Origin of the sequence: Pseudomonas sp. BIGb0381, from assembly GCF_024809815.1 — a bacterium.
In the GTDB taxonomy this organism is placed as follows: domain Bacteria; phylum Pseudomonadota; class Gammaproteobacteria; order Pseudomonadales; family Pseudomonadaceae; genus Aquipseudomonas.
Window position 1 is genome coordinate 1 of record NZ_JANUEN010000008.1, and the last position, 230686, is coordinate 230686.

203 protein-coding genes, 1 tRNA gene and 1 riboswitch (1 of these 205 cut by a window edge) are annotated in these 230686 nt (G+C 61.0%); of the genes, 101 read left to right on the plus strand and 103 right to left on the minus strand.

The annotated features are described in order from the left end of the window. Positions 1-241: 241 nt before the first annotated feature. A complete protein-coding gene (gene tyrS / locus M2397_RS20430) occupies positions 242-1441 on the minus strand; it encodes a tyrosine--tRNA ligase (protein ID WP_131699147.1) in 1200 nt (399 codons plus the stop codon). Positions 1442-1650: 209 nt separating this feature from the next. On the opposite strand from tyrS, the gene M2397_RS20435 reads away from it, so the two are divergent. After that, positions 1651-3069 (plus strand): peptidoglycan DD-metalloendopeptidase family protein, encoded by a 1419-nt coding sequence (locus M2397_RS20435; protein ID WP_131699146.1) that lies wholly within the window; start codon positions 1651-1653, stop codon positions 3067-3069. Between the two features lie 3 nt (positions 3070-3072). After that, complete coding sequence (locus M2397_RS20440; protein ID WP_131699145.1) at positions 3073-4164, plus strand: anhydro-N-acetylmuramic acid kinase; 1092 nt, start codon at positions 3073-3075, stop codon at positions 4162-4164. Positions 4165-4256: 92 nt separating this feature from the next. On the opposite strand, the gene erpA is transcribed toward M2397_RS20440, so the two are convergent. Both erpA and argC read right to left on the minus strand, forming a co-directional pair. Beyond that, positions 4257-4607 (minus strand): iron-sulfur cluster insertion protein ErpA, encoded by a 351-nt coding sequence (gene erpA, locus M2397_RS20445; RefSeq protein WP_003176443.1) that lies wholly within the window; start codon positions 4605-4607, stop codon positions 4257-4259. A gap of 165 nt (positions 4608-4772) precedes the next feature. Next, entirely contained in the window at positions 4773-5807 is a 1035-nt protein-coding gene (gene argC, locus M2397_RS20450) for an N-acetyl-gamma-glutamyl-phosphate reductase (protein ID WP_259244314.1), read from the minus strand. Positions 5808-5942: 135 nt separating this feature from the next. On the opposite strand from argC, the gene hemJ reads away from it, so the two are divergent. The 6 genes from hemJ to coq7 all read left to right on the plus strand — a co-directional run bounded on the left by hemJ (position 5943) and on the right by coq7 (position 10392). Next, positions 5943-6371 (plus strand): protoporphyrinogen oxidase HemJ, encoded by a 429-nt coding sequence (gene hemJ / locus M2397_RS20455; RefSeq protein ID WP_027605887.1) that lies wholly within the window; start codon positions 5943-5945, stop codon positions 6369-6371. A 24-nt stretch (positions 6372-6395) separates the two neighbouring features. After that, positions 6396-7358 (plus strand): nitronate monooxygenase family protein, encoded by a 963-nt coding sequence (locus tag M2397_RS20460; protein WP_131699143.1) that lies wholly within the window; start codon positions 6396-6398, stop codon positions 7356-7358. 70 nt (positions 7359-7428) lie between these two features. Then, positions 7429-8391, plus strand: a complete 963-nt coding sequence (locus tag M2397_RS20465; protein WP_259244315.1) for a DUF805 domain-containing protein — start codon at positions 7429-7431, stop codon at positions 8389-8391. 62 nt (positions 8392-8453) lie between these two features. After that, positions 8454-9242 carry an SDR family oxidoreductase gene (locus M2397_RS20470; RefSeq protein ID WP_131699141.1) on the plus strand — a complete coding sequence of 263 codons (789 nt, stop codon included), beginning with the start codon at positions 8454-8456 and terminating at the stop codon, positions 9240-9242. 46 nt (positions 9243-9288) lie between these two features. Beyond that, positions 9289-9627, plus strand: a complete 339-nt coding sequence (locus tag M2397_RS20475) for a histidine triad nucleotide-binding protein (protein ID WP_003194682.1) — start codon at positions 9289-9291, stop codon at positions 9625-9627. 117 nt (positions 9628-9744) lie between these two features. After that, positions 9745-10392: a 2-polyprenyl-3-methyl-6-methoxy-1,4-benzoquinone monooxygenase gene (gene coq7, locus M2397_RS20480; protein WP_145336825.1), complete on the plus strand. Its 648-nt coding sequence runs from the start codon at positions 9745-9747 to the stop codon at positions 10390-10392. A 62-nt stretch (positions 10393-10454) separates the two neighbouring features. On the opposite strand, the gene M2397_RS20485 is transcribed toward coq7, so the two are convergent. After that, entirely contained in the window at positions 10455-10877 is a 423-nt protein-coding gene (locus tag M2397_RS20485; protein ID WP_005792019.1) for an OsmC family protein, read from the minus strand. Between the two features lie 245 nt (positions 10878-11122). Between M2397_RS20485 and crp the strand changes: the two genes are divergently transcribed. Further along, entirely contained in the window at positions 11123-11767 is a 645-nt protein-coding gene (gene crp, locus M2397_RS20490) for a cAMP-activated global transcriptional regulator CRP (RefSeq protein ID WP_027605892.1), read from the plus strand. Here crp and M2397_RS20495 read toward each other — a convergent pair. The 14 genes from M2397_RS20495 to M2397_RS20560 all read right to left on the minus strand — a co-directional run bounded on the left by M2397_RS20495 (position 11764) and on the right by M2397_RS20560 (position 26719). Further along, the gene (locus M2397_RS20495; RefSeq protein ID WP_259244316.1) at positions 11764-12459 is read right to left on the minus strand and encodes a lipoyl protein ligase domain-containing protein; all 696 of its coding nucleotides are present in this window, start codon (positions 12457-12459) and stop codon (positions 11764-11766) included. The two genes, crp and M2397_RS20495, sit on opposite strands and share 4 nt — an antisense overlap. A gap of 140 nt (positions 12460-12599) precedes the next feature. Next, complete coding sequence (gene trpC / locus M2397_RS20500; protein ID WP_131699139.1) at positions 12600-13436, minus strand: indole-3-glycerol phosphate synthase TrpC; 837 nt, start codon at positions 13434-13436, stop codon at positions 12600-12602. After that, positions 13433-14482, minus strand: a complete 1050-nt coding sequence (gene trpD / locus M2397_RS20505; RefSeq protein ID WP_065938244.1) for an anthranilate phosphoribosyltransferase — start codon at positions 14480-14482, stop codon at positions 13433-13435. Before trpD ends, trpC begins: the two co-directional genes overlap by 4 nt. Positions 14483-14491: 9 nt before the next feature. Next, positions 14492-15085 (minus strand): aminodeoxychorismate/anthranilate synthase component II, encoded by a 594-nt coding sequence (locus tag M2397_RS20510; RefSeq protein WP_024077700.1) that lies wholly within the window; start codon positions 15083-15085, stop codon positions 14492-14494. Positions 15086-15095: 10 nt separating this feature from the next. Then, positions 15096-16577: an anthranilate synthase component I gene (gene trpE, locus M2397_RS20515; RefSeq protein WP_259244317.1), complete on the minus strand. Its 1482-nt coding sequence runs from the start codon at positions 16575-16577 to the stop codon at positions 15096-15098. A 70-nt stretch (positions 16578-16647) separates the two neighbouring features. Then, complete coding sequence (locus M2397_RS20520) at positions 16648-17466, minus strand: phosphoglycolate phosphatase (protein WP_131699137.1); 819 nt, start codon at positions 17464-17466, stop codon at positions 16648-16650. Continuing rightward, entirely contained in the window at positions 17463-18137 is a 675-nt protein-coding gene (rpe, locus tag M2397_RS20525) for a ribulose-phosphate 3-epimerase (protein WP_131699136.1), read from the minus strand. Before rpe ends, M2397_RS20520 begins: the two co-directional genes overlap by 4 nt. A gap of 84 nt (positions 18138-18221) precedes the next feature. After that, a complete protein-coding gene (locus M2397_RS20530; protein ID WP_259244318.1) occupies positions 18222-19370 on the minus strand; it encodes an iron-containing alcohol dehydrogenase in 1149 nt (382 codons plus the stop codon). Between the two features lie 117 nt (positions 19371-19487). Continuing rightward, a complete protein-coding gene (locus tag M2397_RS20535; protein WP_017739612.1) occupies positions 19488-20312 on the minus strand; it encodes an ABC transporter permease in 825 nt (274 codons plus the stop codon). A 12-nt stretch (positions 20313-20324) separates the two neighbouring features. After that, complete coding sequence (locus M2397_RS20540; RefSeq protein ID WP_131699134.1) at positions 20325-21572, minus strand: ABC transporter permease; 1248 nt, start codon at positions 21570-21572, stop codon at positions 20325-20327. Between the two features lie 92 nt (positions 21573-21664). Next, positions 21665-22705 (minus strand): ABC transporter substrate-binding protein, encoded by a 1041-nt coding sequence (locus M2397_RS20545; protein WP_131699133.1) that lies wholly within the window; start codon positions 22703-22705, stop codon positions 21665-21667. Positions 22706-22749: 44 nt separating this feature from the next. Next, complete coding sequence (locus tag M2397_RS20550) at positions 22750-23862, minus strand: ABC transporter ATP-binding protein (protein ID WP_053131173.1); 1113 nt, start codon at positions 23860-23862, stop codon at positions 22750-22752. 214 nt (positions 23863-24076) lie between these two features. Continuing rightward, positions 24077-24706: a response regulator transcription factor gene (locus tag M2397_RS20555; protein ID WP_027605903.1), complete on the minus strand. Its 630-nt coding sequence runs from the start codon at positions 24704-24706 to the stop codon at positions 24077-24079. Between the two features lie 18 nt (positions 24707-24724). Continuing rightward, entirely contained in the window at positions 24725-26719 is a 1995-nt protein-coding gene (locus tag M2397_RS20560) for a histidine kinase (protein WP_259244319.1), read from the minus strand. Positions 26720-26796: 77 nt separating this feature from the next. Here M2397_RS20560 and M2397_RS20565 point away from each other — a divergent pair, with 77 nt between their 5' ends. Further along, positions 26797-27771 (plus strand): alpha/beta hydrolase family protein, encoded by a 975-nt coding sequence (locus M2397_RS20565; protein ID WP_259244320.1) that lies wholly within the window; start codon positions 26797-26799, stop codon positions 27769-27771. 44 nt (positions 27772-27815) lie between these two features. Here M2397_RS20565 and M2397_RS20570 read toward each other — a convergent pair whose 3' ends face one another. From M2397_RS20570 to M2397_RS20580, 3 genes are read right to left on the minus strand one after another with little or no spacing between them, the layout of a single operon-like run. Then, on the minus strand, positions 27816-28583 hold the full coding sequence (locus M2397_RS20570; RefSeq protein WP_259244321.1) for a TerB family tellurite resistance protein: 768 nt from the start codon (positions 28581-28583) through the stop codon (positions 27816-27818). A 1-nt stretch (position 28584) separates the two neighbouring features. Next, a complete protein-coding gene (gene murU / locus M2397_RS20575; protein ID WP_131699128.1) occupies positions 28585-29259 on the minus strand; it encodes an N-acetylmuramate alpha-1-phosphate uridylyltransferase MurU in 675 nt (224 codons plus the stop codon). Then, positions 29256-30281, minus strand: coding sequence for an aminoglycoside phosphotransferase family protein (locus M2397_RS20580; protein WP_259244322.1), 1026 nt, complete (start codon positions 30279-30281; stop codon positions 29256-29258). The genes murU and M2397_RS20580 overlap by 4 nt, the downstream gene beginning before the upstream one ends. A 130-nt stretch (positions 30282-30411) precedes the next feature. Between M2397_RS20580 and M2397_RS20585 the strand changes: the two genes are divergently transcribed. From M2397_RS20585 to M2397_RS20635, 11 genes are all read left to right on the plus strand, one after another. After that, the gene (locus tag M2397_RS20585) at positions 30412-33186 is read left to right on the plus strand and encodes an LPS-assembly protein LptD (protein WP_131699126.1); all 2775 of its coding nucleotides are present in this window, start codon (positions 30412-30414) and stop codon (positions 33184-33186) included. Further along, on the plus strand, positions 33161-34501 hold the full coding sequence (locus M2397_RS20590) for a peptidylprolyl isomerase (RefSeq protein WP_027605910.1): 1341 nt from the start codon (positions 33161-33163) through the stop codon (positions 34499-34501). The genes M2397_RS20585 and M2397_RS20590 overlap by 26 nt, the downstream gene beginning before the upstream one ends. After that, positions 34498-35487 carry a 4-hydroxythreonine-4-phosphate dehydrogenase PdxA gene (gene pdxA / locus M2397_RS20595; protein WP_259244323.1) on the plus strand — a complete coding sequence of 330 codons (990 nt, stop codon included), beginning with the start codon at positions 34498-34500 and terminating at the stop codon, positions 35485-35487. The genes M2397_RS20590 and pdxA overlap by 4 nt, the downstream gene beginning before the upstream one ends. Next, the gene (gene rsmA / locus M2397_RS20600; RefSeq protein ID WP_184744971.1) at positions 35484-36296 is read left to right on the plus strand and encodes a 16S rRNA (adenine(1518)-N(6)/adenine(1519)-N(6))-dimethyltransferase RsmA; all 813 of its coding nucleotides are present in this window, start codon (positions 35484-35486) and stop codon (positions 36294-36296) included. Before pdxA ends, rsmA begins: the two co-directional genes overlap by 4 nt. Before the next feature lie 103 nt (positions 36297-36399). After that, positions 36400-36780, plus strand: coding sequence for a Co2+/Mg2+ efflux protein ApaG (gene apaG / locus M2397_RS20605; protein ID WP_145336835.1), 381 nt, complete (start codon positions 36400-36402; stop codon positions 36778-36780). Further along, on the plus strand, positions 36780-37631 hold the full coding sequence (locus M2397_RS20610) for a symmetrical bis(5'-nucleosyl)-tetraphosphatase (RefSeq protein ID WP_131699123.1): 852 nt from the start codon (positions 36780-36782) through the stop codon (positions 37629-37631). Before apaG ends, M2397_RS20610 begins: the two co-directional genes overlap by 1 nt. A 29-nt stretch (positions 37632-37660) precedes the next feature. After that, positions 37661-37990 (plus strand): thiosulfate sulfurtransferase GlpE, encoded by a 330-nt coding sequence (glpE, locus tag M2397_RS20615; RefSeq protein ID WP_131699122.1) that lies wholly within the window; start codon positions 37661-37663, stop codon positions 37988-37990. A gap of 283 nt (positions 37991-38273) precedes the next feature. Continuing rightward, positions 38274-40196: a PrkA family serine protein kinase gene (locus tag M2397_RS20620; protein ID WP_003194732.1), complete on the plus strand. Its 1923-nt coding sequence runs from the start codon at positions 38274-38276 to the stop codon at positions 40194-40196. Positions 40197-40309: 113 nt separating this feature from the next. Further along, complete coding sequence (locus tag M2397_RS20625) at positions 40310-41581, plus strand: YeaH/YhbH family protein (RefSeq protein WP_145336836.1); 1272 nt, start codon at positions 40310-40312, stop codon at positions 41579-41581. After that, on the plus strand, positions 41578-43143 hold the full coding sequence (locus M2397_RS20630; protein WP_145336837.1) for a SpoVR family protein: 1566 nt from the start codon (positions 41578-41580) through the stop codon (positions 43141-43143). The genes M2397_RS20625 and M2397_RS20630 overlap by 4 nt, the downstream gene beginning before the upstream one ends. A 63-nt stretch (positions 43144-43206) precedes the next feature. Further along, positions 43207-44439 carry a multifunctional CCA addition/repair protein gene (locus M2397_RS20635; RefSeq protein ID WP_131699120.1) on the plus strand — a complete coding sequence of 411 codons (1233 nt, stop codon included), beginning with the start codon at positions 43207-43209 and terminating at the stop codon, positions 44437-44439. Positions 44440-44510: 71 nt separating this feature from the next. Here the strand turns inward: M2397_RS20635 and folK are convergent, their stop codons facing one another. Both folK and folB read right to left on the minus strand, forming a co-directional pair. Further along, complete coding sequence (gene folK, locus M2397_RS20640; RefSeq protein WP_131699119.1) at positions 44511-45029, minus strand: 2-amino-4-hydroxy-6-hydroxymethyldihydropteridine diphosphokinase; 519 nt, start codon at positions 45027-45029, stop codon at positions 44511-44513. Next, entirely contained in the window at positions 45020-45373 is a 354-nt protein-coding gene (folB, locus tag M2397_RS20645) for a dihydroneopterin aldolase (RefSeq protein WP_015886183.1), read from the minus strand. Before folB ends, folK begins: the two co-directional genes overlap by 10 nt. A gap of 72 nt (positions 45374-45445) precedes the next feature. On the opposite strand from folB, the gene plsY reads away from it, so the two are divergent. Further along, complete coding sequence (gene plsY / locus M2397_RS20650; protein ID WP_053131126.1) at positions 45446-46015, plus strand: glycerol-3-phosphate 1-O-acyltransferase PlsY; 570 nt, start codon at positions 45446-45448, stop codon at positions 46013-46015. Positions 46016-46048: 33 nt separating this feature from the next. Here plsY and tsaD read toward each other — a convergent pair whose 3' ends face one another. Continuing rightward, positions 46049-47074: a tRNA (adenosine(37)-N6)-threonylcarbamoyltransferase complex transferase subunit TsaD gene (tsaD, locus tag M2397_RS20655; protein WP_131699118.1), complete on the minus strand. Its 1026-nt coding sequence runs from the start codon at positions 47072-47074 to the stop codon at positions 46049-46051. A gap of 203 nt (positions 47075-47277) precedes the next feature. On the opposite strand from tsaD, the gene rpsU reads away from it, so the two are divergent. The 14 genes from rpsU to pqqE all read left to right on the plus strand — a co-directional run bounded on the left by rpsU (position 47278) and on the right by pqqE (position 64860). Next, positions 47278-47493: a 30S ribosomal protein S21 gene (gene rpsU, locus M2397_RS20660; RefSeq protein WP_002551877.1), complete on the plus strand. Its 216-nt coding sequence runs from the start codon at positions 47278-47280 to the stop codon at positions 47491-47493. Positions 47494-47937: 444 nt separating this feature from the next. After that, on the plus strand, positions 47938-49908 hold the full coding sequence (gene dnaG / locus M2397_RS20665; protein ID WP_259244324.1) for a DNA primase: 1971 nt from the start codon (positions 47938-47940) through the stop codon (positions 49906-49908). Between the two features lie 67 nt (positions 49909-49975). Beyond that, a complete protein-coding gene (rpoD, locus tag M2397_RS20670) occupies positions 49976-51826 on the plus strand; it encodes an RNA polymerase sigma factor RpoD (RefSeq protein ID WP_065925398.1) in 1851 nt (616 codons plus the stop codon). A gap of 121 nt (positions 51827-51947) precedes the next feature. Then, on the plus strand, positions 51948-55691 hold the full coding sequence (locus M2397_RS20675) for an EAL domain-containing protein (RefSeq protein ID WP_259244325.1): 3744 nt from the start codon (positions 51948-51950) through the stop codon (positions 55689-55691). Between the two features lie 16 nt (positions 55692-55707). Further along, a tRNA-Ile gene (locus M2397_RS20680) sits at positions 55708-55784 on the plus strand. An 84-nt stretch (positions 55785-55868) separates the two neighbouring features. Next, positions 55869-56315, plus strand: coding sequence for an Lrp/AsnC family transcriptional regulator (locus M2397_RS20685; protein ID WP_259244326.1), 447 nt, complete (start codon positions 55869-55871; stop codon positions 56313-56315). A 168-nt stretch (positions 56316-56483) separates the two neighbouring features. After that, complete coding sequence (locus M2397_RS20690) at positions 56484-58166, plus strand: NAD(P)/FAD-dependent oxidoreductase (protein WP_145336948.1); 1683 nt, start codon at positions 56484-56486, stop codon at positions 58164-58166. Between the two features lie 10 nt (positions 58167-58176). Further along, positions 58177-58971, plus strand: a complete 795-nt coding sequence (locus M2397_RS20695) for a carbon-nitrogen hydrolase family protein (RefSeq protein ID WP_167656248.1) — start codon at positions 58177-58179, stop codon at positions 58969-58971. A gap of 48 nt (positions 58972-59019) precedes the next feature. Beyond that, on the plus strand, positions 59020-61389 hold the full coding sequence (pqqF, locus tag M2397_RS20700; protein WP_259244327.1) for a pyrroloquinoline quinone biosynthesis protein PqqF: 2370 nt from the start codon (positions 59020-59022) through the stop codon (positions 61387-61389). Between the two features lie 159 nt (positions 61390-61548). Continuing rightward, complete coding sequence (gene pqqA / locus M2397_RS20705) at positions 61549-61623, plus strand: pyrroloquinoline quinone precursor peptide PqqA (RefSeq protein ID WP_003194766.1); 75 nt, start codon at positions 61549-61551, stop codon at positions 61621-61623. A gap of 71 nt (positions 61624-61694) precedes the next feature. Then, positions 61695-62606: a pyrroloquinoline quinone biosynthesis protein PqqB gene (gene pqqB, locus M2397_RS20710; RefSeq protein ID WP_032883902.1), complete on the plus strand. Its 912-nt coding sequence runs from the start codon at positions 61695-61697 to the stop codon at positions 62604-62606. A 106-nt stretch (positions 62607-62712) separates the two neighbouring features. Next, a complete protein-coding gene (gene pqqC, locus M2397_RS20715; RefSeq protein ID WP_131699111.1) occupies positions 62713-63465 on the plus strand; it encodes a pyrroloquinoline-quinone synthase PqqC in 753 nt (250 codons plus the stop codon). Beyond that, the gene (gene pqqD, locus M2397_RS20720; RefSeq protein ID WP_027605935.1) at positions 63462-63737 is read left to right on the plus strand and encodes a pyrroloquinoline quinone biosynthesis peptide chaperone PqqD; all 276 of its coding nucleotides are present in this window, start codon (positions 63462-63464) and stop codon (positions 63735-63737) included. Before pqqC ends, pqqD begins: the two co-directional genes overlap by 4 nt. Then, complete coding sequence (gene pqqE, locus M2397_RS20725) at positions 63730-64860, plus strand: pyrroloquinoline quinone biosynthesis protein PqqE (RefSeq protein ID WP_065938222.1); 1131 nt, start codon at positions 63730-63732, stop codon at positions 64858-64860. Before pqqD ends, pqqE begins: the two co-directional genes overlap by 8 nt. 5 nt (positions 64861-64865) lie before the next feature. Here pqqE and M2397_RS20730 read toward each other — a convergent pair whose 3' ends face one another. Beyond that, entirely contained in the window at positions 64866-65024 is a 159-nt protein-coding gene (locus M2397_RS20730; RefSeq protein ID WP_010207008.1) for a YqaE/Pmp3 family membrane protein, read from the minus strand. A 181-nt stretch (positions 65025-65205) separates the two neighbouring features. Beyond that, the gene (locus M2397_RS20735; RefSeq protein WP_259244328.1) at positions 65206-66474 is read right to left on the minus strand and encodes an aspartate aminotransferase family protein; all 1269 of its coding nucleotides are present in this window, start codon (positions 66472-66474) and stop codon (positions 65206-65208) included. A 209-nt stretch (positions 66475-66683) separates the two neighbouring features. Here M2397_RS20735 and M2397_RS20740 point away from each other — a divergent pair, with 209 nt between their 5' ends. Beyond that, positions 66684-67583 (plus strand): LysR family transcriptional regulator, encoded by a 900-nt coding sequence (locus M2397_RS20740; protein WP_131699108.1) that lies wholly within the window; start codon positions 66684-66686, stop codon positions 67581-67583. A gap of 240 nt (positions 67584-67823) precedes the next feature. Here the strand turns inward: M2397_RS20740 and M2397_RS20745 are convergent, their stop codons facing one another. The 10 genes from M2397_RS20745 to bioB all read right to left on the minus strand — a co-directional run bounded on the left by M2397_RS20745 (position 67824) and on the right by bioB (position 80015). Next, entirely contained in the window at positions 67824-69602 is a 1779-nt protein-coding gene (locus M2397_RS20745; protein ID WP_131699107.1) for an acyl-CoA dehydrogenase C-terminal domain-containing protein, read from the minus strand. Positions 69603-69724: 122 nt separating this feature from the next. After that, complete coding sequence (locus M2397_RS20750) at positions 69725-71494, minus strand: acyl-CoA dehydrogenase C-terminal domain-containing protein (RefSeq protein WP_259244329.1); 1770 nt, start codon at positions 71492-71494, stop codon at positions 69725-69727. Positions 71495-71584: 90 nt separating this feature from the next. Next, positions 71585-72874 (minus strand): diguanylate cyclase, encoded by a 1290-nt coding sequence (locus tag M2397_RS20755; protein WP_131699105.1) that lies wholly within the window; start codon positions 72872-72874, stop codon positions 71585-71587. A 204-nt stretch (positions 72875-73078) separates the two neighbouring features. Beyond that, positions 73079-74884, minus strand: a complete 1806-nt coding sequence (locus tag M2397_RS20760) for a phenylacyl-CoA dehydrogenase (protein WP_131699104.1) — start codon at positions 74882-74884, stop codon at positions 73079-73081. Positions 74885-75137: 253 nt separating this feature from the next. Beyond that, complete coding sequence (locus M2397_RS20765) at positions 75138-75419, minus strand: hypothetical protein (protein WP_053131056.1); 282 nt, start codon at positions 75417-75419, stop codon at positions 75138-75140. Between the two features lie 106 nt (positions 75420-75525). Then, positions 75526-76206 (minus strand): dethiobiotin synthase, encoded by a 681-nt coding sequence (gene bioD / locus M2397_RS20770; RefSeq protein WP_131699103.1) that lies wholly within the window; start codon positions 76204-76206, stop codon positions 75526-75528. Beyond that, entirely contained in the window at positions 76203-77015 is an 813-nt protein-coding gene (bioC, locus tag M2397_RS20775) for a malonyl-ACP O-methyltransferase BioC (protein ID WP_131699102.1), read from the minus strand. The genes bioD and bioC overlap by 4 nt, the downstream gene beginning before the upstream one ends. Beyond that, positions 77008-77739 carry an alpha/beta fold hydrolase gene (locus tag M2397_RS20780; RefSeq protein WP_259244330.1) on the minus strand — a complete coding sequence of 244 codons (732 nt, stop codon included), beginning with the start codon at positions 77737-77739 and terminating at the stop codon, positions 77008-77010. Before M2397_RS20780 ends, bioC begins: the two co-directional genes overlap by 8 nt. Beyond that, positions 77732-78913, minus strand: a complete 1182-nt coding sequence (gene bioF, locus M2397_RS20785; RefSeq protein ID WP_259244331.1) for an 8-amino-7-oxononanoate synthase — start codon at positions 78911-78913, stop codon at positions 77732-77734. Before bioF ends, M2397_RS20780 begins: the two co-directional genes overlap by 8 nt. A gap of 46 nt (positions 78914-78959) precedes the next feature. Beyond that, positions 78960-80015, minus strand: a complete 1056-nt coding sequence (gene bioB / locus M2397_RS20790) for a biotin synthase BioB (RefSeq protein WP_010207025.1) — start codon at positions 80013-80015, stop codon at positions 78960-78962. Positions 80016-80107: 92 nt separating this feature from the next. On the opposite strand from bioB, the gene M2397_RS20795 reads away from it, so the two are divergent. From M2397_RS20795 to rarD, 5 genes are all read left to right on the plus strand, one after another. After that, positions 80108-80845 (plus strand): ComF family protein, encoded by a 738-nt coding sequence (locus tag M2397_RS20795; protein ID WP_259244333.1) that lies wholly within the window; start codon positions 80108-80110, stop codon positions 80843-80845. A 52-nt stretch (positions 80846-80897) separates the two neighbouring features. Next, entirely contained in the window at positions 80898-81662 is a 765-nt protein-coding gene (locus M2397_RS20800) for a TOBE domain-containing protein (protein WP_259244334.1), read from the plus strand. A gap of 79 nt (positions 81663-81741) precedes the next feature. Further along, the gene (locus M2397_RS20805) at positions 81742-83640 is read left to right on the plus strand and encodes a PhoX family phosphatase (protein ID WP_259244335.1); all 1899 of its coding nucleotides are present in this window, start codon (positions 81742-81744) and stop codon (positions 83638-83640) included. Positions 83641-83819: 179 nt separating this feature from the next. After that, the gene (locus tag M2397_RS20810) at positions 83820-84794 is read left to right on the plus strand and encodes a serine/threonine protein kinase (protein WP_015886213.1); all 975 of its coding nucleotides are present in this window, start codon (positions 83820-83822) and stop codon (positions 84792-84794) included. Between the two features lie 128 nt (positions 84795-84922). Next, positions 84923-85807, plus strand: coding sequence for an EamA family transporter RarD (rarD, locus tag M2397_RS20815; RefSeq protein WP_131699096.1), 885 nt, complete (start codon positions 84923-84925; stop codon positions 85805-85807). Positions 85808-86026: 219 nt separating this feature from the next. Here the strand turns inward: rarD and M2397_RS20820 are convergent, their stop codons facing one another. Then, entirely contained in the window at positions 86027-86539 is a 513-nt protein-coding gene (locus M2397_RS20820; protein ID WP_145336852.1) for a glycine cleavage system protein R, read from the minus strand. Between the two features lie 266 nt (positions 86540-86805). Here M2397_RS20820 and M2397_RS20825 point away from each other — a divergent pair, with 266 nt between their 5' ends. After that, positions 86806-88983: a malate synthase G gene (locus tag M2397_RS20825; protein WP_131699094.1), complete on the plus strand. Its 2178-nt coding sequence runs from the start codon at positions 86806-86808 to the stop codon at positions 88981-88983. A 118-nt stretch (positions 88984-89101) separates the two neighbouring features. Here the strand turns inward: M2397_RS20825 and M2397_RS20830 are convergent, their stop codons facing one another. After that, a complete protein-coding gene (locus tag M2397_RS20830) occupies positions 89102-89548 on the minus strand; it encodes a response regulator (protein ID WP_131699148.1) in 447 nt (148 codons plus the stop codon). A 246-nt stretch (positions 89549-89794) separates the two neighbouring features. Here M2397_RS20830 and M2397_RS20835 point away from each other — a divergent pair, with 246 nt between their 5' ends. The 8 genes from M2397_RS20835 to M2397_RS20870 all read left to right on the plus strand — a co-directional run bounded on the left by M2397_RS20835 (position 89795) and on the right by M2397_RS20870 (position 98798). Further along, a complete protein-coding gene (locus M2397_RS20835) occupies positions 89795-91717 on the plus strand; it encodes a putative nucleotidyltransferase substrate binding domain-containing protein (protein ID WP_184745321.1) in 1923 nt (640 codons plus the stop codon). Continuing rightward, positions 91714-92421: a PolC-type DNA polymerase III gene (locus M2397_RS20840; RefSeq protein WP_131699092.1), complete on the plus strand. Its 708-nt coding sequence runs from the start codon at positions 91714-91716 to the stop codon at positions 92419-92421. Before M2397_RS20835 ends, M2397_RS20840 begins: the two co-directional genes overlap by 4 nt. Before the next feature lie 100 nt (positions 92422-92521). Then, on the plus strand, positions 92522-93040 hold the full coding sequence (locus tag M2397_RS20845) for an RNA polymerase sigma factor (protein ID WP_131699091.1): 519 nt from the start codon (positions 92522-92524) through the stop codon (positions 93038-93040). After that, positions 93037-94005 carry a FecR domain-containing protein gene (locus tag M2397_RS20850; protein WP_259244336.1) on the plus strand — a complete coding sequence of 323 codons (969 nt, stop codon included), beginning with the start codon at positions 93037-93039 and terminating at the stop codon, positions 94003-94005. Before M2397_RS20845 ends, M2397_RS20850 begins: the two co-directional genes overlap by 4 nt. A 204-nt stretch (positions 94006-94209) precedes the next feature. Further along, entirely contained in the window at positions 94210-96648 is a 2439-nt protein-coding gene (locus M2397_RS20855) for a TonB-dependent siderophore receptor (protein ID WP_259244337.1), read from the plus strand. A 63-nt stretch (positions 96649-96711) separates the two neighbouring features. Next, the gene (locus M2397_RS20860; protein WP_145336858.1) at positions 96712-97815 is read left to right on the plus strand and encodes a PepSY domain-containing protein; all 1104 of its coding nucleotides are present in this window, start codon (positions 96712-96714) and stop codon (positions 97813-97815) included. After that, positions 97812-97994, plus strand: coding sequence for a hypothetical protein (locus M2397_RS20865; RefSeq protein ID WP_131699087.1), 183 nt, complete (start codon positions 97812-97814; stop codon positions 97992-97994). Before M2397_RS20860 ends, M2397_RS20865 begins: the two co-directional genes overlap by 4 nt. Before the next feature lie 174 nt (positions 97995-98168). Then, a complete protein-coding gene (locus tag M2397_RS20870; RefSeq protein WP_259244338.1) occupies positions 98169-98798 on the plus strand; it encodes a glutathione S-transferase in 630 nt (209 codons plus the stop codon). 186 nt (positions 98799-98984) lie between these two features. On the opposite strand, the gene creD is transcribed toward M2397_RS20870, so the two are convergent. Genes creD through M2397_RS20890 form a run of 4 tightly spaced genes read right to left on the minus strand, consistent with a single transcriptional unit; the run spans position 98985 to position 103027 of the window. Then, positions 98985-100358 (minus strand): cell envelope integrity protein CreD, encoded by a 1374-nt coding sequence (gene creD, locus M2397_RS20875; protein ID WP_131699085.1) that lies wholly within the window; start codon positions 100356-100358, stop codon positions 98985-98987. A gap of 51 nt (positions 100359-100409) precedes the next feature. Further along, on the minus strand, positions 100410-101849 hold the full coding sequence (gene creC, locus M2397_RS20880; protein ID WP_131699084.1) for a two-component system sensor histidine kinase CreC: 1440 nt from the start codon (positions 101847-101849) through the stop codon (positions 100410-100412). Continuing rightward, a complete protein-coding gene (gene creB / locus M2397_RS20885) occupies positions 101849-102517 on the minus strand; it encodes a two-component system response regulator CreB (protein WP_131699083.1) in 669 nt (222 codons plus the stop codon). The genes creC and creB overlap by 1 nt, the downstream gene beginning before the upstream one ends. Positions 102518-102526: 9 nt before the next feature. After that, positions 102527-103027, minus strand: a complete 501-nt coding sequence (locus tag M2397_RS20890; RefSeq protein WP_053131000.1) for an ATP-dependent zinc protease — start codon at positions 103025-103027, stop codon at positions 102527-102529. A 173-nt stretch (positions 103028-103200) separates the two neighbouring features. On the opposite strand from M2397_RS20890, the gene M2397_RS20895 reads away from it, so the two are divergent. After that, positions 103201-104088 (plus strand): acyltransferase, encoded by an 888-nt coding sequence (locus M2397_RS20895; protein ID WP_131699082.1) that lies wholly within the window; start codon positions 103201-103203, stop codon positions 104086-104088. On the opposite strand, the gene M2397_RS20900 is transcribed toward M2397_RS20895, so the two are convergent. After that, on the minus strand, positions 104085-104657 hold the full coding sequence (locus tag M2397_RS20900) for a DUF2780 domain-containing protein (RefSeq protein WP_131699081.1): 573 nt from the start codon (positions 104655-104657) through the stop codon (positions 104085-104087). The two genes, M2397_RS20895 and M2397_RS20900, sit on opposite strands and share 4 nt — an antisense overlap. Positions 104658-104793: 136 nt before the next feature. Here M2397_RS20900 and M2397_RS20905 point away from each other — a divergent pair, with 136 nt between their 5' ends. Then, positions 104794-105252 carry an anti-sigma factor domain-containing protein gene (locus M2397_RS20905; RefSeq protein ID WP_131699080.1) on the plus strand — a complete coding sequence of 153 codons (459 nt, stop codon included), beginning with the start codon at positions 104794-104796 and terminating at the stop codon, positions 105250-105252. Positions 105253-105387: 135 nt separating this feature from the next. Here M2397_RS20905 and fdhA read toward each other — a convergent pair whose 3' ends face one another. The 8 genes from fdhA to M2397_RS20945 all read right to left on the minus strand — a co-directional run bounded on the left by fdhA (position 105388) and on the right by M2397_RS20945 (position 115174). Then, positions 105388-106587 carry a formaldehyde dehydrogenase, glutathione-independent gene (fdhA, locus tag M2397_RS20910; protein WP_003176541.1) on the minus strand — a complete coding sequence of 400 codons (1200 nt, stop codon included), beginning with the start codon at positions 106585-106587 and terminating at the stop codon, positions 105388-105390. Positions 106588-106786: 199 nt separating this feature from the next. Continuing rightward, positions 106787-107644: a formyltetrahydrofolate deformylase gene (gene purU / locus M2397_RS20915; protein ID WP_032883972.1), complete on the minus strand. Its 858-nt coding sequence runs from the start codon at positions 107642-107644 to the stop codon at positions 106787-106789. A 10-nt stretch (positions 107645-107654) separates the two neighbouring features. After that, positions 107655-108287 (minus strand): sarcosine oxidase subunit gamma, encoded by a 633-nt coding sequence (locus tag M2397_RS20920; RefSeq protein WP_259244339.1) that lies wholly within the window; start codon positions 108285-108287, stop codon positions 107655-107657. Positions 108288-108416: 129 nt separating this feature from the next. Further along, entirely contained in the window at positions 108417-111434 is a 3018-nt protein-coding gene (locus M2397_RS20925; RefSeq protein WP_131699078.1) for a sarcosine oxidase subunit alpha, read from the minus strand. Further along, on the minus strand, positions 111431-111733 hold the full coding sequence (locus M2397_RS20930; RefSeq protein WP_027605979.1) for a sarcosine oxidase subunit delta: 303 nt from the start codon (positions 111731-111733) through the stop codon (positions 111431-111433). The genes M2397_RS20925 and M2397_RS20930 overlap by 4 nt, the downstream gene beginning before the upstream one ends. Before the next feature lie 15 nt (positions 111734-111748). Further along, positions 111749-112999, minus strand: coding sequence for a sarcosine oxidase subunit beta (locus M2397_RS20935; RefSeq protein WP_010207084.1), 1251 nt, complete (start codon positions 112997-112999; stop codon positions 111749-111751). Between the two features lie 22 nt (positions 113000-113021). Beyond that, positions 113022-114275: a serine hydroxymethyltransferase gene (gene glyA / locus M2397_RS20940; protein WP_090401748.1), complete on the minus strand. Its 1254-nt coding sequence runs from the start codon at positions 114273-114275 to the stop codon at positions 113022-113024. Between the two features lie 170 nt (positions 114276-114445). After that, the gene (locus M2397_RS20945) at positions 114446-115174 is read right to left on the minus strand and encodes a conjugal transfer protein TraX (RefSeq protein WP_259244340.1); all 729 of its coding nucleotides are present in this window, start codon (positions 115172-115174) and stop codon (positions 114446-114448) included. A 90-nt stretch (positions 115175-115264) separates the two neighbouring features. On the opposite strand from M2397_RS20945, the gene M2397_RS20950 reads away from it, so the two are divergent. Next, a complete protein-coding gene (locus M2397_RS20950) occupies positions 115265-116305 on the plus strand; it encodes a low specificity L-threonine aldolase (protein WP_131699076.1) in 1041 nt (346 codons plus the stop codon). Between the two features lie 148 nt (positions 116306-116453). On the opposite strand, the gene gbcB is transcribed toward M2397_RS20950, so the two are convergent. Then, positions 116454-117554, minus strand: coding sequence for a glycine-betaine demethylase subunit GbcB (gene gbcB, locus M2397_RS20955; protein WP_259244341.1), 1101 nt, complete (start codon positions 117552-117554; stop codon positions 116454-116456). 282 nt (positions 117555-117836) lie between these two features. Between gbcB and gbcA the strand changes: the two genes are divergently transcribed. Together gbcA and M2397_RS20965 are read left to right on the plus strand one after the other, a co-directional pair. After that, complete coding sequence (gene gbcA / locus M2397_RS20960; protein ID WP_131699075.1) at positions 117837-119132, plus strand: glycine-betaine demethylase subunit GbcA; 1296 nt, start codon at positions 117837-117839, stop codon at positions 119130-119132. An 807-nt stretch (positions 119133-119939) separates the two neighbouring features. Further along, on the plus strand, positions 119940-120143 hold the full coding sequence (locus M2397_RS20965; RefSeq protein ID WP_237683157.1) for a prepilin-type N-terminal cleavage/methylation domain-containing protein: 204 nt from the start codon (positions 119940-119942) through the stop codon (positions 120141-120143). Positions 120144-120374: 231 nt separating this feature from the next. Here M2397_RS20965 and M2397_RS20970 read toward each other — a convergent pair whose 3' ends face one another. From M2397_RS20970 to M2397_RS20995, 6 genes are all read right to left on the minus strand, one after another. Then, on the minus strand, positions 120375-121145 hold the full coding sequence (locus tag M2397_RS20970) for an electron transfer flavoprotein subunit beta (RefSeq protein ID WP_259244342.1): 771 nt from the start codon (positions 121143-121145) through the stop codon (positions 120375-120377). A gap of 10 nt (positions 121146-121155) precedes the next feature. After that, on the minus strand, positions 121156-122376 hold the full coding sequence (locus M2397_RS20975) for an electron transfer flavoprotein subunit alpha/FixB family protein (RefSeq protein WP_131699072.1): 1221 nt from the start codon (positions 122374-122376) through the stop codon (positions 121156-121158). After that, complete coding sequence (dgcB, locus tag M2397_RS20980; RefSeq protein ID WP_259244343.1) at positions 122376-124319, minus strand: dimethylglycine demethylation protein DgcB; 1944 nt, start codon at positions 124317-124319, stop codon at positions 122376-122378. The genes M2397_RS20975 and dgcB overlap by 1 nt, the downstream gene beginning before the upstream one ends. 156 nt (positions 124320-124475) lie before the next feature. Beyond that, positions 124476-126536 carry a dimethylglycine demethylation protein DgcA gene (gene dgcA / locus M2397_RS20985; protein WP_065925458.1) on the minus strand — a complete coding sequence of 687 codons (2061 nt, stop codon included), beginning with the start codon at positions 126534-126536 and terminating at the stop codon, positions 124476-124478. Between the two features lie 15 nt (positions 126537-126551). Further along, entirely contained in the window at positions 126552-127082 is a 531-nt protein-coding gene (locus M2397_RS20990; protein ID WP_003194877.1) for a DUF5943 domain-containing protein, read from the minus strand. 76 nt (positions 127083-127158) lie between these two features. Continuing rightward, positions 127159-128136, minus strand: a complete 978-nt coding sequence (locus M2397_RS20995) for a dipeptidase (protein ID WP_010207105.1) — start codon at positions 128134-128136, stop codon at positions 127159-127161. A gap of 219 nt (positions 128137-128355) precedes the next feature. Here M2397_RS20995 and M2397_RS21000 point away from each other — a divergent pair, with 219 nt between their 5' ends. After that, a complete protein-coding gene (locus M2397_RS21000; protein WP_131699070.1) occupies positions 128356-128757 on the plus strand; it encodes a lysozyme inhibitor LprI family protein in 402 nt (133 codons plus the stop codon). A gap of 40 nt (positions 128758-128797) precedes the next feature. Beyond that, positions 128798-129214, plus strand: coding sequence for a DUF3010 family protein (locus M2397_RS21005; protein WP_131699069.1), 417 nt, complete (start codon positions 128798-128800; stop codon positions 129212-129214). A 6-nt stretch (positions 129215-129220) separates the two neighbouring features. Here M2397_RS21005 and M2397_RS21010 read toward each other — a convergent pair whose 3' ends face one another. Next, positions 129221-129655 carry a hypothetical protein gene (locus tag M2397_RS21010; protein ID WP_145336862.1) on the minus strand — a complete coding sequence of 145 codons (435 nt, stop codon included), beginning with the start codon at positions 129653-129655 and terminating at the stop codon, positions 129221-129223. 319 nt (positions 129656-129974) lie between these two features. Here M2397_RS21010 and M2397_RS21015 point away from each other — a divergent pair, with 319 nt between their 5' ends. Continuing rightward, positions 129975-132137, plus strand: coding sequence for an FAD-dependent oxidoreductase (locus M2397_RS21015; RefSeq protein WP_184745041.1), 2163 nt, complete (start codon positions 129975-129977; stop codon positions 132135-132137). A gap of 135 nt (positions 132138-132272) precedes the next feature. Here M2397_RS21015 and M2397_RS21020 read toward each other — a convergent pair whose 3' ends face one another. Together M2397_RS21020 and M2397_RS21025 are read right to left on the minus strand one after the other, a co-directional pair. Next, on the minus strand, positions 132273-133472 hold the full coding sequence (locus M2397_RS21020; protein WP_131699066.1) for an AAA family ATPase: 1200 nt from the start codon (positions 133470-133472) through the stop codon (positions 132273-132275). A 68-nt stretch (positions 133473-133540) separates the two neighbouring features. Next, positions 133541-134485, minus strand: a complete 945-nt coding sequence (locus M2397_RS21025) for a GlxA family transcriptional regulator (RefSeq protein ID WP_145336864.1) — start codon at positions 134483-134485, stop codon at positions 133541-133543. 194 nt (positions 134486-134679) lie between these two features. On the opposite strand from M2397_RS21025, the gene M2397_RS21030 reads away from it, so the two are divergent. From M2397_RS21030 to M2397_RS21055, 6 genes are all read left to right on the plus strand, one after another. Next, positions 134680-135624 (plus strand): choline ABC transporter substrate-binding protein, encoded by a 945-nt coding sequence (locus M2397_RS21030; RefSeq protein WP_259244344.1) that lies wholly within the window; start codon positions 134680-134682, stop codon positions 135622-135624. 74 nt (positions 135625-135698) lie between these two features. Beyond that, positions 135699-136586, plus strand: coding sequence for a 3-keto-5-aminohexanoate cleavage protein (locus M2397_RS21035; RefSeq protein ID WP_131699063.1), 888 nt, complete (start codon positions 135699-135701; stop codon positions 136584-136586). An 83-nt stretch (positions 136587-136669) separates the two neighbouring features. Then, a complete protein-coding gene (locus M2397_RS21040) occupies positions 136670-137635 on the plus strand; it encodes an L-carnitine dehydrogenase (RefSeq protein WP_145336867.1) in 966 nt (321 codons plus the stop codon). Positions 137636-137648: 13 nt separating this feature from the next. Beyond that, entirely contained in the window at positions 137649-138125 is a 477-nt protein-coding gene (locus tag M2397_RS21045) for a thioesterase family protein (protein WP_259244345.1), read from the plus strand. Positions 138126-138134: 9 nt separating this feature from the next. Continuing rightward, on the plus strand, positions 138135-139295 hold the full coding sequence (locus tag M2397_RS21050) for a gamma-butyrobetaine dioxygenase (RefSeq protein ID WP_259244347.1): 1161 nt from the start codon (positions 138135-138137) through the stop codon (positions 139293-139295). 246 nt (positions 139296-139541) lie between these two features. Beyond that, positions 139542-139805, plus strand: a complete 264-nt coding sequence (locus M2397_RS21055) for a hypothetical protein (protein ID WP_027606014.1) — start codon at positions 139542-139544, stop codon at positions 139803-139805. A 105-nt stretch (positions 139806-139910) separates the two neighbouring features. Here the strand turns inward: M2397_RS21055 and M2397_RS21060 are convergent, their stop codons facing one another. Both M2397_RS21060 and M2397_RS21065 read right to left on the minus strand, forming a co-directional pair. Continuing rightward, the gene (locus M2397_RS21060) at positions 139911-141014 is read right to left on the minus strand and encodes a GlxA family transcriptional regulator (protein WP_065938176.1); all 1104 of its coding nucleotides are present in this window, start codon (positions 141012-141014) and stop codon (positions 139911-139913) included. A 456-nt stretch (positions 141015-141470) separates the two neighbouring features. Then, the gene (locus M2397_RS21065; protein ID WP_131699059.1) at positions 141471-142847 is read right to left on the minus strand and encodes an L-serine ammonia-lyase; all 1377 of its coding nucleotides are present in this window, start codon (positions 142845-142847) and stop codon (positions 141471-141473) included. Between the two features lie 415 nt (positions 142848-143262). Between M2397_RS21065 and M2397_RS21070 the strand changes: the two genes are divergently transcribed. The 3 genes from M2397_RS21070 (at position 143263) to choV (ending at position 146298) form a co-directional block, all read left to right on the plus strand. After that, positions 143263-144210: a choline ABC transporter substrate-binding protein gene (locus M2397_RS21070; protein ID WP_131699058.1), complete on the plus strand. Its 948-nt coding sequence runs from the start codon at positions 143263-143265 to the stop codon at positions 144208-144210. Positions 144211-144277: 67 nt separating this feature from the next. Further along, positions 144278-145123 carry a choline ABC transporter permease subunit gene (gene choW, locus M2397_RS21075; protein WP_015886271.1) on the plus strand — a complete coding sequence of 282 codons (846 nt, stop codon included), beginning with the start codon at positions 144278-144280 and terminating at the stop codon, positions 145121-145123. Continuing rightward, positions 145120-146298 carry a choline ABC transporter ATP-binding protein gene (gene choV, locus M2397_RS21080; protein ID WP_131699057.1) on the plus strand — a complete coding sequence of 393 codons (1179 nt, stop codon included), beginning with the start codon at positions 145120-145122 and terminating at the stop codon, positions 146296-146298. Before choW ends, choV begins: the two co-directional genes overlap by 4 nt. Before the next feature lie 153 nt (positions 146299-146451). Here choV and M2397_RS21085 read toward each other — a convergent pair whose 3' ends face one another. Next, positions 146452-148386 (minus strand): BCCT family transporter, encoded by a 1935-nt coding sequence (locus tag M2397_RS21085; protein ID WP_259244400.1) that lies wholly within the window; start codon positions 148384-148386, stop codon positions 146452-146454. 390 nt (positions 148387-148776) lie between these two features. On the opposite strand from M2397_RS21085, the gene betI reads away from it, so the two are divergent. The 10 genes from betI to yccS all read left to right on the plus strand — a co-directional run bounded on the left by betI (position 148777) and on the right by yccS (position 163479). Beyond that, a complete protein-coding gene (betI, locus tag M2397_RS21090; RefSeq protein ID WP_259244348.1) occupies positions 148777-149370 on the plus strand; it encodes a transcriptional regulator BetI in 594 nt (197 codons plus the stop codon). Positions 149371-149480: 110 nt separating this feature from the next. Then, positions 149481-150953, plus strand: coding sequence for a betaine-aldehyde dehydrogenase (betB, locus tag M2397_RS21095; RefSeq protein WP_131699055.1), 1473 nt, complete (start codon positions 149481-149483; stop codon positions 150951-150953). Positions 150954-151095: 142 nt separating this feature from the next. Then, the gene (gene betA, locus M2397_RS21100; protein ID WP_131699054.1) at positions 151096-152799 is read left to right on the plus strand and encodes a choline dehydrogenase; all 1704 of its coding nucleotides are present in this window, start codon (positions 151096-151098) and stop codon (positions 152797-152799) included. Positions 152800-153003: 204 nt separating this feature from the next. After that, positions 153004-154446: a TldD/PmbA family protein gene (locus M2397_RS21105; RefSeq protein ID WP_259244349.1), complete on the plus strand. Its 1443-nt coding sequence runs from the start codon at positions 153004-153006 to the stop codon at positions 154444-154446. After that, a complete protein-coding gene (locus tag M2397_RS21110; protein ID WP_259244350.1) occupies positions 154446-155762 on the plus strand; it encodes a TldD/PmbA family protein in 1317 nt (438 codons plus the stop codon). Before M2397_RS21105 ends, M2397_RS21110 begins: the two co-directional genes overlap by 1 nt. 225 nt (positions 155763-155987) lie before the next feature. Continuing rightward, positions 155988-156878 carry an alpha/beta fold hydrolase gene (locus M2397_RS21115; protein WP_259244351.1) on the plus strand — a complete coding sequence of 297 codons (891 nt, stop codon included), beginning with the start codon at positions 155988-155990 and terminating at the stop codon, positions 156876-156878. Positions 156879-156914: 36 nt separating this feature from the next. Continuing rightward, positions 156915-158342 (plus strand): multidrug transporter subunit MdtD, encoded by a 1428-nt coding sequence (gene mdtD, locus M2397_RS21120; RefSeq protein WP_131699051.1) that lies wholly within the window; start codon positions 156915-156917, stop codon positions 158340-158342. A 130-nt stretch (positions 158343-158472) separates the two neighbouring features. Next, positions 158473-159810: an ATP-dependent RNA helicase DbpA gene (gene dbpA / locus M2397_RS21125; RefSeq protein WP_233897098.1), complete on the plus strand. Its 1338-nt coding sequence runs from the start codon at positions 158473-158475 to the stop codon at positions 159808-159810. Positions 159811-159970: 160 nt separating this feature from the next. Then, the gene (locus M2397_RS21130) at positions 159971-161149 is read left to right on the plus strand and encodes an NAD(P)/FAD-dependent oxidoreductase (protein WP_259244352.1); all 1179 of its coding nucleotides are present in this window, start codon (positions 159971-159973) and stop codon (positions 161147-161149) included. Between the two features lie 146 nt (positions 161150-161295). After that, positions 161296-163479, plus strand: a complete 2184-nt coding sequence (yccS, locus tag M2397_RS21135; protein ID WP_131699049.1) for a YccS family putative transporter — start codon at positions 161296-161298, stop codon at positions 163477-163479. Between the two features lie 94 nt (positions 163480-163573). Here yccS and M2397_RS21140 read toward each other — a convergent pair whose 3' ends face one another. Then, a complete protein-coding gene (locus M2397_RS21140; protein ID WP_131699048.1) occupies positions 163574-164311 on the minus strand; it encodes an ABC transporter substrate-binding protein in 738 nt (245 codons plus the stop codon). 201 nt (positions 164312-164512) lie between these two features. Here M2397_RS21140 and M2397_RS21145 point away from each other — a divergent pair, with 201 nt between their 5' ends. Further along, positions 164513-164965 carry a GNAT family N-acetyltransferase gene (locus M2397_RS21145; protein WP_145336876.1) on the plus strand — a complete coding sequence of 151 codons (453 nt, stop codon included), beginning with the start codon at positions 164513-164515 and terminating at the stop codon, positions 164963-164965. 120 nt (positions 164966-165085) lie between these two features. Here M2397_RS21145 and M2397_RS21150 read toward each other — a convergent pair whose 3' ends face one another. The 3 genes from M2397_RS21150 to M2397_RS21160 are packed head-to-tail and all read right to left on the minus strand — an operon-like array spanning position 165086 to position 168050. Then, positions 165086-165382 carry a winged helix-turn-helix domain-containing protein gene (locus tag M2397_RS21150; protein WP_259244353.1) on the minus strand — a complete coding sequence of 99 codons (297 nt, stop codon included), beginning with the start codon at positions 165380-165382 and terminating at the stop codon, positions 165086-165088. A 19-nt stretch (positions 165383-165401) separates the two neighbouring features. After that, positions 165402-165902 (minus strand): M48 family metallopeptidase, encoded by a 501-nt coding sequence (locus M2397_RS21155; protein WP_027606033.1) that lies wholly within the window; start codon positions 165900-165902, stop codon positions 165402-165404. Between the two features lie 42 nt (positions 165903-165944). Next, a complete protein-coding gene (locus M2397_RS21160) occupies positions 165945-168050 on the minus strand; it encodes a bifunctional diguanylate cyclase/phosphodiesterase (protein WP_131699045.1) in 2106 nt (701 codons plus the stop codon). A gap of 308 nt (positions 168051-168358) precedes the next feature. On the opposite strand from M2397_RS21160, the gene M2397_RS21165 reads away from it, so the two are divergent. Continuing rightward, entirely contained in the window at positions 168359-169024 is a 666-nt protein-coding gene (locus M2397_RS21165) for a polysaccharide lyase family 7 protein (RefSeq protein WP_131699044.1), read from the plus strand. A gap of 174 nt (positions 169025-169198) precedes the next feature. On the opposite strand, the gene fba is transcribed toward M2397_RS21165, so the two are convergent. The 6 genes from fba to tkt all read right to left on the minus strand — a co-directional run bounded on the left by fba (position 169199) and on the right by tkt (position 175531). Continuing rightward, positions 169199-170263, minus strand: a complete 1065-nt coding sequence (gene fba, locus M2397_RS21170; RefSeq protein WP_053128086.1) for a class II fructose-bisphosphate aldolase — start codon at positions 170261-170263, stop codon at positions 169199-169201. Between the two features lie 245 nt (positions 170264-170508). Further along, positions 170509-170841, minus strand: a complete 333-nt coding sequence (locus M2397_RS21175) for an MliC family protein (RefSeq protein ID WP_027606036.1) — start codon at positions 170839-170841, stop codon at positions 170509-170511. A 60-nt stretch (positions 170842-170901) separates the two neighbouring features. Continuing rightward, a complete protein-coding gene (locus M2397_RS21180) occupies positions 170902-171129 on the minus strand; it encodes a hypothetical protein (RefSeq protein ID WP_167656773.1) in 228 nt (75 codons plus the stop codon). Between the two features lie 29 nt (positions 171130-171158). Further along, positions 171159-172322 carry a phosphoglycerate kinase gene (locus tag M2397_RS21185; RefSeq protein WP_053128082.1) on the minus strand — a complete coding sequence of 388 codons (1164 nt, stop codon included), beginning with the start codon at positions 172320-172322 and terminating at the stop codon, positions 171159-171161. 17 nt (positions 172323-172339) lie between these two features. Then, positions 172340-173395 carry an erythrose-4-phosphate dehydrogenase gene (gene epd / locus M2397_RS21190; RefSeq protein WP_131697455.1) on the minus strand — a complete coding sequence of 352 codons (1056 nt, stop codon included), beginning with the start codon at positions 173393-173395 and terminating at the stop codon, positions 172340-172342. A gap of 138 nt (positions 173396-173533) precedes the next feature. After that, entirely contained in the window at positions 173534-175531 is a 1998-nt protein-coding gene (tkt, locus tag M2397_RS21195; protein ID WP_034116187.1) for a transketolase, read from the minus strand. 272 nt (positions 175532-175803) lie between these two features. Here tkt and M2397_RS21200 point away from each other — a divergent pair, with 272 nt between their 5' ends. From M2397_RS21200 to M2397_RS21220, 5 genes are all read left to right on the plus strand, one after another. Continuing rightward, entirely contained in the window at positions 175804-176799 is a 996-nt protein-coding gene (locus tag M2397_RS21200) for a metalloregulator ArsR/SmtB family transcription factor (RefSeq protein WP_259244354.1), read from the plus strand. A 19-nt stretch (positions 176800-176818) separates the two neighbouring features. Beyond that, positions 176819-178009 (plus strand): methionine adenosyltransferase, encoded by a 1191-nt coding sequence (gene metK / locus M2397_RS21205; RefSeq protein WP_053128075.1) that lies wholly within the window; start codon positions 176819-176821, stop codon positions 178007-178009. A 209-nt stretch (positions 178010-178218) separates the two neighbouring features. Further along, positions 178219-178569, plus strand: a complete 351-nt coding sequence (locus tag M2397_RS21210) for a DUF1090 family protein (protein WP_131697458.1) — start codon at positions 178219-178221, stop codon at positions 178567-178569. 95 nt (positions 178570-178664) lie between these two features. Next, positions 178665-180329, plus strand: coding sequence for an NAD-dependent DNA ligase LigB (gene ligB / locus M2397_RS21215; RefSeq protein ID WP_259244355.1), 1665 nt, complete (start codon positions 178665-178667; stop codon positions 180327-180329). 66 nt (positions 180330-180395) lie between these two features. After that, positions 180396-180791, plus strand: a complete 396-nt coding sequence (locus M2397_RS21220; protein WP_131697460.1) for a DUF1090 domain-containing protein — start codon at positions 180396-180398, stop codon at positions 180789-180791. A gap of 6 nt (positions 180792-180797) precedes the next feature. Here M2397_RS21220 and M2397_RS21225 read toward each other — a convergent pair whose 3' ends face one another. Beyond that, positions 180798-181247, minus strand: a complete 450-nt coding sequence (locus M2397_RS21225) for a cytochrome c (protein WP_131697461.1) — start codon at positions 181245-181247, stop codon at positions 180798-180800. A gap of 128 nt (positions 181248-181375) precedes the next feature. On the opposite strand from M2397_RS21225, the gene M2397_RS21230 reads away from it, so the two are divergent. Further along, the gene (locus M2397_RS21230) at positions 181376-182560 is read left to right on the plus strand and encodes a murein transglycosylase A (protein ID WP_145336883.1); all 1185 of its coding nucleotides are present in this window, start codon (positions 181376-181378) and stop codon (positions 182558-182560) included. Positions 182561-182688: 128 nt separating this feature from the next. Here the strand turns inward: M2397_RS21230 and M2397_RS21235 are convergent, their stop codons facing one another. After that, positions 182689-183075 (minus strand): MAPEG family protein, encoded by a 387-nt coding sequence (locus M2397_RS21235; protein ID WP_131697463.1) that lies wholly within the window; start codon positions 183073-183075, stop codon positions 182689-182691. Between the two features lie 194 nt (positions 183076-183269). Between M2397_RS21235 and M2397_RS21240 the strand changes: the two genes are divergently transcribed. Further along, complete coding sequence (locus tag M2397_RS21240) at positions 183270-184505, plus strand: sodium:proton antiporter (protein ID WP_131697464.1); 1236 nt, start codon at positions 183270-183272, stop codon at positions 184503-184505. Positions 184506-184525: 20 nt separating this feature from the next. On the opposite strand, the gene M2397_RS21245 is transcribed toward M2397_RS21240, so the two are convergent. Next, positions 184526-185413 carry a LysR family transcriptional regulator gene (locus M2397_RS21245; protein ID WP_131697465.1) on the minus strand — a complete coding sequence of 296 codons (888 nt, stop codon included), beginning with the start codon at positions 185411-185413 and terminating at the stop codon, positions 184526-184528. Positions 185414-185506: 93 nt separating this feature from the next. Here M2397_RS21245 and M2397_RS21250 point away from each other — a divergent pair, with 93 nt between their 5' ends. Together M2397_RS21250 and M2397_RS21255 are read left to right on the plus strand one after the other, a co-directional pair. Continuing rightward, positions 185507-185920: a VOC family protein gene (locus tag M2397_RS21250; RefSeq protein WP_131697466.1), complete on the plus strand. Its 414-nt coding sequence runs from the start codon at positions 185507-185509 to the stop codon at positions 185918-185920. Positions 185921-185954: 34 nt separating this feature from the next. Next, positions 185955-187244, plus strand: coding sequence for a cation:dicarboxylate symporter family transporter (locus M2397_RS21255; protein WP_259244356.1), 1290 nt, complete (start codon positions 185955-185957; stop codon positions 187242-187244). Positions 187245-187299: 55 nt separating this feature from the next. Here M2397_RS21255 and M2397_RS21260 read toward each other — a convergent pair whose 3' ends face one another. The 3 genes from M2397_RS21260 to M2397_RS21270 form a co-directional block, all read right to left on the minus strand. Continuing rightward, positions 187300-188190: a formate/nitrite transporter family protein gene (locus M2397_RS21260; RefSeq protein ID WP_131697467.1), complete on the minus strand. Its 891-nt coding sequence runs from the start codon at positions 188188-188190 to the stop codon at positions 187300-187302. A 71-nt stretch (positions 188191-188261) separates the two neighbouring features. Further along, positions 188262-190193 (minus strand): patatin-like phospholipase family protein, encoded by a 1932-nt coding sequence (locus M2397_RS21265; RefSeq protein WP_259244357.1) that lies wholly within the window; start codon positions 190191-190193, stop codon positions 188262-188264. Positions 190194-190296: 103 nt separating this feature from the next. Then, on the minus strand, positions 190297-190701 hold the full coding sequence (locus M2397_RS21270; protein ID WP_167656778.1) for an acyl-CoA thioesterase: 405 nt from the start codon (positions 190699-190701) through the stop codon (positions 190297-190299). A 199-nt stretch (positions 190702-190900) separates the two neighbouring features. Beyond that, positions 190901-191007, plus strand: a riboswitch (S-adenosyl-L-homocysteine riboswitch). Between the two features lie 21 nt (positions 191008-191028). On the opposite strand from M2397_RS21270, the gene ahcY reads away from it, so the two are divergent. The 5 genes from ahcY to M2397_RS21295 all read left to right on the plus strand — a co-directional run bounded on the left by ahcY (position 191029) and on the right by M2397_RS21295 (position 197598). Continuing rightward, on the plus strand, positions 191029-192438 hold the full coding sequence (ahcY, locus tag M2397_RS21275) for an adenosylhomocysteinase (RefSeq protein WP_053128057.1): 1410 nt from the start codon (positions 191029-191031) through the stop codon (positions 192436-192438). Between the two features lie 172 nt (positions 192439-192610). After that, positions 192611-193456 (plus strand): methylenetetrahydrofolate reductase [NAD(P)H], encoded by an 846-nt coding sequence (gene metF / locus M2397_RS21280; RefSeq protein WP_131697470.1) that lies wholly within the window; start codon positions 192611-192613, stop codon positions 193454-193456. Between the two features lie 84 nt (positions 193457-193540). Continuing rightward, a complete protein-coding gene (locus M2397_RS21285; protein WP_145336887.1) occupies positions 193541-194623 on the plus strand; it encodes a hypothetical protein in 1083 nt (360 codons plus the stop codon). Between the two features lie 63 nt (positions 194624-194686). Next, a complete protein-coding gene (locus M2397_RS21290) occupies positions 194687-195478 on the plus strand; it encodes an ABC transporter substrate-binding protein (RefSeq protein ID WP_145336888.1) in 792 nt (263 codons plus the stop codon). Positions 195479-195699: 221 nt separating this feature from the next. Then, entirely contained in the window at positions 195700-197598 is a 1899-nt protein-coding gene (locus M2397_RS21295; protein ID WP_131697472.1) for a DEAD/DEAH box helicase, read from the plus strand. A 74-nt stretch (positions 197599-197672) separates the two neighbouring features. Here the strand turns inward: M2397_RS21295 and M2397_RS21300 are convergent, their stop codons facing one another. Together M2397_RS21300 and M2397_RS21305 are read right to left on the minus strand one after the other, a co-directional pair. After that, positions 197673-198251: a YceI family protein gene (locus M2397_RS21300; RefSeq protein ID WP_131697473.1), complete on the minus strand. Its 579-nt coding sequence runs from the start codon at positions 198249-198251 to the stop codon at positions 197673-197675. A 32-nt stretch (positions 198252-198283) separates the two neighbouring features. Beyond that, positions 198284-198835, minus strand: coding sequence for a cytochrome b (locus M2397_RS21305; protein ID WP_141607511.1), 552 nt, complete (start codon positions 198833-198835; stop codon positions 198284-198286). Between the two features lie 272 nt (positions 198836-199107). Here M2397_RS21305 and M2397_RS21310 point away from each other — a divergent pair, with 272 nt between their 5' ends. Together M2397_RS21310 and M2397_RS21315 are read left to right on the plus strand one after the other, a co-directional pair. Then, positions 199108-200514: an adenosylmethionine--8-amino-7-oxononanoate transaminase gene (locus tag M2397_RS21310; protein WP_259244358.1), complete on the plus strand. Its 1407-nt coding sequence runs from the start codon at positions 199108-199110 to the stop codon at positions 200512-200514. A 37-nt stretch (positions 200515-200551) separates the two neighbouring features. Further along, on the plus strand, positions 200552-201271 hold the full coding sequence (locus M2397_RS21315) for a 16S rRNA (uracil(1498)-N(3))-methyltransferase (RefSeq protein WP_131697476.1): 720 nt from the start codon (positions 200552-200554) through the stop codon (positions 201269-201271). 13 nt (positions 201272-201284) lie between these two features. Here M2397_RS21315 and M2397_RS21320 read toward each other — a convergent pair whose 3' ends face one another. From M2397_RS21320 to M2397_RS21330, 3 genes are read right to left on the minus strand one after another with little or no spacing between them, the layout of a single operon-like run. Continuing rightward, positions 201285-202187 carry a transporter substrate-binding domain-containing protein gene (locus tag M2397_RS21320; RefSeq protein WP_131697477.1) on the minus strand — a complete coding sequence of 301 codons (903 nt, stop codon included), beginning with the start codon at positions 202185-202187 and terminating at the stop codon, positions 201285-201287. 25 nt (positions 202188-202212) lie between these two features. After that, on the minus strand, positions 202213-202563 hold the full coding sequence (locus tag M2397_RS21325; protein ID WP_131697478.1) for a RidA family protein: 351 nt from the start codon (positions 202561-202563) through the stop codon (positions 202213-202215). A 10-nt stretch (positions 202564-202573) separates the two neighbouring features. Then, a complete protein-coding gene (locus M2397_RS21330) occupies positions 202574-203821 on the minus strand; it encodes a D-amino acid dehydrogenase (RefSeq protein WP_167656781.1) in 1248 nt (415 codons plus the stop codon). Positions 203822-203928: 107 nt separating this feature from the next. On the opposite strand from M2397_RS21330, the gene M2397_RS21335 reads away from it, so the two are divergent. Beyond that, on the plus strand, positions 203929-204831 hold the full coding sequence (locus M2397_RS21335; protein WP_259244359.1) for a LysR family transcriptional regulator: 903 nt from the start codon (positions 203929-203931) through the stop codon (positions 204829-204831). Positions 204832-204851: 20 nt separating this feature from the next. Here M2397_RS21335 and M2397_RS21340 read toward each other — a convergent pair whose 3' ends face one another. Beyond that, positions 204852-205469, minus strand: a complete 618-nt coding sequence (locus M2397_RS21340) for a hemolysin III family protein (protein WP_032884097.1) — start codon at positions 205467-205469, stop codon at positions 204852-204854. Between the two features lie 144 nt (positions 205470-205613). Here M2397_RS21340 and M2397_RS21345 point away from each other — a divergent pair, with 144 nt between their 5' ends. Beyond that, a complete protein-coding gene (locus M2397_RS21345) occupies positions 205614-206534 on the plus strand; it encodes a LysR substrate-binding domain-containing protein (RefSeq protein ID WP_131697482.1) in 921 nt (306 codons plus the stop codon). Between the two features lie 21 nt (positions 206535-206555). Here the strand turns inward: M2397_RS21345 and madM are convergent, their stop codons facing one another. The 10 genes from madM to nhaA all read right to left on the minus strand — a co-directional run bounded on the left by madM (position 206556) and on the right by nhaA (position 215457). Next, entirely contained in the window at positions 206556-207320 is a 765-nt protein-coding gene (gene madM / locus M2397_RS21350; RefSeq protein WP_131697483.1) for a malonate transporter subunit MadM, read from the minus strand. Positions 207321-207325: 5 nt separating this feature from the next. Further along, on the minus strand, positions 207326-207718 hold the full coding sequence (gene madL / locus M2397_RS21355) for a malonate transporter subunit MadL (protein ID WP_145336891.1): 393 nt from the start codon (positions 207716-207718) through the stop codon (positions 207326-207328). Between the two features lie 67 nt (positions 207719-207785). Further along, positions 207786-208685 (minus strand): malonate decarboxylase subunit epsilon, encoded by a 900-nt coding sequence (gene mdcH / locus M2397_RS21360; RefSeq protein WP_259244360.1) that lies wholly within the window; start codon positions 208683-208685, stop codon positions 207786-207788. Beyond that, positions 208682-209278: a malonate decarboxylase holo-ACP synthase gene (locus tag M2397_RS21365; protein WP_167656782.1), complete on the minus strand. Its 597-nt coding sequence runs from the start codon at positions 209276-209278 to the stop codon at positions 208682-208684. Before M2397_RS21365 ends, mdcH begins: the two co-directional genes overlap by 4 nt. After that, positions 209272-210042 carry a biotin-independent malonate decarboxylase subunit gamma gene (mdcE, locus tag M2397_RS21370; RefSeq protein WP_145336893.1) on the minus strand — a complete coding sequence of 257 codons (771 nt, stop codon included), beginning with the start codon at positions 210040-210042 and terminating at the stop codon, positions 209272-209274. The genes M2397_RS21365 and mdcE overlap by 7 nt, the downstream gene beginning before the upstream one ends. Then, positions 210039-210881, minus strand: a complete 843-nt coding sequence (locus M2397_RS21375; protein WP_131697488.1) for a biotin-independent malonate decarboxylase subunit beta — start codon at positions 210879-210881, stop codon at positions 210039-210041. The genes mdcE and M2397_RS21375 overlap by 4 nt, the downstream gene beginning before the upstream one ends. Further along, positions 210874-211173 carry a malonate decarboxylase subunit delta gene (locus tag M2397_RS21380; RefSeq protein ID WP_032884109.1) on the minus strand — a complete coding sequence of 100 codons (300 nt, stop codon included), beginning with the start codon at positions 211171-211173 and terminating at the stop codon, positions 210874-210876. Before M2397_RS21380 ends, M2397_RS21375 begins: the two co-directional genes overlap by 8 nt. Continuing rightward, the gene (locus M2397_RS21385) at positions 211173-212006 is read right to left on the minus strand and encodes a triphosphoribosyl-dephospho-CoA synthase (protein ID WP_145336895.1); all 834 of its coding nucleotides are present in this window, start codon (positions 212004-212006) and stop codon (positions 211173-211175) included. The genes M2397_RS21380 and M2397_RS21385 overlap by 1 nt, the downstream gene beginning before the upstream one ends. Continuing rightward, positions 212007-213677 carry a malonate decarboxylase subunit alpha gene (gene mdcA / locus M2397_RS21390; RefSeq protein ID WP_131697490.1) on the minus strand — a complete coding sequence of 557 codons (1671 nt, stop codon included), beginning with the start codon at positions 213675-213677 and terminating at the stop codon, positions 212007-212009. It abuts the gene before it with no gap. Positions 213678-214110: 433 nt separating this feature from the next. Further along, on the minus strand, positions 214111-215457 hold the full coding sequence (gene nhaA, locus M2397_RS21395) for a Na+/H+ antiporter NhaA (RefSeq protein ID WP_145336896.1): 1347 nt from the start codon (positions 215455-215457) through the stop codon (positions 214111-214113). A gap of 238 nt (positions 215458-215695) precedes the next feature. Here nhaA and M2397_RS21400 point away from each other — a divergent pair, with 238 nt between their 5' ends. Then, positions 215696-217576, plus strand: a complete 1881-nt coding sequence (locus tag M2397_RS21400; protein WP_131697492.1) for a DUF294 nucleotidyltransferase-like domain-containing protein — start codon at positions 215696-215698, stop codon at positions 217574-217576. Next, a complete protein-coding gene (locus tag M2397_RS21405; protein ID WP_259244361.1) occupies positions 217573-218295 on the plus strand; it encodes a 3'-5' exonuclease in 723 nt (240 codons plus the stop codon). The genes M2397_RS21400 and M2397_RS21405 overlap by 4 nt, the downstream gene beginning before the upstream one ends. A 58-nt stretch (positions 218296-218353) precedes the next feature. On the opposite strand, the gene M2397_RS21410 is transcribed toward M2397_RS21405, so the two are convergent. The 7 genes from M2397_RS21410 to pilG form a co-directional block, all read right to left on the minus strand. Further along, positions 218354-220024, minus strand: coding sequence for a BCCT family transporter (locus M2397_RS21410; RefSeq protein ID WP_405046465.1), 1671 nt, complete (start codon positions 220022-220024; stop codon positions 218354-218356). Between the two features lie 162 nt (positions 220025-220186). Beyond that, on the minus strand, positions 220187-220642 hold the full coding sequence (locus M2397_RS21415) for a chemotaxis protein CheW (protein ID WP_131697493.1): 456 nt from the start codon (positions 220640-220642) through the stop codon (positions 220187-220189). Beyond that, positions 220635-226457, minus strand: coding sequence for an Hpt domain-containing protein (locus M2397_RS21420; protein ID WP_259244362.1), 5823 nt, complete (start codon positions 226455-226457; stop codon positions 220635-220637). Before M2397_RS21420 ends, M2397_RS21415 begins: the two co-directional genes overlap by 8 nt. A 97-nt stretch (positions 226458-226554) precedes the next feature. Beyond that, positions 226555-228606 carry a methyl-accepting chemotaxis protein gene (locus M2397_RS21425; RefSeq protein ID WP_259244363.1) on the minus strand — a complete coding sequence of 684 codons (2052 nt, stop codon included), beginning with the start codon at positions 228604-228606 and terminating at the stop codon, positions 226555-226557. Next, a complete protein-coding gene (locus M2397_RS21430) occupies positions 228603-229127 on the minus strand; it encodes a chemotaxis protein CheW (protein ID WP_131697496.1) in 525 nt (174 codons plus the stop codon). The genes M2397_RS21425 and M2397_RS21430 overlap by 4 nt, the downstream gene beginning before the upstream one ends. 12 nt (positions 229128-229139) lie before the next feature. Further along, positions 229140-229505, minus strand: coding sequence for a twitching motility response regulator PilH (gene pilH / locus M2397_RS21435; protein ID WP_034116227.1), 366 nt, complete (start codon positions 229503-229505; stop codon positions 229140-229142). Between the two features lie 46 nt (positions 229506-229551). After that, the gene (pilG, locus tag M2397_RS21440; protein ID WP_027606081.1) at positions 229552-229959 is read right to left on the minus strand and encodes a twitching motility response regulator PilG; all 408 of its coding nucleotides are present in this window, start codon (positions 229957-229959) and stop codon (positions 229552-229554) included. A 239-nt stretch (positions 229960-230198) separates the two neighbouring features. On the opposite strand from pilG, the gene gshB reads away from it, so the two are divergent. Then, positions 230199-230686, plus strand: the 5' portion of a protein-coding gene (gene gshB, locus M2397_RS21445; protein WP_053128013.1) for a glutathione synthase. It continues 466 nt past the right edge of the window; 488 of the gene's 954 nt are visible here — the first part of the coding sequence; its start codon is at positions 230199-230201; the stop codon falls past the right edge of the window.

Genomic DNA, 230686 nt, shown 5'->3' on the forward strand with positions numbered 1-230686 from the left:
ACAGCGTTACACGCTGCTGTCAACACCTCTTTTTCTCCGCTTTCGACCGAGAAGATCGAATCGTTAATAGCGCCAAACAACACGACTCTATCAACGCCTTCTGGGCTTCGATGAACTGAAGCAACTCGCTGCCTAATCCTGCATAACTCTTTGTTTACCAAGGAGTTTTACGTTTCGACTGCGCCGGAAGTGGGGCGAATTATAGACAGATACAATTCGCCGTCAACACTTAATTTCAGGTTTATTCGGATTTGAGCGTAATACGCGCAAATGCCTTCTTCCCTGCCTGACAAACGTGGGTAGCACCCAGCTCGTACATAAAGGTGCGATCCACCACTTCACCATCTATACGCACACCGCCAGACCCCAGAAGGTCACGCGCAACCGCCGAGTTCTTCACTAGGCCCGCCTTATTAAGGACAGCAGCAATCGGCATGGCTTCAGCAGCAGTCAATTCAATCTCGGGAAGATCATCCGGCAGCTCGCCATCCTTCATGCGGTTACCCGCCGCACGGTGAGCACTGGCCGCAGCCTCTTCACCATGGAAACGCGCCACGATCTCTTCCGCCAGTTTGATCTTCACGTCCCGCGGATTGGCGCCCGCCTCTACATCCGCACGCAGCGCGCTGATCTCATCCATCGAGCGAAAGCTCAACAGCTCGAAGTAGCGCCACATCAGGGCATCCGGGATAGAGACCAGCTTGCCGTACATCACACCCGGAGCTTCCTGAATGCCGACATAGTTGCCCAGGGACTTGGACATCTTCTTGACACCATCCAATCCTTCCAACAACGGCATGGTCAGGATGCATTGAGCTTCCTGACCATAAGCACGCTGCAACTCACGCCCCATCAGCAGGTTGAATTTCTGGTCGGTACCACCCAACTCAACATCCGCGCGCAGCGCTACCGAGTCATAACCCTGAACCAGCGGATACAGGAATTCATGAATCGCGATCGGTTGATTGGTTGAATAGCGCTTGTCGAAGTCATCACGCTCAAGCATGCGCGCCACGGTGTACTGGGAAGTGAGGCGAATGAAGTCCGCCGGCCCCATCTGATCCATCCAGGTGGAGTTAAACGCCACCTCGGTCTTGGCCGGATCAAGAATCTTGAATACCTGGGTCTTATAGGTCTCGGCATTATCCAAAACCTGCTCACGGGTCAGCGGCGGGCGCGTAGCACTCTTACCGCTCGGATCGCCGATCATCCCGGTGAAATCACCGATAAGGAAGACCACCTGATGCCCCAGCTCCTGGAACTGACGCAGCTTATTAATAAGCACGGTATGCCCCAGGTGCAGGTCCGGCGCGGTCGGATCGAAACCAGCCTTAATACGCAGGGGTTGGCCACGCTTGAGCTTTTCGATCAGCTCGGCCTCGACCAACAGTTCTTCCGCACCACGTTTTATCAGCGCTAGCTGCTCTTCAACCGACTTCATAACAGACCCGCAAGGCTCAGATTCAAAAGGGAACCAACCATACAAGATCAGGGACTAATTACAAGTTTTGCCCTGCGCACGGACACCGTTCAGCAAGCCCAGCGTTCGCGAGCTTGCGTCACAGATGATTTGGTTATATTTTATACAGTTATTTCATCTTCATCATGTCATTCATCTTTTCCATTTCATCTTCAAAGTCAAAATTACCTATGACCACTGAACCGTCTAAAGCGCCGCCGCTTTACCCGAAGACCCACCTGCTCGCTGCAAGTGGTATCGCCGCCCTTCTCAGCCTGGCACTCCTGGTATTCCCTTCCAGTGACGTAGAAGCCAAACGAACATCCCTGAGCCTTGACTTGGAGAGTCCGGTTGAACAACTGACACAAGATCAAGACGCTTCCGACGCACAACAAGCCACAAATGCTCCAACTGAATCGCCGTTTGCCCAGATCGAAAACACGCCGGAAGATACCCAGCAAGCCGCTCAAGAGCAGCAAAAGCTCGTAGCAGAAACCGCCAAGAACCCTCAACACCGCGAAGTGATCGTGGCGAAAGGCGATACGCTTTCTACCCTGTTCGAGAAGGTAGGCCTTCCCGCAGCCACCGTTAACGACGTGCTGGCCAGCGATAAACAGGCCAAGCAATTCATCCAACTCAAACACGGCCAGAAACTTGAGTTCGAACTGACACCAGACGGTCAGTTGAACAACCTGCACACTAAGCTCAGCGATCTCGAAAGCATCTCCCTGACCAAGGGCGCCAAAGGCTTTGCCTTCAACCGCATCACCACCAAGCCAGTCATGCGTTCCGCCTACGCTCACGGCGTGATCAACAGCTCACTGTCACAATCTGCCGCGCGCGCCGGCTTGTCCCATAGCATGACTATGGACATGGCCAGTGTGTTTGGTTACGACATCGACTTCGCCCAGGACATCCGCCAGGGCGATGAGTTCGACGTGATCTACGAGCAGAAAGTCGCCAACGGCAAAGTGGTCGGCACCGGCAACATTCTCTCCGCACGCTTCACCAACCGCGGCAAAACCTACACTGCCGTCCGCTACACCAACAAGCAAGGCAACAGCAGCTACTACACCGCCGACGGCAACAGCATGCGCAAGGCCTTCATCCGCACCCCGGTGGATTTCGCTCGTATTAGCTCGCGTTTCTCCATGGGTCGCAAGCATCCAATTCTGAACAAAATCCGCGCCCATAAAGGCGTCGACTATGCCGCCCCACGCGGCACGCCTATCAAGGCGGCCGGCGACGGCAAGGTCCTGCTCGCAGGGCGACGCGGTGGCTACGGCAACACGGTGATCATCCAGCACGGCAACACCTACCGCACCCTGTACGGCCATATGCAAGGTTTCGCCAAGGGCGTGAAAACTGGCGGCAACGTGAAGCAGGGCCAGGTGATCGGTTATATCGGCACCACTGGCCTGTCCACCGGCCCGCACCTGCACTATGAATTCCAGGTCAATGGTGTGCACGTTGACCCATTGGGCCAGAAGCTGCCGATGGCCGACCCGATAGCCAAGGCCGAGCGCGCGCGCTTTATGCAACAGAGCCAGCCGCTGATGGCGCGCATGGACCAGGAGCGCTCCACCCTGCTTGCTTCGGCGAAGCGTTAAGGTATGCCGCTCTATATAGGCGTGATGTCCGGGACCAGTCTCGATGGCCTGGATATCGCCCTGATCGAACAGGACTCGGCGGTCAATCTGATCGCCACCCACTACACACCCATGCCGGACACCCTGCGCGCAGAGCTGTTAAGCCTGTGCGCCAGCGGCCCGGATGAGATTGCCCGCTCAGCGATTGCCCAGCAGCACTGGGTCACCCTCGCCGCCCACGGCATCCACACGTTGCTCGACCAGCAAAACCTCAAGCCTCGAGACATACGTGCGATCGGCAGCCATGGCCAGACCATCCGTCATGAACCCGCCCGCGGGTTTACCGTGCAGATCGGCAACCCGGCATTGCTTGCGGAGCTGACGGGCATCACCGTAATCAGCGACTTCCGCAGCCGCGATGTTGCCGCTGGCGGCCAGGGCGCGCCTCTGGTGCCCGCATTTCATGAAGCGTTGTTTGGCGAAAGCACCGGCAACCGTGCGGTGTTGAATATTGGGGGCTTCAGCAATCTTAGCCTGATCGAAACCGGCAAGCCCGTAGCTGGCTTCGACTGCGGCCCAGGCAATGTGCTGCTGGACGCCTGGATTCAACAGCAGCGCGGCGAACACTTTGACCGTGACGGGCAGTGGGCGGGTAGTGGCAAGGTCGAGCCTCAACTACTCGCGGCACTACTCAGCGATCCATTCTTCCTGACCAAAGGCCCGAAAAGCACCGGCCGTGAAGTGTTCAACCTCGGTTGGCTGCACCAGCACCTTAGCCGCCTGCCCGCCTTTACCCCTCAGGACGTACAGGCCAGCCTGTTGGAACTGACCGCACTGACCATCGTCGAGGCCCTGCAAACCGCACAACCCCAGACAGAAACGCTACTCGTCTGTGGCGGCGGCACCCATAACACCACAATGATGAACCGTCTGGCAGCGTTGTTGCCGTCCACTCAAGTCAGCAGCACCGCCACCCACGGCGTAGACCCGGACTGGGTCGAAGCCATGGCCTTCGCCTGGCTGGCTCACTGCTGCCTCGAAGGCATTACCGCCAACCGGCCCAGTGTCACCGGCGCACGCGGGCAGAGGGTACTTGGCGCGATCTATCCCGCCTGACGACCACCTCGCCAGAATCGCAGACAGCAAAACGCCGCTTGGCCGATCAAAGCCAAGCGGCGTTTTTTATTCGTTGAGGATCAGGCTGTCGATCAGATCGAGAACGAAGAGCCGCAACCACAGGTGGTGGTAGCGTTAGGGTTCTTGATCACAAAACGCGAACCCTCCAGACCTTCCTGGTAATCCACCTCAGCGCCTGCCAAGTATTGGAAGCTCATCGGGTCCACGACCAGGCTTACGCCCTCGCGCTCAACGATGGTGTCATCGTCGGCCACATCTTCATCAAAGGTGAAACCGTACTGAAACCCTGAACAACCGCCGCCCGTAACGAATACGCGCAGCTTCAAACGATCATTACCCTCTTCATCGACCAGGCTCTTCACCTTGTGCGCAGCACCGTGGGTGAATTGCAAAGCCGTGGGGGTGAAGGATTCAACGCTCATGCTGATAATCTCCCGGCGTAGCGCCGCCATATGCGTAATGACGGGCATTATCCGCTTCTCCTAGAAAAGCGGTCAACTATTGTTACGGTATATCAATCTGCATCGCCGCCATTAGAAACACAAAAGGCCCGATCAACGGGCCTTTTGCACACTCTACCAATCTTCTTAAGGCAACATGCCGGCGTGGGACAGACCGAGTTTTTCGTCCAGACCAAACAGGATGTTCATATTCTGCACAGCCTGGCCCGACGCGCCCTTGACGAGATTATCGATCACCGACAACACCACCACCAGATCACCATCCTGCGGGCGGTGCACAGCAATCCTGCACACATTAGCGCCGCGCACGCTACGGGTTTCCGGATGGCTGCCCGCAGGCATTACATCGACGAACGGCTCGTTGGCATAACGTTTTTCAAACAACGCCTGCAGATCTACCGAACGATCGACCACGGTGGCATACAACGTGGAATGAATGCCACGAATCATCGGCGTCAGGTGTGGCACGAAGGTCAGGCCCACGTCCCTGCCCGCGGCGCGACGCAGCCCCTGGCGGATTTCCGGCAGGTGGCGATGCCCTTTTACTGCGTAGGCCTTCATGCTTTCCGACGTCTCAGAGTACAGCGAACCTACCGCTGCACCACGGCCCGCGCCGCTGACACCCGACTTGCAGTCTGCGATAAGGCGCGAAGCATCCGCCAGCCTGGCTTCGAGCAACGGCAGAAAGCCCAGTTGCGTCGCCGTCGGATAGCAACCCGGCACCGCGATCAGGCGCGCCTGCTTGATCTGCTCACGATTGACTTCCGGCAGGCCGTACACCGCCTCTTCCAACAGATCCGGTGCACCGTGAGGCTGGCCGTACCACTTGGCCCATTCGTCGGCGTCTTGCAGGCGGAAGTCAGCCGATAGGTCGATGACCTTGGTGCCAGCCGCCAGCAGTTCGCCAGCCAACGCATGGGCAACGCCATGCGGGGTGGCAAAAAACACCACATCGCAGGCGCCAAGGGTGTTGATGTCCGGAACGCTGAACGCGAGGCCGTCGTAGTGGCCTCGCAGGTTCGGGTACATATCGGCCACGGCCAGGCCGGCCTCGGATCGAGAGGTAATGACCACCACCTCAGCTTGCGGATGCTGAGCCAACAGACGCAGCAATTCGACACCGGTGTAACCCGTGCCGCCGACGATACCGACCTTGACCATAAACCTGCCCTCAACGAACCCACTGGAAAGCCGTCGATAATAGGGGCCGTATCGTCCTGCGACAACCGTCAGCGTGACGTATGGCTGCATGAGCCACTACTATCTTCGCTACCGTGAACCTGGGAATAACTAAAAATGCTTTATCTATGGGTCAAAGCCTTCCATATCGTCAGCATCGTCTGCTGGTTTGCCGGGCTGTTCTACCTGCCGCGCCTGTTCGTCTACCACGCTCAAAGCGAGGACACCGTCAGCAAGGAACGCTTCAGCGTCATGGAGCGCAAGCTGTACCGCGGCATCATGGGCCCGGCAATGCTGGCCAGCCTGGTGTTCGGTATCTGGCTGATCGCCCTTAACCCCGGCATCTTTCAATCGGGCGCCTGGATCCACGCCAAGTTGACCCTGGTAGTGTTCCTGATTGGTTACCACCACATGTGCGGCGCGCAGGTAAAACGTTTCGCCCGTGGCGAAAACACCCGCAGCCATGTCTTTTATCGCTGGTTCAATGAAGTCCCGGTTCTGATATTGCTGGCTATCGTAATTTTGGTCGTGGTCAAACCGTTCTAACTTCAATTACTCGGGGTACCTCCAATGTCGCTGCCCGCTCTGCTTGAACAACGTCTGCGCCTGCCCGTGGTGGCTGCGCCGATGTTCCTGATTTCCAATCCGCAATTGGTGCTGGCCTGCTGCCGCAATGGGGTAGTCGGGAGTTTCCCGGCGCTCAACCAGCGCGAGAGCAGTGGCTTCAAGGCCTGGCTGGAGGAAATCGAAGCGGGCCTGGCGCAGTTGGACAATCCCGCGCCCTACGCCGTCAACCTGATCGTGCACAACAGCAACCCTCGTTTGCAGGCGGACCTGGCGATCTGCGTCGAGCACAAGGTGCCAATCGTGATCACCAGCCTGGGCGCGGTGAAAGAACTGGTGGATGCCGTGCACAGCTACGGCGGCCTGGTATTTCATGATGTCACTACTCGGCGCCACGCCGAAAAAGCCGCCGAAGCCGGCGTGGATGGCCTGATCGCCGTGGCCGCAGGCGCCGGCGGCCATGCCGGTACCTGGAGCCCATTCTCGCTGATCGCGGAGATTCGCCAATTCTTCGACAAGACCCTGCTGCTGGCCGGCTGCCTTAACCACGGCCATGAGATACTCGCCGCCCAGTTGATGGGGGCAGACCTGGCCTATTTCGGCACACGTTTTATCGGTACCACTGAAAGCCACGCCCCGGATGCGTATAAAGAGATGCTGCTCACATCGCGCGCTGCCGACATCGTGCACACTCCCGCTGTCTCCGGCGTACCAGCAAGCTTTATGCGCCAGAGCCTGGAAAATGCCGGTTTCGACCTCGCTGCCCTGCAAGGCAAAGGCGAAGTAAACTTCGGTTCCAAGCTCAAGCCGCTGAGCGACGAAGCCAAGGCCTGGAAGACCGTATGGTCCGCCGGCCAAGGTGTCGGTGAAATTAATGATTTACCCAGCGTCGATGAACTCGTTGCCCGCCTGGATGCCGAATACCGCAAGGCGCGCGAGCGGGCGACACAGTTGCGCTGGCCACGTTGACCCAACCGCAAGGTCTGCCGATCGAGCAGTCCTGCATTACCCCCACTGATTCAGTGACAAGGATGCCCGCATGAGCGACAACCGTTTCAAGATTGTGTTTGATGGGGCCTTGCTCCCGGGTGTCGAAAGCACCACGGCCAAGCTGAACCTGGCTGAACTGTTCAAGAGCACAGTCGAGGACATCGAGAAACTCTTCACTGGCCGCCCGGTCGCACTGAAGCGCGACCTGTCGCGCCCCGACGCCGAAACCTACCTCACCGCGCTGAAAAAGGCCGGGGTCGATGCCCGCATCGAAGCAGAACAACCCGTGGCCTTCAGCCTCGCCGAAACCCACGAGACAGATTCCGACGCTGCGGACCTCTCCCGCCCTGTCGCTTCACCGTACGCACCACCGCGTGCTGCCGTAGGTGAAAGCCTGCCGGAATACGCCACCCTCAAGGTCTTCACCATCAATGGCCGTATTGGTCGTCTGCGGTACCTGGCATGGACGCTGGTACTGACCGTCGCCATGCTCGTCGCAGCAGGTATCCTCAGTACTGTGGGCTTTGCCATCGCGACCGCGTCGCCGACGATAGCCATCATCCTCGGCTCGCTGCTGGGCTTCGCGCTGTTCGTCGCGGTTGTGGTCGTGAGCGTGCAGATCGGCGTGCAGCGTCTGCACGATCTGGGCTGGTCCGGCTGGTTGTACCTGCTGAACCTGGTCCCGCTGGTGAACAGTATTTTCCCGCTGCTGCTGTTGGTAGTGCCAGGTAACACCGGTGCCAACCAGTACGGCGCACCGCCACCGCGCAACTCCACCGCGGTGAAGGTCCTGGCCTCACTGTGGCTGGCATTCATTCCGCTGATGCTCATCATCGTGGTGTCGCTGGGGATGAACGGCTATCTGGATCAGCTCGAGGCCAATGTGGATAGCAGCTACGAAAGCAGCTCCATCACCTCTGACGAAGACGCGGATCAAGGCGCCACCGTCGAGGAAGACGAAGCGCAAAGTGCTGACGAAGCGGCCGAACCTGTAGACTCTCCAGAACAGTAAAAAACGCCCGCCGCCTGTGATGCCTCCGTCACAGGCCCGGCGGCGTTGTGATGGAGAAAGGCATGACCCGTTACGCTCTGATCACCGGCGCCTCCAGCGGCATCGGCCTCGCTTTGGCCGAAGCCCTGGCACGTCGCGGCCGCAGCTTGATTCTGGTGGCCCGCCAGCGTGATCAGTTGGAAAGCATTGCAATCGAATTGACCCAGCGCTTCGGCGTCGAAGTGCTGTTTCGAGCGTGCGACCTGGGCGAGCCATTGCGCTTGTCCGGGTTCCTGCTGGAGCTTGAAGAAGGCGAACGGCAGATAGATTTACTGGTGAACTGCGCCGGCATTGGCACCAGCGGGCCATTCCTGGCCCAGGACTGGATGACCGAGCAGGACCTCATCGAAGTCAACATCCTCGCCCTCACCCGCATGTGTCACGCCCTGGGCAATAGCATGGCGCTGCACGGCGGCGGGCAGATTCTCAACGTCGCCTCGGTCGCCGCGTTCCAACCCGGTCCCTGGATGAGCAGCTACTACGCCAGCAAAGCCTATGTACTGCACTTCTCCGAAGGCTTGCGCGAAGAACTGAAGACCTGTGGTATCAAGGTCTCGGTGCTTTGCCCCGGCCCTACGCGCACCGCCTTCTTCGGTACAGCGCAAATGGACACAGCCAAACTCGACCGCAGCGAGCAATTGATGAGCCCGGAAGAAGTGGCGCTCTATACCGTGCGCGCACTGGAAAAGAACAAAGCCATCATCATTCCTGGACGACGTAATCGCTGGCTGGCCTTCAGCCCGCGTTTCAGCCCGCGCTGGCTGACCCGCAAGATCGCCGGCGCCATCAACAAGGCCTATTGCCCACGCTGATCGCCTGAGTACACTCACCTTGCACTTTCATAATGGAGAAACAGCTGTGGATACTCTGTTCACCAAGATCATCAACAGAGAAATACCCGCGAAGATTATCTACGAAGATGATCAAGTCCTCGCCTTCCACGATATTGCCCCACAGGCGCCGGTACATTTTCTGGTTATCCCGAAGAAGCCCATCCGCACATTGAATGACTTGACCGAGGACGATAAGGCCCTGGCCGGCCATATTCTGTTCACCGCCCAGCGTTTGGCGGTGGAGCAAGGCTGTGAGAAAGGTTTCCGTGTGGTGATGAACTGCAATGAAGACGGCGGGCAGACTGTTTACCACATCCATATGCATGTACTGGGTCAGCGCCAGATGAATTGGCCACCGGGCTGAACTAGCCCGCAACAAGGGGCGCAGTCCGAGGCTGCGACCCCATGCCCTTGACTCGGGGCAAACGCGTTCCTCTCTCTTGCGGTAAACTGGCCGCCGAGATTCCTCCCGGAGGTCAGCATGACTACCCAACGTCACTACTCGCCGATAGACCGTCTGTTGCTGCAAGCCGACACGGCCATGCGCACGTTGCTGCCCTTCAGCGGCCAACCTTACCGTCCATCACCCGCCATCGTGCAGCCTGATGCGCAGATGAGCGTGACCGAAACCCGTCATGTGGCCGGCCTCATGCGCATCAACCATACCGGCGAAGTCTGCGCCCAGGCGCTGTACCAGGGCCAGGCCCTGACCGCCAAGCTGCCACAGGTACGTGCAGCCATGGAGCACGCGGCCGAAGAAGAAATCGACCATCTTGCCTGGTGTGAACAACGTATTCGGCAGTTGGGTAGCCATCCCAGCGTGCTCAACCCGCTGTTTTACGGTTTGTCATTCGGCATCGGCGCGGCTGCCGGCCTGATCAGCGACAAGGTCAGCCTCGGTTTTGTCGCCGCGACTGAACATCAAGTGTGCAAGCACCTGGATGAACACCTGGAACAATTGCCGGCCGACGACGAAAAGTCCCGGGCAATTCTTGAGCAGATGCGTATCGATGAAGCGCACCACGCCGAGAGTGCATTGGATGCCGGCGGTTTCCGCTTCCCGGCGCCAGTGCGATTTGGCATGAGCCTGCTGGCCAAGGTCATGACCAAAAGCACCTACCGCATCTGACGAAACCTGCAGCTGCAAAAAAGGGCGCTATCGAAGCGCCCTTTTCTTTTGCCGATTGGCGGTCAACCCAACTCGATGATCTCGTAGTCATGGGTGATGGCCACACCCGCCGCGCCGAGCATGATTGACGCCGAGCAGTATTTCTCGGCCGACAACTCGATAGCCCGCTTAACCTGAGCTTCTTTCAACGCCCGGCCCTTCACCACGAAATGCATGTGGATCTTGGTAAACACCTTGGGATCTTCAGTGGCGCGCTCGGCTTCCAGGAAGGCTTCGCAGCTTTCCACGGCCTGGCGAGATTTTTTCAGGATGCTGACCACGTCGAAATTGCTGCAACCGCCCACGCCAAGCAGGAGCATTTCCATCGGGCGTACGCCCAGGTTACGGCCACCGGCTTCCGGCGGGCCATCCATGACCACCACATGGCCGCTGCCCGATTCACCGAGGAACATGGCTTCGCCCGCCCATTGGATGCGTGCCTTCATCGCCCAGACTCCACTGCTAAAAAAGGGTCGCCAGCTTAGCACAGGGCCCGGGCGCAACCGCGCTTCTCATCAAAGCGATCAATAACCGGGCTGACTCGGTAAATTCGCTAATCGAGTCAGAATGTGTCTGTTAAGCTGGCGCCAAATGAGTGGCGTATTGCCACCCTTTATACAACGTGTATCAATGCCGATACCGCTGAGTACAACAAATCCAACCACCTCGCGCTGCCTTTCGGGATACAACCATGGTTGCTCTTACGCCCATACCCAAGATCAAGAATCTCGACAAGTTGCTGATGCACTGCCAGCGCCGGCGTCATCCCGCCAAGCACAACATCATCTGCGCCGGTGAGCGCTCCGAAACCCTGTTTTTCATTATCAAGGGGTCAGTCACCATCCTGATCGAGGATGAAGACGGTCGCGAAATGATCATCGCCTACCTGAACACAGGGGATTTTTTCGGCGAGCTGGGACTGTTTGAACAAGCAGGGAAGGAGCAGGAGCGCAGCGCCTGGGTGCGGACCAAGGTCGAGTGCGAAGTGGCCGAGATCAGTTACGCAAAGTTTCGCGAACTTGCCCAGCAGGACCCCGACATCCTCTACGCCCTCAGCGGTCAAATCGCTCAGCGCCTGCGGGATACCACCCGCAAAGTCGGCGACCTGGCGTTCTTCGACGTCACCGGGCGTGTGGCCCGTTGCCTGCTGGAACTGTGCAAGCAGCCCGATGCAATGACTCACCCCGACGGCATGCAGATCAAGATCACCCGCCAGGAAATCGGGCGCATTGTCGGCTGTTCACGGGAGATGGTCGGCCGCGTGCTCAAGGATCTGGAAGAGCGCAACCTGGTGCACGTCAAAGGCAAGACGATGGTGGTGTTCGGTACCCGTTAACCCGGCAGGAAGCTGGCCAGCATCTGACGGTACAAGGTGTCCAGCCGGCTGATTGCATCCGACGCGGGGAAAGCTTCGTGCAGCGCGATATGGCTGTCGGCACGAACCCGCTGCTCCAGGCAGCAGGCTTCGTTGAACCGATTGACCGCCGCGATCAGTTCTTCGCGATCGTTATCCAGCAACAACGCACCGTGCACCAACCCAACCGGGCGGCCCCCGCTTTGCCGCCAGCGCTGGGCAGTGCCGACCATTTTGCGCCCGTTGAGGTTGACGTTGTAACGACCGTCGCAGAATGCACCTTCGATTTCCCCGACAGAGGCATCGCCGCCCAACTCGATCAGCAAGTCGCAGATGGGTTGGCACAAGCGCAAGTAGCCAGTTTCGATACGATTGTGATCACCTTCACTGCGCGGCGGTGCGTAGACCAAGGCGATATTGACCGTAGCGCTGGACTGCGGCACTGGTTCGCCGCCAGTTTCGCGCAAGAGCACCGGCCAGCCGGCATCCGCAGACACGCGGCTGGCGACATCGAAAGCAGGCAATCGGCTCAAGCGGCGTGGCATCACCAATGCCTGATCGCTGGGCTGCCAGAACAACAACCCAAACACCTGCTCACCCGCGCAAACGGCGGCCAACAAGGCTTGCTCGGCGGCAAGGCCTGCTTCAACACGCATCGATACTGGCTGGATCAATCGGCACCTACCTATCTGAATAAACACAAACCCAAATGTGGAAGGGGGCTTGCCCCCGATAGCGGTGTGTCAGTCAAGGATGCTCCAACTGAACCGCCGCCATCGGGGGCAAGCCCCCCACATTTTGATCGCATTTCAAATCAATCGAGAGTGGAACCGCTGACCGCCACGCCACGCTCCGGGAAGAACAGACGCTGCAGTTCCGCCCCTGGGTTCTCGGCGCGCATGAAGGTCTCCCCCACCAGGAACGAATAAACGTCACTGATTTCCATCAGTTCCACATCGGCACGGTTGACGATGCCACTTTCGGTAATCACCAGGCGGTCGCGCGGAATACGCGGCAGCAGGTCGAGGGTGTTTTCCAGGCTGACTTCGAAGGTGTGCAGGTTACGGTTATTGACCCCCACCAACGGTGTATCGAGGGTTTTCAGTGCGCGCTCCAGTTCATCGCCGTCGTGCACCTCCACCAGCACATCCAGGCCGACACTTTTGGCAACGGCCGCCAGCTCAGCCATCTTCACATCATCCAGTGCGGAGACGATCAACAACACACAATCGGCGCCCAAAGCACGGGCTTCAACGATCTGGTACGGATCGACCATGAAATCCTTGCGGATCACCGGCAACTTGCACGCCGCACGGGCCTGCTGCAGGAACAGGTCGGAACCCTGGAAAAAATCGATATCGGTGAGTACCGACAGGCAAGTCGCCCCACCCTTCTCGTAACTGACAGCGATTTCCGCCGGTACAAAGTTTTCGCGAATCACGCCCTTGCTCGGCGAAGCTTTCTTGATCTCGGCAATCACGGCCGGCTGCTTGAGCTTAGCCTGTGCAATCAGTGCCTTGGCAAATCCACGCGGTGCGTCAGCGGCTTTCGCTTGGGCTTCCAATTCAGCCAGGCTCACACGGGCACGGCGTTCGGCAACTTCTTCAGCCTTGCGGGCCAGGATTTTTTCCAGAACGGTCGGCACACTCATCCTTCATTCTCCATCTTGAATACAGCGGTGAATGCTCCCAGCTCTTCGAGCTTTTCACGAGCCAGACCGGTGTGCAGTGCATCGTGGGCCAATTCGACACCTTCCTTAAGACTATAGGCATGATCGGCTGCGTAAAGTGCCGCGCCAGCATTCAGAACAATCATTTCTGCAGCTTTTTGACCGTTCTCAGTCTTGCGACGCCCCAGGGCATCGCGAATCAGTTCCAGCGACGCCGCCGGGCTTTCCACCGCCAGGCCGTGCAGGCTCTGGCTCTTCATGCCGAGGTCTTCCGGCTCGACCCAGTATTCGGTGATCTGGTCATTCTTCAGCTCAGCCACAAACGTTGGCGCCGCCAGGCTGAACTCGTCCAGGCCGTCTTTGGAATGCACCACCAGCACATGCTTGCTGCCCATGCGTTGCAGCACTTCAGCCAATGGCCGGCACAGCGCCTGGCTGAACACGCCCACCACCTGATGCTTCACACCGGCCGGATTCGTAAGCGGGCCGAGCATGTTGAACAGGGTACGCAGGCCAAGGTCTTTGCGCGGGCCGGCGGCGTGCTTCATCGCACCATGATGGGACTGGGCAAACATAAAGCCGATGCCGACGTTGTCGATGCAGCGCGCCACTTGTACCGGTGTCAGGTTCAGGTAGATGCCGGCCGCTTCCAGCAGGTCGGCACTGCCGCTCTTGCCGGATACCGCACGGTTACCGTGCTTGGCCACGGTGCAACCCGCCGCCGCGACCACAAAGGAAGAGGCCGTCGAGACGTTGAAGATGTTCGCACCGTCACCGCCGGTGCCGACCACGTCGACCACGCCGTCGAGAGTCTTGAGCTCGACCTTGTCCGCCAGCTCACGCATCACCGAGACGGCGCCGACGATCTCGTCGATGCTTTCGCTCTTCATGCGCATCGCCATCATGAACGCGCCGATCTGCGCGTCGGTGCATTGACCGGTCATGATTTCGCGCATCACATCGCTCATTTCAGCGGTGCTCAGGTCCAGATGGCCGACGATACGGCTCAGGGCAGTCTTGATATCCATGGAAAGTCCTTAGCGCGTGCCGCCGCTCTGCTTGAGAAAGTTGGCGAACAGCTCGTAGCCCTGCTCGGTCAGGATCGATTCGGGGTGAAACTGCACCCCTTCGATGTTCAGTGTCTTGTGACGCAGGCCCATGATCTCGTCGACGGAGCCGTCTTCCAGTTGGGTCCAGGCGGTCAGTTCCAGGCATTCCGGCAAGGTTTCGCGCTTGACCACCAGCGAGTGGTAGCGGGTTACGGTCACCGGGTTGTTGAGCGCCTGGAATACGCCCAGGTCCTTATGGAATACCGGGCTGGTCTTGCCGTGCATCACCTGGCGCGCGCGTACCACGTCACCACCAAAGGCCTGGCCGATGGATTGGTGACCCAGGCAGACGCCCAGGATCGGCAGCTTGCCGGCGAAGTACTTGATGGCTTCAAGGGAAATACCCGCCTCGGTCGGCGTGCAGGGGCCCGGCGAAACCACGATGCGCTCCGGGTTCAGGGCGGCGATTTCGGCCACGGTCAGTTCGTCATTGCGAACCACCTTGACCTCGGCGCCCAGCTCCCCCAGGTACTGCACAACGTTGTAGGTAAAGGAATCGTAGTTATCAATCATCAGTAACATGGGGGAAACCTCAAGAATTGGGGGTCTGTTCAGCCAGCGCTACGGCGCGGAACATCGCGCGGCGCTTGTTCAGGGTTTCTTCCCATTCGAGGGCCGGCACCGAGTCGGCGACAATCCCGCCACCGGCCTGCACATGCAGCTCCCCGTCCTTGATCACCGCCGTGCGAATCGCAATGGCGGTGTCCATGTTGCCGTTCCAGGCGAAATACCCCACGGCGCCGCCATAGACACCCCGCTTGACCGGTTCCAGCTCGTCGATGATTTCCATCGCACGGATCTTCGGCGCGCCCGACAAGGTGCCCGCCGGCAGAATCGCCCGCAATGCGTCCATCGCAGTCAGCCCGGCTTTTAACTCGCCGGTGACGTTGGACACGATGTGCATCACGTTGGAGTAGCGCTCAATCACCATCTTTTCGGTGAGTTTCACCGAGCCGATTTCCGAAACTCGCCCGGTATCGTTACGGCCCAGGTCGATCAGCATCAGGTGTTCGGCAATTTCCTTGTCGTCGCTGAGCAGGTCTTCTTCGAGCGCCAGATCCGCTTCTTCGGTCGCGCCACGCGGGCGTGTGCCGGCAATCGGGCGCACGGTGATCAGGTTGTCCTCGACACGCACCAGCACTTCCGGCGAGCTGCCCACTACGTGGAAGTCGCCAAAGTTGAAGAAGTACATGTACGGCGTCGGGTTGAAGCAGCGCAGCGCCCGGTACAGGTCAATGGGCGCAGCCTTGAAGTCGATGGACATGCGTTGCGACGGCACCACCTGCATGCAGTCACCGGCGAGGATGTATTCCTTGATGGTGTCGACCGCACGCTCGTAGTCATCCTGGGTAAAGCTGGAGCGGAACAACGGGTCGGCTGCCGGTGGACGGGTAAGGTCCAGGCCGCGACGCGGGGTGATCGGCTGGCGCAGTTTTTCCAACAGCGCTTCGAGGCTGGCCTGGCCTTGCTCGAAGGCGTCGGCCTGGGACGGGTCGGCGAGCACGATCGCGTGCATCTTGCCGGCGAGGTTGTCGAACACCACCACCGCGTCGGAGACCATCAGCAGAATGTCCGGCACACCCAGCGGGTCCGGGTTCGGGCATTTGCCCAGGCGTTTTTCCACATAGCGCACGCAGTCGTAGCCGAAGTACCCCACCAGGCCGCCGTTGAAGCGCGGCAGGCCAGGGATGGTCGGCACGTTGTAGCGCGCCTTGAAGGCTTCGACGAAGGCAAGCGGGTCCTCGACGTCATGACTTTCGATCTCGACGCCATCATGGGTGATGCTTACATGATGGTCATGCACACGCATGACGGTGCGGCATGGCAGGCCGATGATCGAGTAACGGCCCCACTTCTCCCCGCCCTGTACCGATTCCAGCAGGTAGGAGTTGGGCTCGTCAGCCAGCTTCAGGTAGATCGACAGCGGCGTGTCGAAGTCGGCCAGGGTTTCGCAGGCCAGGGGGATACGGTTATAGCCGGCAGCGGCCAAACGCAGGAATTCTTCGCGGATCATGAGGTGCCTCGTGGCGTGAGGGTCTAACAGTCAGGTATGCAAACGTGCCGCAGGGTGCGGCCAGGATCAGTCAGGCGCGCCAACGCCAACGGGCCAGGGCCTTGATGACTTTCATCCAGAGTTTGCGAGTGACCACCACGATGGAATTTCCAGAAGAGGACGGATCGATGTCGGGCAACGTTATCTCAGCGCCAGCTCCCAAGCAACCGGGGATTAGCAGTCTCAGGTCATCAATCACCAGCGACGGCGACTCTTCGGCGATCGGACGGCCATGGTTGTAGCCGTAACTCAGGGCCACGCACTGCACGCCGGCCGCTTTCGCCGCCAGCACGTCACTGCGCGAATCGCCGACAAACAACGACTGGGACGCCGGAATATTGGCCATTTTCATCACGAAAAACAGCGCCGCCGGGTCGGGTTTCTTCTGCGGCAAGGTATCGCCCCCGATGATCCAGCGGAAATAACGGCCAATTTTCATCTGGTCCAACAGCGGCGCGACGAAGCGCTCCGGCTTGTTGGTGATCAGGGCCATTTCCACGCCCTGCTTGCTCAGCCATTTGAGGGTGTCGCGCACGCCAGGGTAAACCACGGTCAGTTCGTGGCTGCGCTCATAGGCTGCGTTGAACAGCTCCAGGGCGTGCTCGGCCTCAACCTCATCGACACCTTCGGCATCGATCTGATTGGCCAGGGCCCGGCGCACCAGCATCGGCGCACCATTGCCGACCCATTCGCGTACTGACGCAAGCCCCGCCGGCTTGCGCCCAAGCTTGAGCAGCATCTCGTCCACCGCCGCCGCCAGGTCTGGCACCGAGTCGATCAAGGTACCGTCCAGATCGAACATCACCAGCCGTGGCAGTTTGCCGGGGAACAGCTGCTCAAAGCCGCTCATGGACGCGCCAGCGCCAGTTCGGCGCGCATCTTGGCGATGACTTCCTGATAGTCCGGGGCGTTGAAGATCGCCGAGCCGGCCACGAAGGTGTCGGCACCGGCAGCCGCGATTTCACGGATATTGTTGACGTTGACCCCACCGTCGATTTCCAGGCGGATGTCGCGGCCCGACGCATCGATCAGCGCACGGGCTTCGCGCAGCTTGTCGAGGGTGCCGGGGATGAACTTCTGCCCGCCGAAGCCTGGGTTGACGCTCATCAGCAGCACCATGTCGACCTTGTCCATCACGTACTTGAGCACGTCCAGCGGGGTGGCCGGGTTGAACACCAGGCCGGCCTTGCAACCGCCTTCACGGATCAGTTGCAAGGTGCGGTCGACGTGCAGCGAGGCTTCCGGGTGGAAGGTGATGTAGGTCGCGCCGGCTTCAACGAAGTCACCGATGATGCGATCCACCGGGCTGACCATCAGGTGCGCATCGATCGGCGCGGTGACGCCGTACTTGCGCAGCGCCGCGCAGACCATCGGGCCGATGGTCAGGTTGGGCACGTAGTGGTTGTCCATGACATCGAAGTGCACGAAGTCGGCACCGGCGGCCAACACCTTGTCCACTTCCTCACCCAGGCGGGCGAAATCGGCGGAGAGAATCGATGGAGCAATAACGAAGGGCTGCATGACGCACCTTTTTTGAGCTAAATCACGAAGGCGCGCATTGTATACCTCATGCTTTGCCCTGCGCACCGTGACCTAACTCAACGGCTAGTACGCCGCCCGATAGATTTTCTCGATATCGGCCGCGCTGAGCTTGCGCGGGTTGTTACGCATCAAGCGCTCGATACCCGCCGCTTCCGTGGCCATCGCCGGGATGGCGTCCTCGGGAACCCCGAAACTGCGCAGGCCGGAAGGAATCTCCACGGCGGCACACAATCGCGTCATCGCCTCGACGGCCTGGTCGGCGGCATCGTTGACACTCAGGCCGCTGACATTCACGCCCATGGCCTGGGCGATGTCCTGCATGCGCTCGACACAGGCCAGTTTGTTCCAGTGCATCACGTACGGCAGCAACAGCGCATTGCTCACGCCATGGGCGATATTGAACCGTCCTCCCAGCGGATACGCCAGCGCATGCACCGCGCCCACCCCGGCATTCCCGAACGCCATGCCAGCCATCAGGCTGGCGGTGGCCATATCATCGCGGGCCTGCAGGTTGGCCGGGTTGGCGTAGGCTTTGGGCAGCGCCTTGGCGATCAGCTTGATCGCACCGAGGGCCAAGGCATCCGTGATCGGCGAGGCGTTCAGGGATAGGTAGGACTCAATGGCATGCACCAGCGCATCCACGCCACTGGCGGCGGTGACACTGCGTGGGCAGGTCAGGGTCATTTGCGGGCTGATCAGCGCGACGTCCGGCAGCAGGTAGTCGCTGACGATGCCTTTCTTCAACTGCGCGACCTTGTCGGAGAGGATCGCCACATTGGTCACTTCCGAGCCGGTACCGGCCGTGGTCGGGATGGCGATCAGCGGCGGGCCTTTGCGCGGCACCTGGTCGACGCCGAATAAGTCCGCCAGGGCGCCGTGGTAACCGGCATAGGCGGCAACGCTTTTGGCAATATCGATGGCACTGCCGCCACCCAGGCCGATCAGGCCGTCGTGGCCACCGTCGCGGTACGCCTGCATGCAGTCTTCGACGATGGAGATTTCCGGGTCGGGCAGCACGCGGTCGAAAATCTCGTAAGGGCGTTCACCCAGGTGTTCGAGCGCCAGCGCTACCGTGCCGGACTTGACCAGCGCCGCGTCGGTGACAATCAACGGGTTATCCACATCCAGGCGCGTCAGTTCAGCAGCGAGTTGCTCAATGGCGCTAGCGCCAGTCAGCAGTTTGTGGGCGATCTTGAATGAGGAAGTACTCATGTGCGCGGCCTCTTATCGGTGATGGGCTGGCACAAGAGTAGCTGACTGGATCGGGTTGTCTTCCATTCAGGCGCTGAATGGTCACAGCCCCCCTGTGGGAGGGGGCTGTGCTGGGCTTTAGACCTGGGCTGTGCGCAGTTTCTCGCTACGCCCACGTAGCCACTCCAGGGTCAGCAACAGCAACACCGAGAAGGCAATCAGCAAGGTCGCCGCCGCCGCAATCGTCGGGCTGAGGTTTTCGCGGATGCCGCTGAACATCTGGCGCGGCAGGGTCGCTTGCTCGGGGCCGGCGAGGAACAGCGTCACTACTACCTCATCGAACGAGGTGGCGAAGGCAAACAGCGCGCCGGAGATGACCCCCGGTGCAATCAGCGGCAAGGTCACCCGACGAAACGCCGTCAATGGCGAGGCGCCCAGGCTGGCGGCGGCCCGTACCAGGTTATGGTTGAAACCCTGCAGGGTCGCAGACACGGTGATGATCACAAACGGCACCCCAAGCACGGCGTGCACCACGATCAGCGAGAAGAAACTGTTGCCCAGGCCCAGCGGCGCAAAAAACAGGTAGCTGGCCACACCGATAATCACCACCGGCACCACCATCGGCGAAATCACCAGGGCCATCACCAGCGCCTTGCCGGGGAAATTGCCGCGGGTCAGGCCGATCGCCGCCAGGGTGCCGAACACCATGGCCAGCACCGTGGCCGCCGGGGCGACGATGATGCTGTTCTTCAACGCACGCATCCATTCCGCCGAGGCGAAGAAATCCTGGTACCAGTGCAGCGAGAAACCTTGCAACGGATACACCAGGAAACTGCCGCTGTTGAACGACAGCGGGATGATGACCAGCACAGGCAATATCAGGAACAACAGGATCAAGCCGCAGAGGATCCGCAAGCTGTAGAACCACACCCGTTCTACTGGTGACATATAAGGGCTCAGCATCGCAAGGTCTCCTCAGCTCAGGCGCAGGCGGCTGGCGCCCACCAGCCAGTTGTAGATCAGGTACAGCACCACGGTCGCCAGCAGCAGCAAACCGCCCAACGCCGTCGCCATACCCCAGTTGATGCTGGTGTTGGTGTAGAAAGCCACGAAGTAGCTGACCATCTGGTCGTTCGGGCTGCCCAGCAGCGCCGGGGTGATGTAGTAACCAATGGCCAGGATGAACACCAACAGGCAGCCGGCGCCGACACCGGCATACGTCTGAGGGAAGTACACGCGCCAGAAGCTGGCGAACGGGTGACAGCCCAGGGAGATGGCCGCACGCATGTAAGTGGGCGAGATGCCTTTCATTACGCTGTAGATCGGCAAAATCATGAACGGCAGCAGGATATGCACCATGGAGATGTAGACCCCGGTGCGGTTGAACACCAGCTCCAGGGGTTTGTCGATCAGGCCGATGCCCATCAGCGCGCTGTTGATCAGCCCGCCGGATTGCAGCAGCACGATCCACGCCGCCACACGCACCAGGATCGAGGTCCAGAACGGCAGCAGCACCAGAATCATCAGCAGGTTACTTTTGCGCGCCGGCAGGTTAGCCAGCAAATACGCCAGCGGATAAGCCAGTAACAGGCAGATGGTGGTGATCACCAGGCCCATCCAGAAGGTGCGGGCGAAGATGTCCAGGTAGATCGCCTGGTCCGGGGTGGCCGGGGCCACTTCACCAAGGTCGTCGATGCGGTGATCGACGGCCGCCAGCAGGTAGAACGGTGTCAGGCTGCTGGTATTGCGCCGGATCGCCTGCCAGTACGCCGGGTCGCCCCAGCGTTCGTCGAGGTTTTCCAGCGCTGCTTTATAAGAGGCAGGCGCTTCGGTAAACGGCAGCGCCCGCGCGGTTTTGGTCAGCAGGCTGCGATAGCCGGCCAGTTCCATGTTCAAGCGTTTGGACAGATCGCCCAGGGTCTGGTTTTTGCGCGCCTCGCCCAGGTCCTCACTCAGAGCCTGATACACCGGTTCACCCGGCAGACCACGACCGTCCCAGGCCGTCACCGCCACCACGGTGCGCGGCAGACCGCCCACCACTTCCGGGTTGCCGACGCTTTTAAACAGCAGCGCAACAATCGGCACCAGGAACACCAGCAGCAAAAACAGCACCAGCGGCGCAATCAAGGCCTGGGCCTTCCAGCGATTGAGCCGCTCGGCACGCGCCAGGCGCTGCTTGAGGGTGGGGCTGTTGACCTCGTTCGAGGGAACGGCGATGGCCATGGCTGACTCCGAAACTTGAAAATGAATGCAATCTTTCACACGCAAGAAATCCCCTGTGGGAGGAGGTTGCCCCCCCACAGGGTTATGCGGTGTTACTTGGCAGCCCAGGAGTTGAAGCGCTGCTCCAGCTGCTCGCCGTTATCGGCCCAGAAGCTCACATCGATCTGCACCTGATTGGCGATGTTCTCTGGCGTAGTCGGCATATCCTTGAGGATGTCCTTGGCCAGCAACGGCACGGCTTGGGTGTTGGCCGGCCCGTAGGCGATGTTTTCCGAGTAGGTCTTCTGCTGCTGCGGCTGCACCGAGAAGGCGATGAATTTCTTCGCCGCTTCGGCACGGTCCTTGGCCAGGCCTTTAGGGATGGCCCAAGCGTCGAAGTCGTAAATGCCGCCGTTCCACACCACTTTCAGGTTGCTTTCTTTTTGCACGGCGGCGATGCGGCCGTTGTAGGCCGAGCTCATCACCACGTCACCCGAGGCAAGGTATTGCGGCGGTTGTGCGCCGGCTTCCCACCATTGGATCGACGGCTTGAGTTCGTCGAGCTTCTTGAACGCACGGTCCTGGCCATCTTTGCCGGCCAGCACTTTGTACACGTCCTTCGGCGCCACGCCGTCGGCCATCAAGGCGAATTCCAGGGTGTACTTGGCGCCCTTGCGCAGGCCGCGCTTGCCCGGGAATTTCTTGGTGTCCCAGAAATCCGCCCAACTGGTTGGCGCAGAAGCCAGTTTGTCCGCGTTGTAGGCCAGAACGGTCGACCATACGAAGAAGCCCACGCCGCACGGCTGAATCGCACCCTTCACATAGTCGGCGCTGTTACCGAACAGTTTCGGGTCCAGCGGCTCGAACATGTCTTCGTCACAGCCGCGGGACAATTCCGGCGATTCCACTTCCACCAAGTCCCAGGACACGCTCTTGGTGTCGACCATGGCTTTGACCTTGGCCATCTCACCGTTGTACTCACCGGCGATAATCTTGCCGTTGCCCGCGCTTTCCCACGGTGCATAGAAAGCCTTGACCTGTGCAGCCTTGTTCGCGCCACCAAAGGACACGACGGTCAGGTCCGGACCGGCCATGGCTTGTGTCGCGCCCATCAAGCTCAGGGCCAGGACGGAATATTTCAGGGATCTCAACATTGTTGTTCTCTCCACGTGCAGGGTTGGTGAAGCCATGGGGGCGATCAATTCGCCTCTAGAAGTGGGTCGAGTGCGCGAACGTGCTCGACTTGCCAGCCAATCGGTACCACGTCGCCGACCGCCAGGGCCGGGTCCAGCTCGGCGATCGGTTGTTTCACAAAAAAATCGGCCTTGCCGCAGACTTCCAGGCGCACACGCACGTGGTCGCCCAGGTAGATAAATTCCGCCACACGCCCGGAGAAACGGTTGACGCAGCTTTCGCTGGAGCCATTGAGGCTGACACGCTCGGGGCGCACCGACAGGGTCACCGGGCCGCCAATCTGGCCGACGTTCACCGCCAGCGCCTCGACCTTCTCGCCGCGCGCCAGCTCTACCACGCAGCGCTCGCCGGTATGGCTGTGCAGGCGGCCATTGAGGCGGTTGTTTTCACCGATGAAGTTGGCGACGAAAGTGTTTTTCGGCTCTTCATACAATGTGCGCGGCGCGGCGATCTGCTGGATCTCGCCCTGATGGAACACCGCCACGCGGTCGGACATGGTCAAGGCTTCGCCCTGGTCGTGGGTCACGTACACCACGGTCACGCCGAGGCGCTGGTGCAGGTGCTTGATCTCCATCTGCATGTGTTCGCGCAATTGTTTGTCGAGGGCGCCGAGGGGTTCGTCCATCAGCACCAACTGCGGCTCGAACACCAGTGCCCGGGCCAAGGCCACACGCTGTTGCTGGCCGCCGGACAGTTGCGCCGGATAGCGCTGGGCGAAGGCGTCGAGCTGGACCATGCTCAGCACGCGTTTGACCCGCTCGCTGATATCGGTCTTGCTCAAGCCCCGCACCGACAGCGGGAACGCGAGGTTCTCGGCAACCGTCATGTGCGGGAACAGTGCGTAGTTCTGGAACACCATGCCGATGTCGCGCTTGTGCGGCGGCACGTTGTTGATCGAGCGCCCGGCCAGCTGGATTTCGCCGGCGGTCGGCGTTTCGAAGCCAGCCAGCATCATCAGGCTGGTGGTCTTGCCCGAACCGGAAGGCCCGAGCAAGGTGAGGAACTCGCCCTTGCGAATCTCCAGGTTGAGGTCTTTGACGATCAGGTTCTCGCCGTCGTAGCTCTTCTGCACGCCACGAAAGCTGACCAGCACATCATTTGAATCCGCCTCGCTCATACCCGCACCTTTGTGTTTTGGACTGCTGTGGCACAAGCGTAGTCCAGGCGCGAGCCCCCGGAAATCGGGGGCCAGGAGAGAATCGCATCAGCCGGATGGAAGGTTTGGGGTAGGGATCGCCCTACACGGATGGCGGGGATTGAACAGTGCCCCGGCGGCGTACGCCGAGAATGGCTTTACCGGGGCTCAAGGCCTGTCGCAAACAGGCATGGCGTCACAACAGCTTGTGTTCCATCGCGTACTTCACCAGCTCCGCCAGGGACGTGATATTGAGCTTCTGCATCAGCCGCGCTTTGTGAGTGCTGATGGTCTTGCTGCTCAGCGCCAGTTGCTGGGCGATGTCATTGACGTTGGCGCCCTGGGCCAGGCGCTCGAACACTGAGAATTCACGCTCGGACAGCAGCGAATGCAAGGGCCTCGAGTCGGTCAGGCCGACCTCGAAGACCATGCGGTCTGCCAGGTCCGGGTCGATGTAGCGCCCGCCGGCCGCGACCTTGCGAATCGCCATCAGCAGCAGCGCCGGGTCGCTGTCCTTGGTGGCGTAACCCGCCGCGCCCACCTTCAAGGCGCGGGCGGCCATTTGCGCCTCATCGTGCATCGACAGCACCAGGATTGCCGGCGGATTGCTCAAGGCGCGAATGCGCGCAATCGCTTCCAGGCCATTGACGCCGGGCATCGAGATGTCCAGCAACACCACCTCGCAAGGCACATGGCGCAAGGTCTCCAGCAACTGCTCGCCATTACTCGCCTCGCCCACCACCAGCAGGTCTTTGGCCAGGCCGATCAATTGCTTGATGCCTTCACGAACAATGGTGTGGTCTTCGGCTACCAGTACACGGATCACAAGGGCGTCCTCTTATCGTTATGCATCCAAAGGCACCGTGACACTCAAGGTGGTGCCCTCGCCCAATTGACTGTCCAGGCTCAGTTGCCCGCCCATGATCAGCACCCGCTCGCGCATCCCCACCAGGCCAAACGATACCGGGCGCCCCTGGGCCTGGACGAAACCGACGCCATCGTCGCTGATGGTCAGCCGCAGGTCGTTGCCTTCCAACGCCAGGGTCAGCTCGACAGTATGCGCCTGGGCATGGCGCATCACATTGGTCAGCGCCTCTTGCAGGATACGGAACAGGCCGATGGCCTTGGCATCACTCAAGGTCGGCAGGTTATCCGGTACCTGCACCAGGCAGGGGATTTGCGTGCGCGCTTCGAAACGCCGCGCTTGCCATTCAATCGCCGAGGCAATACCGGCATCGAGAATCGGTGGGCGCAGCGCCGTCGCCACGTCCCGCACCAACTGGAACAGTTGGGCGATCAGGCGCTTCATGCTGTTCAAGCGCTCGTGCAGGCCAGGATCCAGTTGCGCGTAGGACAGCTCGCACATGGAGGTTTCCAGTTTTAGCACCGTGAGCATTTGCCCGAGTTCGTCGTGCACTTCCCGGGCGATGCGGGCCTTTTCCTCCTCGCGCACGGTTTCCAGGTGAGCGGACAACTCGCGCAGTTGCGCTTCACTTTGCATCAACGCGGCCAGGGTGCGGCGCAGTTCGGTGACATCGTTCAGGTAGACCACCAGGTACTCGGCCTCGGCAAATCGCAGAAAGCTCAAGGACACGTTGGCCGGCAGGATGCTGCCATCGGCGCGCAAACAATCGGTGGCGAAATTCTGCGGCCCCTCTTCGCTGGCCCGTGCGCGCTTCCATAGGTTGAGCCAACGGTCCATATCCAGGGTCGGGTCGAGGTCGACCAGCGGTCGTTCGATCAGTGCGCCGGGCTCGTAACCGAGCATGCTTTCGGCCGCACGATTGGCGTAGCGCACATGGCTATCCCAATTGACCCACAGGATGCCGACGGTGCTTTGGTCGATGGAAAACTGCGTCAAGCGCAGCGCTTCGGCACCGGCGGCACGGGCCGCGCTTTCTTCGCGGGCAGCCAGCAGGTCATGCTCCAGCACGAGTTGCTGGCGGCGCAGCCAGAACACCACCGCCAGGCTGGCGAGCAGAAACAGGCCGAGGAGCAGGCTGAGGTTCTGCCAAAGGCCCTTGGATTCGGATAAACGTGGATATTTGGGTTGCAGCCAGCGACTGTGCAGTTGATCCAGGTCGCGGGCCGGGATGGCGCTCAGGGCACTTCCCATGATGCTGGCCAGTTCAGGCCAATCCCGGCGAGTAGCCACCCGCAGCAATTGCGGCAGGCCGATGTCCCCCACCACCGCCAGCCCGCTGAACTCCGCCTCTGCGGACAAGCGGCTTAATTGCGCTTCATCCACAACGGCATAACGCGCCTGCTGGCTGACCAACAATTGCAAGGCCTGGCGCTCCATGGGCACGCCTTGCAGATTGAGGCCGGGGTAGGTACTGCGCAGGTAATCGGCCACGGCGCTGGGCATGCGCACGGCAACACGGGATTGATCGTCGAGCTTCTCCAGGTCCACGGCACCACCGCCCTCGCGAATGCCGACAATATGTTGAGGCACACGCATATACGGGTCGGTGAACTGCCACAGGCGCAAACCGGCCGGGGTTTGCTGCAGGCCGGGGGCAATGTCCACCTCGTCGTCGCGTACCGCCGCTTCCAGTTGTTCCTGATCAGGGAAGTTGCGCCAGGTCAGCTCGATGTTCAGCGCCTTGGCCAGCCATTGCATCAGCTCGACATTCGCCCCGGACAAGCGCTGCAGACGCCGGTCGTATTGCGCGTAAGGCGCCTGCAACACCACGCCCACACGCAACTCCGGGTGCCGGGCCAGCCATTCGCGCTGCTGCGCATTAAGCTGCGCCTGCGGTGCGGCAGGCGCGGGGGAAGCGTTTGCCATCAAGGCAAGGCACAAACAGCCGATAACCAGCAGACAGCGAAAACCCATGATCCACGTCTCACATCACTGACAAATACTGACCAACCCATTAGGCTGCTGGAATCACTTCTGGCCGGAAATCAACGATGTCCTATCGAAACCGTTCGGCACTGCCAGCATTGTGCCTGTCACTGCTGTTTACCAGTGCCTTTTCTGTGCAGGCTGAAGACGCACCGGCACCGGCTGCCGAAAAACCCGTCGAACGCCAGCCCCTGCCCGAGCGTAGCCAGGAAGAGGCCAGCGCGCTGGAACGCAAAATTCCGCAGCAGGAACAACAACAGTTGCAGGCCGGCAGTGATTCATTCCTTGCCCTGTGGAAACCGGCCAACAGCGCCGAGCCCGAAGGTGTGGTGATTATCGTACCGGGCGCCGGCGAAAATGCTGACTGGCCGCAAGCAATCGGTCCGTTGCGACAGAAATTGCCGGATGCCAATTGGGGCAGTCTCAGTCTTTCGCTACCGGACGTGAGCGTAGACACCCTGCCGCCGCGCGTCATGGAAGCGCCCAACGCCACCGTCGACACCAGCAGTAAAGAAGCGAGCACCGCCGACAAACCGATCGAGCAAGCTGCCAGCGCCGAGGCGGAAGGCACCGACCCGGCGGTGGTGCCGGGCGCCGACGAGCAGGACAAGACCGACGCCTCGCGCATCTTTGCGCGCATCGATGCCGCCGTGGCCTTTGCCCAGACCCAGAGCGCACGCACTGTGGTGCTGGTGGGCCATGGCACCGGCGCCTGGTGGGCGGCGCGTTACCTGAGTGAAAAACAACCCTCCCAGGTGCAGAAGCTCGTGATGGTCGCGGCCAAGACACCCACCGGGCGCCATCCCGACGTGCAGCAACTGGCCCCCGGCCTGAAACTGCCGACCGCCGATGTCTTCTATCAGGACAACGCTCAAGCACGCAAAAACGCCCTGGCACGCGCCCAGGCCGCGAAGCGTTTGAAGAATGATGGTTATAAGCAGGTGTCATTGAAGACCCTGCCCGGCAACAACGCCGCCGAGCAGGAACAGTTGTATCGCCGGATTCGCGGCTGGTTGAGCCCGCAGGCCAGCGCCGACTGAGGATCAGCGCAAAACCAATGTGGTTATCCGTGAAAGAGTGGCCTCTAACGGAAATCCCGGCGCTCGCGAATCAACGCATAGGCGTTGTGCAGTTCACGGGTGCGCTCGGTCGCCTCACGCACTTGCGCAGGGCTGGCACCACTGCCGGCCACCTTGTCCGGATGGTGACGGCTCAGCAGACGGCGATAGGCACGCTTGATGGCCGAGGGCTCTGTGGTAGCTGTCACACCGAGCAAGCGCAACGCTTCCTGATAGGTCGTACCGCGATTGACCAGCGGCTTGCGCTCAGGAGTGTAGTCGGCCGCCAATGCCTGGAGCTGTTGCGGTGTCCAGCCCAACCACTTACCCCACAGGTCGATCAAATCACGCTCGGCGTCATCCGCCTTGCCGTCCGCCCAGACCATCCGCCAACACGCACGCAACACACCTTCCGCCGCATGGGGTTGGGCCTTGAGCACACGCAGGTAGCGGCGTACCCGGTCGGAACCGGATTTGCCTCGGTTGAACGCCGCAATCGCGCGGCGCTGGGCCGACTCGGTCATGTCCAGCGAGCGCATTTCTTGCCGCGCCTGCTGGATATGCCCATCCACCACACGCCCATTGCTTTTAGCCAGGCGCCCGAGCAACACAAACAATAACTCGTCATTGCGTAACGCCGGACGCCCGCCCAAGCGCTCGCGCAACTGTGCCCAACTGTGCAGTTGCATGCGGCGATCCAGCGCCTGCCCCAACAGCGCACCTAACAAGGCCCCCGGAATACTGGCAATGGCAAAGCCAGCCCCGGCGCCGATCAGCGTCCCTGGCCACAACATGCTACTGCCCCGCTGTCAGCAGGGTTTCGACGTGCGCCAGGCGCTCCAGCGTGCCGACATCAATCCAGTGTCCCGCCATGTGTTCCCCCGTTACCAAACCTTTCGCCATGGCCGCACGCAGCAGCGGCGCCAGCTTGAAGGCACCGGCGCTGCAACCCTCGAACAGCCGGGGGTCTAGCACTGAAATGCCACTGAAGGTCAGGTTATCGGCACCGGGCGCCGCATCATGAAGCAAGCCCTGATCAAGGTAGAAATCACCACCCGAGGGATGATGTGCCGGGTTGTCGACCATCACCAGATGGGCCAGGCCCTGGAGCGGTTGCTTGAGCCGGGTGAAGTCGTAGTCGGTCCAGATATCGCCGTTGACCACCAGGAACGGCTCATCCCCCAGCAACGGCAGCGCCTGAAAAATCCCGCCACCGGTTTCCAGCGGTTCGCCCTCCGGGGAGTAGCGGATGCGCAGGCCGAACTGCGCACCATCGCCCAGATAGCTTTCGATCTGCTGGCCGAGCCAGGCATGGTTGATAACGATATCGGTGAAACCGGCCTTGGCCAGCGCCTCCAGGTGGTACTCGATCAGGCGCTTGCCGCCGGCCTGCACCAACGGCTTGGGGGTGTGCAACGTGAGCGGACGCATCCGCTCGCCTTTGCCGGCGGCCAGGATCATGGCCTTCATACGCTAGCCTCTGCAGGTTGGCGCAGGCTGGTCAGTAACTCAGCCAGCTCGCTCAACTCCGGACGATCGGCCAGCACCGCTTCTATATAAGCAAAGAAGCGCGGTACATCGGCCAGATAGCGTGGCTTGCCGTCACGATGGCAAATGCGCGCAAAGATGCCGATGACCTTGAGATGGCGCTGCACGCCCATGAGATCGCTGGCGCGCAGGAAGTCTTCGAAATCCGGCTGTACCGGAATGCCGACCTGGGCCGCACGCTCCCAATAGCTGCGTTGCCATTCGCGTACGCGGGCCTGGGGCCAACTGAGGAAGGCGTCCTTGAACAGGCAGGTGATGTCGTAGGTGACCGGACCATACACTGCATCCTGGAAATCCAGCACGCCAGGGTTCGGCTCGCTGATCATCAGGTTGCGTGGCATATAGTCGCGGTGCACCAGCACGTTGGGTTGCGCCAGGGCGCTGTCGATCAAGTGATCGCTGACACGCTGCCAAAGTGCCTGCTGCTGAGTATCCAGCTCGATACCCAAGTGTCGGCGCACGTACCATTCAGGAAACAATTCGAGCTCGCGTCGCAGCAAGGCGACGTCATAGCTGGGCAGTGGCGCGTCCATCGGCAACTGCTGATAAGCCAGCAAGGCGTCGATGGCATCAGCAAACAACTGATCGGCGTTTTCGTCGTTTATCACGTCCAGATAGGTTTTTCTGCCCAGGTCATTGAGCAAAAGAAAGCCTCGGGGCAAGTCTTGCGCATAAATTTTCGGAACATTTATTCCCGAAGTGGATAGCAAATACGCGATATCGACGAAAGGTTTGCAGTTTTCCTGGGGGGGTGGCGCGTCCATTATCACGAAAGTTCGACCGCCGCCGTCCCAACGGAAATAGCGCCTGAAACTCGCGTCGCTGCTGGCCGCAGTCAATGTGGCCGGGGGTACGGCACCCCAGCCTTGAGCGTTGAAAAGGATCGGCAACTGCTCATCCAGCCAGACTTCCAGCTGTTGTAAACGTAGATCTTGCTCGGGCATTACAAGGGTCTCCGACGGCGCTAGCCGTCAAGCGGGGCATGCTTTATTATCACGCATCTTTTTCAGACCATCGAGAGGCGTGCGGCCCAAACCGCGGGCAGATGGCACGCAGGAAGCCCGGACTAATAAGATGGCATTGAAATCCCCCGCGTTTCGTAGAAAATTTCCGTTGCTGGTAACCGGCAGTCTGCTGGCCATGCAACCCTTCGCCACCTCATTCGTGGTCGCCGCGGAACAGTATGACTGCTCAGTCTCTGCTTCGGGTGCCTGGGACTGCGCGCCGAAGACCGCCGCCGCCCCATTGCCACCGCGCCCGGTGCATGACGGCGCGGCCGTCAGCTCGGCCAACAGCACGGCGCAGGCCGACGCTGGCGGCAGTGCCGAAGCCGAGCCGAAGACCGCACTGGTCACCGAGTCCAAGGGCCGTGGCCTGCGTTCGCGCAGCGCCGACTACAGCCACTTGGACTGGGTGCCTCGCGAAAAGTTGACCGCAGCCCAGCTGGCAGAAACCGGTCCTTACTGCGGCGGTGCGTACATCGAGCCAACTCGTCCTGGCATGAACGACAAGACGAACAAAAGCGATGCGCCCACCTTCATCGGTGCCAAGGCCTCTCGTTACGAGCAGGAACAACAAGTCGCAACCCTGGCCGGTGACGTCGTCATGCGCCAGGGCAGCATGCAGCTGGAGTCGGAAGAAGCCAGCCTGTATCAGGCCGAGAACCGTGGTGAGCTGAACGGTAACGTGCGACTTCGCGACAACGGTGCCTTGATCGTCGGCGACCACGCCCAGGTTCAGCTGGACACCGGCGCGGCGCAGATCGACAACGCCGAATACGTGATGCACAAGTCGCGTATCCGCGGTAACGCGCTGTACGCCAAGCGCGCCGAAAACGCGATCATCCGTCTCAAGGACGGTACGTACACCACCTGCGAGCCGGACAGCAACGCCTGGCAGCTCAAGGGCAACAACATCACGTTGAACCCGGCCACCGGTTTCGGTACGGCCACCAACGCGACGTTGCGGATCAAGAACATCCCGATCCTGTACACCCCTTACATCTATTTCCCGATCGACGACCGTCGTCAGTCCGGCTTCCTGCCACCGAGCTTCAGCACCGGCAGCGAAACCGGCTTCACCCTGGTCACGCCGTACTACTTCAACCTGGCGCCAAACTACGATGCCACGTTGTACCCGCAATACATGACCAAGCGCGGCATGATGATGGAAGGCGAATTCCGCTACCTCACCAAGTCCAGCGAAGGTCAGTTCGGCGGCGCGTACCTGAACGACGACAGCGACGAACGCAAGCTGCAGACCGATTACGACAAAACCCGCTACATGCTCAATTGGCAGCACAAAGGTGGCTTGGATTCGCGTGTACTGACCCAGGTCGACTACACCAAGATCAGTGACCCTTACTACTTCCAGGACCTCAAGTCCTATCAGGAGGGTGTTGAGAGCCGGACCTTCGTCAACCAACAGGGCTCCGTGGCCTATCGCGGCGACTCCTTCCAGGCGCGCTTGAATGTCCAGGCTTATCAGCTGGCGACGATTTCCCAGATCACACCGTATGACCGGCTGCCACAGATCACCTTCAATGGTGCCCTACCTTACAGCCCGGGGGGCTTGCAGTTCGCTTATGAAACCGAAGCTGTAAGATTTGATCGGGATCTTGAGAACGGCGACTTCACCGATAAAGACGGTGTCACCAGCGCTCGACTGGATACCAACGTGAGGGGCCTGACCCGCGCAAACGGCACGCGCCTGAACCTGGCACCGAGCATTTCGCTTCCGCTTAATACGACGTACGGTTTCATCACGCCGAAGCTGAAATACGTTTACACCAAGTACGACCTCGATCTCGATACCATCGGCAAGAACTCGCTGGCTGCTGGGGACGAATTCAAAAGTTCTCAAAGCCGCGCCGTTCCAATTGCCAGCGTCGACAGCGGCCTGTACTTCGACCGCAACACCAACTGGTTCGGCAAGGAATATCGCCAGACCCTGGAGCCGCGTGCGTTCTACCTTTACGTTCCAAACAAAGACCAGAGCGATATTCCTGTCTTTGATACCAGCGAGTACTCGTTCAGCTACGCCTCGCTTTTCCGTGACAACCGCTTCAGTGGTTCCGACCGCATCGGCGATGAGAACAAACTGTCGCTCGGCCTGACCAACCGCTGGATCGAAGAAAACGGCTTCGAACGTCAACGCGTCAGCGTCGGCCAGGCTGTGTATTTCAAGGACCGCGAAGTTCAACTGCCGGGCGTGCTGGCAGCCGACCGTGCCGATGCGCAGTCCGATGTATCGCCTGTTGCGCTGGACTACGAGTTCCGCTTCAACCGCGACTGGCGCGCCACTGCCGACTACAACTGGGACACCGAGGAGCACAGCCCTCGTTCCGGTAGCGCGATGCTTCACTACCAGCCGGAAGACAACCCGAACAAGATCATCAACGTCGGTTATCGCTATCGTAACGACCAGGTCGTCTACAACCAGCTGACCGGCAAATGGCAGTTCGGCGGTGACTACGGACAGCCAGGCGATCCGAACTTCGTGAAGGATTACTACAAAATCCAACAACACGACTTCTCGATGATGTGGCCGATCATTCCCCAGTGGAACCTGATCACCCGCTGGCAGTATGACTACGCTCGCAACCGTACCCTGGAAGCCTTCGGTGGTTTCGAGTACGACAACTGCTGCTGGAAACTGCGCGTCATCAACCGTTACTGGGTTTCCAACGACGAATACAGCCAGATCGCCCCGCTTAACGAAAAGGGTGACCACGGGCTCTTCCTGCAGATCGTCCTCAAAGGACTCGGCGGCCTGACCGGCGCCAAGGTAGAGAGCTTCCTCGACAAAGGCATTGAAGGTTATCGTGAACGTGAAGACCAAGCTTTCTGATTGTCTGCGCCCGCTAGTGCTGGGCGCGCTGTTCCTGGGCACCGTATCGGCTCACGCTGCGGTTCAGCAACTGGATAAAGTAGTGGCCATCGTCGATAACGACGTGATCATGCAAAGCCAACTGGACCAGCGCGTCAAGGAAGTGCAGCAAACCATCGCCAAGCGTGGCGGTGGCGTGCCACCTACCAGCGTGCTGGACCAACAGGTACTGGAGCGCCTGATCGTCGAAAACCTGCAACTGCAGATCGGCGAGCGTTCCGGCATCCGTATTTCGGACGAAGAACTGAACCAGGCGGTCGGCACCATCGCTCAACGCAACAACATGAGCATTGATCAATTCCGCGCAGCCCTGGCCCACGACGGTCTTTCATATGAAGACGCCCGTGACCAGATCCGCCGCGAAATGATCATCAGCCGTGTGCGTCAGCGTCGCGTTGCCGAGCGAGTTCAGGTGTCCGAGCAGGAAGTGAAGAACTTCCTGGCCTCCGACTTGGGCAAGATGCAGCTTTCCGAAGAACTGCACCTGGCCAATATCCTGATCCCGACCCCGGACAGCGCCAACTCCGAGCAACTGAATGCGGCAGCGGCGAAAACCCAGGCTATCTATGATCGCCTGAAAGCCGGTGCTGACTTTGCCCAGATGGCCATTGCCCAGTCCGGCAGCGACAACGCCCTTGAAGGTGGCGATATGGGCTGGCGTAAAGCTGCTCAACTGCCACCTCCGTTCGACCGTGAACTGAGTGCCATGGAAGTGGGTGGCATCACCCAGCCAGCCCGCACCCCAGGCGGCTTCATCATCCTGAAGTTGCTGGAACGTCGCGGTGGCGAGACCTCGCTGAAAGACGAAGTGCATGTTCGTCATATTCTGGTCAAACCAAGCGAAATTCGCACCGAAGCACAAACCAAGGAACTGGCCCAGAAGATCTATGACCGCATCGAAAGCGGTGAAGACTTTGCCACCCTGGCCAAGAGCTTCTCGGAAGACCCGGGTTCCGCCCTCAACGGCGGCGACCTGAACTGGATCGACCCGAAAGCCTTGGTGCCCGAGTTCCAGCAGGTGATGGCCGATACTCCGCAAGGCGTACTGTCCAAGCCGTTCAAAACCCAATATGGCTGGCATGTGCTGGAAGTCCTTGGCCGTCGCGCCACCGACAACACCAGCCAAGCCCGCGAGCAGCAGGCTCTGAACGTACTGCGTAACCGCAAATACGACGAAGAGCTGCAAACCTGGCTGCGTCAGATCCGTGACGAAGCCTACGTGGAAAACAAGCTGCCAGGCGCCGAGCAAACAGGCACCGACCAGGCAGCTCCGTGAAACCCCAGCGTTTCGCCGTGACACCCGGCGAGCCGGCCGGCATTGGTCCAGACCTGTGCCTGCTGCTCGCCTCGCAGCCCCAGCCTCACCCCCTGATTGCCATTACCAGCCGCGACCTCCTCCTTGAGCGGGCCGCGCAGCTGGGTGTGGTCGTCAATCTGCTGGACGTGGCACCGGGCAACTGGCCCGACCTGCCGGCAGCCGCTGGCAGCTTGTATGTGTGGAACACCCCGCTGCACGCCAAGGTCGTTGCCGGAAAACTCGACAAGGCCAACGCGGCGTTCGTCCTGGAAACCTTGACCCGCGCGGGGCAAGGCTGCATCAACGGCGACTTCGCCGGCATGATCACCGCGCCAGTCCACAAGGGCGTGATCAACGAATCGGGCATTGCGTTTTCCGGCCATACCGAATTCCTGGCCGAGCTGACCAACACCGCTCAAGTCGTCATGATGCTGGCCACACGCGGCCTGCGGGTCGCCCTGGTGACCACGCACCTGCCATTGCGCGACATTGCCGACGCCATCACCGCCGAGCGTGTGGAGCGCGTTACGCGCATCCTGCATGCCGACCTGCAACAAAAATTCGGCATCGCCCAACCGCGCATTCTGGTATGCGGGCTCAACCCCCACGCCGGCGAAGGCGGACACTTGGGCCATGAAGAAATAGACATCATTGAACCAACCCTGGAGCGTCTGCGCCAAGAAGGCATGGACCTGCGCGGCCCACTGCCAGCAGACACTCTGTTTACCCCAAAATATCTGGAGCACTGCGACGCAGTGCTGGCGATGTACCATGACCAGGGGCTGCCGGTGCTGAAGTACAAAGGTTTCGGCGCCGCGGTCAACGTGACGCTGGGCCTGCCGATCATCCGCACCTCCGTCGACCATGGCACCGCCCTGGACCTGGCGGGCAGCGGCAAGATCGATACCGGCAGCCTGCACGTGGCCCTGGAAACCGCCTATCAGATGGCCGAGACCCGTATATGACCGAGCATTACCAACACCGGGCGCGTAAGCGCTTCGGGCAAAACTTCCTGCACGACGCTGGCGTGATCGACCGTATCCTGCGCTCCATCCATGCCAAGCCAGAAGACCGTCTGCTGGAAATCGGCCCGGGCCAGGGCGCGCTGACCCAAGGCTTGCTCGCCAGCGGCGGCCAACTGGACGTGGTTGAACTGGACAAGGACCTGATCCCCATCCTCAACCAGCAGTTCGCCAACAAGCCCAACTTCAACCTGCATCAGGGCGATGCACTGAAGTTCGACTTCAATACCCTCAACGCCGCGCCCAACAGCCTGCGTGTGGTGGGTAACCTGCCGTACAACATCTCCACGCCGCTGATTTTCCACCTGCTGAACAACGCCGGGATCATCCGCGACATGCACTTCATGCTGCAGAAAGAAGTGGTGGAACGCCTGGCCGCCGGCCCTGGTGGTGGTGATTGGGGTCGCCTGTCGATCATGGTTCAGTACCACTGCCGCGTCGAACACCTGTTCAATGTCGGCCCGGGTGCGTTCAACCCACCGCCGAAGGTCGATTCGGCCATCGTGCGCCTGGTGCCTCACGCCGTACTGCCGCACCCGGCCAAGGATCACAAATTGCTGGAACGCGTGGTACGTGAAGCGTTCAACCAACGCCGCAAGACCCTGCGCAACACGCTCAAGGCGCTGCTGAGCAACGCCGAGATCGAAGCCGCCGGCGTCGACGGCAGCCTGCGCCCCGAGCAACTGGACCTGGCCGCGTTCGTGCGTCTGGCCGACCAGCTTGCCATCCAGCCTGCGCCGTCCGCCGACTGAAGCACCCAGGCATGGCCAGACACATGTCTGGCCTAGTGCCCACCTCTTGGCCTAGACTGATCCGCATCTGCTGTCCTCCGCTTTTGCTTTTAAGGCCTCTTGCATGTCCGATCCTCGCTACCAGATCGACGTCAGCGTCGTCACCCGCTTCCTGGCGGACCAATCGCAACCTGAACAGAACCGCTTCGCCTTTGCCTACACCATCACGGTGAAAAACAACGGCCAGGTGCCGGCCAAGCTGCTGTCACGCCACTGGGTGATCACCGACGGTGACGGTCAGGTCGAGGAAGTTCGCGGCGCAGGCGTTGTCGGCCAACAACCGTTGATCGACATCGGCGCCAGCCACACCTACAGCAGCGGCACGGTAATGACCTCCAAGGTCGGCACCATGCAAGGCTCGTATCAGATGAAAGCCACTGACGGCAAACTGTTCGACGCCATCATCAAGCCTTTTCGCCTCGCCGTACCAGGGTCCCTGCACTGATGGCAACGTACGCGGTCGGCGACCTGCAAGGCTGCCTGGAGCCCCTCAAGTGCCTGCTTGAACGGGTGGCCTTCGACCCGGCGAATGATCGCCTGTGGCTGGTAGGCGACTTGGTCAATCGCGGCCCCGAGTCCCTGGAAACGCTACGTTACCTGTATAGCGTGCGCGATTCCCTGGTGTGCGTACTGGGCAACCATGACCTGCACCTGCTGGCGGCCGGCAGTAACATCGAGCGCCTGAAAAAGGGCGATACCTTGCGCGAAATCCTCGAAGCGCCAGATCGCGCGCAACTGCTTGACTGGCTGCGCCGGCAAAAGATCATGCATTACGACGAAAGCCGCAATATGGCCTTGGTCCATGCGGGTATCCCGCCGCAGTGGACGCTGAAAAAAGCCCTCAAGTGCGCCGCCGAAGTCGAAAACGCCCTGGCCGATGACAGCCTGTACACCGCCTACCTCGACGGCATGTATGGCAACGAGCCAGTGAAGTGGGACAACGACCTCACTGGCGCGGCCCGCCTACGGGTGATTACCAACTATTTCACACGCATGCGCTTCTGCACTGCCGAGGGCAAGCTGGACCTCAAGAGCAAGGAAGGCGCCGACACGGCGCTGCCCGGCTACAAACCGTGGTTTGCCCACAAGGAACGCAAGACCCGCGACACCAGGATCATCTTTGGTCACTGGGCGGCCCTTGAAGGCAAGTGCGACGAACCTGGCGTGTTTGCCCTCGACACCGGCTGCGTGTGGGGCGGCGCCATGACCTTGATGAACATCGACACCGGCGAGCGCCTGAGCTGCCAGTGCGAATCTCCCCTTCCCGTTACACTGCCAGCTGCCGCCAAACGCTAGTCCCCGCAGCCATGCACAAGGAGCCCACCATGAGCGAATTCAAACGTATCCCTCCCGAACAAGCCCAAGCCCTGCGCGAGCAAGGTGCGGTGGTGGTCGATATCCGCGACCAGCCTACTTACGCCGCCGCTCACATCGCCGGCGCCCAGCACCTGGACAACGTCAACATCGCCGATTTCATCCGCGCCGCCGACCTTGACGCGCCGGTGATCGTGGCCTGCTACCACGGCAATTCCAGCCAAAGCGCCGCCGCCTACCTGATCAGCCAGGGCTTCTCCGACGTCTATAGCCTGGACGGCGGCTTTGAGCTATGGCGTACGACCTATCCTGCAGAAATTTCATCCGGCGATTCGCAATAATTTTTTTCACACACCGCTACCCCGCGTGACGCTTGGGCTCGCGCCGTTTCTGACGAACGGCGCAGGCAAACTAATTGCTCATCGTCCCTTGCCCTCTCCGATTCCGACTATCCTTAAGCGCAGGCCATCCGAATCAGGGGAGAGCCGGTACACCGGCGTGCGGGTCATCGGTAGCGTTTAGGGTGTTCTGGGGGGAAAACGGCCATTGGCGTTCGTCAATGACTGCCAGCATCGACTGATAGATCCGGCGTCGGCTCCACGTATCGAGCGAGGTGACGACGTCATGAGTATTTTTAGCCACTTCCAACAACGCTTCGCATCCACACAGCAGGAAGAACTCACGCTTCAGGAGTATCTCGAGCTGTGCAAACAGGATCGCAGCACCTACGCGTCTGCCGCCGAACGCCTGCTATTGGCGATTGGCGAGCCGGAGCTGGTGGAAACCGCCAATAATTCGCGCCTGTCGCGAATATTTTCCAACAAGGTGATCCGCCGCTATCCGGCCTTTGAAGACTTCCACGGGATGGAAGAATGCATCGACCAGATCGTCTCCTACTTCCGCCACGCCGCTCAGGGCCTGGAAGAGAAGAAACAGATCCTCTACCTGCTCGGCCCCGTTGGCGGTGGTAAATCGTCCCTGGCCGAAAAACTCAAGCAACTGATCGAGAAGGTGCCCTTCTACGCCATCAAGGGCTCACCGGTCTTCGAGTCGCCCCTGGGCCTGTTCAACGCCACGGAAGATGGCGCGATCCTCGAAGAAGACTTCGGCATCCCACGACGTTACCTCAACACCATCATGTCGCCCTGGGCCACCAAGCGCCTGGCCGAGTTCGGCGGCGACATCAGCCAGTTCCGCGTGGTGAAACTCTACCCGTCGATCCTCAACCAGATCGGCGTGGCCAAGACCGAACCGGGCGATGAGAACAACCAGGACATTTCGGCGCTGGTGGGCAAGGTCGATATCCGTAAACTGGAGGAATTCCCGCAGAACGACGCCGACGCCTACAGCTACTCGGGTGCACTGTGCCGGGCCAACCAGGGCCTGATGGAATTCGTGGAAATGTTCAAGGCGCCGATCAAGGTGCTGCACCCACTGCTCACCGCCACCCAGGAAGGCAACTACAACAGTACTGAAGGCCTGGGCGCGATTCCGTTCACAGGGATCCTGCTGGCTCACTCCAACGAATCGGAATGGCACACCTTCCGCAACAACAAGAACAACGAAGCCTTCATCGACCGGATCTATATCGTCAAGGTGCCGTACTGCCTGCGGGTCAGCGATGAAATCAAGATCTACGACAAGCTGCTGTTCAATAGCTCACTGGCCAAGGCCCACTGCGCACCCGACACCCTGAAGATGCTCGCCCAGTTCACCGTGCTGTCGCGTCTCAAGGAGCCGGAAAACTCGAATATCTATTCGAAGATGCGTGTGTACGACGGCGAAAACCTCAAGGACACCGATCCCAAGGCCAAGTCGATCCAGGAATACCGCGACACAGCGGGCGTGGATGAAGGCATGAACGGCCTGTCGACGCGCTTTGCGTTCAAGATCCTGTCCAAGGTCTTCAACTTCGACCCCCACGAGATCGCCGCCAACCCGGTGCACCTGCTGTATGTGCTGGAGCAGCAGATCGAACAGGAACAATTCCAGGCGGAAACCCGCGAACGCTACCTGCGCTTCCTCAAGGAATACCTCGCGCCGCGCTACATCGAGTTTATCGGCAAGGAAATCCAGACCGCGTACCTGGAGTCCTACAGCGAGTACGGCCAGAACATCTTCGACCGCTACGTGCTGTATGCGGACTTCTGGATCCAGGACCAGGAATACCGCGACCCGGAAACCGGCGAAATCCTCAACCGCGTAGCGCTAAACGAAGAATTGGAGAAGATCGAAAAACCCGCCGGCATCAGCAATCCGAAGGATTTCCGCAACGAAATCGTCAACTTCGTACTGCGCGCCCGCGCCAACAACAACGGCAAGAATCCCACCTGGCTCAGCTACGAGAAGCTGCGGGTGGTCATCGAGAAGAAAATGTTCTCCAACACCGAGGATCTGCTGCCGGTCATCAGCTTCAACGCCAAGGCCAGCAAGGAGGACCAGCAAAAACACAACGACTTCGTCACACGAATGGTCGAGCGCGGCTACACCGACAAACAGGTACGACTGCTCTCCGAGTGGTACCTGCGGGTTCGCAAATCGCAGTAAGGCAGCGATAGGCGTGCACTGCCAGGTCATGGGCCTGGCAGTTGACCGCTTGTCTCTAAGCTTCCAGCTCGCCGCTTGAAGCTTGTAACGTGAAGCTGCCCGGAGGGCTCCTCATGAGCTATGTGATCGACCGACGCCTCAATGGCAAGAACAAGAGCACGGTAAACCGCCAGCGTTTCCTGCGGCGTTACCGTGACCACATCAAAAAGGCCGTTGAAGAGGCCGTCAGCCGCCGCTCCATTACAGACATGGAGCATGGCGAACAAATCAGCATTCCCGGACGCGACATCGACGAACCGGTGCTGCACCACGGCCGGGGCGGCAAACAGACTGTCGTGCACCCCGGCAACAAGGAATTCACCACCGGCGAGCATATCCAGCGCCCGCAGGGCGGCGGCGGTGGCAAAGGCCCGGGCAAGGCCGGTAACTCCGGCGAGGGCATGGACGAATTCGTGTTCCAGATCACCCAGGAAGAGTTCCTCGAATTCATGTTCGAGGACCTGGAGTTGCCCAACCTGGTCAAGCGGAACCTGACCGGCACCGATACTTTCAAGACCGTACGGGCGGGGATCAGCAACGAAGGCAACCCCTCTCGAATCAACATCATCCGCACGCTGCGCTCGGCCCATGCGCGGCGTATCGCCCTGTCGGGCAGCAGCCGTGCCAAATTGAGGACGGCGAAGGAAGAGTTGGAGCGTTTGAAGCGCGAAGAGCCGGATAACTTCGGCGATATCCAGGAAATCGAGGCAGAAATAGAGAAACTCAGCGCGCGCATCCACCGCGTGCCGTTCCTCGATACTTTCGACTTGAAGTACAACCTGCTGGTCAAGCAGCCTAATCCCAGCTCCAAGGCGGTAATGTTCTGCCTGATGGACGTGTCCGGTTCCATGACCCAAGCCACCAAGGACATCGCCAAGCGATTTTTCATCCTGCTGTACCTGTTCCTGAAGCGGAACTACGACAAGATAGACGTGGTATTCATCCGCCATCACACCAGTGCCAGGGAAGTCGACGAAGAAGAGTTCTTCTACTCGCGGGAAACCGGTGGCACCATCGTCTCCAGCGCCTTGAAGCTAATGCAGGAAATCATGGCCGAACGCTACCCGGCCAACGAGTGGAATATCTACGCAGCCCAGGCCTCTGACGGCGACAACTGGAACGACGATTCGCCGATCTGCCGCGATATCCTGATCAACCAGATCATGCCGTTTGTGCAGTACTACACTTACGTTGAAATCACCCCCCGTGAGCACCAGGCCCTGTGGTTCGAATACGAGCGCATCGGCGAAGCCTTTGCCGACACGTTCGCCCAGCAGCAACTGGTCTCGGCCGGCGATATCTATCCGGTCTTCCGTGAACTCTTCCAGCGCAGGTTAGTGACATGACCGCCAAAAAAGAGACTAAGCGCCAACCCATTTCCACCGGCTCCGAGTGGACCTTTGAACTGATCCAGGCTTATGACCGGGAAATCAGCCGCATCGCGGCAGGTTATGCCCTGGACACCTACCCCAACCAGATCGAAGTGATCACGGCCGAACAAATGATGGATGCCTACGCCTCCGTCGGCATGCCCTTGGGTTACCACCATTGGTCCTACGGCAAACATTTCCTTAGCACCGAGAAGTCCTACACTCGGGGCCAGATGGGCCTGGCCTACGAGATTGTGATCAACTCCGACCCGTGCATCGCCTATCTGATGGAGGAAAACACCATCTGCATGCAGGCATTGGTGGTGGCTCATGCCTGCTATGGGCACAACAGCTTCTTCAAAGGCAACTACCTGTTCCGAACCTGGACAGACGCCAGCTCGATCATCGATTACCTGGTGTTCGCCAAGCAGTACATCATGCAGTGCGAGGAGCGCCACGGTATCGACGCCGTGGAAGACTTACTCGACTCCTGCCACGCCCTGATGAACTATGGCGTCGACCGGTACAAACGCCCGTACCCTATTTCTGCCGAAGAAGAACGCCTGCGCCAGAAGGAGCGCGAAGAGCACCTGCAGAAGCAGATCAACGACCTGTGGCGCACCATTCCCAAACGCGCCGGCAAGAACAGCGACAAGGACAACGCGCGCTTCCCCTCCGAACCCCAGGAAAACATCCTGTACTTCCTGGAAAAGCACGCACCGCTGCTGGAGCCGTGGCAACGGGAAATCGTGCGCATTGTGCGCAAGATCGCCCAGTACTTTTACCCACAGCGCCAGACCCAGGTGATGAACGAAGGTTGGGCGACGTTCTGGCACTACACGCTGATGAACGACCTGTACGACGAAGGCCTGGTCACCGACGGTTTCATGATGGAGTTCCTGACGTCCCACACCAGCGTGGTGTTCCAACCCGGCTTCGACAGCCCGTATTACAGCGGGATAAACCCTTACGCGCTGGGTTTTGCCATGTACCGCGATATCCGGCGCATGTGCGAACACCCCACCGATGAGGACCGCCGCTGGTTCCCGGAAATCGCCGGCAGCGATTGGCTGTCGACGATCAAGTTCGCCATGAGCAGTTTCAAGGATGAGAGCTTTATCCTGCAGTACCTCTCACCCCAGGTTATTCGGGATCTCAAGCTGTTCAGTATTCTCGATGATGACCTCAAGGACGACCTGGTTGTACCGGCCATCCATGATGAGCCCGGCTACCGCATCATTCGTGAGACGTTGGCCGCGCAGTACAACCTGGGCAACCGTGAGCCCAATGTGCAGATCTACAGCATCGATGTGCGCGGCGACCGCTCGCTGACCCTGCGCCACCAGCAGCACGACCGTAAACCCCTGGGGGAATCCACCGAGGAAGTGCTCAAGCACCTGCATCGGCTATGGGGCTTCGACATCCATCTGGAAACCCTGCAGGGCGACCAAGTGATGAAGACCCACCATGTGCCACCGCGCAACGATCATAACGACAACGACTACGGCCGCCTGGACCTGGCTGTCGTTCATCTCTGAAACAGCAAAGCCTCCATTGGTCAGGTACAGGCGGTATCCTGTGCCGCTAATGGAGGCTTTTTCATGAAAATCTACAAAGTCGGCGGCGCCGTGCGTGACCGCTTGCTGGGCATCAAGGTCACTGATATCGACCGCGTGGTTGTCGGCGCCACTACCGAGCAGATGCTTGCCAAGGGCTTCAAACCGGTCGGCGCTGACTTCCCGGTGTTCCTGGACCCGAAGAACGGCGACGAATATGCCCTGGCCCGCACCGAGCGCAAAAGTGGTCGGGGTTATGGCGGGTTTGTATTTCACGCCAGCCCCGAGGTTACGCTGGAAGAAGACCTGATCCGTCGTGATCTGACCATCAACGCGATGGCCGAAGACGACGATGGCAATCTGACCGATCCTTACAATGGTCAGCGCGATCTCAAAGCACGCACTCTTCGTCACGTTTCCCCCGCGTTCGCCGAAGATCCCCTGCGAGTTCTCCGTGTTGCGCGCTTTTCTGCACGCTATGCGCACCTGGGTTTTACAGTGGCACCGGAAACGCTGGAGCTGATGCGGCAACTCGGCGAGTCCGGCGAATTGGAAGCCCTGACACCGGAGCGCAGCTGGAAAGAAATCTCCCGGGCGCTGATGGAAGATCAGCCCCAGGTGTTTATCCAGGTACTTCGGGACTGTAATGCGCTGAAGATCTTGATGCCGGAAGTGGACGCACTCTTTGGTGTGCCACAACCCGAGGCCCATCACCCCGAGATAGATACTGGCGTGCACACCTTGAGCGTGCTGGAACAAGCTGCCTTGCACAAACAGCCACTGACCGTGCGCTGGGCCTGCCTGCTGCACGACCTGGGCAAGGGCCTGACGCCTGTGGATAAGTTACCGCAGCACATTGCTCATGAGCATCGAGGCTTGAAGCTGATCAAGGCCGTCAATGAACGCTTCAAGGTGCCGAGGGATTGCCAGGAATTAGCGCTGTTGGCGGGCCAGTATCACACCCACGGTCATCGTGCGCTGGAGCTGAAAGCCTCGACGCTGCTGGAGTTGCTGCAAAGTTTTGACGTATACCGCAGGCCACAGCGCTTTGAGGAGTTTGTGGTCGCCTGCGAAATGGATGCCCGGGGCCGCAAGGGGCTGGAGCAAAGAAGTTATCCACAGGCGGATTACTTGCGCGGCGCGGCGAAGGCAGCGCGCGAGGTTGCCGTTGCGCCACTGCTCGAGAAAGGCTTCAAAGGCCCGGAGTTGGGCGAGGCACTCAAGCGCGAACGGCTCAATGCACTTAAAGCCTACAAGGAACAACACAAACCCTTGTAGGAGCCGAGCTTGCTCGCGAAGAGCGTCAACGATAACGCAGCGCTCTCAGTTTTTCGCGAGCAAGCGCGCCCCTACAAGAGCGAGTCCGGGGTGAGTAGCTGGCCCTGCCATTCAAACCCGACAGGCGCCAGCACCTGATCAATCTGAGCATCACGCCACAGCGCAGCCATCGTCTTGCCCGCTTCGGGGTGCAAGCGATCCGGTGCCATCATCGACAACGGCCACAACACAAAGGCATTTTTCAGGATCTCTGCCCGCGGCAGGATCAAACCATCGAAGTTGCCCACCAACTCGCCGTAAAGCAGCACGTCGATATCCAGCGGCAAGCCTTTGCGGTCCGGCGCATAGCGACCGTTTTCGGCCTCGATGAATTTCAACCGGCGATCCAACTCCATCAATGGCAGGTCGGTATAGGCCGACACCACCAGATTGAAGAACGGCCCGCTTTTGATGCCCACCGGTTGGCTTTCGAACACCGCCGAGCAGCGCATATCCGTCAGAAAACTCGCCAACGCGTCGAGCCCGGCGCACAGATGGAGCTCGCGCTCGATATTGCTACCGAGGCCAAGGTAAACCTGAGTCAGCGACATCCGCGCTCAATCTCCACGCCCACACCCTTGGCAGCCGGCACTGCGCCGGGCTTGGTCAGTTTGAGGTGCAGCCAGGGAATCTGGAACTCGCTCATCAGCACTTCGGCCAGGCGCTCGGCAAAGGTCTCCACCAGTTGGTACTGGGACTGCTCGGCAAAGGCCTGGATACGCGCGGACACGCTGGCGTAATCCAGCGCCAGGGTCAGGTCGTCGCCGGCCGCAGCCGGGCGGTTATCCCACGCGAAGCTCAGGTCCAGGCGCAGGCATTGGCGGATCCCGCGCTCCCAGTCGTAGGCCCCGATCACGGTGTCGACTTCCAGGCCTTCGATAAACACTCTGTCCAAGCTCTTCTCCGCAGCACGACAAGGGCGCGATGCCCCGTTAGAATCAGGGCGTCCTCGCCCGGAATAGTTAGCATGTTTTGGTCACTGGCGATTCTCGCCTACCTGCTCGGCTCGCTGTCCTTCGCCATTTTGCTCAGCCGCCTGACGGGAAATCCCGACCCGCGAATGAGTGGCTCTGGCAATGCCGGCGCCACCAATATGTTGCGCCTGGCCGGCAAGAAGCTCGCCGTACTGACGCTGCTGGGTGACGTGTGCAAGGGCCTGTTGCCCGTACTGATCGCCAACCTCGCCGGCCTTACCCTGCAACAGCAGGCCTGGGTGGGCGTGTGCGCCGTCCTCGGCCATCTGTTTCCCCTGTACTTCCGCTTTCGCGGCGGCAAAGGTGTCGCCACGGCAGCCGGCATGCTGCTGGGGATCTACCCGCCGGCGGCGTTGCTCGCCGTACTCGCCTGGCTATTGACGTTCTACCTGACCCGCACCAGCTCGCTGGCTGCGCTGATCGCCACACCGCTCACCCTGCCGTTGCTCGCCTGGCAGGAACCGGCGGCGCTGCTGCCGATGAGCGTGCTGACACTGCTGATCGTCTGGCGACACCGGGGCAATTTACGCGACCTGTTTGCCGGGCGCGAACGGCATTTTTAAATACCGTCAATGAGCACGGCTCACGTTGCGTATTTACAAGGGCGGCAACTGCTCCATCGGCCAGCGCGCCTGCACGCTGATCGCCAGGCTTTCGTGCTGCCCGGCCTGCAGGCGCTGACACCCGGCATAGGCGATCATCGCGCCATTGTCGGTGCAGAACTCAGGGCGGGCGTAGAACACATCTCCCTTCATATCACCGAGCATCTTTTCCAATGAGCTGCGCAACGCCTTGTTGGCGCTGACGCCACCAGCGATCACCAGGCGCTTCATGCCTGCCTGTTTCAGGGCGCGTTTGCACTTGATGGTCAAAGTCTCCACCACGGCCTGCTGGAACGCCAGCGCGATGTCGCAACGGGCTTGCTCACTGTCGTCCCCGGCGCTGACGCTGTGCTGCCAGGTATTCAGCGCGGAGGTTTTCAAGCCGCTGAAGCTGAACATCAGGCCAGGGCGATCGCACATCGGGCGCGGGAAGGTGTAGCGGCCGATAACGCCTTTTTCGGCGAGGCGGGCGATTTCCGGGCCGCCCGGATAATTGAGGCCCATCATCTTCGCAGTCTTATCGAAAGCTTCGCCGGCGGCGTCGTCCAAGGACTCGCCCAAAAGCGTGTATTGACCGATTCCGTCGACCTGAACCAGCTGCGTATGCCCGCCCGAAACCAACAAAGCGACGAACGGGAACTGCGGCGGGTTTTCTTCCAGCATCGGCGCCAGTAAATGGCCTTCCATATGGTGCACGCCGAGGGCCGGAATACCCCAGGCAAAAGCCAGCGCCTGGGCGCAAGAGGCGCCAACCAGAAGGGCTCCGACCAATCCGGGGCCCGCCGTATAGGCAATCGCATCGATCTCGGTCGGCACGCAACCGGCCTCGTCCAACACCTGGCGAATCAACGGCAGCATACGTTTGACGTGATCACGACTGGCCAGCTCCGGCACAACGCCGCCATAGGCCCGATGCAAGTCGATCTGACTGAACAGTGCATCGGCCAAAAGCCCGCGTTCACTGTCGTAAAGTGCGACACCGGTTTCGTCGCAGGAGGTTTCAAGTCCCAGTACTAGCATGGGTTTGCGCCTTGTAGAGGCTGAATTCGAAGCCGCGCATAATAGTCGCCACTCCCCCTCCCGACTAGCGGTTTTCGATCAGAGGCTTTGCATTCCTGCCAATGAGGGGTTAACATCCGCAACCCTTAAAAACCGACGACCTCAGCCGCGAATTTTTTGCGACGAGAACGTTGATTCCCGGTAATGAAAGAAGGTAGCTCTGGATGCCAGCCGTCAAAGTAAAAGAGAACGAACCCTTCGACGTAGCTCTGCGTCGTTTCAAGCGCTCCTGCGAAAAAGCCGGTGTTCTGGCTGAAGTTCGTAGCCGCGAATTTTATGAGAAGCCAACTTCTGAGCGTAAGCGTAAAGCAGCAGCCGCTGTTAAGCGTCACGCCAAGAAAGTTCAGCGCGAACAGCGCCGCGCCGTTCGTCTGTACTAATACACAGACGTTCGTAGCAAGCTTCTGCCAAGCCCGGCCCTCAGCCGGGCTGTTGGCATTTGCGGATATCGCTTGATGCTTCATCGTTGAGGCCGCACACGCGACTGATACACCTGCTTCAAACGTCAGGACTGGCTCTTTTGCCAGCGGTGCACGTCTCTTCTGACGAGCCTAACAAGGCTACTGACGAGCACACTCATTTATAAGCAGGCGATCAACTGTATCGACTGTGCCCACCGATGAGCATCCGAGGCCACCATTGGTCAACGCCGGACTCCAGGGCAACATTTCTACGCCGAAAAACTGATTGAAACTAACGTCAGTGATTGTTCGGCAGATACACTTCCTGACAGCCCAAGCAGACGATCAATGGTCGAGCCATTCGATACGTGCACTTGAGCACTTCACGGGCACTCATTTACACGCAGTGATGACGAGAACGCCATGGCCGGGCTGATTCCCCAGAGCTTTATTGACGACCTTCTGAACCGCACCGACATCGTCGATGTTGTCAGCTCACGCGTGCAATTGAAGAAAGCCGGCAAAAACTACACAGCCTGCTGCCCGTTCCACAAGGAAAAGACCCCGTCATTCAGCGTCAGCCCCGACAAGCAGTTCTATTACTGCTTCGGCTGCGGCGCAGGCGGCAACGCCCTCGGCTTCCTGATGGACCACGACAACCTGGACTTCCCCCAGGCGATCGAGGACCTGGCGAAAGCCGCCGGCATGGAAGTCCCCCGCGAAGAAAGTGGCCGCCCACATAAACCACGGCAGCCCACCGACTCGCCGCTGTACCCGCTGCTGACTGCCGCTGCCGACTTTTACCGTCAGGCACTTAAAAGCCATCCGCAGCGCAAGGCCGCCGTCGACTACCTGAAGGGGCGCGGCCTGACCGGCGAAATCGCCCGCGACTTCGGCCTCGGCTTCGCTCCACCCGGGTGGGACAATCTGTACAAACACCTGAGCAGCGACACCCTGCAGCAAAAAGCCATGATCGACGCCGGCCTCCTGATTGAGAACGCCGAGACCGGCAAGCGCTACGACCGCTTCCGCGACCGTGTGATGTTCCCGATCCGCGACAGCCGTGGCCGCATCATCGCCTTCGGCGGCCGGGTGCTGGGGGATGACAAGCCCAAGTACCTGAACTCCCCGGAAACCCCGGTATTCCACAAGGGCCAGGAACTCTACGGCCTGTTCGAAGCGCGCAAGAACAATCGAAACCTCGATGAAATCATCGTGGTTGAAGGCTATATGGACGTGATCGCCCTGGCCCAGCAAGGTCTGCGCAACGCTGTGGCCACCCTAGGTACCGCCACCAGCGAAGAACACTTGAAGCGCCTGTTTCGCGTCGTGCCCAGCGTGCTGTTCTGTTTCGACGGTGACCAGGCCGGCCGCAACGCCGCCTGGCGCGCACTCGAAGCCACGCTGCCGAGCCTGCAGGACGGGCGCCGCGCGCGCTTCCTGTTCCTGCCCGAAGGTGAAGACCCGGATACCCTGGTGCGCTCGGAAGGCACCGACGCATTCCGCGCACGCATCAATCAACACGCGCAGCCGCTGGCGGATTATTTCTTCCAGCAACTGACCGAGGAAGCCGACCCGCGCTCCCTCGAAGGCAAGGCGCATATGGCCACCCTTGCGGCGCCATTGATCGACAAGGTTCCAGGCGCGAACCTGCGCACCCTGATGCGCCAACGCCTGCTGGAAATTACAGGGCTGAGTGGCGAAGCCGTCAGCCAGCTGGTACACAGCGCACCGCAGGACGCGCCACCTGCCTACGACCCAGGCATGGATTATGACGCCATGCCGGACTATGCCGACTTCCATCAACCCCAGGATGCGTACGCGCCCCAACAGGAATGGACGCCGAAGAAACCCGGTGCCGGCGGCAAGAAATGGGATAAGAAACCCTGGAGCAAGAATGGCAAACGCGGCGACCGCGATGAGGCTTACGCCCCGCGTACGCCGGTCGCTGTAGAAGCGCCTACATTGATTGCCCTGCGCACGCTTATCCACCACCCGCAATTAGCGAGCAAGGTCGAAAGCGCTGACCATTTTGCCAACGCGAGCAATACCTACGCTCAGGTGCTCATCGCACTGATCGAGGCCGTGCAGAAAAATCCTAAGCTAAACTCCATTCAGCTGATGGCTCGCTGGCATGGCACAGAACAGGGTCGTCTGTTGAAGGCACTCGCGGAAAAGGAGTGGCTAATTGACGGCGATAACCTTGAACAACAGTTTTTAGACACCATTACTAGGTTATCCGCGGGTCAGCACACGCAGACCCTCGATGAACTCATCAAGAGAGCAAGACAGCCGGGATTATCGGCTGAAGAGCAAATTCAGATAGCAAAACAGATGCGCGACCTCTTAAAACAGAATGTTTCCGCATCAAACCCGACCTCAGCTGGCGTGTGAGGTCATAGCTCGGGTATAATCCTCGGCTTGTTTTTTGCCCGCCAAGACCTTCAGTGGATAGGGTGTTATGTCCGGAAAAGCGCAACAGCAGTCTCGTATCAAAGAGTTGATCACCCTTGGTCGTGAGCAGAAGTATCTGACTTACGCAGAGGTCAACGATCACCTGCCTGAGGATATTTCAGATCCTGAGCAGGTGGAAGACATCATCCGCATGATTAATGACATGGGGATCCCCGTACACGAGAGTGCTCCGGATGCGGACGCCCTTATGTTGGCCGACGCCGATACCGACGAGGCAGCCGCTGAAGAAGCCGCTGCCGCGTTGGCCGCGGTGGAGACCGACATCGGTCGCACGACTGACCCAGTGCGCATGTACATGCGTGAAATGGGTACCGTCGAGTTGCTGACGCGCGAAGGCGAGATCGAAATCGCCAAGCGTATCGAAGAGGGTATCCGTGAAGTGATGGGCGCAATCGCGCACTTCCCTGGCACGGTTGACCACATTCTCTCCGAGTACACTCGCGTCACCACCGAAGGTGGCCGCCTGTCCGACGTCCTGAGCGGTTATATCGACCCGGACGACGGCATCGCGCCGCCTGCTGCCGAAGTACCGCCGCCTGTCGATGCCAAAGCCGCGAAAGCGGACGATGACACCGAAGACGACGAGGCTGAAGCCAGCACCGACGACGAAGACGAAGTCGAAAGCGGCCCAGACCCGATCATTGCTGCCCAGCGTTTCGGCGCGGTTTCCGATCAAATGGAAATCACCCGCAAGGCCCTGAAAAAGCACGGTCGCTCCAACAAGCTGGCAATTGCCGAGCTGTTGGCGCTGGCTGAGCTGTTCATGCCGATCAAGCTGGTACCGAAGCAGTTCGAAGGCCTGGTGGAACGTGTTCGTAGCGCCCTTGAGCGTCTGCGTGCACAAGAGCGTGCGATCATGCAGCTCTGTGTCCGTGATGCGCGCATGCCGCGTACCGACTTCCTGCGCCAGTTCCCGGGCCACGAAGTTGACGAAAGCTGGAGCGACGCTCTGGCCAAAGGCAAGGCGAAGTACGCTGAAGCCATTGGTCGCCTGCAGCCGGACATCATCCGTTGCCAGCAGAAGCTGACCGCACTTGAGACCGAAACCGGTCTGACGATTGCCGAGATCAAGGACATCAACCGTCGCATGTCGATCGGTGAGGCCAAGGCCCGCCGCGCGAAGAAAGAGATGGTTGAAGCGAACTTGCGTCTGGTGATCTCCATCGCCAAGAAGTACACCAACCGTGGCCTGCAATTCCTCGATCTGATTCAGGAAGGCAACATCGGCTTGATGAAGGCTGTGGACAAGTTCGAATATCGTCGCGGCTACAAATTCTCGACTTATGCCACCTGGTGGATCCGTCAGGCGATCACTCGCTCGATCGCCGACCAGGCCCGCACCATCCGTATTCCGGTGCACATGATCGAGACGATCAACAAGCTCAACCGTATTTCCCGGCAGATGTTGCAGGAAATGGGTCGCGAACCGACCCCGGAAGAGCTGGGCGAACGCATGGAAATGCCTGAGGATAAAATCCGCAAGGTATTGAAGATCGCTAAAGAGCCGATCTCCATGGAAACCCCGATCGGTGATGACGAAGACTCCCACCTGGGTGACTTCATCGAAGACTCGACCATGCAGTCGCCAATCGATGTCGCCACTGTTGAGAGCCTTAAAGAAGCGACCCGCGACGTACTGTCCGGCCTCACTGCCCGTGAAGCCAAGGTACTGCGCATGCGTTTCGGCATCGACATGAATACCGACCACACCCTTGAGGAAGTCGGTAAGCAGTTTGACGTGACCCGCGAGCGGATCCGTCAGATCGAAGCCAAGGCGTTGCGCAAGTTGCGCCACCCGACGCGAAGCGAGCATCTGCGCTCCTTCCTCGACGAGTGACACCAGAACCCCCGGCCCAGGCCGGGGGTTTTGCTTTGTATCGATAAAATTCCCCGCTACGCCCCTCCCCCGCAATGCCCGTCTACACTCGAAACATTCCCCGTGCCATAACGAGACCGTTATGCCCAGATTGCCGACTGTGTTACTCCTGTCGCTGCTGACCTGGACCGCAACGGCTGACGCGTTGACTCTTAGCGATGATGAGCGCGGCTGGCTGGCGGACCATCAGGAGTTGCGCGTGGGCGTGGACGCCTCCTGGCCACCCTTCGAATACCGTGATGAAGATGGCCGCTACCAAGGCTTGGCGGCGGATTACGTTCGCCTGATCCAGGAACGCCTGGGTGCCAGGATCAAACTGATCGAGCCGGTCAATTGGAGTGCCTTGCTGGAGCAGGCACGCCACAACCAACTCGACCTGCTGCCGGGCATCATGTCTACCCCCGAGCGCCAGGGCTTTATGGCATTCACACGGCCTTACCTGGACTTCCCCATTGTCATCCTTGCCCATGAAGGCGGCGCCCGACCACGCAACCTCAATGACCTTTATGGGTTGAAGATTGCCGTGGTGGAAAATTATGCGCCCCATGAACTGCTACGCACCCACCATCCAGATCTCAACCTGGTGGCCATGCCAAATGTCAGTTCGACGCTGCAGGCCTTGGCCACCGACGAAGTCGACGCCGTGGTAGGCGACCTCGCATCGAGCGTCTGGAGCCTGCGCCAGCTCAAGCTTGATGGCCTGTACGTAAGTGGCGAAACGCCGTACCGCTATCAATTGGCGATGGGGGTACCACGCGACAACAAAATACTGGTGGGCATTCTGGACAAGGTTCTGGCTGACCTCAGCCCGGCCGAAACCGAAGCCATCCAGCAACGCTGGGTGGGCAGCCTCACCGACCACCGTACGTTCTGGACCGACCTGCTGATGTACGGCTTGCCCGCTGTGCTGTTGTTGAGCACCGTATTGGCCATCGTCATTCGGATCAATCGCCGGCTCAGCTCGGAAATTTCCCGCCGTGTCGCCCTTGAACAGGAACTGCGCAGCAGCGAATACCACTATCGCGGCCTGGTGGAGAGCCTGTCCGCCATCGCCTGGGAAGCCAGCGTTACCGATTTCACCTACAGCTATGTATCACCTCATGCAGAGGAACTACTCGGCTATCCACGCGCCCACTGGCTGATTCCAGGCTTCTGGCGCAACATCATTCACCCCGCCGACCTGCTCCGTGCAGAAACGTACTGCTACCGCGAAACCCGTGCCAACCGCGATCACAGCGTTGATTATCGCGTGATCACCGCCGACGGCCGCTGTCTGTGGGTGCGTGACATTGTCAGCCTGATCGAGCACGGCCATGAGCCGGTGCTGCGGGGCTTGATGATCGACATCAGCGAAGCCAAACGCACTGAAGAGGCGCTGCAGCTTTCCGAGCAAAAGTTTGCTTCCGTGTTTCAACAATGCCCGGACATCCTGGTGATCGCACGGCTGTCCGATGGCTGCCTGCTGGAGGTCAATAAAGCGTTTGAGGATCAAGTAGGCCTGAAGGCCGCAGACGTGATCGGAAAAACCGCCACCGCCCTGAATATCTGGGACATCCCAGGCATTGGCCCGGACCTGTTGCAACGGGTGCAGACCACCAGCATTCGCAACCTGGAAATGCCTTTTCTGCGCAGCAACGGCCAGGCCTTTACCGGGCTGGTTTCCGCCGAGCCGTTTCAACTCGACACCACGGAAGCCATCGTGGTGGTGGTACGTGACATCACCCAGCTCAAGGAAACCCAGCAGCAACTGCAAACCTCCGAGGAAAAATTCGCCAAGGCCTTCCATGCCTCTCCCGACGGCTTGCTGTTGAGCCGCCAGAGTGATGGCCTGCTGATTGAAGTGAACGATGGTTTCAGTCGCATCACCGGCTTCGCCAGTGCGACATCCATCGACCAATCAACCCTGGACCTGGGCATCTGGGTCGACCTCAACGAACGTAAACACATGCTGGAATTGATGCAGCGAGACGGGTTTGTGCGTGATTTCATCTGCCATATACGGCGCAGCGACGGCCAGATTCGACTGTGTGAAGTCTCCAGCCGCCCACTGCCAATCGCCGGTGAAGAGTGCATGCTCACCATCGCCCGGGACATCACCGAGCGCCAGCTGATGCAGGAAAAGCTGCAACAGGCCGCGACAGTATTCGAGAGTACCGCCGAGGGCGTATTGATCACCGATATCCGCCAGAACATCAGCGCCGTCAACCGCGCCTTCAGCGAAATCACCGGCTACAGCGAAACCGAAGCCCTTGGCCAGACACCGCGCCTGCTCGCCTCCGGCCTGCATGACAGCGCCTTCTACGCCGCAATGTGGCACCAGCTGACGGCCCAAGGTCATTGGCAGGGCGAGATCTCCAACCGCCGCAAGAACGGCGAGTTGTACCCCAGTTGGCTGACCATCAGCGCCGTGCGCAACCGCGATCAGTTGATCACGCATTTTGTCGCGGTGTTTGCCGACATCTCCAGCCTCAAGCTGGCCCAGGCGCGCCTCGACTATCAGGCGCACCACGACCCACTGACCGGCCTGCCGAACCGCACGCTGTTTGAAAGTCGGTTGCAGGCGGCCCTCAACGGCCATCAGGAAACCGGTAAACAAGGCGCGGTGCTGTTTCTCGACCTGGACCGCTTCAAACACATCAACGACAGCCTCGGCCACCCGATCGGCGACCTGCTGCTCAAAGACATCGCCGTACGCCTCAAGGAGCAATTGCGCGACATCGACACCGTCGCGCGCCTGGGCGGCGATGAGTTCATTATCCTGCTACCCGGCCTGCAACACGCCAGCGATGCCGAGCAACTGGCCAACAAGCTGCTGGCCTGCTTCACCCCACCGTTCCAGGCCGGCGAACACGAATTCTTCATCAGCGCCAGCATCGGCACCAGCCTGTACCCCCAGGACGGCACCGACGTCGCTACGCTGGTCAAGAACGCCGACGCCGCGATGTACCGTTCCAAGGCCAAGGGCCGTAACCGGGTCGAAAGCTACACCCGCGACCTGACAGCCCAGGCTAATGAGCGCGTGGCCCTGGAGCACGAACTGCGGCGTGCGATCGAACGTGATGAGTTGAGCCTGTATTACCAACCAAAACTGAGCCTGGTGACGCAAGAATTGATCGGCGCCGAAGCCTTGATCCGCTGGCACCACCCCACCTTTGGCGATGTCCCGCCCGAACACTTTATCGCCCTGGCCGAAGAGAACGGCACGATCCTGCAGATTGGCGACTGGGTCCTGGAGCAGGCCTGCCTGCAAATGCACGCCTGGCAGACCCGCTTTGATGACTTCGGCCCGCTATCGGTCAACCTCGCCGGCGCGCAATTGCGCCACCCTGGTTTACTGGATCGCATCGAACAGCTATTGCGCGACTACAGTCTCGAACCGGGCTGCCTGCAACTGGAGATCACTGAGAACTTCATCATGAGCCAGGCCGAAGAAGCGCTGGCAGTCCTGCACCAACTCAAACGCCTGGGCGTACAACTGGCGATCGACGATTTCGGCACCGGCTATTCGTCCCTCAGCTATCTCAAGCGCCTGCCGCTGGATTTCCTGAAGATCGACCAATCCTTCGTCCGCGGCCTACCCGACGACCCCCACGACGCCGCCATCGTGCGCGCCATCATCGCCCTGGGCCACAGCATGCAATTCACCATCATCGCAGAAGGCGTGGAGACCCCCGCGCAGCAAGCCTTCCTGGCCGCTGAAGGCTGCGAACAGATGCAGGGCTACATCGTCAGCCTGCCGCTACCGCCCGAGCTTTTTGCCGCTACCTTCCTTCGCAGGAGCATTGAGGATTTTTCGGATAGCACAGTGGAGAAACCATCGTTATAATCCGCGACCTGTTACAGGGCCTATAGCTCAGTTGGTCAGAGCAGAGGACTCATAATCCTTTGGTCCACGGTTCAAGTCCGTGTGGGCCCACCAATTCGAAAGCCGCGCATTGCGCGGCTTTTGCGTATCTGGAAGATTGTAATATGGCTCCCCTAACCGCCCATACTGGAGCCACCCTTGGCCGTCCTCGATGAAATCGATCGTCAATTGATCGCCGCCCTGCAGATCAACGCACGCGAAAGCGTGGCCATGCTTGCCCGGCAGTTAGGCATCGCGCGCACTACGGTGACGTCGCGCCTTGCGCGCCTGGAAAAAACCCAGGTGATCACCGGCTATGGTGTGCGCCTGGGCCAACGCATGGCAGATGGCGGCTTGCAGGCCTATGTGGGGATCACCGTGCAACCGCGTTCGGGCAAAGAAGTGCTGCGCAGGCTGAGCGCCATGGCTCAGGTTCAACAACTGTGCGCGGTCAGCGGCGAGTTCGATTACGTGGCCTGGTTGCGCACCGATTCGCCGGAACAGCTCGATCAACTGCTGGACCAGATTGGCGGTGTCGATGGCGTGGAGAAAACCACCACATCGATCATCCTCAGTAATAAATTGGACCGCGGACAACCAATCTGACCACTAAATTCGTCACTATGACTAAAAACAATTCATTCCGACGACACTTTGCGTCTTATTAACGAACGCAACGCTCCCTAAACTGGCTGCCATCTTTTCCTATACTCAGCGGGTCACTTCCCGCCGAGTCGTCAGCAAGGGCCCGCCATGAGCATTCCGTCCAGCACCATCAGCAAGACCAATCGCCACCCAGCAGACGGTAAAAAACCCATCACCATCTTTGGCCCGGATTTCCCGTTCGCCTTCGATGACTGGATCGAACATCCGGCTGGACTCGGCAGTATCCCCGCCGCCAACCATGGCGCTGAAGTGGCCATCGTCGGCGCCGGTATCGCCGGGCTGGTCGCCGCCTACGAATTGATGAAGCTGGGCCTCAAACCTGTGGTGTATGAAGCCTCGAAGATGGGCGGCCGTTTGCGTTCCCAGGCCTTCGAAGGCGCCGAAGGCATCATCGCCGAGTTGGGCGGGATGCGTTTTCCGGTGTCATCTACCGCGTTCTATCACTACGTCGACAAGCTGGGCCTGGAAACCAAACCCTTCCCCAACCCGCTGACGCCAGCCTCCGGCAGTACGGTGATTGATCTGGAAGGCCAGACCCACTACGCACAAAAGCTGTCCGATCTGCCTGCGCTGTTCCAGGAAGTGGCTGACGCCTGGGCCGACGCCCTGGAGGCCGGCTCGCAGTTCGGCGATATCCAGCAAGCCATCCGCGACCGTGATGTACCGCGCCTCAAAGCGCTGTGGAACAAGCTGGTGCCCTTGTGGGACGACCGCACCTTCTACGACTTCGTGGCGACCTCCAAGGCTTTCGCAAAGTTATCGTTCCACCACCGCGAGGTGTTTGGCCAGGTAGGTTTCGGCACCGGCGGCTGGGACTCGGATTTCCCCAACTCGATGCTGGAAATTTTCCGCGTGGTCATGACCAACTGCGACGATCACCAACATCTCATCGTCGGCGGCGTTGCCCAGGTGCCGATGGGCATCTGGCGCCATGTGCCGGAGCGTTGCGCCCATTGGCCGGCCGGTACCAGCCTCAGTTCCTTGCACCGCGGCGCACCACGGGCCGGGGTAAAGCGTATTGCCCATGCAGCCGATGGCCGCTTTGCCGTGACCGACAACTACGGCGATACCCGCGAATACGCAGCCGTGCTCACCACCTGCCAAAGCTGGCTGCTGACCACCCAGATCGAGTGCGATGAAACCCTGTTCTCGCAAAAGATGTGGATGGCCCTAGACCGTACGCGCTACATGCAATCGTCAAAGACCTTCGTGATGGTCGACCGCCCGTTCTGGAAAGACAAAGACCCGGAGACCGGCCGCGACCTGATGAGCATGACCCTCACCGATCGCCTCACTCGCGGCACTTACCTGTTCGACAACGGCGACGACAAACCAGGGGTGATCTGCCTGTCGTACTCGTGGATGAGCGACGCGCTGAAAATGCTCCCGCAGCCCATCGACAAGCGGGTGAAACTGGCGCTGGACGCCTTGAACAAGATCTACCCGAAAGTCGACATCAAGGCGCGCATCATCGGCGACCCGATTACCGTGTCCTGGGAAGCCGACCCGCATTTCCTCGGTGCCTTCAAAGGCGCGTTGCCGGGTCACTACCGCTACAACCAGCGCATGTATGCGCACTTCATGCAGAAGGATATGCCCGCCGAACAGCGTGGGATATTTATCGCCGGTGACGACGTTTCCTGGACCCCAGCGTGGGTGGAGGGTGCGGTACAAACCTCGCTGAACGCGGTATGGGGCGTCATGACCCACTTTGGCGGCAGCACTCACCCCGAGAACCCGGGGCCGGGTGATGTGTTCGATGAGATCGGGCCGATTGCCCTGGCTGACTAAGGAGTTGAACATGCGCGTCGCCCTGTACCAATGCCCACCGCTGCCGTTGGATGTCGCAGGTAATCTCAAGCGTCTGCACCAACTGGCGCATGAAGCGTCGGACGCCGATGTACTGGTGCTGCCGGAGATGTTCCTCACCGGTTACAACATCGGTGCTGAAGCCGTGGGTGCCTTGGCCGAAGCGCAGGATGGGGAGTCTGCGCAAGCCATTGCCGAAATCGCACAAAACGCCGGGCGGGCCATTCTGTACGGCTACCCGGAGCGGGCCGATGATGGGCAGATCTACAACGCCGTGCAGTTGATCGACGCCCACGGCCAGCGCCGGTGCAACTACCGTAAGACCCACCTGTTCGGCGATCTGGACCACTCGATGTTCAGTGCCGGCGACGATGATTTCCCGCTGGTGGAACTCAACGGATGGAAGCTGGGGTTCCTGATCTGCTATGACCTCGAGTTCCCGGAGAACACCCGACGCCTGGCCCTGGCCGGTGCCGAGCTGATCCTGGTGCCCACCGCCAATATGGTGCCGTTCGACTTTGTCGCCGACGTCACCGTGCGGGCACGGGCCTTCGAGAACCAGTGCTACGTGGCCTACGCCAATTACTGCGGGCACGAAGGCGAGATTCAGTACTGCGGGCAAAGCAGCATTGCCGCACCGGATGGCCGGCGAATCGCCCAGGCGGGCTTGGATGAAGCCTTGATTGTCGGGACCGTGGATCGGCAATCGATCCTCGACGCCCGCGCCGCCAACCATTACCTGCAAGACCGGCGTCCCGAGCTTTACGGCCCGCTGCACAAGCCCTGATTGAACGGGTTTGTTAGCATAGGCACTTGCCCCGTTCTGGAAGTGCCCATGCCCGCCCCGGCCCACCTTTATCCCGTTCATCTGACCCTGGCCAATGGCCTGCGGGTTTCCCTGCGCCATGCACCGCGCTTAAAGCGTTGCGCCGCGGCGCTGCGGGTGGCTGCCGGTAGCCACGACGTGCCGTTGGCCTGGCCGGGGCTGGCACATTTTCTTGAGCATTTGTTGTTTCTGGGAACCGAGCGCTTTCCTGCAGGCGAAGGGCTGATGGCCTACGTGCAGTGTCACGGTGGACAGGTCAACGCCAGCACTCGCGAACGCACCACAGACTTCTTCTTCGAACTACCGGTGTCGACCTTTGCCAATGGATTGGAGCGACTGGCTGACATGCTGGCGCGTCCGCGCCTGGATCTGGAAGATCAACTGCGCGAGCGCGAAGTGCTGCACGCCGAGTACGTCGCCTGGTCCCAGGATGCCAAGGCACAGCAGCAGGTGGCGCTGCTCGAAGGTTTGGCAGCGGATCATCCGCTACGCGGCTTTCACGCGGGCAACCGTGACAGCCTGCCGGTGGAGCACGAGGAATTTCAAAAAGCACTCAGGGAATTCCACGGACATTTCTATCAAAGCGGGCAGATGACCTTGAGCCTCGCCGGCCCACAGACGCTGGATGAGCTGGAAGCCCTGGCGCAACGCTTCAGCGCGCAACTGATCACTGGCCCCCTGCATCCACAGGCCTCACCACCAGCCTTGATGCAAGGCCAGGCTCGGCGTTATCAACACCTCGACAGCGGCCACCTGCACCACGTCATCACCTGTGACGCGCCCCGTGAAGCCCTGGATTTCCTCTGCACCTGGCTCAATGCCTCCGCGCCGGGCGGGCTGCTCGCCGAGTTGAAAACCCGACACCTGGCCAGCGCACTGCAGGCGTCAGTGCTGTACCACTTCGCTGGACAAGCCGTGCTGGACATCGACTTTACCCTCGATACTGAAAACGAACCGGCGACACACATTGAGGCGCTGCTGCACGACTGGCTGAGCTTTTTCGCACACAGCGACTGGACGCCACTGCGCGAAGAGTTCGCCCTGCTGAACGCTCGCCAACAACAGACCCAGGGCGCCCTGGCATTGGCCCGCAACGATCGCGAAGACCTCAGTGAACAGGGCGTCGCTGCGCTCAAGGCCCTGCTTGATTCACTGCATTTGCCGCCCGCCGAACACCGTTGGCAGCTGCCCCCGAACAACCCGTTCCTGCGCCCACCGGTCAAAGAAGAACGCGCCGGCCTGATTCGCGGCCAAACCAGCGCTCACCGAGGCTTGCGCACGTTTGCCCAGGATCGTTCACGGGGGCGAAGGGGCGTAACGGCGCTGACCTTCAGCCAAGCCTTGGCGGATGACAGCGATGAGGGCGCGCTGTACCTGCAGTGGCGCTTCGACGCGCCAGCGCCTGCTGGGCTGGAAAACACCTTGCAGCCATTGCGTGAGAACGCGCGCCAGGCGGGCGTGGAATTATCTTTCGAAACCACCGGCCATGATTGGCTGGTGAAGATGACCGGGCTGCACGAGCCCATGCCGGCCGTGCTGGAGGCGTTGGCGCAGAGCCTGCATCTGCCGCAAGATGCCGCCCCGCCAGCAACACCCATGATCGCAATCCGAGAACTGCTCAAGGCGCTCCCCACGTGCTGCGCCACCGGCACTGCCGACTCCAGCGAACAACCCGCATCCTGGGCCACTGCACGCTGGCACGGCCTGGGGCTGAATATGCCCGCCGCGTGTGAAACGTTGATAAAGGCCGCCGCCGCTCGTCTGCCTGGGCAACCTGCACACCTCGAACCGGCTCTTCAACACCTCGGCGGTCAACGTGTGTGGCATACGGTTAAAACTGACTCAACCGAAGCCGCCGTGCTGCTGTTTTGCCCGATACCCAGCCAATCCCTGGCCGATGAAGCCTCATGGCGACGGCTTGGGCACCTGCTCCAAGGGCCGTTCTACCAACGCCTGAGGGTCGAGTTGCAGTTGGGCTACGCCGTATTCAGCGGTGTCCGACAGATCAACGGGCAAACCGGCCTGCTGTTGGGTGTGCAGTCACCCAGCGTTTCGTTGGAAGGTATCGTCGATCACGTGCACACCTTCCTGGAACACCTACCGTTGTTGATCGACGGCAGCGATGACTTGGGCAATCACACCTTGGCACAGCAGTTCTGCGCCGAAACGCTACCGATCACCCAAAGTGCCGAACTGCTTTGGCACGCGTGCCTGGCGGGCCATCCGTCGGATTATCTGTGCCAGCTTCAAGCGTTGATCCAGACCCGAACGCAGGAGGACCTGCAACGAGCAGCCCAACAGCTAAAGGACGCGACTGGCGGCTGGCGCTGCATCGCCAACGGCCCACGTGTCGACGAGACCTGGCAACCCGCGAGCTGATCATTGCCAACCCTGCAACAGGCTTTTTCCACCAAGACAGCGCTAACTTGAAAAGAATTGCGTAACATTCCTACGCACACATCTGAACATCTCCGACTGGAGGTGGACTATATGTATTACTTGGTAGTAAACGTCCCATCCCTTCGTAGGAGTAAGAATATGACCTGGTCCAAACCTGCTTACACTGATCTGCGCATCGGCTTCGAAGTCACCATGTACTTCGCCAGCCGCTAAGCCGCTGGGTAATACAACGCCTCGGTTCGCCCGGGGCGTTTTTGTTTTGAGCTTTGCTTGATGGAGCGGCCATGTTTGTCCAGATTCTAGGTTCCGCCGCTGGCGGCGGCTTCCCGCAGTGGAACTGCAACTGCGTGAATTGCGCAGGTTTTCGTGACGGCAGCCTGCGGGCGCAGGCGCGGACCCAGTCATCCATCGCCATTTCCGACGATGGCGTGAACTGGGTACTGTGCAATGCCTCGCCGGATATCCGCGCGCAACTCCAGGGTTTTGCGCCGATGCAGCCTGGCCGCGCACTGCGCGACACCGGCATCAGTGCCATCATCCTGATGGACAGCCAGATCGACCACACCACCGGTTTATTGAGCCTGCGCGAAGGCTGCCCACATCAGGTGTGGTGCACCGATATGGTCCATGAAGACCTGAGTACCGGCTTCCCGCTGTTCACCATGCTCACCCACTGGAACGGCGGCCTGGCCTGGAACCGCATCGAGCTGGATGCCAGCTTCACCATCCCGGCCTGCCCCAACCTGCGCTTCACCCCACTGCCACTGCGCAGTGCCGCCCCGCCCTACTCGCCGCACCGCTTCGACCCGCACCCAGGCGATAACATCGGCCTGATCGTCGAAGACCTGCGCACCGGCGGCAAACTGTTCTACGCCCCGGGCCTGGGCAAGGTCGACGCACCGCTGCTGGAGATCATGGCCGGCAGCGATTGCCTGCTGGTGGACGGCACGATGTGGGACGACGACGAAATGCAGCGCCGTGGCGTCGGTACCCGTACCGGCCGCGAGATGGGCCACCTGGCGCAGAACGGCCCCGGCGGCATGCTCGAAGTACTGGAGCAGTTGCCCGAGCAGCGCAAGGTGCTTATCCACATCAACAACACCAACCCGATCCTCGATGAAGACTCCCCCGAGCGCGCGGAACTGGTGCGGCGCAATGTCGAAGTCGCTTACGACGGCATGAGCATCGAACTGTAGGAGCGGGCTTGCCCGCGAAAAACCCAAGGGCACCGTGCTCATTCAGAATGCCCACGTCATCGTTAACGACCTTCGCGAGCAAGCTCGCTCCTACAGGAGACCTCTTATGACTGATAGACCTATGAACACCGACGAATTTGAAAAAGCCCTGCGGGCCAAAGGCGCCTTCTACCATATTCATCACCCGTACCATGTGGCGATGTATGAAGGCCGTGCCACCCGCGAGCAGATCCAGGGCTGGGTCGCCAACCGTTTCTATTACCAAGTGAATATCCCGCTGAAAGACGCCGCAATCCTGGCCAACTGCCCGGACCGCGAGATCCGTCGCGAGTGGATCCAGCGCCTGCTCGACCACGATGGCGCACCGGGTGAAGACGGCGGTATCGAAGCCTGGTTGCGTTTGGGCCAAGCGGTCGGCCTTGACCCTGACCAGCTGCGCTCCCAGGAACTGGTGCTGCCCGGCGTGCGCTTTGCGGTAGACGCCTACGTGAACTTTGCGCGCCGCGCCAGCTGGCAGGAAGCCGCCAGCAGCTCGCTCACCGAGCTGTTCGCGCCGCAGATCCACCAGTCGCGCCTGGACAGCTGGCCGCAGCACTACCCGTGGATCGATCCCACCGGTTATGAGTATTTCCGCACCCGCCTGGGCCAGGCTCGGCGCGATGTGGAGCATGGGCTGGCAATCACCTTGCAGCACTACACCACCCGTGAAGGCCAGGAGCGCATGCTGGAAATTCTCCAGTTCAAACTCGACATCCTGTGGAGCATGCTGGATGCCATGAGCATGGCCTACGAACTGAAACGCCCGCCGTATCACAGCGTGACCGAGCAGCGGGTCTGGCACAAAGGGATCACCCTATGAGTTTTGATCGCAGCAGAAAACCGACTTGGCGCCAGGGCTACCGCTACCAATACGAACCCGCGCAAAAAGGCCACGTATTGCTCTACCCCGAAGGCATGATCAAGCTCAACGACAGCGCCGCGCTGATTGGTGGCTTGATTGACGGTGAGCGCGACGTGGCGGCGATCATTGCCGCGCTCGAAGAACAGTTCCCCGGCGTGCCTGAGTTGGGTGACGACATCGAGCAATTCATGGAGGTCGCCCGTGCTGAGCACTGGATCACCCTTGCCTGAAAAACCAGCCATCGGCCTGCCGCTATGGTTGCTCGCCGAGCTGACCTACCGCTGCCCGTTGCAATGCCCGTATTGCTCCAACCCGCTGGACTTTGCCGAGCAGGGCAAGGAGCTGAGCACCGAACAGTGGATCAAGGTGTTTCGCGAGGCCCGTGAGATGGGCGCCGCGCAATTGGGGTTTTCCGGCGGTGAGCCACTGGTACGCCAGGACCTTGCCGAACTGATCGCCGAGGCGCGCAAGCTGGGGTTCTACACCAACCTGATCACCTCGGGCATCGGCCTCACCGAGCAGAAAATCAGCGACTTCAAGAAAGCCGGCCTGGACCACATCCAGATCAGCTTTCAGGCCAGCGACGAACAGGTGAACAACCTGCTGGCCGGCTCGAAAAAAGCCTTCGCGCAAAAGCTGGAAATGGCCCGCGCAGTGAAGGCGCACGGCTACCCGATGGTGCTGAACTTCGTCACCCACCGGCACAATATCGATAAGATCGACCGCATCATCGAGCTGTGCATCGCGCTGGAGGCGGACTTTGTCGAGCTCGCCACCTGCCAGTTCTATGGCTGGGCGCAACTCAATCGCGTGGGTTTATTGCCGACGAAGGAACAGCTGGTGCGCGCCGAACGCATCACCAACGAATACCGCGCCAAGCTCGAAGCCGAAGGCCACCCGTGCAAGCTGATATTCGTCACGCCGGATTACTACGAGGAGCGCCCGAAGGCTTGTATGAACGGCTGGGGCAGTATCTTTCTGACCGTGACGCCAGACGGCACCGCCCTGCCCTGCCACGGCGCCCGACAGATGCCGGTGCAGTTTCCCAATGTGCGCGACCACAGCATGCAGCACATCTGGTACGACTCTTTCGGCTTCAACCGCTTTCGCGGCTACGACTGGATGCCCGAGCCATGCCGTTCATGCGATGAAAAGGAAAAGGACTTCGGCGGCTGCCGTTGCCAGGCCTTCATGCTCACGGGGGATGCGAGCAATGCCGACCCGGTGTGCAGCAAGTCCGAGCAGCACGGCATCATCCTCAAGGCGCGGGAAGAGGCCGAACATGCTACCCAGACCATCGAGCAACTGGCCTTTCGCAATGAGCGCAATTCACGGCTCATCGCAAAAGGCTGAGGCCATCAGCGTTTGGCGATGATGTACACGGCGTGAATGATGCCCGGGAAGTAACCGCACAAGGTCAGCAGAATATTCAGCCAGAACGCGCCGGCGAAACCCACTTGCAGGAACACACCCAGTGGCGGCAGCAGGATGGCGATGATGATACGAATGATGTCCATGGGTCAGCTCCAGAAAATCGGCTCGTGTGAGCCGTGTAGCTAATCGACCTTGGGCGTTCGTGAGGGTTCAGTGGGATCTGGCACCAGGCCATCCTTTAATGGCCAGACAAAAAAACGCCCCCAGCCGAAAAAATCAGGCTGGAGGCGCCGCGTATACCGCGAGACGGTTCAGGAATGTGGGTTAAACGGCGATGCCCTTGCGGCACTGCAACTGGGCGGTGCGCACCCGGGAAAAAGCGCGAGCCAGGCGCAGGAGCATTTCGTCGATGTTGCTTTTGCTCACCGTAAGCGCCGGGGTGAAGCGCAGGCAGTCAGGTTGCGGGGCGTTGAGGATCAGGCCTTCGTGCAGAGCGGCTTTTACCACTGCATCTGCAGAATCATCCGACAACGTCAGGCCCCACATCAGGCCGTGGCCGCGCAATGGGCCCTGATCGTAGCGGTAGCCCAGGCGGGCAAGGCCTTCGCTCAGGTAAAGGCCGGATTCACGTACGTGTTCCAGGAAGCCATGCTCCAGCACCGTATCGAGCACCGCCAGCCCGGCCGACGCCATCAGCGCGTTGCCATGATGGGTGCCTTCCAACTCACCCACTTCGAAGCAACAGGCGTTGCCGCGCGCCAGCAGGGCTGCCAACGGCACGCCTCCGCCCAGGCCTTTGCCGAGGGTGATGATGTCGGACCGCACGCCGTACTGCTGTTCGGCAAGCAAGGTGCCGCAACGACCGAGGCCGGTTTGTACCTCATCGAGGATCAGCAGGATCCCCAGTTCGCGGCACAGCCGTTCAACCCCCTTGAGGTAATGTTCCGTCGCGGGGATCACGCCGGCTTCGCTCTGGACCGGCTCCAGCAGGATGGCGACTGTCTGTGCATCGACCGCCGCATGCAGGGCCGGCAGATCGTTGAACGGCACATGGCTGAAGCCGGGCAATTGCGGTTCAAAGCGGTTTTCCAGATTGCCGGCCGACGCCGCCAGTGCGGCGAAACTGCGCCCATGGCAACCATTGCTCGCGCTGATAATGCGGTGGGCCCCGCCGCGATGCAGTTGGCCCCACTTGCGCGCCAGCTTGATCGCCGCTTCGCAGGCCTCGGCGCCACTGTTGAGCAGGTAGGCCTGGTCGCTGCCGGTACGATGGCACAGGCGGTCGACAAGATTGAGTTGAGCGCGGTTATGCAGACCCATGCCCGGATTGATCAGGGCCTGGGTCTGCTCGGCGAGGGCTTTGATCAAGACCTGCGGGCTGTGGCCGAGGCTGTTGGCGGCGTTGCCCTGGCTGAAATCCAGGTAGGCACGGTCGTCGCTGTCCCACAGCCAGGAGCCCTGGCCACGTATGAAGACCTGAGCTGGCCTCGCCACCGTGGGCATCAGCGCCTCGCTGGACAGCGTATCGGGTGAAGCCTCCAGAACCAGGTCGTCCAGGCTGGGCACGGGACGACGTATATTGAAGAGATTCACAGCTTCCCCCCGATGGCAACCGGGCCTTGGTCGGTTTCTCCTGCAATCATTGTCTGCGGGTGTGTTGCCTTGCCTATGTAAACGTCATCAACATAAACACTGTTCATTGCCCGATCCGGCCCTGTAAGCCCTGCGAATAGGCGCTAGACTAGGCGCCTCGGCGGCCATCGGCCATTTCGATTTTCCAGCTTTTTCGATAAGTAAGTCTTATGGATTTCAAGCAACTGCGTTATTTCGTCGCGGTGTATGAAGAAGGCCATGTGGGCCGTGCCGCTGAACGCCTGTCGATCTCTCAGCCGGCGCTCTCACAACAGATCCGCCAGTTGGAGCGCAACCTCGATGTGAGCCTGTTCGAGCGCAGCAGCAAACGCCTGCTGCCCACCCTGGCCGCCCATACGCTGTACAACCATGCCTTGCCGCTGATCGATGGCATGCAGCAAGCCATCGAAGCCTTGCGTAACTTCAAGGGTCAGGCCATGCGCACCCTGGCCATCGGCGTGCTGCAAACCGTGCACACCAGCCTGGTCCCGCAAATGCTCGAGCGCGTGCGCAAGGCCCAGCCGCACCTGGTGGTGCAGATCTACGAATTGACCGGGCTTGAGATTGAACGGCGATTGCTTAACGGCTCGCTGGACATCGGCATCAGCTACCTGCCGCCACGCCAGCCGGGGCTGCACGGCGTGTTGCTGTATGAGGATGAGCTGAAGGTGGTCATCCCGGAAGATCATCCGCTGCGCGAATTCAAGAAAGTCTCGCTGAAGCAGGCGGCCGAGTTGCCGATGTTGCTGTTGGGGGAGGAGTTTCAAGTCAGGCAGATCTGGCAAGGCCAGCTCGCAAACCTTGGGCGACGGCCCCAGGTTCAGGCGGAGCTCAATACCATGGTGGGGATTCTCGACAGCTTGCCTAACACCCAATTGGCAACGGTGCTGCCGGGGCGCTCTCAGGACGAGCACAACAGCCAAATGCTGCTGTGGAAACCCTTGAGCGAACCGAGGGTGCCGCTGAAAGTCGGGCTGGTCTGCCGCGATGTACAACGCCAACAGGCGACGGTGGCACTGTTACGCACGTTGCTGGAAGACGTGATGAATGCGCCGCCGGCCCTGGCTTGAAATTCGGCGCCTGACTTTTTCGCAGGCAAAAGAAAACCCCGCCGAAGCAGGGCTTTGCAGACTGTTTCCCTAACATCCATTTCACTCCGCCATCCTGGCAGAATCCTACGTGTCCGTGTTGTTGCTTTGCGCTTCCTGCGCGACGTCCATGTGAAGTAGATTATCTGTGGATCCAATTTGGCGATAGAGGACGATTAGCAGTACGTCATGTAAGAGAATGCTTACACGCCCTCCAAGCCCTTAGAACAGTGCCTCATCCAGCAAAAACAGGGATTCGCTACCGGCTTTTACCGACGCACTCAGCGAGTGAATACGTGGCAACAGACGCGCAAAGTAGAAGCGCGCGGTGCCCAGCTTGCTGGCGTAGAAGTCTTCCTCCGTCTCCTTGCCCCACGCGGCCTTGGCCATACGCGCCCACATATAGGCGTAGGCCATGTAACCAAATGCATGCAAATACTCCACCGAGGCTGCGCCGATCTCGTTCGGGTTGGTCTTGGCGCGATCCAGCACCCAGGCGGTCAACTCGTCCAGGTTATCCACCGCCGCGCTCAGCGGTTGGCTGAACTCAGCCAGTTCGGGCCCCGCCGAGGCGATGAACTGGCGAATCTCGTCGGCGAACAAGGTGTAGAACGCACCGCCGCTGCCGACGATCTTGCGCCCCATCAAGTCCAGTGCCTGAATGCCGTTGGTGCCTTCGTAGATCTGGGTGATGCGTACATCACGCACCAGTTGCTCCTGGCCCCACTCACGAATGTAACCGTGGCCGCCAAACACTTGCTGGCCGAGCACGGTGGTTTCCAGGCCCAGATCGCTGAGGAACGCCTTGGCCACCGGCGTCAGCAACGCCACCAGGTTATCGGCCCGCTCGCGGGCAGCGGCATCTTCACTGAACTTGGCGATGTCCAGCTGCGTCGCCACGTAGGTGGAGAACGCGCGACCGCCTTCGTTCGCGGCTTTCATGGTCAACAGCATACGGCGCACATCGGGGTGGACGATGATCGGGTCGGCCACCTTGTCTTTGGCCTGGGCACCGGTCGGCGAGCGGCTTTGCAGGCGGTCGCGGGCATATTCAATCGCGTTCTGGTAGGAGCGCTCGCCGGACGCCAGGCCCTGGATACCCACGCCAAGACGCTCGTAGTTCATCATGGTGAACATCGCCGCCAACCCACGGTTAGGCTCGCCCACCAGATAGCCCACGGCTTCGTCGAAGTTCATCACGCAGGTGGCGGACGCCTGGATACCCATCTTGTGTTCGATGGAGCCGCAGCTCACCGGGTTACGCGCGCCCAGGCTGCCGTCGGCGTTGACCATGAACTTCGGCACCAGGAACAGCGAAATCCCCTTGGGACCGGCCGGTGCGTCCGGCAGTTTAGCCAGCACCAGGTGAATGATGTTCTCGGTGAGGTCGTGTTCACCGCCAGTGATAAAGATCTTGGTCCCGCTGATCGTGTAGGAACCGTCTGCCTGCGGCTCGGCCTTGGTGCGGATAATCCCCAGGTCGGTACCGGCGTGTGCTTCCGTCAGGCACATGGAGCCGGCCCACTCACCGGAATACATCTTCGGCAGGTAGGTGGCCTTGAGCTCTTCACTGGCGTGAGTGTTGATCGACACACAGGCGCCGGAGGTCAGCATCGGGTACAGGCCAAACGCAAGACTCGACGAGTTGATCATCTCTTCAACCTGGGCCGATACAGCCTTGGGCATGCCCATGCCGCCAAACACGGGGTCACCGCCTACGCCGACCCAGCCACCTTCAGCGTAGGTTTTGTAGGCCTGTGGATAACCATCCGGAGTAAATACCGCCGTATTATCCCAGCGGCAGCCCTGCTCATCGCCACCGCGGCTGAGCGGGGCGATGGATTTGGCGGTGACCTTGCCGGCTTCTTCGAGGATGGCCTCTACGGTTTCGGCGTCAACGCTGTCTGCCAATGCCGGCAATTGGGCCCAAGTGGTGGCGACCTCAAAGACTTCGTTGAGGACGAAGCGCATATCACGCAGCGGCGCTTTGTAATCAGCCATGGCAAACCTCGTGAGAACGTGAAAAGTGATTCGATAGGATCGGTTTTACAGGCTCCGAGTGTACCCGAACAACTTTTCAGACACATAGGGTCCACTTGTGACTGGCTGGTATTTTTAAGTCATCACAGCGCAAACGACTCCGCAGGCAGACTCATCAGGCATTCGCTGCCCGCTTCCACGGCGGCGCGATGGGTTGCGGTACGTGGCAGCAGGCGCTTGAAGTAGAAGTCGCAGGTGGCCAGCTTGGCCTTGGCGAAGTCTGTGTCATCGTGCGCCAGCGCTGCAATGGCCATCCGCAGCCACAGGTAGCCGAGGATGATGTAACCGCTGTACATCAAGTAATCCACAGCCGCCGCGCCCACTTCATCAGGGTTTTTCATGGCCGCCATACCGACTTGGGTCGTCAGCTCGCCCCACTCCTGATTCAGTTGATTGAGCTGCACCACATAACCCTTGAGCTGCGCATGGTCGGCATTCGCCGCGCAAAACTTATGCACAATCCTGGTAAAGCCGCGCAGCAACTTGCCCTGGCTGCCCAACACCTTGCGCCCCAGCAGGTCGAGGGCCTGGATGCCGTTGGTGCCTTCGTAGATCGGCGCAATCCGCGCATCGCGTGCCAGTTGCTCCATGCCCCACTCACGAATGTAGCCATGGCCGCCGAATATCTGCATGCCGTGGTTGGTCACCTCCAGCCCGGTGTCGGTCATAAAGGCTTTGCAGATTGGGGTAAGAAAGGCCAACAGGTCTTCGGCCTCCTGGCGCTGGTCGGCGTCGCTGCTCAGGTGCGCGGTGTCGAGCAACTGTGCAGTGAAATAGGTCAGTGCGCGGTTGCCCTCGTTGAAGGCTTTCATGGTCAGCAGCATACGGCGCACATCGGGGTGCACGATGATCGGGTCGGCGGCTTTCTCCGGGGCCTTGGCGCCGGTCAGCGCGCGCATCTGCAGGCGATCGTTGGCGTACTTGATCGCGCCCTGGAAGCTCGCTTCGCCATTGCACAGGCCCTGCATGCCGGTACCCAGGCGGGCGTGGTTCATCATGGTGAACATGCAGTTGAGGCCTTTGTTCGCCTCGCCAATCAAAAAGCCCTTGGCGCCGTCGAAGTTGAGCACACAGGTAGCCGAGGCCTTGATGCCCATCTTGTGCTCGATGGAGCCACAGTGCACTGCGTTGCGCTCTGCCGAATCCGTATGGAACTTGGGCACGATAAACAGCGAGATACCTTTGGTGCCCGCCGGCGCATCCGGCAGCTTGGCCAGCACCAGGTGGATGATATTGGCGCTCATGTCGTGCTCACCGGCCGAGATGAAGATCTTGCTGCCGGTGATCGCATAGCTGCCATCCGCCTGGGGCACGGCGCGGGTCTTGATCAGCCCCAGGTCGGTGCCGCAATGGGCTTCGGTCAGGCACATGGTGCCGGTCCATTCGCCGGCGGTGAGTTTGCTCAGGAACGTGGCCTTCTGCTCTTCGGTGCCGTGGGCGTGGATCGCCGACATGGCGCCGTGGGTCAGGCCCGGATACATGCCCCACGAGGTGTTGCTGGAGCCGATCATCTCGCTGAGCACCAGGCCTAACGATTGCGGCAGGCCCTGGCCACCGTAGGCCGGGTCTGCCGCCACACCGTGCCAGCCGCCCTCGACGTACTGGGCGAAGGCTTCCTTGAAGCCCTTGGGGGTGGTCACCACGCCATTGTCGAAATGGCAGCCCTCTTCATCACCACTGCGGTTGAGTGGCGAAAGCACGTTCTCGCAGAATTTCGCGCCTTCTTCCAGGATTGCACTGACCATGTCCGGGCTGGCGTCCGTGGCGCCCAGGGCAGCGTAGTGGCCGTGGAAATCAAACACGTTGTCGATCAGAAAGCGCATGTCGCGCAGGGGAGCTTTGTACTCAGGCATGGCGATGTCTCCGGCAGCAGATCCTTTCAACCTACTTCCGGCCGGCGCCACGGACAATCATTGTAGAACCGCTGAATACACCGCCATCACTCAACCGGCAGCGCTTTGCATGCGCACCGCGCCACGGCGGGTCTGCCCGGCCGCAACCACACAGTTACGCCCCGCGCCCTTGGCGGCGTACAGCGCCTGGTCGGCGGACTTGAGCACTTCTTCCGCCGTACGCTGGTCGATCTGGCGTTCGGCCACGCCGATGCTGACCGTCACCGACACACTCGACGCGCCGCTGCCCGCCCGGCGTTGACGGCCTTGTTGATCATCCTGGGGTCGGTCCGAGTTGCGCAGCTTGATGTCGTAGTTGGCGACGATCTCGCGGATTTCTTCCAGGTGCGGCATGCACTCATCCAGGGTCTTGCCGGCAAACACCACGGCGAACTCTTCACCGCCGTAGCGGTAGGCACGCCCACCACCATTGACCTTGGACAGCTTGCTCGCCACCAGGCGCAGCACCTGGTCGCCCACATCGTGACCATGGGTGTCATTGAAGCGCTTGAAGTGATCGACGTCGGTCATTGCCAGCACATAGTTGCGCCCCAGCCGCTGCATGCGTTCATTCAAGGCACGGCGCCCCGGCAGGCCGGTCAGTTCATCGCGGAACGCCATTTGATAAGCCTCGTGGGCCACACCGGCGGCGATCATCAGCATGACCTGGCTGCACATGATATTCAGCGTGAACGGCAGGATGAAGGTCTGCGGCAACATCCAAAACATCCCCAGCAAACCCACCAGTTGCGCTGCATGCAGCGGGCGCGGCTGGTACCAGTATTGCGCCGCCAGGGTGAGGAAGCCGATCAGGAACATCGGGTATGACAGTTGGATAAGGCTCATCCAGGTCCCATGCAGGGCGGGCCAGCGGATCTCCGCCAGCCAGTTCAGCAGTGCCTGGGGATAACTTTGCTCCAGAGCCAGCGCCACGCTGCCAATTGCCAGCAGCACCGCACAACGGGCGACGAAGTCGCGGAACAGATGGGTCTTCTCCTGCCACAGCGCGTAGATGCTGAACAGCAGCGGCAATAACAGGCAACACAGGTGAAACACCACGGCCGCGTCTTCGCGCACGCGGCCATTGTCGCGGTAGTAGTCAGTCTGGGTATCGAGCAGGAAATAGGCGATGTACACCGTGATCATCAGGAACAATTCACGCTGACGGCGATACACCGCGCAGTACGAACCGCCCAGCAACAGCACCAGGGTCGGCAACACATTGAACAGTGAAGTGAAGAAGACGCTGAGGTCCTTGACGTACGCAGCCGAGAGCCCGGCCAACAGCAGCAGTAACGAAGGGAGAAAGTGACTGAAACGTAAAGCAGACACGCGTGACAAGGGTAAAACTCCGACCCGCAAAAAGTAGTGGCACTGTGCCTTGATGCGGACAGTTAAGCACAACCCGCCCGTTGTGTATCACATTGCCATCACTGTAACGGCAGCCGGAAGCAATCCCTGAGCGCTGTACTGTGTTTTTTATCCCCCAATGAAAAAACCGCCGCTCCCAAGGGAAGCGACGGTTTCAGATGAACCCGGTAAGGCTTAGTAAGCCAGGCCGAAGTCTTCTTCTTTCATGTCCATCAGGTTATTGGCGCCCGACAGCATGGTGGCCACGTGGGTACGGGTACGCGGCAGGATGCGCTGGAAGTAGAAGCGCGCAGTTTGCAGCTTGGCGGTGTAGAACGCTTCTTCGCTGGTACCGGCAGCCAGTTTTTCGGCCGCCAGGCGTGCCATGTCGGCCCAGAAGTAAGCCAGGCACGCGTAACCGGAGTACATCAGGTAGTCCACCGAGGCAGCACCCACTTCTTCACGGTCCTTCATCGCAGCCATGCCGACCTTCATGGTCAACTCGCCCCACTCTTTGTTCAGTGCAGCCAGCGGCGTCACGAATTCCTTGACCGCTTCGTTGCCTTCGTTGGCCTGGCAGAACTTGTGCACGATCTTGGTGAAGCCCTTGAGCGCTTCGCCCTGGGTCATCAGCACTTTACGGCCGAGCAGGTCCAGCGCCTGGATACCGGTGGTGCCTTCGTACAGCATGGAGATACGGCTGTCGCGAACGTTCTGCTCCATGCCCCACTCGGCGATAAAGCCGTGGCCGCCATAGATCTGCACGCCGTGGTTGGCGGATTCAAAACCGACTTCGGTCATGAACGCCTTGGCAATCGGGGTCATGAATGCCAGCAGGCCGTCGGCCTGTTTCTTGGCCTCGTCGTCGGTGCCGTACTTGACGATGTCCACTTGCTTGGCAGTGAAGTACACCATCGCACGGTTACCTTCGGCGAAGGCTTTCATGGTCAGCAGCATGCGGCGCACGTCGGGGTGCACGATGATCGGGTCAGCGGCCTTTTCCGGCGCTTTCGGGCCAGTCAGGGAGCGCATTTGCAGGCGATCGCGGGCGTATTTCAGGCCGCCCTGGAAGCCGATCTCGGCGTGGGCCAGGCCTTGCAGCGCGGTGCCCAGGCGAGCGGTGTTCATAAAGGTGAACATGCAGTTCAGGCCTTTGTTCGCCGGGCCGATCAGGAAACCGGTGGCCGCGTCGAAGTTCATCACGCAGGTGGCGTTGCCGTGGATACCCATCTTGTGTTCCAGGGAACCGCAGCTCACCGCGTTGCGCGCACCGATCGAACCATCGGCTTCAGGCAGGAATTTGGGCACGATAAACAGCGAGATGCCTTTGGTACCGGCCGGTGCGTCCGGCAGGCGGGCCAGCACGATGTGGACGATGTTGTCGGCCATGTCGTGTTCACCGGCCGAGATGAAGATCTTGGTGCCGGAGACTTTGTAGGAACCGTCGGCCTGAGGCTCGGCCTTGGTGCGCAGCATGCCCAGGTCGGTACCGCAGTGTGGCTCGGTCAGGCACATGGTGCCGGTCCATTCGCCCGACACCAGCTTGGTCAGGTAAGCCTCTTGCTGCTCGGGGGTGCCGTGCTCGGAAATGGTGTTCATCGCACCATGGGACAGGCCCGGGTACATGCCCCACGACCAGTTGGCTTCGCCGACCATTTCGCTCACGGCCAGGCCCAGGGATTCCGGCAGGCCTTGGCCGCCGTGCTCCACGTCGTGGGCCAGGCTTGGCCAGCCGCCTTCGACGAATTGTTTGTAGGCTTCTTTGAAACCAGCAGGGGTTTTAACGCCAGACTCACTCCAGGTGCACCCTTCGATGTCACCCACGCGGTTCAACGGTGCCAGCACTTGCTCACAAAACTTGGCGCCTTCTTCGAGAATGGCGTCAACCATGTCCGGGGTAGCGTCCTGGCAAGCCGGCAGGCTCTGATAGTGCGCTTCATAGCCGAGCAGTTCGTCACGAACGAAGCGAATATCACGCAAGGGGGCCTTGTAGTCAGGCATAGCGATAAACCTCTGCTGATGTATCTGGAATGAACAACCGCGTGGATGTGTTGTGGCGGTCAAACAGGTGTTTGAAACATACGTTTACGACCTGGGGATGTCAAGCGTCGTCCAGACACCGTTTGTCATGACGCGGGTCAATGCCAGGCACGGCGAGGCCTGCGGCGGGATGCCACAAGGTGTTCAGAAGAAAATGGAGGATTGCGCAAGAGTGACCAGCCCCCAGAAAGAAGCCGGTCGTACGCAAGAGGGGTTAAGCGAAGGTGTCGATCAAGGTGCCAAGCATTTCGTCCGAAGCCTTGGCGACCTTGGCGCCCAACTCCACTTGAAACTTGCCTTGGGCCATTTCGACCATATTGCTCGCCGAATTCGTCGGCTGGGCGCGGTCATTGGCTTGCAGCCGGTCGCTCTGTGCGTCCGACGGCTGAGTGGTCGCGGTGCTGGCAATTCTGCCGGCGGCCTGGTCGACACGGCTCTGCCCGGCCTGAATAGTGCTCAGCCCCGAGTAAAACGCGCTGCTGCCAGAGATTTCCATGGCTTTAACCTGCCTTTAGAGAATCGTGAAGTTGAATTGAAGCAGACATCCTGGCAAAAAGCCCGTCAAAAACACTAATGGCATAATGCCTTGTCGATAGCCAGAATCAGTCAAGCAGGTCCAGTTGCAGGTGCTCAGCCACCGCTTCGGCGCTGGCGTGCTTGAGCTTGGGCACTCGGCCCAGGCACGGCGCGGGCAAGCGTTCGGCCAGGGTCGCGAGGTTTTCTTCCAGACGAGAGGTCTTGGGGTCGATGATATTCGCCACCCAACCGACCAAGGGCAAACCGTCCCGTGCGATGGCTTCGGCGGTGAGCAAGGCATGGCTGATGCAACCCAGGCGCACGCCCACCACCAGGATCACCGGCAGTTGCAGCGCTATGGCCAGGTCCGACAGGTTGTCCTGGTCGGCCAGCGGTACGCGCCAGCCGCCTGCGCCTTCGATAAGGGTGAAATCCGCTTGTCGCGCCAGGATCTGCTGCATGGGTTTCAACAACGACTGCACCGTCAGCGCGACGCCGGCCTCTCGCGCAGCCAGGTGCGGGGCGATGGCGGGTTCGAACGCCACCGGGTTGACCTCGGCATAACTCAACGGCAATGAACACTCGGCCAGCAACGCCAGGGCATCGGCGTTGCGCAAGCCCTTGGGCGTAACTGCGCAACCGGAAGCCACGGGTTTTCCAGCCGCAGTGCTTTTGCCGGCAAGCCGCGCGGCGTGCAACAGGCCCGCGGCGATGGTGGTCTTGCCGACATCCGTGTCGGTGCCGGTGATGAAATAAGCGGCGCTCATAGGGGCTTCTCCAGGACGGCGTACACCACTTGATAAGTGGCCGGCAGTCCCTCGGCCTGACGGAACTGCTCGTAGGCGTCTACCAGTGCAGCAATCCGCGCACGGCCCGTCAACCCTCCCGGGCGGCCCGGATTGAGATTGTGCGCCCCCAGCGCCTTGAGCTCATGGGTCAGGCTGCGCACATCCGGGTAATGCAGCACATGGGGACGCCGCTCCAGGCTGAGCACGCGCAAACCACTGGCCGCGCACAACTGCTGGTACGCCTCGAAGGTGCGAAACCGGTTGACGTGCACCAGGCCATCCGCCGCCCGCCAGCTTTCGCGCAGCTCATCCAGCGTCCCGACGCACAAACTGGCGAACGCCAGCACGCCACCCGGTTGCAGCACGCGATAGGCCTCGCTGAGCACCGCCTCGAAGTTCGCACACCATTGCACCGCCAGGCTGGAGAAGATCAGCCCGCAGCTGCCATCCTTCAAAGGCAGACGCTCGGCATCGCCCGCGATGAAATACTCAGCACCACCCAAAGGCCGTGCGTGATCGAGCATGCCTTCGGCAATATCCAGCGCCACACCTTGGCTCGCTGGCAACAACTCACCCAGCACGCGGCTGAAATAACCCGTACCGCAGCCCATATCCAGCCAACGTCGTGGCGCACACGCTGATGGCAGACGGGACAGCAGCTCATGCCCCACCGCTCGCTGCAACTCGGCGACACTGTCGTAACTGGCCGCCGCACGGGAAAACGATGCCGCCACCTGGCGCTTGTCCGGCAAGGCGCCCGGCAGTGGGGGAAGGGATAAATCAGTCATCAACGCACTCATGCAAAAAAGCCTGGATGGCCCCCGCTACACCGTGGGGGTCTTCCAGAAGAAAAGCGTGACCAGCCTGTTCAATCAGGCCGATTTCCACATCAGGCAGCAGCGCCAGCAGGTCGCTGGCGGCTTCGGCAGGTACCAATCCGTCCATGCCAGCGAACAGATGCAACTGCGGGCCGCGATAGGCCAGCAAGGCGTCGCGGGTATCCAGTTGGGCCAACAATTCCAGGCCGTGCATCAACACGCTGGACGCTGAATTCGGCGCGCCACTGACCAGCAGGCGCGACAGCCCACGCGGGTCTTCGGCGCCTTTGGCGCACAACAGGCCGAAGCGCTTGAGGGTGACTTGGGAATCGGCGTGGCAGCCAGCCAGGAATGCATCGAAAGTCTCGGCGGGCATCGCGTGGGGCCAGCCTTCGTGGGCGACAAAACACGGGTTGCTCGCCAGGGTCAGCAAGCCGCAGCAACGCTCGCCGCGCCGCGCCGCCAGCTCGGAAGCAAGCATGCCGCCCAAGGACCAGCCGCCCAGCCAGGCGTTGTCAGGCAGGGTGGCGTCGAGTTCGTCGAGCCATTCATCGAGGTCGCTGGAATCGAGCGCCGGCAACGGCTCGATCTGCACCTGCAGGTGTTCGTCCAGGCCACGCAAGGCGGCGGCCAAAGGCTCCAGCGGCGATACCCCGAGGCCCCAGCCGGGCAGCAAGATCAGTCGATCACGCATGGTCGGCCTCCGTGGCACCAGACAAGCGGAAACACTCTTCCAATGCGTTTAACAATAGCTGCACCTGCGCTTCGCTGTGGGCGGCGGTCAAAGTCACGCGCAAACGCGCGCTGCCGGCGGGTACGGTGGGCGGGCGGATCGCGGTGACCATCAGGCCCCGCTCACGCAGCATCTGCGACAGGCGCACAGCTTTGGCACTGTCGCCGATCAGAATCGGCTGGATCGGTGTAAAGCTGTCCATCAAGTCCAGGCCAAGCTGCTCGGCGCCCTGGCGGAACTGACGAATCAAGCGGTCGAGGTGCTCGCGCCGCCAATGTTCGGTGCGTAGCAGCTCCAGGCTTTTCAGGGTAGCGCAGGCCAGCGCCGGCGGTTGGCTGGTGGTGTAGATATACGGCCGGGCAAACTGGATCAGGCTTTCAATCAAATCCTCACTGCCCGCGACAAACGCCCCGGCCGTGCCGAACGCTTTGCCCAGGGTGCCCACCAGTACCGGCACGTCGTCCTGGCTCAAGCCGAAATGCTCGACGATCCCGCCGCCATTAGCGCCGAGCGGACCAAAGCCGTGGGCATCATCCACCATCAACCAGGCGCCTTTGGCCTCGGCTGCACGGGCCAATGCCGGCAGGTCGGCCAGGTCGCCGTCCATGCTGAACACGCCATCGGTGACCACCAGCGTATTGCCAGTGGCTTTCTCCAGGCGCTTGGCCAGGCTGGTCGCGTCGTTGTGCAGGTAGCGATTAAAGCGCGCACCGGAGAGCAAACCGGCATCCAGCAGCGAGGCATGGTTGAGACGATCTTCCAGCACCGTATCGCCCTGCCCCACCAACGCCGTGACCGCACCGAGGTTGGCCATATAGCCGGTGGTAAATAGCAGCGCCCGCGGGCGGCCGGTGAGGTCGGCCAGCGCCTCCTCCAGCTCATGGTGCGGCGTGGCGTGGCCAACCACCAAGTGCGAGGCACCGCCGCCCACGCCCCAGCGGGACGCCCCGGCGCGCCAGGCCTCGATCACTTGCGGGTGATTGGCCAGGCCCAGGTAATCGTTATTACAGAATGCCAGGAGGGGTTGACCGTCAACCACCACTTCCGGGCCTTGAGGGCTCTGGAGCAGCGGGCGTTGACGGTAAAGGTGTTCGGCACGGCGGGCAGCGAGGCGCGCGGAAAGATCAAAAGACATGCAGGCCTCGGGGTGGCAGGTGCAACTCGGTCAAAACAGGTGGGAATCAAACAACGGCGTTATAGAACTGCTCGCTGCTCTTCTGCTCCACCAACGCCTGTTCAATCGCCGCCTGGTGCACTTCATCCGCATGCTCTTCACGGGCTTCCGGCAGGATGCCCAGGCGCGAGAACAGTTGCATGTCCTTGTCGGCCTGCGGGTTGGCGGTGGTCAGCAGTTTGTCGCCGTAGAAGATCGAGTTGGCACCGGCAAAGAACGCCAGGGCCTGCATCTGCTCGTTCATCGCTTCACGGCCGGCGGACAGGCGCACATGGGATTGCGGCATCAGGATACGCGCCACAGCCAGCATGCGGATGAAGTCGAACGGGTCGATGTCCTCGGCGTTTTCCAGCGGCGTTCCGGCAACTTTCACCAGCATGTTGATCGGCACCGACTCCGGATGCTCCGGCAGGTTGGCCAACTGGATCAGCAGGTTGGCGCGGTCGTCGAGGGACTCGCCCATGCCGAGGATACCGCCCGAGCAGATCTTCATTCCCGACTCACGCACGTAGGCCAGGGTTTGCAGGCGCTCGCTGTAGGTGCGGGTGGTGATGATGCTGCCGTAGAACTCCGGCGACGTGTCGAGGTTGTGGTTGTAGTAATCGAGGCCCGCCTGGGCCAGGGCTTCGGTCTGGTCCTGGTCGAGACGGCCGAGGGTCATGCAGGTTTCCAGGCCCATGGCCTTTACGCCTTTGACCATCTGCAGCACGTAGGGCATGTCTTTGGCCGACGGGTGCTTCCAGGCGGCACCCATGCAGAAACGGGTCGAACCGATGGCCTTGGCGCGGGCAGCCTCTTCAAGGACCTTCTGCACCTCCATCAGCTTTTCTTTTTCCAGGCCAGTGTTGTAGTGGCCCGACTGCGGACAATATTTGCAATCTTCCGGGCAGGCGCCGGTCTTGATCGACAGCAGCGTCGACACCTGTACACGGTTGGCATCGAAGTGCGCGCGGTGCACGGTCTGCGCCTGGAACAGCAGGTCATTGAACGGTTGCACGAACAACGCTTTGACTTCGGCTAAAGACCAATCGTGACGCAAGGTGGCGGTGGTGCTGGCGCTCATGGGCGATTCCTTGATTATGCTTTGGCAAGCGCTGCGGGAAGGGCAATACCCACAGGCACGACACGGATGCTCGGCATATTTAAGGAAGACTCATGCACTGTCAACCAATACGAAAACGCGAAGTTTACATCTGGTTAAAAAACACACAGAAATGCTTAATCTGCGACGAGGCGACTGAAACAGCCGACTGTGTCTGCAACGCTTGCGAAACCGAGCTGCCCTGGCTGATGGAGCATTGTGAAGTCTGCGCCTTGCCTTTGGCGATGGACGGCCTGGTCTGCGGCCAATGCCTGAGACAACCGCCCGCCTTTAAACAGGTGATCGCCCCCTGGACCTACAGCTTTCCCGTGGACACCCTGATCAGTCGCTTCAAGCACCAGGCACGCTGGCCCCTCGGGCATATGCTGGGGCGCTTGTTGGGGCACTACTTGCAACATCGCTTCGACAACCACCCACTCACCCGCCCGGACATTCTGTTGCCGGTGCCCATGGCCCGCGGGCGCCTGCGTGAACGGGGCTATAACCAGGCGCTGATGCTGGCGCGCTGGCTCAGTGCCGACCTGAACCTTCCCCACGATGAACATCTGTTGCTACGCCCTTATGAAACCGTCGCGCAGCAAGCCCTCGACGCCAAGACGCGCAAACGCAACCTGCTCAACGCCTTCGCCCTGGCCCCTGGCGCCGAGGTGCGCGGCCGCCACCTCGCGTTGGTGGACGACGTGCTCACCACCGGTGCCACTGCCCACAGCCTGGCGCGGCTGTTGATCAACGCCGGAGCGCGACAGGTGGACGTGTACTGCCTGGCCCGCACGCCAAAGCCTGGTACTTGACTCTCATGCCTCGCGGCCGCAACGTCCGCTCATCCCAACACAGCGTACGCCCATGTCTCTACCGACTCTGCTCAGCCAACATATTGTCCGCCGTCCCCAGCGTATCGCCCTGCTGGGGCATATCGCCGAACAGGGCTCCATCACCCGCGCAGCCAAAAGTGCGGGCTTGAGCTACAAGGCCGCCTGGGACGCCATTGATGAGCTGAACAACCTGGCGCAAAAACCCTTGGTCGAACGCAGTGTCGGCGGCAAGGGCGGCGGCGGGGCCCGACTCACGGCCGAAGGTGAACGGGTGTTGCGCCTCTATCAACGCCTGCAAGTGTTACAGGCGGAAGTACTCGGCTCGGACGAAGCCGCCAGCGACTTCAACCTGCTCGGCCGCTTGATGCTGCGCACCAGCGCCCGTAACCAGTTGCATGGCCAGGTCATTGCGATTGAACAGCATGGCCGCAACGACCTGATTCACTTGCAGCTCGCCGGTGGGCTGACCCTGGCGGCGCAAATCACCCATGACAGTACGCAACGGCTGGAGCTGGAGGTTGGCGTGGAAGTCGTTGCGTTGATCAAGGCCGGCTGGCTGGAATTGCTGGCACTCGATAAGCCTGCAACACCTGGACACAATTGCGTGAGTGGAACCGTCGACGCGATTCTCGACGCCGAGGACGGCCCCACCGAAGTGCGCATCGCCCTGCCTAATGGCCAGGTTTTATGCGCCTTGGCGCAGCCCGCCGAGCTCAAGACACTGGACGCCGCCGCAGGCCGGACACTCCAAGTGCAATTTGCCCCCAGCAATGTGCTGCTCGGCACGCCGGTCTAAGCCGAGTAGCGCTTCAAACTGCAACAATTTCGTCACGCCCGCTCCTTATGGTGTCTGCAAAAACCGCAGGGAGCCTGAGATGAGCCTATTAGAAGAAAACCAAGCCACCGACCTCGAACACATGGTCGGCCTCACCCGCCGCCGCTTCATCGGTGCCGGTGCCCTGTGCGGTGCCGCGATGTTCCTCGGTGGCAACCTGCTGAGCCGCAGCGCCCTGGCCGTCAACGCCGCCTCCGCCAGCCCGCTGCTGGGCTTTACCAGCATCGCCGCAGCCACCAGCGACGCCATCACCCTGCCGCCGGGCTACAGCGCTTCGGTGCTGATCAGCTGGGGCCAGCCGCTGCACAAGAACGCCCCGGCCTTCGACCCATCCGGCAATGGCACCGCCAAAGCCCAGGAACAACAGTTCGGCGACAACAACGACGGCATGAGCCTGTTCGCCTTCCCCGGCGACGACAACCGCGCGCTGATGGCGATCAACAACGAATACACCAACTACCGCTACCTCTACGCCCACGGCGGCGCACCGCAATCGGCCGAAGACGTACACAAGGCCCAGGCCAGCGAAGGCGTCTCGGTGATCGAAGTGCGGCGCAAGGGCGATACCTGGCAGTTCGTCCAGGACTCGCGCTACAACCGCCGCATCCACGGCAATTCACCGATCCGCCTGAGCGGCCCCGCCGCCGGCCACGAATGGTTGAAAACCAGCGCCGACACGTCCGGCAAAAAAGTCCTCGGCACCTTCCAGAACTGCGCCAACGGCAAGACCCCATGGGGCACTTACCTGACCTGCGAAGAGAACTTCACCGACTGCTTCGGCAGCAGTAACCCGCAGCAAGTGTTCGACGCCGGGCAGAAACGCTACGGTGTGGTGGCCGCCAGCAAAGAGATCAACTGGCACCTGCACGACCCGCGCTTCGACATGGCCAAGAACCCCAACGAACTCAACCGCCACGGCTGGGTAGTGGAAATCGACCCGTTCGACCCGCAATCCACCCCGGCCAAACGCACCGCCCTGGGCCGTTTCAAGCACGAGAACGCCGCCCTCGCGGAAACTCGTGACGGCCGCGCCGTGGTGTACATGGGCGACGACGAACGCGGCGAGTTCATCTACAAGTTCGTCAGCCGCGACAAGATCAACCACAAGAACCCCAGGGCCAACAAAGACCTGCTCGACCACGGCACCTTGTACGTGGCCATCTTCGATGCGGGCGATGGCAACGCCGATCATCCGAAAGGCAAAGGTCAATGGGTCGAGCTGACCCATGGCAAAAACGGCATTGACGCCAATACAGGCTTCGCCAGCCAGGCCGAAGTGCTGATCCACGCACGGCTGGCCGCCAGTGTGGTGAAAGCCACACGCATGGACCGCCCGGAATGGATCGTGGTCAGCCCTACCGACGGCCAGGTCTATTGCACCCTGACTAACAACGCCAAGCGCGGCGAAGACGGCCAGCCGGTGGGTGGGCCCAACCCACGCGAGAAAAACGTCTACGGCCAGATCCTGCGCTGGAAGGCCAACGCCGATGACCATGGCGCAGCGGACTTCAGCTGGGACCTGTTTGTGGTGGCCGGCAACCCGGGCGTACATGCCGGCACGCCAAAAGGCGGCTCGTCGAACATCAACCCGCAGAACATGTTCAACAGCCCCGATGGCCTGGGATTCGACAAGGCTGGGCGCCTGTGGATTCTTACCGATGGCGACTACAGCAACGCCGGCGACTTCGCTGGCATGGGCAATAACCAGATGCTCTGCGCCGACCCGAGCACCGGGGAAATCCGCCGTTTCATGGTCGGGCCGGTAGCGTGTGAGGTGACGGGCATCAGCTTCTCGCCGGATCAGAAAACGCTGTTTGTGGGGATTCAGCACCCAGGCGAAACCGGTGGCTCGACGTGGCCGGAGCACCTGCCGAATGGCAAGCCGCGTTCGTCGGTGATGGCGATTCGGCGCGATGATGGCGGGATTGTCGGCGCCTGATAGACCGCTATCGGGGGCAAGCCCCCTCCCACACTGGACCGCATTCCTAAAGGATAAACGCGGTCACCTGCGGGAGGGGGCTTGCCCCCGATGACAATGGCACAGGCGCCCCCTATCTCCAGCCTGGTGCGTTACCATACCCGGCCGGACGCGGCGCCCTGCTGCGCGCAGGAGTTCGCATGGCCCATCCGTTTGAAACCCTCACACCCGATCTGGTACTCGACGCTGTCGAAAGCATCGGTTTCCTCAGCGATGCTCGCGTTCTGGCGCTCAACAGCTACGAAAACCGCGTATATCAGGTGGGCATCGAAGACTCCGAACCGTTGATCGCCAAGTTCTACCGCCCCCAGCGCTGGACCAACGAAGCGATCCTCGAAGAACACCGTTTCACCTTCGAGTTGGCCGAGTGCGACGTGCCGGTGGTCGCGCCGATGATTCATAACGGCGAAAGCCTGTTCGAACACGCGGGTTTCCGCTTCACCCTGTTCCCACGCCGTGGCGGCCGAGCACCGGAGCCGGGCAACCTTGACCAGCTTTATCGCCTTGGGCAGCTACTCGGCCGCTTGCACGCCGTGGGTTCCACCCGCCCGTTCGAACACCGCGAAGCCTTGGGTGTGAAGAACTTCGGTCATGACTCTCTCAATACGTTGCTCGAAGGCAATTTCATTCCCAAGAGCCTGCTGCCGGCCTACGAGTCCGTGGCCCGCGACCTGCTCAAGCGTGTGGAAGAGGTGTACAAAGCCACGCCCCACAAGAACATCCGCATGCACGGCGATTGCCACCCCGGCAACATGATGTGCCGCGATGAGATGTTCCACATCGTCGACCTCGACGACTGCCGCATGGGCCCGGCGGTGCAGGACTTGTGGATGATGCTTGCCGGTGATCGCCAGGAATGCCTGGGCCAGCTGTCGGAACTGATGGACGGCTACCAGGAATTCCACGACTTCGACCCACGCGAACTGGCGCTGATCGAACCGCTGCGCGCGTTGCGCCTGATGCACTACAGCGCGTGGCTGGCACGGCGCTGGGATGACCCGGCGTTCCCCCACAGCTTCCCGTGGTTCGGCAGCGAACGGTATTGGGGCGACCAGGTGCTGGCACTGCGTGAGCAACTCTCAGCGCTCAACGAAGAACCCCTCAAACTCTTCTGATTGCTTTGTGTGGGAGGGGGGCTTGCCCCCCTCCCACACAAAGCAGACCGCATTACCAATGCCAGTCCCATTGGTTGACAAATATCCTTACAATCGCGCTTTGTTAGCTGCCTAAGCAAGGATTACGCATGCAAGCCGCCAACCCCCGCAAGGGGTACATCCTGGGCCTGAGTGCCTATGTCATCTGGGGTCTGTTCCCGCTCTACTTCAAAGCCATCGCCAGTGTGCCCGCCGCTGAAATCATCGTGCACCGGGTGCTCTGGTCGGCGCTGTTCGGTGGTTTGCTGTTGACGGTGTGGAAGCACCCGGGCTGGTTCCGCGAACTGCGCGACAACCCCAAGCGCCTGGCAATCCTGGCACTCAGCGGTTCGTTGATTGCCGGTAACTGGCTGACCTATGTGTGGTCGGTGAACAGCGGGCGCATGCTCGAAGCGAGCCTGGGTTACTACATCAACCCGCTGGTGAATGTGCTGCTGGGCATGCTGCTGCTTGGCGAGCGCCTGCGTCGCCTGCAATGGGTGGCCGTGGGGCTGGCCGCAGTGGGTGTGGCGCAACAGGTGTGGCAGGTGGGCAGCTTGCCGTGGGTGTCTTTGGTGCTGGCGCTGACCTTCGGTTTCTACGGCCTGATCCGCAAGCAGGCGCCGGTCAAGGCGCTGCCGGGGCTGGTGGTGGAGACCTGGATGCTGGTGCCGATTGCGGTGGCCTGGTTGTTGTTCAACCCGTCGGCCCACAGTGCGCAACTGGCGTTCTGGAGCACATCCGAAGCCTGGTGGCTGGTGGCGGCCGGCCCCGTAACGTTGATCCCGCTGGTGTGCTTCAACGCCGCCGCACGGCATTTGCCTTACACCGCTTTGGGCTTTTTGCAGTATGTGGCACCGACGCTGGTGTTGCTGGAAGCGGTGCTGCTGTTCGGCGAGCACCTGGCGTCGAGCACGCTGATCGCGTTTGCCTTTATCTGGGCCGGGCTGGTGGTCTACAGCGTCGATGCCTGGTTGACCGTGCGCAAGCGCTGATCAAATAACGCACAAACCTCTGCAAGCCCCAGCCGGCTTGGCTTGCAGAGATCCACCCCAAGGTTATCCACAACCTGATCCCCGCCATTTGTGCACAAGCCCTTGAAACTGCTCGTTTTTTGCTCAGCCCGCGCAGAAGCCCGGTCGGCGTGGCCTGGCGCCGGGTCTCTACAGGTTATCCACAGGCCCATGCAAGATTTCCATGCATAACCTTGTGGGTTATTCCTCGCTACGCAACTCCACCATCAGGTCATCGGCCAAGGTTTCCAGCGACTCCTGCAACTTATCCAAGGACAACGTCGACGGCACCTGCAACAACGCCTCCGCGCTGAACAGCGGGTCACCGCTCATCGGGGCCGGCCGTACATCGGTGCTCAGGCGTTCCAGGTTCACACCCTGCTTGCTCAACAGCGCGGTAATCTCACGCACGATGCCCGAGCGATCATTGCCGACCAAGGTCATCACGATGGGTTTGGACGCCGATGCCTGCCCGGTACTGCCCTCTCCTACCAGCACGCGAATGCCGTGGGTGGATAAGTCTTCCAGCGCCCCTACCAGCGCCTGACGGCTTTCCGCAGGAACGCTGACCCGCAGGATCCCGGCAAACTGCCCGGCCATATGCGCCATTCGGCTTTCCAGCCAATTGCCGCCGTGGGCCGCAATGTTCTGCGCGATGCGTTCTACCAGGCCGGGTTTGTCGGCGGCAATAATAGTGAGTACAAGATGGTCCATGGCGAAGCCCTCTGAATTCAATCTACAAGGTGGACTCGGAAGCCCGCGAAAACAAATCGTGTACCATTTTTATATTTATCTGGAACAATCTAATAGTTTTTTGAGAACATCCGATTCTCCGCTGTGACCGTACGACCAAAGTGGGTCGCTAAACGACGTATTTAGTCTAATTTTCACAACCGCAAGTCATCATGTAGTATGCCCTCCCGAGCACTACATAATGAAAATCTGAATCAGCGCATAAGCTCCGCAGAGTGAGGCAAGCAATGACTGAACACGTTCAAGTCGGTGGCCTGCAGGTCGCCAAAGTCCTGTTCGACTTCGTGAACAACGAAGCCATTCCCGGTACCGGCATCACTGCCGATCAGTTCTGGGCCGGTGCCGACAAGGTCATCCACGACCTGGCTCCGAAGAACAAAGCCCTACTCGCCAAACGCGACGATTTCCAGGCGCGGATCGATACCTGGCACCAGACTCACGCCAGCCAGGCCCACGACCCGGTGGCCTACAAAGCCTTCCTGCAAGACATCGGATACCTGCTGCCAGAAGCCGCAGACTTCCAGGCCTCGACCCAAAACGTCGATGACGAAATTGCCCGCATGGCCGGCCCGCAACTGGTGGTGCCGGTGATGAACGCCCGCTTCGCCCTCAACGCTTCCAATGCGCGTTGGGGCTCGCTGTACGACGCCCTGTATGGTACCGATGCCATCAGCGAAGCCGACGGCGCCGAAAAGGGCAAGGGCTACAACAAAGTGCGTGGCGACAAGGTGATTGCCTTCGCCCGTGCCTTCCTCGACGAAGCCGCGCCACTGAGCGCCGGCAGCCACGTCGATTCCACCGGCTACAAGATCGTCGACGGCATGTTGATCGTCAGCCTCAAGGGTGGCAGCAACAGCGGCCTGCGTGACGATGCGCAGTTGATTGGTTTCCAGGGCCCTGCGGCCGAGCCGATCGCGATCCTGCTGAAACACAACGGCCTGCACTTCGAAATCCAGATCGACGCCAGCACCCCGGTCGGCCAGACCGATGCCGCCGGCGTCAAAGACGTACTGATGGAAGCCGCACTCACCACCATCATGGACTGCGAAGACTCCGTCGCCGCCGTCGATGCCGATGACAAGGTGGTGATCTACCGCAACTGGCTCGGCCTGATGAAGGGCGACCTGGCCGAAGAAGTGGCCAAGGGCGGCAAGACCTTCACCCGCACCATGAATGCCGACCGCGTCTACACCGGCGTCGACGGCAAGGACGTGACGCTGCACGGCCGTTCCCTGCTGTTCGTGCGCAACGTTGGCCACTTGATGACCATCGACGCGATCCTCGACAAAGACGGCAACGAAGTACCCGAAGGCATCCTCGACGGCCTGCTCACCAGCCTGGCAGCGGTCCACAGCCTCAACGGCAACAACACGCGCAAGAACAGCCGCACCGGTTCGGTCTACATTGTGAAGCCGAAGATGCACGGCCCGGAAGAAGCCGCGTTCACCAACGAGCTGTTCGGCCGCATCGAAGACGTGCTGAACCTGCCGCGCAACACCCTCAAGGTCGGGATCATGGACGAGGAGCGCCGCACCACGGTCAACCTCAAGGCCTGCATCAAGGCGGCCAGCGAGCGCGTGGTGTTTATCAACACCGGCTTCCTCGACCGCACCGGCGACGAAATCCACACCTCCATGGAAGCCGGCGCGATGGTGCGCAAGGCGGCGATGAAGGCGGAAAAATGGATCGGTGCCTACGAGAACTGGAACGTCGATATCGGCTTGAGTACCGGCCTGCAAGGCCGTGCGCAGATAGGTAAAGGCATGTGGGCGATGCCCGACCTGATGGCGGCGATGCTCGAACAGAAAATCGCCCACCCACTGGCCGGCGCCAACACCGCCTGGGTGCCATCGCCGACGGCAGCCGCACTGCACGCGCTGCATTACCACAAGGTCGACGTGTTCGCACGCCAGGCCGAACTGGCCAAGCGCGAGCGTGCGTCGGTGGACGACATCCTCACCATTCCCCTGGCCAGCAACACCGATTGGTCCGACGAAGAAATCCGCAACGAGCTGGACAACAACGCCCAGGGCATCCTCGGCTATGTCGTGCGCTGGATCGACCAAGGCGTGGGTTGCTCGAAAGTGCCGGACATCAACGATGTCGGCCTGATGGAAGACCGCGCCACCCTGCGCATCTCCAGCCAGCACATTGCCAACTGGCTGCGCCACGGCATCGTCAACGAAGCCCAGGTGATGGAAAGCCTCAAGCGCATGGCGCCGGTGGTGGACCGTCAGAATGCCGGAGATGCGTTGTACCGCCCACTGGCGCCGGATTTCGACAGCAACATCGCGTTCCAGGCAGCGGTGGAGTTGGTGATTGAAGGGACCAAACAGCCGAATGGCTATACCGAGCCGGTGTTGCACCGTCGGCGTCGGGAGTTCAAGGCTAAAAACGGCCTGTAAATGAAAAAGCCCTGATCGTGAGATCAGGGCTTTTTCTTTGGGGCTGTGGTGTGGATGTACGCAGTCAACTGTGGGAGGGGGCTAGCTCCCGATGAGGCCCGTACAGACCCCGCAAAAATCAGGAAGCCAACCCCAACTCGCGCTTGACCAGCTTCGCCAACTTCACGCTGTCGATCGGCTTCAACAGAAAATCCACCACACTCAAATGCATCGCATCGATCACATCCGGCGCTTCGGCGTCCCCCGACATGATGATAATGGGCAACGCAGCGCGAGTGGATTCGCGCACTTGCTTGATCAACTCCAGACCGTTGCTGGGTTTCATGCGCAGATCGGTGATCAGCAAACCGATGGAGCTGCTGGACTTCAACAAGTTCCACGCCGCCTCGCCACTGTCGGCAGTCATGCAGCGAATACCATCCAAGCCCAGGATCTCCGCCAGCAGTTCACGCGCATCCTTGTCGTCGTCAACAATCAACACGCGTTGTGGCGGTAAATCAGGCTCCAGCATCACGGCGCTCAGCGCCTCGCGCTCGGCATCACTCAAAATATCGTGGTCGGACATACGGTTCTCAGCAATTCTCATCAATCTCCCTGCACACTCGTCAGACATCTGCGGAAGGGCGATCAATGTGCACTTCGTCGGAAAGTTTGCCTAGTGGGTGTTCTACGGGGTTTGGACGATAGTCGTGTAAGGTTTTTCCTTAGTTATGCGGCGTTTTCATCGACCTAGACTTACGTCCAATGGGCACCCGCCGCTCAGGAGTCGACCATGCAGGACGATAACGACAAAAAAATTGCGGTCATGGTTATGAGTAAAGCTGATGCTTTCGCCCAGGCGGGAAAAACTGCTGTATTGCAGAACATCCACGGCACCCTGCAGTTCCTGCAACGCTTCCCGCCGTTCAACCAGATGGAAAACGCGCACCTGGCGTTCCTGGTGGAACAGTGTCAACTGCGCTTCTTCGGCCCCGGCGAGAGCATTCTCAAGCCGTCGGGCGGACCGGTGGAACACTTCTACATCGTCAAGCAGGGCCGCGTCGTGGGTGAACGGCCGGACTCCACCCAAGCCACCTTCGAAATCACCACTGGCGAGTGTTTCCCCCTCGCGGCGCTGTTAGGTGAACGCGCCACCCGCACCGAACACAAGGCCGCTGAAGACACCTTCTGCCTGCAACTGAACAAACCGGCCTTTATCAAGCTGTTCGCGCTGTCCAGCCCGTTCCGCGACTTCGCTTTGCGTGGCGTCAGCAGCCTGCTCGACCAGGTCAACCAGCAAGTGCAGCAAAAAGCCGTGGAAACCCTCGGCACCCAATATTCCCTGAACACCCGCCTGGGCGAATTGGCCATGCGCCATCCGGTCACCTGCAGCCCGCAGACGCCGCTGCGCGAAGCGGTAACGCTGATGCATGAGCAGCAGGTGGGCAGCATTGTGATCGTCGACGAACACAAGGCGCCCCTGGGTATTTTCACCCTGCGCGACCTGCGCCAGGTGGTGGCCGACGGCACCGGTGACTTCAGCCAGGGCATTGAAGGCCATATGACCCAGGCGCCGTTCTTTTTGACCCCGGACCACAGCGCCTTCGACGCGGCCATCGCCATGACCGAGCGGCATATCGCCCACGTCTGCCTGGTCAAGGACCAGCGCCTGTGCGGCGTGGTGTCCGAGCGCGATCTGTTTTCCCTGCAACGGGTCGACCTGGTGCACCTGGCCCGCACCATCCGCAACGCACCACGGGTGGAGAACCTGGTGGCGCTGCGCGGCGAGATCGGCCAACTGGTGGAGCGCATGCTCGCCCATGGCGCGTCGTCTACCCAGATCACCCACATCATTACCCTGCTCAACGATCACACCGTGTGCCGGGTGATCGAGTTGACCCTGGCCGAAAAAGGCGACCCCGGCGTGCCCTTCAGTTGGCTGTGTTTCGGCAGCGAAGGCCGGCGCGAGCAGACGCTGTACACCGACCAGGACAACGGCATCCTGTTCGAGGCCAAGGACGCGGTGGAAGCCGCCGAGATTCGCGGGCGGCTGCTGCCCCTGGCACAACAGATCAACCAAAGCCTGGCGCTGTGCGGGTTCAGCCTGTGCACGGGCAATATCATGGCCGGCAACCCGGAGCTGTGCCTGTCGCGGGCGGAATGGGCGCGGCGGTTTGCGGCGTTCATTCGCGAGGCGACGCCGGAGAACCTGCTGGGGTCGAGTATCTATTTTGACCTGCGCGTGGTGTGGGGAGATGAACGCGGCTGCGAGCAACTGCGCCAGGGCATTCTCGACCAGGTCGGGGATAACCGGCTGTTCCAACGCATGCTGGCCGAGAATGCCTTGCGCCAGCGCCCGCCCGTAGGGCGTTTCCGCGATTTTGTGCTGACGCGCAAAGGCGGGGAAAAGGCCACCCTCGACCTCAAGGTGCAGGGGCTCACCCCCTTTGTCGACGGCGCACGCCTGTTGGCCCTGGCCAATGGCATCCACGCCAATAACACCCTGGAGCGCCTGCGCCAGTTGGTAGTCAAGGAAGTGATCGAGCCCCTGGACGGCGCCGCCTATGAAGAGGCGTATCACTTTATCCAGCAAACCCGCATGCAGCAGCATCAGTTGCAGACCCGCGAAAACCAGCCGCATTCCAACCGCGTCGACCCCGACAGCCTCAACCACCTGGACCGCCGTATCCTGCGCGAATCCCTGCGCCAGGCCCAGCGCCTGCAAAGCAGCCTGACCTTGCGGTATCAGTTGTGAGCTTGTTTGGTTGGCTGCGCGCGGCCAAGCCCAGACTGGATGCCGCGCAACAACGGCGCCTGGAGCAACTCCCCACGCCTCTTGTATTGGGCGACAACGCGTTGCGCAGCCAGCGCTGGGTGGTGGTGGATCTGGAGACCAGCGGCCTGAATCTCAACCGCGATCAGGTGCTGTCCATCGGCGCGGTGGTGATCGAGGACGGCGCGGTGGATTTTTCCCAACTGTTCGAGCGCACCTTGCACCGCGCCGAAGCCAAACTCAGCCCCAGCGTGCTGATCCACGGCCTCGGCCCCAGCGCCATCGCGGCGGGCAGTGACCCGGTCGAGGCACTGCTGGACTTCATGGAGTTTGTCGGCGACAGCCCGCTGCTCGCCTTCCACGCGCCATTCGATCAACACATGCTCGGCCGCGCCCTCAAGGACAGCCTCGGGTATCGCTTGGCCCATACGTTCCTGGATGTGGCCGACATCGCCCCGCTGCTGTGCCCCGAGGCGCATATACGCGAGGCCGGGCTGGACGACTGGATCAACCACTTCGACCTGCAGGTAGGCGAACGCCATCATGCCAGCGCCGATGCCCTGGCCACGGCGGAGCTGATGCTGATCCTGTTCAGCCGCGCGCGTCAGCAGCAGATCGACACGCCTCAGGCGCTGCAAGAGCGCTTGAGCCAATGGAAACGGCGTAAACACGCGCCATCGTTTTAATGTCATCTCCCGACAGACGCTAATTGCGCCCGCCCCACGCCTCTGACACAATCGCGAATAATTCTCGTTATTTTAAACCTTTTGTTTATTCGGTGATGCCTTGTCGTCGGCCCAGAACCCACACAGTGAGCTTGTTGGCGCGTTGTATCGCGACCATCGTGGCTGGCTGCTGGCCTGGCTGCGGCGCAATGTGGCCTGCCCGAGCCGTGCCGAAGACCTGAGCCAGGACACCTTCATGCGCCTGCTCGGCCGTGACGAGTTGCGCGAGCCCCGCGAGCCACGGGCGTTTCTGGTGGCCATCGCCAAGGGCTTGCTGTTCGACTACTTCCGTCGCGCCGCCCTCGAACAGGCCTACCTCACCGAATTGATGCTGATCCCGGAAAGCGAACACCCGTCGCCGGAAGAACAGCAACTGATCCTCGAAGACCTCAAAGCCATCGACCGCCTGCTCGGCAAACTGTCGAGCAAGGCCCGCGCCGCCTTCCTCTATAACCGCCTCGACGGCCTCGGCCATGCCGAAATCGCCCAGCGCCTGGGCGTGTCGGTGCCGCGTGTGCGCCAGTACCTGGCCCAGGGCATTCGCCAGTGCTACATCGCCCTGTATGGCGAGCCGCTGTGACCTTTGTCAGCGCCAAGCCGGTGTCGGCCCGCGTGCTGGATGCGGCGATTGCCTGGCAGTTGTCCCTCGATTCGGGTGATGGCAGCGCGGTGGAGCGAGAAGAGTTCAGCAAATGGCTGGCCAGTGATGAAGAACACGCCCGTGCCTGGCGCCAACTGGGCATGCTCGACCAGCGTTTCAGCGTGGCCTCGGGCCCGGCGCGTGCGGCGTTGTTGCAGTCGCGCGAGGGCATTCGCCAGCGCGTGCGCAAGCTGGGCAGCGGCCTGGCGAGTATTGCGCTGGTGTGCGGCCTGGCATTGTTTGCCGGCGAACGCTACGTGCCGATCCACTATTGGCTGGCCGACCAACGCACTGCCACCGGCGAGCAGCGCACGCTGAAACTGGCGGACGGCACGTTGATCAACCTCAACACCCACAGTGCTATCGACGTGCGCTTCGATGAGAAGCGCCGGCTGATCGTGTTGCAGGAAGGCGAAATCCTCGTCGAGACCGGCCACAACGATGCGCGCCCGTTTTATGTGCAAACCCGCGACGGCAGCCTGCGCGCGCTGGGCACGCGGTTTATCGTCAAGCGCGAAGACGACGCCACGCGCCTGAGCGTGCTGCAATCGGCGGTGGGCGCCCAGCCCGAAGCGCTGCAGCAGGAACAGGTGTTCAAGGAAGGCCAGCAAGTGCTGATGCGCAGCGACGGCCTCGGCCCTGCGCTGGCCGTCACCCCCGCCACCGATGCCTGGACGCGCGGCATGCTGGTGGTCGACAACGCCCGCCTGGGCGATGTGGTGCAGGAACTCAGCCGCTACCGCACCGGCCATCTCGGGGTGGATAAAGACGTGGCCGACCTGCACATCACCGGCAGCTTCCCGCTGCACGACACCACCCTGGCGCTCAACGCGCTGCTGCCGACCCTGCCGGTGCAGATCGAACAGCACACACCGTGGTGGGTGACGGTCACGGGTAAGCCTTAGGTTCTGTGGGAGCTGAGCTATCGCTATCGGGAGCAAGCCCCCTCCCACATTTGAAGGTATTCGCAAATCAACCTGTGGGAGGGGGCTTGCCCCCGATGAGGCCCTCAAACCCACCACAAAAAATATTTTGATCCTGCCCTATCACTTTTCAATTCTCGTTCGGCACATAGGCAATTGCGAATTACTTCCATTCAGGAGCCGCCCATGTCCCGCACGCTAGACACCTTGTTGCGCCCCAGCCTGTTAGCCGTGGCCATTGCCCTCAGCGCCCCACTGGCCAGCACTGCGCTGATTGCCGCCGAACAAGCCTCCAGCGTGCACGCCTACAACCTGCCGGCCGCCCCGCTGGCGAGCACCCTGAACCAGATCGCCAGCCAGGCCGGCCTCGCACTGACCCTCAACCCAGCGTTGGCCTCGGGCAAGACCTCGGCCCCGGTCCAGGGCCAGTTCGATGCACCAGGTGCACTGCGTGAAGCCTTGCGTGGCACCGGGTTGCAACTGGAGCAAAGCAGCGCAGGGACGTACACGCTGGTGGCGGTTCCGGAGGGTGTGATGGCGCTGCCGGTGACCAACATCACGGGGCAAGGCAGCTATGAAAGCGCCTGGGGCCCGGTGGATGGTTATGTTGCAACACGCACCGCCGCTGGTACCAAGACCGATACACCGATTGCCGAGCTGCCTCGCTCGGTGAGCGTAATCACTCGCAAGCAAATGGAAGACCGATCCGTACTCAACCTCAATGACGCTTTGCGCTATACCGCAGGCGTGCAGAGCTCCGGCTACGGCTCCGATTCCCGCAGCGACTGGCTGCTGGTCCGCGGTTTTGTCCCAACTCAATTCCTCGACGGACTGCCATTACCCAAAGGCAACTACGCCACACCGAAAATAGACACGTGGAACCTGGAACGCATTGCCGTCCTGCGCGGCCCGGCTTCCTCGGTTTACGGGCAAACCCCACCTGGCGGTTTGCTGGACATGGTCAGCCGTCGCCCCCAGGCCGAAAGCTCGAATGAAATCGAAGTACAGGCCGGCAGCAACAACCACAAACAGATCAACTTCGACAGCACCGGCAAGATCGACGACGAGGGCCAGTTCCTCTACCGCGTCAGCGGCGTGGTGCGCGACAGCAACACCGCCGTGGATCACATCCCGGACAAGCGCTACAACATCGCGCCCAGCCTGACCTGGAACATCAACGACGACAGCAAGCTGACGTTGCTCACCCAGTTCACCCGCGACGATACCGGGATCACCGGGCAGTTCCTGCCATTGCAAGGCACCAAGCTGAGTTCGCCGGCCGGCAAGATTTCCCATCATAAGAACCTGGGCGATCCAGACTGGGAATTCTACGATCGCACCTACTATGCGCTGGGCTATGCCTTCGAAACACGCCTGAACGACACGTGGCAGTTCCATCAGAACCTGCGCTACACCAAGAACGATCTGTCGTTCCAGGGCATCACTGCCGGTGGCGCATTCTTTCCGAATGGCCCTGAAGTCGCAGTTGACGCCGACGGCAACGTGAGGCGCTCCGCCGGAAAGGTTGATGAAAACATCGGTCAGTTCGCCGTCGACAACAACTTCCAGGCCGACTTCCAGACGGGCGCGGTAAGCCACACACTGTTGCTGGGGCTGGACCACCAGCGCTCCACCAGCGACGCGCGCTGGGACTGGGGTTCGACGGGTGTGCCGACCATCAACTTCAACCGTCCGGTGTACGGGCAGGACTTCTCCAAGGTCCAGTACTTCACCATGTACGACTACACCCAAAAGACCCAGCAGACCGGCCTGTACGTCCAGGACCAGATGGCCCTCGACAACTGGCGCCTGACCCTCGGCGGTCGTGAAGACTGGGTACATACCGGTACCACCTTTCATAACCTGAACGATGCGACCAACACCCAGCGTGACAAGCACTTCAGTGGCAACGCAGCGCTGAGCTATGTCTTCGACAACGGCATCACCTCGTATCTGTCCTACGCCGAATCATTCCAGGCCGGCTCAGGCACCCAAGTGGCCAGTACCGGGGCATTCAAGCCCACCGAAGGCAAACAGTACGAAGCCGGTATCAAGTACCAGCCTCCTGGCACCAAGGCATTGTTCACCGCTGCCGTGTTCGACCTGACCCAGCAAAACACGTCAGTCACCGAGGGCAGTATCACTCGCCAAGTGGGTGAAGTGCAGGTACGCGGCCTGGAACTGGAAGCCAGTGCCGACGTCACCGAAAGCCTGAAACTGGTGGGTTCCTATACCTATAACGACAGCGAAATCACTCAAGGCGCTGCCGCTGAAAAAGGCAACCGTCTGAACCAGTTGCCTCGCAACCAGGCCACTGGCTGGGCTGACTACACATGGCGCAGCGGGCTGCTGGACGGTTTTGGGGTGGGTGCGGGCGTGCGTTACGTCGGCGACACCTACGGCAACGCTGCCAACACCGAACTGGGCCATGTAGGTTCCTACACCGTTTACGACGCCTCGGTGCACTACGACCTTGGCCGTTTGAACAGCACCATGAAGGGTGTCACCGTGGCCGTCGACGCCAAGAACATCTTCAACAAGGACTACCTGTCCACCTGCGATGGTTTCTACTGCTACTACGGCGACCAGCGTAACGTGGTCGCCAGCGTGAACTACAAATTCTAAAACGGTGATAAACCGCTGATGAAGGGCCGCCTGAACCGCGGCCCTTTTGCCTTTGGAGCCGTGATGAAAAGCAAAACCATCCGCCGCTGGTCCTTCATCCACACCTGGACCAGCCTGATCTGCACGGTGTTCCTGCTGCTGCTCGCCCTCACCGGCCTGCCGCTGGTGTTTCACCACGAGATCGATCACCTGCTGGGCAACGAGCCCGAACTGGCGCAGATGCCCGCCGATACGCCACAGCTCGACCTCGAGCAACTGGTGACCAAAGCCCAGGCCCATCGCCCGGGCGAGGCCATGCAATACCTGGCGTGGGACGAAGACGACAAGAACGGCGTGATCGCGATCATGGCCGCCACGGCCGGCACCGAGCCCAACTCATCCCACACCTTCATGCTCGACGCGCGCACCGGCGATGCGGTCGAGATGCCGTCGGCCAATGGCGGGCTCACCCTGTTCCTGCTGCGCCTGCATGTGGATATGTTCGCCGGCCTGCCGGGCAAGTTGCTGCTGGCGTTCATGGGTATTCTGTTTGTGCTGGCGATTGTCTCGGGCACGGTGCTGTACCTGCCGTTCATGCGCCGCTTGAAGTTCGCCACCGTGCGCCAGGACAAGTCCACGCGCCTGCGCTGGCTCGACCTGCACAACCTGATCGGCGTGGTCACCCTGACGTGGGCACTGGTGGTGGGCGTGACCGGCGTGATCAGCGCCTGTGCCGATTTGATCATCGCCGCCTGGCGCACCGACAGCCTCAGCGCGATGATCGAACCCTATAAAAACGCCCCGCCCCTGACCCAACGCGCACCCGCGAGCGAGCTGCTGAGCATTGCCGCCAAGGCCGCGCCGGGTATGCAGCCGGACTTTATCGCCTTCCCCGGCACACGCTTTTCCAGCGAGCACCATTACGCGGTGTTCATGAAGGGCAGCACGCACCTGACCTCGCACCTGCTCACGCCGGTCCTGATCGACGCCAGCACCCTGGCCGTCACCGCCATCGCCGAACGACCGTGGTACATGGACGCCATGGGCATGTCGCAGCCTCTGCACTTTGGTGACTACGGCGGCATGCCGATGAAGATCCTCTGGGCGGCGCTGGATGTGCTGACCATCATCGTGCTGGTGAGTGGGATTTACCTGTGGATCGTGCGGCGCAAGGCGGGCAAGGCATGAAGCCAAGGCAGTCGAGTTTCTGGAAGGTATTTGGTATTCCGCTGGGGATTGGCCTGCTCAGCGCCACCGGGTTGTTTGCGGCGTTGCTGGGGGATGGGCTGTGGGATTCGTTGAGTTGGTTGGGGTTGGGCCTGCCGGCTGCCATTGGTATTTGGGCGTTGTTCAAGCGGCGTGGCTGAGGGCGCTATCGGGGGCAAGCCCCCTCCCACAGTTGACCGCGTGGTTATGACGAACGCGGGACACATGTGGGAGGGGGCTTGCTCCCGATGAGGCCCTCAAGAACACCCGCATTCCCCCTCGCCAGCCACAGCGCAACCCTCTAGGCTAGCCACAGTCAATTTTGAGGTTTGCCCATGTCCACTCCCAGCATGACCTTGTTCCACAACCCCGCGTCACCCTTTGTGCGCAAAGTCCGTGTGCTGTTGGCTGAAACCGGCCAGCAGGACCGCGTCGCCCTGCATGTCTGCATGCCGACACCGGTCAACCCCGATGCGCATCTGGTGCAAGACAACCCCGTGGGCAAGATCCCGGCCCTGCGCCTGGCCGACGGCACCGTGCTGCACGACAGCCGGGTGATCCTCGATTACTTCGACCACCAGCACGTCGGCAACCCGCTGATCCCCCGCGATGGCTCGGCCCGCTGGCGGCGCCTGACACTGGCCTCGATGGCCGACGGCATCATGGATGCCGCCGTGCTGGTGCGTTACGAGACCGCCCTGCGCCCGGCGGAAAAACACTGGGCGCCGTGGCTCGACGAACAGCGCAACAAGATCCGTCGCGCCCTCGCCGAGCTGGAACAGGACGCCATCGCCGAGCTGACCAGCCACTTCGACATCGCTTCGATCAGCGTGGCCTGCGCCCTGGGCTACCTCGACTTCCGCCATCCGGATATGCAATGGCGCTCGGATAACCCCAAGCTGGCCGCCTGGTATGCCGAGGTCAGCCAGCGACCTTCGATGCTCGAGACCCAGCCGCCCGTGTGACGTTCACACCGACCCAATGTGAGAGCGGGCTTGCCCGCGATCGCGGTATGTCATTCAGCACATCTGTTTCTGAACCACCGCTATCGCGGGCAAGCCCACTCCCACATTGGACGGTGGTGGTATTGAGGAATGTAACGATCCTTGCGGCTAAATGCGCCCCCACTTGCTGATCCTCCCGCAACCCGATCATTGCACCGCCTCCAGATCGAACTGCAGCGGCTCGGCCACCTTGCGCTTGCCCACGCCATACCAATCCAGCTTACGTGTCAGCACCATCACCGTACCCAGCAGCCCGAACAGCAGCAGCGAGCCCATCAGCAGCGCGTAGTCCTCGGCACTCAACAGCCCGTACAGCAAGCCATACAACGCCGCCAACCCAGCCGAAAACCCCAGGCCATGGGCAACGCTGCGCAGCACGTGGCATACGTAGAACCCGATCAACAGCACACAGGCACTCGCCGAAATCAGGTAGGCCAAGGCAAAGCCCAGGTGCTCGGACAACGACAACAACAGCAGGTAGAAGAACGCCAAGGCAACGCCCACCAACGCGTATTGAATCGGGTGCACCGCCAGACTCTTGAGCACTTCGAAGAGGAAGAAACCGGCAAAGGTCAGGGCGATAAACAGCAGCGCGTATTTGATCGCGCGGTCGCTCTTGAGGTACTGGTCCACCGGGTCGATGAAGTTCACACCGAAGCTGCGGTTGTTGAAGTCGTCACAGCCTTGCTGGTCCAAACAGGATTGCAGCGCCTGCTCGAGGTTGGTGGAAAAGAACGAGGTCTGCCAGTTGGCCGTGAAGCCGCTGTCAGTCACTTCGCGCCGGGCCGGCAGGAAGTTGCCGATAAAGCTGGGGTGCGGCCAGTTGGAGGCCAGGGACACCTGACTGGTCTTGCCCACTGGCACCACTTGCAGTTGCTCGGTGCCTTGCAGGCGCAGATCAAAGGCGAAGTCCACTACGGCCGGTTTTCTGCTGTCCTGCTCTGGCAATGCCACATGCACGCCCTCCCCCAGCCAGTCCACCTGGGAGCCTGGTTCGAACTCCAGGCGCTGGCTGCCCAGCTCCAGCTTCAGCGCATTTTCGATGCCGCGAATATCGCTGATCCCCACCGCCAGAAACGCCGGTTCAAAGCGGTAATCGGCAAAGTCTTCGGTGATGCCCAACTGCGCCGGCAGCTCGAAACGCCCACTGATACGGTTGTCGGCATGGAACAGCCGCGCCTGGTAAATACCCCGTGCGCGCAGTTCGGTCTGCACCTTGCCGTCGAGCTCAAAACGGTCCGGCAGGAAATACAGACGACCCCGCTCTTCACGGGTGACCTCGTAGCGCTTGTTGAGCTTTTCATTGAGCTTCCACTCGCGCACGGTCTTGCGATACGGCACCACCATCACCGGGCCGGTGAGGCGCTGGGCGTAGCTGGAACTGCGCGCGATGTCCATCAGGACGCCGTCGCGCAGTTGCTGGCGGTCACTGATGATGCCGTTGATCATCAGCAACGGAATCAGCAACAGCAGGATCAGCAGCGCAATCGCGCCAAGTTTGAAAAGCAGGCTGCGGTTCATGGGTCTCTCCCTGTTTTGATGGGGAGAGTCTGGGCAGCCTGTGTGGGGGATTTATGTGGGCAATGTGGAGACTGTGTGGAGATGCAGCACCACGTGCACGCCGCCAGGCACATTGCCGATCTGCAGGGTGCCGCCGTGCAGCTTCATGACTTCCTCGACAAAATTGAGGCCCAGGCCGGTACTTTTGCGCCCGCTGCCGGGGCGCGGCAAGGAGTAGAAGCGCTCGCTGAGGCGCGGCAGGGCGTAGTCGGGGATCGGGGCAGCCTGATTGAACAGGCTCACCTGCACGTCGTTGTGCAGCGTCTGTGCGCTGAATCTCAACACGCCACCGGGCGGTGTGAAGTCCAGCGCGTTGTCCAGCAAGTTGCCCAGGGCCTGGCGCAACAGGAAGGGTTCGCCGACTACCTTCACTTCAGCGGCAATTGTCTGTTCGACGTGCAGCCCGGCGCCTTCGATTCGCGCACATTGGGCGTTGAGTACATCGTCGACCAAGGCCGCCAGCGGGATACTCGTCTGCTCTTCCAAACCCTGGCGTTGTTCCACCTGCGCCAGGTTCAGCAGGCGCTCGATCAACTGTTGCAGGCGCGCGCTTTCGCTGTCGATATTGCCGACGAAGCGCTGCTGCTGTTCGCGGCTCATCTCGCCCTGCAACAGCTCGGCCGCGCCGCGAATCGCTGCCAGCGGGCTTTTCAATTCATGGGTCAGGGTGTGGACGTAATGTTCGACGTAGGCCTTGCCCTCCAGTTGCGTACGCATGTGCTCGACAGCGGTGGACAGCTGCTTCAGCTCGCCGCCGCGATAATGCGGTAGCTCGGCCCTTCGGCCTTCACTGACGGCTTCGGCGTAAGCGGTCAGGCGACGCAGTGCAACGCTCAGCCACCACGACAACAGCGCGCCGAGCAACAGGCCGAGGATGACCAGGCCCGCGCCGTACCACAGCAGGCGGCGTTCAGTGCGGTCGACATACGGCTGCAGCGAGCTGTTCGGTTTAGCCACGGTGACCACGCCGATGATCTGCCCGTTATCGCGGATCGGCGCGCCCACGTGCATCACCGATGAGGTGGGGTCATCCGCTGCACTGCGAGTGGAACGCGCGCCGTACTCGCCGCGCAGGGTCAGGTACACGTCGTTCCACTTCGAATAGTCCTGGCCCACCGCTTCGCCCATGGAGTCGAGCAACACGGTGCCGTTGGCGTCGGTGACGTAGATACGATGGTTGACCTGGTTTTTCGGCAGGCCCCAGATGGTCGCGCCCGGCTGACGATTGCCGTAGGCCTTGAGCAGCTCCGGCCAGTGACTCTGCCCGAGGGTGCCGTGCTTCACGTCTTCGCGCAGGATCTCGGCCAGCAGGTTGGCGGTATCCACCAGGGTTTCTTCGGTGGATTGGCGCACGCCGGGGCGGATTTCCTTCATCACCGTGCTGAGCACGAAGTAACCGGTGAGGCCGATAAACAGCGCATACACCAGGAAAATCCGCAGCCCCAGGCGCATCAGCCGTTGCTCGGGCTGTAGCTGTAGCCGAGGCCGCGATGGGTCTGGATCGGCTCAGCATCGGCGGCCACGCTGCGTAACTTGCTGCGCAGGCTCTTGATGTGGCTGTCGATATTGCGCTCGTAACCGGCGTCGGCCGCCACACCCACCGCGTCCAGCAACTGCTCGCGGCTGAACACCCGCTCGGGTTGCTCCAGCAGGCTTTGCAGCAGGCGAAATTCATGCCGGGTCAGGCTCAGGGGTTGGCTGCGATAGCTGATTTGCATGCGCTCCAGGTCAACCTGGAACAGCGCCGGCGCCACACCGGGGCCGACGCGTTTGAGGATCGCCCGCACTCGCGCCGCCACTTCCCGCGGGCTGAACGGCTTGACCACGTAATCGTCGGCGCCGATCTCCAGCCCCACCACGCGGTCGATCTCGCCATCCCGCGCGCTGAGGAACATCACCGGCACTTCACTGAAACGGCGCAATTGCTTGCAGGTTTCAAAACCGCTGATGTCCGGCAGGCCGATGTCGAGGATGATCAGGTCGGCGGGGGTCTGGCGCTGATGGGCCAACGCCTCCTGGCCGAGGCTCAGCCAGGTGGTGGTAAAGCCCTCGCCCTGCAGGGCGAATATCAGCGTGTCGGCTATTGCCGCTTCGTCTTCGACAATCAGGATGTGGGGCATGGGTTCAAATCAGCAGTCCGGTTTGTCGGCAGTGTAGCGACGGGCCGGGTTTACTGCTGCGCCAAATTCACGCAAGGCCTTGGCGCCGATCAGCAACGGGTAATTGAAGCTGCTGCGGTCGGTCAGGTTGACCTCGACGGTACGCTTGACGTTGCCCAGGCACATTTCCAGGTCGATCACCGGGCGCTTGGCCACAGTGGCTTCGTCCTTGTCATCGTCTTCATCGGCGCGGCTCTTGATCTTGCTGATGCGCGACACCTTGTGCTCGTAGACCTTGTTGGTGGCGTCCTTGCCGCCGAGGCGGAAGCGCACCCAGTCGTCACCGTCACGGGTGAAGGTTTCGATGTCACGGGCCGACAGCGAAGCCGTCAGCGCGCCGGTGTCCATCTTGGCCTTGAAGGTTTCGCCGATCTCCGGCAACTGGATGTATTCATAGCGACCGTAAAGGGTCGGCTCGGCAGCCATGACAGGCAGGGCAGCCAGGGCGAGGGAGGCAAGAAGCAGTTTCACGAAGTGATTTCCTCGGAAAGAAGTAGGCGGATTCTAGACCGCAAAGACAGCACTTAGTTAGTCACACCCACCATAACCGGCACATTGTGAAACATTCGTACGGCCATTTGCGATTTGGCCTCTAGACTCAGCTTGCTTATGATGGCCCGCCCACAAGATTCCAAGAGTTACTTATGCGCCGCCTGCTCACCGGCTGTTTTGTCTCACTGCTGCTGTTGCTCAACACCCTGGTCTTGATCGGACCGCTGATGGTATTTGCCCTGCTCAAACTGGTGGCGCCCGGGCGCTATCGGGACTACGCCTCATGGGCGGTGATGTGGATCGCCGAGACCTGGGCCGAGATCGACAAGCTGATTTTTTCCTTGTGCATCCCCACCCAATGGGACATTCGCGGCGGTGATGAGCTGCGCGGCGATACCAGCTACCTGGTGATCAGCAACCACCAATCCTGGGTGGATATCCCGGCGCTGATCCAGGCCCTCAACCGCCGCACACCGTTCTTCAAATTCTTCCTGAAAAAAGAGCTGATCTGGGTGCCCTTCCTGGGCCTGGCCTGGTGGGCGTTGGATTACCCGTTCATGAAGCGCTACACCAAGGCGTTCCTGGCCAAGCACCCGGAGCTGGCGGGGCAGGATTTGAAGATCACCAAGGAGGCCTGCGAGCTGTTCAAGCGCCAGCCGGTGACCGTGGTCAATTACCTCGAAGGCACGCGGTTCGGCGAGGCCAAGCGCAAGCAGCAGGCTTCGCCATTCACTCACCTGCTCAAGCCCAAGGCGGGCGGCGTGGCGTTTGTGCTGGCGGCGCTGGGGGAACAGCTGGACGCCGTGCTCGACGTGACCGTGGTCTATCCGCAGCAAAAGATTCCGGGATTCTGGGATTTGATCAGCGGCGCAGTGCCCAAGGTGATCATCGACATCCAGACCCGTGAGCTGGACCCGGCGTTGTGGCAAGGTGATTACGAAAACGATCCGGCGTTTCGCCAGACCGTTCAGAGCTGGGTCAACCAGCTCTGGACGCAGAAAGACGCACGCATCGAACAACTGCGCGCGGAGCGTATTTAGCTCCCGGTGCCCCAGGCCTGGGCCAGTTTACCCAGCAGCGAGCTATTGGCGCCCTGCCCGCCCAGGTATTGCAGGATCACCGGGGCAAACTGGCCGACCATGCCACTGTCCATGCCCAAGGCGCTGAACGCGGTGTTCAGGTCGTTGGTGTTCTTCACGTTACCCAGCAAGCCGTCCAGGCCGCTGGTCTTGCTACCGCCGGTCTGGCCGAGCATCCCGCTCAAGGCCCCGAGGCTGCCCAATGCATTGTTGCCCGACAGTTGGTCGAGGCCCGGCACGCTGTTACCCAGTTGCGAATAGTCGTTGCCGCTCAATTTGTTCTTGGCCAGGCCCAGCATCGCGCCGGTACCGCCTACGGCTTGTTCGGGGGTGATGTTCAGTTGCGAGGTCAGGGCGCTGAGCAGGCCGGCCGTCTCGGACGACGGTGCTGCAGCTGCGGCCTTGTTGTTGCCCCCTTGCATGCCGGAGATGGCATTGGCCGCGTCGCCAAGGCTGAATCCCGCGGCAAACACCGGGGTGGCGGCCAGGCTCATCAGGCAGGAAAGGGCGAAACCGCGTGAAATCTTCATTGAAACAACCTCTGGATGTAGGGGTAAACGCAGGCGTTTGACTGGGCATCCGGCACATTGTTCCGAGCGGCCCAGGAACCCAATGGCCAGATCAGAGTCCATGAAACAACGTCAAAACTTCCCAGGAAACAGCCCTATGAGCGCGACCCGCCCCCAAGTGATTGAATCCAAGCCCCCTTTTTGGAGCCGCCCCCGGATGTTTATCGGGGTGTGCATTGCCATAGTCGCCGGTCTCGGCGGCGCGTTCTACACCCAGGACAACGTCAAGTCCGCCGCCACGCTGGTGACCACCACCCAACAGCCGGCCGCGCAAATCATGGCGCACAAGGATTACCTGAAAGTGCAACCCATCGCCATCACCGCACCCGCGTCGGATCAGAGCCTGGAACTGTGGGCGATTCCCGACGACGGCAAGCCCGTGTCACTTGGACTGATACCAGAGGATGGCGAGGGCATCATCGGCTTGAACCCGAGGCAGCAGGCCTCGATCAGCAAGCCGGTGGAATTGATGGTGAGTGCGGAGAGCAAAGGCGGCTCGGTGAGCAAGCAACCGACGGGCCCGACCGTCTATCAGGGGGCTTTGGCCAACCGCTGATGTTCCAAACACCACAACCCACTGTGGGAGGGGGCTTGCTCCCGATGGCGTTGAGTCAGCCAGTAAATAGGTAACTGACTGAACGCTATCGGGAGCAAGCCCCCTCCCACATTTGGGTTTTCGTATGCCTGGGATTTACGCCGCACTGAACAACTTATGCGGATCAATCACAAACTTCTTCGGCACGCCCGCATCGAACTCGCCGTACCCACGTGGCGCGTCATCCAGGCTGATCACCTGCACACCGACGATCTCGGCGATGTTGATGCGGTCCCACATGATCGCCTGCATCAGCTGGCGGTTGTACTTCATCACTGGCGTTTGCCCGGTGTGGAAGCTGTGGGATTTGGCCCAGCCCAGGCCGAAACGAATGCTCAGGCTGCCCATTTTCGCGGCGGCATCCACAGCACCTGGATCTTCGGTGACGTACAGGCCGGGGATACCGATCTTGCCCGCCACGCGCACCACGCCCATCAGTGAGTTGAGCACCGTGGCCGGGGCTTCGGCCTTGACGCCGTCGTGCCCGTGGCCGCGGGCTTCAAAGCCTACGCAGTCGACGGCACAGTCCACTTCCGGCTCGCCGAGCAGCGCGGCGATTTGCTCGTGCAGGGGGGTGTCGGTGGACAGGTCGGCAATTTCGAAACCCTGGGCCTTGGCGTGGGCCAGGCGGATCGGGTTGACGTCGCCGATGATCACCACCGCCGCACCCAGCAGACGTGCAGACGCAGCAGCCGCCAGGCCGACCGGGCCGGCACCGGCGATGTAGACGGTGCTGCCAGGGCCTACGCCAGCGGTAACGGCACCGTGGTAGCCGGTCGGGAGAATGTCGGAGAGGCAGGTCAGGTCACGGATTTTCTCCATGGCCTTGTCACGGTCCGGCAGTTTCAGCAGGTTGAAGTCGGCGTACGGCACCAGCACGTACTCGGCCTGGCCGCCGGTCCAGTCGCCCATGTCGACATAGCCGTAGGCACCACCGGCACGGGCCGGGTTGACGGTGAGGCACACGCCGGTGTGTTGCTCTTTGCAAGAGCGGCAGCGCCCGCAGGCGACGTTGAAGGGGACGGAAACCAGATCACCGATCTTCAGGTTTTCGACGTCGCTGCCCTTCTCGATCACTTCACCGGTGATCTCGTGACCGAGCACCAGGCCGGTCTGGGCAGTAGTGCGGCCGCGCACCATGTGTTGGTCGGAGCCGCAGATGTTGGTGGAGACCACGCGCAGGATGACGCCGTGCTCAATCTTCCTGCCACGGGGGTCCTGCATTTTGGGATAGTCGATTTTCTGTACTTCGACCTTGCCGTTGCCGAGATACACGACACCACGATTACCAGACATGCTTTCACCTCGCTGTTGTTTTTATGGAACTGCGTTGCCCAGGCAGGCAGCGCGTTAAATGCTCGGGTACAGATGCTGTTTCTTGTGTTGTTTGTTTGGGCCTCATCGGGAGCAAGTCGAATCGTCGCACCGCCCCTCCCACATTTGAGGGTATTCACAAGTCAAAATGTGGGAGGGGGCTTGCTCCCGATGGCGGCAGTCAGAGCACCACAGTCCTATTGGCATTCAAGAACACCCGTCGCTCAATGTGATACCCCACCGCCCGAGCCAGTGTCAGCCCTTCGATGTCCCGCCCCTTGGCAATCAGATCCTCGGGGTAGTGACTGTGATCCACCACTTCCACACCCTGGGCGATGATCGGGCCTTCGTCCAGGTCGTTGTTGATGTAATGCGCCGTGGCGCCGACCAATTTCACGCCCTTGTTGTAGGCCTGGTGATACGGCTTGGCGCCCTTGAACCCCGGCAGCAACGAGTGGTGGATATTGATGGCCTTGCCGTCCAGCTTGCGGCACAGCTCCGGCGACAGCACTTGCATGTAGCGCGCAAGAATCACCAGTTCGGCGCCGGTCTCTTCAATCACTTGCCACACCTGACGCTCCTGGGACGGTTTGTCGTTAGGGTCGAGGGGGAAATGGTAGTAGGGAATTTGATGCCAGTCGGCCAAAGGTTTGAGATCGGGATGGTTGGACACCACCGCGACCACGTCCATCGACAGCTGACCGATACGCTGACGGTACAGCAGGTCGTTGAGGCAGTGATCGGCCTTGGAGACCATGATCACCACTTTTGGCCGGTAGTTCGGCGCCGTCAGCTCGAAGATCATGCCAAAGGCTTCACCCCGCGTGGCCAGGCCATCGCGGAAAGCCTGCTCGTCGAAGCCATCCGGCTGGCGAAATTCCACGCGAATAAAAAACCGACCCGAGAGGCGGTCATCGAACGAATGGTGCTCGGTGACGTAGCAGCCCTGCTCGAACAGGTAGCGGGTAACCGCGTCCACCGTGCCGAGCACGCTGGGGCAGTCGGCGGTCAAAATCCATGTATCGGGTGCGCGGCTCATGGGTCATTCCTCAGGCTTGAACGCTCAGGCCAAATTCGGCCGAGGCGTCCTGCAACCACAACCACCAGTAATCCGAAAAGCTGCGACGAATCAGCAGTTCCCAGGTGTCTTCAGCGGTGTGGCGAATCACCAGCTGCGACTTGGCGAACACCGTGCCCACCGCCTTGCCCACCGGGAAGTTGTTGGGGTGCACGTCATAGCTGGTGGATTTCATCAGCACATCGCGCACGTTCGGGCCGCTGAGTTCGAGGATCTGCTGACCGCCGCTGACGTTGACGACCTGGATATGCAAATCACCCAGGGCGGCGCGCAGGTTTTGTTCGGCGGCGAATTCCTCACCGCTTGGCACGATCAGCAACCACTCATCCGGGCCGAGCCATTGCAGGCTGGTTTCGCCTTTGACGATGACCTGCAGGGCGCCGGGCAGTTCGATGCCCAGGGCCTTGTGCACGCCGGCGGCGAAGGCGGCGTCATGGCCGTCGCCACGGATCGTGAGATGACCAAGCAATTTCTTTTCGCGCACGGTCACACCGGCGTTCTTGCGGCCCTTGCCGACCAGGCTGGCGAGGTCGGCATGGTGCAGCGACGACTCGGCCTTGGCGCCGGTGGTGGGGCGTTGCTGGTAAACATTGGCTGCTGTCATGGAGCACCTTTCCTGAATTCTGTTGTGAGGCTGATGGCCTCATCGGGAGCAAGCCCCCTCCCACATTTGAAAGACTCACACATCAAAATGTGGGAGGGGGCTTGCTCCCGATGGCCGCGCCGCGGTCTATCAGATGTTCTGCCGATCACCCTTAGGATCAAAGAACACCGAAGACACAATCTCCGCTTCGATCACGCTGCCATCCGCCTGGGGCGAGAACACCCGCTCACCGATGCGCTTCAAGCCGCCCTTGACCACGCCCATGGCAAACGAATAACCCAGGGAGTTATGCGCGTAGCTGGAGGTGACGTGACCGACCATCTTCATCGGGATAGTCTGCTTCGGATCGAACACCAGTTGCGCGCCTTCCGGCAGCCACACGTTCGGATCGATCGGCTTCAGGCCCACCAGTTGCTTGCGCTCTTCACGCACGCAGTCTTCCCGGTTCATGCCGCGCCAGCCGATCCACGAGAACGGTTTGGTACGACCGACACACCAGCCCATGTTCAGGTCGTCCGGGGTCATCGAGCCGTCGGTGTCCTGGCCGACGATGATGAAGCCCTTCTCGGCCCGCAGTACGTGCATGGTCTCGGTGCCGTAAGGGGTCAGGTTGTACTTCTTGCCGGCCGCGACGATCTGTTCCAGCACGCCCATGGCGTAGTCGGCCTGCACGTTGACTTCGTACGACAGCTCACCGGTGAACGAGATACGGAACACCCGCGCCGGTACGCCACCCACCAGGCCTTCTTTCCAGGTCATGAACGGGAAGCCGTCCTTGTCCAGGTCGATGTCGGTGACTTCCGCCAGCAGCTTGCGGCTGTTGGGGCCGGACAGGGTCATGGTCGCCCAATGGTCGGTGACCGAGGTGAAGTACACCTTGAGGTCCGGCCATTCGGTCTGTTGGTAAATTTCCAGCCACTGCAATACGCGGGCGGCGCCGCCGGTGGTGGTGGTCATCAGGAAGTGGTTGTCGGCGAGGCAGGCGGTGACGCCGTCGTCGAAGACCATGCCGTCTTCCTTGCACATCAAGCCGTAACGCGCCTTGCCCACGTCGAGCTTGGTCCAGGCGTTGGTGTAAATGCGGTTGAGGAACTCACGCGCATCCGGGCCTTGAATGTCGATCTTGCCGAGGGTCGACGCATCCAGCAGACCGACGCTGTCGCGCACGGCCAGGCATTCGCGTTTCACCGCGGCATGCAGGTCTTCACCGTTGCGCGGGAAGTACCACGGGCGTTTCCACTGGCCGACGTCTTCGAACTCGGCGCCGTTCTTCACGTGCCACGCTTGCAACGCGGTGTAGCGCACCGGTTCGAAGATGTGCCCACAGTGACGGCCCGCCACCGCGCCGAAGGTCACCGGCGTGTAGTTGGGACGGAACATGGTGGTGCCCATCTGCGGGATGGTCACGTTCAGCGAGCGCGCGGCAATCGCCAGGCCGTTGACGTTACCGAGCTTGCCCTGGTCGGTGCCGAAGCCCAACGCGGTGTAGCGCTTGACGTGTTCCACCGACTCGAAACCTTCGCGGGTGGCGAGTTCGATGGCGGCTGCGGTGACGTCGTTTTGCAGGTCGACAAATTGCTTCGGCGCCCGTGCGGTAGCTTTCTCGTGAGGCACTTGGAACAGCGCCAGGGTTGGCTCTTCCAGCCGGCTCAAGGCTTTTGGCAGCGTACCTTCCACCGGGGCAAAACCAGCCTCGCTGGCGGCGCGCACGCCGCCTTCAAAACCATCCGCCAGGGAATCGCCAAGGCCGTAGACGCCGTTGATGCCACCGACGCACACACGTTTCTGAGGGGCTTCGCCCGGTACAAAACCGAGGATGTCTTCACGCCAGGTCGGCTTGCCGCCCAGGTGCGAGGCCAAGTGGACCACCGGGCTATAGCCGCCGGAGCTGGCCACCAGGTCGCAGTCCAGCCATTCGCCGGGGCTGGTGACTTTATGCGCCTTGACGTCGATCGCGGCGATACGCGCAGCGGTCACGCGCTTGGTGCCACGGGCCTCGATCACAGCGCTGCCGGTGAGGATCCGAATACCTTTGGCGCGGGCCTCTTCAACCAATGCACCGCGTGGGTTGTGGCGCACATCGGCCACCGCCACGACTTGCAGGCCGGCATCGAGCCAATCCAGCGCCACGCGGTAAGCGTGGTCGTTGTTGGTCGACAGCACCAGTTTCTTGCCCGGTGCCACGCCGTAGCGGCGCACGTAGGTGGACACCGCACCCGCCAGCATATTGCCCGGCACATCGTTGTTGCCGTACACCAGCGGACGCTCGCAAGCACCGGTCGCCAGGACCACACGCTGGGCACGCACACGGTGGATACGCTGGCGCACCACGCCAATCGGCGCACGGTCACCCAGGTGATCGGTGAGGCGCTCGTGAATGGTCAGGAAGTTATGGTCGTGGTAGCCGTTGACGGTGGCGCGGGGCAGCAGCACCACGTCCGGCAGGGTTTTCAATTCGGCGATGACACTCGCGACCCATTCGGTGGCCGGTTTGCCGTCGAGGCTTTCGCGGGAATCGAGCAGCGAACCGCCAAACTCTTCCTGCTCATCGGCGATGATCACGCGGGCACCGCTGCGCGCAGCAGCCAGTGCAGCAGCGAGGCCGGCAGGGCCTGCGCCGACCACCAGGACGTCGCAGTGGCGGTTGAAGTTGTCGTAGGTGTCCGGGTCGTTCTCGGTCGGCGAGCGACCCAGGCCTGCGGCCTTGCGGATGTACTTCTCGTAGGTCATCCAGAACGATTGCGGGTACATGAAGGTTTTGTAGTAGAACCCCGGCGGCATCAGCTTGCCGCCGACCTTGCCGAGGATGCCCATCATGTCGTTGTTAACGCTCGGCCAGCCGTTGGTGCTGGTGGCGACCAAACCTTGGTACAGCGCCTGTTGCGTGGCACGCACGTTAGGGATCTGCGTGGCTTCGGTAGCGCCGATCTGCAGCACGGCGTTCGGCTCTTCGGCGCCGGCAGCGAAGATGCCGCGTGGGCGCGAGTACTTGAAGCTGCGGCCAATGATGTCGACGCCGTTGGCCAGCAGGGCTGCGGCCAGGGTGTCGCCTTCAAAGCCTTTGTAGCTCTGACCGTTGAAGCTGAAGGTCAGGACTTTATTACGGTCGATGCGGCCACCGTTGGACAGGCGATTGATCTGGCTCATACCTTCTCTCCAGAGGCCTTGGCGGTGAACTGAGGCTTCTCACCGATCTTGTAGGTTTCAAGAATTTCGTAGGTCACGGTGTCACGGGTCGCGTTGAAATACTGGCGGCAACCGGCGGCGTGAATCCACAGTTCGTGGTGCAGGCCGCGCGGGTTATCGCGGAAGAACATGTAGTCGCCCCACTCTTCATCGGTGCAGGCATTCGGGTCCAGCGGGCGCGGGATGTGCGCTTGGCCGGACGCGTGGAATTCCTCTTCGGAGCGCAGTTCGCCACAGTGAGGACAGAAGATATGCAACATAGGGAATTTCTCCTGTTAGTGGGCGACGGCCGCAGCGCCGTGTTCGTCGATCAACGCACCGTTGTGGAAACGGTCGATGGAGAAAGGTGCCGCCAACGGGTGCATTTCACCCTTGGCCAGGCTGGCAGCAAACACGTTGCCTGAGCCTGGGGTGGCCTTGAAGCCACCGGTACCCCAACCGCAGTTGAAGAACATGTTCGGCACCGGGGTCTTGGAGATGATCGGGCAGGCGTCCGGTGTGGTGTCGACGATGCCGCCCCACTGACGGTTCATGCGCACCCGCGACAGCACCGGGAACATCTCGACGATGGCCTGGATGGTGTGTTCGATCACCGGGTACGAACCACGCTGGCCGTAGCCGTTGTAGCCGTCGATACCGGCGCCGATCACCAGGTCGCCTTTATCGGACTGGCTGATGTAGCCGTGCACGGCGTTGGACATGATCACGCTGTCGATAATCGGCTTGATCGGCTCCGACACCAACGCTTGCAGCGGGTGGGATTCGATCGGCAGGCGGAAACCGGCGAGCGAAGCCATGTGACCGGAGTTACCGGCGGTGACCACACCGACGCGCTTGGCGCCGATAAAGCCCTTGTTGGTTTCCACACCGATGCACACGCCGTTTTCCTTGCGGAAACCGATCACTTCGGTCTGCTGGATCAAGTCCACGCCGAGTGCGTCGGCCGCACGGGCAAAGCCCCAGGCCACGGCATCGTGACGGGCCACGCCGCCGCGCCGTTGCACGGTGGCGCCGAGTACTGGGTAGCGGGTGTTTTTCGAGCAATCCAGGTACGGAATCTCGTCGGCCACTTGCTTGGCATTCAACAACTCGCCATCCACGCCGTTAAGGCGGTTGGCGCTGACACGACGCTCGGAATCACGGATGTCCTGCAGGGTGTGGCACAGGTTGTAGACGCCACGCTGGGAGAACATCACGTTGTAGTTCAGGTCCTGGGACAGGCCTTCCCACAGTTTCATCGCGTGTTCGTACAGGTGCGCCGACTCGTCCCACAGGTAGTTGGAACGTACGATGGTGGTGTTGCGCGCGGTGTTACCGCCGCCCAGCCAGCCTTTCTCGACCACGGCCACGTTGGTGATGCCGTGCTCTTTGGCCAGGTAGTAAGCCGTCGCCAGACCATGCCCGCCGCCGCCGACGATGACCACGTCGTAGACCTTCTTAGGGGTCGGCGTGCGCCACATCTTCTGCCAGTTTTCGTGGTGGCTGAGGGAGTGCTTGAAGAGGCCGAAGCCCGAGTAGCGTTGCATAGTCATTACTCCAAAACCGCGCTCAGCGATAAACCGGGAAATCAGCGCACAGGGCAGACACGTGCTTGGCCACGTTGGCCTCGACGTCGGCGTCGCCGAGGTTGTCGAGGATGTCGCAGATCCAACCGGCCAACTCGATGCACTGCGGCACTTTGAAACCGCGCGTGGTCACCGCCGGGGTGCCGATGCGCAGGCCCGAGGTCACGAACGGCGACTGCGGGTCATTCGGCACGGCGTTCTTGTTGACGGTGATGTGGGCGCGACCGAGGGCGGCATCCGCCTCTTTGCCGGTGAGGCCCTGACGAATCAGGCTGACCAGGAACAGGTGGTTATCGGTGCCGCCGGACACTACATCGTAGCCGCGTTTGATAAACACGCTGGCCATGGCCTGGGCGTTATCGATCACTTGCTGCTGGTAGGCCTTGAAACCTGGCTCCTGGGCTTCCTTGAAGCACACGGCCTTGCCGGCGATCACATGCATCAGCGGGCCGCCCTGGGCGCCAGGGAATACGGCGGCGTTGAGTTTCTTTTCAATTTCTTCGTTGGCCTTGGCCAGGATCAAACCGCCACGTGGACCGCGCAGGGTCTTGTGGGTGGTGGTGGTGACCACATCGGCGTAAGGCAGCGGGTTCGGGTACAGGCCGGCGGCGACCAGGCCGGCGACGTGGGCCATGTCGACGAACAGCAGCGCACCGACCTTGTCGGCGATCGCGCGAAAGCGTGGGAAATCCAGGGTCTTGGAGTAGGCGGAGAACCCAGCCACGACCATCTTCGGCTTGTGCTCCACGGCCAGGCGCTCGACTTCGTCGTAGTCGATCAGGCCGGTGTCGGTGTTGATGCCGTATTGCACCGCGTTGTACAGCTTGCCCGAGGACGACACCTTGGCACCGTGGGTCAGGTGACCACCGTGAGCCAGGCTCATGCCGAGGATGGTGTCGCCGGCGTTCAACAGCGCCAGGTACACCGCGCTGTTGGCGGAGGAGCCGGAGTGCGGTTGCACGTTGGCGTAATCGGCACCGAACAGTTGCTTGGCGCGCTCGATGGCCAGGGCCTCGACCTTGTCCACGTGCTCGCAGCCACCGTAATAGCGCTTGCCCGGGTAGCCTTCGGCGTATTTGTTGGTGAGGCCGCTGCCTTGGGCTTCCATCACGCGCTTGCTGGTGTAGTTCTCCGACGCGATCAGCTCGATATGATCTTCCTGACGCTGCTCCTCGGCATTCATGGCTGCCAGCAGTGCGTCGTCATACCCTTGGATCTGGTCTTGTTTGCTGAACATCGCGTCTCTCCCAGCCTTTCGTATTGTTGAGGCCCATGCAGGGCCCTTTGATGCGATGGTAGGGCTGGCGCAGACAGGCCAAATGCCTACGGACGCCACGCAAAGGTGCGTTTACGACATTGCCGAAACAACACCGAACAAATGTGGGAGGGGGCTTGCTCCCACAGGGGTTAGGCGATGATGTGGCGGAGCAGTAGCAGCAGGAGGAAGTGCATGGGATACAGGGCATACGCCCAGCGGCGCATGGCTGGTGGCCCAGCGCTTTTTGCGTGTCGCAACAAGACCATACCGAGCAATGGCGCAATCAGGCAGGTCGCCAATCCCAACAACGCCACCGGCGTGCCGCTATTGAGCAGGACCTGCCATTGGTTGGCGGCCACGCAGACCAATCCCGGCAACACACTGAAATACCAAGGCCGACGAAACACCAGCAGCATCGCCAGTGGCAGCAATACCCCAAAGAAACCGAACATTAACTGCGACGAAAATACCGCCGCTATCGTGACGGCGATCAACGCCAATCCTCGATCAATAAACGTCTTCTGCTGCCATCCTCGGGCAACCAGCAGCCCCAACGCCAAGGTAGGCAGCACGTTCAACGTATCGGCATCCTCGATAAACAGCCGATACGGCACCTCGCTGATCACGCTGAACAGCAACAGCCAGCCCAGGTAGCGCCACCGGCCGCTCATCGCCAGGTCTCTGGCCCGGTGCAGGTTCGCCGCAATCGCCAGGCAAAACCACGGGAACGCCAGGCGCCCCGGTACATACAGGCCATCCAGGTCCAGACCGACATAACGCAGGTGGTCCAGCACCATGCTCAGCAGCGCCAGCCACTTGAGCAAATCCAAAGCGCCATCACGGACGCGTCCGACAGGCATCGTTTCAGAACCGTGCATAATTCCCCAGTGACTTTGCATTTACAGTGCGTGCGCACGCCCGACAATCTTGGTTAAAGTGCGCACCAACATCGACCACAGGAATGGGCCATGACCGACAAGAGCCAACAATTCGCCAGTGACAACTATTCGGGCATTTGCCCGGAAGCCTGGGCCGCCATGGAACAAGCCAACCAGGGTCATCAACGCGCCTACGGTGATGATGAATGGACCCACCGCGCCGCCGACGGTTTCCGCAACCTGTTCGAAACCGACTGCGAAGTGTTCTTCGCCTTCAACGGTACGGCCGCCAACTCCCTGGCGCTGTCCTCCTTGTGCCAGAGCTACCATAGCGTGATTTGCTCGGAAACCGCCCACGTCGAGACCGACGAATGCGGCGCGCCGGAGTTTTTCTCCAACGGCTCCAAGCTGCTCACCGCGCGCACCGAGAACGGCAAGCTGACCCCGGAATCGATCCGCGAGATCGCCCTCAAGCGCCAGGACATCCACTACCCCAAACCCCGCGTAGTGACCCTGACCCAAGCCACCGAAGTCGGCAGCGTCTACACCCCGGAAGAAATCCGCGCGATCAGCGTCACCTGCAAGGAGCTGGGCCTGAACCTGCACATGGACGGCGCGCGCTTCTCCAACGCTTGCGCGTTCCTCGGCTGCTCGCCGGCCGACCTGACCTGGAAAGCCGGAGTGGACGTATTGTGCTTTGGCGGCACCAAGAACGGCATGGCCGTGGGTGAAGCCATCCTGTTCTTCAACCGCGCGCTGGCCGAAGACTTCGACTACCGCTGCAAACAGGCCGGCCAGCTGGCCTCGAAAATGCGCTTCCTTTCCGCCCCTTGGGTGGGACTGCTGGAAAACGACGCCTGGCTCAAACATGCGCGCCACGCCAACCACTGCGCGCAATTGCTCAGCAGTCTGGTGGCGGATATTCCGGGTGTGGAGTTGATGTTCCCGGTACAGGCCAACGGCGTGTTCCTGCAACTCTCGGAACCGGCGATTGCCGCGCTGACCGCCAAGGGCTGGCGCTTCTACACCTTCATCGGCAAAGGTGGCGCGCGGTTCATGTGTGCGTGGGATACCGACGAAGAGCGCGTGCGGGAATTGGCAGCAGATATCCGCGAAGTCATGGGTGACTGACAATGACTCACTGATGTACATAAAACAAATGTGGGAGGGGGCTTGCTCCCGATAGCGGTGGGTCAGCTTGCACATACAGTGGCTGACACTCTGCTATCGGGAGCAAGCCCCCTCCCACATTTGGATTGGGTTGTGCCTGCTCGAGCAATCAGAAATCGATGCGCACATCCCCCTTCGGCACACTGCAGCACGAGAGGACGTAGCCTTCGGCTTCGTCTTCTTCGGTGATCCCGCCGTTGTGCTCCATCTCCACCTCCCCGCCCAGCTTCATTACCTTGCACGTTCCGCAAATGCCCATGCCGCAGGCTTTCGGGATCATCAGCCCAAGCTTGGCCGCCGCTGCGTGGACGGTCTCGCCCGGCGCGACGCGAATGCTCTTGCCGGAGGCGAGGAATTCCACCTGGTGCAAATCCGCCAGGTCGATTTCCGGCGCATCCGCCGCTTGCTCGGCCTGCTCCACCGCGTCGGCGCGAGCTTCCGGCGGCGTGGCACCGAAGGATTCCTCGTGGTACCGCGCCATGTCGAAACCGGCCGCCTCCAGCAGGCGCTTCACCGCATTCATATACGGCGTAGGACCGCAGCAGAATACTTCGCGCTCAAGGAAGTCCGGCACCATCAGTTCGAGCATCTTGTGGTTCAGGTAACCGCGATAGCCGGCCCAAGGTTCACCCAGGCCGTGTTTTTCGCAGATCAGGTGCAAGCTGAAGTTGTCGATCCGCGACGCCATATGCTCCAGCTCGCGGTGGTAGATGATGTCTTTGGGCGAACGCGCGCTGTGGATAAACGTCATGTCGACATTGGCGTTGGTGTCGTAGAACCAGCGCGCCATGGACATCACCGGGGTGATACCGACACCGCCGCTGAGGTACAAGACTTTCGGACTCGGGAAGTCGATGGCATTGAACAGCCCGACCGGCCCGTGCACCGCCAATTCCTGCCCTTCGTGCAGCGTGTCGTGCAGCCAGTTGGACACCTTGCCGCCCGGCACGCGCTTGATGGTCACCGAGAAGCTGTAGGGCACCGACGGCGAACTGGAAATGGTGTACGAGCGCATGATCGGCTGGCCGTCGATTTCCAGCTCCAGGGTGACGAACTGCCCCGGCTTGAAAAAGAACAGGATCGGCTGGTCGGCCATAAAGCAGAAGGTGCGCACATCCCAGGTTTCCTGGATGACTTTGACGCAACGGACGATGTGCCGACCATTGGCCCAGGTCTGGGTGGTTACCGGATTCAGGAAGCTGTTGGACATGCTGTTCTCCACCGCCGATAGTCGGCCTTATGGTGGCAATTCTGCGTAACGCGAGAACCACCCATTTACCTATCTGCGACATTCACATACTTATCGCGACCAGCCCCCATACCACGGGGGTTGCGCGTCGGGAACAGAGTGGGCCATGTCGCTCATGGATAAGGTTCCGTGCATCAGCAGCCCCACACTCGCTCCCAACAACGACGCTTTCTTTACGCCTTGCTGCAAACCTGATCAGCCACTATTCGCCGGCCACACAGAATGGCCATGAGGACACACACGATGGACGTCACCGCAACCTTAAGCTTGGGCGATCCGCTGGAACCCGCACGCAAGGCCACCGCGCAAATGCTCCAAGAGCGCGAGCGCACCTTTTCGCTGCCGCAGCCGTTCTACTCTGATGAGCGGTTGTTTGATATCGACATGCAGGAGATCTTCCACAAAGAGTGGTTGATCGCCGGCATGACCTGCGAAATCCCCACCAAGGGCAACTACCTGACCCTGCAAGTGGGCAAGAACCCGATCATCGTGATCCGTGGCGCCGAAGGCGTGGTGCATGCGTTCCATAACGTGTGTCGCCACCGGGGTTCGCGCCTGTGCACCAGCGACAAAGGCAAAGTCGCCAAGCTGGTCTGCCCCTACCACCAGTGGACCTACGAGATCGACGGCCGCCTGCTGTTCGCCGGCACCGAGATGGGCGCCGACTTCGACATGAAGCAATACGGCCTCAAACCGGTGAATGTGAAGACCGCCGGCGGCTACATCTTTATCAGCCTGGCCGAGAACCCGCCGGCCATCGATGACTTCCTGTCGACGTTGAACCATTACATGGAACCCTACGACATGGAAAACACCAAGGTGGCGATCCAGACCACCTTGTTCGAAAAAGCCAACTGGAAGCTGGTGCTGGAAAATAACCGCGAGTGCTACCACTGCAACGCGTCGCACCCCGAGTTGTTGAAAACCCTGCTGGAGTGGGACGACGTTACCGACCCACGCGCCGACCAGGCGTTCAAGGACCACGTCGCGGCGTCGGCCGCTGCCTGGGATGCCGAGAAGATCCCTTACGCCCATGCCAGCTTCGGCCTGCGTAACCGTATCGTGCGCATGCCGCTGCTCAAGGGCACTGTGTCGATGACCCTGGACGGCAAGCAGGGCTGCGCCAAGCTGATGGGCCGGATCAAGAACCCCGACCTGGGCTCGATGCGCATCCTGCACCTGCCGCATTCGTGGAACCACTGCATGGGCGACCACATTATCGTGTTCACCGTGTGGCCGATCAGCGCACAGGAAACCATGGTCACCACCAAGTGGATCGTGCACAAGGACGCCGTGGAAGGCGTGGACTACGACGTGGAGCGCATGCGCAAGGTGTGGGACGCCACCAACGACCAAGACCGTCGCCTGGCCGAAGAGAACCAGCGCGGGATCAACTCCACCGCCTACCAGCCTGGCCCGTATTCCAAGACCTATGAGTTCGGCGTGGTGAACTTTGTGGACTGGTACAGCGAGCGCATGTTGAACAACCTCGGTGCAGCCCCGGCGCCTTACCTCAAGGGTGTGGCCGCCCACGAATAACCGATACCCACAGCTCAAAAAATGTAGGAGGGGGCCAGTCGCATCGTCGCACCGCCCCTCCCACACTTGAACCTTACACTGCTTAATATTTGATCAAATCTCTCGCAGACCTCTGCCAGCCTGCCCTCCAGCCTTTACCCAACAACTTATCCACAGAGCCACCCACAGCAATTGTGGGCAACTCCGTTACCCAACCAAAATTAATTGAAGAAAATCCGTGACTTATTCAAGTTGACAGTTCCCAAGCTACATTGATCATTTATTGATCAAAACCTTGTAAGCCACGTAAATCGTGACCTGTAGCGGTACGCAAACACCTTATCCACAGAACAGCCAACAGACTTTGGGGGCAACTTCTACAGCGCTGTGGAAAACCATGCCAAACCGTCATAAACCGAGGGTTTCAGCTGTATTCTTCGGTTTCAGGGGCAATTTGATCAATAAACAACCAAACTATTGAAAGCCTTTATCTATAAGGCCTGTAGCGGATAGCAAACATCTTATCCACAGAAACGCCAACAGACTTTGGGGGCAAGTCCAACCGTTGCTTCAAGCTTATCCACACAAAAAAGCACCAAAAAACCGTGACTTAGCTTGATCAATTTTCGTACAGCGGCTTTCAGGCCTTGATTCACGGGGCTCGTGGACACCCACGAACACCTTATCCACAGCTACGCGCACAGCGTTTGTGGGTAACCGTGCAACCTGTACAAAAACACTCAGCATCTACACTCACCCGTGCAGTCAATTCCATGGCCTGGGTTAACGCGCAAGTCCTTGGCAGCCTGATCGGGAGGTAGAACGGTGATGTGGCAGGGCAAGCCCAGCCATCACTGCGCCAAAGGTTTTACGCTGATTGAATTACTGCTGACGCTGGCCCTGCTGGCCACGCTTGCGACAGTGGCTTATCCGCTGACAGCATTGATGGGTAAACGTGATCGAGAACTGGACCTGCAACGTTCGTTGCGGGAAATCCGGCGGGCGATCGATGCGAGATCATCCTGTTGCTGACGCCGAGGATCGAACGCAACCTGGACCTGCCTTGGCAGCAGCTGCCGCCACCGCTGCCGGATCTGGTGCCCAAGCCTGCGCCAGCCCCACCTTAATCTCAGAACCTGATGGAGATAAAAATGTGGGAGGGGGCTTGCCCCCGATTGCAGTGTGTCAGTCTCAGTATCTTTAACTGAAGCACCGCTATCGGGGGCAAGCCCCCTCCCACATTGGTTTTGCAGTGTTGGTGGGTTAGCGCACGACGCCTTCTTCGATCAGCAACTTGAGAATGGCCTGGGCGCCTTCCTCGGCGCTCACACCCTTGAGCACCTGCCCACCGCCACCACTGGCCTTGGCCGTGGCGGCTTTCATGCGGTCGGCACCACTCTTGGCCTTGATCACCTTGAGGCGCTTGGGCCGGGGCTTGGCCGGTTGCAACACCGCACCTGTGAATAACTCATCGGCTTCAACCTCGACCTCATGGGCCGCCAACTCACCGCGCTGTGCCGGGCCGTAGGCGCTCTGCCGAGGCTTCGGCGCGGCGTTGTCCACCGTGGCCAGGAATGGCAGGCGCACCTTCAAGCGCCGCCGCTGCCCACGCGGCAAGGCTTGCAGCACATGAGCGACGCCGCCGTCGATGGACTCCACCTGCGCCAGCCCGACAATCAACGGCCAGCCCAATTGCTCTGCGAGCAGGAACGGCAACATCCCCGAGCCTTCACCGGTTTCGGCCTGGCTGCCGGTGAGCACCACCTGGGCACCTGCCTCGCGCAGATAATCACTGAGTACCGGCAAGGCATCGGCACCATCCGGTTGTTCCAGCACATGCAGTTGCGGCAACCCCATGCCCAGGTAGCTGCGCAGGGTCGGTTCGGCGATATTGCCGGCGTGCAGCACCTGCAACTTATCCCCAGCCATTTGCAGGCCCAGCTCGACCGCGCGCGCGTCCTGTTCGGCGCGGCGTGGCCGGCCGGAGGTGGGGTGGGCGCCGATGGACACCAGGCTGATTACATTCGTGGTCATGGTCATGTCCTCAAGCCGCATCGCGCTTGGCGCCGTTGCGGTAGGCCTCGACCGCATCGATCAAGGCTTGCAGAATCGCGGCGCTCTCGCCGATCACCGACAGGTCGGCACGCTTGATCATGTCGCAGCCCGGGTCGAGGTTGATCGCCACCACCTTGTCGCAGGCGCCAATGCCTTGCAGGTGTTGGATCGCCCCGGAAATCCCCACGGCCACATACACCCGCGCCGTCACCCAGGTACCGCTGGCGCCGACCTGGCGATCACGGGCCATAAAGCCGTCGTCCACCGCCACCCGCGAGGCGCCTTCGGTTGCCCCCAATGCGGCGGCGGTCTGGTGGAACAGCGCCCAGTCCTTCACGCCGTTGCCGCCGGAGAAAATGAATTCGGCCTCGGCCATGGGAATCGCCGCCGGGTCCACCGCCACCGCGCCGAGATCCTCGATACGCGGCAGACTGCGCGCCAGGCTTGTGGATAACTCCACGGGCAGCACTTCATGGCGTGTGTCGCTGACCGGATCGGCACATTCGGCAGCCGCAAGAATCAGGCGTGGCAGCGGCCGCGCCAAATCTTCCCGGCCCGCACCCGCGCGGCCGATGCACTCGTCGCCCTTGATCTGCCACACCCGTGTGGCCGGGCGCTCCTTGAGGCTGGCGGCAAAACGCCGACCCAGCTCGCCGCCACCACTGCGGCTGTCGGGCAGCAACCAATGGCGCGGGTTGAACTGGTTATCCACAGCGCGCAAACCCTGCACGCGTTGCTCCGGTGAGTAACCGTCGAATTCGTGGCCGTCCAGCACCAGCAGGCGATCGACACCGGCCGTGGCAAACGCGCTTTCCTTGTGCTCGCCAAACACCACCGCCAGCACCGCACCGTCGCTGCCGGCGAGTTGTCGCGCCAGGCCGAGCAGGTCGCGGTCGTGGCTGCTCAAGCGGCCGCCGACCATGTCCGGCACTACGTTGATGTAGAACGCGGGCGCAGGCACCTGATGCAGCGGCAACTGCACTTCAATCGCTGCCGTACGCTTGGCCGCGCCGCCCTGCTGGGCACCGCTGCGGTCGATGCGCTTGATGCCGTTGGGGCCGATAAAACCGACGCCATGTACATTTTTGCGGATAACACCGTTCGGCCCCATCCAGCTGTGTTGCACCGGCTGCATCGCCGCGTGCAGCGGGTGCAGGCGGTTACGGGCGATCCATTCGGCCCGTGGGTCGCGGCGGATAATGTCGCTCATCAGTGCACCTCCGCAGGTTCACGCTTGTTGGGAGCTTTGGCCGGTGCGACGTCTTCGAGCAATGCATCGGCCACCAGCTCGGCGATGTCTTTGATCAACGGGCGCGGTTCAACCACACCTTCGAGCATCGCCGTGCATTGCGGGCAACCGACCGCTACCAGTTCGGCGCCGGTCTCGCGGATGTCTTCCATGCGCATGTCGGGGATCCGTTGCTTGCCGGGGATGTCGGTAATCGGCGCGCCGCCACCGCCGCCGCAGCAGCGTGAGCGGAAGCCCGAACGTTGCATCTCCTTGACCTCGATGCCCAAGGCACGCAGCACTTGGCGCGGGGCCTCGTACTCACCGTTGTAGCGGCCCAGGTAGCACGGGTCGTGGTAGGTCACGCTGTTGCCTTTGTGCTGGCCCAGGTTCAACGCGCCTTCGCCGATCAGCTCGGCCATGAAGGTGCTGTGGTGCTGCACAAGATAGTTGCCGTTGAAGGCGCCGTATTCGTTTTTCAGCACATGGAAACTGTGCGGATCGCAGGTGACGATGCGCTTGAAGCTGTACTTGGCCAGCGTCTGAATATTGCGCGAGGCCAGCAGTTGGAACGTCGCTTCATCGCCCAGGCGTCGCGCCACGTCACCGCTGTCGCGTTCTTCCAGGCCGAGCACCGCGAAGTCGACCTTGGCCGCTTTCAGTACTTTGACGAATGCACGCAGGGTGCGCTGGTTGCGCATGTCGAAGGCCCCGTCGCCGACCCAGAACAGCACGTCGGCACTGCCTTTTTCGCTGAGCAGTGGCAGGTTCAGATCCGCCGCCCAGTTCAGGCGGCCGCCCGGGGCAAAACCGCCGGGGTTGTCGGTGGCGATCAGGTTTTCCAGGACTTCGGCGCCCTTGTTCGGCGTGGCGCCTTTTTCCAGAGTCAGGTGGCGGCGCATGTCGACGATGGCGTCCACGTGCTCGATCATCATCGGGCACTCTTCCACGCAGGCGCGGCAGGTGGTGCACGACCACAGGGTCTCGGCGTCCACCAGGCCGTTGACGATCGGCTGATGCGGATTGCCGCCGTGTTCGCCAATGGCTTTGCCCGGATACGGGCTACCGGCGAACTTGGCATCGGTGCCGCCCGCCAGGCCGACCACCATGTCCTGGATCAGTTTTTTCGGGTTCAGCGGCTGGCCGGCGGCGAAGGCCGGGCACGCGGCTTCACACTTGCCGCACTGCACGCACGCGTCGAAACCGAGCAGTTGGTTCCAGGTGAAATCCTTGGGTTTTTCCACGCCCAGGGGCGCGGTTTTGTCGCTCAGGTCCAGGGGTTTCAAACCCGTGGAACGACCACCGCCAAAGCGTTCGGCGCGACGGTGCCAGGCCAGGTGCAGGGCACCGGCGAAGGCGTGCTTCATCGGGCCGCCCCAGGTCATGCCGAAGAACATCTCGGACACGCCCCACAGCACACCCACACTCAGCAGTGCAGCCAGCAACCAGCCGCCGAAGTCCGCCGGCAGAATCCCGGCCACCGGCAAGGTCACCAGGAAGAAGCTCACCGAGAACGCCATCAGGCTTTTCGGCAGGCGCATCCACGGGCCCTTCGACAGGCGCGCGGGCGGGTTGCGGCGGCGCAGGTACATGAAGATGGCGCCGACAAACATCAAGGTCGAGGCCAAAAGCAGCGCGTAGCCGAGGATGCGATTGTGCAGGCCGAAACCGTGCACCAGGATCGCCAGCAGCGCCGACAGCACAAAGCCCAGCGCCGTGGCGACGTGGGTGTTGGCGATGTATTTGTCGCGGGCGACCACGTGGTGCAGGTCGACCATATAGCGCTTGGGCATGGCCAGCAGGCCGCCCAGCAGGTCGACCTTGGAGGCACGGCCACGGCGCCACATGTTCACCCGGCGCAGGGCGCCGAGGACGGCAAGGCCCAGGGCGGCGAATAAGAGAATAGGCAGCAAGGTGTTCAACATGGTGAAGCTCCCACAGACCACACAGGTCTACTGTGAAACTGGCCCGAAATTGAGAGGGGGCTTGCCCCCGATGGCGGACTGTCAGTTGATACAGCTGTCGCTGAACCACCGCTATCGGGGGCAAGCCCCCTCCCACATTTGACCGAGTTCACCTCATCAAAAGTCTTTGCAAAGGCGCAGGGCGTCATAGATGGCAGCGTGGGTATTACGCTGTGCCACACAGTCACCGATGCGGAACAGCAAGTACCCCTCACCCGCCTCGCTCAGGCACGGCTGCGGCTTGATCGCGAACAGGGCTTCAACGTCGATCTGGCCTTTGTTGCGCGAACCTTCCTTGAGCCCGTAGTAGATGGCTTCGTCCGGACGCACGCCGTTCTCGACCACCACCTGATCGACCACCCGCTCCTCTTTGGCGCCGGTGTATTCGTTCTCCAGCACCGCCACCAGCTTGTCGCCCTCGCGGTAGACCTTTTCCAGCATCATGTCGCCGGTCATGATCACTTCCTTGGGGTACATGCTGCGGTAGTAGGTCGGGAACGACGTACCGCCGATGGCTACGCCCGGTTTGATGTCATCGGTGACGATTTCCACCTGGCAGCCTTTGTCGGCCAGGAAGTCCGCCACCGACATGCCGGTGAATTCGCAAATGGTGTCGTACACCAGCACGTTCTTGCCCGGCGCGACTTTGCCGTCGAGCACGTCCCAGCTGCTCACCACCAGGCCTTCGGCAGCGCCCCAGTGTTCGTTCTGTTCGATAAACGGATGCCCGCCGACCGCCAGCACCACCACGTCCGGACGCAGGTCCAGAATCGTCTCGGCATCGGCGGCCACGCCCAGGCGCAGGTCGACTTTCAAACGCGCCAGCTCCAGCTGGAACCAGCGCGTGATACCGGCGATCTGGTCGCGCTGCGGGGCCTTGGAGGCGGTGGTGATTTGCCCGCCGATAAACTCTTTTTTCTCGAACAGGGTCACGTCGTGACCCCGTTCGGCAGCCACACGCGCGGCTTCCATCCCGGCAGGGCCGGCGCCCACCACGACCACCTTGCGTTTCGGCCCGGTGGATTTCTCGATGATATGCGGCACGCCCATGTATTCACGGGAGGTCGCGGCGTTCTGGATGCACAACACGTCCAGGCCCTGATACTGGCGGTCGATGCAATAGTTGGCGCCGACACACTGCTTGATCTGGTCGATCTGGCCCATCTTGATCTTGGCGATCAAGTGCGGGTCGGCGATGTGCGCACGGGTCATGCCGACCATGTCCACATAGCCGCCTTCGAGGATGCGTGTGGCCTGGTTCGGGTCCTTGATGTTCTGTGCGTGCAGCACCGGAACCTTGACCACTTCCTTGATACCGGCCGCCAGGTGCAGGAACGGCTCCGGTGGATAGCTCATGTTGGGGATCACGTTGGCCAGGGTGTTGTGCGTATCGCAACCCGAGCCCACCACGCCGATGAAATCGAGCATGCCGGTGTCGTCGTAGTACTTGGCGATCTGTTTCATGTCCTCGTGGGACAGGCCGTCCGGGTGGAACTCGTCACCGCACAGGCGCATGCCCACGCAGAAGTCATCACCGACTTCGGCGCGCACGGCTTTCAACACTTCCAGGCCGAACTTCATGCGGCCTTCGAAGGTGCCGCCCCATTCGTCGGTACGCTTGTTGACCCGTGGGCTCCAGAATTGGTCGATCATATGCTGGTGCACGGCGGACAATTCCACACCGTCCAGGCCACCGGCCTTGGCGCGCTTGGCGGCGCTGGCGTAGTTGCCGATCACGCGCCAGATCTCTTCCGGTTCGATGGTCTTGCACGTGGCACGGTGCACCGGCTCACGCACGCCGGACGGCGACATCAGGGTCGGCCAGTTAAAGCCATCCCAACGCGAGCGACGGCCCATGTGGGTAATCTGGATCATGATCTTGGCGCCATGCTTGTGCATGGCGTCGGCCAGGTTCTGGAAATGCGGGATGATGCGGTCGGTGGACAGGTTCACCGAACTCCACCACTCCTGGGGGCTGTCGATGGCGACTACCGAGGAACCGCCGCAGATCGCCAGGCCAATGCCGCCCTTGGCTTTTTCTTCGTAATACTTCACATAGCGGTCGGTGGTCATGCCGCCGTCAGTGGCATACACCTCGGCGTGGGCAGTACTGAGTACGCGGTTGCGGATGGTCAGTTTGCCGATCTGGATCGGCTGGAACATTGCTTCGAAAGCCATGGCACGGTCCTCGGCTTACAACGGCTTGACGGTGAACAAGCCGTCATCGTGGCCCTCTTCGGAGCCTCCGTAGACTTGTTCGGCCACGGTGCGGATGTTGCTGCCACGCGCTTGCAGAATCTGGTCCATGGCGCCGGCAAACCAACCGGTGAACATGTAGTCCACTTTGCGCCCGACCTTGCCGTACACATAGACGAATGCCGAGTGTTCGAGCTTGACGCTGGCGGTGCCTTTATCCAGGTCGATGTCCTGGATCTTGAACAGGCCCCAGCCGCGCTGCGACAGGCGCTTCATGTAGTGCTCGAACACCGCGACGCCTTCCAGGCCGTGGCATTCAGCTTCTTTTTCACACCAGTGCCAGGCGGACTTGTAGCCGGCCTTGTAGAGGATTTCGGCGTAGGCGTCGGCGCCCAGCACTTCTTCGATGCCCATGTGGTTGTTGACGAAGAAATGGCGCGGTACGTACAGCATCGGCAGGGCGTCGGAAGTCCAGACACCGGTTTCGCTGTCGACTTCGATAGGCAATTGAGGGGCGATCTTGGCCATGGAAACTTAACTCCAGAAAATTCGTTTGGATGCCCCAGACCTGGGTGGCCGGGGGAAAAGAAGTGTCAGCGGTGGCTTATTCGCCCCAGACGTCCTTGAGCACGTTGACCCAGTTCTCGCCCATGATCTTGCGCACCACACGCTCAGGGTGGCCGCGCTTGAGCAAGGTCTCGGTGAGGTTGGGGAACTCGCCCACGGTGCGGATGCCCAGCGGGTTGATGATCTTGCCGAAGCTGGTCAGGCGGCGGGCGTAGCCCTTGTCATGGGTCAGCATTTCAAAGAAATCCTGGCCATGGCCCTGGGTAAAGTCGGTGCCGATACCGATGGCGTCTTCGCCGACGATGTTCATGGTGTATTCGATGGCTTCGGCGTAGTCGTCGATAGTCGAATCGATGCCCTTGGCCAGGAACGGCGCGAACATGGTCACGCCGACAAAGCCACCGTGGTCGGCGATGAACTTCAGTTCTTCATCGGACTTGTTGCGCGGGTGTTCTTTAAGACCGGACGGCAGGCAGTGGGAGTAGCACACCGGCTTTTTCGATTCGAGGATGACTTCTTCGCTGGTCTTGGAGCCGACGTGGGACAGGTCGCACATGATGCCGACACGGTTCATCTCGGCGACAATCTCGCGACCGAAGCCCGACAGGCCTCCGTCGCGCTCGTAGCAACCGGTGCCCACCAGGTTCTGGGTGTTGTAGCACATCTGCACCACACCGACGCCGAGCTGCTTGAAGATCTCGACATAGCCGAGCTGGTCTTCAAATGCATGGGCGTTCTGGAAGCCGAAGATGATGCCGGTCTTGCCCTGTTCCTTGGCCTTGCGGATGTCGGCGGTGGTTTTCACCGGGATCACCAGGTCGCTGTTCTCGCGGATCAGGGTCTGGCTGGCGACGATGTTGTTGATCGTGGCCTGGAACCCTTCCCACACCGACACGGTGCAGTTCGCGGCGGTCAGGCCGCCTTTGCGCATGTCCTCGAACAGGTCGCGGTTCCACTTGGCAATGATCAGCCCGTCGATAACGATGCTGTCGGCGTGCAATTCGGCTGGGCTCATCAGGCGTCCCCTTATTGGCGATTCATGCGCCGAATCGTCTGCCGGCGCTTTGGGGCCAGCATATGCCCAGGGGACGACCGAGCCGGGTGCAAAAACGACAGGGGAATTGCCGAAAGCGTCAATCCACGACAAAGGCTGTTAAGAGGTGTCTGACTGGCAGCTGTTATTTGTCTTACGCTTGAGCCAGAATTCCCGCATCAACTGATATGAGACGGCGCAATGAAATCGATTTTCCTGGCTTTGGCACTCATCGCAACCGGCGTCCACGCGGCCGAAGACACCGACAGCACGCCATGCGATGGCATCGAAAACGACAAGCAAACCCTGGAATGCGCCACCTACAACAAAACCACTGCCGAGCAATTGCTCAAGGATAATTATCAGAGTCTGCTGGAACGTATGCATTCCACCTATGGCAGCGACAAGACCAAGCTCGCCGACATTACCGCTCGTCTGAAGGATGCCCAGCAAAAGTGGGAAAAACTGCGTGACGCCGATTGCGCGGTGGACACCTTCCCGGCAGTGACCGGCACCAAGGCCTACGCCATTGAGCAGAATGACTGTTTGGCGCGGATGAGTGATGAGCGGTCGGAGTTTTTGGAGTCGATTGGGCAGGAATAAGCGACAATCCCGCCACTTTCTCTTTGAACCAAGGCCTTTCATGACTATCTGTGGCATCGAAATCAAAGGCAGCGAAGCCATCATCGCTGTCGCTTCCCTGGACAACCAGGCGCTGACCCACGTCGCCCTGGCGACCAAGAAAATCGCTCTGGAAGACGACGATGACGCGGCCAACGTCAAAGCCTTTGCCGCCCAGGTGAAGGCATTTGTGCAGGAAAACGCCATCCAGCGCATCGCTATCAAGAAGCGCAGCAAGAAAGGCGAATTCGCCGGTGGCCCGACCACGTTCAAGATCGAAGGGGTGTTTCAGTTGCTGGAGGGGGTTGAGGTGACGCTGCTGTCGCCGCAGACCATCAACGCCCAGAACAAGAAGCACAACTTCGAACTGCCAGCGACGTTGAACAAATATCAGCATGAAGCGTTCAAGGCGGCCTGTTCGAGCCTGATGAAGAAGTAGTCCGCATCAACTTCTGACGCAGTGTTCCAACCCGTGACCGCCGCCTTCATATTCGGGGCCGTAATAATATTTGGTAAAGGCGAGTTTACCTTCCGGTGTTGGAACGACTTGCGCAACACCGACTCCATAATCTTTCAGTGCCGAGTCGGTATGTGCAAAGTAAATCGCCAGCGTATCCGAGGTGCCAGCGGCAAAACCGTTATAGCGGGAGTTGTCTTCCAACGTCAGGGTGAAGATATAGGCGCCGTACTTGCCGGTACTTTGCCTGGCGTTGAGCTGCATATCGACAACCCCCTTGAAGGCGCCGATATGGCTATCACGACCAGTACACTCATAACGCCCGCTGTAATCGGCACCCGTGAAGGGGACGGAGGCGGGGGCCTTGGCAGCCCAGGCGGGGGCAGATGCAAAAGTAATGACAGCAAGCATTTTCCTGAACATACGGACCTCTTGTCGCTTAACTTAAGTAGTGAAGTGCGAACTTTAAATATCAGTTGATTAATGGTTAGTTTGGGTGTCAGCCGCAATGGACTTTTACATTAGCAGCCCCTCTACCCACGACATAGCCGACACCACAGAAAAGGATAATCCCTACATCAGATCCGCCCCTGTCAAAACACTCGACATAACAATGAAACTTGCTCAGGGCACTCCACTGGTCTGAAGCGAACCTTGAGTTTCACGCACTCACCTAGGCTGAAATCACTGTTCATTCGAGCAGTGACAAGCAACGTATTGCGAGCAATTCAAGGAGATGATCATGGCATGGTTCCCATCCCTGGCTGCCCTGGGAGGCAGCAGTGGCACACGTACAATGGCCGGTCCGCAAACGATAGGCCAACTCAAGTCAGGTACTTCACGCCTGGTGGACGCTTACCCTTATGACTACGCAAGTATCCTTCGTGCCTCCAGCCCCGAATCTGGCTGGCTGGCCCAGCCTTTGGAGGGTGTAGAGAAAGACGCGCGTGTCGTAATCATTGGCGCAGGCATGTCCGGGTTGCTGACGGCAAGAGAGCTGCTGCGCGCAGGCTTGAATGTGGTGTTGTACGAACGCAACCAGCTGGAACAGGTCGATGACGACTGGCACCGCTATATCCACGGCCGCACATGCAGTTTCGTGCGCAAGCTGGAAACCGACACAGTGTGTGAACTGGGGGCCATGAGGTTCCCCGCGAAGGCCAAGGTCACCTGGGAAGTCTTCGGGGATATCCTGGGAGATGACACACTGCTCCAGCTGTTCCCCAACCCAGGCCTGGTACCCACTGTCCTGTGCCAGGACGGTATCGCCCATCGGTGGTTGGCAGGCAGCATGCAAGCGCCCGACCTGCCCCCACAGTTCATCAAAGTCTCCGCCGATGTGCGCGATGCCATCAACGACATACAAGGCGGCGGCTCCAACATTCTCCAAATTCTGCGGTTGCTTGAACAACCCCGGCTGTCCGCCGAAGAAGAAAACCGCATCCAGGCTTTCTGGACGGCGATGATCGAGCGCTTCGACAAACTGGACCTGGGCACCTGGCTGCTTGGCAACGTAGCGGAGCCCAAGGGCTGGACGCCAGAACAGTTGGCAATCTTCGTCAACGTAGGCTTCGGCACGGGAGGCATGGGTAGCATGTTTTCCATGGGGTTCCTGGAGATGCTGCGAATCTGGCTGTGGGATTACCTGGATGAATATGCTCTGCCGGCAGGCATTGGCTCGGGCATGATCGCGCATGCCATCCTGAAAAAGCTCAGGGACGAATTCGGTCCAGCCGGCAAGAACACCTTTACCGTGCATGAACGCCATGAGGTACAGGAAATGGGAATCTTCGTATCGGCCGACGGAGGGTCAGCCCAAGCCGGCCTGCTGGTACGCAACCTCAACGGAGAAGGGGCCGAAGACGTCGCATTAATACCGGTGAACACCGACCATATCGTTGCCGCCATCCCTCATACGGCCCTGCTGACGATGATGTCGCTGGCCAGCGAACTGAGCTATCCGCGTAACGGCTTACGGGTAGAAATCCCGATCAATGGCGTACCTCACGCCTTTCATAGCTACTTCGACAAAGCCTGGCCTTCGGCAATCTATAAAAGCCATATAGCGCCACTGAAAAGCGCCTTGGCGCGGCTCAATATGATGAACGCCAGCAAGTCTTTTTATGTCACGCCCCAAGCACCATGGGCACAGGGTTCAGCACTGGCCAGCACTTGGACGCACATCGACGGCAGGCCCATACGCTGCCTGATGAGCGAGGGCTGGACCCGCGCCAGCTACTTCATCCCGGCAATCGCGGAGGATCGGCCCGGCCCTGTTGCCGTATTGCTTTCGTACACGTGGAACCTGGACTCAATCATGGCACGCAGCGTGCTGGATATAGCACCCTCCCGGGAAAATGGCACGCTGGGCATTGCTGATTTCACTGAAAGCCCGGCCTGGTTCGGGCCTGGATTTCCCCAGGAGTGGTGGCGAAGCTACAGGGCGTGGGCCAGCGTACTGCCTTATGTACAGAACCCGACCCGCCAGGTTCGCACCACGGTGTACTTCCACTCTTTGTTGGGTAACAGGCAAGACGACCCCAATGCCATCGGCATTGACTGGCAAGATCAGATCGGTACAGGTGGGTTCAAGCTCGACGCACCTGGAGACTTCGCGACTTCCAATGCGTTGTGCAACCTGTACCTGTTCACCCAGGAACCCGCATTCAACTCACAGGCAAGGGACCGAGTCTATCGGCAAATATTCCTGTCTTCGGACAGCGCCAGTAACTATCCAGGTTGGTGTGAAGGGGCCTTTATGTCCGGGATGAATGCCGCCATCGGTGTATTGGCGAGTATCAATCAGGACAAACTCAAACCCGAGCCTGCACAGTTGCTGCAGGGCAATCCTCTGGCGGCCGTCAATCGACTGGTCCCCCTCAAGCCTTACGTCAGACAGCCGTAGCACACTTTTCGAATGGGATTAACGTCATGAAGGTTGTCGCTGAAGTGAGTAGTAGCCCCCACCACGCTAGCTTTTCCCTACGCCGTATCGAATAAGCCAAACCAGTCTTTGGGCTGGTTTGGCTTTTCTGTCCTCCTACCTGCTGGCCGCAATACCGGCCGCCTTGCTTCGTTTGACATGGCGCAGCCACTCGCCGAACGATTTGTCTTCAAGCGCATACCCGCCGCGACTCGACTTCCACACCAGCTCCTTATCGCGCAACGCATCGATACAGGCCTGAATGGTCTGGGTGCCCGGCACCACGTCGCTGCCCATGGCTTCCAGCGCCTTGCTGACAGCCGTGAGGGTGCTGTCGGTGAATGGCGCGAAGGGTTCGTTGTTTTGAGAACGCTCCACCATCACCTCCAACACCGCACGCTGCGGGATCGTCAGGGCGTTCCAGGCGCTTTCGAATTCGGTCCATACACCCGCGCGCAGCAGTTCGGCGCGACTGTGCAGCAGTTCGCCCAGATTGCTGGCCTCGCCCAACTCCAACGCCACTTCGCCGATGATCGTGCGCAGCATTTCGGGACGCCGACCTACCAGCTCAAACGCCTCATCAATATCCGCCGCGTTGAACTGGTTGGTCTCGGCCAGATGCGCGTTAAGGTGCACGGTGTACGCCTGGGTGAACTCTTTGCCCAGCAGCGGAAATGGCGTGATGCTGGAGCCGAAGAACGGCTGGCTTTTGCCGAGCACCAAGTGGGCCAACTTGTCGCGGTTGGAGCCGGTAAACACCAGGCGCAACCCGCTGCCCTCCTCGTCACGGCCTTGGTTGAGCTGATCCCGGGCAGCCTTCAACGCGAACATCGCATTGATACCCGACTCGGTGGTTAAGGCGTGCTGCGCTTCGTCAATCACCAGCACAACGGGTTTTTCTGCAGCACTGTGGAGCAATTCCAACGCTTGGGTCAGCGTCGCACCGACAGGCAATTGTGGCTTGGTAAAGTCCCAGGAGAGCGTACGCAGAAAGCTGAGTTTCTCGATGCCAATGTTCTTGGCCAGTTTGCGAATGCCCTTTTCATAGGGAACCAGAGCAGCAGCAATAGCACTGGCAATCAACTCTGCAGGATCTTTCTCTTTGTCAGCCCAGAGATCCACATACACCGCCAGCCAGCCCCGGAGCTGACATTCCGGGATCAAGTCTTCGCGCAAAAACGTGCTTTTGCCCGTGCGACGGGGTGCCGCGAGAAACAGGCCAGAGGTGAAATCCTGAATACCGGCCCCCACCAGGCCATCGGCAATACTGCTTGCCAGGGTGGGGCGGCGAAACACAAAGCCGCTGTGCTTGGACATGGTTTTATACTCAATTATGGAAAGGACTATAAATTATAGTTTCGAGTATAATTGACTATAATTGCCCGTCAAACCACCTCCCGTCGCCGATCCTCCCTCGGACACTTGGCAAACCGCGCCCGATAACTCCGGGTGAAATACGACGGCGATTCAAACCCGCACGCAATGCTCACCTCCAGCACGCTCATATCGCTCTGGCGCAATAACTGCCGGGCTTTTTCCAGGCGCAGGCCGAGGTAGAAATTGCTGGGCGTGTCGTTCAAATGCAGGCGAAACAGCCGTTCAAGCTGGCGCCGGGTAACCTTGATCGCATCGGCCAACGCCAAGGTGCTCAGGGGCGGTTCAGTGTGCTGCTCCATCTCGCCGATCACTTGCACCAGTTTCTTGTTGTTGATGCCGTAGCGCGTGGCGATCTGCATGCGCTGGTGGTCCTTGCGCGGGCGGATGCGGCCGAGTACGAACTGTTCGGAGACCTGGATCGCCAGGTCCGCGCCGTGGGCCTGGGCGATCAAGTCGAGCATCAAGTCGATGGAGGCGGTGCCGCCGGCGCAGGTGATGCGGCGGCGGTCGATCTCGAACAGTTCCTGAGTCACGCTCAGGTGCGGGTACGACTCCTTGAAGGCGTCGATGGCTTCCCAATGCAGGGTCAGGCGGTGGCCGTCGAGCAGGCCGGCTTCGGCGAGCACGCAGGCGCCGGTGTCGATGGCGCCGAGGGTCACGCCGTCATTGTCCAGACGGCGCAGCCAGTGTTCCAGCGCCGGCGTGGCGAACTGCAGCGGTTCGAAGCCGGCCACCACCAGCAGCGTCGCGCCCTTTTTCAGCGGTTCCAGCGCGGCGTCGGCGTTGACCGACATGCCATTGCTCGCCAGCACCGCGCCGCCGTCGGCGCTCAGCACATGCCAGCGGTACAGCTCGCCACGAAAGCGGTTGGCCACGCGCAGCGGTTCCAGCGCAGAAATAAAGCCAATGGCCGAGAACCCCGGCATCAGCAGAAAGTAGAAATCCTGGGACATGGTGGCGCTCTCGTAGGACGGGCAGCGTGGTCACTGTGATACGCCAGTTCAACGGGCCATTCAAGAGCACAGGTCGCTGCAGTGCAAGAGCTGGTCGCCGCCGTGCGTTTCGGCGGGCCTAAAGCTCCGTAACGTGATCCCACGGCGCACAAAGACGCCGGACCCCACAATAACGACCTGCCGAGGGATCCACCATGAACCGACTGATTCGCCACTGCGTGCTTGCACTCAGCGCCAGCGCCATCTTGAGCACGAACGTACTGGCGGCCGACGCGGCATCTTGCCAGAACGTACGCATGGGCGTGGTGAACTGGACCGACGTCATCGCCACCAGCGCCATGACCCAAGTGTTGCTCGACGGCCTCGGCTACAAGACCAAACAAACCAGCGCCTCCCAGCAAATCATCTTCGCCGGGATCCGCGACCAGCGGCTGGACCTGTTCCTGGGCTACTGGAACCCGTTGATGACCCAGACCATCACGCCGTTCGTCGACGCCAAGCAAATCAAAGTTCTCGACAAACCCAGCCTGGAAGACGCCCGTGCCACCCTGGCGGTGCCGACTTATCTGGCGGACAAGGGCCTGAAAACTTTCGCTGACATCGCCAAGTTCGAGAAGGAGCTGGGCGGCAAGATCTACGGCATCGAGCCAGGCTCGGGGGCCAACACCCAGATCAAGGCGATGATCGCCAAGGACCAGTTCGGCCTGGGCAAATTCCAACTGGTGGAATCCAGCGAGGCCGGCATGCTTGCCGCCGTGGACCGTGCGGTACGCCGCAAGGAAGCCGTGGTGTTCTTCGGCTGGGCGCCGCACCCGATGAACGTCAATATCGCGATGACTTACCTCACCGGCAGCGACGACGCCCTGGGCCCGAACGAAGGCATGGCCACCGTCTGGACCGTGACCGCGCCGACCTACGCCGAACAGTGCCCCAACGTGCACAAACTGCTGACCAACCTGACCTTCACCGCCGCCGACGAGAGCCGGATGATGCAGCCGCTGCTGGATCACAAGGACGCGCTGGAATCTGCCAAGCAGTGGCTCAAGGATCACCCGCAGGACCAAGCCCGCTGGCTGGAAGGTGTGACCACCTTCGACGGCAAACCGGCGGCGGCCAACCTGCAATTGACCAGCAAATAACCTTCTTCGAACCACCGTTTCGCGGTCACTGCCGACCGCGAACGGCATCACCACGCCTGTAAGGAACCTGCCTCATGAACCACGACGTCATCATCACCTGCGCACTCACCGGTGCTGGCGACACGACCGCCAGAAGCCCACACGTGCCGGTCACTCCCAAACAAATCGCCGCCGCCGCCGTGGAGGCCGCCAAGGCCGGCGCTACCGTGGTGCACTGCCATGTGCGCGACCCCGAGACCGGCAAGTTCAGCCGCGACGTCGCCCTGTACCGCGAAGTGATGGAGCGCATCCGCGAGGCTGACATCGACATCATCGTCAACCTCACCGCCGGCATGGGCGGCGACCTCGAGATCGGCGGCGGCGAGAACCCGATGGAATTCGGCCCCAATACCGATCTGGTCGGCCCACTGACCCGCCTGGCCCATGTGGAAGAACTGCTGCCGGAAATCTGCACCCTGGACTGCGGCACCCTGAACTTCGGCGATGGCGACACGATTTACGTCTCCACCCCGGCGCAGCTGCGGGCGGGCGCCAAGCGCATCCAGGAATTGGGCGTAAAGGCCGAGCTGGAAATTTTCGACACCGGCCACCTGTGGTTCGCCAAGCAGATGATCAAGGAGGGTCTGCTCGACAACCCGCTGTTCCAACTGTGCCTGGGCATCCCATGGGGCGCGCCGGCCGACACCACCACGATGAAAGCCATGGTCGACAACCTGCCGGCCGACGCGGTGTGGGCCGGGTTCGGGATCGGCCGCATGCAAATGCCCATGGCCGCGCAAGCGGTGCTGCTGGGCGGCAACGTACGGGTCGGCCTGGAAGACAACCTGTGGCTGGACAAGGGCGTACTCGCCACCAACGGCCAACTGGTGGAACGCGCCAGTGAAATCCTCAGCCGCCTGGGCGCGCGGGTCATGAGCCCGGCGGAAGGCCGCATCAAGATGGGCCTTACCAAACGCGGCTGACCCCCTGTCGAAACCGAATTAAAAAATGTGGGAGGGGCTTGCCCCCTCCCACAGGGAATCACCGAACGCTTTAGGAATTTGCCATGCGCTTTATCACTGAGATCAAAACCTTCGCCGCCCTCGGCAGCGGTGTCATCGGCAGCGGCTGGGTGTCCCGCGCCCTGGCCCACGGCCTCGATGTGGTCGCCTGGGACCCGGCGCCGGGTGCCGAAGCGGCGCTGCGCAAACGCGTCGCCAATGCCTGGGGCGCCCTGGAAAAACAGGGCCTCGCGCCCGGCGCATCCCAGGACCGCCTACGCTTTGTCCCCACCATCGAAGAATGCGTGAAAGACGCCGACTTCATCCAGGAAAGCGCCCCGGAACGCCTGGAGCTGAAACTGGAATTGCACAGCAAGATCAGCGCAGCGGCCAAGCCCACTGCATTGATCGGCTCGAGTACCTCCGGGCTGTTGCCGAGCGAGTTCTACGAGGGCTCGACCCACCCGGAACGCTGTGTGGTCGGCCATCCGTTCAACCCGGTCTATCTGTTGCCGCTGGTGGAAGTAGTCGGCGGCAAGCACACCGCGCCGGAAGCGATCCAGGCCGCGATCAAGGTGTATGAATCCCTCGGCATGCGCCCGCTGCATGTGCGCAAGGAAGTCCCCGGTTTTATCGCCGACCGCTTGCTCGAAGCGCTGTGGCGCGAAGCGCTGCACCTGGTCAATGACGGCGTGGCCACCACCGGCGAGATCGACGATGCGATTCGCTTTGGCGCCGGCCTGCGCTGGTCGTTCATGGGCACCTTCCTCACCTACACCCTGGCGGGCGGTGATGCGGGCATGCGGCACTTCATGGCGCAGTTCGGTCCGGCATTGCAGTTGCCGTGGACCTATCTGCCGGCACCGGAGTTGACCGACAAGTTGATTGACGATGTGGTCGATGGCACCAGCGATCAACTGGGCAAACACAGCATTTCGGCGCTGGAACGCTATCGTGATGATTGCCTGCTGGCGGTGCTCGACGCGGTGAAAACCACCAAAGCCAAGCACGGCATGACCTTCGCCGAATAACGGAACCCTCACCATGCCTGCACTGACCACCTACACCACCCCAGTCCTCGCCGACTGGGTGGACTACAACGGCCACCTGCGCGATGCGTTCTACCTGCTGATCTTCAGCTACGCCACCGACGCGCTGATGGACACCCTCGGCTTGGACAGTGAAAACCGCGAAGCCAGCGGCCATTCGTTGTTCACCCTGGAACTGCACCTGAACTACCTGCACGAAGTGAAACTCGGTGCCGAAGTGGAGGTGCACACCCAACTGATCGCCCACGACGCCAAGCGCCTGCACCTCTATCACAGTCTGCATTTGGTGGGCGATGAGAAAGAACTGGCCGGCAACGAACAGATGCTGCTGCACGTTGACCTGGCAGGTCCGCATTCGGCGCCGTTTACCGAGGCGACGCTGGAGAAACTCGCTGCCATCAGTACCGAGCAAGCCGATCTGCCAAGGCCCGCCCTCCTCGGCCGAGTGATTGGACTGCCACCGAAAAAATAAGGAGCCATCATGCAAACCGCCGCCGCTGTTGCCGATTTCCGTACTTACCCCAAGCTTTGCGACCTCGCCGATACGCAGGTGCTGGACGATCAGATTCGCGTGCAATGGGCCGATGGCCGGGTAAGCCCGTTTCATCATCAGTGGTTGCGGGACAACTGTCCGTGCACGCAATGCGTGTACAGCGTGACCCGCGAGCAAGTGCTGGAAATTGTCGATGTGGATGAAAATCTCGGCGCCATCAGCGCGCGTATCGACCAGGGTTTTCTCAGCGTGGAATGGCGCGGCGGTCATCACAGCCAGTACGATCCCGGCTGGCTGCGGGCCCATGCCTATGACGATGAATCCCGCGCCGAACGCCGGGCCGCCAAACCCGAAGCCCGACTGTGGGACAGCAGCTTCGACCTGCCGGTATTCGATTACTCAGCCGTGATGCAAGACCCGAAAGCCCTGCTGCAATGGCTGTTGGCACTGCGCGATGGAGGCCTCACCCAAGTACGTGGCGTACCCACCGAACCCGGCTCCCTGGCGTGTGTTGCCGAGCGCATTTCGTTTATCCGCGAGAGCAATTTCGGTGTGTTGTTCAACGTGCAATCCAAGGCCGATGCCGACAGCAATGCCTACACCGCTTTCAACCTGCCCTTGCACAGTGATTTGCCGACCCGGGAGCTGCAACCGGGGCTGCAGTTTCTGCATTGCCTGGTCAACGATGCCGACGGCGGCGAGAGTATTTTTGTCGATGGGTTTGCCATCGCCAATGCCCTGCGCCAGGAGGATCCCGAAGCATTTCGTGCGCTGTGTGAAATACCCGTGGAGTTTCGCAACAAAGACCGTCACAGCGACTACCGCCGCCTCGCGCCGATCATCGCATTGGACGCCTTGGGGGATGTGGCAGAGATTCGCATGGCCAATTTTCTGCGCGGGCCGTTCGAGACATCGGTGGCGCAGATGCCGTTGCTGTATCGGGCTTATCGGCGGTTTATCGCTATGACGCGCAAGGCGCGCTTTCGGCTGGTCAAGCGCCTTAACCCGGGCGAGCTGTGGTGCTTCGATAATCGCCGCACGTTGCATGCGCGCAATGCGTTTGATCCCACTTCGGGGGCGCGGCACTTTCAGGGTTGCTATATCGACCGGGATGAACTGCTTTCACGAATCCTGGTGCTGCAGCGCTAAAAAAGCCCCGGTCCAGCCGTGACTGGATCGGGGCAGAGTGCCTTGTGTGAGCCGTACATCCCGAGGGTGACCAAACCTTCAAGCTGCTTGCTGGCAACCAGTGTGCCTATTACTGCAGCGGGTAAATGACCCGAAAACGACACGTTCATAGCCATCTGAGCCATTCGTGCATTCTGCCCTTGCCGACCGGCCGGGGGCCTACCAGAATCCAAGTCAATCCCCGCTCCCTTCACCAGGATAAACGTCATGATGCATGCGGATTTGATTGATCAGGATGACCTGCTGAGCCAACTGCGCTCGCTGGGTTTCGAGGTATCCAGCGGCGCCAGCGCCGAACAGGCTTGCGAGTGCGCGGTACGCGGTTTGAGCGAAGCGCGGGCCAAGGCGCTCAAGGGTATGGTTGAGCAGATGTACACCGGCAGCGCGACGATTTTGCCGGCGGTGCGTCAGGCGATCGATAAGCAGTTGCTGCCGGCGCTGATGCAGTTCAAGCAGAACTCTGGCGCCTGACAGACCGCTATCGGGGGCAAGCCCCCCTCCTACATCTGGCCATGTTCGTCATGACAACTCGGTCAAGTCTGGGAGGGGGCTTGCCCCCGATGCAGTCAACTCGGTTTAAAGCCGTACACTCGCGAACGTCGACTCATTGCGCGCCTGACTCAACGCCGACATCGGCCCCGACAACGGTGACAACACGAGCGCCTGCGGAATCGGCATCATCGCCACCTGCTGGGTGGTGTTGGAGCCTACGCGCTCATCCCGTGGCGGAATGCCGAAGTATTCGCGGTAGCACTTGGAGAAGTGCGGCGTGGACACAAAACCGCATACCGATGCCACTTCGATGATCGACATCGGCGTTTGCTTGAGCAACTGCCGCGCGCGAATCAGGCGCAGCTTGAGGTAGTAGCGCGACGGCGAGCAGTGCAGGTATTTCTGGAACAGCCGCTCCAGCTGGCGACGCGACACGGCGACGTACACCGCCAGTTCGTCGAGGTCGATCGGCTCTTCGAGGTTGGCTTCCATCAGCGCGACGATTTCCTGCAGCTTCGGCTGGTTGGTGCCAAGCATGTGCTTGAGCGGCACACGCTGGTGATCCTGTTCATTGCGGATGCGCTCGTACACGAACATTTCGGAGATCGCCGCCGACAGTTCACGGCCGTGGTCGCGGCTGATCAGGTGCAGCATCATGTCCAGCGGCGCGGTGCCGCCCGAACTGGTGAAGCGGTTGCGGTCGAGGGTGAACAAACGGGTGCTCATCGACACGCGCGGGAAGGCTTCCTGCATCGACGCCAGGCACTCCCAATGCACGCTGCAATCAAAACCGTCGAGCAGGCCGGCACAGGCCAGGGCCCAGCTGCCGGTGCACACTGCCCCCAGGCGACGGGACTGGCGCGCCTGGCTTTGCAGCCACGACACATGCTCACGGGTCACGGTACGCTGGATACCCACGCCGCCGCACACAATCACGGTGTCCAGGGCCGGGGCTTTGTGCATGGAGGCATCGGGGGTGATTTGCAGACCGTCGCTGGCCCACACCTGGTTGCCGTCGACACTCAGGGTTGTCCAGCGATACAGCTCGCGGCCGGACAGCTGGTTGGCCATGCGCAGCGGTTCCACTGCCGACGCCAGGGAAATCAGCGTGAAATTGTCCAGCAGCAAAAAGCCGATGGATTGAGGCGCACGGTTCTGGGGTTGGGCCCCGGAGTTGAACGACGTCATGGCGGTATCTCCTCACACAAAGCAGGTGATGGCCTCAGGCGAGGCTCTTGTTATTGCGCTCTTCATCCGGCAAGGCGAGAGGCTTTGAATTGGTAGAGCAAATGCCATGCCTAAATTTGAATGGCCATTCAACAAATCCTGAAAACGACCTGATGACGCGTCTAAATAAGCCCGCGCGAGGAGTACGGGATATGGTTGAAATAGACGTCGGAGCGGCCCTGCTCAAGGTGTGTGAGCAGTTCGGTATCACTTGTGGGAAGGCGCTTTCAGCGCGTAGGAAAAGTCTGTCACCGCACGCACAGGTGACGGGTGGTCGGAGGGAAAATCGCTCGGAAGCTACTTATCTGTTTGCGACGCGCTAAAAGGTGGCGCTTTTGGTTGGAGTGTTCACTTTTTGAGCAGCATCGTCTGGATGACAGCCATCGGGGGCAAGCCCCCGATACCGGCGACTCGGTCTCAGCACTCCACCGCACTGACCGCCAACCCACCTCGCGACGTCTCTTTGTACTTGTCATGCATATCCGCCCCGGTATCGCGCATGGTGCGGATCACCCGGTCCAGGGAGATAAAGTGCTGGCCATCACCGCGCAGGGCCATCTGCGCCGCGTTGATCGCCTTCACCGCTGCAATTGCATTGCGCTCGATGCACGGCACTTGCACCAACCCGCCCACCGGGTCGCAGGTCAGGCCGAGGTTGTGTTCCAGGCCGATTTCAGCGGCGTTGCACAGCTGCTCCGGGGTTGCGCCGAGGATCTCGGCCAGCCCGGCAGCGGCCATGGCGCAGGCCGAACCCACTTCACCCTGGCAACCGACTTCGGCCCCGGAGATCGAGGCGTTCTTCTTGCACAGGATCCCCACCGCCGCCGCACTGAGCAGGTAGTCGACCACGTTGGCTTCGGTGACTTCGTCGCTGAACTTCATGAAGTAGTGCAACACCGCCGGAATGATCCCCGCCGCACCGTTGGTGGGCGCCGTGACCATGCGTCCACCGGCGGCGTTTTCTTCATTCACCGCCAGGGCGAACAGGTTGACCCATTCCATCGCACTCAAGGTCGAGCCGATCACATTGGGTTTGTTCAACTCCTGCAGACTGCGGTGCAACTTGGCGGCGCGACGGCGCACGTTGAGGCCGCCAGGCAGAATGCCTTCGTGCTTGAGTCCCTCCTCCACGCACGCCTGCATGGCGCGCCAGAGCTTCATCAGGCCACTGCGGATTTCGTCTTCGGAGCGCCAGACCTTTTCGTTGGCCAGCATCAGTTCGGCGACACGCAGGTTGTGGGTCTTGCACAGCTGCAACAACTCCACGGCGCTGGAAAAATCATATGGCAACTCGGTGCGGTCCATGTCCGCCACGCCGCTCTGCGCCTGGGCTTCATCCACCACGAAACCACCGCCCACTGAGTAATAGGTGTCGCGATGCAGCTCGCCATCAGCGCCAAACACCACCAGGGTCATGGCGTTGGGGTGGAACGGCAGGTTTTCGTCAAGCAGGCGCATGTCGCGGGCCCACAGGAACGGCACGGGCAAACGCCCGTCGAGCAGCAGGGTGTCGGTCTCACGCAGGGTGTGAATGCGCAGGCCGATTTGCGACGGATCGATCGCGTCCGGCCACTCGCCCATCAGGCCCATGATGGTGGCGGTGTCGCTGCCGTGGCCGATGCCGGTGGCCGACAATGAGCCGTAGAGCTGAACTTCGACGCGCCTGACCTGTTCCAACAGTTCACGTTCACGTAACCCTTGAACGAACAACGCCGCGGCGCGCATGGGGCCGACGGTGTGAGAACTAGAAGGCCCGATGCCGATCTTGAACAGGTCGAAAACACTGATAGCCATTGCGGTAGAACTCCTCGATAAGCACGGCCAGGCTTGAACGAGGTGCTACGCTCAGATCGCCCAGATGGCGGCATCATCAAGGTTTTATTCGCTGCCACGGCGTCTCACACCGACGCACCCATGCTCACCAGCGTCGCTCCCGTGCGATCGCCTGTTTTGGCCGTTTTTAGCGGTGCAGATGGGCAAAAACAGCGGTTTAACCGTGGGAAAAACCTGTAAGCGACGTCACCGACACTGGATACGACCCTCCCTGTACTGGATACGACGCCCCCTGTAGGCGTCAGATTTTCACTGGTACATGATCAGTCTCGACTCGTTTGCAAGGCACCGTGGCAGAGCTGTTGCCGCACGCTCCAACCGCAACACTTATAAAGCGCGGCAAATGCCGCCAGAAAAAACACAGGAGTCTACCCAGATGAAAGGTTCACCCTCGTTGTTGTTGGCCGCCATGCTGAGTCTGCCAGTCATGGCGCACGCCGCAGAACCGGAACAGTGCAAGACCGTCAACTTCTCCGATGTCGGCTGGACCGACATCACTGTCACCACCGCGACCACCAGCGAAATCCTCAAGGGCCTGGGCTACAAGACCAAGACCACGATGATTTCCGTTCCTGTGACTTACAAGTCCCTGGCCGACGGCAAGAACATGGACGTGTTCCTCGGCAACTGGATGCCGACCATGGAAAACGACATCAAGCAGTACCGTGATGCCGGCACCGTGGAAACCGTGCGCGCCAACCTGGAAAACGCCAAGTACACCCTGGCGGTACCCGAGGCGCTGTACAACAAAGGCCTGAAAGACTTCGCCGATATCGCCAAATTCAAGGAAGAGCTGGGCGGCAAGATCTACGGCATCGAGCCGGGTAACGACGGCAACCGCACCATCCAGACCCTGATCGACAAAGACGCCTTCGGCCTCAAGACCGCCGGCTTCAAAGTCGTCGAATCCAGCGAAGCCGGGATGCTCTCCCAGGTGGAACGCGCCACCAGGCGTGACCAGGCCATTGTGTTCCTTGGCTGGGAACCGCACCCGATGAACACCCGCTTCAAGATGAAGTACCTGACCGGGGGTGACGACTCGTTCGGCCCCAACTACGGCCAGGCCACCATCTACACCAACACCCGCAAGGGCTACACCGAGGAATGCAGCAACGTCGGTCAGTTGCTGAAGAACCTAGTGTTCACCTTGAACATGGAAAGCACCCTGATGGGTAATGTCCTGGACGACAAGATGAAGCCCGACGCCGCGGCGAAAGCCTGGCTGAAGAAGAACCCGCAAGTACTCGACACTTGGCTCGCCGGTGTCACCACCGTCGATGGCAAACCAGGCCTGGAAGCCGTCAAAGCGTATCTAAACAAGTAACTGCTGACCCCGGGGCGGTACGCTGCCCCGGGATGTTTTCCCTCTTCGCATGTGGACATTCACTACCATGCTGACTGAACAGAAAATCCCACTAGGCCAGTACATCGCTGCCTTCGTCGAATGGTTGACCCAACACGGCGCCAACTACTTCGACGCAATCGCATCGACACTGGAAACGATGATCCACGGCGTGACGTTTGCGCTGACCTGGTTCAATCCGCTGGCATTGATCGGTCTGATTGCGCTGCTGGCTCACTTTATTCAACGTAAATGGGGACTGACTGTTTTTGTCATCGCCTCTTTCCTGCTGATCCTGAACCTTGGGTACTGGCAGGAAACCATGGAAACCCTCGCCCAGGTGCTGTTCGCCACCCTGGTCTGCGTGGTCATTGGTGTGCCGCTGGGCATTGTTGCCGCGCACAAACCCATGTTCTACACCCTGATGCGGCCGGTGCTCGATCTGATGCAGACCGTACCGACCTTCGTCTACCTCATCCCTACCCTGACCCTCTTCGGGCTGGGTGTGGTGCCTGGTTTGATCTCCACGGTGGTGTTCGCGATTGCCGCGCCCATCCGCCTGACTTACCTGGGTATCCGTGATGTACCGCAAGAGTTGATGGACGCCGGCAAGGCCTTTGGCTGCTCGCGCCGTCAGTTGCTCTCGCGCATTGAACTGCCACACGCCATGCCGAGCATCGCTGCCGGTATTACCCAATGCATCATGCTGTCGTTGTCGATGGTGGTGATCGCCGCCCTGGTGGGCGCCGACGGCCTCGGCAAGCCGGTGGTCAACGCGCTGAACACCGCCGACATCGCCCTGGGCTTTGAAGCCGGCCTGGCGATTGTGCTGCTGGCCATCATGCTCGACCGCATCTGCAAACAACCCGACGCCAAAGTAGGGGGTGATGCATGAGCATTATCCGATTCGACAATGTCGACGTAATTTTCTCCAAAGACCCACGCGAAGCGCTCAAGCTGCTGGACCAGGGCATGAGCCGTAACGAAATCCTGAAAAAAACCGGGCAGATCGTCGGCGTTGAAAAAGCCAGCCTGGATGTGGAAAAAGGCGAGATCTGCGTGCTGATGGGCCTGTCGGGCTCCGGCAAGTCGAGCCTGCTGCGCTGCATCAACGGCCTCAATACCGTCAGCCGTGGCCAGCTGTTCGTGGAGCATGAAGGTCGCCAGATCGACATCGCCTCCTGCACCCCCGCCGAGCTGAAAATGATGCGCACCAAGCGCATCGCCATGGTGTTCCAGAAGTTCGCCCTGATGCCCTGGCTGACGGTGCGCGAGAACATCAGCTTTGGTCTGGAAATGCAGGGCCGTCCGGAAAAAGAACGGCGCAAGCTGGTGGATGAAAAACTTGAGCTGGTGGGCCTGACCCAGTGGCGCAACAAGAGGCCGGATGAACTGTCCGGCGGCATGCAACAGCGCGTCGGCCTGGCCCGCGCGTTGGCGATGGACGCCGACATCCTGTTGATGGACGAGCCCTTCTCCGCCCTCGACCCGCTGATCCGCCAAGGCCTGCAGGACGAATTGCTGGAACTGCAAAGCAAGCTGAGCAAGACCATCGTGTTCGTCAGTCACGACCTCGACGAGGCGCTGAAGCTGGGCAGCCGTATCGCGATCATGAAAGACGGCAAGATCATCCAGTACAGCGTGCCGGAAGAGATCGTGCTGAACCCGGCGGACGACTATGTGCGCACCTTCGTCGCCCATACCAACCCGCTGAACGTACTGTGCGGCCGCAGCCTGATGCGCACGCTGGACAACTGCAAACGCGTCAACGGTTCGGTGTGCCTGGATCCGGGTGGCGACTCATGGCTGGACCTGGCCGAAGGCAACACCATCCAGGGCGCGCGGCAGAATGGCGTGGTGATGAATTTGCAGAACTGGGCACCGGGGCAACCGGTGGAAGGTTTGGGCCGGGTACCGACACTGGTGGATTCGAATATCGGCATGCGTGATGCGCTGCAGATTCGTTATCAGACGGGGAACAAGCTGGTGTTGCATGACAACAACCAGGTGGTGGGGATCCTGGGCGACAGCGAGCTCTACCACGCCCTGCTGGGCAAAAACCTGGGCTAGCACACACTGCAAACGCCATTGGAGAAACCGGGTCAAAAATGTGGGAGGGGACTTGCTCCCGATAGCGGTGGATCAGTAACAGATGGACTGACTGACACACCGCTATCGGGAGCAAGCCCCCTCCCACATTTAAAGCACCACCAGGCTCAACTATCAGCTATAGACACGGCCAAGGAGCTGCCGATGGCTTTCAAACTGATCGAGCACGTCCCGGGTGATCTGTTCCTGGGCGAAGCCCATCAGGTCGTATTCCTGAGGCCCGTTGTGCAGGTACACCTCGGCACGGTAATAGCGGGTGCGCTCTTCTTCAGGCAAGTCGCTCGGCGCCGACGAGTAGGCATCCAGGCTCACTTCGTAAACAAACGGATTGCCCTCTTCCATCTCGATGCGCACACCGATGCAGCGCTTGGACTTACCCAACAGCGTCTGCACTTCCAACCCTTGCTCACGCAACGCGACCGCCGCCTCTTCCAGCGCCGGCGTGACGTGCTTGTCCATAAAGCGCTGCACAGTGCCCTGGCTCGGTTGCAGGTCGAGTGCCGTCAAACGCTCGCTGAAGCCACGACGCCCGCGTTCAGCCAGTTGCGCCTGCTCCTGTTCGATCGCCACGTCCTGGCGCATCGCCTTGTGCAAACCGAACATAAAGACAATCAGCACCACCGAGAACGGCAGCCCCGCCAGCACCACCATGGTTTGCATGGCTTCGAAGTTGCCGGCAAACAGCAGGCCGATGGTAACCAGGGTGATCACCGCCGACCAGAAGATGCGCAACCAGTGCGGCGCATCTTCATCCACATTGCCGCCCTTGCAGGAAAGGTTGGCCATCATCACCGCGCCGGAATCCGCCGGGGTCAGGAACAACACAAAGCCCACGAAGATCGACACGCCGATGACGATTTTCGACGCTGGGTAATGCTCCAGCAATTGGTAGATAGACATGGACGGTTGTTCCAGCGCCGTCTTGCCCAGCTCCACCGCACCGTGGTTGAGCACCAGGTCCAGCGCCGAGTTACCGAAGATCGACAGCCACGCCAGGGTAAAGCCCAGGGGAATCAGCAGCACGCCGGCCACCAGTTCACGCACCGTGCGGCCACGGGAAATACGCGCGATGAACATGCCCACGAATGGTGCCCAGGAAATCCACCAGGCCCAGTAGAACAGGGTCCACAGGCCCATCCAGCGTTCGGTCTTGTCACCGTCGCCTTCGTACACATAGAGGTCGAAGGTTTTCAGCACGATGCCGTTGAGGTAGTCACCGGTGTTCTGCACCAGGCCGTTGAGCAGGTGCAGGGTCGGGCCGAACAGCAGCACGAAGATCAGCAAACCGCTGAACAGCACGATGTTGAGGTTGGACAGGCGGCGGATGCCGTTCTCCACACCCGACACGGCGGCGATGGTCGCCACGGTGCTCATCACAATGATCACGATCAGCAGGTTGGTGTTGCTGTGCGCCATGCCGAACAGGTTTTCCAGGCCGGACGACACCTGCATCGAACCGATGCCCAGGTTAGTCACCAGGCCCAGCAGGGTCACGAACATGCCGAAACCATCCACCGCGTGACCAGCCGCGCCCTTGACCCAACGCTCACCCACCAGCGGGTACAACGCCGAACGCAAGGCCAGCGGCTGGTTATGCCGGTAGGCGAAGTACGCCACGGCCAGGCCGACCAACGCATAGATCGCCCAGCCATGCAGGCCCCAGTGCAGGAAGGTCAACTGCAACGCCTGGCGTGCCGCGCTGTTGCTGGCGGCGGCGCCTTCCGGCGGGTTGAAGTAGTGATCCAGCGGCTCCGAAGCGCCGAAGTACAGCAACGAGATACCGATGCCCGACGAGAACAACATGCCGGCCCAGGCGCCGTAGCTGAAGTCCGGGGTGTCGTCCTTGCTGCCCAGTTTCAACTTGCCGTAGGACGAAAACGCCAGGCCGACCACAAACACCAGGTAGGCGGCGATGACCACCATGTAGTACCAGCCAAAGCTTTTGGAAAGCCAGGCCTGGGCTACGCCGAGCATGCGCCCGGCGTCCTGCGGGGCGATGATCAGAATGGCGGTCAACAACAGAATCAGCGCGGTGGAGGTGTAGAACACCCAACCGTTGACCCGCACCTTTTCCGGCGGGGTCTTTATAAGAGAGGCAGAACTCATGGCGCAGATGCTCCAGGCAGTGCGAGAGAGAAACACAAGGCAACGGTTATCCCGACCTATCGATTTTTCGGCAGTCGACGGACGGGTGTTATAAAGACACCCCGAAAATCCTTGAGCCCCACCAGGCAGTGGGCAGGCCTTGATACCGCCTGTTTCAAAGGTTTTTGCAGGTGTCAGATGTCGTCGCCCTCAAGTAGGAAATACCTGTAGGCAGCGACCATTTGTCGCAGAGCTTATTCTTTGTTGATTGAACGTTCAATCAAAACAAAATAGACTGGCCTTCAAGTCGACGAACGTTCATCGCCCGTCGGCAGGCCTAAGGAGAGGTGCTAGATGCCCAAGGTCGGTATGCAACCCATACGCCGCCAACAGTTGATCGAAGCCACGCTGACGGCCATCGATCAGGTCGGAATGGGAGATGCCAGCATTGCGCTGATCGCCCGTTTGGCCGGGGTCTCGAACGGCATCATCAGTCACTACTTTCAGGACAAGAACGGCCTGATCGCCGCGACGATGCGCTACCTGATGAATGTGCTGATCGAGAACGTCCACGAACGCAGGCTTGCGCTGAAGGACGACAGCCCACGGGCGCACCTTCGGGTGATCATCGAGGGCAACTTCGACGCCAGCCAGGTCAATGGCCCGGCAATGAAAACCTGGCTGGCCTTCTGGGCCGCCAGCATGCATCACCCGTCATTGCACAGGTTGCAGCGGATCAACGATCAACGTCTGTATTCCAACCTGTGCTGCCAGTTCCGCCGAGTGCTGCCGCTACCGCACGCACGCAAAGCAGCCAGAGGCCTGGCGGCCCTGATCGACGGTTTGTGGTTGCGCGGCGCCCTGTCGGGAGACGCTTTCGACACGGCGCAGGCGCAACGGATCGCTTACGAATACATGGATTTCCAATTGGCCAAGCAGGTGAGTTAGAGCCCCTATAAACGCTCAACCCCTGAACGTCTGCCGCTCAGTGTTGCCACACCCTTATGGCCCACTTTGCGGCGGGTAACGCCAACCACTTATGCACTTGCGAGGACTTTATGGCCCGTTTCGACCTGCAAAAACTCTACATTGACGGCGGCTACAGCGACGCTGGCAGCGATGCCACCTTCGAAGCCATCAACCCGGCTAACGGTGAAGTTCTCGCCCAAGTGCAACGCGCAACGAAAGAAGACGTTGAACGTGCCGTGGTCAGCGCCGAAAAAGGCCAGAAAATCTGGGCTGCGATGACCGCCATGGAGCGTTCGCGCATCCTGCGTCGTGCCGTCGACATCCTGCGCGAGCGCAACGACGAGCTGGCCGCCCTGGAAACCCTGGACACCGGTAAAGCCTTCTCCGAAACCCAGTACGTCGACATCGTTACCGGCGCTGACGTGCTCGAATACTACGCAGGCCTGGTGCCGGCGATCGAAGGCGAGCAGATCCCACTGCGCGACACTTCCTTCGTCTACACCCGCCGCGAGCCGCTGGGCGTGGTCGCCGGTATCGGCGCCTGGAACTACCCGATCCAGATCGCCCTGTGGAAATCCGCACCGGCCCTGGCCGCCGGTAACGCGATGATCTTCAAGCCAAGCGAAGTCACCTCGCTGACCACCCTGAAACTGGCCGAGATCTACACCGAAGCCGGGGTTCCAGCAGGCGTATTCAACGTCTTGACCGGCAGCGGCCGTGAAGTCGGCACCTGGCTGACCGAGCACCCACGCATCGAGAAAGTCTCGTTCACCGGCGGCACCGACACCGGCAAGAAAGTCATGGCCAGCGCGTCGAGCTCTTCGCTCAAGGAAGTGACCATGGAACTGGGCGGCAAATCGCCGCTGATCGTGTTCGAAGACGCCGACCTGGATCGTGCCGCCGACATCGCGATGATGGCCAACTTCTACAGCTCCGGCCAGGTCTGCACCAACGGCACTCGCGTGTTCGTGCCCAAGCACCTGCAAGCGGCGTTCGAAGCCAAGATCGTTGAGCGTGTTGCCCGTATCCGCGTCGGCGACCCGCAAGACGCCAACACCAACTTCGGTCCGCTGGTCAGCTTCGCCCACATGGAAAGCGTGCTGGGCTACATCGCCAAAGGTAAGGAAGAAGGTGCCCGCGTACTGTGCGGCGGCGACCGCCTGACCGACGGCGATTTCGCCAAAGGCGCCTTCGTGGCCCCGACCGTGTTCACCGACTGCACCGACGAGATGACCATCGTCCGTGAAGAAATCTTCGGCCCGGTGATGAGCATCCTCACCTACGAAACCGAAGAAGAAGTGATCCGCCGCGCCAACGACACCGACTTCGGCCTGGCCGCGGGCCTGGTGACCAAGGACCTGAACCGTGCCCACCGCGTGATTCATCAGCTGGAAGCGGGCATCTGCTGGATCAACGCCTGGGGCGAATCCGACGCCAAGATGCCGGTCGGTGGCTACAAGCAATCCGGTGTGGGCCGCGAGAACGGAATCAGCTCGCTGAACAACTTCACCCGCATTAAATCGGTACAGGTTGAGCTGGGCGACTACGCCTCGGTGTTCTAAGACCCGAGCCTTGCGTTGCCTTTGAGGCCGCCATCGGGGGCGAGCCCCCTCCCACCTTTGACTGTGTAAACCCGGTCAAATGTGGGAAGGGGCTCGCCCCCGATGAGGCCCGACCTGACCATACATCAAAGAGGGTGCATTTATGTCCCAAGAATACGACTACATCATTGTGGGTGCCGGCTCCGCCGGTAACACCCTGGCGACCCGTCTGACCGAAGACGAAGGCGTCACCGTCCTGCTGCTGGAAGCCGGCGGCCCCGACTACCGCCTCGATTTCCGTACCCAAATGCCGGCCGCCCTGGCCTTCCCGCTGCAAGGCCGCCGCTACAACTGGGCCTACGAGACCGATCCGGAGCCACACATGGACGGCCGCCGGATGGAATGCGGTCGCGGCAAGGGCCTGGGTGGCTCTTCGCTGATCAACGGCATGTGCTACATCCGTGGCAACGCCATGGACTACGACAACTGGTCGAAGCTTCCGGGCCTGGAAGACTGGAGCTACCTCGATTGCCTGCCGTATTTCCGCAAGGCCGAAACCCGCGACATCGGCCCGAACGACTGGCACGGCGGCGATGGCCCGGTGAGCGTGACCACGCCTAAAGCGGGCAATAACCCGCTGTTCCACGCCATGGTTGAAGCAGGCGTGCAGGCCGGTTACCCGCGCACCGAAGACTTGAACGGCTACCAGCAGGAAGGCTTCGGCCCGATGGACCGTACCGTCACGCCTAACGGCCGTCGCGCCAGCACCGCGCGCGGTTACCTGGACATAGCCAAGAAGCGCTCCACACTGACCATCGTCACCCACGCCCTCACCGACAAAGTGTTGTTCGAAGGCAAGCGTGCCGTTGGCGTGCGTTACCTGATCGGTGCCGCCGAAGAGCGCGTTGAAGCCCGTGCGCGTAAAGAAGTGCTGGTGTGCAGCGGCGCAATCGCTTCGCCGCAACTGCTGCAACGCTCCGGCGTGGGCCCGGCCAAACTGCTGGAAAGCCTCGACATCCCGGTGGTCCACGACCTGCCTGGCGTCGGCGAAAACCTGCAGGACCACCTTGAGCTGTACCTGCAATATGCGTGCACTCAGCCGGTGTCGCTGTACCCGTCGCTGCTCTGGTACAACCAGCCGGCCATCGGTGCCGAGTGGCTGTTCAACGGCACCGGCATCGGCGCCAGCAACCAGTTCGAAGCGGGCGGTTTTATCCGTACCCGTGAAGAATTCGAATGGCCGAACATCCAGTACCACTTCCTGCCGGTCGCGATTAACTACAACGGCAGCAACGGTGTGAAAGAGCACGGTTTCCAGGCGCACATGGGCTCCATGCGCTCGCCGAGCCGTGGCCGCGTGCAACTGAAGTCGAAGAACCCACGGGACTACCCGAGCATCCTCTTCAACTACATGGCCACCGAGCAGGACTGGCAGGAATTCCGCGACGGCATCCGCCTGACCCGTGAAATCATGCAGCAGCCGGCACTCGATCCCTACCGTGGCCGCGAAATCAGCCCGGGCATCGAGGTGCAAACCGATGAGCAGTTGGACAAGTTCATCCGCGAGCACGCCGAAACCGCGTTCCACCCGTCCTGCTCGTGCAAGATGGGCGACGACGAGATGGCCGTGGTCGATGGCGAAGGCCGCGTGCACGGCATGCAGGGTCTGCGCGTAGTCGATGCGTCGATCATGCCGATCATCACCACCGGCAACCTGAACGCGCCGACGATCATGATCGCCGAGAAAATCGCCGACAAGATCCGTGGCCGCCAGCCGCTGCCGCGCAGCACTGCCGACTACTACGTGGCCGGCGATGCGCCGGTGCGTGGCAAGCCGTTGCGTGAAGTGGGGCCGACTGCGCAGTAACTGATTCACTGCGGTGCCTTCATCGGGGGCAAGCCCCCTCCCACATTTGAATGTATTCACAAATCAAGTGTGGGAGGGGGCTTGCCCCCCGATAGGGCCCGATCAGGCACTGCAAACCTTGCCTCTACACTTTCCTTGATCAGCCCCCAGCCCAGGCCTACTCTGTTTGCCTGCCCGCGCTGAGCCGCCCACAAGGAAGGCCCCATGTTCGAACACCACGCCACACTCAAAAAGCATTTCAGTGCCCTGCGCACCACCGCCGACTTCTTCTCCCTGCGCTACGTGCGCGAATCCGGCCAGTACCTGTCGGTGCGCAAGAACGTCGCCGAACCGCCCCACCTGAACCACGACGAAGGCGTCATGCTCACCGTGCGTGTCAACGGTGCGGAGGCCTACGCCGCCACCCACGATATTTCCCTTGCCGGCCTGCAAGCCGCTCTTGGACGCGCCGAGCAGCAAGCCCGCCTGATAAAACCTCATGCCCTGCTCGACCTGCGCGACCAACAGGTGTCCAGCGACGTCGCCGACTACCTGTCGCCCAATATTGAGCAAGCCTTCCCGTCCCTGAGCGACTGCTACCAACTGCTCGGCGATGAGTCCTCTGCGGTGCCCCAGGACGAGCGCCTGGTGAACTGGGAAGTCAGCCTCGGCCTGACCCATGTCGAGCAGATCTACCTCAACAGTGCCGGCGCCGAACTGCGCCAGGCCCAGCGGTTTGTGTTCCCCGGCGTCAATGTCACGGCCTATGACGGCAACGACAGCCAGTCGCGCACCCTCGGCGGCAGCAACTTCGGCCAGCAAGGCGGGTTTGACGTGATCAGCCGCTTCGGCCTGGTCGGCGCCGCGCCGCGCATTGCCGACGAAGCCCTGCAACTGCTGCTGGCGCCAAATACGCCCCAGGGCCCGCGCGACCTGCTGCTGATGCCCGACCAGATGATCCTGCAGATCCACGAGTCCATCGGCCACCCGCTGGAACTCGACCGCATCCTCGGCGATGAGCGCAATTACGCCGGTACCAGTTTTGTGAAGGCCAGCGACTTCGGCCAGCTGCAATACGGCTCCAAGCTGTTGAACGTGACGTTCGACCCGGACATTCCCGAGCAACTGGCCAGCTACGGCCATGACGACGACGGCACCGCGGCCAGCAAGCAATTCCTGATCCGCGAAGGGCTGCTGCTCAAGCCGCTGGGTGGGGCGTTGTCGCAGTTCCGCTCGGGCATGGGCGGCGTGGCCAACAGCCGCGCCAGCAGCTGGAACCGCCCGCCGATCGACCGCATGGCCAACCTGAATATCGAAGCCGGCGATAAGAGCCTGGCGCAACTGATTGGCGGCATCGAACACGGCATCCTGATGTCGACCAACCGCTCGTGGTCCATCGACGATGCCCGCAACAAGTTCCAGTTCGGCTGCGAGTGGGGCCAGTTGATTGAAAACGGCGAACTCAAGGGCGTGGTGAAAAACCCCAACTACCGGGCGATTTCCGCGCAGTTCTGGCGCAACCTCAGCGCCGTGGGCGACGCCAGCACCTTCAAGGTGTTGGGCACGCCGAACTGCGGCAAGGGCGAGCCCAACCAGGTGATCCGCGTCGGCCATGCGTCGCCGGCCTGTGTATTCAGCAACGTTGACGTATTTGGGGGAGATGCCTGATGAACACCTTCAAGGCATTGGTGCAGTGGCTCAAGCAGGCCATCACCGACAAGGAACAATTCCACTTGGGCTACGCGGCAGAATCGTCCGAGTTCGTGCGCTTCAACCACGCCAAGGTGCGTCAGGCCGGCCAAGTGCAGCAGGCCAGCCTCAACCTCAAGCTGATCAACGATGGCCGCCATGCCGACCTCGGCATCACCCTGGCCGGCGAGCCCGAGCTGGATCGCCAGCGCCTCGCCGACGGCCTGCAGCAACTGCGCGAAACCCTGCCGCTGCTGCCGCAGGACCCGTACCTGTTGCTCAACCACAACGCCTGGCAAAGCCACAACGAACAGGCCCGCCCCCTGCCCGACCTCGCCCAGGTGCTGGAAGAAATCAGCCAGGCGGCCGATGGCGTCGACCTGGTCGGCTTCTATGCCGCCGGCCCGATCAGCCGGGGCTTTGCCAGTTCGGACGGCGCGTTTGGCTGGCATCAGGCCAATAGCTTCAACTTCGATTTCAGCCTGTTCCACGCCAATGGCGAGGCGGTAAAAGCCAGCTACGCCGGCGACGCCTGGGACAGCGCCGAGTTCGCCCGACGCTTCCAGCTGGCGCGTGAACAGCTGGAATTCCTCGGCCGCCCGCTGCACCCATTGGCGCCCGGACAGTACCGCGCCTACCTCGCCCCGGCGGCATTGGAAGAAATCATTAGCATCATCACCTGGGGCGGTTTTTCCGCCCAGGCCATCGCCAGCAAAGGCAGCTCGTTGCAACGGCTGTATGCCGGCGAGCAGTCCTTGAGCCCGCTGGTGACGGTGAAAGAACACATCACCGACTCCCTGAGCCAGGCGTTCTCCAGCGAAGGCTACCCGCGCAGTGACGTCACGCTGATCAACGCCGGCCAGGCCGACGGCCAACTGGTGAACTCGCGCAGCGCCGCCGAATATGGCCTCAGCGCCAACGGCGCCAGCGGCGACGAATCACCCAGCGCCTTGCAGATCGCAGCGGGCAACCTAGCCCAGGCCGATATCCTCAAGCAACTGGGCACCGGGCTCTACATCAGCAACCTGTGGTACCTGAACTACTCCGACCTGCCCGCCGCACGCCTGACCGGCATGACGCGCTTCGCCACGTTCTGGGTGGAAGACGGCGAGATCAAGGCGCCGGTCAGCACCATGCGTTTTGATGACAGCGTCTACCAGTTGCTCGGTTCGCAACTGGAAGCGCTGACCGCTGAGCGCGAACTGCTGCTGTCGGCCAGCACCTATAGCCAGCGCAATACCGCCTCCAACCTGTTGCCGGGGGCCTTGGTAAAACGCCTGACCCTGACCCTGTAAATACAAACCCCCTGTGGGAAGGGGCCTTGCCCCCTCCCACATTGTCCTGTGCTGATTTCAGACACCTCGGTTTCGGCCCTTCCTACCGTAAATTCTCTTCCTCCCAGTCTGCACGGGCAGCCTGTTGTCGCCTGTGAAAAACCTCGTTATAACGGTTGGTGGCACCCCGCCACCCCACCCACGAGAGCATGACCTTGCCCGGGAAGGGCAAGCTGGAGCGTTGACATGAACCATGGAAGTTTTGTCATAGAAAAGCTGTTCAAGCACTACAACGTTCATGTTGAGCAGCTGGGAAACGATTCGGAAAAGAAGACCATCCTGATGGTCAATGGCGCACTGTCCACCACACGTTCATTCGCGCGTACCAGCAAGTGCCTGGCCGAGCATTTCAATGTGCTGTTGTTCGACCTGCCCTTCTCGGGTTATTCCCGCGAACACAACACCGACCTGGACCTGGTGACCAAGGACGACGAGGTGCAAATCCTGCGCGCCCTGGTGGAGCGCTTCCAGGTCAACCATCTGGTCTCGGCCTCCTGGGGCGGTATCTCGACGCTGCTGACCCTGGCACACAACCCGCCGTCTATCGAAAGCTCGGTGGTGATGGCCCTGGCGCCCAACCTCAACCAGGCAATGCTCGACTATGTAGAGCGCGTGCGTGTGCTGATCGAGGCCGATGACAAATCCGCAGTCGGGCACCTGCTCAACGAGACCGTGGGCAAATACCTGTCGCCCCGGCTCAAGCGCAACAACCACCGGCACCTGTCGAACATGGCCACCACCGAGTACCGCCAGGCGCGCTTTCATATCCACCAGGTCCTGGCGTTGGGCGATGGCAACTACTTGCCGGCACTGCGACAGATCGAAACCCCGGTGCACTTTCTCAACGGTACGCTGGACGAATACACCCCCGCCGCCGAGGCCCGACTGTTCAAACAGTACGTGGGCCACAGCAGCTTTGCGGTGGCCGAACACACTGGGCATTTACTCGACCTGGAGTCCCGCGAGGCGGCTTTGGCGGTGCACCGTGCGTTGTTGGATTTCCTGGTGGGAGAGCACGCGAACTTGTCGGACTTAGACGAACCGCCAGTGGGAAAAGGAGCGACGAATGGCGCATAATCGCCGACACATAGCCGGCTAACAAAAAGGTACCCCATGCCAGATCGTGCCCCTCTCGATGCCAAGACCGCCCGCTGGCTCCCCTGGGTGGTAGCGATTGCCTTCTTCATGCAATCGCTGGATGGGACGATTCTCAACACCGCACTGCCGGCCATGGCCCGAGACCTGGCGGAAAACCCGCTGCGCATGCAAGGGGTGGTGATCGCCTACATGCTCACCGTCGCCTTGCTGATCCCGGCCTCGGGCTGGATCGCCGACCGCTTCGGCACCAAGAAAATCTTCTTCGGCGCGATCATGCTGTTCAGCATCGGCTCCTTGCTGTGCGCGCTGTCCAGCAGCCTGACCATGCTGGTGGGCGCACGGGTCATCCAGGGGCTGGGTGGTGCGCTGATGCTGCCGGTCGGCCGACTCGTGGTTCTACGCGCCTACCCCCGCTCCGAGCTGGTACGGATCATGGGCTTCATCACCATCCCCGGCCTGCTCGGGCCCTTGCTCGGCCCGACCATGGGCGGCTGGATGGTGCAGTACCTGACGTGGCACTGGATCTTCCTGATCAACCTGCCGGTGGGCATGATCGGTTGCTACGCCGTGTGGAAGTTCATCCCCGACCTGCGCGGCAGCGAGCGCACGCGCTTCGATGGCATCGGTTTTCTATTGTTCGGCGCGGCGATGGTGCTGATCACCATTGCCATGGAAGGCTTGGGCGAGCTGCACCTGCCGCACCTGCGGGTGATGTTGCTGCTGTTCGGCGGGTTGGCGTGCCTGGCGGCGTATTGGCTGCGCGCCGGGCATATCGATAACCCACTGTTCTCACCGGCGCTGTTCAAGACCCGCACCTTTGCCGTGGGCATCCTCGGCAACCTGTTCGCGCGCCTGGGCAGCGGCGCCTTGCCGTTCCTGGTGCCGTTGCTGCTGCAAGTGGCCCTGGGTTATTCACCGTCCCAGGCCGGCATGAGCATGCTGCCCCTGGCAGCGGCGGCGATGTTCGCCAAGTCGGTGGCGCGCCCGTTGATCGAGCGTCTGGGTTATCGCGTGGTGCTGACCGGCAACACCCTGGCCCTGGGCATCATGCTGGCGAGCATGGGCCTGGTCAGCGAACAGACGCCCTACCCGCTGCTGCTGGCCATGCTGGCGGTGCTGGGGGCGATCAACTCGCTGCAATTTACCGCGATGAACACCGTCACCCTGATCGACCTCGACGACGCCCAGGCCAGCAGCGGCAACAGTTTGCTGTCGGTGGTGGCGCAACTGTCCCTGAGCCTGGGGGTGGCCTGCGCCGGCGCGCTGCTCGGCGGGTTTACCGCCGAAGCGGGCAACGACGGCGTGAGCACGGTGCTCGGCGCGTTCCAGCTGACCTTCCTCACCGTGGGCATCATGGCGATGCTGGCGGCGGCGATCTTCCTGCAACTGTCGCCCCAAGACGGCAAACGGGCGGCCAACCCGGAACAGCATATCGAGCATTAACGGGCGTCTCGTCTAGAACTTGCAGGGAAATTCCCACAGGGCTGGTACACTGCGCGACATTTTGTTTTGCAGAGCCAGTCCCGTGACTACCATCGCCACCGCTTTTAATACTTTGCCCCTGTCCGCCGCCATGCTGGCTAACCTCGACTCGCTGGGTTATGTCGAGATGACGCAGATCCAGGCGCAAAGCTTGCCGGTGATCCTCAAGGGGCTGGACCTGATTGCCCAGGCCAAGACCGGCAGCGGCAAGACCGCTGCGTTCGGCATCGGCCTGCTGAACCCGATCAACCCGCGCTACTTCGGCTGCCAGGCCCTGGTGATGTGCCCGACCCGTGAGCTGGCCGACCAGGTCGCCAAGGAAATCCGCCGCCTGGCCCGCGCCGAAGACAACATCAAGGTCCTGACCCTGTGCGGCGGCGTGTCCCTCGGCCCGCAGATCGCCTCCCTTGAGCACGGCGCCCACGTGATCGTCGGCACCCCGGGCCGTATCCAGCAACACCTGCGCAAAGGTTCGCTGGTGCTGGACGGCTTGAACACCCTGATCCTCGACGAAGCCGACCGCATGCTTGACATGGGCTTCTACGACGCCATCGAAGACATCATCAGCAAGACCCCGCCGCGCCGCCAGACCCTGCTGTTCTCGGCCACCTACCCGGTGAGCATCAAGCAGCTGGCCTCGAAGTTCATGCGCGCGCCGCAGCAAGTGAAAGCCGAAGCGTTCCACTCCGACGACCAGATCGAGCAGCGTTTCTACGAAATCTCCCCGGAAGAGCGCATGGACGCCGTGACCAAGGTGCTGGCGCATTTCCGCCCGGCCTCCTGCGTGGCGTTCTGCTTCACCAAGCAGCAAGTGCAGGAAACCGTGGATCACCTGACGTCCAAGGGCATTTCCGCCGTCGGCCTGCATGGCGACCTGGAACAGCGCGACCGTGATCAGGTATTGGCGATGTTTGCCAACCGCAGCACCTCGGTGCTGGTGGCCACCGACGTCGCCGCCCGCGGCCTGGACATTGACGCGCTGGACATGGTGATCAACGTCGAACTGGCCCGCGACTCGGAAATCCACATTCACCGCGTGGGCCGTACCGGTCGCGCCGGTGAGACCGGCATCGCTATCAGCCTGGTGGCGCCGTCCGAAGCGCACCGCGCCCAGGCCATCGAGCAACTGCAGAAGTCGCCGCTGAACTGGGACCAACTGGACAACCTCAAGCCGCAAAGCGGTGGTCCGCTGCTGCCGGTGATGAGCACCCTGTGCATCGCCGCCGGCCGTAAAGACAAGGTGCGCCCAGGCGACATCCTCGGCGCATTGACCGGCGAAGCCGGCATCCCCGGTGCCCAGGTCGGCAAGATCGCGATCTTCGACTTCCAGGCCTTCGTGGCCGTGGAACGCGGCATCGCCAAGCAGGCGTTGCAGCGTTTGAACGACGGCAAGATCAAAGGCCGTTCGTTGCGTGTGCGGATCCTGTAACACGATCTCCGATCTATATGGAGATCCAATGTGGGAGGGGGCTTGCCCCCGATTGCAGTGTGTCAGTCAGTACATCTGTCACTGATACACCGCCATCGGGGGCAAGCCCCCTCCCACATTTGACTGTATTCCAATTCAGAATTTGTATGAGGACATTGCTGTGCGCTCGACCGAAGTTGTGATCATTGGCGCCGGCGCCGCAGGCTTGATGTGCGCACTGACCGCCGCCGGGCGTGGGCGCAAGGTGATGTTGCTCGACCATGCGAACAAGGCCGGCAAGAAGATCCTGATGTCCGGCGGTGGCCGCTGCAATTTCACCAATATGTACACCGAGCCGGCCAACTTCCTGTCGCACAACGCGCACTTCTGCAAGTCGGCCCTGGCCCGCTATACCCAGTGGGACTTTATCGGGCTGGTGGCCAAGCACGGCGTGCCGTACCACGAGAAGAAACTCGGCCAGCTGTTCTGCGATAACAAATCCAGTGACATCCTCGGCATGCTGTTGGACGAGTGCATCCAGACCGGCGTAAGCCTGCACCTGGACACCTCGATTGAAGAAATCGCCAAGGTCGACAGCGGCTACCAGTTGCAGACCACCTTGGGTGAACTGCGCTGCGAATCCCTGGTGATCGCCACTGGCGGCCTGTCGATCCCGACTCTGGGCGCCACCGGTTTTGGCTATCAAGTCGCCAGGCAGTTCGGCCATGAGCTGTTACCGACCCGCGCCGGGCTGGTGCCGTTCACCATCACCGACCAGCTCAAGGACTTGTGCGGCGAGTTGTCCGGCACCTCGGTGGATTGCCTGGTCAGCTGCAACGACCAGAGCTTTCGCGAGAACATCCTGTTTACCCATCGCGGCCTCAGCGGCCCGGCGATTCTGCAGATTTCCTCCTACTGGGAGTCCGGCGACACGGTGGAGATCAACCTGCTGCCCGACCACGACGCCCAAACCTGGCTGCAACAACAGCAGGTCGAACGCCCCAACAGCGAGCTGAAAACCCTGCTGGGTGAAATCTTCACCAAGAAGATGGCCAACCTGCTAGCGGAAACCTGGTTCGTGTCCAAGCCCATGAAGCAGTACACCCACGCCGAAGTGGCCGACATCGCGCAAAAACTCTCGAGCTGGCAACTGGTGCCGGCCGGCACCGAGGGCTACCGCACGGCCGAGGTGACCTTGGGCGGGGTAGATACGCGGGAAGTGTCGTCCAAGACCATGGAGTCGCTGAAAAGCCCGGGCTTGTACTTTATTGGCGAAGTGCTGGATGTGACCGGGCACCTGGGCGGGTTTAACTTCCAGTGGGCGTGGGCGTCGGGTTACGCCGCAGCGCAGTACGCCTGAAGAATGTGGGAGGGGGCTTGCTCCCTCCCACATTTTGATTTGCGGTATGCCTGAGAATAATTTGCTGTCAGATGTGATCACCACCCTTGCCGTGGCGTCACTGATGGCTCAATTTAGCGGCATCGTCCCGGAAGACTCCAGACTTCATGTCATCGACCTCGTTCAAGCAGTCCATGCGGCGCCTGTGGGCGCTGGATAAATTCAGCTACAGCATCCGGGTGTTCATCGCCCTCACCGGCAGCATGACGCTGTGCTGGTATCAGGATGAGATGACCCTGCTGATCCCGCTGTTCCTGGGGATTATCGCCAGCGCCCTGGCCGAGACCGACGACAGCTGGCAAGGCCGCCTCAACGCCCTGGCAGTGACGCTGGTGTGTTTCAGCATCGCCGCGCTGTCGGTGGAGCTGTTGTTCCCCTACCCCTGGATTTTCGCCATCTCCCTGGCCCTGGCCACGTTCTGCCTGACCATGCTCGGCGCCTTGGGCGAACGCTATGGCGCGATTGCATCGGCCACCTTGATCCTGTCGGTCTACACCATGATCGGTGTGGACCAGCGCGGCGGCGCCGTCAGTGATTTCTGGCATGAGCCGTTGCTGCTGGTGGCCGGTGCCGCCTGGTATGGCGCGTTGTCGGTGCTGTGGCAGGCGCTGTTTTCCAACCAGCCGGTGCAGCAGAGCCTGGCGCGGTTGTTCCGCGAGCTGGGGCGTTACCTCAAGCTCAAATCATCGTTGTTCGAACCGATTCGCCAACTGGACGTGGAAGCTCGCCGCCTGGAACTGGCCCAGCAAAATGGCCGGGTGGTGGCGGCGCTGAATGCGGCGAAGGAAATCATCCTGCACCGTGTAGGCAATGGCCGACCGGGCTCGAAGGTCAGTCGCTACCTCAAGCTGTACTTCCTGGCCCAGGACATCCACGAACGTGCCAGTTCATCCCACTACCCCTACAACGCGCTGGCGGACGCCTTTTTCCACAGTGACGTGCTGTTCCGCTGCCAACGCCTGCTGCGTCAGCAAGGCAAGGCCTGCCAGGCCCTGGCCGAGTCGATCCAGCTGCGCCAGCCGTTCATCTATGACGACAGCTTCGCCGAAGCCCTCAGCGACCTGAATGCCTCCCTGGAACACCTGCGCATCCAGAGCAACCCGGCCTGGCGTGGCCTGCTGCGTTCGTTGCGCGCCCTGGCGGCCAACCTGTCCACACTCGACCGCCTGCTCGGCGACGCGAGCAACCCCGATGCCCTGGCCGACGCCACCGACAGCAACCTGCTGGACCGCGCCCCACGTAACCTGAAGGAAATGTGGACGCGCCTGCGTACGCAACTGACGCCGACGTCGCTGCTGTTCCGCCATGCGCTGCGCCTGTCCCTGGCGCTGACCGTCGGCTACGGCATGCTGCATGCGATCCACGCCTCCCAGGGCTACTGGATCATCCTCACCACGCTGTTTGTTTGCCAACCGAACTACGGCGCCACGCGGCGCAAGCTCGGCCAGCGGATCATCGGCACCGCCATCGGCCTCACCGTGGCGTGGGCGCTGTTCGATCTGTTCCCAAGCCCGCTGGTGCAGTCGATGTTCGCCATCGCCGCCGGCCTGGTGTTCTTTATCAACCGCACCACCCGCTACACCCTGGCCACTGCAGCCATCACCCTGATGGTGTTGTTCTGCTTCAACCAGGTGGGCGATGGCTACGGGCTGTTTTTACCAAGGCTGTTCGATACCTTGCTCGGCAGTTTGATTGCAGGCCTGGCGGTCTTCCTGTTCCTGCCGGACTGGCAAGGTCGGCGCCTGAACAAGGTGCTGGCCAACACCCTGACCTGCAACAGCATTTACCTGCGCCAGATCATGCAGCAATACGCCGCCGGCAAGAGCGACGACCTGGCTTACCGCCTGGCCCGGCGCAATGCCCACAACGCCGATGCGGCGCTGTCCACCACCCTGGCGAATATGCTGATGGAACCTGGTCATTTCCGTAAGGAAGCGGATGTGGGCTTCCGCTTCCTGGTGCTGTCGCACACCTTGCTCAGCTACCTGTCGGGGCTCGGCGCACACCGCGAAACCCAGCTGCCGGCCGAGGTGCGTGAACACTTGATCGATGGCGCCGGCAATAGCTTGGCGGCGAGCATTGATGAAATCGCCACGGGGCTGGCGAACAAGCAGCCGATTGCGATTCAGAGCGATGCCGAGGAGGCCTTGGCGGCGGATCTGGAACAGATGCCGGATGAGATTGATGAAGGGCAGCGGTTGGTGCAGACGCAGTTGGCGTTGATTTGCCGGCAGTTGGGACCGTTGCGCACCTTGGCGGCGCATTTGATCAAGGACACCAGCGCGGCTTAGTCCGCTATCGGGGGCAAGCCCCCTCCCACATGTTGACTGTGTTCACAAATCAAAACTGTGGGAGGGGGCTTGCTCCCGATGAGGCCCACAGGCATTACATGCCATGGGCCTTCATCAACCGCGCATAACTGCCATCGGCCTTCATCCTGGCAATCTCGCGGTCAAAACCGGCAACGATCTGCGCATGCTCAGGGTGCTTCAGGCTGACCAGAATATGCAGGCTGTTTTCGCTCAGCGGCGTGGGTAAGAATTCCACCGAATTGCGCACCCGCGCCGATTCCCGCGACAGGTAATAGCGCGCCACATACTCATCCTCCACCGTCAGCCGCACCCGCTGCGCCGCCAGCATGCGCACCGCCATGGCGAAGTTATGCACCGGCACTTTCTGCAACTGCACATCCCCATCGAACGCCGCCGAATAGGCATAACCGCGCACCACGGCAATGGGATAGTCGTGCAACTGTTCCAGGTTCTGAAATTCAATGGGATCGTCACGGCGCTTGATGAAACGCACGCGATTGAGCAGGTATTCACCGGAGAACTGCCCCAAATGCGTACGCGCCTCGTCGTACCAGGCGTTGACCAGCACGTCATAACGCCCGTCGCCCACGCCCATCAGCGCCCGCGCCCAGGGCACCTGTTCGAAGTCACTGGCGTAACCCGCGCGGGCCAAGGCCGTGGTGACAATGTCGGTCGCCAACCCACCATTGATCAAGGTGGAATCGGTAAAGGGTGGCCAGGCATCCGCGACCAGGCGCAAACGCTGTGCGTACACAGGCATCGCCAGCAAAAACACTCCAATCAAAGCAACGGCACGAGACAATCGCGGCATGCTCAACGTCCTTGGGGGGCAGGCGGTGGCCTTAGCTCAGGCAGTGCCTGAGGTTCTAACATTAGCTCAGATTACACAAAGAAACGGACGTCGAGAGCACTCAATGATGGCAAATTGATTTCATTCACAAAAATAGTTGATTTAGACACCGCTGCCCGTCGCGCTTACTATCCAGAACAGACATTTACGTGAGAACACACCATGACAGTCGATTGGGTCTGCAAGCATCACACTGACCTGGGCAAGGAGCAGCTGTACGCCATTTTGCGTTTGCGCGGCGAGGTCTTCGTTGTCGAACAGAAGTGCGTCTACCAGGACATCGACGGGCAAGACCTGACGGGCGATACCCACCACCTGATGGCTTGGAAAGACGACGAACTGGTGGCCTACCTGCGCCTGCTGGACCCGGAGTCTCAGGGCGGCGACGTGGTGATCGGCCGGGTGATCGTTGCGCCGGTTGCACGGGGCACCGGGCTGGGGCACCAGATGATGGAAGAAACCCTCAGGCAGATTGAGGATATCTGGCCCGAGACGCCGATCTTCCTGTCAGCCCAGGCACATTTGCAGGGGTATTACGGGCGGTATGGGTTTGTGGTGGCGGGTGAGGAGTACCTGGAGGATGACATTCCACATATCGGAATGCGGCGCGCTTGAGACTGCCATCGGGGCGGTGCGACGATTCGACAAGCCCCCTCCCACATTTTGAATGTATTCACCGTTCAAACTGTGGGAGGGGGCTTGCTCCCGATAGCGTCGGCCCAGCCACCGCTGAACTCAGGGGTAATCCAGAACCCGCTTGATCTGACTGAGATTCCCCTCGATCCACCCCCGATCAATCGCGCCCCAGTCGCGAATCCGATAGTGCCCGGCATGGTTGCGGGCGCCGTCTTCCTGCTCGAACTCACACACGATATCCAAGTCGGCCAGCGCCGCAATCGTGTCCTGCGCGGTGCGCCGGGGCATGCCGGTGACCTCGGTCAACGCCGGGACGCTGCTGGCCAGCCCACTGTCGATCAGGTACGCCACGTACAGGCGGCGGTAGAAGCTGCTTTTGGTCTTGCTCACATCCATGGTCAGTCGCCTTGTGCGGTCAGGGTTTGCCCTGCAGGTCGCGATACGTGAGGTACACCCGCAGGTCAAATTCCACCTGGTGGTAGCCGGGCATCATGTAGTCGCAGAGTTTGTAGAACGCTTTGTTGTGGTCCGATTCCTTGAAGTGCGCCAGCTCGTGAACCACGATCATGCGCAGGAATTGCGGTGCGGCCTCTTTGAACAGCGAGGCAATGCGGATCTCTTTCTTGGATTTGAGGTTGCCGCCCTGCACCCGTGAAATTGTGGTGTGCAGGCCAAGGGCGCGGTGGGTCAGGTCCAGGCGGTTATCGAACAGCACTTTGTCGATGGCCGGCGCGTTGCGCAGGTGTTCCTGCTTCAAGGCCTGGGCATAGGCGTACAGGGCTTTGTCGCTCTGCACCCCATGGCGGTCGGGGTAACGCTGCTCCAGATAGGCGCCCAACTGGTCCTTGGCGATCAGTTGGCGTACTTGCTCCTGTAGGGCTGCGGGGTAGGCCTGGAGGTATTTCAGCGCGGTCATTGGGGTCTGCAACAGGATTCGAATGGCGCCAGTGTAGCGAATTCAGCGCACGCGAGCGCGCGACCAGTCGAGCACTTCTTCGGCTATCAACGGCTGCGCCGCCCACGGCCCCTGGATAAACGGGCAACCCTGGGCCTTGAGCCACTGGGCCTGCTCCTGGGTTTCTACACCCTCGGCCACCACGACCACCTCAAAATGCCCGCACAGCTCGATAATGCTGCGCGCCATTGCCGCGTCCCGCACCGAGCCCGGCAGCCGCGCAACCAATTGCGGATCAAGCTTGAGCGTGTCGAACGCCAGGTCGCGCAAATGCGCCAGGGAACACTGCCCCGAACCGAAGTCATCCAGGGCGATACGCACCCCGATACGGCGCAGCAACTTGAGCTGCTTGGCGGCCTCTTCCAGGTTACTCATCAGGCAGTCCTCGCTGATTTCCACCTCCAGCTGACGCCCCTGCAGCCCATGTCGCTCCAACACCTGCTGCAACTGATTGGCCAGGTTAGGCGTATTGAATTGGCTGCTGCTCAGGCTCACGCTCAGCACCAATTCATCGTCGAACGTCGCCTGCCAGGCCTGGCGCTGGGCCGCAACCTGCTGGTAAATCCAGGCGCTCAGTTGGCTGATCAGCCGCGCCTCTTCCAGCAACGGCAAAAAAAGCCCCGGCGGCACATCGCCGACGCTGGGGTGTTGCCAGCGCAACAACACCTCAACGCCGCGCAGGCGGCCATCCACCAGCGAGACCTGAGGTTGATAGACCAAGGTGAAATCCTTGTTCTGAATCGCCGTGCGCACGCTGTCTTCGAGCATCAGCCGCGAGCGGGCGCGCCCGTTCATTTCCTGGTCGTAATAGCGATACTGCTGACGGCCTGCGCGTTTGGCTTCGTACATGGCGATGTCGGCCGCACGCAACAACCCATTCAAATCCGAGCCACAGTCCGGGAAGGTGGCGATGCCGATACTGACGCCGAGCATGACATCCAAACCATCGACCTGCTGGCACGCAGAAACTCGCTCGATCAGTTTTTCCGAAATTTTTGCCGCCTGCTCCGGGAACTCAAGCTCCAGCAACGCCGTGAATTCGTCGCCGCCCATGCGGCCGAGAATGTCGTAGGAACGCAGACAGCCCTGCAATTGCTCCGAGACCCAGCGCAGAACCCGGTCGCCGGCATCATGGCCCAGGGAATCGTTGACCCGTTTGAAGCCGTCAAGGTCCAGGTACAGCAGCACCAGGGCCTGCTCTGTCCGCTCGCTGCGCAATAACGTGTTTTCCACCGCCTGGTAAAAACCGCGCCGGTTCAGCAGCCCCGTCAGCGGGTCGGTCACGGCCTGGAACTCCAGCTGCTGGTGCAGGTGGCGCACTTCGGACATATCCAGCACCGTCACCACCATGGCCTTCTGCTCAGCCGGCAGCGGCGCGCAGGACAACGCCACCGGCACTTGCTGGCCACGGCCGGTACGCAGGAGCGCATCGTGCAGGCGCCAGGTTTCACCCCGGCGATAGCCGGCGAACATCTGCGACTCCAGCCAGACGGGCACATGGGGTTTTTGCAGGAACCTCAGGAAGTCCTGGCCTTGCAGTTCCTGGATCGTGGCATTGAGCAGGCGCGAAATCGCCGGGTTGGCGTATTCGATCACGCCCTCTTCACTCACCACCAGGATGCCCTCGGCGGCGTTATCCAACACCGACGCATTGAACGCCCGGGCGGACTCCAGGTCATGGCTCAGGCGCTGCAAGGCCCGACGGTTGCGCTGGTGCTCCAGCAACGCCTGGACCTTAGGCTTGAGAATGTGCGGGTCGAAGGGTTTGAACAGGTAGTCGATGGCGCCGCTGGCGTAGCCTTCCAGCACGGCGGCGGGCGATTGGGCGTTGGCGCTTAGAAAGATGATCGGGGTCATGCGCGTGCGGTGACTGCCGCGCATCAAGCGGGCAACTTCGAAGCCGTCCATGCCGGGCATCATCACATCCAGCAGCACCAGGTCGACATCATGCTGCAGCAGCAACTCCAGGGCTTCCACCCCGGACGCAGCGGTCACCACCAGCCAATCATCGCGTTGTAGAAGCGCACACATGCTGATCAGATTTTCAGGGTAGTCATCGACCACCAGAAGAACCGAACTGCCATCGCCATGAGGTGGAGCGCATTCCATGCTAGGTCTCTTCCTTAGGTCTACTCCGGTCACTTCTGAGAGAAAACCCGGACAAACATTGAGGCCTCACTCTAGCCCCGGTTCCTGAAAATCAGAAGTGACGTGGATGCCATCATTGCGCCAAAGTTCAGTCAGCCGACTAACGGTCAACCTCTACAGCCCACGTTTCATGGGAAACATGGCTTTTTGGCATTCCTTTGGCGCCAATAAATTGCCAGTAAATGTTTAACAACTGGCCGACCACCGCCTATAAAGAACCTGTCAGGCCCCCGGGCCAAAGCCTTCACCCCCTGTAAAAGGCCAACGCCATGATCGACCTCTCCACCTGGAACCTGAGCATTCCGGTCGGCTCCCCGCCCGCCACCATCGACACCCCAAAACTGATGAGCGGTTTCAACGACCAATACTTCCAGGCCGAAGGCAGCAACGTGCAATTCTGGACACCGGTCACCGGCACCCGCACCGAAAACGCCGTGTACCCACGCAGCGAACTGCGCGAAACCTACGCCGACGGCCGCCTGCGCAACTGGACCTACCCCGAAGCCGATAACTTCCTGCGCGCCACCCTCGCGGTCAACCAGGTGCCCTCCAGCGGCAAGATCGTCATCGGCCAGATCCACGCCTACGACAGCCAGAAACCGCTGATCAAACTCGAATACCAGTTCAAGGAAAAGACCCAGACCGGCAACATCGTCGCCAAGGTGCGCATGCGCCCGGATGAAAATGAAAGCCGCGTGATCATCGTCGCGTCCAATGTGCCGCTGGAGAAAAGCTTTACCTACGTGATCAACCTCAACAAAGCCGGGCTGCTCAGCGTGTACGCCGCCGACAGTGAGTGGAACGAACGCATCGGTGCAGCGTGGGCGGCCAAGCCGCTGTACTTCAAGGCGGGCGCTTATGTGCAGGACAACAGCGGGGACAGCAAGGAAGGCGCAAAGGTGACGTTTGCGAAGTTGGATATTGATCACGAGTGAAGGGACTGGCCTCATTTCGAGCAGGGATTGTCTGATCAGCACTAGGACCATTCCTTGGTAAACGCCCTCCAACACCTTAGGACTCGGTGCTGGTCCTACACGCCTGCAAGCTGATCAAATTCCAGCGACAAAAAAGCCCGCATCGCTGCGGGCTTCTTTTGTAACGCCTGAGGCTTAGTTCACCTTAGCGTTCAACTCACCTTTCAGGTAACGCTGGTACATCGCTTCCAACGAAACCGGCTTGATCTTCGACGCATTACCGGCAGTGCCGAAGGCTTCGTAGCGAGCGATACACACATCACGCATCGCGGTCACGGTAGCGCCGAAGAATTTACGTGGGTCGAACTCGCTCGGGTTGGTGGCCATCAGGCGACGCATCGCGCCGGTGGACGCCAGGCGCAGGTCGGTGTCGATGTTGACCTTGCGCACGCCGTACTTGATGCCTTCGACGATTTCTTCAACCGGTACGCCGTAGGTTTCTTTGATGTCGCCGCCGTACTGGTTGATGATCGCCAGCCACTCTTGCGGTACCGAGGAAGAGCCGTGCATCACCAGGTGGGTGTTAGGGATGCGCTTGTGGATTTCCTTGATGCGGTCGATGGCCAGTACGTCGCCGGTCGGTGGCTTGGTGAACTTGTAGGCGCCGTGGCTGGTGCCGATGGCGATTGCCAGGGCGTCCACTTGGGTCTTCTTGACGAAGTCGGCAGCTTCTTCCGGGTCGGTCAGCATCTGACTGTGATCCAGCACGCCTTCGGCGCCGATGCCGTCTTCTTCACCGGCCATGCCGGTTTCCAGGGAACCCAGGCAACCCAGTTCGCCTTCAACCGAAACGCCGCAGGCATGGGCCATGGCCACGGTTTGTTGGGTTACGCGCACGTTGTACTCGTAGTCGGTCGGGGTCTTGCCGTCTTCACCGAGGGAGCCGTCCATCATTACCGAGCTGAAACCCAGTTGAATGGAGCGCTGGCACACGTCAGGGCTGGTGCCGTGGTCCTGGTGCATGCACACCGGGATATGTGGGAATTCTTCGATCGCAGCGAGGATCAGGTGACGCAGGAAAGGAGCACCGGCGTATTTGCGCGCACCGGCCGAAGCCTGGACGATCACTGGGGAGTCGGTCTTGTCAGCGGCTTCCATGATGGCGCGCATCTGCTCAAGGTTGTTGACGTTAAAGGCTGGGACGCCGTAGCCGAACTCGGCTGCGTGGTCCAGCATTTGACGCATGCTGATAAGTGCCATTGTGTTGTCTCTCCCGGTCGAGGGTCGTTAATCGTGCAAGCCTGCCGTAGCGGCGGCTGCTATTCAAGTTATTGCAGGTCAGGCTTTGCATGCCTGGCGTGCTGAATCGTTATTGCTGATGTGGGAGGGGGGCTTGCCCCCGATGACAGCCTGTCAGTGATGACTCTGTTGGCTGATCCACCGCTATCGGGGGCAAGCCCCCTCCCACACATTTTGGTCTCATCGATGGTGAGGCCGCGTTCTATTTACTGGGCCTTGCAGCCGCGCCCGATCAAATCGTCGGTGGCAACCCAGTAAACCAGGCCTTCCTCACCTTTTGTGTGAAACGCCAACTGGTCGTTGCTGTACAGCACGCCCGAAGCCGCCACATCCTGTTTGAGACGATAAACCTGGTCGGAACCGCCGAGGCGTACATCCACCTCACTGCGGGCCTGGTTGGCGAAGCGCCAGTTGACCTCGGCCTTGCTGTCGCAGGTCCAGGTGGTCCACTTACCTTCCGGCTCTGCCTTGTTGAACATGTTCATGCTGCTGCAACCGGCCAATAGGGCCAGGGCTGCCAGGGCGAAAACGCCTTTCATAGCCAATCCTCGCAGCGGGGCCAAAGGCCGCCGATGCCGTCGGTTAGTTGATCTGACCCGTCAAGGGCAACCCTGTTCCTGACCGTTGGGCGCAGAGTCATATCTCTCCAGCCGTTCGTTGCCGATACGCTTGTTAATCACCGGCATGGTTTCGGCTTGCCAGTCAGCCTGGTAGCAGGCTTTTTTCTGCTCCGAGGCAGGTTTCCCTGCCGGCGGGGCTGCGCTTGGCGTGCTGCCGCAGCCGGCCAACAGGCCCGCTGCGATCACCATTGCCAACGACTTGATCATGGGAATGCTCCTTTTCCGGATCACGAGCCTTAGCCTTTGGCTCGGGTTTCCAGCACTTCAACGGCCGGCAGGACTTTGCCTTCGACGAATTCGAGGAATGCGCCGCCACCGGTGGAAATGTAGGAGATCTGGTCAGCGACGCCATATTTATCGATGGCCGCCAGGGTGTCGCCGCCACCGGCGATGGAGAATGCCGAGCTTTCTGCGATGGCCTTCGCCAACACTTTGGTGCCGTTGCCGAACTGGTCGAACTCGAACACGCCGACCGGACCATTCCACAGGATGGTCTGGGAGGCTTTCAGCAGTTCCGCGAAGTTGGCTGCGGTTTGCGGGCCGATGTCGAGGATCATGTCGTCGGCGGCCACGTCGGCGATGAGCTTGACGGTGGCCTCGGCTGTTTCAGCGAATTCCTTGGCCACCACCACGTCCACCGGCAGCGGCACGCTGACCTTGGCGGCAATGGCGCGGGCGGTATCGAGCAGGTCCGGCTCGTACAGGGACTTGCCCACCGGGTGGCCTGCTGCAGCCAGGAAGGTGTTTGCAATGCCGCCGCCGACGATCAACTGGTTGCAGATCTGGCTCAGGCTGTTGAGCACGTCCAACTTGGTGGACACCTTGGAGCCGGCAACGATGGCAGCCATCGGTTGGGCCGGAGCGCCCAGGGCTTTGCCCAGTGCATCCAGTTCAGCCGCCAGCAATGGGCCGGCAGCCGCCACCTTGGCGAACTTGGCCACGCCGTGGGTCGAACCCTCGGCGCGGTGGGCAGTGCCGAAAGCGTCCATCACAAACACGTCGCACAGGGCGGCGTATTGCTGGGCCAGTTCGTCGCTGTTCTTTTTCTCGCCTTTGTTGAAGCGCACGTTTTCAAACAGCACGATGTCGCCAGGCTTAACGTCAACGCCGTCCAGGTAGTCAGCCACCAACGGCACGTCACGGCCCAGGGCCTTGCTCAGGTAGTCGGCTACCGGCTTGAGGCTGTTTTCGGCGGAGAACTCACCTTCGGTCGGGCGACCCAGGTGGGAGCAGACCATCACGGCCGCGCCTTTTTCCAGGGCCAGCTTGATGGTCGGCAGCGAGGCCAGGATTCGCGCATCGCTGGTGACAACACCGTCCTTGACGGGGACGTTGAGGTCTTCGCGGATCAGTACGCGCTTACCTTGCAGATCGAGGTCGGTCATCTTCAACACGGTCATGGGTGGCAGTTCCTGAATTACTGTTGAGGTTGTTTAGAGGCGATATGCAGATAATGTTCCGCAACGTCGAGCATTCGGTTGGCAAAGCCCCATTCGTTGTCGAACCAGGCCAGGATGTTCACCAGCCTCGGGCCGGAAACGCGGGTCTGGCTGGCATCGACAATTGCCGAATGCGGGTCATGGTTGAAATCACAACTGGCGTGGGGCAACTCGGTGTAGGCCAGCAAGCCTTTGAGCGGGCCGCTGGTGGCGGCGTCGCGCAGGATCCGGTTGACCTCCACGGCATCGGTGTCACTGACGGTTTGCATGGTGATGTCCAGGCAGGACACGTTCACCGTCGGCACCCGTACGGCTTTGGCCTGGATTCGCCCGGCAAGTTCCGGCAGCAGGCGTTCAATGCCGCGGGCAAGGCCTGTGGACACCGGAATCACCGACTGGAACGCCGAGCGTGTGCGGCGCAGGTCTTCATGGTGATAGGCGTCGATCACCGGTTGGTCATTCATTGCCGAGTGGATGGTGGTGATCGACACGTAGTCCAGGCCAATCGCCTGATCCAGCAGGCGCAACAGCGGCACGCTGCAATTGGTGGTGCAGGAGGCGTTGGACACCAGCAGCTCATTGCCGGTCAGGCAATCCTGGTTGATGCCGAAGACGATGGTGGCGTCGACATCCGCCTCGCTGGCCATCGGCTGGGAAAACAGCACACGCGGAGCGCCGGCATCGAGGAAACGCTGGCCATCGGCACGGGTGTTGTAGGCACCGGAGCATTCCAACACCAGGTCGACGCCGAGCGCCGCCCAGTCGATGCCCTCGGGGGTGGCACTGCGCAATACTTTCACGCAGTCGCCGTTGATATGCAGACAATCGCCTTCGACCCGCACTTCGCCGGGGAAACGGCCGTGGGTGGAGTCAAAGCGTGTCAGGTATTCGATGCTGGCCATGTCAGCCAGATCGTTGATCGCGACAATTTCAAACCCGGCTGCCGCCCCTCGCTCGAACAGAGCACGCAAGACGCAACGACCAATGCGGCCGTAGCCGTTGAGTGCAACTTTGTAGGGACGCGGTTGGGGCATGGGGTTCTCGATCAAGGTTAGTTCGGTGTTGAATGCAGTATCGCCATCGCGGGCAAGCCCGCTCCCACAGTAGACCGAGATCCAAATGTGGGAGCGGGCTTGCCCGCGATAGCGCCAGTACAGACAACGCAGACTGACTTAGTCTTCCAGCAGCTCTTCAGCCTGACCCAGGATGTTTTCCAGGGTGAAACCGAACTCTTCGAACAACGCTGGCGCCGGCGCCGACTCACCGTAGGTGGTCATGCCGATCACGCGGCCTTCCAGGCCCACGTACTTGTACCAGTAGTCGGCGTGAGCCGCTTCGATGGCGATACGCGCGCTGACCTGCAACGGCAGCACCGATTGCTTGTAGCCGGCGTCCTGGGCTTCGAACACGCTGGTGCACGGCATGGACACAACGCGCACGTTACGGCCTTGGGCAGTCAGCTTGTCGTACGCCTGAACGGTCAGGCCCACTTCGGAACCGGTGGAGATCAGGATCAGCTCCGGCTCGCCGATGCAGTCCTTGAGCACGTAGCCGCCACGGCTGATGTCGGCGATCTGCGCGTCGGTACGCACCTGGTGTTGCAGGTTCTGACGGGAGAAGATCAGCGCCGAAGGACCGTCCTTGCGCTCGATCGCATGCTTCCAGGCCACCGCGGATTCCACCGCGTCGGCTGGGCGCCAGCAATCCAGGTTCGGCGTGGTACGCAGGCTGGTCAGTTGCTCGACCGGCTGGTGCGTCGGGCCGTCTTCGCCGAGGCCGATGGAGTCGTGGGTGTACACATGGATCACACGCTTCTTCATCAGCGCGGCCATACGCACGGCATTACGTGCGTACTCCATGAACATCAGGAACGTCGCGCCGTAAGGCACCAGGCCGCCGTGCAGGGACACGCCGTTCATGATGGCGCTCATGCCGAATTCGCGCACGCCGTAGTACATGTAGTTGCCGCTGGCGTCTTCGGCCGAGACACCTTTGCAGCCCTTCCACAGGGTCAGGTTGGAACCGGCCAGGTCAGCCGAACCGCCGAGGAACTCAGGCAGCAGCGGGCCAAAGGCGTTCAGGGTGTTCTGGCTGGCTTTACGGCTGGCGATGGTCTCGCCCTTGGCCGCGACTTCGGCGATGTAGGCCGAGGCTTTTTCCGAGAAGTCGGCAGGCAGATCACCGGCCAGGCGGCGCACCAGCTCATTGGCCAATTCAGGGAACTCAGCGGAGTAGGCAGCGAAGCGCTGGTCCCACTCGGCTTCGGTGGCCAGGCCTTTTTCCTTGGCATCCCATTCGGCGTAGATGTCGGCCGGGATTTCGAACGGGCCGTGGTTCCACTTCAGCGCTTCGCGGGTCAGGGCGATTTCCGCGTCACCCAGTGGGGCGCCGTGGCAGTCTTCTTTACCTTGCTTGTTCGGCGAGCCGAAGCCGATGGTGGTCTTGCAGCAGATCAGGGTCGGCTGCGCGCTCTTGCGGGCGGTGTCGATGGCGGTCTTGATTTCTTCCGGATCGTGGCCGTCGACATTGCGGATTACCTGCCAGTTGTAGGCTTCGAAACGCTTAGGGGTGTCGTCGGTGAACCAGCCTTCGACTTCGCCGTCGATGGAGATACCGTTGTCATCGTAGAAGGCGATCAGCTTGCCCAGGCCCAGGGTGCCGGCCAGGGAAGCAACTTCGTGGGAAATGCCTTCCATCATGCAGCCATCACCCAGGAACACGTAGGTGTGGTGATCGACGATGTCGTGGCCAGGGCGGTTGAATTGCGCGCCCAGGACTTTTTCTGCCAGCGCGAAACCTACGGCGTTGGCCAGGCCTTGGCCCAGGGGGCCGGTGGTGGTCTCCACGCCTGGGGTGTAGCCGAATTCAGGGTGACCCGGAGTGCGGCTGTGCAGCTGGCGGAAGCTCTTGAGGTCATCGATGGTGACGTCGTAGCCGGTCAGGTGCAGCAGCGAGTAGATCAGCATCGAGCCGTGGCCGTTGGACAGCACGAAGCGGTCACGGTCGGCGAACGACGGGTTGCTCGGGTTGTGCTTCAGGTAATCACGCCAAAGTACCTCGGCGATATCCGCCATGCCCATCGGGGCACCGGGATGGCCGCTGTTGGCTTTTTGCACGGCATCCATGCTGAGGGCACGAATGGCGTTGGCACGCTCACGACGGCTGGGCATCGCTGTTCTCCTGAGGATTTTGAAGAGTGAATGATTAAAAGAAACGGAAAAAAGGACCGGCATTTTCCCTCAGCCACCGCCTGCGGGCAATGACAGATAGTCACTTGCGGGTGTTTTTCCTGTGCTTTGGGCGGCAATCGCTTGCAGAAACCTTTAACCGCTTCGTCTAAAGGTTATAGCGGCTGCTTATAACCGCCACTTATCGACCAATATCAAAACTTTTTGATATTGGCCTTGCGAGGATACCCACCCGTCACTAGACTGCTGGTCTTATGAACCTACCCGTGCCCACCCTGCGTCCTGACGACGGCGAAGACCTGGCAGCCTTGTGCAAGGCCGCTGGCGACCCATTGCGTCTGAACGTACTGCGCGCACTGACCAACGATTCATTCGGCGTGCTGGAACTGGCACAGATCTTCGCCATCGGCCAGTCCGGCATGAGCCACCATCTGAAGGTGCTGTCCCAGGCCGACCTGGTCGCCACCCGCCGCGAAGGCAATGCGATTTTCTACCGCCGCGCCCTGCCCCACACCGACCTGCTCGGCGGCAAGCTGCACGCTGCCTTGCTTGAGGAAGTGGACAGCCTGAGCCTGCCAAATGACGTGCAGTCACGCATCGGCCAGGTCCACGGGCAACGTGCCGCCGCGAGCCAGGACTTTTTCGCACGGGTTGCCGAGAAATTTCGCGCCCAACAAGACCTGATCGCAGGCCTGGCCCAGTACCGCGACAGCGTACTGGCGCTGCTGGACAAGCTGAGCTTCAGTGAAGGGGCCACGGCACTGGAAGTGGGGCCTGGGGATGGCGGTTTCCTGCCGGAACTGGCGCGCCGCTTTCAGCAAGTCACCGCACTGGACAACAGCCCGGCGATGCTCGAACTGGCGCGCCAGCTCTGTGAGCGCGAGGCGTTGGGCAATGTCAGCCTGCAGTTGGCGGACGCTCTGAGCAGCACAACGATCAAGGCCGATTGCGTGGTGCTGAACATGGTCTTGCACCATTTCGCAGCCCCCGCCGACGCTTTAAAGCAAATGGCCGGGTTGCTGCAACCCGGCGGTAGCCTGTTGGTTACGGATTTATGCAGCCACAACCAGAATTGGGCCAGGGAGGCCTGCGGTGATCTCTGGTTGGGTTTTGAACAGGACGATCTGGCCCGTTGGGCCACCGCTGCGGGACTCGTTCCCGGGGAAAGCCTCTATGTAGGTTTACGTAATGGTTTCCAGATCCAGGTCCGCCACTTTCAGCGACCGACTGGCGACACTCACCATCGGTAAATATCAGGAAAACATCGAGATGAGCGAATACTCCCTTTTCACCTCCGAGTCCGTGTCTGAAGGGCATCCGGACAAAATCGCCGACCAGATTTCTGATGCGGTGCTGGACGCCATCATCGCTGAAGACAAGTTCGCCCGTGTGGCGTGCGAGACCCTGGTGAAAACCGGTGTAGCGATCATCGCTGGCGAAGTGACCACTACCGCCTGGGTTGACCTGGAGCAGATCGTTCGTGACGTGATCACCGACATCGGCTACAACAGCTCCGACGTCGGTTTCGACGGTGCGACCTGCGGCGTGATGAACATCATTGGCAAGCAGTCGCCCGACATCAACCAGGGCGTCGACCGTGCCAAGCCGGAAGACCAGGGCGCCGGCGACCAAGGCCTGATGTTCGGCTACGCCAGCAACGAAACCGAGGTGCTGATGCCGGCACCGATCACCTTCTCGCACCAGCTGGTGCAGCGTCAGGCCGAAGCGCGTAAATCCGGCCTGCTGCCTTGGCTGCGCCCGGATGCCAAGTCCCAGGTGACCTGCCGCTACGAAGGCGGAAAAGTGGTCGGTATCGACGCCGTTGTACTGTCGACCCAGCACAACCCGGACGTTTCCTACGCTGACCTGCGCGAAGGCGTGATGGAGCTGATCGTCAAGCACGTGCTGCCGGCCGAACTGCTGAGCAAGGACACCCAGTTCCACATCAATCCCACCGGCCAGTTCATCATTGGCGGCCCGGTAGGTGACTGCGGCCTGACCGGTCGCAAGATCATCGTCGACAGCTACGGCGGCATGGCCCGTCACGGCGGTGGCGCGTTCTCCGGTAAAGACCCATCCAAGGTTGACCGTTCGGCCGCTTATGCCGGTCGCTACGTGGCCAAGAACATCGTAGCTGCCGGCCTCGCCGAGCGTTGCGAGATTCAGGTGTCCTACGCCATCGGCGTGGCCCAGCCTACGTCGATCTCGCTGAATACCTTCGGCACCGGCAAGATCAGCGATGACAAGATCGTCAAGCTGGTGCGCGAGATCTTCGACCTGCGCCCTTACGCGATCACCACCATGCTCGACCTGCTGCACCCGATGTACCAGGAAACCGCAGCCTACGGCCACTTCGGTCGTACCCCTGCGCAGAAGACCGTCGGTGACGACACCTTCACCACCTTCACCTGGGAAAAAACCGACCGCGCCAACGACCTGCGCACTGCCGCCGGCCTGTAACCGCTCACGGTACATAAAGCCTCGCCGGGTTTGCCCGGCGGGGCTTTTTTATTGCGGGACTCTCTTCACATTTTTTGGATCCAATGCTTGCAGGCGAAATAATGGCCCTCTAGAATCCGCGCCCTCTCGGGCCTCTACCTTATTTGGATATTGCCCTGCGCCAGCCCGGGATTCATAAGTGCGCAGGCAATCGAACATTGAGGTTTTTCATGCGCATCTCCCCGCTCGCCCCTGCCGCCCTTCTGATCAGCCTGTTCGCCCTGTCGGCCCACGCCGCCGACCTGAGCGCACTGAGTGGCGCCCTGGGCTCCCAGTTGGGTGTCAGCAACGCTGGCGACTGCCAAAAGCAATCCGCAGACCTGCAAACCAAGATCGATGCGGCCGAAGCCAGCAACGACAGCTTGAAAGTGAAGGCCTTCAAAGCGGCGCAAGACCAGATCAACAAAGGTTGTGACAAACTCTCTGAAGCCCAAGCCAAAGCCGACGCCAAGCAGCAAACCCAGGAAGCCAAGGCTGATAAGCCTGATGCCGTGAAAGCACTGGGCGGTCTGTTCAAGTAAGCCGAAACACCCGGTAAAAAGCCCCGCATCGTCGGGGCTTTTTTGTGGGTGAAGGGATCATTTAGGCTGGGCGCCCCTTTCGAGCAAGGATGCTCATGATGCGTTTATTGATTGCTCTTCTACTCAGCGCTCTACCCTTTTCGGCCTGGGCTGAAAACTGCCCCGATGAGGCCCGGACCCAGGTCGACACCCTGGCCGAACAAATCCGCCTGTGGGACGACAGTTACCACCGCCTCGGCCAATCCGCCGTCAGCGATGAACTCTACGACCAGGCCCGCCAGCGTCTGGCCCACTGGCGCCAGTGTTTCTCACAAGCCACCACCCAACCTGACAACCCACTGGCCAGCGCCCGGGGCACCTTGCCGCATCCGGTCGCCCATACAGGCCTGAAAAAACTGCTGGATGAACAAGCCGTCGGCGCCTGGCTGAACACACGACAAGACGTGTGGATTCAACCCAAGGTCGACGGCGTGGCGGTGACCCTGGTGTATCGCCAGGGCCAATTGAAGCAGTTGATCAGCCGAGGCGATGGCGCACTCGGCCAGGACTGGTCAGCCTCCGCGCGCAAGATCCCCGCCATTGTCCAGCAACTGCCGGAACCCATCGATCTGGTGCTGCAAGGCGAGCTCTACTGGCGCCTTGACGAGCATGTGCAATCAGCTCGTGGCGGGCTCAACACGCGCAGCAAGGTGGCTGGAATGATGAACCGCCGGCAGTTGAGCGACACCGACGCCGCCGGCATCGGCCTGTTTGTCTGGGCCTGGCCGAACGGCCCCGCTGCCTTTGCCGAACGCCTGGCCACCCTGGCACGCTGGGGGTTCACCGACAGCCAGCGCTATAGCCAGCCAGTCCAGAACATCGCCGAAGCCGGGCACTGGCGCACTTATTGGTACAACCACCCACTGCCCTTCGCCAGCGACGGGGTGGTGCTGCACCAGGCATTACGCGCACCTGCCGAGCGCTGGCAGGTCAGCGCGCCTTATTGGGCGGTCGCCTGGAAGTACCCCGCCTCCAAAGCCCTGGCTCTGGTGCGCCAGGTGCAGTTCAAGATCGGCCGCACCGGACGCATCACCCCCATTCTGGAACTGGAGCCTGTGCGCCTGGACGACCGCCGGATCAGCCGGGTCAACGCTGGCTCCTTGAAGCGCTGGCAGACCTTGGATATTCGCCCGGGCGACCAAGTGTCCGTGAGCCTGGCGGGCCAAGTGATCCCTCGGCTGGACCAAGTGATCCTGCGCAATACCACCAGGGTCGAGCTGCCAGTGCCCGATCCTCGGGACTTTCACGCGTTGAGTTGCTGGCAGCTGGACCCCGGCTGCGAAGAACAGCTGCTCGCACGCCTTACCTGGCTGAGCGGCAACCAGGGCCTGGCATTGCCGCACATAGGCCGCGAGACGTGGAACATATTGATCCAGGCCGGTCTAATCGCAGGCTTTCTCGATTGGTTAACCCTGGATGCGGCAGAGCTTGCTAACATTGATGGCTTCGGTGAGCGCAGCCGCACGCGGCTGCTCCACAGCCTTCACAGCGCTCGGCAACGCCCCTTTGCACAATGGCTCAAGGCCTTGGGTGTACCACCTGCGGCACGTAACAACCTGGAAGGCGACTGGCAGACGCTGGTCGCCAGAGACACCCAGGCCTGGCTGGCCATCGATGGCATCGGCCCGGGCCGCGCGGCGCAACTGAGCGCTTTTTTTCGCGACCCACACGTACAGACCCTGGCTGAAACATTACGCGTGGCCGGAATAGACGGTTTTTGAACCCAACCCAGCCACCTTTGAATCACAGCAGAATTCACCCTGCTATTTGCGCACCTGGAGCTCCACATGAAATTCCTCGCCCCTTTCGCCCTGTTGACCGTCGCAAGCTTCATGGCCACGCCACTGCTGGCCGCCGAAGAAGCCACCCCACTCACCGGCTGTGCCGCCAAACGCCAGGCCATCAGCACCCAGATCGAACAGGCCAAGGCCCACGGCAACAGCGACCAGCAAGCCGGCCTGGAAAAAGCCCTGAGCGAAGTCACCGCCAACTGCACGGATGCCTCCTTGAGGAAGGAGCGCGAAAACAAGGTACTCGACGCCAAGCACGAGGTCAGCCGCCGTCAGGCCGACCTCGACAAGGCGATGAAAAAAGGCGACGCGGACAAGATCAACAAGCGTAAGGACAAACTCGCCGAGTCACGCAAGGAACTGCAGGACGCCGTGGAAGAACTCGACCAGTAAAACCGGTCAGTGATCCCGAAATTGTTTATGGCAGGCACTGCAGGCATCTTCGACTTTCTGTACGGCAGGCGTAAGGTTGCTGGCCTTGTAGGGCTGCACCTGGCTGGCGATCACCAACTCACCGGTGGCCGCTTCCAGGTCGCGAGCCAGTTGCTGAAACTGCGCCTGCTTTTGCCACACGTCGTCCTTGGCACTGGTGTGATCCTCTTCGCGTACGCTCGGAAAGTGTTTCCACGGTTCATGGGACAGCGCATCGAGCTTGACCGCGCCTTCGGCGAATTTCGCGCCATCGAAGGGGATGCGCCCACGCAGCATGCCGCCCAGGTCTTCGCCGGTCTTGAGCATCTGCTTGAAGATCGCCTTACGCTGGCCCAGGGGCGAATTCGGGTCGACACCGCCGCAGGCGGACAGCGTCAGGCAGGCCAACAGCACAAGTGTAATTTTTTTAAAAGTCATGGTGGCTCAGGGTCACGGGAAACGGCGGCCAGTATCCTCGCCCCGCCCGTAAAGACCAATAGCCCTATTAATAATAAGGATTGCCCACAGGCGCTGCGGCGCAGGCAATCGCTTCAGGAACTGTTTGCATGAATTTCACATTGAAACACTGGAGCCGCCGCCTGGCGTGGGCTCTGCCGATAATTGCACTGCTGGCAGGCTGTGACGCGGGTAAAGACGCCGGCAAAGATGAAACTGTTAAACCCCACGCCGTGGCCACCTACGTGAATGCCCCTTGGGAGGCTTTGCCGAGCGTGTCCGACTCCGACTTGCTGGCCGGTTTTGAATCCTGGCGCAGCGCCTGTCAACGCCTCAAGGCAGACCCGGTATGGGGCGCGACCTGTGCCGCAGCAGCCAGCGTGCCCGGCGATGCCGTAGCGGTGCGCGGGTTTCTCAAAGAGCGCCTGGATGTGTTCGGCCTGCGTTCGGCTGATAACACCCCCAACGGCTTGATCACCGGCTACTACGAACCGGTATACCCCGGTAGCCTGACCAAGACCGCCGCCGCTCATGTGCCCGTGTATGGCGTGCCGGATGACCTGATCATCGTCAATCTGGAAAGCATCTACCCGGAACTCAAGGGCAAGCGCCTGCGCGGCCGCCTCGAAGGCCGCGTACTCAAGCCCTATGACGATGCCAGCGCGATCAACGGCCAAGGCTCCACCGCCAAGCCGATTGCCTGGCTGACCAACCCGATGGACCTGCAATTTCTGCAGATCCAGGGCTCGGGCCGCATCCAACTCAAGGACGGGCGCCAGCTGCGCGTCGGTTACGGCGACCAGAACGGCTACCCCTATCGCCCTATCGGCCGTTGGCTGGTGGAGCAAGGCGAGTTGAAGAAAGAAGACGTGACCATGGGCGCCATCAGCGCTTGGGCCAAGGCGCACCCGGAGCGCATCCCGGAACTGCTGGCGAGCAACCCCAGCTACGTGTTTTTCAGCGCACGCCCCGACAGTAATGAAGGTCCACGCGGTTCGCTGAATGTGCCGTTGACGGCCGGTTACAGCGTGGCGGTGGATCGCAAGGTGATTCCGCTGGGCAGCCTGTTGTGGCTGTCGACTACCAAGCCCGACGGCTCGCCATTGGCACGCCCCGTCGCCGCGCAGGACACCGGCGGTGCAATCACCGGTGAAGTGCGCGCGGATTTGTTCTGGGGCACGGGTGATGCTGCCGGAGAGTTGGCGGGAAACATGAAGCAGCAAGGGCAGATCTGGATGCTGTGGCCCAAGGGCGCGGCATTGCCGCAGGTGCCGGATGCACCTACCGGAACCTGACACTCGCCGAAAACACCCCGTAGGAGCGAGCTTGCTCGCGAAAAACGTCAACGATAACGCAGCGCTTTCTGGCAGCCCGCGTCGTCTGTTCATTCTTCGCGAGCAAGCTCGCTCCTACATAAATCGGGTCAGATCGAGACGAAGAAGAAACTCGCAATCAACGCCATGCCCACCGCCCACACCAGCGAACGCAACATCGCCCAGTCGGCCAGGTAGCAAATGATGTACAGCAGGCGGCTGGTGATAAACAGCACGGCCAGCACATTGATGGTCACCAGTTCGGCCGTGCCGGCCAAATGGGCGATAATCACCGCCGCCGCAAACGCTGGCGTCACTTCAAAGCTGTTGAGCTGCGCACTGTGGGCCCGCTTGGCAAACCCGTCGAGTGTATCCAGGAAAGCACGCGGGTCGTGGTTCTGTCGTGGCCCGAACTTGCCGCCACTGAACTTGGCCACCCCCGTACACAGGTAAGGCAGAAAAATCGCGATCAACACACACCAGAAAGCAGCCGTCATCACTCATTCCTTTTGTAGTTTTATAAAGCGATTAGAGTTCTAGCACTAAAAACCCAATATCGCACCTAACCGCTATGAGCCGCGCGACACCGAAAGGTTCTACCGCACTTTCGCCCAAGACCTTGCAACCTCAAGCCGCCACTGCGGTCCATCCCCCCACTAACACTCCACCACCCACCGCCCAAGGACCCCGGATGCTTGAACTTGTCGCCGCCTTCATTTGCCTCACCACCCTGCTCACCTACGTGAACTTCCGTTTTATCGGCTTGCCGCCCACCATCGGTGTCATGGTCACGGCCCTGCTGTTTTCCCTGATCCTGCAAGGCCTGAGCCTGCTCGGCTACCCAGGCCTGGAGGAGCGCATCCAGCAACTGATCGGCCAGATCGACTTCGGCGACCTGCTGATGAACTGGATGCTGTCATTCCTGCTGTTCGCGGGCGCCTTGCACGTCAACTTGAACGACCTGCGCAGCTACCGCTGGCCCATCGGCCTGCTGGCAACCTTCGGCGTGTTGATCGCCACCGTGGTGATCGGCAGCCTGGCCTATTACATCTTCGCCCTGTTTGGCTGGCACGTGAGCTTCCTTTACTGCCTGCTGTTCGGCGCACTGATCTCGCCCACCGACCCCATTGCGGTGCTGGGCGTGCTGCGAACCGCCAATGCGTCGAAACCGCTGAAGACCACGATTGTGGGCGAGAGCCTGTTCAACGACGGCACGGCGGTGGTGGTGTTTACCGTATTGCTGGGTATCGCGCAGTTGGGCGAGACGCCGACCGTGGGCGCCACGGCCATGCTGTTCGCCCATGAGGCAATTGGCGGCGTGGTCTTCGGCGGGCTGATCGGCTACTTGGTGTACCTGATGATCAAGAGCATCGAACAGCACCAGATCGAAGTGATGCTGACCCTCGCCCTGGTGATCGGCGGCTCGGCGATGGCCACCGAACTGCACGTCTCCGCACCGATCGCGATGGTGGTGGCGGGGCTGATCATCGGCAACCTGGGGCGCAAGCTGGCGATGAACGACATGACCCGGCGCTACCTGGACGGCTTCTGGGAACTGCTCGATGACATGCTCAACGCGCTGCTCTTTGCGCTGATCGGCATGGAGCTGCTGCTGTTGCCGTTCAACTGGCTGCACGTGTTCGCGGCCAGTTTGCTGGCGGTGGCGATCCTGCTGTCTCGCCTACTGACCGTGGCCCCGGCGATCCTGTTGCTGCGCCGCTGGCGCACGGTGCCGCGCGGCACCATCCGTATCCTGACCTGGGGCGGTTTGCGCGGCGGGGTTTCAGTGGCACTGGCGCTGGCCCTGCCACTGGGTCCGGAGCGCGATCTGCTGCTGAGCATCACCTACATCGTGGTGCTGTCGTCGATCCTGGTGCAGGGCTTGACCATTGGCCGAGTCGTAAAGCGCATAGCCGAGCCTCAGTGAAGCTGTGAGCAATTACGTCGCTACATCACACGTTTGCCTAAGGGCGCACTGCGATTGCCCAGGTGTTCAAGCAAGTGCCGCATCGCCAGTGGGCGCCGCGGCGTCGAGCTATGCATGACGACCAGATCCCGCGCATAGCGCGGCGCGTCGTCGACCGGCAAGACACACAGGCCATTGCGAGACATCCCTGCCCACTGCGGCACCAGTGATACACCCATGCCTTGGGCGACCAGTATGACGATGGTTTCCAAGGCATCCAGCTCACACAACACCTGCGGATCAAAGGACTGTTCATCGAGAAAACGCTGGGCAATCTGCCCACCCCACGAACGAGCGTCATAGCGGATGAATGGCCGCTCGCGCAGCAATGCTTCTAACGTTTGCGTGCCAAACCCAGCGGGGGCAATCAGTATCAGAGGTTCAGCCCGCAACAAGGTCGTCGCCAAAGCCTTGGGTGGCTGAAAGGGTGGCCTGACAAGAATCGCCGCGTCCAGCTCCTGGGCCAGCAATCTCTCATAGAGGCTTCTGGAGTCACCCGGTGTGATCTTCAGTCTCAGCCCTGGTGCCGAAAGCGCCAGTCGCTCAATCGCCCCCGGCAAGACCCCGGTCAATGCCGTCGAAATGGCACCGATCTTGATCTCTCCCGATAAGCCATCTTGGCTCAGGTCCTCCTGCAACTCGCGCGCCTGTTCAATGACCGCATGAATTTTTGGCAGCAACAGCAGGCACTGGTCTGAGGGCCATGCGGCATGCGCAGTGCGCATAAGCAGCGTGCACCCCAGTGTTCGCTCAAGCGTCTTGACCCGTTGGCTGATCGCCGCTGCAGTACGGTTTTCACGTCGCGCGGCCGCAGCAATGGAGCCGGTTTCAATGACGGCGACCAGACTTCTCAGGAATCGAACATCCATAAGTTTTCCTTTCGCTCAGACCAAGGCGAACCCGTTTTACCCGGGTACACGACCTGTTTAATTTGAGGGTTCTCCCACACAGAGATGCCCCCCATGAACAGACCTTTCCACGCTGCATATCATGTTTATGACCTAAATCAGGCGCGCATTTTTTATCGAGATGTTTTGGGCTGCACGGAAGGCCGTAGCAGCGAGACCTGGATCGACTTCGATTTTTTCGGGAACCAGCTTTCACTGCACTTGGGCACGCCGTTTCCCACCACACGTACCGGGCTGGTCGGTGAGCATCGTGTCCTGATGCCGCATCTCGGCGTGGTGTTACCGCTTGAGGAATGGCTGACGCTTGCCGAACGCCTTACCCACCTGGGTACATGTTTCGAGATTCCGCCAGTGATCCGATTCGCTGGCGAGCCAGGCGAGCAACGCACGATGTTTTTTCTTGACCCCAGCGGCAACCCCATCGAGGTGAAAGGGTTCAAGGACTTCGCCGCGCTGTTCGCTCAATAAATCCCTGAAATCTACAACAATAAGGGGCACCTACATGACCACCAAAAAACCAACCAGCCTTGTGACTCGCATCATGATCGGTCTGGCCGCCGGGATAATCGTCGGCATCCTTCTCAACCAGTTTCCCGAACACAAGACGTGGTTCATTGACAATCTGCTGCAACCGGCAGGCGACTTGTTTATCAAGCTGATGAAGATGATCGTCGTACCTTTGGTCTTTGCTTGCATGACCGTCGGCATTGCCGGGATGGGAAATCCTGCCGCCTTGGGACGCGTTGGCGTGAAGACCTTCGTTTACTTCTTCACGATCACCAGTATTGCAATCGTCTTTGGTCTGATCGTTGGAAACGTCGTCGAGCCCGGCTCAGGTGCCGAATTTGGCAGTACGTTGCAGACGCCAGTAACAGAACTGGCCGCCAACGGCAAAACGCAGAATCTGGGGCAAACGCTATTGGCGATCGTGCCGGATAACATCGTCTTGGCCATGTCGCAGGGCAAGCTGCTCTCCGTGCTGTTTTTCGCCATCCTGTTCGGCTGCGCCTTGTCTATGCTGCCCGAGCAGCGCAAGGCCCCCCTGATCAGTGTGATGCAGGGCATCTCCGACACAATGTTCAAAGTCACCCATCTGGTCATGCATTACTCGCCGATCGGCATTTTCGGGCTGATCGCAGTTACCGTCGCCAGCTTTGGCCTCAGTGCCTTGCTGCCGCTGGCCAAACTGATCGGCACAACTTATGTCGCAGTGCTGTTATTTGCATTGTGCGTATTGGGCGCAGTTGCACGATTGGCGGGGGTCGGCTTTTTCCACTTGGCGCGGGAGATACGCAGTGAATTGTTGCTGGCCTACAGCAGCGCCGCGTCAGCAACAGTAATGCCTCAATTGATCGAAAAAATGGAGCGCTACGGTGCTCCGCGCCCTATTACCAGCATGGTTATCCCGCTGGGCTACTCGTTCAACCTGGATGGCGCATCGCTTTTTGCTGCGTTGGGCACGTTGTTCATCGCCCAGGCATATGGCATCGACCTGAGTCTGGCGGATCAGGGGATGCTGGTATTGATCATGGTGTTGACGTCAAAGGGCGCGGCGGGCGTGCCGGGTTTCATGTTTATCATCCTTACCGCGACCTTGACTGCGGCGGGTCTGCCCGTGGAAGGAGTGGCGATCATTGCAGGCGTGTATCGCCTGATGGATATGCCGGTCACAGCGTTGAATGTGCTGGGCAACGCGCTGGCGCCATTGGTGATTGCCCGGTGGGAGGGTCAACTGAAGGCACCTGACCGCACAATTGCCGCCGATTCTGCCAGCACGTCGCTCAAAGCCTGAAAGTCCTGATCCAGGTGCCTCGCAAAGAACGCGTTTGAGTCTTTGCGGGGCAATATCAGGCCTTTTTCTTGCTCTGAGAAAGCTGCCCCCGTGCGCCGGAGTGAGTTGCAGAAGGTGCCTTGGTTTCGCTACGAATCTGCGCATGGCTGATCAGCGCAAAGATGAAGCTGCCACCGATGATGTTGCCGGCCAGTGTGGGGCCGGCAAACACGAGCCAGAAGTCTTTCCACGGCAGCTCACCGGCAAACACCAGGTATGACACTTCCGCCGAACCCACCACGATATGGGTGAAATCCCCCAGGGCCATCAGGTAGGTGATCAGAATGATGATCCACATCTTGGCGCTTTCCATCGAAGGGATCATCCACACCATGGTGGCGATCATCCAGCCGGAGACGATGCCCTTGGCGAACATCTGGCCGGCGTCGTTTTCCATGATCTTGCGCCCGATGTCCAGGAAGGCCATGTCGGTCTTGGTGTCGAAGATCGGCAGGTGCAGCATCACATACGCCACCAACAGCGTGCCGCACAGGTTGCCCACCAGTACCACACTCCAGAGCCTTATCAGCCGCCCGGCATTGGCCAGTGTAGGCTTGCTCATCACCGGCAACACGGCGGTCAGGGTGTTTTCGGTGAACAGTTGCTGACGCGCCAGGATCACCGCGAGGAAGCCTGCGCAGTAGCCGAAGCTGGCGATCACCTTGAACGCTTCGCCGTCCGGCAGGCGTGAATTGAGCAGCCCCATGGCCATCAACGACAGGCCCATGGTCAAGCCTGCGGCCAGGGCCGACCACCACAAGGCGGCGACGCTGCGCTCCAACTCCTGGTCGCCCTGGGTACGGATGATTTCGTGGAGCACCGCGGCGCGGGGTGGCTGGTTCTTGTCCACGTCCTGTTGCTCTTCCTGCGACAGGTTGGGGGTCTTGCCGTCTTCGTGGGTAGCCATGATGTTCCAGAGTCCGAGGGGTGCCTGTAGCTACGACATGCTGGCGCGGTAGCTGTTCAGTGACCAGACAACTAAACCGGCATGCGCCAAGCCTTGGCCATCTCCACAGTGGTGGAACTGGAAGGCGTGCTCCAGGGTTTGTTGCGCGCCTGGTATTTTTCGCTGAGGTCATCGAGCACACGGTTGAACGCGAGTGGCGAAGTGGCCTCGGCCAAGTCTCGGGCTGCGCGCTGTAACAGTTCAACATTCGACGCCGGCTGGCCTGGTCGGAACAACGATGGGTAGATGACCTCCCGCGTAAAGCTCTCGGCACTCACCGCGATATCGCGCCGCTTCATTTCAGCGACAGCGCAGGTCATGACCCTGGAAGAGGGTGAAGCATCGCCGGCCCCCCGTTTGGCAGCCACTTGCAGCAACGCCTGGAAATTATGCTGGTCAGGGTCATTCAAGCGCCGTCCCAACCATTCGATCTTCTCGGGACTGCGGGCAAGTGCATCCAGATTACGAACTGCCGACGACAGCTTCGGTGTGAACAGCAAGCCATCATGGGACTTCTCGACCGCAGCAATCGCACGGTCCAGGGCGTGCAACACCTGCTTCGCTTCTTCTCGAAACATCAGCACACTGGTAGCGGCCGTGTCTTTCTGCAATGCCGGCTGCACACTGGCCAGTGTTTTATCATCCATCGCCAGCACCGCTTCATCCAGCGTACCGAACGAGTGAGACTCACGCGTCGTGGCACGACGCTGCAGATGCCCCTCCACCGCTTCACGCGCCCTCTCCTGCAGGTGCTGCTTGTACTCATCCTTCATGGTGAAGTTGACCGTACCGTTGAGCAGGCCGCGAAAATCGCCTTTTTCGGTATTAAGTGGCAACGCCAGCGTCTGGTCGGCAAATGCTTCGAGCCTTTTATCCTGGTAAGCCTCGGCGGCCGAGTGGGGTGTTCCCGTGATGCAGTCGACCAGGCTGCTGAAAAAACCGCCACGTTGGGCTGGCGCCCCGACGGGGTCTGACTCGAACTTGATGATCAGCGACTCAGACTTGCTCAGGGGGCTCTCGGAAAACAAACGGTCCACCACGCCTGACGCTGGTGTATTGAGCAGCAGGCCACCGTCCTGAAAGGCCGTGGTTTCAGATGCCATCTGGAAGCCATGCCCTTGTTCCACAGGGCTTTTGAACAGTACGGGCAACGAACCCGAAATACGCGCGGCGCGGGCGACATCCATGTCCGGAGTCAAACTGCTGTTGAACACTACCAACTGTGGGCGCCCACCAAACATGCCAGTACCCGTGATATTGAGTTGCTTGACCGCTGGAATATTGCGACTTAACACCTCAAGGTCGGCAAACGTGGGCGCGCCACCTGCACTGAGCTTGTCAGCAATGCACATGACTTCGGCGGGACGGGTTTCTCTGGGAGTGTCGGCAATATGACCAAGAAGCGCCTTGCGCGACTCGTCGCGGATCATTTCCTCCAGCGGAACGGCAGCGGTTTTCAGACGTGGCAGCAGGGTCATCAGCAACTGGGAAATGTTGCCGGCCAGGCCCGGCAAGCGCCCCACATGCTTGCCAAGCGTCGAACTGGCTTCCTGCAACCAGGCCGTCACAGGGTCTTTGCTGTTCAGCAGACTGGGCAGATTGATGTTGTCCGACAGCCCATCGAATGCTGCCGCCCCCATGCCACTGGCAACCAAAGCTGCGGAAATCGCGCCGGCGGAGGAACCGGAGATCACCCGAATGCCTTTCAGTGTCCCTGCGTCTTCAAGTGCCTGCACGCCTCCCGAGAAAGCGACGCCCTTGGCCCCACCACCACTGAGCACCAAATGCGTGACGGGCGGCGGCGATAACACCACCTCCACCCGCCCTTGAGGATCGCGAAGGAGGGTCAGATTGCGCTCGCCGCCACTGTCCACCAACAACGTCTTCGCCGTGTGATCGGCGCTGACTCCGGCATTTCCATGCAAATGAGACTGAACAGGAGTGACCGGATTGAGCACTTTCATGCACTGACTCTCTCTGCGGGGGTGTAATCCTGAGTGACGAGAGAGCCTGGAAAAGATCCACCCGGAACAACCTGGCAACAGAAATCAAACCGGTGGCATGTAATTATTCGCGAATGTCATCTTCCTGGAACTGGTCCTTTACATACTTGATCTCGGTACGGCCGTGGGGCGCGGGCAAGCCGTCTTCGCCGAGGTTGACGAAGACCATCTTCTCTACAGTCAGGATGCTTTTACGGGTGATCTTGTTGCGCACTTCACAGGTGAGGGTGATGGAGGTGCGGCCAAATTCGGTGGCAGTGATCCCGAGTTCGATGATGTCGCCCTGGCGCGAGGCGCTGACAAAGTTGATTTCGGAAATGTATTTGGTCACCACGCGCTGGTTGCCCAGTTGGACGATGGCGTAGATGGCCGCTTCTTCGTCGATCCAGCGCAGCAGGCTGCCGCCGAACAGGGTGCCGTTGGGGTTGAGGTCTTCAGGTTTTACCCATTTGCGGGTGTGGAAGTTCATGGTCACTCCAAAGCGTCTTGCCAAATGATGGGCAACATCATGGCAGAGCCTGCCCCCAAGCTCTATGCGCCATTGCCTATCAACCCCATGCGCGATCTGCATGCCGCCGACAGAAAGGCTTGGGAAGTATCGCGTACACGGCTATAATCGCCACCGCTTCAAAACGGTCATCTTCAGTTGATACCGTTTCTCCCGCCACCTGTCCGAGGGGCGCTGCAGCAGGTTCAACCTGTCAGGCTCGGATGGGGCGTTGTCCGGCCTGGTTGCCCTGGCCTGATACTAAACGCACAACGGCGCCCATTCGCACACTACGAATGGAGGCTCTTCATGAGCGCTGTAATTACGCCTGCAGATTTCAACGACTACAAAGTCGCCGACATGTCCCTCGCCGCCTGGGGCCGTCGCGAAACCTTTATCGCCGAATCCGAAATGCCAGCCTTGATGGGCCTGCGTCGCAAGTACGCCGCCGAGCAACCGCTCAAGGGCGCTAAGATCCTCGGCTGCATCCACATGACCATCCAGACTGCCGTACTGATCGAAACCCTGGTGGCCCTGGGCGCCGAAGTGCGTTGGTCGTCCTGCAACATCTTCTCGACCCAAGACCAGGCCGCTGCCGCCATCGCCGCCGCCGGTATCCCGGTATTCGCCTGGAAAGGCGAGACCGAAGAAGAGTACGAGTGGTGCCTGGAGCAAACCATCCTGAAAGATGGCGCGCCTTGGGATGCCAACATGATCCTCGACGACGGCGGCGACCTGACCGAGCTGCTGCACAAGAAGTACCCGCAGATCCTCGACCGCGTCCACGGCGTGACCGAAGAGACCACCACCGGCGTGCACCGCCTGCTGGACATGCTGGCCAAGGGCGAGCTGAAAATCCCGGCCATCAACGTCAACGACTCGGTGACCAAGAGCAAGAACGACAACAAGTACGGCTGCCGTCACAGCCTGAACGATGCCATCAAGCGCGGCACCGACCACCTGCTGTCGGGCAAGCAAGCCCTGGTGATCGGCTACGGCGACGTGGGCAAGGGTTCGTCCCAGTCCCTGCGCCAGGAAGGCATGATCGTTAAAGTCTCCGAAGTCGACCCGATCTGCGCCATGCAAGCCTGCATGGACGGTTTCGAAGTGGTTTCGCCGTTCATCGATGGCGTCAATGACGGCACCGAAGCAAGCATCGACAAGGCCCTGCTGGGCAAGATCGACCTGATCGTGACCACCACCGGTAACGTCAACGTCTGCGATGCCAATATGCTCAAGGCCCTGAAAAAGCGTGCCGTGGTGTGTAACATCGGTCACTTCGACAACGAGATCGACACCGCTTTCATGCGCAAGAACTGGGCATGGGAAGAAGTGAAGCCGCAGGTACACAAGGTTCACCGTACCGGCGCTGGCGCTTTCGACCCGCAGAACGACGACTACCTGATCCTGCTGGCTGAAGGCCGCCTGGTTAACCTGGGCAACGCTACAGGCCACCCAAGCCGCATCATGGACGGCTCGTTCGCCAATCAGGTACTGGCCCAGATCTTCCTGTTCGGCCAGAAATACGCCGACCTGTCGCCAGCCCAGAAAGCCGAGCGCCTGACCGTGGAAGTACTACCGAAGAAACTCGACGAAGAAGTGGCCCTGGAAATGGTCCGCGGCTTCGGCGGCGTGGTGACTCAGCTGACCAAGACCCAGGCCGACTACATCGGCGTGACCGTCGAAGGTCCGTTCAAGCCGCACGCTTATCGCTACTAAGTAATCAGCCCAACCTGCTCTACCTGTAGGAGCGAGCCTGCTCGCGAAAAACTCAAGGACACCGCGTACATCCTGTTTCTACGCGTTATCGTTGACGTTCTTCGCGAGCAAGCTCGCGCCTACAGTGCAGATGGGTTGCACAGTCGGCTTCTGAGTTTCAAAGGGTATGACCATGTCCCAAGACCGTCGCTACAGCTTCGAGTTCTTCCCCACCAAGACCGATGCTGGGCATGAAAAACTGATGGCGACTGCCAAGCAGTTGGCCACTTACAACCCCGACTTCTTCTCCTGCACCTACGGCGCGGGCGGTTCGACGCGTGATCGTACGATCAACACCGTGTTGCAACTTGAAAGCGAAGTCAAAATTCCCGCCGCTCCGCATTTGTCCTGCGTGGGCGACAGCAAGGCCGATCTGCGCGGCCTACTCACCCAATACAAGGCCGCCGGCATCAAGCGCATCGTTGCCCTGCGTGGCGACTTGCCGTCCGGCATGGGCATGGCCAGCGGTGAGCTGCGCCACGCCAATGACCTGGTGAGCTTCATTCGCGAAGAAAGCGGCGATCACTTCCATATCGAAGTGGCCGCTTACCCGGAGATGCACCCCCAGGCGCGCAATTTCGAAGACGATCTGCAGAATTTCGTACGCAAGGCCAACGCCGGCGCCGACAGCGCGATCACCCAGTACTTCTTCAACGCCGACAGCTATTTCTACTTCGTCGAGCGTGTACAGGCCATGGGTGTGAACATCCCGATCGTGCCGGGCATCATGCCGATCACCAACTACAGCAAGCTGGCGCGCTTCTCTGACGCCTGCGGTGCAGAGATCCCACGCTGGGTGCGCAAGCAACTGGAAGCCTATGGCGATGACGTTAAGAGCATCCAGGCGTTCGGCGAGCAGGTGATCAGCAATATGTGTGAAAAATTGTTGCAAGGTGGCGCGCCAGGCCTGCACTTCTATACCCTGAACCAGGCTGAACCAAGCCTCGCGATCTGGAACAACCTTAAACTGCCACGCTAGGCTGGTTTAATCGCTGTACCCGGCCCTCGTTATTACGGGGGTTTTTTTTCGTCTATATATCTCCGGAAAGGAAGCCTGCAGTACATGAATACAGCGTCCCCGACTCTCCGCCCGCAACTGGTGTACTTGGTATTCGGCGCCGAGACCTATCATCAGGAAGCCGTATTCAGCATCGCCAGTGCCCTGGCCCAACTGGGCGGCCCCCAGGACATGCCATTGGACATCCAGGTGTTCAGCGACAACCCGGCCCCCTATCGCGGCTTGCCGGTACAGGTTCACACGCTGGACGACGCCACGCGCAGACGCTGGAGCGAGCCCCACGGCTACCACTTCCGCACCAAACATGTGCTGTTGCGCCAGGTGCTGGAAACAGCGGAGCGCGCGCTGTTGATCGACACCGACACTTTTTTCCACGACTCGCCCATGGCGCTGTTCGAACGCGTCGCGCCCGGTACCGTGCTGTGCAATGCCTTCCAGGCCAAGTACGGCGACAACCGCGAAAGCGTGCTGTATGAAACCATGGCCAAGCACCTCGCAGACAAAGGCCTGGCCGACGACGACATGTGGCTGCTCAACTCCGGCGTCATGGGCCTGGCCCGGCAAGACGCGCACATCCTTGATCGCTCGATCGAGTTGATGGACGAACTGTTCCCGATGGCCCGGGGCGCCTACACCCTGGAAGAATTCTGCCTGTCAGTGGCCGTGTACCGCACGCTCAACGTGCGCCAGTGTCCCGACCTGATCCACCATTACTGGAGCCGCAAGCAGCTGTTCCGCGCCAAGGTAAAGGCGTGGATCACCAAGCACGCCGCAGACCCCATCTGCGCCAAGGCCCTGGCCGACACCCGCAATGTGTCTGCCCACCTGCCTCGTCCGCCGCGCCTGCAGCGCTTGATGTACAAGCTGATCACCCTGGCCTTGCCCAAACGCAAGCAGCAGTTCATCCGCGAAATCCTCTACGGCTGCTACGAGCACGAAAATGAATTCGACCAGGCCTGTGGCCCGGTCTGGTGGGACAAGGCCCTGCAGAATCAGGAAGAGCGGCAAAAATGCCCGGTCGACGCGCACCAGCTCGAACATTGGTTCGCCAACCCTGTGGTGCGCCTGATTCTGGGCGAGCGACGTGCAGCCATCTACGCACACCTGATGACTTCACCGACAAAATAGCGCTGCCCGCAGATGCTTGTGCCAGAGCTTCTCTTTAGCGCGCGGGCGTCGTAACCTCGGGGCATGCCCGTCATTCTGAAGCTGTTGACCGCTGCGCTTTTTACTTGCTTGAGCCTGGCCGCTTATGGCGAGAAATTGCGCATTGTCACCGAGCCCTGGGCGCCTTACGTGTATGAAGAACACGGCGCCATGCGCGGGCTGGACTACGAAACCACGGTGATCGTGTTCCAGCGCCTGGGGGTCGATGTGCAATGGCAGTTCCTGCCCTGGAAGCGCTGTCTGGCCATGCTTGACCAGGGCAATGCCGATGGCGCACTGGATATTTTCCACAGTCACGACCGCGACGCGCTGCTGCTGTACCCCAGCGAACCGTTGTCGGAAGTGGAGTTCGTGATGTTCTACGCCAACGAGCGCCCTTACCCGGTCCAAAGCCTTGACGACCTTGGCGGCCTGACTGTCGGCACGTCCCCAGGCTACCTGTACAGCGCCCCCTTCAGCGACTCTGCCGCGTTCAACCGCGAGCCGGCCCCCAGCCATGAGGCCAACTTCGGCAAATTGCTGCTGGGGCGCATCGACCTGGCGATCACCGACCGCAGGGTCGGCCAGCATGTGATCAAGACGCTGGGCCTGGAGGACAAGGTCAGCCAGGCTCCCGTTGTGGTCAGCCGCCAGCAGCAATACCTTGCCGTTCGCCGTGGCGCGGGGATGGACCTGCTGGTGCAACGCTTTGCCGCCGAACTCAAGCGTTTCAAACAGGAGCCGGCCTATGCCGCCTTGAGCGCCAAATATGGTGGAATCCAAGCCAAAACAGCGCCCGGAGGCACCGTTGAGCAGCAGGAAAGCAGCGCGCCGTGATTGCTCTGTTATACTCCGGCCTTTCCGCCAGGCTCACGCCCGGCCGCTGAGGTCCTGAAAAAGGCACCCAACCCCGCTACTGCGCAGCTTTCAGCCCGCGCGAGCCGGTGGAGTGCCCGCCAGACGCAGCAGGACCGGACGGGATTGCGCTCCCCTAAGCGCCATTCACGCCCGGCAAGATTATCCCTTTGGGCCAAGCCCTAACTAAAACAGGATTACTCATGTCCTTTGCTTCCCTCGGTCTCTCCGAGGCTTTAGTCCGCGCCATCGAGGCAGCGGGCTATACCGAGCCTACTCCGGTGCAACAGCGGGCTATTCCCGCCGTGTTGCAAGGTCGCGACCTGATGGTTGCGGCTCAGACAGGTACTGGTAAAACCGGCGGCTTCGCCCTCCCGATTCTGGAGCGGTTGTTCCCCAACGGTCACCCGGACAAATCCCAGCGTCACGGCCCGCGCCAACCGCGCGTACTGGTCCTGACCCCTACCCGCGAACTCGCCGCCCAGGTGCACGACAGCTTCAAGCTGTACGCCCGCGACCTGAAGTTCGTCAGCGCCTGCATCTTCGGCGGCGTCGGCATGAACCCACAGGTTCAGGCCATGTCCCGCGGTGTTGACGTGCTGGTGGCGTGCCCCGGTCGTTTGCTCGACCTGTGCGGCCAAGGCAGCGTCGATTTGTCCCACGTGGAAATCCTCGTGCTGGACGAAGCCGACCGCATGCTCGACATGGGCTTTGTCCATGACGTGAAGAAGGTCCTCGCCCGCCTGCCGGCCAAACGTCAGAACCTGCTGTTCTCGGCAACGTTCTCCCAAGACATCACTGCCCTGGCCGGCAAGCTGCTGCACAACCCGGAGCGCATCGAAGTCACGCCGCCGAACACCACGGTCGAGCGTATCGAGCAACGCGTCTTCCGCCTGGCTGCCAGCCACAAGCGTTCATTGCTGGCGCACCTGATCACTGCCGGCGCCTGGGAACAGGTGCTGGTGTTCACCCGCACCAAGCACGGCGCCAACCGCCTGGCCGAGTACCTGGACAAGCACGGCCTCACCGCCGTCGCCATCCACGGCAACAAGAGCCAGAACGCCCGCACCAAAGCCCTGGCCGACTTCAAGGCCGGTGAAGTGCGCATCCTGGTCGCCACCGATATCGCCGCACGCGGCCTGGACATCGACCAGTTGCCACACGTGGTCAACTTCGAGCTGCCAAACGTCGACGAAGACTACGTGCACCGTATCGGCCGTACCGGCCGTGCCGGTCGTTCGGGTGAAGCCATTTCCCTGGTTGCCCCGGATGAAGAGAAACTGCTGAAAAGCATCGAACGCATGACCAAGCAGAAAATCGCCGATGGTGACCTGATGGGCTTCGATGCCAGCGCCGTTGAGGCCGAGAAGCCTGAAGTGCGTGAGCGTCCGGACGTGCGCAACCCACGTAACCCACGCGGTCCAAAGGGCGATGGCCCGAATGGCGGCGGTGGTGGCGGTGGTCGTCGCGACAAGGGCAAAGACAAAGGCGGCAAGGAAAAAGCGCCCACCAACGGCCGTGGCGAACGCCCAGCCCGCGAGCAGAAGCCCCGTGAAGGCACCCCGGCCCGCGAACAGCGCCAGCCGAGCCAGCCGCCACGTGCCACAGCCGACCGCGCCCCCGACGAGTTCCTCGACGACGACGTGGATAACTTTGGTAACCGCGTTGACTACGTACCCCAGGCCAAACCAGCCCAGGGCCGTGGCCGTCGTCCCGGTGCTCCGGCGCCGGGCGCAGCTGCCGGGACTGGCGCTCCACGTGGCGGCCAGCCTCAGGGCGGTCGTCAGAACGGCCCACGCAACAGCAGCGGCGGCACGACCGGCACCCCGCCGGCCAAGCGCAGCGGCCCGCGTAACGGTGCACCGCGTGATGGCCAGGCACGTCGCGAAGATTCGCGCAGCAACAACCGCCGCCCGGCCCGTGATGACCAGCCGCGTTTGTCCGAGCCAGCCGTGCAGAACCCGCGCGGTGGTCCGGCGCCAAAGATCATCCACAAGGAGTCGAAGGCTGATCGCTTCCCGACACCTGAGCAGTTGGATCAACTGCCAGGCCGTCCTCGTGGTGAAAAACCGGCATTGCTGACCCGCAACCGCGAGGCATAAAAAAAACCCGTATCGCTAGATACGGGTTTTTTTTGCCTGTAGGAGCGAGCTTGCTCGCTCCTACCTGCGAAGCATTACTTCGCTTTCACGCCTTCCAGCGAGATGTCCAGGTCGACAGTCTGGGAAGTCGGGCCTGGGCCTTTGATGCCGAAGTCGTTCAGGTCCAGCGTGGTCTTGGCGTTGAAGCCAGCACGTTCGCCGCCCCATGGATCCTTGCCTTCACCGTTGAACGTAGCCTTGAAGGTCACAGGCTTGGTCACGCCGTGGAAGGTCAGGTCGCCCGTCACGTCAGCAGTTTTTTCGCCGGTGGATTTAACCGCGGTGGACACGAACTTGGCGTCCGCGAACTTGGCAACGTCCAGGAAATCCTTGCTGGCGATGTGCTTGTCACGTTCAGCGTGGTTGGACCACAGGCTGGCGGTTTTCACGTCGACTGCGATTTTGCTGGCTTCAGGCTTGGCGGCATCCCAGCTGAACGTACCATCCCAGTCCTTGAAGGTACCGTGGATGTAGCTGTAGCCCAGGTGGCTGATTTTCCAGTCGATGAAGGCGTGTTGGCCTTCCTTGTCGATTTTGTAGTCAGCGGCCATCACCTGACCTGCAGACAGCAGCGCTGTACCGATTGCCAGAGCGGCGAGGGTCTTCTTCAACATGCTTTCTATTCCTTGTGAGTCGAGGTTGAACATCAGGCTTTGCGCCCCAGCATTCGCGTGAGGGTCGCATCACGATCGATAAAGTGGTGTTTCAACGCAGCCACGCCGTGCAAGCCGGCGAAGACTACCAACACCCAAGCGAGGTACAGGTGCACCACGCCAGCGGTGTCTGCCTGGTCCGGTAGACCGGAAACCACGGCAGGAATTTCAAACAGGCCAAACACCGGGATACCGACACCGTCTGCGGTGGAAATCAGGTAACCGGCGATCATCACGGCAAACAGCCCGAGATAAAGGAACGCGTGGCCGAACGCGGCACCGATGCGGGTCAAGCGGCTGTAACTGGCCAGCGGCGGAGGCGGCGGGCTGATCAGGCGCCAGACGATTCGTACCAGCATGATGGCGAACAGCGTGATGCCAATGCTCTTGTGCAGGTCCGGCGCTTCTTTGCGCCAGGCGCTGTAATAGTCGAGACCGACCATCCACAAGCCCAGGGCGAACAGCCCGAACACCACCAGGGCCACGCCCCAGTGCAAAACCATACTGACCCAGCCATAACGGGCCGGAGAGTTACGTAGCTGCATGTACTTAATCCCGTAAGAGCTGCGCCCAAGACTAGCGATTTACCTATCGAATTAAAGCGGAAAATTTTGCTTTGAAATATCGAGAAATACGATCTAGAGCGTATGCACAGTAAGTTAACCAAGGATTAAGGACTATTCCTAAGAAACGTGACAGTCCGTCCTACGTTTACTCCGAATTCCCCACAATGGCTTGTGACCCGGGCCACCATTGCATAGGCTTGCGCGATTGTTTCACCTGCGCCGCTCGCAGGACCGCTTCGAGGAGATCACCGATGGGCTTGAACAACCAGTGGATGCAACGCGACCTCGCGGTGCTGTGGCATCCCTGCACCCAGATGAAAGACCACCAGCAACTGCCGCTGATCCCGATCAAGCGCGGGGAAGGCGTCTGGCTGGAAGACTTCGAAGGCAAGCGCTACCTCGACGCCGTCAGCTCCTGGTGGGTCAACGTCTTCGGCCACGCCAACCCGCGCATCAACCAGCGCATCAAGGACCAGGTCGACCAACTGGAACACGTGATCCTCGCCGGTTTCAGCCACCAGCCGGTGATCGAGTTGTCCGAGCGCCTGGTAAAGATGACCCCCGAGGGCCTGACCCGCTGCTTCTACGCCGATAACGGTTCGTCGTGCATCGAAGTCGCGCTGAAGATGAGCTTTCACTATTGGCTCAACCGTGGCCTGCCAAACAAAAAACGCTTCGTCACCCTCACCAACAGCTACCACGGCGAAACCATCGCCGCGATGTCGGTGGGCGACGTGCCGCTGTTTACCGAGACCTACAAGGCGCTGCTGCTGGACACCCTCAAGGTGCCGAGCCCGGACTGCTACCTGCGCCCCGAGGGCATGAGCTGGGAAGAACACTCGCGCAACCTGTTCATGGCCATGGAGCAGACCCTGGCCGAGCACCACGACACCGTCGCCGCCGTGATCGTCGAGCCGCTGATCCAAGGCGCCGGCGGCATGCGCATGTACCACCCGGTGTACCTCAAGCTGCTGCGCGAGGCCTGCGACCGCTATGGCGTGCACCTGATCCACGATGAAATCGCCGTGGGCTTCGGCCGCACCGGGACCATGTTCGCCTGTGAACAGGCCGGCATCCGTCCGGACTTCCTGTGTTTGTCCAAGGCCCTGACTGGCGGCTACCTGCCGTTGGCCGCCGTGGTCACCACCGATGACGTCTACGACGCGTTCTACGACGACTACCCGACCCTGCGCGCCTTCCTGCACTCCCACAGCTACACCGGCAACCCGCTGGCGTGCGCGGCGGCCCTGGCAACCCTGGATATTTTCGAAGAAGACAACGTCATCGAAAACAACAAGGCCCTGGCCCAGCGCATGACCACGGCAACGGCGCACTTGGTCGACCATCCGCATGTGTCGGAAGTACGCCAGACCGGCATGGTGCTGGCCATCGAAATGGTCCAGGACAAGGCCACCAAGACCGCTTACCCGTGGCAGGAACGCCGTGGCCTGAAGGTATTCGAACACGCCCTGGAACGCGGCGCGCTGTTGCGGCCGCTGGGCAGCGTGGTGTATTTCCTGCCGCCCTACGTGATTACGCCGGAGCAAATCGACTTCCTCGCCGAAGTTGCCAGCGAGGGCATCGACATCGCCACCAACAGCAAAGTCAGCGTGGCGGTGCCGAAGGACTTCCACCCCGGCTTCCGCGATCCGGGTTGATTGCCGGCACACCTACACCTTTTTCCAGAGAACAGAAATGAGACTGTCCCGCTTTTTCACCGACACCCCGCTGAGCCTCGGCGATCACGAACTGCCCGAAGCCCAGGCGCACTACATCAGCCGCGTACTGCGCATGGGCGAAGGTGACGCCGTGCAATTGTTCGACGGTTCCGGCCAGGAGTTCCTGGGCAGTCTGCTGGAAGTCGGTAAAAAACGCGTCACCGTGCAACTGACGGAAAGCTTCGCCGGCCAGGCCGAATCGCCGCTGCACATCCACCTCGGCCAGGGCCTGTCCCGGGGCGAGCGCATGGATTGGGCGATCCAGAAAGCCACCGAGCTGGGCGTCAACGCCATCACACCGATCTTCAGTGACCGCTGCGAAGTGCGCCTCAAGGACGAACGCGCCGACAAACGCCTGCTGCACTGGCGCCAGGTGGCGATCAGCGCGTGTGAGCAATGCGGGCGTTCGACGGTGCCGGTGATTCATCCGCCGTTGCTGCTGGCAGACTGGTTGAAGCAGGTCGAGGCGGATCTGAAGCTGGTGCTGCACCCGGTGGCCGAGCCAATGGTCAGCCATGCCAAGCCTGCGAGCCTGGCGTTTCTGATCGGGCCGGAGGGTGGGCTGACCGACAACGAAGTCGACACCGCCCAAGGCGCCGGCTTCCACGCCGCCCGCCTCGGCCCCCGCGTGTTGCGCACCGAGACTGCGCCCGTCGTCGCGTTGGCCGTCGCCCAACAACTCTGGGGCGACTTCTAACGGTGGGAGGTGATCAGTCCACCGGATCGCTGATCGGCTTGGCAATGATCGCCTTCAACTCACTGGTCATCGGGAATTCCAGGTTCAAGCCCTTGGGCGGAATCGGCTGTTCAAACCAGCGCTGGTAAATCCCGTTGATCTCCCCCGAGCGGTACAGGTCGCCGAGGGTCTCGTTGACCACCGCGAGAAACTGCGGGTCATCCTTGCGCACCATGCAGCTGTAGATCTCCCGCGACTGTTCCTCGCCCACCACCACCCAGTTATGCGGGTCGCGGGCTTTGGCGCGTTCGCCGTAGAGCAATGCATCGTCCATATAGAACGCGGCCGCGCGGCCCGTCTCGAGCATCTTGAATGCCTCGCCGTGGTCCTTGGCGCTGATGACGAACATATTGCTCTTGTGCTCGGCGTTGTAACGCTTGAGAAAACGCTCGTTGGTGGTGCCGGCGGTGGTCACCACGTTCTTGCCCCCCAGGTCGGCGAAGCCCTTGATGCCGCTGTCTTTAGCCGTCAGCAACTGGCCTTTCACGTAAATAAACCCGTAGGAAAACGCCACCTGTTTCTGCCGCTCGGCGGTCACCCCGGTGGAACCGCACTCCAGGTCGACAGTGCCGTTCTGCACCAGCGGAATGCGCGTCTGAGAGGTCACCAGGTTGTACTTCACCTTAAGGTCGGCCACCCCGGTTTTCTGCTGGATACGCTCGACGATCTTGCTGGCCAGGTCCACCGAATAGCCCATCGGCTTGCCGCTGTGATCGCCCACGTAGGAAAACGGCACCGACGCGTCGCGATAACCCAGGGTGATGGACTTGGCGTTGGCGATCTTGCCCAGCGTACCGTCCAGCGGCGCCTGATTGGCATGGGCGTGTGCCCCCAGCAAAAGGCCCAGGGTGCAGCCGGTCAACAGGATTTTTTTCATTGTTATTCTCCGTTGGTCTTTAACGTTATTTACGTACAGCTATCACGCTGATTTCCACCAGCACACTCGGCCGTGCCAGTTCCGCCTGCAAGGTGGTGCGCGTCGGCGCCATCCCCGGCGATAGCCAGGCGGCCCATACGTCATTCATCGGCGCGAAACCGCTGCCGATGTCTTTCAAGTAAATGGTCGCGTTCAGCAAATGATCCTTGTCACTGCCGGCCTGGGCCAGCAGCGCATCGACCTTGGCCAGCACTTCGCGGGTTTGCGTCGCCACATCCTGGCCTTCGCCGGGCACCTGGCCCGAAAGGAATACCAGATCCTTGAACGTGACGGCGCCGGACAGTCGCTCGTTGCTGCTGATTCGGTTGATGGTCATGGAAGCATCCTTATGCAGCGCGGGGCGCCAGGCCCTGCATATCAATGGAAGGTAGGTGGTGGTCGATCAGTTCGGCCAGTAATTGGCCACTGCCACACGCCAGGGTAAAGCCGAGGGCGCCGTGGCCCAGGTTCAGCCACAGGTTGCGATAGACACTGGGGCCAATCAGCGGCACACCGGTCGGGGTGGCCGGGCGCATACCGGCCCATTCCACGGCATGGGCATAGTCGCCAGCTGTAGGAAATGTCTCGATCGCCTGACGTTTCATCAGCGCCAGGCGCTTGGGCTCAAGGCTGGCGTCAAAGCCGACGATATCCACCATAGCCGCCACCCGCAGCTGTTCGCCAATACGCGCGTAGACAATCTTGCGGTCGTAGTCGGTGATGCTCACATTCGGCGCTTGGTGCTGCGCGCCAATCGGCACGCTGAGGCTGTAGCCCTTGAGCGGATACAGTGGCAATGACAAACCCGGCAACGCCAACTCGGCGCTGCGATGACCGGCCGCGAGCACCAGGTGTTCCACTGGCATCACTTCGCCACCCAACTCGATGGCCTGCACCGCGCCACCCGCATGGCGAATCCCGGTGACCTTGCGCCCCAGCAAAAAGGTGCAGCGCCCCGACGCTTCAAGGCGTGCCGCCAGCTGTTGGCAGAAGGCATGACAGTCCGCCACTTCCTCATTCGGCGTGTAGATCCCCCCGACAAACTCCTCCGCCGCCTGCGCCAGCGCCGGCTCCAGGCGCGCACAATCCAGCGTCGACAGTACCTGTTGTTGCAGGATATCGGTGACCTTGCTGCGCGCGCGCTCAAAGGTGTCGGCATTACGAAAGGTCACCAGCTTGCCATTACGCCGCCAGTTGAAAGCGTCCAAGCGATCGTCGACGCGCCATTGCTGCAGGGTGTTTTGACTCAGGCTTGCCAGGCGTAGCAAATGGGCGGCATTACGCTTGTTCACCGAGCCCCGGCAGGCGCCGATAAAGGCGGCCATCCAGCGCCATTGCTGAGGGTCCAGGCGGGGGCGCAGCTTCAGCGGCGAGTCACCGCGCAGTAACCAGCCAATCGCCTGCAGCGGCACTCCCGCATCAGCCAGCGGTGCGACATAGCGGTAGGACAATTGCCCGCCATTGGCGAAACTGGTTTCGCTGCCCAAGGTGTCGCGCGCATCGATCACCGTCACTTCATGGCCGGCACGCACCAGCGCATAAGCACTCGCCAGGCCGATAACCCCACCGCCAATGATGCAAACCTGCCTGGCCATCCCGACCTCCAGCCCTTGAATAAGTAGACTCAAGCGTAGGCGCAGGTGACAGGCCAGCGACAATGAATAAAGATGGACCACCTATAAACAAAGGTTATGGACTTGCCATGCGCTTGCGTCATATCGAAATCTTCCAGGCCATCCGCCAGACCGGCTCCGTCAGTGCGGCTGCGCAGTTGCTGCATGTGTCGCAACCGGCGGTGACCAAGGTGTTGCAGCATGCCGAGTTGCAGCTAGGCTTTCCGCTGTTCCTGCGGGTGCGCGGTAAATTGCAGCCCACGCCGGAAGCCCTGGCGCTGGAAAGCGAGGTCGAGAAAGTCACCGAGAGCCTGCAAGGTGTGCGACGCCTGGCCAAGAGCTTGCGCCGCGCCCCAGGGCAAAGCGTGCGGGTTGGCGCAATCCCGGCGTTGGCGCTGTCGCTGTTGCCACCGGCGATTCTGGAATGGAAGCGCGACTACCCGGACATCGCGTGCGAGCTGTCCAGCGACCATAGCCGCGAGCTGGTGCAAAAACTGCTGATGCGTGAAATCGACCTGGCGTTGACCCTCAACTTCTCCGGCCATCCTGGGTTGACCACACAGGTGCTGGCCAATGGCGTGTTGGTGGCCCTGGCGTCGAAAAACTACTGGCCAGACACAGCACTGCATCAGGCGCTGCCACTGGCTGAGCTGGCGGGTGCGCCGTTGATTGGCCTGTCCAGCGCCGACCCGCTGGCGGCGAAACTCGACAGCTACCTGGAACATGTCGACCCACCGCCTCGAGTGACGATTTCAGTGCAAACCTACTCCCTGGCCCGGGCGATGGTGGAATCCGGCGCCGGCTTGACGGTCATCGATCCGTTCACGGCGTTGGGCGCCTCAACGGCCACCACCTGCATCCGCACGCTCACACCGCCGCTGCCGATCACCCTCTACGCCCTGACCCGCGCCGATGAACCACCGCCGCATATGCTGGCAAACCTGTTGGAGATCCTGAGCAAGCGCGCAGGCGAGTTATTGGGGCGCCTCTAAGGACACCGCCCCTCCCGCATTCAAAGCACGTAATGCATGATCGCCACAAAGTGCAGCAGGCTCCCGCCGATCACAAACAAATGCCAGATCCCATGGGAATGCCGCAGGCGATCCTCCAGGGCGAAGAAGATGATGCCGACGGTGTACAGCACCCCGCCCGCCGCCAGCCAGGTAAACCCCGCCGTCCCCAGCGCGGCAATCAGCGGCTTGACCGCCACCAGCACGATCCAGCCCATTACCGCATAAATCACGATGGACAGGATGCGCGCCTCGGAGCGCGGCTTGATCTCTTGCAGGATGCCGATCACCGCCAGCCCCCACACGATGCCGAACAACGTCCACCCCCACGGGCCTCTCAGCGTCACCAGGCAAAACGGTGTGTAGCTGCCGGCGATCAACAGGTAGATCGAAAAGTGATCGACCTTCTGCATGATCTCTTTTCGCCGCCCCTGGACGCTGTGGTACACGGTCGACGCGCTGTACAGCACCATCAGCGTAAAGCCATAAATCGCCACGCTGACGATCTTCCAGGGGCTGCCGTCCAGGCTCGCCACCACCAACATCCACACGGCACCAATACACGCCGCGACCGCACCGAGCAAATGGCTCCAGGCGTTGAATCGTTCCCCGTGATACATCTGTCACTGACCTCCTGTAGCCGCTGGAACTGGCTGGCAAGCGTCCAGCCTTGCGCATAAGAGTGCAAGCGTCTTGTGACGTTCCGAGGACGCCGCACGGTTTTGCGGGCACAATCGGATGCATTCGAACAAGAGCCCACGGCCATGCTGATCGACGAAGAATTCACCCTCAAAAAGCTGGAAATCTTCCTGGCATTCATGCGCACCGGCAACCTGGCCCGCGCCGCCGCCGAACTGCAAACCAGCAATGTCAGCGTGCACCGCGCCATCCACTCCCTGGAAAATGCCCTGCGCTGCCCGCTGTTCAAACACGAGGGCCGCAACCTCACCCCGCTGGAAAGCGCCTACGTGTTAGAAGAACGCGCGCAGAAACTGATCGCCGATGTGGTCGACAGCGTACGCCTGACCCGCGAAGCCGCCGGTTTCTCTGCCGAACGCTTCAAGCTCGGCTCGCTGTATTCGCTGACGGTCAAGACCGTGCCGCAACTGATCATGGGCCTGAAAATCAGGCGCAGCGAACTCAATATCGACCTGATCCTCGGCTCCAATTTCGACCTGCTGTACAAGCTCAAGAACATGGAAGTCGACGCGATCCTCATCTCCCTCGACGAACACGCCAACGACCCCGACTGCGAACAGATTGCGCTGTTCTCCGACGACATTTTCCTCGCCACCCCGGCCGACTCGCCCTTCGACCGCGACCAGGAAATCGACCTCGCCGACGTGCGCGATGCCACGTTCATCACCCTCACCCAAGGCTTCGCCACCCACCAGGACGGCAACCGCGTGTTCAAGCAGGCGGGGTTCGAGCCGAAGGTGGCGATGCAGGTGAATGACATCTTCACACTGCTGAGCATGGTCAGTTCGGGGGTGGGTTATGCGTTGCTGCCGGGGCGGATTGCGGCGGTGTATGAAAACCGCGTGAAGCTGATACCGCTGCAACCCCGGTATCGGTTGCAGCAGCATATCGGGGTGGTGTTTCTGAAGGCCAAGGAGCGTGATCCGAACTTACTGGCGTTGTTGGCGGAGTGTCGGATGTATGCCAATCGGCAGGGGACAGCCTGACACTCCGCGATTGGGGGCAGGTCAGCCCACCAATCCGCGCATCATCAAAAACAACAGCGACGGACCCAGCAAGCATCCCAGCGCCGTATAGAATGCCGCCGTCAGACAGCCATAAGGCACCAGCTTGGGATCAGTCGCCGCCAACCCGCCCGCCACGCCGCTGGAGGTGCCCATCAACCCGCCAAAAATCACCGCGCTGCGCGGGTTGTTCAAGCCAATCAGCGGCGCCACAAACGGTGTCATCACCATCACCAGAATGGCTTTGATCAACCCGGCGGCAATGGATAACGCCATCACCTCGGAACTGGCACCAATCGCCGCGCCGGTGACCGGGCCGACGATGTAGGTCACGGCACCCGCGCCAATGGTGGTAAGGCTCACCGCATCGGTATAGCCGAACGCCATGGCCACCCCGACCCCAGCCACGAATGAAGACCCCACGCCGACAAACAGCGCCAACACGCCGACGTATCCGGCGCGCTTCAACTCATCGACACTCACGCCAAAAGCGGTGGCAACGATGGCGAAGTCGCGCAGCATCGCCCCACCCAACAGGCCGATGCCCGACAACAATGGAATATCCACTACCCCTTTGGAGCCACCGGTGAAGGCACCGCCCACATACGACAGCACCAGCCCCAGCAAAATGGCGATGGCCGAGCCGTGCAGGCGGCCTTTGGTAAACGTGTCGGAAATCCAGTAGGACACCCACATGGTCAGGCCGATCACCGCGAAACCGCTGATCAGTCCGTAACCGGTGATCACTTTCATCATGGATTCGTACATGGCGATCACCCGGCTTCTTTGGTGGGAACAACTGCACTCGGCTCATGGTTGCCGATACGCGTCAGTACGGGCACCAGGGCAAATCCCAATACCACGGCAACCGTCCCGGCCAATATCGCCATGGGCCCGCCACTGATGGCGCCATACACGTTCTGCTGGGCAGCCATGGCCACCACGATCGGGATATAAATCGCCGCCCAAAAGCTCACGCCCGGCTCCGATTTGCTGGTAAACCAGCCACGTTTGCTGAGATAACTGCCCAGGCCGATCAACAGCAGCATGGCGATACCCACCCCGCCTACGTTGGCCGGGATACCCATCCATTTACCCAGCAGCTCACCGACAAACAGGCCGGCCAACGTGCAGAGCGCCAAAAACGCCACACCGTAAATAATCATTGTTGTTGTCCTCGAAGTGCTCGATCGAAATTGTTGTTTTTGTGCTTCGACAGCCTTGGGTAGTGCTTTATCGGTGGCGGCGCTCCTCCTCTTCCAGCAGGGCCTGCAAGGTATCCAGGCGTGCGCCTTCGCAGGCGATCACCGTGCCTTGTTCAAACACGCGGCGTGACAGGCCGGTGAGCACCGCGCCCGGGGGCAGTTCGATTTGCAGGCGCACACCGCGCTCGTAGGCGCTTTGCACGGTGCCGCGCCAGTCAACGACGCGGCACATGTTGAAGGCCAGGTCGTCGCGAAGTTGTTCGGGGTTGTGGATCGGACGCGCGCGGGTGCTGCTCAGGTAGTTGATGCGCGGCGCCTTGAGCGGGACAAATGCCTGGGCCAGGGCCTCGGCCGGTTGCGCCAGCAGCGCGCAATGGGACGGCACACTGACGGCCAGGCGTTTGGCGATGCCATTGCCCTTGATGCGCGCGGCAACACGTTTCATGGCCTCGTCGCTGCCGGCGATCACGCTCTGGTTATCGGCGTTGATATTGGCCAGGTACACCGGGGTTTCGGGGCTGTGGATGTCGGCGAGGATTTTTTCGACGGTGGATAACTCCACGCCGATGATCGCGGTCATGCCGTAGCCGTGTGGATAAGCGTTTTGCATCAGTTGGCCGCGCAGGCTCACCAGTTTTACCGCCTCGGCAAACGCCAGGGCACCGGCGATGACCGCAGCCGGGTAGGCACCGATGGACAGGCCCGCGACGTAATCCGGGGTGCGATCCAACAGACGGGCGTGGGCCACGCCGGCAATCAACAGGCACAGTTGCACGGCGCGGGTACTGGCCAGGGCTTGCGCGGAATCGAGCAGGCGCACGTCTTCGCCCAGGGCATCGCTGGCTTCTTCCAGCACAGGTTCGGGCAGCGACTGGAGCATGCCTGGTCGCTGGGCACCCTGCCCCGGAAACACCAGAAGGCTGCTCATGCCACGGCCTGCCAAGGGTCGAGCACAAGATGCGCGCCGCTGGCGGTTTTCAGCAGCACACGGCGTGAGCCGCTGGCCCATTCGCGCAAGGCGACGGCGCCGAACGGGGTTTGCAGTTGCAGGTCGACGGCGCACTCAGCCCTATCAAGCATCGCCAGGAGATCTTCGGCATCACCTCGGGCCAAAGGCTCGGGCGTGCGCAGCATCAAATCCAGATCACTCTGGGCATGCAGCGCTTCAACCCCACAGGCCAACTCGAAACCCGCGCTGCCTGTGACGCCCCACGTCTCCTGCGCCAGCACCGGCCGCAGTTGGTCGAGCGCGCGCAACGCGGGTAAATCCCTCGGAGAGATCACCCCGCGCAACGCTTCCGGTATCACTCGCCGCTGCACTGCCGCCAGCGGCATCCGCGCAGCAAAACGTTGCTCACGCAAACGCCCGCGCACGCCGACCGCCACATAACCCGGTTCGGCAATGGCGCGGCGCACTACCACCGGGTGGCCGGCGCCAAGCGCCTCCAGCACCCAGGCCGGTGCATCGGCGGGCACATGCGCCGGGGTCATGCCCCAGAGCAAGTCGTGGGCGTTCACCATTGTTCCCGCAGCAGTTGGCGAACGTGGCTGGAGGCTGCGCGATTTGTCGCGCCGAGGCGCCCGCGCAAATCGGTGCTGCCGACATCCTTGATCGCATGCACCAGGCAATCAGTGACCCGCGCTACATCATCCGCGGTGGGCTGTTCAATCTGGCTGACCGACAAGGTCTCCCACAGCAAACCGAGGCTGGCATAGCTGTCGATGTCATAGGCCATGGGCGGCACACTGGCGGCCAGGGCTTCCAGCTCTTCGACGCTGCGCAAGGTCACCCGCGCGGCCGACGCCTTGCCCATGGCGTGCACCATCACACCGGGATCGCGCAGGGCGATCAGGCGGTTGGCCTGGTAACCGTGGGCCAGGAACGCACCGGACATGGCCTTGCCCACCAGCAGCGCAATCACCGGGTGGCCGGCGAGGCGAGCGCGGGCATAGCTGTCGGCGGCAGCGGCCAGGGCCTGATGGATGCCGAGGGCCTCTTCGCGACGGCCGTAGGCTTGGCTGGGCACATCGACGATGGCGATGATCGGGCGCTTGTCGCCGCGTGCGATGGCCTCATCGACGGCCTTGGCCAGGCCCCAGCCTTCGAGCAGGCCGACTTCGCCATTGCGCGCCCGAGGGAAGCGGTTTTGCGCGTCGGTAACCACGGCGACAAAGCGCACCTTTTGCTCACCCAATACACCGTCGGCAACCCTCAGCGACGCCGGCAAACCTTCTACAGGTGGAGCGCCGGCGCTCAATGCGTTGAACCACTGCAAGCCTCTCATGAGCGTTCTCCTTGATACAGCTCGCGCACCGTCGCCGGGTCGATTTGCGGTACGGCGTCCAACTCGGCCAAGCGTGTGAGGTAATAATCAGCCTGGCGACTGCGTTGTTGTGCGGGCACGCCTTGCTGCAACAACGCGCTGACAGTCTGCTGGATCTGCGCCGCATCGTCGGCCACGTAACGGTCGGCCAGGCCGCTGTTGAAACGCTGTTCGCCGCCCGTGAGGCTCCAGATAAAAGGACGGTCGCGGGAGTCGTATTCTTCCAACCCGGCTTCCTGTTCGATCACCTGCGGACCATTGAGCCCCAGACGCGCTTCGCGGGTCACGACGAGGTAACTGCACAGCCCGGCCGCAATGGACATGCCGCCGAAACAGCCAACGCTGCCCGCCACTACGCCGATCACCGGCTGGTACTGGCGCAGGTCGACAATCGCCGCGTGTATATCGGCAATCGCGGCCAGGCCGAGGTTGGCTTCCTGCAAGCGCACGCCGCCGGTTTCCAGCAGCAGCACCGCGCGGGTCGGGATGCCCTTGCGGTTGTCTTCGGCGGCCAGTTCCAGGGCGCCGGCGATTTTCGCGCCGCCCACTTCACCGAGGCTGCCGCCCTGGAAGTTGCCTTCAATGGCTGCAATCACCACAGGCAAGTCGCCGATGCTGCCCTTGGCGATCACCACCCCGTCATCGGCCTGGGGCACCACACCTTGGCGGCTGAGCCAGGGCGACATGACGCGCTGGAACGGGTCGATCAGTTCGCGAAAGGTGCCGGCATCCAACAAGGCCTTGGCCCGCTGCCGCGCACCCAGTTCCACGAAGCTGTGTTTAGCGAGCAAGTCAGTCATGGCCGATCTCCTCGAAACCCTGCTCCAGGCGCAGGCGCACCACGCCGGGGGTGGCGCCGAAATCGTGAATATCAATGTTCAGGGCCGGCGGTGTCTGCTCTTGGAAGATGCGTTCGAACAGGTGTTGCCAGCGTTGTTCGGCGCCATTCACCGAGGTCTGTACCTGGATGGTCAACGTGCCGGCCGTGCCTGGTTCCAGCAGCACTTCCAGGTCGCCCGAGCCGACGCAACCCACCAGCGCACGGCCTTTTGGCGGCTGCCCGGCGGGAAATTCAAAGGATAAGGTTTCCATCACAACGCTCCGTCGAGGCGGTCGATAAACAGGCAGGCGGCCAACAGGTCGGCGGCGCCGCCGGGGGAGGCATTCAGGGCCAGCAGTTGGTGGTCCAGCTCATGCAATTGGCGGCGCCCGGCGAGGCTTGCACTGCCGCCGGCGTCGAGCACGGCCTGGGCACCGCGCTGCATGGCATGCAGGCCTTCCAGGCCGGCGCGATAGAGCACGCAGGTGTCGGCCAGGTCGGTCATGATCGCGAGCAAAGCGTCCAGGCGCGCGTTCTGTTCACCAGCGTTTTGTTGGCGGCTTTTGTGCAGTTGCGGCAGGCCGCGCTGCAGCACCGACGGGAAGCCCAGTTGCGCTTCTTCACGGGCACCGCGTGCGCCGTAGCGCAGGGCAACCTGGGCGCCGTGGCTCGCGGTTTGCGGCGCGTAGCGGTCGTTAAGCAGCGCGAGTCTGGCGGCATTCAGCGGTATGGCGCGGGGTTCCAGCGCCGCCGCTGCGGTCAGTAGGCCAAGGGCCCAGATCGCGCCACGATGGGTGTTCACGCCATGGGTGGTGGCGAGCATCGCTTGTTCACCTTCGCGCCCGATACGGCCGAGGGCTTCGCGCAGGGGCAAGCCGACTTCACCGAACTCAAGCGCGGCCTCCGCCATTTCCTTGAACATCGGCCACAGCGACAGCGCCGACGCGTGCATCAGCCCCAGGTGCAAATCACTGTGGGCGCCGTTGCCGCGACGGTCCACCAGGGCAGGCTTGGGCGACAGGTCGGCTTCATCGATCAGCGCATCGACGGCCATATCCGCCAGGCGATCCGCGAGGCTGAGTTCGTGCAGTTTAAGGGCGCGCATTTACCAGCTCCTGAATTTGGCGGGCGGGTTGTACAGGCCACCAGACCACTCCACCAGGTCGGCCACGCTCTTGGCGGCCAACAACTCGCGGGTGGCGTCGGTGCGGCGGATACCCAAGTCTTCGGGCAAGGCGATCAGGCCTTCGCGGCGCATGCGCGCGGTGTCCTTGGGGTTATGGCGCATGCCGATGGCGGTCACCCCGGCGACGGCGGCGATCATCGCCTGGCGCTCTTCCAGGGACCGCGCCTTGTACAGGTAGGCGATGCCTTCTTCGGTGAGCAGGTGGGTGACGTCGTCGCCATAGATCATGATCGGCGCCAGGGGCATGCCGCTTTTACGCGCCACTTCCACGGCGTCGAGGGTGTCGACGAAGGTGGGCTTGCCGCCTTCCTGGAAGGTCTCGACCATCTGCACCACGAGCTTTTTGCCGCGCTCCAGCAGCGCAACCGGCGCATCGTCGTGACGCATATCCAGCCACGCCGGCGTGCCATGGCGGCGACCGCGCGGGTCGTGGCCCATGTTCGGCGCCCCACCGAAACCGGCGAGGCGGCCACGGGTCACGGTGCTGGAATGGCCGTCGCCGTCGACTTGCAGGGTGGCGCCGATAAACAGGTCCACCGCGTACTGGCCGGCCAATTGGCAGAACATCCGGTTGGAGCGCATCGAACCGTCGCGGCCGGTGAAGAACACATCCGGGCGGGCGGCGATGTAGTTCTCCATGCCCAGTTCGGTGCCGAAGCAATGCACGCTTTCCACCCAACCGCTTTCGATGGCGGGGATTAGCGTGGGGTGCGGGTTGAGGGTCCAGTTGCGGCAGATCTTGCCCTTCAGGCCCAGGGATTCGCCGTAGGTGGGCAGGATCAATTCGATGGCGGCGGTGTTGAAACCGATGCCGTGGTTGAGCGATTGCACATTGTGTTTTTCGTAGATGCCACGGATCGCCATCATCGCCATCAACACATGCACGGGTTTGATATGGCGCGGGTCGCGGGTGAACAGCGGCTCGATGTAGAACGGCTTGTCGGCCACCACCACAAAATCCACCCAACTGGCGGGGATGTCGACGCGCGGCAAGTCGGTGACGTCATCCACCAACTGATTGACCTGCACGATCACGATGCCATCGCTGAAGGCGGCGGGTTCGATCAGCGCGGGAGTGTCTTCGGTGCTGGCGCCGGTGTAGATATTGCCGGCACGGTCGGCCATGAAACCGGCGGAAAGTACGACGTTGGGAATCAGGTCCACCACCAGCCGTGCATAGAGTTCGATGTAGGTATGGATCGCACCGATTTCCAGCAGGCCGTCTTCGAGCAACTGGCTGATGCGCAGGGATTGCGTGCCGGCGAAGGAAAAGTCGAGTTTGCGTGCGATGCCCTTTTCAAACAGGTCCAAGTGCTCGGACCGCCCGACGCTGGGCATGATCATGTGCAAATCGTGGAGCTTGGCCGGGTCGGCCTTGGCCAGGGAGCGCGAGAGGAAGTCGGCTTGCTTCTGGTTGTTGCCCTCCAGCACCACACGGTCGCCGGGAAGGATCAGCGCCTCAAGTGCCTCGACGATCCTGTCGCTGGGTAACACGGCCCCGTCGGCGTACTGCTTGACCCGCCCGAGCCGCCGCTGCTTCTCGTCGCGCCGCCGCGTCCAGCGCGAGTCGGGGTTTATTGTTGTTGTCATGGTCGCTCCACGAGGTTTGCTGTCGTGGGCTGTACCTTAGGAGTGATTCAGGGGGCCATCAATCAAGCTGGGCGACGGATCATTACGGCTGGAGTAATGGAGCATCAGCAAACGCTAAGCTGAGCCCAGTGAAGGGCTGATCTGCTCCAGCGCCCGATCCACCAACAACTGCCCCAACTCGACACCCAGCAGGTCCGAAGACCTCCTGCGCGCAGCCGCCATAAAGCAGCGAGCACAAAAAACGCCCGTTGGTTGGCTGGGCGTTTGTACGCCTAAACAGTTCCGTCGGACTTGCAATTGCGTGTCATCGTTTTTTGCGATGACGGGTACGAAGAGCCGGCGCGCTGACAGCACGCGACAAGTTCATGCACAGCGCAAAATCCTGCTGGGAAAATCCGAGAGCCCACCCATCGGGCTCTCCCTGCGCAGATCGTCAGGCGCGCTTGCGCTGGGCCCAACCCCAACTCAATCCCAGCACGGCCGCCAGGCCGGAAGCGCACAGCACGCTCAGTTTGGCGGCGGAGAGCAGGCTGGCATCGTTGAACGCCAATGAGGCGATAAAGATCGACATGGTAAAGCCGATACCCGCGAGCAAACCCACCAGCACCACGCCGGACCACGTCACACCCTGCGGCAACTGGCACAACCGCGATTTGACCAGCAGCCCGCAGGCCAGGATGACACCGACCGGCTTGCCCACCACCAATGCCAGGATCACCGCGATGAAGACGTGCTGGGACATCACCTCGTCGAGGTTTGCGCCGGCCAGGTTCACCCCGGCGTTGGCCAGGGCAAACAACGGCATGATGCCGAACGCGACCCAGGGATGCAGCGCGGTCTGGATACGCTGCACGGGCGAGAGCATTTCGCGCTGCGCCTGGCGTATCTGCTTGAGGGGTTGATGCACCGCCTGCGGGTCCTGGCCCTTTGCAGAAAACTTGTCGACCAATTCGTGGAAGTTGCGCTGCAGGCTTTCCAGTGGTCGCTCGCGCATCGGCATCGAGCGCACCGGGCTCATCAGGCCGAGCAGCACGCCGGCCAGCGTGGGATGTACGCCGGTCTTGAGCAGACCGTACCAGACGATCGCACCTGGCAGGATGTACAGCACCATCTTGCTGATCCCCATGCGCTGGAACAACAGGACCATCAGCACCCCGCCCAAGGCAATCACGACGCCGCTCAAATCGAGGCTGGCGGTGTAGAACAGCGCGATGATCAGGATGGCGACGATGTCATCGATAATCGCCAAGGCCAGCAACAGAATGCGCACGCCGCCGGGAATTGACTTGCCCAACAACGCCAGCACGCCCACCGCAAAGGCGATGTCCGTCGCGGTCGGCACGGCCCAGCCATGGCTGGCCTCAGTGCCGTGGTTGATCGCCAGGTAAATGAGGGCCGGTACCACCACGCCCCCCAAGGCTGCACCCAGCGGCAAGACGGCCATCTTGAAACTGGCCAAGGCACCTTCGTGGATTTCCTGGCGTATCTCAGCCCCAACCACCAGGAAGAAAATCGTCATCAGACCGTCGTTCACTAGAAAGTGCAGCGACCTGGAAACACTCCACTCGCCAAAACCCAGGGTTATCTGGGTATGCCAAAGGTGTTCATAGCTGGCGGCATAAGGACTGTTGGCCCAGGTCAGGGCCACAAGGGCCGCCACCAGTAGCGCGATACCGCTGACCGCTTCGATATGGGAAAACCGCTCCAGAGCAGACAGGGCACGCTCGGCCAAGACTTGCGGACGGGGAATGGTGGGCGATAGCGGTTTTTTTTCAGGCACGGGTGCACTCCGATGGCGGCCCGACCAACGCTTGAATTTAACCTGCAATGCGCAACACGCGACACCGCACCCGCAGCGATGATATGAAGCCGAGGCAGCGGGTGCAAACCCTATGAGGCGTCTCGAATGCAACGTTGGCGGATGCGCCACTTAATCGGCAACGGATCACAAATGGTAAGGTTGGGAACGTCGGCCATTTGAGACGGCTTTTTTCCCTTACTTTCATCTCCGAGGTTCCATGCAGATCGAGTTACAGGAGATTCGCGACCACCTTCACCGTTTCCCGCCTTTCGATGCGCTGCCGCTTGAATCGCTCGAGGCTATCGCCCGTCGCATCGAGGTCAGTTACTTCAAGGCAGGCGCCGACATTCTTGAAGCGGGCGCGGTTGTCCAGCATCTGCATTACGTGCGCAGCGGCGCCGTGGAAATCTACCGACGCAACGGCGAGCTCTATAACCGCCTGGTCGAGGGCGATCTCTTCGGCCAGGCCGGCTTGTTGCGCAGCAATAAAGTGCGCTTTCCGGCCAAGGCGCTGGAAGACAGCCTGATCTACTTTATCCCCGCCGAGTTGTTCGCCGAATTGTGCGCACAACACGATACCTTTGCGGACTTCGTCGAAGCCGAAGGGCACTCCCGGCTTAAGAGCGCAGTGGAGTCCCAGGGACGGGCGAGCGAGCTGATCCAGCTGAAAAGTCGCGCGCTGATCTCGCGCTCCCTGGTGTGGGTGAGCGCCGACACATCCGTGCACGAAGCCGCCAAGGTGATGACCGAGCAAAGCGTTTCATGCGTCGTCGTGATGGCGCCTGGCGACGGGCCGCACGCCAAGATGGTGGGCCTTGTGACCGACCGCGACCTGCGCACCCGCGTAGTCGCAGCGGCGCGCAGCGACACCGCCACCGCGATCAGCGAGGTCATGACCTCCGATCCCGCAGCGATACAAGCTGACGATTCGGTGTTCGAAGCCATGCTGGTGATGCTGCGCCGCAATATTCATCACCTGCCGGTGATGCACAAGGGCCGCACCCTGGGGCTGATCAACTTGTCGGACATCATCCGCTACGAATCCCAGAGCAGCCTGTACCTGGTCAATCGCATCTCCAACCAAACCTCGGTCGAAGGCCTGCGCGAACTGCTGCGCGATCTACGCGGCACTTATATCCGCATGGTGCGTGATGGCGCTACCGCGCACATGATCGGCAGCGCTATTTCCGGTATCGGCCGAGCGTTCACCCAGCGCCTGCTGGAGCTGGCCGAAAAGCGGCTGGGACCGCCGCCGGTACCGTACTGCTTCATGGTGCTGGGCTCGATGGCACGCGATGAGCAATTGCTGGTCACCGATCAGGACAACGCCCTGGTGCTCGACGACAGCTTCGACCCGGCACTGCACGACGAGTATTTTCGCAGCCTCGCCGCCTTTGTCAGCGACGGCCTCGCGGCGTGCGGTTACAGCTATTGCAAAGGTGGCATCATGGCGACTAACGATCAGTGGCGTCAGCCGCTACGCGTGTGGCGTGCCTACTTTGAGCAATGGATAGAAAAGCCCAACCCCGCCACGCTGCTCAATAGCTGCATCTTTTTCGACCTGGACGGCGTGTATGGTCAGCTTGAACTGGTGCAGACACTCAAAACGCTGTGCGCGCAAAAATCCAGTCGACATCCAGCGTTTCTGCATGCCATGGCGCGCATTGCCCTGAACCGCACGCCACCCTTGGGGTTTTTCCGCACGTTCGTGGTCGAAACGGATGGGCGGCAAAAACGCATCATCAATCTCAAGGGGCGCGGCACCGCGCCGCTCACCGACCTGATTCGCATCCATGCCCTGGCCTGTGCCAGCACCGCGCAGAACTCGCTTGACCGGCTTGAGGCGATCAGCAGCACCCAACTGATACAACCGGAGGCCGTCGAACATCTACGTTATGCCCTGGAGTTTCTTTCCATGGTGCGCATCCGCCACCAAGCTGAAGCCATGGAACAAGGCGAAACGCCAGACAACTACATCGAGCCGGAGCGTTTTTCCTCCAGCGAGCGGCATAACCTCAAGGAAGCTTTCCAAGTGTTGAGCAATGCGCAGAGCTTCCTGCGGTTTCGCTATCCGGCAAAAGGACGGCCAAACCCGTGAAGCATTCTTCAACGCCTGGGCCTTGCACGCATCTGGATTGGGCGAGCCGGTTCCGGACCCTGGCGCAGGAAGCACGCCATCCGAGCCTGCAAAAATTCTATCGCGCCGGGACGGTCGCACCGCAGACGCCGATAGAACAGGTGCAACTGTTGGCCATGGATGTGGAAACCACCGGCCTCAACCCCAACGCGCACAACATTGTGAGCATCGGTCTGATCCCATTTACGCTCAAGCGCATACGCTGTGGGCAAGCGCTCTACTGGGTCATCAAACCGCCGTCAGAGTTGAACGAACACTCGGTGACGTTCCATCACATTACTCATTCGGACGTATTGCATGCGCCCCCGTTGTCCGAGGTGCTGGACGCATTGCTCGAAGCCATGGCCGGCAATGTAATGGTGGTGCATTACCGGAATATCGAACGCGGTTTTCTGGACCAGGCACTGCGCCGCCAGTTGGGCGAGGGCCTGCAATTTCCGGTCATCGATACTATGCAACTGGAAGCGCGCATGCACCGTGGCAACCGAAGCTGGCTTGACCGGCTGCTGCGCCGTGCGCAGCCATCGATCAGGCTCGCCGATAGCCGCGAGCGCTATCATCTGCCCAGCTATCACGCCCACCACGCGCTCACCGATGCGCTGGCCGCGGCGGAATTGCTCCAGGCGCAGATCGCCCATCACTACTCGCCCGACACGCCGATCCAGACGCTATGGGATTGAAGCACCGCGCCCAAAAAAAGGTGCGCCCTGAGCGCACCTTTTATTCACAGCGTTAAATTCAGGACCTTGGTTCCGACATCAGCCCCTTGACCAGGGAAATACAGCCCAGCATCAGCACGATGGCGAACGGCAGGCCCGTGGAAACCGCCATGGCCTGCAGCGCGACCAGACCGCCGCCAAGCAACAAGGCAATGGCGATCACGCCTTCGATGACCGCCCAGAACACGCGCTGCGGTACCGGCGCGTCAACCTTGCCGCCTGCCGTAATGGTGTCAATCACCAACGAACCGGAGTCTGAAGAGGTGATGAAGAACACGATGACCAGGATAATCCCCAGGAACGAGGTGATTTCCTTGAGCGGTAAATGCCCCAGCATGGCGAACAGCTTGAGCTCCAGCACGGCATCCTTGACGCCCATGAAGCCTTGGAGCGTGGTCTGGTCAATGGCGGTGCCGCCGAAGGTGGTCATCCACAATACCGACACCAGCGAAGGCACCAACAGCACCGAGATCAGGAACTCACGCACGGTACGGCCACGGCTCACGCGGGCGATGAACATACCGACAAACGGTGACCAACTGATCCACCAGGCCCAGTAGAACGCAGTCCAACCCTGGGTGAACTCAGTGTCGGTGCGGCCGAAGGGGTTGGACAGCGCAGGCAGGTACTCGGCGTAAGTCACCAGGTTGTGGAAGAAACCGCTGAAGATAGCCAGGGTCGGGCCCACGATGATGATAAACAGCAACAGCAGCAAGGCCAGCCCCATGTTGATCTGGGACAGCATCTTGACGCCCTTGTCGAGGCCGGAAAGCACCGACCACAGGGCGATCAGCGTGATGCCGATAATCAGCACCACCTTGCTCAGGTTCGTCGACTGGATACCAAACAGGTATTCGATACCCGCAGCCGCCTGTTCCGCGCCGATCCCCAAGGATGTCGCGAGGCCGAACAAGGTAGCGAACACGGCCAGGATATCAATGATATGCCCCGGCCAGCCCCACACACGCTCACCCAGCAACGGGTAGAAAATCGACCGTATCGACAGCGGCAAACCCTTGTTATACGAAAACAGCGCCAACGACAGCGCGACAATCGCATAGATCGCCCAAGGGTGCAGGCCCCAGTGGAATATGGTCGCGGCCATTGCCAGGTCGGCGGATGCCTTCATATCCCCCGCGGCACCGCCCAGCGGCGCCCAATCGGTGCGCACACCGTTGGGATCAAGGGTCACACCGCCCATCGACGCCGCATAATGCGACATGGGTTCAGCGACCCCGTAGAACATCAAGCCAATGCCCATGCCGGCGGCAAACAGCATTGAAAACCAGCCCACGTACGAATGGTCCGGCTTCGCGTCCCGGCCCCCGAGGCGAACCTTGCCCAGCGGTGAAACGATCAGCGCAAAGCACAGCACCACGAAAATATTGGCCACACTCATGAAGAACCAGGCCAGGTGAGCGGTCAACCAATTGCGTATCGCACTGAACAGCGGCTCGACTTCGTTCTGCAAGGCCAGCGTCAGGATGACGAACAGCACGATCGTCGCCGCCGAAATAATGAAGACCTTGCCGTGGATATCCAGCGAAAAAGAAAACTCGCCTTTGATGTTGTCTTGCCCGATTACATAATCGGTATCAATCAGGTTGGCGGCCCCGCTCGGAGCAGGGATACCCTCCTCGCCCGAGGAATGAGGGTTGGCTGGTAGATCAGCCATAGGTTTTTCAGCCATACAGGCCTCCTTGAAAGTGGTGTGCGGTCGCGCGCACCCTTATCTGCTCCGCTGTTCCTATGGTTAACGAGAGATGCTAGGCGAACATCCTACAAGCTTCGCCGCACATATGTGCAAACACACTTTAAGACTTATCGATAATCAGGACCGGATCGCCGCGCCTCAAGCCAATCCAGACTCGACCAGTAACGCCTCCAACCCCATCAAATCCGGCACCTTCGCCACATGCTCCCCCACCTGCACCGCTGCCAGTTCCAATGGGCACAGCGGCACGTCCACATAGCTCAATTCGCTGTCGAGCTTGTACGAGCGCGGAATTCCCTGGATCACCACTGCAATAAACTTCAACGTCGGCCGCCCGCCCAGCGCATTCAACACCACGATCCGCGAGCGTTCGCCGGTCACGCTGGCCTCGCCGCACACCGCTTCAAAGCTGATCAACGGGATTTGCCGATCCCGCCACGTCACTTGCCGCAAATACCACGGCGGTGCGTCGCTGGCCGGTTCGCCGCGTTGGAAGTCGATCAACTCGGCGATGGCGACGTTGGGCAGTACCAGGTGGCGGTCGGCCAGGGGCAGGAGCAGGCCGGTGAGTTGGCTGGTGCGGTGGTCAAGCACGGGATTTGCTCCAGTAGGCGATGCTCTCGAGCAGCACCGATTCCTGGTACGGCTTGCCCAGGTAGTCGTTGACGCCGATGGCCATGGCACGGTCGCGGTGTTTCTGGCCGGTGCGGGAGGTGATCATGATGATCGGCAGGCGCATCAGCCGGGGGTCGTTGCGCACATGGATGGCGACTTCGAAGCCGTCCATGCGCGGCATTTCGATGTCGAGCAGCATCAGGTCGGGCGTATGTTCCTCGAGCACGGCCAGGGCGTCGATGCCGTCTTTGGCGGTGAGTACGTTCATGCCGTTGCGCTCCAGCAGGCGGCTGGTGACTTTGCGCACGGTGACCGAGTCGTCCACCACCAACACCAGCAGCGGGCGCTTTTTCAGCGGGTCGTTGAGGATCAACGGAGCATCCACCGGCTGCGCCGGCAAGGCCGGTTGCCGGGCGCGGATATGCGCCAGCAAGTCGATAATCAAGACCACGCGCCCATCACCCAGGATGGTCGCGCCGGATAACCCCTGCACCCCGGAGAATTGCGGGCCCAGGCCCTTGACCACAATCTCCCGGGTGCCGGCCATGGCGTCCACATGCACTGCTACGCGGCGCTCATTGCACTGCACCAGCAACACCGGCACGGGTTGATATTGGCCCAATAGTTTCGGACGGCCGACGGTGTGCAGCAGGTCGCCCAGGTAAAACAACTCGTAGCGTTGGCCGGCATATTCATAACACGGCGGATCCTGCTGGTAGTGCCCCGCCAGTTCATGGGGCAGCACACGCACCAGCCCTTCGATGGTATTGAGCGGGATCGCGTATTGGTCGTCTGCGCACTGCACCATCAACGCCCGGTTGACCGACACGGTAAACGGCAGGCGAATGCGAAAGTGCACGCCCTCCCCCGGCGTCGAGTCAATGACCATCGAGCCACCGAGCTGGCGCACTTCTTCGTGCACCACGTCCATGCCCACGCCACGCCCGGAAATCTGCGTGATCTTTTCCGCCGTGGAGAACCCCGGCTGCAGGATGAACTGCAACACATCACGGTCGCTCATCTCTTGATGAGGGGCGAGCAAACCGCGCTTGATCGCCTTGCGCCGCACCGCTTCCAGAGGCACACCGGCACCGTCGTCGCGCATGTCGAAAACGATATCGCCGCCTTCGTGGGTCAGGTCCAGGGTGATGCGGCCCTTCTCCGGTTTGCCGGCCAGCAACCGCGCATCGCGTGATTCCAGGCCATGGTCGACGGCGTTGCGCAGCATGTGTTCCAGCGGCGCCGCCATGCGCTCCAGCACATTGCGGTCCATTTCGCCCTCGGCATTGCCGACGATGAACTCCACGTCCTTGCCCAACTCGCCCGCCACCTGGCGCACGATGCGTTTGAGGCGCGGCAGCATGCGCTCGAAGGGCACCATGCGCGTGCGCATCAGGCCTTCCTGCAACTCGGTATTGATGCGCGCCTGTTGCTGCAACAGATCATGGGCATCTTCGTTGCGGCGGTCGAGGGTGTCCTTGAGGTCGAGCAGGTCGGAGGCGGATTCGGACAGCGCGCGGGACAGTTGCTGCAACTGCGAATGACGGTCCATTTCCAGCGGGTCGAATTCTTCGTAGCCCAGGCGCTCGGCCTCGGCCTGTTGACGGCTGAGAATGCGCCCCTGGGTTTCGGTATCGAGGCGACGCAGTTGGTCGCGCATACGCTCGATGGTGGTTTCCACTTCATGCAGGGCAATGCGCGCGTCGTTGACCTGCTGCTCGATACGGCCACGAAAGATCGACGTTTCTCCCGCCAGATTGACCAGGTCGTCGAGCAGGTCGGCGGAGATTTTCACCATGTCGGCGGCGGGATCAACCACCGCATCGGCCTTGCCTGCGGGCAACGCCAATGGCACCACTGGCTCATCGCTGGGGTGAACCAGGCTCTTGATCCGTTCGATAAGCCTGTCTACCGAGCCCACCGGCAGCCCATCCGCCACGGCGTCGATCATCTGTGCCAGGCGGTCGTGGCAACCTTGCAGCAACGCGAACAGTTCGGCGGACGGCGCGAGCAAACCGGCGGACAGCCCTTCGTAGAGAAATTCCAGCTCATGGGCCAGGTCACCAATCGGTCCGATCTCGACCATGCGTGCGCCGCCCTTGAGGGTGTGCAAATCACGCAGCAGGGTTTCCACTTCCTGGCGATTGTTCGGCTCGGCCTGCCAGCGCAGCAAGGCGCTGCCGGAGCTGTCGAGAATGTCGGCGGCTTCTTCGAGGAAGATGTCCAGCAACTCCGGGTCGGTGCCCGGCGTTTCCGCAGGTGGGGCGGCCTGTGCAGCCGGCATGCCGCCCTGGCGTAGCGCGCGCAACCTGGCGACCAGCTCGGCACTGTCGCTCAAGGGTTGATGGTGCTGCAGCTCCTCCAGTTGCAAGGCCAACCGCTCATGGCTGGCCATCAGCACCTGAGACAGCTCGCTGGAGTAGCTGTAGCGCCGATCCACCAGGCCTTCGTACAAGCACTCCAACTCATGCGCCAGGTCGCCCACCGGCCCGATGTCAGCCATGCGCGCGCCGCCCTTGAGGGTGTGCAGGTCGCGCTGCAGTGACGACAACGGCGCGGCACTCTCTGGGTCCAGCAGCCAGCGTTTCAGGGACTGTCCGGCACTGTCGAGGATATCCACGGCTTCTTCGAGGAAGATCTCCACGAGCTCATCGTCGATCGCTGTTTCATGCTGCAGTTGCGCCGTGGCGGCGCCCAGTTCAGAGATGCTCAGGGCGCGGCTGCCGTCGCTTTTGATCAGGCCGGTGGCAGCAGGGTCCAGAGCATCGTCCAACAGTTCGCGCAGGGCGTTTACGCGGGCCGGCGCCGGGATGATTTCCTGGCCGGCGGCCAATTGATCGAGCATGTTGATCAGCGCTTCATGGGCCTGCTCGGCCTCATGGAAAAACCGCTCGCTGACCGCCAGGCTGCTTTCTTCCACGGCGCCGTAGAGGTCGAGCAAGGCTTCGCAGAGTTCATCGATGGCGTGCAGGTCGGCGACGTGCGCGCCCTCCCCCAGCGTGGTCAATTCATCCAGCAACGCGGTGAGTTCCTGGCGTTCGCCGGGGTGTTGTTGCCAGCGGCGCAGCAGGCTTTCGGCGTCGAGCAGAATGTCCATGCCCTGGGCCAGGAAGTTGGCGATCAGTTGCGGGTCGCGCTTGATTCGCGAGCCCGTGTTGGGTGCGTCCAGCTGCGCGGCGAGTTGATGGTCGAGCAGGGCCTGGGTACGGTGGATCAAGTCATCCGCCCCCTTGATCGGCACCAGGGGATCGCGGTCCAGTTGGCGCAACCCACGCTGGAACAGGCCTTCGGCTTCCAGCAGCAACTCGACTTCGTCCAGGTCCAGCGGCAGGCGATGAGCTTTGTATTCGCGGGTCAGGTGATCCAGTGGGCGTACCAGCTCGGCAATGGGCAGCACACCGGCCATGTAGGCGCTGCCCTTGAGGGTGTGCAGGGCGCGTTGCAGCTCATCGCTGACTTGCAGCGGCACATGCTCGGCGGCCTGTTGCAGGAAGTGGTTGAGGCTGTCCAGATGGCTCTGGGCTTCGTTGCGGAAGATCTCCAGCAACATCGGATCGTGGGGTTCGGCGGCCGATGCGGCAGCGCCGTTGGCCCAGGCGTGGGCACGGGCGGCCAGCGCGTCGACCTCATCGCGCTGGTGTTGGTCGCCCGTCGCGAAGTCGGCGATCAATTCCGGCAGCAGGGCCACGGCGTCATCCAGCACCTGCTGTATCTCGGGGCCGAGGGCTACGCTGCGCTCGAGCACACGGTTCAGCAGGTTTTCCACGGCCCAGGCCAGCTCCGCCAGCACCAGGGCACGCACCATGCGACCGCTGCCTTTCAAGGTGTGGAAGGCGCGGCGCATTTCGCCCTGGGCAGTTTTGTCTGCGCTGTTGGGCAGGTGGCAGTGCAGCACCTCAAGGACTTCGTCGGTTTCTTCGAGGAAGACGTCGCGCAGTTCATCGTCGATGGGCGCTTCATCGGCCGGCGGCGGCAGCAGGCTACCGGGGCGTTGCAAGGCAGGCGGATTGAGGCGCGAAGTGGGGTTGGCCAGTGCGTCGAACTGGGACTGGCTGGGCGCAACCTCGCTCGACAGCGCGCCATCGGGTGCTGCCAGCGCCTGGCGCCAGGGTTTTTCGGCGGGCAGGTAGCCCAGCGCAGCCAGGCTTTGGGTGGCCAGTTCCAACACCCGTTCACCGGCTGCGTCAGGGTCCTGGAGCATGCGTTCGAGGTAGTACTCCAGGCTGCTGATCACGTCAGCGAAGTGCTCCAGTTGCACCTCCGACGGCGGGCGATCGCTGACCATCAACTGTTCGTCGACGTAATCGGTACAACCACGCATCAGGCTTGCCGCGCGGGGCAAGGGGATCATCGCCAGCGCGCCGCGCACCTGGCTCAGCAGTTCCGGCAGGGATTCCAGGCGCTGACGGTCCCAATCGGCTTCGATACAGTCGATCACCAGCTCCTTGGCTTGCCGCAGGCACTGGCAGGATTCGCGGATGACCAACTGGTGGATCTGGGTCAGGTCGGTGGTGGGCAGACGGCTTTCTTCGTGGCCTTCCGGCTCGACGGTACCGACCATTCCCGCCAGCGTGGCTTCCACATAAAGCAGCGCGCCAGCGACGTCCATCAACACCGCGTCGTTGGGCTCACGATGCCCCTGGGCCAGGCTCAATACCACGGCCAACTGGTCGATGATGACTTTGCGCGGCTGGCCAAACCCCAGCACCGCAAGGGTATCGGCAATCTGTCGCAGGGGCGCCAGCAGCGCGTCGAGGTCGCTCGTGTGCTGGCGGTCGCTGCGCACGAACAGGTCGAGGCGCTCTTTGACCCGTACCAATTCTTCACACAACGCACCAAGCACCGAGCCCATGGCGTTACGATCCGGCCCGGCGAGGCGCGCGCGTTCGGCATCCACCACCGCGCTGTCGGGCAAGGCCTCATCCAGGCTGTAGCGTTCTTTCAAACTCTGCATGCGCGGGGTCGGTCGAGTGACTTTGGCGACGTAAAACAACAAGCTCTTGAGCAGCTCATCCGGTGCCGGCTGGTTGATCCCGCCAATGCCTTGTGCCAGCAGGCGCTTGAGCTGCTTGTCGCTGGCCTTGAGCAGGCTGCGCAGTGCCGGGCTGTTGGCGACCACACCGGTGAGCATGCCCTCGACCAGCGCCGACGCCACTTGCCACAGCGGCAACAGCGGCGCGCCCTGGCACAGCGCTTCAAGGCGCGCGAACACCCGCGCCATGTCTTCCAGGTTGCTCGGGCCGTGGTCTTCACGCAGCAGCCCGGCGAGGGCTTGTTGCAGCAGTTGGTGCCACTGGCGCAGTTGCTCCTGAACGTCGGCCGGCGCGCGTTGGGCCAGGGCGTCCTCGGGAAGCGGCGCAATCGACAGCAGTTGCGGGCTGAACAAGCTGGTCTCCGACAGCAGGCTTTCACCGCGGGCACTGCGCAGGTCGTTGAGCAGCGGCAGCACCACCAGCGGTAAATCACGGCGGGCGCTGTGCACACGGTCGAGGTACAACGGCAGTTGGCCCAGGGCCTGTTGCAGCAGGCGGATACTTTCCTCGCGCTGGCTGACCTGCCCGGCCTGGAGCGCCAGGGCCAGTTCTTCGATCTCTTCGGCCAGCAGCGCCGCGCCGTAGAACTCGACCATTTGCAGCGCGCCATGCACCTGGTGGATGGCGGCCAGGCATTGGCTGATCACGTCATCGTCGCGGGTCTCGACAAACGCATCCAGCGCCGAACGGGCCTGTTTCAGGGTTTCGGCAATGTCGCCCTTGACCCATTCGAGGGCCACGTAGTCGTGCCGATCAACCATAACTGCTCCGCTTAGAATTCGTGGGTTGCTTGGATCTCAAAGCCAATGGAGATCTAGTGTGGGAGGTGGCAAGTCCCTCCCACATTTGGATCGCATTTCAATCATCGGCCTGTTTGGCCGCAGGCAAGGTGAAACCCGACACCGACCTGCGCAACTGGCTCGCCATCTTCGCCAGGTTGCCGATGCTTTCAGCGGTGGCGGTGGAGCCCGATGACGTCTGCGTGGTGATCTGCTGGATCACGTTCATGGTCAGGGAGATCTGCCCCGCCGACGAGGTCTGTTGCTGCGCCGCGTTGGAGATGCTCTGGATCAGCGCGGCCAGGGTTTTCGACACGCCTTCGATTTCTTCCAGGGCCACCCCGGCGTCCTGGGCCAACCGTGCCCCCCGCACCACTTCGGTGGTGGTCTGTTCCATGGAGATAACGGCTTCGTTGGTGTCGGCCTGGATTGCGCGCACCAGGGTTTCAATCTGCCGCGTGGCCGCCGATGAACGCTCGGCCAGCCGCTGCACTTCATCGGCCACCACCGCAAAGCCGCGTCCGGCATCCCCGGCCATGCTGGCCTGGATCGCGGCGTTGAGGGCGAGGATATTGGTCTGGTCGGCAATGTCGTCGATCAGGCTGACGATGTCGCCAATCTCCTGGGACGACTCGCCCAGGCGCTTGATGCGCTTGGCGGTGTCCTGGATCTGTTCGCGGATGTTGTCCATGCCGTGGATGGTGTTGTGCACCACCTCGTTGCCTTTGTTGGCGATTTCTACCGAACGCTCCGCCACCGCCGAGGATTCGGCCGCGTTGGCCGATACCTGGTCGATGGATTGGGCCATCTGGTTGATTGCGGTGGAGGCTTCGGCGATCTGCTGGGCCTGATGCTCCGACGCCTGGGCCAGGTGCATGGCGGTGGCCTGGGTCTCCTGCACGGCACCCGCCACTTGCCCGGCGGTGAGGTTAATGGTGGCCACCAGGTCGCGCAGTTGGTCCACGGAATAGTTGATGGAGTCGGCGATGGTGCCGGTGAAGTCTTCAGTCACCGAGGCGGTCACGGTGAGGTCGCCGTCGGCCAGGTCTTCGATCTCATCGAGCAGGCGCATGATCGCATTCTGGTTGCGCTCGTTCTTCTCGGCGGTCTCATGCAGTTGGCGGTTGGTTTCGCGCACCATCACCAGGCCGATCAGGATGATCGAGATCAACGCCAGCAGGCCCAGCACATACCCGCCGATGGTGTCGAAGCTGCGTCCGCTGGCCAGGTTTTCAAAACCGGTGGCCAGGTGCGAGGCTTCATCGAGCAGGGTTTGCGACAAGTTGAAAATATTGCTCGCCGAGGCGCGCACCTGGAACAGCTGCGGCGAGGTTTCGAGGATTTCATCCACGGAGCCGGAGACAAACTCGAACAGCTCGGCGATTTCCGCCAGCCGCGCACGGGCATCGTGGTCTTCGACCTGGGTGATGCGCAGCCCGGGGTTGCCGTTGAGCATGCCATTGAGCACCTGCCCGAAGCGATTGGCGTCGCGGCCAAAGGTATCGGCGGCCTGTACGGCGGTTTCGTCGCCAGCCAGCACGGTGTTGACCGCGCCCAGGATACGCTCGGCCAGCAGCGACTGGCGCTGGGCCACGGCCACTTGGCTGGCCGGCGCGCCACGTTGCAGCAGGATCTCGACGACCTTCTCCGATTCCATCTGCAATTGCGGGACGGTTTCGGCGAGGGTCGCGGCCACTTGGTGCAGGGACAGCACGGTCTGTTCGCTGGCGAGGATCGCGTCGGTGTTTTTCAGCAGCGCTTCCCAGTCCGTCTGCACCGCGCGCATTTCAGCGCGGACCGCATTGGGCGCAGCGGGCAGGCCGGTTTGCGGGTCGCCTTTTTTCAGGTAACCCCAGCGTTGGGCAAAATCGTTGCGCGCTTCGCCCAACAGCTTGAATGCGGCGGCCTTGCCGGCGGCGGCCTCGGTAGCGTTCTTGGCGATGCGTTGGGACAGCACGCGCAGTTCACCGGCGTGGCCGATGTACTGTTTGTCGTAGGTGGACTGGGTGTTGAGGTACGCGAAGTTGGCGAACAGCAGCATGATGAACACGATCAGCGCGATAAACAGCACGATGATCTGTGAGCGGCTGCGTGAGCCGGCCTGGGGTTTGGGCGTAGTCGCGGTGGTCATGCGGCGACATCCATGAAGCCAGGGGCCTGGGCCAGGGCGAAGGGGCTGAAGACCTGCCACAGCGGCTCACCATCGAAGTGACCCTGGATAAACGGCGCGCTGAGGCTGGTGTTCGCCAGCAAGGCGTCTTGTGCAAAATGCTGCATCCCCACCACCTCGTCTACCAGCAGCCCGACAAACAGATCGTTGTATTCCACCACCAACACCCGCCGTTGCTTGCGCGCCTTGGACAGCTCAAGGCCAAGGAAGCCGCCCAGGTCCATCACCGGCAGCAAACGCCCGCGCAGGTTAGCAACACCCTTGACCCAGGCCTTGACCCCAGGCATTAAAGTGCAGCGTGGCTCATGCAGGACTTCGGCGACTTCGCCCATGGGCGCGACATACCAATGCTGCCCAAGGCGAAAGCCAATCCCGCTCCAGCGTTGCAGGCGGGTTTCCTGGGATGGCAGGTCGGCGGCCAGCAGCCGGCAGCGGCGGTCGATGTCCAGCAGTAACTCGAAGGCGGTTTGCGACTCGGTCATGATGGCGTGCCGTCAGCCGGCCAGCACCTTGTTCAGGGTGGCGATCAGGGTTTCCTCGTCCACAGGCTTGGTCAGGTAATCCTTGGCGCCCTGGCGAGTACCCCACACCTTGTCGGTTTCCTGGTCTTTAGTGGTGATGATGATCACAGGGATGTGCTCGGTTTCCTTGTCTTTGGTCAGTTGGCGCGTGGCCTGGAACCCATTGAGGCCCGGCATCACGATGTCCATCAATACCGCGTCAGGTTTTTCCTGGCGGGCAAGCGCCACGCCATCGCCGCCGTTGGCGGCCTTGAGAACCTCGTGACCATGCTTTTCGAGCATGCCGGTCAATTTGTACATTTCGGTCGGCGAATCGTCGACGATCAGAACTCGTGCCATGGTTTTCCCCGCTACATTGGTCAGCGCCGGCCCTTGTGAGGCGACGTCAGTGTGCTTGTTCCACTGCGGCGAACCCAGGCACATAGGCCTTGATCGCACTCAGCAGTTCTTCCTTGCTGAAAGGCTTGGTCAAAAACTGATCGACACCCACGATGCGCCCCTTGGCCTTGTCGAACAGGCCGTCCTTGGAGGACAGCATGATCACCGGGATCGACTTGAACACCGGGTTGTTCTTCACCAGGGCGCAGGTCTGATAGCCATCCAGGCGCGGCATCATGATGTCGACAAAGATAATGTGCGGGTGATGATCCACAATCCGGGCCAGGGCATCGAAACCGTCGATGGCCGTGATGACATCGCAGCCCACGTTCTTCAACAGCGTCTCGGCGGTGCGGCGGATCGTTTTCGAATCGTCGATTACCATCACTCTCAAGGCGTTGGAATGCTGTTCCATATCTGCTCTACCATCGCCACAGCGAATCGGTTTTCGGTGCGTACTGCCTGATGTTGCACAGGATGAGCGCCGCAGGCCTTGGATTTCAAGGGCTGCTGCGCCGTGGCAGTCTTTTTAGCACAGTCTCGGGGAGCAATCTATCGAGGCACCCGCCCGGTGGTTTTTCCTTGACCCACAACAACCGCAGCGCCACTCTGACGCCACTTTTATGCGCCCTAATTTGCTAGAGGAAATCCCCCATGAGCGTTCGCGTCGGCATTGTCATGGACCCTATCGCCAGCATTTCCTATAAAAAGGACAGCTCGCTGGCCATGCTCCTGGCCGCCCAGGCCCGCGGCTGGACCCTGTTCTATATGGAACAGCGCGACCTTTACCAGGGCGACGGCGAGGCCCGTGCACGCATGCGCCCGCTGCAGGTGTTTGCCAACCCCGAGAAGTGGTTCGAACTGCAGGACGAAATCGACAGCCCCCTGAGCGACCTCGACGTGATCCTGATGCGCAAGGACCCGCCGTTCGACATGGAGTTCGTCTATTCCACCTATCTGCTGGAGCAGGCCGAGCGCGCTGGCGTGCTGATCGTCAACAAACCCCAGAGCCTGCGCGACTGCAATGAAAAGCTGTTCGCCACGTTGTTCCCGCAGTGCACGCCGCCTACCGTGGTCAGCCGCCGCGCCGATGTGCTGCGTGAATTCGCCGCCAAGCACGGCGATGTGATCCTCAAGCCGCT

Excerpts from the sequence above, each read along its gene's own strand:
- tyrS (WP_131699147.1), bottom strand. The coding sequence starts at position 1,441 with ATGAAGTCGGTTGAAGAGCAGCTAGCGCTGATAAAACGTGGTGCGGAA.
- M2397_RS20435 (WP_131699146.1), top strand. The coding sequence starts at position 1,651 with ATGACCACTGAACCGTCTAAAGCGCCGCCGCTTTACCCGAAGACCCAC.
- M2397_RS20440 (WP_131699145.1), top strand. The coding sequence starts at position 3,073 with ATGCCGCTCTATATAGGCGTGATGTCCGGGACCAGTCTCGATGGCCTG.
- erpA (WP_003176443.1), bottom strand. The coding sequence starts at position 4,607 with ATGAGCGTTGAATCCTTCACCCCCACGGCTTTGCAATTCACCCACGGT.
- argC (WP_259244314.1), bottom strand. The coding sequence starts at position 5,807 with ATGGTCAAGGTCGGTATCGTCGGCGGCACGGGTTACACCGGTGTCGAA.
- hemJ (WP_027605887.1), top strand. The coding sequence starts at position 5,943 with ATGCTTTATCTATGGGTCAAAGCCTTCCATATCGTCAGCATCGTCTGC.
- M2397_RS20460 (WP_131699143.1), top strand. The coding sequence starts at position 6,396 with ATGTCGCTGCCCGCTCTGCTTGAACAACGTCTGCGCCTGCCCGTGGTG.
- M2397_RS20465 (WP_259244315.1), top strand. The coding sequence starts at position 7,429 with ATGAGCGACAACCGTTTCAAGATTGTGTTTGATGGGGCCTTGCTCCCG.
- M2397_RS20470 (WP_131699141.1), top strand. The coding sequence starts at position 8,454 with ATGACCCGTTACGCTCTGATCACCGGCGCCTCCAGCGGCATCGGCCTC.
- coq7 (WP_145336825.1), top strand. The coding sequence starts at position 9,745 with ATGACTACCCAACGTCACTACTCGCCGATAGACCGTCTGTTGCTGCAA.
- M2397_RS20485 (WP_005792019.1), bottom strand. The coding sequence starts at position 10,877 with ATGAAGGCACGCATCCAATGGGCGGGCGAAGCCATGTTCCTCGGTGAA.
- crp (WP_027605892.1), top strand. The coding sequence starts at position 11,123 with ATGGTTGCTCTTACGCCCATACCCAAGATCAAGAATCTCGACAAGTTG.
- trpC (WP_131699139.1), bottom strand. The coding sequence starts at position 13,436 with ATGAGTGTGCCGACCGTTCTGGAAAAAATCCTGGCCCGCAAGGCTGAA.
- trpD (WP_065938244.1), bottom strand. The coding sequence starts at position 14,482 with ATGGATATCAAGACTGCCCTGAGCCGTATCGTCGGCCATCTGGACCTG.
- M2397_RS20510 (WP_024077700.1), bottom strand. The coding sequence starts at position 15,085 with ATGTTACTGATGATTGATAACTACGATTCCTTTACCTACAACGTTGTG.
- trpE (WP_259244317.1), bottom strand. The coding sequence starts at position 16,577 with ATGATCCGCGAAGAATTCCTGCGTTTGGCCGCTGCCGGCTATAACCGT.
- M2397_RS20520 (WP_131699137.1), bottom strand. The coding sequence starts at position 17,466 with ATGAGCGGCTTTGAGCAGCTGTTCCCCGGCAAACTGCCACGGCTGGTG.
- rpe (WP_131699136.1), bottom strand. The coding sequence starts at position 18,137 with ATGCAGCCCTTCGTTATTGCTCCATCGATTCTCTCCGCCGATTTCGCC.
- M2397_RS20530 (WP_259244318.1), bottom strand. The coding sequence starts at position 19,370 with ATGAGTACTTCCTCATTCAAGATCGCCCACAAACTGCTGACTGGCGCT.
- M2397_RS20535 (WP_017739612.1), bottom strand. The coding sequence starts at position 20,312 with ATGCTGAGCCCTTATATGTCACCAGTAGAACGGGTGTGGTTCTACAGC.
- M2397_RS20540 (WP_131699134.1), bottom strand. The coding sequence starts at position 21,572 with ATGGCCATCGCCGTTCCCTCGAACGAGGTCAACAGCCCCACCCTCAAG.
- M2397_RS20545 (WP_131699133.1), bottom strand. The coding sequence starts at position 22,705 with ATGTTGAGATCCCTGAAATATTCCGTCCTGGCCCTGAGCTTGATGGGC.
- M2397_RS20550 (WP_053131173.1), bottom strand. The coding sequence starts at position 23,862 with ATGAGCGAGGCGGATTCAAATGATGTGCTGGTCAGCTTTCGTGGCGTG.
- M2397_RS20560 (WP_259244319.1), bottom strand. The coding sequence starts at position 26,719 with ATGGGTTTTCGCTGTCTGCTGGTTATCGGCTGTTTGTGCCTTGCCTTG.
- M2397_RS20565 (WP_259244320.1), top strand. The coding sequence starts at position 26,797 with ATGTCCTATCGAAACCGTTCGGCACTGCCAGCATTGTGCCTGTCACTG.
- M2397_RS20570 (WP_259244321.1), bottom strand. The coding sequence starts at position 28,583 with ATGTTGTGGCCAGGGACGCTGATCGGCGCCGGGGCTGGCTTTGCCATT.
- murU (WP_131699128.1), bottom strand. The coding sequence starts at position 29,259 with ATGAAGGCCATGATCCTGGCCGCCGGCAAAGGCGAGCGGATGCGTCCG.
- M2397_RS20580 (WP_259244322.1), bottom strand. The coding sequence starts at position 30,281 with ATGCCCGAGCAAGATCTACGTTTACAACAGCTGGAAGTCTGGCTGGAT.
- M2397_RS20585 (WP_131699126.1), top strand. The coding sequence starts at position 30,412 with ATGGCATTGAAATCCCCCGCGTTTCGTAGAAAATTTCCGTTGCTGGTA.
- rsmA (WP_184744971.1), top strand. The coding sequence starts at position 35,484 with ATGACCGAGCATTACCAACACCGGGCGCGTAAGCGCTTCGGGCAAAAC.
- apaG (WP_145336835.1), top strand. The coding sequence starts at position 36,400 with ATGTCCGATCCTCGCTACCAGATCGACGTCAGCGTCGTCACCCGCTTC.
- M2397_RS20610 (WP_131699123.1), top strand. The coding sequence starts at position 36,780 with ATGGCAACGTACGCGGTCGGCGACCTGCAAGGCTGCCTGGAGCCCCTC.
- glpE (WP_131699122.1), top strand. The coding sequence starts at position 37,661 with ATGAGCGAATTCAAACGTATCCCTCCCGAACAAGCCCAAGCCCTGCGC.
- M2397_RS20620 (WP_003194732.1), top strand. The coding sequence starts at position 38,274 with ATGAGTATTTTTAGCCACTTCCAACAACGCTTCGCATCCACACAGCAG.
- M2397_RS20625 (WP_145336836.1), top strand. The coding sequence starts at position 40,310 with ATGAGCTATGTGATCGACCGACGCCTCAATGGCAAGAACAAGAGCACG.
- M2397_RS20630 (WP_145336837.1), top strand. The coding sequence starts at position 41,578 with ATGACCGCCAAAAAAGAGACTAAGCGCCAACCCATTTCCACCGGCTCC.
- M2397_RS20635 (WP_131699120.1), top strand. The coding sequence starts at position 43,207 with ATGAAAATCTACAAAGTCGGCGGCGCCGTGCGTGACCGCTTGCTGGGC.
- folK (WP_131699119.1), bottom strand. The coding sequence starts at position 45,029 with ATGTCGCTGACTCAGGTTTACCTTGGCCTCGGTAGCAATATCGAGCGC.
- plsY (WP_053131126.1), top strand. The coding sequence starts at position 45,446 with ATGTTTTGGTCACTGGCGATTCTCGCCTACCTGCTCGGCTCGCTGTCC.
- tsaD (WP_131699118.1), bottom strand. The coding sequence starts at position 47,074 with ATGCTAGTACTGGGACTTGAAACCTCCTGCGACGAAACCGGTGTCGCA.
- rpsU (WP_002551877.1), top strand. The coding sequence starts at position 47,278 with ATGCCAGCCGTCAAAGTAAAAGAGAACGAACCCTTCGACGTAGCTCTG.
- dnaG (WP_259244324.1), top strand. The coding sequence starts at position 47,938 with ATGGCCGGGCTGATTCCCCAGAGCTTTATTGACGACCTTCTGAACCGC.
- rpoD (WP_065925398.1), top strand. The coding sequence starts at position 49,976 with ATGTCCGGAAAAGCGCAACAGCAGTCTCGTATCAAAGAGTTGATCACC.
- M2397_RS20675 (WP_259244325.1), top strand. The coding sequence starts at position 51,948 with ATGCCCAGATTGCCGACTGTGTTACTCCTGTCGCTGCTGACCTGGACC.
- M2397_RS20695 (WP_167656248.1), top strand. The coding sequence starts at position 58,177 with ATGCGCGTCGCCCTGTACCAATGCCCACCGCTGCCGTTGGATGTCGCA.
- pqqF (WP_259244327.1), top strand. The coding sequence starts at position 59,020 with ATGCCCGCCCCGGCCCACCTTTATCCCGTTCATCTGACCCTGGCCAAT.
- pqqB (WP_032883902.1), top strand. The coding sequence starts at position 61,695 with ATGTTTGTCCAGATTCTAGGTTCCGCCGCTGGCGGCGGCTTCCCGCAG.
- pqqC (WP_131699111.1), top strand. The coding sequence starts at position 62,713 with ATGACTGATAGACCTATGAACACCGACGAATTTGAAAAAGCCCTGCGG.
- pqqD (WP_027605935.1), top strand. The coding sequence starts at position 63,462 with ATGAGTTTTGATCGCAGCAGAAAACCGACTTGGCGCCAGGGCTACCGC.
- M2397_RS20730 (WP_010207008.1), bottom strand. The coding sequence starts at position 65,024 with ATGGACATCATTCGTATCATCATCGCCATCCTGCTGCCGCCACTGGGT.
- M2397_RS20740 (WP_131699108.1), top strand. The coding sequence starts at position 66,684 with ATGGATTTCAAGCAACTGCGTTATTTCGTCGCGGTGTATGAAGAAGGC.
- M2397_RS20745 (WP_131699107.1), bottom strand. The coding sequence starts at position 69,602 with ATGGCTGATTACAAAGCGCCGCTGCGTGATATGCGCTTCGTCCTCAAC.
- M2397_RS20750 (WP_259244329.1), bottom strand. The coding sequence starts at position 71,494 with ATGCCTGAGTACAAAGCTCCCCTGCGCGACATGCGCTTTCTGATCGAC.
- M2397_RS20760 (WP_131699104.1), bottom strand. The coding sequence starts at position 74,884 with ATGCCTGACTACAAGGCCCCCTTGCGTGATATTCGCTTCGTTCGTGAC.
- M2397_RS20765 (WP_053131056.1), bottom strand. The coding sequence starts at position 75,419 with ATGGAAATCTCTGGCAGCAGCGCGTTTTACTCGGGGCTGAGCACTATT.
- bioD (WP_131699103.1), bottom strand. The coding sequence starts at position 76,206 with ATGAGCGCCGCTTATTTCATCACCGGCACCGACACGGATGTCGGCAAG.
- bioC (WP_131699102.1), bottom strand. The coding sequence starts at position 77,015 with ATGACTGATTTATCCCTTCCCCCACTGCCGGGCGCCTTGCCGGACAAG.
- M2397_RS20780 (WP_259244330.1), bottom strand. The coding sequence starts at position 77,739 with ATGCGTGATCGACTGATCTTGCTGCCCGGCTGGGGCCTCGGGGTATCG.
- bioF (WP_259244331.1), bottom strand. The coding sequence starts at position 78,913 with ATGTCTTTTGATCTTTCCGCGCGCCTCGCTGCCCGCCGTGCCGAACAC.
- bioB (WP_010207025.1), bottom strand. The coding sequence starts at position 80,015 with ATGAGCGCCAGCACCACCGCCACCTTGCGTCACGATTGGTCTTTAGCC.
- M2397_RS20795 (WP_259244333.1), top strand. The coding sequence starts at position 80,108 with ATGCACTGTCAACCAATACGAAAACGCGAAGTTTACATCTGGTTAAAA.
- M2397_RS20800 (WP_259244334.1), top strand. The coding sequence starts at position 80,898 with ATGTCTCTACCGACTCTGCTCAGCCAACATATTGTCCGCCGTCCCCAG.
- M2397_RS20805 (WP_259244335.1), top strand. The coding sequence starts at position 81,742 with ATGAGCCTATTAGAAGAAAACCAAGCCACCGACCTCGAACACATGGTC.
- M2397_RS20810 (WP_015886213.1), top strand. The coding sequence starts at position 83,820 with ATGGCCCATCCGTTTGAAACCCTCACACCCGATCTGGTACTCGACGCT.
- rarD (WP_131699096.1), top strand. The coding sequence starts at position 84,923 with ATGCAAGCCGCCAACCCCCGCAAGGGGTACATCCTGGGCCTGAGTGCC.
- M2397_RS20820 (WP_145336852.1), bottom strand. The coding sequence starts at position 86,539 with ATGGACCATCTTGTACTCACTATTATTGCCGCCGACAAACCCGGCCTG.
- M2397_RS20825 (WP_131699094.1), top strand. The coding sequence starts at position 86,806 with ATGACTGAACACGTTCAAGTCGGTGGCCTGCAGGTCGCCAAAGTCCTG.
- M2397_RS20830 (WP_131699148.1), bottom strand. The coding sequence starts at position 89,548 with ATGTCCGACCACGATATTTTGAGTGATGCCGAGCGCGAGGCGCTGAGC.
- M2397_RS20835 (WP_184745321.1), top strand. The coding sequence starts at position 89,795 with ATGAGTAAAGCTGATGCTTTCGCCCAGGCGGGAAAAACTGCTGTATTG.
- M2397_RS20855 (WP_259244337.1), top strand. The coding sequence starts at position 94,210 with ATGTCCCGCACGCTAGACACCTTGTTGCGCCCCAGCCTGTTAGCCGTG.
- M2397_RS20860 (WP_145336858.1), top strand. The coding sequence starts at position 96,712 with ATGAAAAGCAAAACCATCCGCCGCTGGTCCTTCATCCACACCTGGACC.
- M2397_RS20865 (WP_131699087.1), top strand. The coding sequence starts at position 97,812 with ATGAAGCCAAGGCAGTCGAGTTTCTGGAAGGTATTTGGTATTCCGCTG.
- M2397_RS20870 (WP_259244338.1), top strand. The coding sequence starts at position 98,169 with ATGTCCACTCCCAGCATGACCTTGTTCCACAACCCCGCGTCACCCTTT.
- creD (WP_131699085.1), bottom strand. The coding sequence starts at position 100,358 with ATGAACCGCAGCCTGCTTTTCAAACTTGGCGCGATTGCGCTGCTGATC.
- creC (WP_131699084.1), bottom strand. The coding sequence starts at position 101,849 with ATGCGCCTGGGGCTGCGGATTTTCCTGGTGTATGCGCTGTTTATCGGC.
- creB (WP_131699083.1), bottom strand. The coding sequence starts at position 102,517 with ATGCCCCACATCCTGATTGTCGAAGACGAAGCGGCAATAGCCGACACG.
- M2397_RS20895 (WP_131699082.1), top strand. The coding sequence starts at position 103,201 with ATGCGCCGCCTGCTCACCGGCTGTTTTGTCTCACTGCTGCTGTTGCTC.
- M2397_RS20900 (WP_131699081.1), bottom strand. The coding sequence starts at position 104,657 with ATGAAGATTTCACGCGGTTTCGCCCTTTCCTGCCTGATGAGCCTGGCC.
- M2397_RS20905 (WP_131699080.1), top strand. The coding sequence starts at position 104,794 with ATGAGCGCGACCCGCCCCCAAGTGATTGAATCCAAGCCCCCTTTTTGG.
- fdhA (WP_003176541.1), bottom strand. The coding sequence starts at position 106,587 with ATGTCTGGTAATCGTGGTGTCGTGTATCTCGGCAACGGCAAGGTCGAA.
- purU (WP_032883972.1), bottom strand. The coding sequence starts at position 107,644 with ATGAGCCGCGCACCCGATACATGGATTTTGACCGCCGACTGCCCCAGC.
- M2397_RS20920 (WP_259244339.1), bottom strand. The coding sequence starts at position 108,287 with ATGACAGCAGCCAATGTTTACCAGCAACGCCCCACCACCGGCGCCAAG.
- M2397_RS20925 (WP_131699078.1), bottom strand. The coding sequence starts at position 111,434 with ATGAGCCAGATCAATCGCCTGTCCAACGGTGGCCGCATCGACCGTAAT.
- M2397_RS20930 (WP_027605979.1), bottom strand. The coding sequence starts at position 111,733 with ATGTTGCATATCTTCTGTCCTCACTGTGGCGAACTGCGCTCCGAAGAG.
- M2397_RS20935 (WP_010207084.1), bottom strand. The coding sequence starts at position 112,999 with ATGCAACGCTACTCGGGCTTCGGCCTCTTCAAGCACTCCCTCAGCCAC.
- glyA (WP_090401748.1), bottom strand. The coding sequence starts at position 114,275 with ATGTTCAGCAAACAAGACCAGATCCAAGGGTATGACGACGCACTGCTG.
- M2397_RS20945 (WP_259244340.1), bottom strand. The coding sequence starts at position 115,174 with ATGCACGGTTCTGAAACGATGCCTGTCGGACGCGTCCGTGATGGCGCT.
- M2397_RS20950 (WP_131699076.1), top strand. The coding sequence starts at position 115,265 with ATGACCGACAAGAGCCAACAATTCGCCAGTGACAACTATTCGGGCATT.
- gbcB (WP_259244341.1), bottom strand. The coding sequence starts at position 117,554 with ATGTCCAACAGCTTCCTGAATCCGGTAACCACCCAGACCTGGGCCAAT.
- gbcA (WP_131699075.1), top strand. The coding sequence starts at position 117,837 with ATGGACGTCACCGCAACCTTAAGCTTGGGCGATCCGCTGGAACCCGCA.
- M2397_RS20965 (WP_237683157.1), top strand. The coding sequence starts at position 119,940 with ATGTGGCAGGGCAAGCCCAGCCATCACTGCGCCAAAGGTTTTACGCTG.
- M2397_RS20970 (WP_259244342.1), bottom strand. The coding sequence starts at position 121,145 with ATGACCACGAATGTAATCAGCCTGGTGTCCATCGGCGCCCACCCCACC.
- M2397_RS20975 (WP_131699072.1), bottom strand. The coding sequence starts at position 122,376 with ATGAGCGACATTATCCGCCGCGACCCACGGGCCGAATGGATCGCCCGT.
- dgcB (WP_259244343.1), bottom strand. The coding sequence starts at position 124,319 with ATGTTGAACACCTTGCTGCCTATTCTCTTATTCGCCGCCCTGGGCCTT.
- dgcA (WP_065925458.1), bottom strand. The coding sequence starts at position 126,536 with ATGGCTTTCGAAGCAATGTTCCAGCCGATCCAGATCGGCAAACTGACC.
- M2397_RS20990 (WP_003194877.1), bottom strand. The coding sequence starts at position 127,082 with ATGGCCAAGATCGCCCCTCAATTGCCTATCGAAGTCGACAGCGAAACC.
- M2397_RS20995 (WP_010207105.1), bottom strand. The coding sequence starts at position 128,136 with ATGAGCCCAGCCGAATTGCACGCCGACAGCATCGTTATCGACGGGCTG.
- M2397_RS21000 (WP_131699070.1), top strand. The coding sequence starts at position 128,356 with ATGAAATCGATTTTCCTGGCTTTGGCACTCATCGCAACCGGCGTCCAC.
- M2397_RS21005 (WP_131699069.1), top strand. The coding sequence starts at position 128,798 with ATGACTATCTGTGGCATCGAAATCAAAGGCAGCGAAGCCATCATCGCT.
- M2397_RS21010 (WP_145336862.1), bottom strand. The coding sequence starts at position 129,655 with ATGTTCAGGAAAATGCTTGCTGTCATTACTTTTGCATCTGCCCCCGCC.
- M2397_RS21015 (WP_184745041.1), top strand. The coding sequence starts at position 129,975 with ATGGCATGGTTCCCATCCCTGGCTGCCCTGGGAGGCAGCAGTGGCACA.
- M2397_RS21020 (WP_131699066.1), bottom strand. The coding sequence starts at position 133,472 with ATGTCCAAGCACAGCGGCTTTGTGTTTCGCCGCCCCACCCTGGCAAGC.
- M2397_RS21025 (WP_145336864.1), bottom strand. The coding sequence starts at position 134,485 with ATGTCCCAGGATTTCTACTTTCTGCTGATGCCGGGGTTCTCGGCCATT.
- M2397_RS21030 (WP_259244344.1), top strand. The coding sequence starts at position 134,680 with ATGAACCGACTGATTCGCCACTGCGTGCTTGCACTCAGCGCCAGCGCC.
- M2397_RS21035 (WP_131699063.1), top strand. The coding sequence starts at position 135,699 with ATGAACCACGACGTCATCATCACCTGCGCACTCACCGGTGCTGGCGAC.
- M2397_RS21040 (WP_145336867.1), top strand. The coding sequence starts at position 136,670 with ATGCGCTTTATCACTGAGATCAAAACCTTCGCCGCCCTCGGCAGCGGT.
- M2397_RS21045 (WP_259244345.1), top strand. The coding sequence starts at position 137,649 with ATGCCTGCACTGACCACCTACACCACCCCAGTCCTCGCCGACTGGGTG.
- M2397_RS21050 (WP_259244347.1), top strand. The coding sequence starts at position 138,135 with ATGCAAACCGCCGCCGCTGTTGCCGATTTCCGTACTTACCCCAAGCTT.
- M2397_RS21055 (WP_027606014.1), top strand. The coding sequence starts at position 139,542 with ATGATGCATGCGGATTTGATTGATCAGGATGACCTGCTGAGCCAACTG.
- M2397_RS21060 (WP_065938176.1), bottom strand. The coding sequence starts at position 141,014 with ATGACGTCGTTCAACTCCGGGGCCCAACCCCAGAACCGTGCGCCTCAA.
- M2397_RS21065 (WP_131699059.1), bottom strand. The coding sequence starts at position 142,847 with ATGGCTATCAGTGTTTTCGACCTGTTCAAGATCGGCATCGGGCCTTCT.
- M2397_RS21070 (WP_131699058.1), top strand. The coding sequence starts at position 143,263 with ATGAAAGGTTCACCCTCGTTGTTGTTGGCCGCCATGCTGAGTCTGCCA.
- choW (WP_015886271.1), top strand. The coding sequence starts at position 144,278 with ATGCTGACTGAACAGAAAATCCCACTAGGCCAGTACATCGCTGCCTTC.
- choV (WP_131699057.1), top strand. The coding sequence starts at position 145,120 with ATGAGCATTATCCGATTCGACAATGTCGACGTAATTTTCTCCAAAGAC.
- betI (WP_259244348.1), top strand. The coding sequence starts at position 148,777 with ATGCCCAAGGTCGGTATGCAACCCATACGCCGCCAACAGTTGATCGAA.
- betB (WP_131699055.1), top strand. The coding sequence starts at position 149,481 with ATGGCCCGTTTCGACCTGCAAAAACTCTACATTGACGGCGGCTACAGC.
- betA (WP_131699054.1), top strand. The coding sequence starts at position 151,096 with ATGTCCCAAGAATACGACTACATCATTGTGGGTGCCGGCTCCGCCGGT.
- M2397_RS21105 (WP_259244349.1), top strand. The coding sequence starts at position 153,004 with ATGTTCGAACACCACGCCACACTCAAAAAGCATTTCAGTGCCCTGCGC.
- M2397_RS21110 (WP_259244350.1), top strand. The coding sequence starts at position 154,446 with ATGAACACCTTCAAGGCATTGGTGCAGTGGCTCAAGCAGGCCATCACC.
- M2397_RS21115 (WP_259244351.1), top strand. The coding sequence starts at position 155,988 with ATGAACCATGGAAGTTTTGTCATAGAAAAGCTGTTCAAGCACTACAAC.
- mdtD (WP_131699051.1), top strand. The coding sequence starts at position 156,915 with ATGCCAGATCGTGCCCCTCTCGATGCCAAGACCGCCCGCTGGCTCCCC.
- dbpA (WP_233897098.1), top strand. The coding sequence starts at position 158,473 with ATGCTGGCTAACCTCGACTCGCTGGGTTATGTCGAGATGACGCAGATC.
- yccS (WP_131699049.1), top strand. The coding sequence starts at position 161,296 with ATGTCATCGACCTCGTTCAAGCAGTCCATGCGGCGCCTGTGGGCGCTG.
- M2397_RS21140 (WP_131699048.1), bottom strand. The coding sequence starts at position 164,311 with ATGCCGCGATTGTCTCGTGCCGTTGCTTTGATTGGAGTGTTTTTGCTG.
- M2397_RS21145 (WP_145336876.1), top strand. The coding sequence starts at position 164,513 with ATGACAGTCGATTGGGTCTGCAAGCATCACACTGACCTGGGCAAGGAG.
- M2397_RS21150 (WP_259244353.1), bottom strand. The coding sequence starts at position 165,382 with ATGGATGTGAGCAAGACCAAAAGCAGCTTCTACCGCCGCCTGTACGTG.
- M2397_RS21155 (WP_027606033.1), bottom strand. The coding sequence starts at position 165,902 with ATGACCGCGCTGAAATACCTCCAGGCCTACCCCGCAGCCCTACAGGAG.
- M2397_RS21160 (WP_131699045.1), bottom strand. The coding sequence starts at position 168,050 with ATGGAATGCGCTCCACCTCATGGCGATGGCAGTTCGGTTCTTCTGGTG.
- M2397_RS21165 (WP_131699044.1), top strand. The coding sequence starts at position 168,359 with ATGATCGACCTCTCCACCTGGAACCTGAGCATTCCGGTCGGCTCCCCG.
- fba (WP_053128086.1), bottom strand. The coding sequence starts at position 170,263 with ATGGCACTTATCAGCATGCGTCAAATGCTGGACCACGCAGCCGAGTTC.
- M2397_RS21175 (WP_027606036.1), bottom strand. The coding sequence starts at position 170,841 with ATGAAAGGCGTTTTCGCCCTGGCAGCCCTGGCCCTATTGGCCGGTTGC.
- M2397_RS21180 (WP_167656773.1), bottom strand. The coding sequence starts at position 171,129 with ATGATCAAGTCGTTGGCAATGGTGATCGCAGCGGGCCTGTTGGCCGGC.
- M2397_RS21185 (WP_053128082.1), bottom strand. The coding sequence starts at position 172,322 with ATGACCGTGTTGAAGATGACCGACCTCGATCTGCAAGGTAAGCGCGTA.
- epd (WP_131697455.1), bottom strand. The coding sequence starts at position 173,395 with ATGCCCCAACCGCGTCCCTACAAAGTTGCACTCAACGGCTACGGCCGC.
- tkt (WP_034116187.1), bottom strand. The coding sequence starts at position 175,531 with ATGCCCAGCCGTCGTGAGCGTGCCAACGCCATTCGTGCCCTCAGCATG.
- M2397_RS21200 (WP_259244354.1), top strand. The coding sequence starts at position 175,804 with ATGAACCTACCCGTGCCCACCCTGCGTCCTGACGACGGCGAAGACCTG.
- metK (WP_053128075.1), top strand. The coding sequence starts at position 176,819 with ATGAGCGAATACTCCCTTTTCACCTCCGAGTCCGTGTCTGAAGGGCAT.
- M2397_RS21210 (WP_131697458.1), top strand. The coding sequence starts at position 178,219 with ATGCGCATCTCCCCGCTCGCCCCTGCCGCCCTTCTGATCAGCCTGTTC.
- ligB (WP_259244355.1), top strand. The coding sequence starts at position 178,665 with ATGATGCGTTTATTGATTGCTCTTCTACTCAGCGCTCTACCCTTTTCG.
- M2397_RS21220 (WP_131697460.1), top strand. The coding sequence starts at position 180,396 with ATGAAATTCCTCGCCCCTTTCGCCCTGTTGACCGTCGCAAGCTTCATG.
- M2397_RS21225 (WP_131697461.1), bottom strand. The coding sequence starts at position 181,247 with ATGACTTTTAAAAAAATTACACTTGTGCTGTTGGCCTGCCTGACGCTG.
- M2397_RS21230 (WP_145336883.1), top strand. The coding sequence starts at position 181,376 with ATGAATTTCACATTGAAACACTGGAGCCGCCGCCTGGCGTGGGCTCTG.
- M2397_RS21235 (WP_131697463.1), bottom strand. The coding sequence starts at position 183,075 with ATGACGGCTGCTTTCTGGTGTGTGTTGATCGCGATTTTTCTGCCTTAC.
- M2397_RS21240 (WP_131697464.1), top strand. The coding sequence starts at position 183,270 with ATGCTTGAACTTGTCGCCGCCTTCATTTGCCTCACCACCCTGCTCACC.
- M2397_RS21245 (WP_131697465.1), bottom strand. The coding sequence starts at position 185,413 with ATGGATGTTCGATTCCTGAGAAGTCTGGTCGCCGTCATTGAAACCGGC.
- M2397_RS21250 (WP_131697466.1), top strand. The coding sequence starts at position 185,507 with ATGAACAGACCTTTCCACGCTGCATATCATGTTTATGACCTAAATCAG.
- M2397_RS21255 (WP_259244356.1), top strand. The coding sequence starts at position 185,955 with ATGACCACCAAAAAACCAACCAGCCTTGTGACTCGCATCATGATCGGT.
- M2397_RS21260 (WP_131697467.1), bottom strand. The coding sequence starts at position 188,190 with ATGGCTACCCACGAAGACGGCAAGACCCCCAACCTGTCGCAGGAAGAG.
- M2397_RS21265 (WP_259244357.1), bottom strand. The coding sequence starts at position 190,193 with ATGAAAGTGCTCAATCCGGTCACTCCTGTTCAGTCTCATTTGCATGGA.
- M2397_RS21270 (WP_167656778.1), bottom strand. The coding sequence starts at position 190,701 with ATGAACTTCCACACCCGCAAATGGGTAAAACCTGAAGACCTCAACCCC.
- ahcY (WP_053128057.1), top strand. The coding sequence starts at position 191,029 with ATGAGCGCTGTAATTACGCCTGCAGATTTCAACGACTACAAAGTCGCC.
- metF (WP_131697470.1), top strand. The coding sequence starts at position 192,611 with ATGTCCCAAGACCGTCGCTACAGCTTCGAGTTCTTCCCCACCAAGACC.
- M2397_RS21285 (WP_145336887.1), top strand. The coding sequence starts at position 193,541 with ATGAATACAGCGTCCCCGACTCTCCGCCCGCAACTGGTGTACTTGGTA.
- M2397_RS21290 (WP_145336888.1), top strand. The coding sequence starts at position 194,687 with ATGCCCGTCATTCTGAAGCTGTTGACCGCTGCGCTTTTTACTTGCTTG.
- M2397_RS21295 (WP_131697472.1), top strand. The coding sequence starts at position 195,700 with ATGTCCTTTGCTTCCCTCGGTCTCTCCGAGGCTTTAGTCCGCGCCATC.
- M2397_RS21300 (WP_131697473.1), bottom strand. The coding sequence starts at position 198,251 with ATGTTGAAGAAGACCCTCGCCGCTCTGGCAATCGGTACAGCGCTGCTG.
- M2397_RS21305 (WP_141607511.1), bottom strand. The coding sequence starts at position 198,835 with ATGCAGCTACGTAACTCTCCGGCCCGTTATGGCTGGGTCAGTATGGTT.
- M2397_RS21310 (WP_259244358.1), top strand. The coding sequence starts at position 199,108 with ATGGGCTTGAACAACCAGTGGATGCAACGCGACCTCGCGGTGCTGTGG.
- M2397_RS21315 (WP_131697476.1), top strand. The coding sequence starts at position 200,552 with ATGAGACTGTCCCGCTTTTTCACCGACACCCCGCTGAGCCTCGGCGAT.
- M2397_RS21320 (WP_131697477.1), bottom strand. The coding sequence starts at position 202,187 with ATGAAAAAAATCCTGTTGACCGGCTGCACCCTGGGCCTTTTGCTGGGG.
- M2397_RS21325 (WP_131697478.1), bottom strand. The coding sequence starts at position 202,563 with ATGACCATCAACCGAATCAGCAGCAACGAGCGACTGTCCGGCGCCGTC.
- M2397_RS21330 (WP_167656781.1), bottom strand. The coding sequence starts at position 203,821 with ATGGCCAGGCAGGTTTGCATCATTGGCGGTGGGGTTATCGGCCTGGCG.
- M2397_RS21335 (WP_259244359.1), top strand. The coding sequence starts at position 203,929 with ATGCGCTTGCGTCATATCGAAATCTTCCAGGCCATCCGCCAGACCGGC.
- M2397_RS21340 (WP_032884097.1), bottom strand. The coding sequence starts at position 205,469 with ATGTATCACGGGGAACGATTCAACGCCTGGAGCCATTTGCTCGGTGCG.
- M2397_RS21345 (WP_131697482.1), top strand. The coding sequence starts at position 205,614 with ATGCTGATCGACGAAGAATTCACCCTCAAAAAGCTGGAAATCTTCCTG.
- madM (WP_131697483.1), bottom strand. The coding sequence starts at position 207,320 with ATGTACGAATCCATGATGAAAGTGATCACCGGTTACGGACTGATCAGC.
- madL (WP_145336891.1), bottom strand. The coding sequence starts at position 207,718 with ATGATTATTTACGGTGTGGCGTTTTTGGCGCTCTGCACGTTGGCCGGC.
- mdcH (WP_259244360.1), bottom strand. The coding sequence starts at position 208,685 with ATGAGCAGCCTTCTGGTGTTTCCGGGGCAGGGTGCCCAGCGACCAGGC.
- M2397_RS21365 (WP_167656782.1), bottom strand. The coding sequence starts at position 209,278 with ATGGTGAACGCCCACGACTTGCTCTGGGGCATGACCCCGGCGCATGTG.
- mdcE (WP_145336893.1), bottom strand. The coding sequence starts at position 210,042 with ATGAGAGGCTTGCAGTGGTTCAACGCATTGAGCGCCGGCGCTCCACCT.
- M2397_RS21375 (WP_131697488.1), bottom strand. The coding sequence starts at position 210,881 with ATGACTGACTTGCTCGCTAAACACAGCTTCGTGGAACTGGGTGCGCGG.
- M2397_RS21380 (WP_032884109.1), bottom strand. The coding sequence starts at position 211,173 with ATGGAAACCTTATCCTTTGAATTTCCCGCCGGGCAGCCGCCAAAAGGC.
- M2397_RS21385 (WP_145336895.1), bottom strand. The coding sequence starts at position 212,006 with ATGCGCGCCCTTAAACTGCACGAACTCAGCCTCGCGGATCGCCTGGCG.
- mdcA (WP_131697490.1), bottom strand. The coding sequence starts at position 213,677 with ATGACAACAACAATAAACCCCGACTCGCGCTGGACGCGGCGGCGCGAC.
- M2397_RS21400 (WP_131697492.1), top strand. The coding sequence starts at position 215,696 with ATGCAGATCGAGTTACAGGAGATTCGCGACCACCTTCACCGTTTCCCG.
- M2397_RS21410 (WP_405046465.1), bottom strand. The coding sequence starts at position 220,024 with ATGGCTGAAAAACCTATGGCTGATCTACCAGCCAACCCTCATTCCTCG.
- M2397_RS21420 (WP_259244362.1), bottom strand. The coding sequence starts at position 226,457 with ATGGTTGATCGGCACGACTACGTGGCCCTCGAATGGGTCAAGGGCGAC.
- M2397_RS21425 (WP_259244363.1), bottom strand. The coding sequence starts at position 228,606 with ATGACCACCGCGACTACGCCCAAACCCCAGGCCGGCTCACGCAGCCGC.
- M2397_RS21430 (WP_131697496.1), bottom strand. The coding sequence starts at position 229,127 with ATGACCGAGTCGCAAACCGCCTTCGAGTTACTGCTGGACATCGACCGC.
- pilH (WP_034116227.1), bottom strand. The coding sequence starts at position 229,505 with ATGGCACGAGTTCTGATCGTCGACGATTCGCCGACCGAAATGTACAAA.
- pilG (WP_027606081.1), bottom strand. The coding sequence starts at position 229,959 with ATGGAACAGCATTCCAACGCCTTGAGAGTGATGGTAATCGACGATTCG.